This window comes from Richelia sinica FACHB-800, assembly GCF_014698825.1.
Taxonomy (GTDB): domain Bacteria; phylum Cyanobacteriota; class Cyanobacteriia; order Cyanobacteriales; family Nostocaceae; genus FACHB-800.
Map to the genome: position 1 here is coordinate 288358 of NZ_JACJTT010000001.1, position 188573 is coordinate 476930.

Annotated in this window: 147 protein-coding genes, 2 tRNA genes and 1 pseudogene (1 of these 150 running past the window's edge); 77 read left to right on the forward strand and 73 right to left on the reverse strand. The window is 39.9% G+C overall.

Features of this window, described 5'->3' with window-relative positions:
- A protein-coding gene (hpnI, locus tag H6G73_RS01185; RefSeq protein ID WP_190601110.1) for a bacteriohopanetetrol glucosamine biosynthesis glycosyltransferase HpnI crosses the window boundary here: on the forward strand, positions 1–609 show its 3' portion. The gene continues 528 nt to the left of window position 1, outside the view; the window shows 609 of its 1137 coding nt (coding positions 529–1137); its start codon lies beyond the left edge, outside the window; the stop codon is at positions 607–609.
- A 31-nt stretch (positions 610–640) separates the two neighbouring features.
- Here hpnI and H6G73_RS01190 read toward each other — a convergent pair whose 3' ends face one another.
- Positions 641–1114, reverse strand: coding sequence for a TspO/MBR family protein (locus H6G73_RS01190; RefSeq protein ID WP_190601111.1), 474 nt, complete (start codon positions 1112–1114; stop codon positions 641–643).
- 91 nt (positions 1115–1205) lie between these two features.
- Here H6G73_RS01190 and miaE point away from each other — a divergent pair, with 91 nt between their 5' ends.
- Positions 1206–1805: a tRNA-(ms[2]io[6]A)-hydroxylase gene (gene miaE / locus H6G73_RS01195; RefSeq protein WP_190601112.1), complete on the forward strand. Its 600-nt coding sequence runs from the start codon at positions 1206–1208 to the stop codon at positions 1803–1805.
- A 204-nt stretch (positions 1806–2009) separates the two neighbouring features.
- Here the strand turns inward: miaE and H6G73_RS01200 are convergent, their stop codons facing one another.
- The gene (locus H6G73_RS01200) at positions 2010–3065 is read right to left on the reverse strand and encodes a hypothetical protein (protein ID WP_190601113.1); all 1056 of its coding nucleotides are present in this window, start codon (positions 3063–3065) and stop codon (positions 2010–2012) included.
- Between the two features lie 492 nt (positions 3066–3557).
- Between H6G73_RS01200 and H6G73_RS01205 the strand changes: the two genes are divergently transcribed.
- Positions 3558–7340: a two-partner secretion domain-containing protein gene (locus H6G73_RS01205; RefSeq protein ID WP_190601114.1), complete on the forward strand. Its 3783-nt coding sequence runs from the start codon at positions 3558–3560 to the stop codon at positions 7338–7340.
- Positions 7341–7357: 17 nt separating this feature from the next.
- Here the strand turns inward: H6G73_RS01205 and H6G73_RS01210 are convergent, their stop codons facing one another.
- The 3 genes from H6G73_RS01210 to H6G73_RS01220 form a co-directional block, all read right to left on the reverse strand.
- On the reverse strand, positions 7358–8575 hold the full coding sequence (locus tag H6G73_RS01210; protein ID WP_190601115.1) for an ABC transporter permease: 1218 nt from the start codon (positions 8573–8575) through the stop codon (positions 7358–7360).
- A gap of 15 nt (positions 8576–8590) precedes the next feature.
- Positions 8591–10042 carry an efflux RND transporter periplasmic adaptor subunit gene (locus H6G73_RS01215; RefSeq protein ID WP_190601116.1) on the reverse strand — a complete coding sequence of 484 codons (1452 nt, stop codon included), beginning with the start codon at positions 10040–10042 and terminating at the stop codon, positions 8591–8593.
- 238 nt (positions 10043–10280) lie between these two features.
- On the reverse strand, positions 10281–10874 hold the full coding sequence (locus H6G73_RS01220; protein WP_190601117.1) for a TetR/AcrR family transcriptional regulator: 594 nt from the start codon (positions 10872–10874) through the stop codon (positions 10281–10283).
- Positions 10875–11015: 141 nt separating this feature from the next.
- On the opposite strand from H6G73_RS01220, the gene H6G73_RS01225 reads away from it, so the two are divergent.
- Genes H6G73_RS01225 through H6G73_RS01240 form a run of 4 tightly spaced genes read left to right on the forward strand, consistent with a single transcriptional unit; the run spans position 11016 to position 15016 of the window.
- A complete protein-coding gene (locus H6G73_RS01225) occupies positions 11016–11660 on the forward strand; it encodes a DUF4178 domain-containing protein (RefSeq protein ID WP_190601118.1) in 645 nt (214 codons plus the stop codon).
- A 7-nt stretch (positions 11661–11667) separates the two neighbouring features.
- Positions 11668–13095: a spermine/spermidine synthase domain-containing protein gene (locus H6G73_RS01230; protein WP_190601119.1), complete on the forward strand. Its 1428-nt coding sequence runs from the start codon at positions 11668–11670 to the stop codon at positions 13093–13095.
- Positions 13096–13138: 43 nt separating this feature from the next.
- Complete coding sequence (locus H6G73_RS01235; RefSeq protein WP_190601120.1) at positions 13139–14143, forward strand: lipid II:glycine glycyltransferase FemX; 1005 nt, start codon at positions 13139–13141, stop codon at positions 14141–14143.
- A gap of 3 nt (positions 14144–14146) precedes the next feature.
- Positions 14147–15016, forward strand: a complete 870-nt coding sequence (locus tag H6G73_RS01240; protein ID WP_190601121.1) for a DUF350 domain-containing protein — start codon at positions 14147–14149, stop codon at positions 15014–15016.
- On the opposite strand, the gene H6G73_RS01245 is transcribed toward H6G73_RS01240, so the two are convergent.
- Positions 15013–15426, reverse strand: a complete 414-nt coding sequence (locus H6G73_RS01245; protein ID WP_199317552.1) for an S-adenosylmethionine decarboxylase family protein — start codon at positions 15424–15426, stop codon at positions 15013–15015. The genes H6G73_RS01240 and H6G73_RS01245 overlap by 4 nt on opposite strands.
- Before the next feature lie 361 nt (positions 15427–15787).
- Between H6G73_RS01245 and H6G73_RS01250 the strand changes: the two genes are divergently transcribed.
- A complete protein-coding gene (locus tag H6G73_RS01250) occupies positions 15788–16672 on the forward strand; it encodes a tetratricopeptide repeat protein (RefSeq protein ID WP_190601122.1) in 885 nt (294 codons plus the stop codon).
- Positions 16673–16736: 64 nt separating this feature from the next.
- Here the strand turns inward: H6G73_RS01250 and H6G73_RS01255 are convergent, their stop codons facing one another.
- A complete protein-coding gene (locus H6G73_RS01255) occupies positions 16737–17147 on the reverse strand; it encodes a response regulator (RefSeq protein ID WP_190601123.1) in 411 nt (136 codons plus the stop codon).
- Between the two features lie 231 nt (positions 17148–17378).
- Here H6G73_RS01255 and gyrA point away from each other — a divergent pair, with 231 nt between their 5' ends.
- On the forward strand, positions 17379–19895 hold the full coding sequence (gene gyrA, locus H6G73_RS01260; RefSeq protein WP_190601124.1) for a DNA topoisomerase (ATP-hydrolyzing) subunit A: 2517 nt from the start codon (positions 17379–17381) through the stop codon (positions 19893–19895).
- A gap of 144 nt (positions 19896–20039) precedes the next feature.
- Positions 20040–20222 (forward strand): chlorophyll a/b-binding protein, encoded by a 183-nt coding sequence (locus H6G73_RS01265; RefSeq protein WP_190601125.1) that lies wholly within the window; start codon positions 20040–20042, stop codon positions 20220–20222.
- Positions 20223–20317: 95 nt separating this feature from the next.
- Here H6G73_RS01265 and rpoD read toward each other — a convergent pair whose 3' ends face one another.
- A complete protein-coding gene (rpoD, locus tag H6G73_RS01270; RefSeq protein WP_190601126.1) occupies positions 20318–21493 on the reverse strand; it encodes an RNA polymerase sigma factor RpoD in 1176 nt (391 codons plus the stop codon).
- A gap of 1085 nt (positions 21494–22578) precedes the next feature.
- Positions 22579–24975, reverse strand: a complete 2397-nt coding sequence (gene gyrB / locus H6G73_RS01275) for a DNA topoisomerase (ATP-hydrolyzing) subunit B (RefSeq protein ID WP_190601127.1) — start codon at positions 24973–24975, stop codon at positions 22579–22581.
- A 191-nt stretch (positions 24976–25166) separates the two neighbouring features.
- On the opposite strand from gyrB, the gene miaA reads away from it, so the two are divergent.
- The 4 genes and pseudogenes from miaA (at position 25167) to H6G73_RS01295 (ending at position 28512) form a co-directional block, all read left to right on the forward strand.
- Positions 25167–26066: a tRNA (adenosine(37)-N6)-dimethylallyltransferase MiaA gene (miaA, locus tag H6G73_RS01280; RefSeq protein ID WP_190601128.1), complete on the forward strand. Its 900-nt coding sequence runs from the start codon at positions 25167–25169 to the stop codon at positions 26064–26066.
- A 121-nt stretch (positions 26067–26187) separates the two neighbouring features.
- Positions 26188–26784, forward strand: a pseudogene (gene recR / locus H6G73_RS01285) (recombination mediator RecR); the annotation flags it as partial.
- Between the two features lie 184 nt (positions 26785–26968).
- Positions 26969–28168 carry an FtsW/RodA/SpoVE family cell cycle protein gene (locus tag H6G73_RS01290; protein WP_190601250.1) on the forward strand — a complete coding sequence of 400 codons (1200 nt, stop codon included), beginning with the start codon at positions 26969–26971 and terminating at the stop codon, positions 28166–28168.
- The gene (locus H6G73_RS01295) at positions 28165–28512 is read left to right on the forward strand and encodes a DUF6717 family protein (protein WP_190601129.1); all 348 of its coding nucleotides are present in this window, start codon (positions 28165–28167) and stop codon (positions 28510–28512) included. Before H6G73_RS01290 ends, H6G73_RS01295 begins: the two co-directional genes overlap by 4 nt.
- A gap of 78 nt (positions 28513–28590) precedes the next feature.
- On the opposite strand, the gene H6G73_RS01300 is transcribed toward H6G73_RS01295, so the two are convergent.
- From H6G73_RS01300 to H6G73_RS01340, 9 genes are all read right to left on the reverse strand, one after another.
- A complete protein-coding gene (locus H6G73_RS01300; RefSeq protein WP_190601130.1) occupies positions 28591–28971 on the reverse strand; it encodes a DUF423 domain-containing protein in 381 nt (126 codons plus the stop codon).
- A gap of 30 nt (positions 28972–29001) precedes the next feature.
- Positions 29002–29472, reverse strand: coding sequence for a hypothetical protein (locus H6G73_RS01305; RefSeq protein WP_190601131.1), 471 nt, complete (start codon positions 29470–29472; stop codon positions 29002–29004).
- 167 nt (positions 29473–29639) lie between these two features.
- Positions 29640–30335, reverse strand: coding sequence for a magnesium protoporphyrin IX methyltransferase (gene bchM / locus H6G73_RS01310; protein WP_190601132.1), 696 nt, complete (start codon positions 30333–30335; stop codon positions 29640–29642).
- A 129-nt stretch (positions 30336–30464) separates the two neighbouring features.
- Positions 30465–31730, reverse strand: a complete 1266-nt coding sequence (locus tag H6G73_RS01315; RefSeq protein ID WP_190601133.1) for a tetratricopeptide repeat protein — start codon at positions 31728–31730, stop codon at positions 30465–30467.
- Positions 31731–31750: 20 nt separating this feature from the next.
- On the reverse strand, positions 31751–32713 hold the full coding sequence (locus H6G73_RS01320; protein WP_190601134.1) for a ribonuclease Z: 963 nt from the start codon (positions 32711–32713) through the stop codon (positions 31751–31753).
- A gap of 85 nt (positions 32714–32798) precedes the next feature.
- Positions 32799–32966 (reverse strand): hypothetical protein, encoded by a 168-nt coding sequence (locus H6G73_RS01325; protein WP_190601135.1) that lies wholly within the window; start codon positions 32964–32966, stop codon positions 32799–32801.
- A gap of 102 nt (positions 32967–33068) precedes the next feature.
- Entirely contained in the window at positions 33069–34961 is a 1893-nt protein-coding gene (locus H6G73_RS01330) for a sensor histidine kinase (protein WP_190601136.1), read from the reverse strand.
- Between the two features lie 53 nt (positions 34962–35014).
- Entirely contained in the window at positions 35015–35692 is a 678-nt protein-coding gene (locus H6G73_RS01335; RefSeq protein ID WP_190601137.1) for a response regulator transcription factor, read from the reverse strand.
- Positions 35693–36973: 1281 nt separating this feature from the next.
- Entirely contained in the window at positions 36974–38221 is a 1248-nt protein-coding gene (locus tag H6G73_RS01340) for a damage-control phosphatase ARMT1 family protein (RefSeq protein WP_244997476.1), read from the reverse strand.
- An 86-nt stretch (positions 38222–38307) separates the two neighbouring features.
- On the opposite strand from H6G73_RS01340, the gene H6G73_RS01345 reads away from it, so the two are divergent.
- Positions 38308–39657, forward strand: a complete 1350-nt coding sequence (locus tag H6G73_RS01345; RefSeq protein WP_190601252.1) for a glutamine synthetase family protein — start codon at positions 38308–38310, stop codon at positions 39655–39657.
- Positions 39658–39674: 17 nt separating this feature from the next.
- Positions 39675–40832: an amidohydrolase family protein gene (locus H6G73_RS01350; RefSeq protein ID WP_242034081.1), complete on the forward strand. Its 1158-nt coding sequence runs from the start codon at positions 39675–39677 to the stop codon at positions 40830–40832.
- A gap of 272 nt (positions 40833–41104) precedes the next feature.
- On the opposite strand, the gene H6G73_RS01355 is transcribed toward H6G73_RS01350, so the two are convergent.
- Positions 41105–41560 carry a helix-turn-helix domain-containing protein gene (locus H6G73_RS01355; RefSeq protein ID WP_190601138.1) on the reverse strand — a complete coding sequence of 152 codons (456 nt, stop codon included), beginning with the start codon at positions 41558–41560 and terminating at the stop codon, positions 41105–41107.
- Positions 41561–42708: 1148 nt separating this feature from the next.
- Between H6G73_RS01355 and H6G73_RS01360 the strand changes: the two genes are divergently transcribed.
- From H6G73_RS01360 to H6G73_RS01370, 3 genes are all read left to right on the forward strand, one after another.
- Positions 42709–44427 carry a diflavin flavoprotein gene (locus H6G73_RS01360; protein WP_190601139.1) on the forward strand — a complete coding sequence of 573 codons (1719 nt, stop codon included), beginning with the start codon at positions 42709–42711 and terminating at the stop codon, positions 44425–44427.
- Between the two features lie 250 nt (positions 44428–44677).
- Positions 44678–46390 (forward strand): diflavin flavoprotein, encoded by a 1713-nt coding sequence (locus H6G73_RS01365; protein ID WP_190601254.1) that lies wholly within the window; start codon positions 44678–44680, stop codon positions 46388–46390.
- A gap of 344 nt (positions 46391–46734) precedes the next feature.
- Positions 46735–47802, forward strand: coding sequence for an Hpt domain-containing protein (locus H6G73_RS01370; RefSeq protein ID WP_190601140.1), 1068 nt, complete (start codon positions 46735–46737; stop codon positions 47800–47802).
- Between the two features lie 370 nt (positions 47803–48172).
- Here H6G73_RS01370 and H6G73_RS01375 read toward each other — a convergent pair whose 3' ends face one another.
- Positions 48173–49483, reverse strand: coding sequence for a dicarboxylate/amino acid:cation symporter (locus H6G73_RS01375; protein ID WP_190601141.1), 1311 nt, complete (start codon positions 49481–49483; stop codon positions 48173–48175).
- 194 nt (positions 49484–49677) lie between these two features.
- On the opposite strand from H6G73_RS01375, the gene H6G73_RS01380 reads away from it, so the two are divergent.
- The 4 genes from H6G73_RS01380 (at position 49678) to H6G73_RS01395 (ending at position 56978) form a co-directional block, all read left to right on the forward strand.
- Positions 49678–52308, forward strand: coding sequence for a DNA polymerase III subunit alpha (locus tag H6G73_RS01380; protein WP_190601142.1), 2631 nt, complete (start codon positions 49678–49680; stop codon positions 52306–52308).
- A gap of 415 nt (positions 52309–52723) precedes the next feature.
- Positions 52724–54622 carry a molecular chaperone DnaK gene (dnaK, locus tag H6G73_RS01385; RefSeq protein WP_190601143.1) on the forward strand — a complete coding sequence of 633 codons (1899 nt, stop codon included), beginning with the start codon at positions 52724–52726 and terminating at the stop codon, positions 54620–54622.
- A 447-nt stretch (positions 54623–55069) separates the two neighbouring features.
- Positions 55070–56215, forward strand: a complete 1146-nt coding sequence (locus tag H6G73_RS01390; protein WP_190601144.1) for an AAA family ATPase — start codon at positions 55070–55072, stop codon at positions 56213–56215.
- A 13-nt stretch (positions 56216–56228) separates the two neighbouring features.
- The gene (locus H6G73_RS01395) at positions 56229–56978 is read left to right on the forward strand and encodes a DUF3226 domain-containing protein (protein ID WP_199317555.1); all 750 of its coding nucleotides are present in this window, start codon (positions 56229–56231) and stop codon (positions 56976–56978) included.
- A gap of 193 nt (positions 56979–57171) precedes the next feature.
- Here H6G73_RS01395 and H6G73_RS01400 read toward each other — a convergent pair whose 3' ends face one another.
- Positions 57172–58509 carry a Mur ligase family protein gene (locus H6G73_RS01400; protein WP_190601146.1) on the reverse strand — a complete coding sequence of 446 codons (1338 nt, stop codon included), beginning with the start codon at positions 58507–58509 and terminating at the stop codon, positions 57172–57174.
- 171 nt (positions 58510–58680) lie between these two features.
- Between H6G73_RS01400 and H6G73_RS01405 the strand changes: the two genes are divergently transcribed.
- Positions 58681–59271, forward strand: coding sequence for a thylakoid membrane photosystem I accumulation factor (locus H6G73_RS01405; RefSeq protein WP_190601147.1), 591 nt, complete (start codon positions 58681–58683; stop codon positions 59269–59271).
- Positions 59272–59379: 108 nt separating this feature from the next.
- Here H6G73_RS01405 and H6G73_RS01410 read toward each other — a convergent pair whose 3' ends face one another.
- The 4 genes from H6G73_RS01410 to H6G73_RS01425 form a co-directional block, all read right to left on the reverse strand.
- The gene (locus tag H6G73_RS01410) at positions 59380–60594 is read right to left on the reverse strand and encodes a response regulator (protein WP_190601148.1); all 1215 of its coding nucleotides are present in this window, start codon (positions 60592–60594) and stop codon (positions 59380–59382) included.
- Between the two features lie 234 nt (positions 60595–60828).
- A complete protein-coding gene (locus H6G73_RS01415; protein ID WP_190601149.1) occupies positions 60829–61674 on the reverse strand; it encodes a DUF4388 domain-containing protein in 846 nt (281 codons plus the stop codon).
- Between the two features lie 161 nt (positions 61675–61835).
- Positions 61836–63098, reverse strand: a complete 1263-nt coding sequence (gene argJ / locus H6G73_RS01420) for a bifunctional ornithine acetyltransferase/N-acetylglutamate synthase (protein ID WP_190601150.1) — start codon at positions 63096–63098, stop codon at positions 61836–61838.
- A 188-nt stretch (positions 63099–63286) separates the two neighbouring features.
- Positions 63287–63982 carry an esterase/lipase family protein gene (locus H6G73_RS01425; protein ID WP_190601151.1) on the reverse strand — a complete coding sequence of 232 codons (696 nt, stop codon included), beginning with the start codon at positions 63980–63982 and terminating at the stop codon, positions 63287–63289.
- Positions 63983–64301: 319 nt separating this feature from the next.
- Between H6G73_RS01425 and H6G73_RS01430 the strand changes: the two genes are divergently transcribed.
- Positions 64302–65672: a hypothetical protein gene (locus tag H6G73_RS01430; RefSeq protein WP_190601152.1), complete on the forward strand. Its 1371-nt coding sequence runs from the start codon at positions 64302–64304 to the stop codon at positions 65670–65672.
- Between the two features lie 487 nt (positions 65673–66159).
- Here H6G73_RS01430 and H6G73_RS01435 read toward each other — a convergent pair whose 3' ends face one another.
- From H6G73_RS01435 to H6G73_RS25200, 4 genes are all read right to left on the reverse strand, one after another.
- Positions 66160–67386: an L-lactate MFS transporter gene (locus H6G73_RS01435; protein ID WP_242034083.1), complete on the reverse strand. Its 1227-nt coding sequence runs from the start codon at positions 67384–67386 to the stop codon at positions 66160–66162.
- A 208-nt stretch (positions 67387–67594) separates the two neighbouring features.
- Positions 67595–68608: a ribonuclease T2 family protein gene (locus H6G73_RS01440; protein ID WP_190601154.1), complete on the reverse strand. Its 1014-nt coding sequence runs from the start codon at positions 68606–68608 to the stop codon at positions 67595–67597.
- Positions 68609–68853: 245 nt separating this feature from the next.
- Positions 68854–73299: a PAS domain S-box protein gene (locus H6G73_RS01445; RefSeq protein ID WP_190601155.1), complete on the reverse strand. Its 4446-nt coding sequence runs from the start codon at positions 73297–73299 to the stop codon at positions 68854–68856.
- A 55-nt stretch (positions 73300–73354) separates the two neighbouring features.
- Positions 73355–78217, reverse strand: a complete 4863-nt coding sequence (locus H6G73_RS25200; protein ID WP_190601156.1) for a two-partner secretion domain-containing protein — start codon at positions 78215–78217, stop codon at positions 73355–73357.
- Positions 78218–78361: 144 nt separating this feature from the next.
- On the opposite strand from H6G73_RS25200, the gene H6G73_RS24310 reads away from it, so the two are divergent.
- A complete protein-coding gene (locus H6G73_RS24310; RefSeq protein ID WP_190601157.1) occupies positions 78362–82435 on the forward strand; it encodes a beta strand repeat-containing protein in 4074 nt (1357 codons plus the stop codon).
- 20 nt (positions 82436–82455) lie between these two features.
- A complete protein-coding gene (locus H6G73_RS01460) occupies positions 82456–83490 on the forward strand; it encodes an isochorismatase (protein ID WP_190601158.1) in 1035 nt (344 codons plus the stop codon).
- 1 nt (position 83491) lies between these two features.
- Here the strand turns inward: H6G73_RS01460 and H6G73_RS01465 are convergent, their stop codons facing one another.
- Complete coding sequence (locus H6G73_RS01465) at positions 83492–84379, reverse strand: LysM peptidoglycan-binding domain-containing M23 family metallopeptidase (RefSeq protein ID WP_190601159.1); 888 nt, start codon at positions 84377–84379, stop codon at positions 83492–83494.
- Positions 84380–84630: 251 nt separating this feature from the next.
- On the opposite strand from H6G73_RS01465, the gene H6G73_RS01470 reads away from it, so the two are divergent.
- Complete coding sequence (locus H6G73_RS01470) at positions 84631–85836, forward strand: HhoA/HhoB/HtrA family serine endopeptidase (RefSeq protein ID WP_190601160.1); 1206 nt, start codon at positions 84631–84633, stop codon at positions 85834–85836.
- A gap of 44 nt (positions 85837–85880) precedes the next feature.
- On the opposite strand, the gene H6G73_RS01475 is transcribed toward H6G73_RS01470, so the two are convergent.
- The 3 genes from H6G73_RS01475 to ispD all read right to left on the reverse strand — a co-directional run bounded on the left by H6G73_RS01475 (position 85881) and on the right by ispD (position 87656).
- The gene (locus H6G73_RS01475) at positions 85881–86225 is read right to left on the reverse strand and encodes a DUF760 domain-containing protein (protein WP_190601161.1); all 345 of its coding nucleotides are present in this window, start codon (positions 86223–86225) and stop codon (positions 85881–85883) included.
- A 113-nt stretch (positions 86226–86338) separates the two neighbouring features.
- The gene (gene scpB / locus H6G73_RS01480; protein ID WP_199317556.1) at positions 86339–86887 is read right to left on the reverse strand and encodes an SMC-Scp complex subunit ScpB; all 549 of its coding nucleotides are present in this window, start codon (positions 86885–86887) and stop codon (positions 86339–86341) included.
- A 64-nt stretch (positions 86888–86951) separates the two neighbouring features.
- Positions 86952–87656 carry a 2-C-methyl-D-erythritol 4-phosphate cytidylyltransferase gene (gene ispD, locus H6G73_RS01485; protein WP_190601162.1) on the reverse strand — a complete coding sequence of 235 codons (705 nt, stop codon included), beginning with the start codon at positions 87654–87656 and terminating at the stop codon, positions 86952–86954.
- A 150-nt stretch (positions 87657–87806) separates the two neighbouring features.
- On the opposite strand from ispD, the gene H6G73_RS01490 reads away from it, so the two are divergent.
- A complete protein-coding gene (locus H6G73_RS01490) occupies positions 87807–88754 on the forward strand; it encodes a glycosyltransferase family 9 protein (RefSeq protein WP_190601163.1) in 948 nt (315 codons plus the stop codon).
- A gap of 209 nt (positions 88755–88963) precedes the next feature.
- Here the strand turns inward: H6G73_RS01490 and H6G73_RS01495 are convergent, their stop codons facing one another.
- On the reverse strand, positions 88964–89440 hold the full coding sequence (locus H6G73_RS01495) for a CRR6 family NdhI maturation factor (protein ID WP_190601164.1): 477 nt from the start codon (positions 89438–89440) through the stop codon (positions 88964–88966).
- Between the two features lie 155 nt (positions 89441–89595).
- On the reverse strand, positions 89596–89742 hold the full coding sequence (locus H6G73_RS01500; protein ID WP_190601165.1) for a hypothetical protein: 147 nt from the start codon (positions 89740–89742) through the stop codon (positions 89596–89598).
- 106 nt (positions 89743–89848) lie between these two features.
- Between H6G73_RS01500 and H6G73_RS01505 the strand changes: the two genes are divergently transcribed.
- From H6G73_RS01505 to H6G73_RS01515, 3 genes are all read left to right on the forward strand, one after another.
- Positions 89849–90292 carry a Fur family transcriptional regulator gene (locus tag H6G73_RS01505; RefSeq protein ID WP_190601166.1) on the forward strand — a complete coding sequence of 148 codons (444 nt, stop codon included), beginning with the start codon at positions 89849–89851 and terminating at the stop codon, positions 90290–90292.
- A 271-nt stretch (positions 90293–90563) separates the two neighbouring features.
- Positions 90564–91298: a glutathione peroxidase gene (locus H6G73_RS01510; protein WP_190601167.1), complete on the forward strand. Its 735-nt coding sequence runs from the start codon at positions 90564–90566 to the stop codon at positions 91296–91298.
- 326 nt (positions 91299–91624) lie between these two features.
- A complete protein-coding gene (locus H6G73_RS01515; protein ID WP_190601168.1) occupies positions 91625–92998 on the forward strand; it encodes an aminopeptidase P family protein in 1374 nt (457 codons plus the stop codon).
- A gap of 29 nt (positions 92999–93027) precedes the next feature.
- On the opposite strand, the gene H6G73_RS01520 is transcribed toward H6G73_RS01515, so the two are convergent.
- From H6G73_RS01520 to psbZ, 5 genes are all read right to left on the reverse strand, one after another.
- Positions 93028–94293: a glutamate-5-semialdehyde dehydrogenase gene (locus tag H6G73_RS01520; RefSeq protein WP_190601169.1), complete on the reverse strand. Its 1266-nt coding sequence runs from the start codon at positions 94291–94293 to the stop codon at positions 93028–93030.
- A 4-nt stretch (positions 94294–94297) separates the two neighbouring features.
- Positions 94298–94705: a hypothetical protein gene (locus tag H6G73_RS01525; protein WP_190601256.1), complete on the reverse strand. Its 408-nt coding sequence runs from the start codon at positions 94703–94705 to the stop codon at positions 94298–94300.
- Between the two features lie 337 nt (positions 94706–95042).
- Positions 95043–95114, reverse strand: a tRNA-Gly gene (locus H6G73_RS01530).
- Between the two features lie 109 nt (positions 95115–95223).
- Complete coding sequence (gene ribH / locus H6G73_RS01535) at positions 95224–95772, reverse strand: 6,7-dimethyl-8-ribityllumazine synthase (protein ID WP_190601170.1); 549 nt, start codon at positions 95770–95772, stop codon at positions 95224–95226.
- 300 nt (positions 95773–96072) lie between these two features.
- A complete protein-coding gene (gene psbZ / locus H6G73_RS01540; protein WP_190601171.1) occupies positions 96073–96261 on the reverse strand; it encodes a photosystem II reaction center protein PsbZ in 189 nt (62 codons plus the stop codon).
- A 218-nt stretch (positions 96262–96479) separates the two neighbouring features.
- On the opposite strand from psbZ, the gene H6G73_RS01545 reads away from it, so the two are divergent.
- Positions 96480–99191 (forward strand): CBS domain-containing protein, encoded by a 2712-nt coding sequence (locus H6G73_RS01545; protein ID WP_190601172.1) that lies wholly within the window; start codon positions 96480–96482, stop codon positions 99189–99191.
- Between the two features lie 194 nt (positions 99192–99385).
- On the opposite strand, the gene H6G73_RS01550 is transcribed toward H6G73_RS01545, so the two are convergent.
- Positions 99386–100186 carry a 7-carboxy-7-deazaguanine synthase QueE gene (locus tag H6G73_RS01550; RefSeq protein ID WP_190601257.1) on the reverse strand — a complete coding sequence of 267 codons (801 nt, stop codon included), beginning with the start codon at positions 100184–100186 and terminating at the stop codon, positions 99386–99388.
- 197 nt (positions 100187–100383) lie between these two features.
- Here H6G73_RS01550 and H6G73_RS01555 point away from each other — a divergent pair, with 197 nt between their 5' ends.
- The 7 genes from H6G73_RS01555 (at position 100384) to H6G73_RS01585 (ending at position 106186) form a co-directional block, all read left to right on the forward strand.
- The gene (locus H6G73_RS01555) at positions 100384–101433 is read left to right on the forward strand and encodes a sugar transferase (protein WP_190601173.1); all 1050 of its coding nucleotides are present in this window, start codon (positions 100384–100386) and stop codon (positions 101431–101433) included.
- Between the two features lie 744 nt (positions 101434–102177).
- The gene (locus H6G73_RS01560; RefSeq protein WP_190601174.1) at positions 102178–103449 is read left to right on the forward strand and encodes a glycosyltransferase family 4 protein; all 1272 of its coding nucleotides are present in this window, start codon (positions 102178–102180) and stop codon (positions 103447–103449) included.
- Between the two features lie 236 nt (positions 103450–103685).
- Positions 103686–104147 carry a ribosome silencing factor gene (gene rsfS, locus H6G73_RS01565; RefSeq protein ID WP_190601175.1) on the forward strand — a complete coding sequence of 154 codons (462 nt, stop codon included), beginning with the start codon at positions 103686–103688 and terminating at the stop codon, positions 104145–104147.
- A complete protein-coding gene (locus tag H6G73_RS01570; RefSeq protein WP_190601176.1) occupies positions 104144–104644 on the forward strand; it encodes a CGLD27 family protein in 501 nt (166 codons plus the stop codon). Before rsfS ends, H6G73_RS01570 begins: the two co-directional genes overlap by 4 nt.
- Before the next feature lie 81 nt (positions 104645–104725).
- A complete protein-coding gene (locus tag H6G73_RS01575) occupies positions 104726–105679 on the forward strand; it encodes an asparaginase (RefSeq protein WP_190601177.1) in 954 nt (317 codons plus the stop codon).
- A gap of 53 nt (positions 105680–105732) precedes the next feature.
- Positions 105733–105809, forward strand: a tRNA-Met gene (locus H6G73_RS01580).
- A 227-nt stretch (positions 105810–106036) separates the two neighbouring features.
- Positions 106037–106186: a hypothetical protein gene (locus H6G73_RS01585; RefSeq protein WP_190601178.1), complete on the forward strand. Its 150-nt coding sequence runs from the start codon at positions 106037–106039 to the stop codon at positions 106184–106186.
- 524 nt (positions 106187–106710) lie between these two features.
- On the opposite strand, the gene H6G73_RS01590 is transcribed toward H6G73_RS01585, so the two are convergent.
- Both H6G73_RS01590 and H6G73_RS01595 read right to left on the reverse strand, forming a co-directional pair.
- Complete coding sequence (locus H6G73_RS01590; protein ID WP_190601179.1) at positions 106711–109389, reverse strand: hybrid sensor histidine kinase/response regulator; 2679 nt, start codon at positions 109387–109389, stop codon at positions 106711–106713.
- Between the two features lie 191 nt (positions 109390–109580).
- Entirely contained in the window at positions 109581–110879 is a 1299-nt protein-coding gene (locus H6G73_RS01595) for an adenylate cyclase (RefSeq protein WP_190601180.1), read from the reverse strand.
- Between the two features lie 53 nt (positions 110880–110932).
- Here H6G73_RS01595 and H6G73_RS01600 point away from each other — a divergent pair, with 53 nt between their 5' ends.
- Both H6G73_RS01600 and H6G73_RS01605 read left to right on the forward strand, forming a co-directional pair.
- Complete coding sequence (locus H6G73_RS01600) at positions 110933–112483, forward strand: DEAD/DEAH box helicase (protein ID WP_190601181.1); 1551 nt, start codon at positions 110933–110935, stop codon at positions 112481–112483.
- Entirely contained in the window at positions 112419–113636 is a 1218-nt protein-coding gene (locus H6G73_RS01605; protein WP_190601182.1) for a DUF790 family protein, read from the forward strand. The genes H6G73_RS01600 and H6G73_RS01605 overlap by 65 nt, the downstream gene beginning before the upstream one ends.
- A 356-nt stretch (positions 113637–113992) precedes the next feature.
- On the opposite strand, the gene H6G73_RS01610 is transcribed toward H6G73_RS01605, so the two are convergent.
- From H6G73_RS01610 to H6G73_RS01625, 4 genes are all read right to left on the reverse strand, one after another.
- Positions 113993–116803 (reverse strand): hybrid sensor histidine kinase/response regulator, encoded by a 2811-nt coding sequence (locus tag H6G73_RS01610; RefSeq protein WP_190601183.1) that lies wholly within the window; start codon positions 116801–116803, stop codon positions 113993–113995.
- Between the two features lie 62 nt (positions 116804–116865).
- Entirely contained in the window at positions 116866–119487 is a 2622-nt protein-coding gene (locus H6G73_RS01615; RefSeq protein WP_190601184.1) for a methyl-accepting chemotaxis protein, read from the reverse strand.
- 59 nt (positions 119488–119546) lie between these two features.
- Positions 119547–120044 carry a chemotaxis protein CheW gene (locus tag H6G73_RS01620; RefSeq protein ID WP_190601185.1) on the reverse strand — a complete coding sequence of 166 codons (498 nt, stop codon included), beginning with the start codon at positions 120042–120044 and terminating at the stop codon, positions 119547–119549.
- Positions 120045–120092: 48 nt separating this feature from the next.
- On the reverse strand, positions 120093–121079 hold the full coding sequence (locus H6G73_RS01625; RefSeq protein WP_190601186.1) for a response regulator: 987 nt from the start codon (positions 121077–121079) through the stop codon (positions 120093–120095).
- A 375-nt stretch (positions 121080–121454) separates the two neighbouring features.
- On the opposite strand from H6G73_RS01625, the gene H6G73_RS01630 reads away from it, so the two are divergent.
- Together H6G73_RS01630 and H6G73_RS01635 are read left to right on the forward strand one after the other, a co-directional pair.
- Entirely contained in the window at positions 121455–122141 is a 687-nt protein-coding gene (locus H6G73_RS01630; protein ID WP_190601187.1) for a HEAT repeat domain-containing protein, read from the forward strand.
- Positions 122142–122206: 65 nt separating this feature from the next.
- Positions 122207–122776 carry a phycobiliprotein lyase gene (locus H6G73_RS01635; RefSeq protein WP_190601188.1) on the forward strand — a complete coding sequence of 190 codons (570 nt, stop codon included), beginning with the start codon at positions 122207–122209 and terminating at the stop codon, positions 122774–122776.
- A 336-nt stretch (positions 122777–123112) separates the two neighbouring features.
- Here the strand turns inward: H6G73_RS01635 and H6G73_RS01640 are convergent, their stop codons facing one another.
- Positions 123113–124849, reverse strand: coding sequence for an Rqc2 family fibronectin-binding protein (locus H6G73_RS01640; protein WP_190601189.1), 1737 nt, complete (start codon positions 124847–124849; stop codon positions 123113–123115).
- 176 nt (positions 124850–125025) lie between these two features.
- On the opposite strand from H6G73_RS01640, the gene H6G73_RS24690 reads away from it, so the two are divergent.
- Positions 125026–125154: a hypothetical protein gene (locus H6G73_RS24690; RefSeq protein WP_256443837.1), complete on the forward strand. Its 129-nt coding sequence runs from the start codon at positions 125026–125028 to the stop codon at positions 125152–125154.
- On the opposite strand, the gene H6G73_RS24315 is transcribed toward H6G73_RS24690, so the two are convergent.
- The 4 genes from H6G73_RS24315 to H6G73_RS01655 all read right to left on the reverse strand — a co-directional run bounded on the left by H6G73_RS24315 (position 125117) and on the right by H6G73_RS01655 (position 129675).
- Entirely contained in the window at positions 125117–125389 is a 273-nt protein-coding gene (locus H6G73_RS24315; protein ID WP_242034084.1) for a hypothetical protein, read from the reverse strand. The genes H6G73_RS24690 and H6G73_RS24315 overlap by 38 nt on opposite strands.
- A gap of 249 nt (positions 125390–125638) precedes the next feature.
- Entirely contained in the window at positions 125639–126907 is a 1269-nt protein-coding gene (locus H6G73_RS01645) for a glycosyltransferase family 4 protein (RefSeq protein ID WP_190601190.1), read from the reverse strand.
- A 675-nt stretch (positions 126908–127582) separates the two neighbouring features.
- Complete coding sequence (locus H6G73_RS01650) at positions 127583–128665, reverse strand: glycosyltransferase family 4 protein (RefSeq protein WP_242034085.1); 1083 nt, start codon at positions 128663–128665, stop codon at positions 127583–127585.
- Between the two features lie 65 nt (positions 128666–128730).
- Positions 128731–129675, reverse strand: a complete 945-nt coding sequence (locus tag H6G73_RS01655) for an aldo/keto reductase (RefSeq protein WP_190601191.1) — start codon at positions 129673–129675, stop codon at positions 128731–128733.
- A gap of 215 nt (positions 129676–129890) precedes the next feature.
- On the opposite strand from H6G73_RS01655, the gene H6G73_RS01660 reads away from it, so the two are divergent.
- The 3 genes from H6G73_RS01660 to H6G73_RS01670 all read left to right on the forward strand — a co-directional run bounded on the left by H6G73_RS01660 (position 129891) and on the right by H6G73_RS01670 (position 133299).
- The gene (locus H6G73_RS01660; protein ID WP_190601192.1) at positions 129891–131327 is read left to right on the forward strand and encodes a BCD family MFS transporter; all 1437 of its coding nucleotides are present in this window, start codon (positions 129891–129893) and stop codon (positions 131325–131327) included.
- Between the two features lie 48 nt (positions 131328–131375).
- Entirely contained in the window at positions 131376–132182 is an 807-nt protein-coding gene (locus H6G73_RS01665) for an inositol monophosphatase family protein (RefSeq protein ID WP_190601193.1), read from the forward strand.
- Positions 132183–132342: 160 nt separating this feature from the next.
- A complete protein-coding gene (locus H6G73_RS01670; protein WP_190601194.1) occupies positions 132343–133299 on the forward strand; it encodes an MDR/zinc-dependent alcohol dehydrogenase-like family protein in 957 nt (318 codons plus the stop codon).
- Positions 133300–133462: 163 nt separating this feature from the next.
- Here the strand turns inward: H6G73_RS01670 and H6G73_RS01675 are convergent, their stop codons facing one another.
- The 5 genes from H6G73_RS01675 to H6G73_RS01695 all read right to left on the reverse strand — a co-directional run bounded on the left by H6G73_RS01675 (position 133463) and on the right by H6G73_RS01695 (position 138115).
- Positions 133463–133762: a hypothetical protein gene (locus tag H6G73_RS01675; RefSeq protein WP_190601195.1), complete on the reverse strand. Its 300-nt coding sequence runs from the start codon at positions 133760–133762 to the stop codon at positions 133463–133465.
- Positions 133763–134182: 420 nt separating this feature from the next.
- Complete coding sequence (locus tag H6G73_RS01680; protein WP_190601196.1) at positions 134183–134710, reverse strand: cytochrome C; 528 nt, start codon at positions 134708–134710, stop codon at positions 134183–134185.
- Between the two features lie 109 nt (positions 134711–134819).
- Positions 134820–135815 (reverse strand): aspartate carbamoyltransferase catalytic subunit, encoded by a 996-nt coding sequence (locus tag H6G73_RS01685; RefSeq protein WP_190601197.1) that lies wholly within the window; start codon positions 135813–135815, stop codon positions 134820–134822.
- Between the two features lie 334 nt (positions 135816–136149).
- Positions 136150–137388 carry a cytochrome P450 gene (locus H6G73_RS01690; RefSeq protein WP_190601198.1) on the reverse strand — a complete coding sequence of 413 codons (1239 nt, stop codon included), beginning with the start codon at positions 137386–137388 and terminating at the stop codon, positions 136150–136152.
- 43 nt (positions 137389–137431) lie between these two features.
- Positions 137432–138115, reverse strand: a complete 684-nt coding sequence (locus H6G73_RS01695) for a hypothetical protein (RefSeq protein WP_190601199.1) — start codon at positions 138113–138115, stop codon at positions 137432–137434.
- Between the two features lie 961 nt (positions 138116–139076).
- Here H6G73_RS01695 and H6G73_RS01700 point away from each other — a divergent pair.
- On the forward strand, positions 139077–139424 hold the full coding sequence (locus H6G73_RS01700; RefSeq protein WP_190601200.1) for a hypothetical protein: 348 nt from the start codon (positions 139077–139079) through the stop codon (positions 139422–139424).
- Here H6G73_RS01700 and H6G73_RS01705 read toward each other — a convergent pair.
- Positions 139407–140405 (reverse strand): cyanophycin synthetase, encoded by a 999-nt coding sequence (locus H6G73_RS01705; RefSeq protein ID WP_190601201.1) that lies wholly within the window; start codon positions 140403–140405, stop codon positions 139407–139409. The two genes, H6G73_RS01700 and H6G73_RS01705, sit on opposite strands and share 18 nt — an antisense overlap.
- Before the next feature lie 337 nt (positions 140406–140742).
- On the opposite strand from H6G73_RS01705, the gene H6G73_RS01710 reads away from it, so the two are divergent.
- Together H6G73_RS01710 and H6G73_RS24120 are read left to right on the forward strand one after the other, a co-directional pair.
- Positions 140743–140979 carry a hypothetical protein gene (locus H6G73_RS01710; RefSeq protein ID WP_190601202.1) on the forward strand — a complete coding sequence of 79 codons (237 nt, stop codon included), beginning with the start codon at positions 140743–140745 and terminating at the stop codon, positions 140977–140979.
- A 626-nt stretch (positions 140980–141605) separates the two neighbouring features.
- Positions 141606–143291 carry a sensor histidine kinase gene (locus H6G73_RS24120; RefSeq protein ID WP_199317559.1) on the forward strand — a complete coding sequence of 562 codons (1686 nt, stop codon included), beginning with the start codon at positions 141606–141608 and terminating at the stop codon, positions 143289–143291.
- Here H6G73_RS24120 and H6G73_RS01720 read toward each other — a convergent pair.
- From H6G73_RS01720 to H6G73_RS01740, 5 genes are all read right to left on the reverse strand, one after another.
- Entirely contained in the window at positions 143263–145098 is a 1836-nt protein-coding gene (locus H6G73_RS01720; RefSeq protein ID WP_190601203.1) for an APC family permease, read from the reverse strand. The genes H6G73_RS24120 and H6G73_RS01720 overlap by 29 nt on opposite strands.
- 153 nt (positions 145099–145251) lie before the next feature.
- On the reverse strand, positions 145252–146508 hold the full coding sequence (gene sbcD, locus H6G73_RS01725; RefSeq protein WP_190601204.1) for an exonuclease subunit SbcD: 1257 nt from the start codon (positions 146506–146508) through the stop codon (positions 145252–145254).
- Between the two features lie 240 nt (positions 146509–146748).
- Complete coding sequence (gene cysH / locus H6G73_RS01730; protein WP_190601205.1) at positions 146749–147453, reverse strand: phosphoadenosine phosphosulfate reductase; 705 nt, start codon at positions 147451–147453, stop codon at positions 146749–146751.
- 185 nt (positions 147454–147638) lie between these two features.
- Entirely contained in the window at positions 147639–148574 is a 936-nt protein-coding gene (locus H6G73_RS01735) for an NAD-dependent epimerase/dehydratase family protein (protein WP_190601206.1), read from the reverse strand.
- A 58-nt stretch (positions 148575–148632) separates the two neighbouring features.
- The gene (locus tag H6G73_RS01740) at positions 148633–148770 is read right to left on the reverse strand and encodes a hypothetical protein (RefSeq protein WP_190601207.1); all 138 of its coding nucleotides are present in this window, start codon (positions 148768–148770) and stop codon (positions 148633–148635) included.
- Between the two features lie 210 nt (positions 148771–148980).
- Here H6G73_RS01740 and H6G73_RS01745 point away from each other — a divergent pair, with 210 nt between their 5' ends.
- The 7 genes from H6G73_RS01745 to thrB all read left to right on the forward strand — a co-directional run bounded on the left by H6G73_RS01745 (position 148981) and on the right by thrB (position 157162).
- Positions 148981–150132 (forward strand): glycosyltransferase, encoded by a 1152-nt coding sequence (locus H6G73_RS01745; RefSeq protein ID WP_190601260.1) that lies wholly within the window; start codon positions 148981–148983, stop codon positions 150130–150132.
- Positions 150133–150235: 103 nt separating this feature from the next.
- The gene (locus H6G73_RS01750; RefSeq protein ID WP_190601261.1) at positions 150236–150994 is read left to right on the forward strand and encodes a sugar transferase; all 759 of its coding nucleotides are present in this window, start codon (positions 150236–150238) and stop codon (positions 150992–150994) included.
- Positions 150995–151390: 396 nt separating this feature from the next.
- Complete coding sequence (gene gmd, locus H6G73_RS01755) at positions 151391–152470, forward strand: GDP-mannose 4,6-dehydratase (RefSeq protein ID WP_190601208.1); 1080 nt, start codon at positions 151391–151393, stop codon at positions 152468–152470.
- 22 nt (positions 152471–152492) lie between these two features.
- Positions 152493–153437, forward strand: coding sequence for a GDP-L-fucose synthase family protein (locus H6G73_RS01760; RefSeq protein ID WP_190601209.1), 945 nt, complete (start codon positions 152493–152495; stop codon positions 153435–153437).
- 45 nt (positions 153438–153482) lie between these two features.
- Entirely contained in the window at positions 153483–154079 is a 597-nt protein-coding gene (locus H6G73_RS01765; RefSeq protein WP_190601210.1) for a 5-formyltetrahydrofolate cyclo-ligase, read from the forward strand.
- A gap of 75 nt (positions 154080–154154) precedes the next feature.
- Positions 154155–155969, forward strand: coding sequence for a lipoxygenase family protein (locus H6G73_RS01770; RefSeq protein WP_190601211.1), 1815 nt, complete (start codon positions 154155–154157; stop codon positions 155967–155969).
- A 278-nt stretch (positions 155970–156247) separates the two neighbouring features.
- Entirely contained in the window at positions 156248–157162 is a 915-nt protein-coding gene (thrB, locus tag H6G73_RS01775) for a homoserine kinase (RefSeq protein ID WP_190601212.1), read from the forward strand.
- A 491-nt stretch (positions 157163–157653) separates the two neighbouring features.
- Here thrB and H6G73_RS01780 read toward each other — a convergent pair whose 3' ends face one another.
- Positions 157654–158778 carry a hypothetical protein gene (locus tag H6G73_RS01780; protein WP_206756227.1) on the reverse strand — a complete coding sequence of 375 codons (1125 nt, stop codon included), beginning with the start codon at positions 158776–158778 and terminating at the stop codon, positions 157654–157656.
- 174 nt (positions 158779–158952) lie between these two features.
- On the opposite strand from H6G73_RS01780, the gene H6G73_RS01785 reads away from it, so the two are divergent.
- The 8 genes from H6G73_RS01785 to H6G73_RS01815 all read left to right on the forward strand — a co-directional run bounded on the left by H6G73_RS01785 (position 158953) and on the right by H6G73_RS01815 (position 165871).
- Positions 158953–159183 carry a DUF433 domain-containing protein gene (locus H6G73_RS01785; RefSeq protein WP_190601213.1) on the forward strand — a complete coding sequence of 77 codons (231 nt, stop codon included), beginning with the start codon at positions 158953–158955 and terminating at the stop codon, positions 159181–159183.
- Positions 159180–159512: a DUF5615 family PIN-like protein gene (locus H6G73_RS01790; RefSeq protein ID WP_190601214.1), complete on the forward strand. Its 333-nt coding sequence runs from the start codon at positions 159180–159182 to the stop codon at positions 159510–159512. Before H6G73_RS01785 ends, H6G73_RS01790 begins: the two co-directional genes overlap by 4 nt.
- Before the next feature lie 135 nt (positions 159513–159647).
- Positions 159648–160088: a class I SAM-dependent methyltransferase gene (locus H6G73_RS24125; RefSeq protein ID WP_199317562.1), complete on the forward strand. Its 441-nt coding sequence runs from the start codon at positions 159648–159650 to the stop codon at positions 160086–160088.
- On the forward strand, positions 160058–160465 hold the full coding sequence (locus tag H6G73_RS24130; protein WP_199317563.1) for a hypothetical protein: 408 nt from the start codon (positions 160058–160060) through the stop codon (positions 160463–160465). The genes H6G73_RS24125 and H6G73_RS24130 overlap by 31 nt, the downstream gene beginning before the upstream one ends.
- A gap of 33 nt (positions 160466–160498) precedes the next feature.
- The gene (locus H6G73_RS01800; RefSeq protein WP_190601215.1) at positions 160499–161011 is read left to right on the forward strand and encodes a hypothetical protein; all 513 of its coding nucleotides are present in this window, start codon (positions 160499–160501) and stop codon (positions 161009–161011) included.
- Between the two features lie 262 nt (positions 161012–161273).
- Complete coding sequence (locus H6G73_RS01805) at positions 161274–162887, forward strand: NAD(P)H-quinone oxidoreductase subunit 4 (protein WP_190601216.1); 1614 nt, start codon at positions 161274–161276, stop codon at positions 162885–162887.
- Between the two features lie 437 nt (positions 162888–163324).
- Positions 163325–163849 (forward strand): Rab family GTPase, encoded by a 525-nt coding sequence (locus H6G73_RS01810; RefSeq protein WP_190601217.1) that lies wholly within the window; start codon positions 163325–163327, stop codon positions 163847–163849.
- A 12-nt stretch (positions 163850–163861) separates the two neighbouring features.
- Entirely contained in the window at positions 163862–165871 is a 2010-nt protein-coding gene (locus tag H6G73_RS01815) for an ATP-binding protein (RefSeq protein WP_190601218.1), read from the forward strand.
- Between the two features lie 64 nt (positions 165872–165935).
- Here H6G73_RS01815 and asnS read toward each other — a convergent pair whose 3' ends face one another.
- Complete coding sequence (gene asnS / locus H6G73_RS01820) at positions 165936–167327, reverse strand: asparagine--tRNA ligase (protein ID WP_190601219.1); 1392 nt, start codon at positions 167325–167327, stop codon at positions 165936–165938.
- 254 nt (positions 167328–167581) lie between these two features.
- On the reverse strand, positions 167582–167926 hold the full coding sequence (locus tag H6G73_RS01825) for a hypothetical protein (protein WP_190601220.1): 345 nt from the start codon (positions 167924–167926) through the stop codon (positions 167582–167584).
- 75 nt (positions 167927–168001) lie between these two features.
- On the opposite strand from H6G73_RS01825, the gene H6G73_RS01830 reads away from it, so the two are divergent.
- Positions 168002–168280: a DUF6439 family protein gene (locus H6G73_RS01830; protein WP_190601221.1), complete on the forward strand. Its 279-nt coding sequence runs from the start codon at positions 168002–168004 to the stop codon at positions 168278–168280.
- Between the two features lie 34 nt (positions 168281–168314).
- Here the strand turns inward: H6G73_RS01830 and H6G73_RS01835 are convergent, their stop codons facing one another.
- From H6G73_RS01835 to H6G73_RS01845, 3 genes are all read right to left on the reverse strand, one after another.
- Complete coding sequence (locus H6G73_RS01835; RefSeq protein WP_190601222.1) at positions 168315–168764, reverse strand: ATP-binding protein; 450 nt, start codon at positions 168762–168764, stop codon at positions 168315–168317.
- Between the two features lie 379 nt (positions 168765–169143).
- Positions 169144–170559, reverse strand: a complete 1416-nt coding sequence (rlmD, locus tag H6G73_RS01840) for a 23S rRNA (uracil(1939)-C(5))-methyltransferase RlmD (RefSeq protein WP_190601223.1) — start codon at positions 170557–170559, stop codon at positions 169144–169146.
- Between the two features lie 174 nt (positions 170560–170733).
- Complete coding sequence (locus H6G73_RS01845; protein ID WP_190601224.1) at positions 170734–172839, reverse strand: M3 family metallopeptidase; 2106 nt, start codon at positions 172837–172839, stop codon at positions 170734–170736.
- A 236-nt stretch (positions 172840–173075) separates the two neighbouring features.
- On the opposite strand from H6G73_RS01845, the gene H6G73_RS01850 reads away from it, so the two are divergent.
- From H6G73_RS01850 to H6G73_RS01875, 6 genes are all read left to right on the forward strand, one after another.
- A complete protein-coding gene (locus tag H6G73_RS01850) occupies positions 173076–173864 on the forward strand; it encodes a dienelactone hydrolase family protein (protein WP_190601225.1) in 789 nt (262 codons plus the stop codon).
- A gap of 302 nt (positions 173865–174166) precedes the next feature.
- On the forward strand, positions 174167–175150 hold the full coding sequence (locus tag H6G73_RS01855) for an alpha-ketoacid dehydrogenase subunit beta (protein WP_190601226.1): 984 nt from the start codon (positions 174167–174169) through the stop codon (positions 175148–175150).
- A gap of 182 nt (positions 175151–175332) precedes the next feature.
- Positions 175333–176739, forward strand: a complete 1407-nt coding sequence (gene secD, locus H6G73_RS01860; RefSeq protein ID WP_190601262.1) for a protein translocase subunit SecD — start codon at positions 175333–175335, stop codon at positions 176737–176739.
- A 5-nt stretch (positions 176740–176744) separates the two neighbouring features.
- Positions 176745–177722, forward strand: a complete 978-nt coding sequence (gene secF, locus H6G73_RS01865; protein WP_190601227.1) for a protein translocase subunit SecF — start codon at positions 176745–176747, stop codon at positions 177720–177722.
- Between the two features lie 81 nt (positions 177723–177803).
- Positions 177804–178187 carry a hypothetical protein gene (locus H6G73_RS01870; RefSeq protein ID WP_190601228.1) on the forward strand — a complete coding sequence of 128 codons (384 nt, stop codon included), beginning with the start codon at positions 177804–177806 and terminating at the stop codon, positions 178185–178187.
- Positions 178188–178423: 236 nt separating this feature from the next.
- On the forward strand, positions 178424–178897 hold the full coding sequence (locus H6G73_RS01875; RefSeq protein ID WP_190601229.1) for a GNAT family N-acetyltransferase: 474 nt from the start codon (positions 178424–178426) through the stop codon (positions 178895–178897).
- Between the two features lie 110 nt (positions 178898–179007).
- Here H6G73_RS01875 and H6G73_RS01880 read toward each other — a convergent pair whose 3' ends face one another.
- The 4 genes from H6G73_RS01880 to H6G73_RS01895 all read right to left on the reverse strand — a co-directional run bounded on the left by H6G73_RS01880 (position 179008) and on the right by H6G73_RS01895 (position 183709).
- On the reverse strand, positions 179008–180750 hold the full coding sequence (locus H6G73_RS01880) for an ATP-binding protein (RefSeq protein WP_190601230.1): 1743 nt from the start codon (positions 180748–180750) through the stop codon (positions 179008–179010).
- The gene (locus tag H6G73_RS01885) at positions 180747–181715 is read right to left on the reverse strand and encodes a substrate-binding domain-containing protein (RefSeq protein ID WP_190601231.1); all 969 of its coding nucleotides are present in this window, start codon (positions 181713–181715) and stop codon (positions 180747–180749) included. Before H6G73_RS01885 ends, H6G73_RS01880 begins: the two co-directional genes overlap by 4 nt.
- Positions 181716–182021: 306 nt before the next feature.
- Entirely contained in the window at positions 182022–182915 is an 894-nt protein-coding gene (locus H6G73_RS01890; RefSeq protein ID WP_190601232.1) for a hypothetical protein, read from the reverse strand.
- 206 nt (positions 182916–183121) lie between these two features.
- A complete protein-coding gene (locus H6G73_RS01895) occupies positions 183122–183709 on the reverse strand; it encodes a biotin transporter BioY (protein WP_190601233.1) in 588 nt (195 codons plus the stop codon).
- Positions 183710–184146: 437 nt separating this feature from the next.
- Here H6G73_RS01895 and pstS point away from each other — a divergent pair, with 437 nt between their 5' ends.
- The 4 genes from pstS to pstB all read left to right on the forward strand — a co-directional run bounded on the left by pstS (position 184147) and on the right by pstB (position 188201).
- Positions 184147–185325 carry a phosphate ABC transporter substrate-binding protein PstS gene (gene pstS / locus H6G73_RS01900; protein WP_190601234.1) on the forward strand — a complete coding sequence of 393 codons (1179 nt, stop codon included), beginning with the start codon at positions 184147–184149 and terminating at the stop codon, positions 185323–185325.
- 164 nt (positions 185326–185489) lie between these two features.
- A complete protein-coding gene (gene pstC, locus H6G73_RS01905) occupies positions 185490–186440 on the forward strand; it encodes a phosphate ABC transporter permease subunit PstC (RefSeq protein WP_190601235.1) in 951 nt (316 codons plus the stop codon).
- 19 nt (positions 186441–186459) lie between these two features.
- Positions 186460–187341: a phosphate ABC transporter permease PstA gene (gene pstA, locus H6G73_RS01910; RefSeq protein WP_190601236.1), complete on the forward strand. Its 882-nt coding sequence runs from the start codon at positions 186460–186462 to the stop codon at positions 187339–187341.
- Positions 187342–187394: 53 nt separating this feature from the next.
- A complete protein-coding gene (gene pstB / locus H6G73_RS01915) occupies positions 187395–188201 on the forward strand; it encodes a phosphate ABC transporter ATP-binding protein PstB (RefSeq protein ID WP_190601237.1) in 807 nt (268 codons plus the stop codon).
- The last annotated feature ends 372 nt before the right edge of the window (positions 188202–188573 follow it).

Sequence of the window (188573 nt, forward strand, 5' to 3'; positions counted from 1 at the left end):
GACTTTCAACCCAGTGTATTAGTTAGCCAGCAACTAGAGGGGGTAAAATTTGCCTTTGGTTCCACTATCGCTATTCGCAAAGCCGCGCTAGAAAAAATCGGTGGTTTTGCAGCCATAGCCGATTATTTAGCAGATGATTTTCAACTCGGCTACCTTCCCGCCCAAATAGGTTACAAAGTAGTAATATCTGACTATATAGTTGAACATATCCTCGCCCACAGCAGCTTATTAGATTCTATCAACCGTCAAATCCGTTGGGCCCGTTGCATTCGCGTTTCTCGTCCTGGTGGTTATTTGGGGCTAATATTTACCTTTGGGACTGTTGCCAGTTTGATATTTTTTATTACCAATGGTGCTTCAATTTTTGCTTGGTCAATCTTAGGTATCACCTGGATGATGCGGTGGCTGATGGGTTGGGTGGTTGGTGTGATACTCCTCAAAGACCAAGTAACGAAAAGGTATTTTTGGTTGATGCCATTATGGGACTTAGTACATTTTACAATCTGGTGTTACGGCTTTGTAGGCAAGAAAATTGAATGGCGTGGACAGCAATTTCAGTTAATTTCCGGGGGTAAGTTGGTGTGGGAAGAACATCAGTATGAAGAATGAAAACATCCCACACCTTGTATACCTCACCTGTCTAAGCATCTTGAGGATTTAAACGACCCATTTGCCAAGTGGTGTATGTACCAATGGGACTCCAGCACAGATAAGGTAATAAAAGCAGTGCTGCTAACCCAGATACTGCCAAAACAGCAAGAGTGACTAAAACGCAAATAATTAAGCCTGTGCCACCTAGTATGGTGCCTATGGTGAGTTTACGTACTCTACACATGACTGGTGTATAGGCCATAGTAATAACTTCTAGCAATATGTATAAACCCATCATTAACCAGGTGGTGGTACTGCCTGGATCTTTTTCCCAAACAATATATGCAGACCAAGCGCCGCAAATAAATATAACTGTCCAGATAAAAGGAATTAAGGCTTCAAAAAATAGCCATCTGGGTCTTATTAAGCGTCTAAACCATTGGCGATCGCTTGGTGTTACTAAATTACCAGCTAAAGCTATTAAAAAAGCTACACCGCCTATCACCATCCAAGATTTAATCATCTAAAAACCTCGTGGTAAATTATCCATTCACGATTAAAATCAATTTGCTGGGATACTCAGCTAAGTTTGCTAATTTGGAGTTGTTCGTCCTGTGCTTAGTTCACCTTTACCAACTATTAATGCTCTTAAACAACCTACCAGTAATGCTTGGGTGGAGCAAGCGATCGCTAACTTAGATATCATCTTACTAGACCATTCCCACTGTGAACGCAAAGCCGCAGGTGTAGCTTTAAATTTTATCTTTCGCTATCCTTCCAATAGTAAGATGATCCGGGAGCTAACAGCGATCGCACGGGAAGAACTTGAACATTTTGAACTGGTCAATCAATGGTTAGAACGTCGTAATATCCCCCTTGCAGTTCTCAACCCCCCTCCCTACGGTGCAGGATTAAAGGCACAGGTTCGCACCAAAGAACCAGAAAGATTTTTAGACTCCCTACTGGTTACAGGTCTGATTGAAGCGCGTAGTCATGAACGACTAGGACTATTAGCCGCAAATTGTCCAGAACCAGAATTAGCCAAATTTTATCGCAGCTTAATGACATCTGAAGCCAGACATTACGGTACTTATTGGGTTTTAGCAGATACTTATTTTGACCGGGAAGTAGTGATGCAACGCCTTGATGAATTAGCAATTGTAGAGAGTGAGTTACTTGCAACTCTGCATCCAGAACCCCGAATCCATAGCTAGTAAATAAAGGGGGAAATTTTGCAACTGAAAGGAAATTGACCAAAAAATGATGATGCCAGACCCTGATGAATTAGCAATTGTAGAGAATTAGTTACTGACAAATTTGCACCCAAAACCCCAAATTTATAACTAGTGAATAATATGGGGAAACTTTAAACCTGATGGAAAAATTCAAACGTAGTTCTTGAGTGGAAAATCAATGATTTAGGCTAGAGTTATACTTTGTCTACGTATCATACAGTAACCTGCTCCTAAAATCCCTGAAACAATCACACTCAATCCTCCAGATGTTTCAGGTATGGATGTGGGTACAGAGGGAGGTTCAGGGACCTGAAGAGAGTCACATATCCTTCTAGCTTCCTCCTCATTAAAAACTTTTTTCTCATCATTTTCTTTTTCATGATTATTACTAGGAGTTGCGGGAGTTGCTGGATTAGCGGGAGTTGCTGGATTACTTGGGCCATTGGGATTTGCAGGAGTTGCAGGAGTTGCAGGAGTCGCTGGATTACCTTGATTGTTGCCAGTTTCATCTTCTGAATAATAATTTTTAGAGGCAATCACAGTACAGGCACTGTTAGGTAAAGATAATGTTTCCCCTGCTCCCAAACTCATAGCTTGAATTTCTCCTACAGCTTTGAGATTGGAAATATTGGTAGTGGGTAACCTGACACCAATTTTGAAATCAAACCTGGTTTGTCCAGTGGGAATGGCTGGTGTTGTGGCACTAGCAAAAATACTATTAGGGGTAGTCGTGATAGAGTTAAATGAAGGAGTCCAATTTGGATCTACTGAAGTAAAAAACGTTCTCACTTGAGCAGAAGTAGTAGTCCGGAGAGTGGAATTGGTAGGAGCCGTAAAAGTACCGTCAAAAACTTGTATTCCAGATAAACTATTGGCCAGAAAAGGGGTACTAAAGGCATGTTCAAATCTAATTGTTGGAGATATTCTGGCAGTTGTAGCAATATTTTTGATAGAAAATTTAGTTAAATTGAGGACTACATATCCTGTAAAAGGATCTTCGCTAGCTACTAAACTTCCTGCCACATCGAAATTATCAAACCTTGTATTAAAAGTAATGGTGTTAAGGAGGCTAGAAGAAGCATCTCCTGTACCATTATCATTGATTCTAGTTCCAGTAAAAGTTGTATTACTGAAACTACCAATTCTCAGTGTTAGAGCATTAGCAGGAGTAGCATTAGAAGTGATTCCTAGTATTAACGCTGTGATGCCAAGCTTCAATAAATACTTGATTGCAGACATAGTTGGCTCCGTATTTTTGTATAGTTTATTTATAACTACCCAAAGACTACAACAGAGATAAGTCTGCTACAAGGATTTAATGCCTTCTTCATGAAAAAAACACAGCATCTTAAACAAAAAAACTGAGCAAGTGTAAAAAAGATACACTCCCTGAGTTAAAAATTAGGTTGAGATGAGTATAAATATAAATTTATGATGAATAAAAATTCATTAATCTTCCGAAATCTGATGATTTAATCCGAGTTTGGCCAATGTTAGGCTCAAGAATGAACACAGATCAAATCAAGTCTAGTTTTTCATGGTTATTTCTGAACTACAGTTGTCGCACAAGTAACTGACACTTGTCAAATGCTCAAATCTTTTGTGTGATATGTAGTGATGGGAATCTAAGTAACAACGATGAAATTACGTAAATATAAATAATTGAAACTATTAATTAGCTATATACTGACTACAGTAACAAACAATATACATTAAAAAACGCTAACACCTATGACTAAGCTATATTTAAATTCTCAATGGACTACTTGTCTGATTAACTTATCGACAATAGTTAGTTTAGCGGGATTATCTGCCCAAAGTGCGATCGCCCAAATCATACCCGATAATACTCTCGGTCGAGAAGCGTCAAAAGTAACAAACGACACCAAAAAACCCACCCTACCATCCCAGTTAATTGAAGGAGGTGCTAAAAGAGGTGCAAATCTTTTTCATAGCTTCTCTGAATTTAATATTGCTGAACAATCACAAGCTTACTTTGCCAACCCTGCAGGTGTTGAAAATATTCTCAGTCGCGTCACTGGTAGCAACTCTTCTCAAATTCTTGGTAAATTGGGTGTTTTAGGCAACGCTAACCTGTTTTTACTCAACCCTCATGGCATCATCTTTGGTAAAAATGCCACCCTTGACATTAAAGGTTCATTTTTTGCTACTACTGCTGACGGAATTACATTAGGAGAAAATGGGTTATTTAGTGCTGCCAACCCCCAAGCCAGTAATTTACTTTCCGTTCAACCAGGAGCATTATTTTCACAAGCACTCAAACAAACACAATCAACAATTAGTAATCAAGGAAATCTCACCACAGGTAAAAATCTCACCTTAGCAGCTGACAATCTCAATCTAGAAGGACAGTTAACATCTGGAGGAGACTTACAACTTTTAGCTACCCATACATTAAATATTAAAGATAGTCCCAATCATCCCTTTATCGCTACAGCACAGGGAAACCTACTTCTTCAAGGTAATCAAACAATCGATATATTTGCCTTAAACCATCCTCAAAGTGGTTTATTCTCCGGTGGAGACATGATATTGCGGTCTGACCAAACTATCAAAGGTGATATTCATTATGGGAGTGGAGGAAAATTTCAAATTCAAAAACTTGATGGTAGTCATGGTGACTTATTCAGCGATCAAGACCCCATCATTTTAGCTCAGGGAGATGTCAGTTTAGATAATTATACAGGTGCTTCTTTACATATCCTGGCTGGAGGTAGTGTAACTATTGATACGATTACTATTAATGGAACCGACTCAACTGCAAATACAATTAATCCCAACAACCCTAATGCTTTCCTTGCTAGTTTAGCTACCTTCCAACTCTCCGATGGTACCCCTATAGTAATTGATGGTAGCCAAAACCAAACTGTCGATATTCGTGCTGGTATTGATTGGTCATTAATACCTGGTTTTCCTGGAAATACTAACGGAACAAACCTTTCACCAGTGCTAGGAAATAATCCCACTAGTGCTGCCATCACAATCAACACTATCCTTAATGATCCCACAAGCACTAATCGTGGCATTGTTTTTTTATCCAATCAATATAAACCAAATCAATCCCTAACTAATGCCAATCAAAACACAATCTCAGTGGATACCATTGGTGCTAGAACAGATAATATTGATAATGTCGGCAGTCTATTAATGATTGATGCTCGTCAAGATATTAGCCTGAATAGAGTGAGTATGAATGGAGGAAGTAGTCTGGAATCCAAGGGTGGAGATGTCAAATTATTAGCAGATGGAAATATTTATTTAGAGTCACTGATTATATCAAATGGAGTAAAATCTGGAAATATAACTCTAAAATCCCAAGGCGATATTACATTAAATACTGGAGCTTACGTACAATCTATTCAAGCAGGTAATGCTCAAGGAAATTTATTAGGAGGAAATATCCTTCTTGATAGTAAAGCTAATATTTATATTAAAGGTGACTTAAAGCCTGAATCTATTTACAGTGCGACTAACAGTAGTAATGCCAATGCACAAAGTGGCAATATTAATATCAGAGCCAAATCGTTTTTAGCAGAAGATTCAGTAGAGTTCAAAACTATAACTTTTGGTGCTGCTAAGGCGGGAGATATCATTTTTGATGTTAGCGACAGTATCAATTTAAATAACTCCAGTTTAGTCAGTGAAGTAAGTAATGGAGCATTGGGTACTGGTGGTGCCATCAAACTTAAAGCTAATGAAGTTTACCTCAATAATGGTTCATCACTCGACTCTCGCGCTCTAGGAAATGGTAGAGGAGGAGACATTACTATTGAAGGCGAAAAATTAGTTAGTTTTGATAATAGTAAAGCTCTCAGTACCACCCAATTCATTAATGGACAGAAAGGAGGTGATATTCAGATTAAAGTGAATGATGGTTCACTAATTTTGAATAACTCATCTACCATTTCTTCTAATACTTTGGCAGATGGCGATGCTGGCGATATTGTCCTCAAAGCACAGAATATGGAAATATCTAATCAATCTCAAATATCTGCTTTCACATCTGGTGTTGGACAAGGTGGCAAAATCACTTTGAATGCTGATTCAGCAATTATTATGAATGGAGCAGCAAGTTTATCTGTGCAAGCAACAGGGACAGGAGATGCTGGCGGTATTGACATTAAATCTGAAGAGTTGACCCTTGAAAATGGAGTAAATCTGACTGCAATTAGTACCGAAAGTATTGGTGGTGATATTGTTTTGTCAGGATTAGATAATTTATTAATTAATAACAGTAATATTTCTGCATCTACCGCTAATGGTCAAGCAGGAAGTGTAACAATTAAAGCTAAAGAAAATGTCACTTTAACAGGAGATACAAAGGTCTCTGTAGAAGCAACAGGTACAGGTGCTGCCGGTAGCTTAACAGTTAATGCTGGGGACTTTACTATTAAAGATGGTGCGCTAATTTCTGCCGCTAACGTTGATGGGGAAGGCGGCAGTATTGAGATTAAAGCTAATAATTTTACTGCTAACAGTGGTGGTAAGTTAATTACTACTACCTCTGGTAGTGCTAAAGCTGGTAATATTACCCTCAAAATCACAGATAGTCTGACTATCGCAGATAGTGACAGCGGATTATTTGCTAACACTACTCCAGGTTCTAGCGGTGATAGTGGCAATATTAATATCGACCCACCCACCTTTATCATCCGTGATGGTGCAGGTATAGGTGTCAACAGCAAAGGTACAGGAAAAGGTGGCAATATAGATGTACAAGGTGCTACTTTGACTTTAGATAATAATGCTTTTATTAATGCAGAAACTGCCAGTAATCAAGGTGGAGAAATCAGTTTAAAACTTCAAGACACGTTGCTGTTACGTCGCGGTAGTCGCATCACTGCTTCTGCGGGAACCAATCAAGCTGGAGGGGATGGTGGAAATATTACAATTAATGCTCCTTTAATTGTGGCATTTCCTAATGAAAATAGTGATATTACTGCTAATGCTTTTCAAGGCAATGGTGGAAATATTTACATCACGACGGATAACATTTTTGGTTTAGAATTTCGTCCTCAATTAACTCCTTTAAGTGATATCACAGTATCTTCGGAATTGGGTGTCAGTGGAAATGTGGAAATAAACACACCAGGAGTAGACCCAGCAGCGGGTTTAGTGGAGTTAATAGCTAGTTTTGTCGATGCGGAATCTTTAGTTGCAAAAAATCTGTGTGCGTTGGAAAACAATCGCATTGCGGGAGGTAGTTCTTTTGTCGTTACAGGTAAAGCCGGTTTACCAGCTAGTTCTCAAGATTCCATTGCTAACTCTCCAGGAATAGTTGAGTGGGAAACTCGTTCCCCCAGACAAAACACATCTCCTGTTGTCCTCAGAGAAGTTGTCAAAACTAGTCAAGGAGACAAAAAACCTCAATCTCCAATCATTCAACAAGCACAAGGTTGGTTAATTACTCAAGAAGGTAAAGTGATTCTCACCGCATCAGCAGCATCTGTGACTCCCCAAAGTCCTGAATTGGTTCATCCTGGTTGTCATTGAAATTGTCATTGAAATCATCATGCACTTCTTAACGCCACAATGGGGTCAAGTTGGGCAGCACGACGCGCGGGAACCACACCAAAAAATAGACCAATTCCACCGGACACTCCAGCCGCTAAAGTCACAGCTACCAGGGAAATGGTTGATTGCAAGGGAGTAACAATACTTACTATCACCACTCCTGCACCACCTAAGGTGATCCCAATACAGCCACCTGCTACGGAGAGAATTACAGCTTCAATCATGAATTGCAGCAAAATGTCTTGTTGGGTTGCACCTATGGCTTTTCTCAGTCCTATTTCTTGGGTACGTTCAGTCACAGACACCAGCATGATATTCATAATCCCAATGCCACCTACTAGTAAAGAAATACCAGCAATGGCAGCTAACATTGTTGTTAAGGCATTGGTCACTGTACCGATAATATCTAAAATGTTCTTTTGGGTGCGAACAGTAAAGTCATCTTCTTGAGTGATTTTATGGCGAAGTCGCAGTAAATTTTTAATTTGAAATTCAGCAGCACGAATGCTATTGGCATCTTTAGCTGAGACGGAAATCATACTTAAATCAATGCCGTAAGGAGAGGTAATCCCCACAATACGACTAGACATAGTAGAGATGGGAATAAAGGCAACATCATCATTGTTGCTGCCTAAAAAAGCCCCTTTAGCCACTGTGACACCAATAACTTGAAAGGTGACATTTTTAATTTGAATTTGCTGATTAATCGGATTTTGATTACCAAATAGTTTTTTAGCTAAATCTGGACCAAGGACGACAACGGGATTATTGCGTTTAATATCCAATTCATTCAAAAATCTACCTTGGGCAATTTCAAAACTTCTGACTGATAAATATTCAGGAGTTGTGCCAATGACTGAACTTTTGGAGTTTTTATTTCTATAGGTAATGGTGGCTCGATTAGTAATATCTGGAGCTACTGATATAATAGAACGAACTTGTCTAGCGATCGCCTTAGCATCTTCCAACACCAAAGTTTTGGGTGTTTCAATGTTACGGTTGCGGCTTTCTGGACTACCGGGAATAATAAACAGTACATTTGGCCCCAAGGATTGAAACTGCTCTGTTGCTAGTTTTTGTGCTCCTTCTCCAATGCCAATCATGGCAATAACTGAAGCATTACCGATGATAATTCCTAGCATGGTTAAGCTACTACGTAGCTTATTTGCTAGTAGAGTAGTGGTGGCCATTTTGACGCTTTCGACAATATCCATGATTGTGTCAATAATTTACGGTTGCTTATTTTCTTTCGGCAGGTCAATAAAGACTCTCTCTCCTGGTTCCAATCCCTCTAACACTTGCACTTGGCTATCAATATTAGTGCCGATAGTGATGGGACGAAATTGAGGTTTATTCTCTGCATCGGGAACCATTACCCCTGTTTTACCTTGTTGGGTAACGATGCTTTCCTGGGGAATCAACAAAGCATTATTGATGGTGTCACCAATAAACGTAATTTCACTGACATTCATCCCCGAACGTAATTTATCTTTGCCAGTTTCTATAGCAACCCGCACCTGAAAAGAAGTCACATTTTGTTCTACTACTGCTTCTGGGGCAATTAACCGCACCTTTCCTTGAAAAACTTCATCAGGATAGGCATCGACGACAATTTCGACTTTTTGCCCTGGTTTAATCATGGGAATATCTACTTCCGGCACTTTTGCTAGCACTTCTAAGCCCCTAGCTAAAGCCACTATGGAGGTAGAGGTAGCAGAAGCATCACTGGAAGCAGAAATAGCAGGACTGACATAAGCACCAGGAGTAGCGTATCTTTGGGTAACTATTCCTGAAAACGGAGCGCGAATAATCGTATCTTCTAACTCTACTAGTTGTTGTTTTAACTGTGCTTGAGCCGCAGCGACAGATGCTCTCAAACGGGCAATTTCTTCAGGACGACTACCATTTTGTAGTTTGCGTAATGCTTCTCGTTGTTGAGCCACTACCGCTGCTTGTTTGGTAATATCTTCGTTGCGGTTGCCACTTTTGAGCAAGGATAATCGACGTTGGGCTTCCGCTAAACTAGCTTTTGCTCTTTTATCTTCACTAGCATACTGTTCCAAGGTGTCTTGGGAAGTTGCACCTTCTTTTGTTAAACCTTGATAACGTTTTAGTCTTGCTTGAGTTAATTCTACCTGGGCTTGTGCTGCATCTACTTGAGCTTGGGCTTGTTGAATTTCTTGGGTACGGTTTCCCTCCCGAACGATGGCTAATTGAGCTTGTGCTTGGGCTAATTGGGCTTTGGCTTGGGCAATTTCTTCAGGACGACTACCTGCTAAACTTTCCGCTAACTGCGCTTTTGTCTGTTGGAGGTTAGCTTGATATTGGAGAATCTGCATTCTGATTTGGGAATTATCCATGCGGGCAATAATTTGGCCTTTTTGCACCGTTTGTCCTTGTTCAACTTCTAAGTCTTTGAGTATGCCTGGACTTTTCGGGCTAATGTTGACGCTTTGTATCGGTTGCACTTTACCACTAGCGGTAATTCGCACAGTGACTTTTTTAGCTTCTACGGGTACTGTTAATTCGGTAATATCTAGTTTTTTGGCATTTGGATGTAAAGATTTAATGGTGGTGGTTGTTCCCACTATCAAAACGCTACTGGCCAAGATTCCCATCAGCCAACGCAATGGATATTTAACTTTTTTGCCAAGGAAAGGAATTTCTATGTAGGAGGTCATACGCAAAGACTCGAAATCATAGTGAGAGGTAGGTAAAAAGTTACTAAATAAATTTTTAATACTAATGTTTTAATTGTATTCAATTCTCACCTAATTGGGTGAAATGAGCGAGTTTTCGAGGGAATAAAAAGGGAAATTACTGATAGATATCAATTTTTTTTTACTATGAATAAATTTTCAATATTAAAAAAATGTAAGTAATTACTTATTAATACGATAAAAAAAATAAATACTTGTTTTAATCTTCCAAAGCAGGTGCAATCCCTTGCCAAATCATCTCTACCATCTGTTGAATAAACATAGGTTCTGGTGTAATGACGCTAGGAATCACATTCATTTGCTCCAGAAACACATAATTCATTAATGAACCAATCAACATTAGTGCCATGGTTTTCGCATCATTACAGCGGAGTCTACCTTGGGCAATTTCTTGCTCTAAAAAAAGAGTGAGTGCTTTGAGATCACGACTAGGTTTTGACTTCGTACTATTCATTTCTGGTAATGTTTTACCACAGGAGCGTAGCATCATCATCCGTGGCATTACTTGACGATAAAAGTCGAGGATTTGTTGACTGATATAAATGAGGTTTTGTTTAATATCTCCTTTCCCTACTAAGGACTCTATTTCTTGCACCCATTGGGGTTTTTCTGGGATACCCATAGATGCGAAAAACAATTCTTCTTTTGTGGAAAACCTTTTAAAAATTGATGCTTCAGAAATGCCGGCTTTTTGAGCAATGTCTAAAGTTGACCCAGTGAAACCTTGGTCGAGAAATACCTCACGGGCTGCGGCTAAAATTTGCTCGTTGGTAATTTTTTGTGTGCGTGCCATAAATAAGTATGTTATTACTTATTTTTAACAAATTAATAGCGATCGCGTCAACTACTGTGTAAAGTCATTTAAAATTTACTAGCACCTGGGACGGTATGGATGATATGGTAGTGCATCACAATTGCTGACATTGACGCTTTTATGCCCACAATTGTTACTCAAGACCAACTCCAGGGGTTGCGTCCAGGCGATCGCATCAGGTATCACAGTGTTGATTGGGATATAGAAGATTACAGCAGATATCAAGACCCTGAAGGCTATGAAACCCAGGAGTGGTTGTTAAAATCATATGGTGGGTCAGAATATTACTTGCTACGAGAATTCGACCCCAACCAAACCCCAAATACAGTGAATTGGTATCTTGCTAGTGAATTGCCAGATGTGAGCTTATTTTTACCAAATTCATCGGTCAATATCGTCCCTCAACTGTGGCAAGATATGCAATCAAGGGCGGAACCCTATCCAGAATTAAAACTTTTTTACAAATCCTATTATTTTGATTCCCAAACTCAAGGTAGTTATCAGGTAGAAGGAGAAAGAAAATCTCGCCTGACTTGGGATTATTGGAATTTAGACCATACATTAAATTTGGCAATAGAAGCTTTTTCTGATGGAAAATTAAATATTTATTCTACTAAGATAGTAAAGCCAGTCGAATTTGATAAACTGCAAAAAAATATTAATAAATACTCGCAAACCAATGGAATTGACCCAGAGAAAATTATTCAGATTGTCTTAGCTTTGATCACCATGTCCGTGGGAATTTTGCTAATGATATTTGGATAAATTACCAATGCCTATTTCATTATTTATTGAACACCATGACCAGAGTATTGCTTTTTATATCAATGGAGATTTGCAGTTTGATACTGCTGATGAAGCCATTTATCATGAACATTTGGTAATTCCGGCTGTAGGGTTAGCAATCCAGAGATTTCCTCATACAGATTTACATGTGTTAATCTGTGGTGGTGGTGATGGTTTAGCACTGCGAGATGTATTGCGATTTGAGCAAGTTAAAAAAATCGACTTAGTTGATTACAGTTCAGAAGTTATAGAACTAGGCAAAACGATATTTAAGCCTTATAACTTGGGTAGTTTAGAGAGCGAAAAAGTTACTATTCATGTCCAAGAAGCCTTGAGATTTGTTTCTCAATTACCAGATAATCATTACCACATTATTATTTGTGATTTTACCTATCCTCATTCATCAGCAGAAACGCAAATATATAGCCGAGAATGGTTTCAAGAAATTAATCGAGTATTAATTGCACCGGGAATTATCTGTACTAATGGTGTTTCTCCAGAACAGAAAACCACAGCTTTTTGGTGTTTATATCAAACTATATTAGCAGCCGATTTCATGGTAAAGCCGTTACAACTAGATATTCCCTCATTTAAGAACCATGGCTATGGTCATTGGGGCTTCTTGTTGGCTTCAGTCCAGGTCATTACCAGAGAAGAAATAGAGACAATTTATTTACCCGATGATTTAAATTCCTTAAACCAAAGCCAGTTACTACAGGCATTTTTCTTTGCCAATGCGATCGCACACTCTCGGCACAACGTCCTCGTTCACACCATTGACAGTCCTCAATTATTATATTACCTGCTGAATGCACCAGTCACAACAGGAAATGTGGCTGTAAATTGTGATGGTCACATCGATTTTTTGGATGTAACAGAAACAGCAACCACAGAAATTGGCGATGGTGATTTTCTCGATTTAGAATCGGTGACGAAATTTTGGTTAGAAAATATCTATGCTGCCCCATCGAGTGCAGAAAATTTAGGTGAAATTAATCGTCTCATTCCCGCACGCCATCACTATCATAACCCAAAAATGACATCGACATGGTTGGCATATATTAAAGAATTATTAGCAGAAATAGATACTAAGCAGCTATTAAATAAATTATTGGCTAGAGCCTCAGAATTACCACCCCAAACAGCTAGTGAATTGAAAAAATTAGCTGAAATAATTAATCATAAACAACCCTTGCCTCACTTGTCACCGAGAGTTGCTGAATTTATCACTATGTTATCTGTGACTTTGTTAATGGCTAACTTAGTTGCTCCAGATTCGGTATTTGCTAAAGGTTCCAGTTATAGCAGTGGAGATGATTATAGTAGTGGTGATGGTAAATTTATAGGTTTTATCATGACTGTGGTCGGAGGATATTGGTTAGCTACTGCATTAAAACAATCTAATGATGAGTAATTTGAGATATGGCAATATTTTTCATGCCTAATTGACATAAAAAATGGAATTAACAATTAGAGAATTAACTCAAGGAGAATATTCAGATTGGAATTTATTGGTAAATTCAGTGCCTGATGGTTGCTTTATGCAAACTTGCCCATGGGCAGATTTTAAGGAAATCGAAGGTTATCAAACCTTTCGCTATGGTTTGTTTTTAGAAACAAAATTAGTGGGAGGATGTATTTATTATTTATATCCCCATAGTAACAATGCTAATTTATTAATTGCTCCTGGTGGGCCTATATTACCAGAGCAAGAACCTGAACAAGGAATGCAGTTATTATTAAAAACCGCAGAAAAACTAGCACAAAAAAATGGTGCGATCGCACTGCGAATTGAACCTCTATGGTGTGAAAAACCTGATTACCTCCAAGGCTTCACTCGTGCTCCAGCTGACTTATTACCATCAGAAACTTTATTAGTGGATTTACGCCCTAATATCAGTAAAATTCTTGCCGATATGAAGCCAAAGGGACGTTATAACATTCGCCTTTCCCAACGCTATCAAGTCAAAACAGAATTCACTTGTGATGCCCAAGCAATTCCTTTATTTTATGACTTGTTTTGGGAAACAGTGCAACGTCAGAAATTTTTTGGTGAACCCTACGGATTTTTTATTAATCTCTGCCAAACCCTATTTCCTCAGAATATGGCAGAAATTGGTTTAGCTAGTTGGCAGGGAGAAATATTAGCGGGAATATTAGTAATTTATTGCCAGAATCGAGCAACTTATTTATATGGGGGCAGAAGCGATAACCACCCACAGGTGATGGCAAGCTATAGCTTACATTGGCAAGCAATACAAAGAGCAAAACAACGAGGTTGCCAGTTTTATGATTTCTATGGTTTTAACTTAGAACCTCATCACGCCTATGCCAAATTTTCCAAATTTAAAGAACAATTTGGTGGTGAAGTAATTAAAACTATAGGCGCTCATGATTACTTTTTTTATGACCAGTTAGCTGACACACTCATTAGCTTATTTCAAAAACTTGGGAGGGGGTAATAAATGAATCAATTATTAATTGATGGATTCACACAATCAGGAGTAGTCATTCTAGAATTAGCCATAGGTTTTAGCTTATTTTGGCTAGGACAATTTATTTACCAAAAGCTGTTTCGACGACGGATAGAATTAAACTTAGAGTTATTTGTTAAAGATAACCCAGCAGTAGCGATCGCTCTAGTAGGCTATTATTTTGGTATTGTCATCGCCTTAGGTGGTGTTTTAGGTCAAAATTCAGGTAGTTTGCCCAATAAAGCCTTGTATTTAGCCAACTACGGTATCATGGTGATTTTTTTTATGTTGGCAGGTGCTTGGGTGGGAGATAAATTAATTTTGCGTCACTTTAATTGTGAACGAGAAATCATCCAAGATAGAAATATTGGTGCAGCTACCGTAGAAGCCGGGAACCATATCGCTAATGGCTTGATTTTAAATGCGGCTTTGGCTGGAGAAAGTGGTGGTTGGTTGGTGGCCTTAGTTAGTTGGTTAATTGGTTTACTAGTATTAGTATTAGTTAGTTTTGCTTATCCCAATTTCGCTAAATACAATGTGTTTGCAGAAATTGAAAAACGCAATAATCCTGCCGCTGGTGTAGGTTTAGCTGGATTATTGATTGCGGCTGGTAATATTGTCCGAGTTGCTTTTTCTGCTGAATTTGTCACCTGGAATATTAGTTTTCTTCGTTATGCTCTAGTGCTATTTTTCTGTTTAGGTTTATTAATAATAATTCGCTTTATTGCTGATTTAATTTTAGTACCTGGTGTGAAAATTTCTGATGAAATAGTTAATCAAGAAATACCTAACGTTGGTGCAGGTTTAATAGAAGCATTCGCCTATATCGCTGCCTCGTTTTTAATTGCCTGGTGTTTTTAATCATGGATAGATAAATAATACCAAAAATTATTTTTATCTGAGTTACTAATCGCCTGAGTGAGTATTTGTGTAAGCATTTGGGCTTTGGGCAAATTCTCTTGTTGATAATCACAAATATGAATGTCAATAGTCACCTTTGCCGCTTCCGGCCAAAAGTGCAGCGCTATATGGGATTCTGCTAATAACACAACGGCGGAGACTCCCTGAGGTTGAAATGTCACTACAAGTTCACCAACAACAGTTAATCCTGTTGTTTGAGCAGCCTGCTTGAGCAATTGAATAAAATCCTCTGATTGCCAACTAAAAACAGTTGGAGATGCTGACAGAATTGCTGAAAAATGATGGGACTTAATCACTGATGTTTGACAATACCCTAAAGGTAAATAGCTAGGTTGAGGGAGAAAAATCAACCTAGATTTAACGTGAGTTCGATGACCTCTATCGAACTCACGTTAATATAAATTCTTGGTAATGTAACACAAAATAAATGGTTAATTAATCATTACAATGTAGAGACAAGCCATGGAATGTCTCTACAAGGGAGATATAGCAATGGACAGAGCGGTTAGGACATTAACTAACACTAAAACTTAGACAGTCAAAGGCTTTTAGCACTGTCACCTGTCACCTGTCACCTGCCATAACACATATTTTCCAGACCTACTCTGACTGTTGTTTTACCCTCAAGTCCTAGCTGCCACTTTTCGTCTAGAGTGAAGATCGTTTAAGCTATCGGAAAGATTCTTTGATTTGTGTCCCAGAGGCGATAACGTGCCTAAATATGTTCGTTTGATTTCTCTATTGGTTGCCTGTAGTGTGTGGAGTATGCCCAAGGTTGTTCACGCACAAGCTCTATTACCGCATACACTACAACTAGATGGAGCGAGGTTGGAGAAGCAAGGTTTGAGTTTGGCTCAGGAAGCTGCTCAATTAGCGCAGTTCCAGCAAATCGATTTAGCTTTGCCAAGAGCGCGATTAGCAACTCAACTAGCTCCCAATAATGACAAGGTATGGTTTCTGTTGGGTGGGTTGTATTTACAGAGTAAACAGTTTGATCAAGCAATCACGAGCCTGAAGAAAGCACAAAGTCTCAATAGCAAAAACGCTGATGTGCTGTTTGCCTTGGGTTCAGCGAACTTTCAACAGAAAAATTATCAAGCTGCGGCGGAGCATTATCAAACAGGTTTGAAGCTCAAACCCAATGATACAGAAGGTTTGTTTGATTTAGGTAACGCCTACTTCATGTTAGGCAGAATGCCAGAGGCGATCGCTCAATTTAATAAAGCTGTTGACCAAGATAAAAAATTCTGGCCAGCCATTAATAACATTGGTTTAATCAAATACGAACAGGGTGATAAAGAAGGGGCGATTAAACAATGGCAATTAGCCACTAACATTGATAAACAAGCTGCTGAACCGTTATTAGCCTTAGCAGTGGCATTATATGTTAAAGGTGATAGCCAGCAAGGCATAGCTATGGGAGCATCAGCACTCCGCATTGATCAACGCTATGCTGATTTAGATTTTCTCAAACAAAATCTTTGGGGTGAACGTCTGCTAGCCGATACGAAAAAATTCTTAGAACTACCAGGAATTCAAGCAGCTTTACAAGAGCGCGACGATTCATCTAGCTCTAATCCAGGGAATACACAATAAACAGGGTGATTGGTAATTGGTGATTGGGAATTGGTACAACCTTTACCCATTACCTATTACCTGATTAACCATTTACACTGTCTTTAGGTAATAGTTCCATAATCTGGTCAACAAATTGTTGATGGTCTACCACCGGCTTAGAAATATAGCCATCTGCACCACTTTGTCTGAGGAAATTCTCGCGATCGCCTTCCATCGCATGGGCAGTCACCAAAATAACAGGTAAACTAGCTGTTTGTGGGTCGGATTTTAACATTTGTGTAATCTTGATGCCATCAACAGATTTACCTTGGTAGACGCTGCGAGAAAGAGAAACATCCATGAGAATCAAGTCAGCTTCTCTGGCTTGGGCTATTTTCATCACTTCATCAACATTTTCCGTATGTTTGACACCTAAGCCACCTCGCTTAGTCAAAATCTTCGAGAAAACGCGAGCATTGATGAGATCGTCTTCGACAATTAAAACTGTTTTCATGGGAATTTTACTTATACATGTAAGTGGTAATACCATCTAAATAAAACAGCACTCTGCTTTACTTTTAATCATCATTAATGTGGATACCAGAAAACAAGGATAATACTACTGGTTTTTTTCTAATGTGTATCAAGATTTTGTCAGGAAACCTATTCCATCCGTTATGCTGTGATTGCTACAGTGTAAAGTTCCACCCTCCTTTGTGTAGTTAAACTTCAGGGAAAAAAGCTCATGGCAAAACAGTTAAACCTTCTCTCAACGGGACAGGTCATCACCACAGCCCTGCACACCGAGATGCAACGGTCTTATCTAGAATATGCCATGAGTGTGATTGTAGGGCGAGCATTACCAGATGTACGAGATGGCTTGAAGCCAGTGCATCGACGGATTTTATATGCTATGCACGAACTGGGTCTCACACCAGAGCGACCTTATCGAAAATGTGCCCGTGTCGTTGGTGATGTACTAGGTAAATATCATCCTCATGGTGACCAAGCGGTTTATGATGCCTTAGTGAGGCTAGTACAGGATTTTTCCAGCCGTTATCCCCTCCTGTCTGGACATGGTAATTTTGGCAGCGTCGATAACGACCCACCAGCGGCTATGCGTTATACAGAAACGCGCCTTGCACCAGTCAGCCACGAAGGAATGCTGTCGGAAATCGGCGAAGAAACTGTAGAATTTATCGGCAATTTTGACAATTCACAACAAGAACCAACAGTTTTACCGGCCCAATTACCCTTTTTACTCCTGAATGGTTGTGCAGGTATTGCGGTGGGTATGGCTACGAATATACCACCTCATAATTTAGGAGAAGTGGTAGATGGATTAATAGCTCTGATTGACCATCCAGATTTATCAGCAGAAAAATTATGGGAGTTGATTCCCGGCCCAGATTTCCCCACCGGTGGCGAAATAGTTGGAGATGGAGGAATCAAGGAAGCCTACTCCACAGGCAGAGGTTCGATTGTGCTGCGGGGTGTGGCTAATGTAGAGGAAATTCCTGGTGGTAAAGGGACAAAGCGGCGGATGTCTATAGTCGTGACAGAATTGCCCTATCAGGTGAATAAAGCCGGTTGGATTGAGAAAGTAGCCGAATTGGTCAATCAAGGGCGGTTACACGGCATTTCTGATATTCGAGATGAAAGCGATCGCGAAGGGATGCGGGTAGTCATTGAACTCAAACGAGATACCAATCCCCAGGAAATTCTCCAACACCTCTATCACCAAACCGCCCTACAAACTAATTTTGGTGCGATTCTCTTAGCTTTAGTTGATGGACAACCTCGTCAGTTAAGCTTGCGTCAACTGTTGGAGGAATTTTTAAAGTTCCGGGAACATACTCTCAATCGTCGCTACAGCTACGAGTTAGGCAAAGCGGAAAATCGGTCACATTTAGTGGCTGGCTTGCTCAAAGCTCTGGCAAATTTAGATCGGGTGATCGAAATTTTGCGTCAAGCTGCTGATGGTAGTACCGCTAAACTCAGTCTCTGTAATCAATTAGAGTTAACTGAGGTGCAAGCCGATGCAATTTTGGCAATGCCGTTACGCCGCCTCACCAGCTTAGAACAGCAAAACTTACAGCAAGAATTTGACCAATTAACCGAGCAAATTGACTTGTTACGGAGATTATTGGCAGACAGAAGGGAATTATTAAAGGCCCTGAAAAAAGATTTGCGATCGCTCAAACGTAAATACGGTGATTCCCGTCGAACCAGAATTCTCACCGCTAGCGACATCCCAGCTAAAGAAGAAAAAGGGACAAAACAAGCAGCAGCAGATGACGAAGAAAATCCCAAATCTAAAACCCCAACTTTCAAACCAGAACAGCCCCCAGAAGAAGCCATTTTAGAATTTAGCCAGCGTGGTTACGTCCGTCGTCTATCACCTACAGGCAAAAAACCAAAATCAGAAATCGGTGTCAATGACCATGACTTCGTCATCCAAACCGAAGCAGCTAGCACCGACAAAGAACTACTCATCCTCACCAGTGGTGGTAAAGTTTATCCTGTCTCTGTCGGCGAAATTCCTCACACTACAGCCCGTTCTCCTAGAGGTACGCCGTTAATTACCTTACTCACGAGTACGGCTCAAGGTAACACAGAGGGAGTTGTGAATCGCTTCTTACTGCCAGACAATCCTGAACATGGGCAAATCGTCCTCTTAACCAAACAAGGACGCATCAAGCGCCTGTCTTTAAATGAATTCACCAATTTATCTCGCCGTGGCATCACCATTTTAAAACTCAAAGATGATGATGAATTGTCCTTTACCCAATTCACTACCACAAGCGAACATTTGATTTTAGCCAGTTCTGGTGGTCGAATCTTGCGCTTTGCCGTCAATGATGAGCAATTACCGATTATGGGTCGGGCCGCCATGGGTTTACAGGCTTTCCGGCTGTTAAAAAATCAAAACATGGTTGGCTGTGTGACTGTTAAGAAAGATGAACAGATTTTAATGGTCACCGAGGAAGGATATGCCAAACGATTAGAGGTTAGTCATATGAGAGGCGCTAATCGTGGTGACTTAGGCACACAGGTAGTGAGATTTAATAATAAAACTGACCACTTAGCAGGTATGGTTCTAGCCGTTGCCAATACAGAAGTCGCTCTGGTAACCAATAAGGAACGAGTGGTGCGAATACCTGTAGATACAGTGCCGATTTTAAGTAAGGATGACAAAGGGGAAAATGTTCTCCAACTCAATCGAGATGAGAAGATTATTACCGTTGTACGGTGTCAGTAGGGAGGAATTCAGAAGTATAGCTGAACCACGCGGCGCTATCAGCAGTCCAAATGTTAAGGATTGATGAGTTATAATCTGAAAATTTTTGTTATATTTATTTACATAAGTCAAAAAAACTTAGTAAATAAGCTTGGAGTGCGAATCATGACTAATGCAACAAAAACAGCTAATGCTCCTATCGTTGAAGATCGCAACGCTTGGCGTTGGGGTTTTACTCCACAAGCAGAAGTATGGAACGGTCGCTTGGCAATGATTGGCTTTTTAGCGGCTACTTTGATTGAGTTGTTTTCTGGTCAAGGTTTCCTGCACTTCTGGGGCATTCTCTAATTTTTAAACCCAAGATTTAAATGATAAAAAACCTGGCAATTAATCACTACTGCCAGGTTCTTTATTGTTTAGTTGTCAGGCTAGCTACTGACTAATTAACGGATATATTCCTTGAGCACACTGTTACGATTGGGATGGCGTAGTTTACGCAGTGCCTTGGCTTCAATTTGGCGAATCCGCTCCCGTGTAACGTTGAAGATTTGGCCGATTTCTTCCAAGGTTTTCATCCGTCCATCATCTAAGCCGTAACGGAGTCTGAGGACATCTCGCTCGCGGGGGCTGAGGCTATCGAGGACTTTTTCTAAGTCTTCCCGCAGGAGATTTTTAGAAACTTGATCTTCTGGTGTTTCACCATCGGATTCAATAAAATCGCCCAATCGAGAATCTTCTTCTTTCCCAATGGGCGTTTCTAATGAAATGGGTAGTTGTGCTGATTTAGCAATAAAACGCAGTTTCTCAATGGTCATTTCCATGCGAGTCGCAATTTCTTCTTCTGTAGGTTTGCGACCCATTTCTTGAGATAATAGTTTGGTAGTTTTCTTGATGCGAGAAATAGTTTCGTAAAGGTGAACTGGGAGACGAATGGTGCGAGATTGATCAGCGATCGCTCTAGTAATTGCTTGTCTAATCCACCATGTAGCGTAGGTAGAGAATTTATAACCTTTTTCGTGATCAAACTTTTCTGCCGCACGAATCAAGCCTAAACTGCCTTCTTGAATCAAATCTTGGAAAGACAAGCCACGATTCATGTATTTCTTGGCGATGGAAACCACAAGACGGAGGTTAGACTGTACCATCTTATCTTTCGCTCTGCGTCCTAAGTGCAGACGATAGCGGAAAGTTGGCAATGGCATTTGTACTGCTTCAGCCCATTCACTGTCTTTGGGATCGCGATCCAATTGATCGGCTAGTTTTTCGCGAATTCTTTCTAATTCCAGTAAATCCGCAATTTTCCGAGCCAATTCAATCTCTTCATCTGCCCTTAGTAGACGGATTCTCCCAATTTCTTGCAAGTACAGGCGAATCGAATCTTCGGTGTAGTGCTTTTTCTTACTTTGTGTCCGACGACGCGATTTAGCGGCTTTTCCAGACTTTGCGTCGTCCTCATCAGACTGAGGCTCTAAAAAATCATCAATTTCGCCGTCATCAGCGAGTAGCAAGTCCTCTTCATCCTCTATTAAGAGTTCTTCTAACTCCTCGAAATCAGGCTGATTCATTATTTCTAGGTCAGGCTGATAATTGCTTTCGAGTACGTTGTTAGCCTGGTTCATGCCGCGTTCCTCATGCTCCTTGCAGAATCAATTACTCAAGATATTTTGGCTGCTCTTATAAATGAGCAAATGTTCAATGGAAATTAGTCTTGTGGCTAAATCCATGATTGTTTAACCGATGCAACCCCTGTATAGGGCGGGGTTTTTACCTCCATAGCATTTCACTGTCAGGTGATCGCTCATGGGAAGTAAAAGTCATTTCTGTTGCCGCTTTACACAACTTCTGATTGATTTAGTCGTCATCAGACTAATCTTCATCTAGAAATTAACCACTGAAGGCAAATAGACATGACTGCTGGTCGATTTCACTGTAAAGACTGTTCCGATTGTAGCCTGTTTCACAGAAATTGCACTCTTTTTGTGTGTTAATCATTAACTCTTGTTAGCCAGAGGAAGCCACTTTTATCAAAAAGACATGAAAAACGGTAGTGACACCATTAAATCTTGTTGAAAACTTTTTAGTTTTACAGTGGCATTCTCATTAGATTAAAAGGTAGGGACACTTGCTATGGCGTGATTCTAGAGATTTATGACTAAAACTATTCCCTGGCAACAGGGGATTAGATTTTAACTCAAAGGAGAAGTATTAATACACCCATCTTGATATTTCCTTCATAAATCTCTTTGTGGAAAACGGCAGCGGGTTTAACCGCCTGAGTAGATACGGTAATAAATGAACAGTGGGGGAGTTAATGTTCCATCACTGAACTTTGTATATAGGATGGCAATTCCCTGCACTGGAATGTTAAGGTTGTGCCCAAGTAGACCGTTTTACAGATGAGTTGAGCTTTGTCTGAATTCGGCCTTATTCACACCTTAGCGCAAGGTTGGGATTTCAACCCTATGCAACTTGACAAACTGTTCTGATTGTATATAACGATATTTTAATCAATTGAGAAATCATTTGTCAGTGGAGTTGCCCAATAATTTATGGTAATTGGTAATCGAGAAAAAGTGATTAGCAATGAAACCAAACTGATGACCAAATAATCCTCAAAAGTAATGAAATCAACAAAAATTAGTGGGTAATAGGTTATAACCCATTACCCATTAACAGAATCGGCAAAAAAAGGAAATTAAGGTTGCTAAATATCTAAATCGGTGAGATTAAGTTTAGCACCATAGGTTTCGATGAATTCTCTTCTAGGTGCGACGCGATCGCCCATTAAGATGGTGAATATGCGATCAGCTTCGGCGGCATCTTCAATTTCCACCTGCTTCATTTTCCGAGTTTCCGGGTTCATGGTGGTTGTCCACAGTTGTTCCGGCATCATTTCCCCCAACCCTTTGAACCGCTGGATGGTGTAGTTAGCGTTGGCTGGTAATTTGGCGATACATTGTTGTAATTCGCGATCGCTATAACAGTATTCATGATTTTTGCCCCGTTCCATTTTGTAGAGTGGTGGACAAGCAATATAGATGAAACCTTGTTCAATTAAAGCTCTTTGATACCGATAGAAGAAAGTCAGTAACAAAGTACGTATATGCGCGCCATCTACGTCTGCGTCGGTCATAATTACTATTCGATGATACCGTAATTGTGACGAATCAAATTCTTCACCTTTTACGCCTAAACCAAGGGCTGTAATTAGAGATTGAACTTCGTTATTTTTGTAAATTTTCGCGTCGTCGGTTTTCTCGATGTTAAGTATTTTACCGCGTAAAGGCAGGATAGCTTGAGTGCGGCGATCGCGTCCTTGCTTGGCGCTATTGTGGACAAATACACCACAGGCTAGTTGAAAATTGTGGGTTTCAGGAACTTCTATATCATAAACGTCAACACGCTCTGTTAAAGGTTGAACTTTATCAACCCTCAAACTAGACACTGAAGGAATTTCACCATTTTCCTTTATAGCGCTAGCAATGGGAGTTGATTGCTTGAGTAAGTCGTAAGGTGTTAACTCTTTAGCGGGCTTATAGCTGTTATCCTTCAGTAAAAAGAGGTGATCTGGAGTACAGATAACACTTTCGCCATTGTTAAATGTTACCTTCACAACTTCAGCATTGGCTTTGGTCATCCGGGGATTGATAATTTGTCCCGGAACCATTGCATCACCATCCATAGTGAAGCATTCATGTTGTATATTCTGCTCTCGTTCAGCAATAATTTGCCTAAAGGTAAGCTTTCCTCTATCGACTATATTGACCAGTGTATCACCATGAAAACAGCCACCGGCTGAATCGCCTTCTACGATGAAAATCTCCGATTCTGAGGGGTCGCGGGAACTACAATCAGCTAATTTACCGGGTAAGGGAGAAGATTCTAGGACTGATTTTCTTCTAACTAACTCTCGTGCGTGACGGGCTGCTTCTGCGGCTTTAAAAGCTTGAATAGCTTTATCTAAAATTGAATCAGCAATACCGGGACGAAACTCTAGATATTCGGTGAGGACTTCCCCAACTAAAGAATCAACAATACCTCTAACTTCTGTATTCCCCAGTTTAGTTTTGGTTTGTCCTTCAAATTCTGGGTCGGGGACTTTCACGGAAATGACTGCGGTCAAACCTTCGCGGACATGTTCACCACTGAGATTGGCTTCATTTTCTTTGATTTTATTCCGCTTGCGAGCGATCGCATTTAAAGTCCGAGTTAAAACTGCTTTTAAACCTTCTAGATGTGTACCACCGTCAACGGTGCGGATATTATTAGCAAAACCCAGCACGTTATCAGTATACGCATCAGTACACCATTGCAAAGACACTTCGATTTGGACATTATTCCGTTCTCCCTGAACGAAAATAATTTCCTCATGTAAGGGCTGCTTTTCCCGATTCATATAGGCGACATATTCTTTGATCCCGCCTTTATACTCGTAGGTTTCGACCTTGGGCGTATCGCTCTTTAATAACTCTAAGCGATGATCTGTAAAGGTAATTTTCACACCTGCATTTAAATACGCTAATTCCCGCAGGCGAGCAGCTAAAGTAATATAATCAAATTCTGTACCAGTGGTAAAAATTTGTGCGTCTGGCTTGAACAGGACAGAAGTTCCAGTTCTAGCTTCTTTGTAAGCCTTGACTTGCAAGTCAGTGACTGGAATACCCCGTTCATAACGTTGGATATGTACCTTCTTGTCTCGCCAAACTGTTACTTCTACAACTTCAGATAGGGCATTGACTACGGATACACCAACCCCGTGCAAACCTCCAGAAACTTTATAACCACCACCGCCAAATTTACCCCCGGCGTGCAGTACAGTTAATACAGTTTCTAAAGCTGATTTCCCTGTTTTTGGGTGAATATCGGTAGGAATACCCCGACCATTGTCTGTGACGGTACAGGAACCATCAGCGTTGATATCTACCTCAACATGGGTACAATAGCCAGCCAAAGCTTCATCAATCGCGTTGTCCACGACCTCGTAAACTAAATGGTGGAGTCCTCGCGGCCCTGTGGAACCAATATACATCCCTGGTCGTTTGCGGACGGCTTCCAGACCTTCCAGAACTTGAATCTGATCGGCACTGTAACTGCTCGTCATGAAAATTCTCCTGATGCGTGGGGTTGAAATTGCCCAAAGGCTAAAAAAGTCAAATCACTCCAAAATTTTAACACAAAAGCCTTGTTGCCGTCCGTAGCGCAATTTAATGAGAAGTTTATATAGGGGTTGCAACCCTTGAAAAATTCCCAATTAAAAATTAAAAATTCACAAGCAAGAATAACGACTGACTAATGAATAAGTTAATAGTGATTTGTGGGGCGACAGCAACGGGAAAATCTGGATTGGCATTGAATTTAGCACCAAAATTAGGTGCAGTGATTTTGAGTGCTGACTCTCGGCAAGTGTATAGGGAGTTTACCATTGGCACAGCTAAACCGAACCTAGCAGAACAAAAATTAGTTCCCCATTATTTAATTGATATCTGCGACCCAACTGAAACAATGACAGTAGCAGATTATCAGGAGCAAGCACAAGCTTTAATTGCTAATTTGGGTATTTCTCCATTGTTATTGGTGGGGGGAACAGGTTTATATATCCGGTCAATTGTGCAGGGGATGAAGATTCCCAGAGTAGCACCACAGCCAGAATTGCGATCGCATCTAGAATCCTTAGGTCAAACCCAACTTTATGGGATGTTACAACAAGTTGATCCCCTGGCTGCCCAAAAAATTCATCCCCATGATTTAGTCAGAACTTTAAGGGCTTTAGAGGTATACTACGTCACTGGTATACCCATTTCTGACCAGCAGGGAGAAAACCCACCCAATTATCCCATTTTACAAATTGGTTTAGATTGTGATGCCGACAGATTAGAGTCCAGAATTCAGCGACGTACTGAGGCCATGATGGCAGATGGCTTAGTAGATGAAGTGGAATATTTATGCCAAAAATATGGTGTAGATTTGCCCTTATTAAATACTTTAGGCTATCAGGAAATCAAACAATATTTAGGGGGAGAAATTACTTTAACTACAGCACAGGAGTTAACAGTATTGCATACACGTCAATTTGCCAAGCGTCAACGCACCTGGTTTAGAGCCTATCCGCAAATAGAATGGTATGATGCCGATGATGCCGATTTATTAGCAAAAATTGGAGAGCGCATCCATGAATTTATCCACGATAAATAAGATTTATCAAGATTGATATTTTGCTATTCAGCACCAGATAAAATAATATTTTTTGATTCTAGTTTTTGTGAATCGGCATAGTCTAAAATAGTTACGATGAGAACATTGGGAGGACAAAACAACGGTTTACGCACGACCTTTAGCAAGATTAATCGAACAACTGCAACGGTTACCTGGAGTCGGCCCCAAAAGCGCCCAGCGTTTAGCGTTGCACATTTTAAAGCGTCCCGAAGCGGAAGTAGAAGCTTTAGCCCAAGCCTTAATTGACGCGAAAAAACAGGTAGGTTTGTGTCAAGTTTGTTATCACCTATCGGCTGAACCAGTATGTGATATTTGTCGTAACCCTAACCGAGATAACAATACTATCTGTGTGGTAGCAGATTCACGGGATGTGATTGCATTGGAAAAAACCCGTGAATATAAAGGTAAGTACCATGTGTTAGGTGGTGTAATTTCTCCCATGGATGGAGTGGGCCCAGAACAATTAACAGTCCAGGCTTTAGTGCGAAGGGTCAGTCAGCAACAACCACAAGAAGTGATTTTAGCCATTAGTCCCAGTGTAGAAGGGGAAACCACAACCTTATATCTAGGTCATCTACTCAAACCATTTACCAAAGTGACACGTATTGCTTTTGGTCTACCGGTGGGTGGCGATTTAGAATATGCTGACGAAGTGACTTTAGCAAGAGCTTTAGAAGGTCGGCGAGAGTTAGATTAGATAATAATGTGGGGACAAAGTAAGTAAACGATTTCCGGCACTAGATTATTGCAGAAGCGATCGCTCAAAATATTCCTATACCAAATCTAAACTCAGAAAAACTGTGTTATCTTCTTGATGCCGTACTTCAGGCAGATCAAATAGAAATGCCATTCTCACACCTTTCTTATCTTTGTCCTCAATGGTGAATATACGCCGTTTTATACCCCTTTTTGATGATTCTGTCTCTCAATGGGCTTTAGAAGCGCGGCTATTGCGCTGGCTAACCTTTATGTGGTTGTTTTTCGGCTTGGTGATGTTGTTTTCAGCATCCTATCCGGTGGCTGATGACCGTCATGGTGACGGTTTATATTATTTCAAGCGACAACTACTGTGGGTGATAGCTTCATTAATTATCTTCAACATCATTGTTAATCTTCCCATCAAAAAAATTCTAGGGATATCTCATTGGTTTTTAATTTTCTTTTTGATGTTGATTTTTGTCACCCTGATTCCAGGGCTAGGAAAAAAAGCCTTTGATGCCGCTAGATGGATAGCCTTGGGACCGATTCCTGTTCAACCTTCAGAATTAATTAAACCATTTTTAGTGTTACAAAGTGCCAGACTGTTTGGACAATGGGATAAATTAACTTGGCGAGTGAGGATAACGTGGCTGGTTATTTTCGGTTTAGTTTTATTAGGAATTTTAGCCCAGCCTAATTTAAGTACCACCTCACTTTGTGGCATGACTATTTGGTTAATTGCTTTAGCTGCTGGCTTACCTTATAAATATTTAGGTGGTACGGCAATTGGCGGATTCCTGTTAGCTTTATTAAGCATTAGTATCAAAGAATATCAACGTAGGCGGGTGATGTCTTTCATGAATCCTTGGGCTGATGCACAAGGAGATGGTTATCAGTTAGTCCAGAGTTTATTAGCTGTAGGTTCTGGGAAAACTTGGGGGGTAGGATTTGGGCTATCGCAACAAAAACTATTTTATTTACCAATTCAAGATACTGATTTTATTTTTGCGGTATTTGCGGAAGAATTTGGCTTTGCTGGGGGGATAATTCTGTTATCAATCCTCTTAATTTTTGCCACCTTGGGATTAATCGTGGCTTTAAAAACTAAACATCCCATTAACAGATTAGTGGCTATAGGTGTAACTATTGTCATGGTGGGACAATCATTTTTACATATTGGTGTAGCTACAGGTGCTTTACCCACCACGGGTTTACCTTTACCCATGTTTAGTTATGGTGGTAATTCCATGATTGCTAGTTTGGTATCTGCGGCTTTATTAATTCGCGTGGCCAGAGAAAGTAGTGAGGCAGAAGTAGTACCGTTACGCAGAACTACACCAGATAATAAACGAAATTACCGAGTATTTGAGCAGAAAAAATGAACAATTCCATGATGGTGATTTTTCCCTATCGACATCATCAAACTTGGGTATTTGATGATGAAAAGGTAGGGTTAGTTCAAGAACCCTTTGTGAATGGGGTACCAGAAATGATCGACATTTTGGTTCAAGATATTCACCATGCCGAGGAAGGATTTAAGCTGCTATTTTCTGCCCAACCCTTTCCTGGTTATCAAGCAGAATTAGTCTGGCAAAGGGAAGAATATGGTGGACATTGGTATTTATGGACAAATAAAAATATGTCAGGTTGGTTATGCCCAGCATTATTTAAATACTTTATGCAGCCACCAACTAAAATATATTGTCAAGCTCAAAGTTTTGGTTAGTAAGTAGTGAAAAATAGATGGTTAAATTCAGGTGTGTACTGATTGAGTAACCCACCTGAAATAAAATTTATGGAGTCATTAAAGCTTCAAGGTGATAGCGGTAATAGCTAAAGCACCCCAACCAATCATAAACGCTATTCCTCCCAAAGGAGCGATCGCACCCCAGGATCTGACTCCAGTTAAACTAATCACATACAAGCTACCGGAAAAAATTAGTACACCAATAATAAATAACCACCCGCTAGCTATCAAAGTCAGTGGTGGTGATTCTAGACGACTCAGGAGAATAGCCACGAAAAACAGTGCCAGGGCATGGTACATTTGATAACGAGCGCCCGTGTCGAAAATTTCTAGCGATCGCTCACTGAGTTTGTCCCGCAGAGCATGAGCGCCAAAAGCACCAGCCGCAACCGATAAACCGCCAAAAATAGCAGCTACGCTTAAGAAAAATTGCGTCATGAGACCTAGCCGTAAATTCGTGTCAACACACTAAACATCAAAATGATATGATACGGCTCCTTCCTCATTCACCTTAAAATTCGCATTGAATTCTTTAGCTTTTTCATCTAAATATTTTCTAGCTGTCCCTGCTGGTAGTTGGGATTGCATAGCAAAGTGTAACAATGTGATTTTGCCATTATTTTCTTGCAGCATTTGATAAAACAATGATTGTAAATCATCATCTGCTTGCTGTTTAAGCGTCTTCTTTTCCCTACGGCTTTGCAGATACAAGCTTAATGTTAACCAGCCACCCAAAGTAATTGTCGGTAAACCAAACACTATCCCACCAGTGATAGCATCATTATTTTCAGGTGCAGAAAAAACTTGTTCTCCTTCTACAGGATAGACATTAACTTTTCGTAGAGAGGATTGATTTAATACTTCTGATACAGAGATTGCTAAAAACATAAATCCCAGGATGAGTAGCCAGCCAGCAGAAAGTTTTTCGGCAGTCTTCATATTTTTATGTCAAATTTAAGCTTTGTTTGCGATTCTAACCTCACTTGCTGCTAGCTTCCAGTCATTGAATAGATATCTTGACTTTCTCACCAGTATTTATGTGTTTCTAGTCCTAGTGATAATTAAATCGCAGCAAAAATATGCTGGATTTTGCCGCGATTTTCCGATTATTCAGCTGATTGACGAGTTGCTTCCAATAAACGGGAAAAATAGAAGCGAGTTTTGGTCATAGCTGTTCTTTGTATAGTAAAACCATTACGTTCCAGGATAGCTTTTACATCAGCTTCCCGGTGTAAATAGGCACGAGTGGCTTTGCTAGGCCCTGGAAAGAAACTACCAATTTTCTTGAGGAGGGTCAAAAAGCAGGTTTTTGGTGCAAAACTGAGAATGATTCGTGACTGGGCCAAAGAACAAAGGTGAGAAATCATCTCATCCGCTTTTTCTTGGGGGTAGTGGATGAGAACATCCAAACAAATAACTGTATGGTAGTTACCACTCAAGGATTCTAAATCTTGGACAGCGAAAGTAGGATTTTCACTATTACCCAAAGCTTGTACACCCCTCTCCTTGGCTTCTGTCACCATTTTTTCGGAGATGTCGCTGGCATAGACTTTAGCACCTTCTGTAGCCAGGGGGATACTGAGACTACCCACACCACACCCAGCATCACAGATGGATAACTCTGCTAAGTTGTTATCTGCTTTTAGCCAGCCGATGACTGTATCCACAGTTTGCTGATGTCCATTCCGGATATCTAACTGCACTTTGTTGACTTCACCATCACCATAGATGCGTCTCCAACGGTCAAACCCTGTGGAATTAAAATATTCACGAACTATTGTTTTATCGTCGGCTGCGTTCATAGAGTCAATTTACTACGGTTCCCAATCTTTCAAATTATCGCCTATTTCCGCAGTAATTGAGGCAGCAAGTATCAAGGTAGAAGAAATTACTTCGGTAATTCCTATCCAGCAATTGCTATATTGAATTATTTAGTTGCGGTCTCGTTCTAATTTATCAATTACTCTTTGTAAATACCAATCTTCAAACATCCCTGGAAATTCATCACGTTCTTGCTGAATTAATCTTTCTGCTATTTCCCAATGTCCTCCTACTAATCGGAGGATACGTTGGCGTAAAATTTGAAATTGTTGATTTTTAATTTCTGGGGTGGAGTTTTGAATTTTTTGGAGGCTATTGAAAACTATTTGGTAATTTTCCCAATCTTCTTGTTCACAATAAATACTTGCTGCTTGTTGATAATCAGCAATGGCACTTTGCATTTCTTCTAAACAAGTGTAGGCAATACCGCGATTGTAGTAGGCTGAAGGGTCATCAGGTTGAATTTGCAATGCTTGGGTGTAGTCTTGAATCGCATCTAAATATTTGCCCATGATGCGATAAACATTTCCTCTAGCAATGTAGACTAAACTTTCTGCTGGTTGAATTTGTAAAGCTTGATTTAAGTCAGCCAAAGCCCCTTGATAATCTCCTAGTTGGGAACGGGCTTTACCTCGGTTACGATAGACGATGCCATGATTAAAATTGAGTTTTAGGGCTTGATTAAAATCAGCGATCGCTTCCTGATATTTCCCTATTTTGCACTTAACAACTCCTCGACAGCAATAGGCTTGACCATCTTGGTTATCAGCTTGCAAAATCCAGTCTAAATCTTTGAGAGCTGCTGTTGTATCTCCATTTTCTGCCCGGTCTAATAGCTGAGTAAAGTATTCATTAATGGAAATAATTGGTGCCCTTGTTGGTTGTACTGGTTGAATAGCCGTTTGTTCCTTGGGCTGTAGCTGCTGGATTTTTGCCAAACACAAACGACAGTTGTCTTTATCGGTTTGTTCTAAATATAATTGGGCAGCAGTTTTAAAATTAGCGATCGCATCTTGAATATAACCTTGTTTCCGTCGTACCATTCCCCGCAGGTCGTAAGCTGCTGCATAGTTGCGGTTTAATTGAATGGCTTTTTCCACATCTTCTAAAGCACCGGGTAAATTCTTCAGACTCAATCTAGCTAAAGCCCGACAGTAGTAAGCCTCCACACTTTGAGGATCTAATTTTAACGCCTCTGTATAATCATCAACTGCTTGCAGAGTAGCACCGCTATCATAAAAAGCTAAACCGCGTTTGATATATGCCAAACTAAACACAGGATTTAACTGAATAGCTTGGTTAAATTCCGCAATGGCACCAGCATAATCCTGTTGTTGGGCTTTTTCTAAACCTCGGCGGTAAAATTCTTCACTCATATCCTACCTGCATGGATGGTTTACACAGAATTGAGGTGATTCGCTACCACTTCCCGTCGTCGGGGAACATCATAAACCATAAAATCATGGGCCATATCCGTATTGGGAAAAATTGCCCTGGCTTCCTGTAACAAATCTCGGAGTTCTATGCTGTTACCAGGGGCATAGCGGGGGCTGAAATGGGTCATAATCAGTTTATTGACCCCAGCCACATGGGCAGTTTGTGCCGCCATAGTCGAGGTAGAGTGGAGACGTTGAAAGGCCATCTCTGCATCTTGGTGGGCAAAGGTGGCTTCATGAATTAATACATCTGCATCTGCCGCCAAACTCACCGCACCGTCACAATAAACTGTATCTGTACAATAGGCAATTTTCCGACCAATTTCTGTGGGGCCACACAACTCGCTCCCCTTAATCACCCGCCCATCTTCCAAGGTAACAGTCTCACCGCGTTTCAATTGTCCATAAATGGGTCCGGAGGGAATTTTCAAAGCTTTGGCTTTTTCCACATCAAAGCGACCTACCCGGTCTTTTTCCACGACTCGATAGCCAAAGGCGGTAATGCGGTGATGTAAAAGACCACAGCTAACCGTAAATTCCTCATCTTCGTAAATAACTCCTGGTTTCACCGTATGGACTTTGACGGGATAGGAAAAATGGGTATGGGAATAACGGGAGGCAGCTTGTAGATAGTCATTTAATCCCGGTGGTCCATAAATATCCACTTTTTCCACATTTCCAGCTAAACCGCAACTGGCTAGTAGTCCCATTAAGCCAAAAATGTGGTCGCCATGCAGGTGGGTAATAAATATCCGCGAGAGTTGGCTAATTCTCAGGTCACTGCGTAATATCTGATGCTGTGTACCTTCTCCACAGTCAAATAACCATAGTTCAGCCCTCTGGGGTAATCTTAGGGCGACGCTGGAAACATTACGCGCTCTTGTAGGTACACCTGAACTGGTTCCTAAGAATGTGATCTGCACAGCCTTATTTAGCCTTCCTCTTAATCAATTAAGAATCTCTATTATCTATATTGGCATGGTTGTTGAAAAAAATACTTGCACTGATTTATCTCACACCGGAAGAGTCAGAATAGCCACTGGGTGGTTTTTGATCTGCTGGGGGTTGATATGCAGTCAATACCAGTGGTGTCACTGATAAGTTGATTCCTAAAAGCCAAATGGTGATCAGTTGGGGGTTGAATATTTTGTGCAAGAGCCATATAAATTCATTCATATTATCCCTCTATTTGTGGCATTGCACTGACAAAATGAAGAATTTTTCCCAGTTATTTCTATATGTAGACTATAGATAAAATCACTATCTGTATGGGAAAATTTAGCAATCTAACATTCTAAAAAAACTGGTTACGGGCCAAGATAACTCACAGATAGTACCACGCGGAGAAAGGTGAACCCGCCGAAACTTACCTTTTATTTGTCGTGCTAAGTTTTTAAATTGTTGTGTGCCCCGACCTTCTCGAAATGAGTTAATACCTAAGCCATCATCAATGACACTCAGGGTAAACCAGCCTTCGGATGCAGAACAAATCACTTGTAGGCAAGTAACTCCGACCGCGTGTTTACCAACATTACACAATGCTTCTTCTAGAAATCGACATAGTCCTCGCTTGTGTTCAATACTAAAACTTCTTTCGTCAATGGGTTCAAAGTTACGGATTTTTACTTTCAGGGTTTTAAAACAAGGAAAATCGCGTTCTAAAGTATAGCTATAAACCTGATAGAGAATTTCATTTAGGGGGTCTTGTAAATTAATTACTAGACCGTTTCCTAAATAAAGACTAGTGTCATGGGTGATAGGTTCCCTTTGTAAAAAATCATAAATCCCCCGTAGTTCTTGATTGAGTTTTTCTAGTTCTAATTCCAGTTCTGGCAATAATTTATTGATAGGTAAATCTTGGTTTTTAAACAGGCGTAAAATTTTGGCAAGACTTTGTAATGGGCCGTTGTGGATAGTTTCAAAGGTAAGTTCAATAACAGCTTGACGAGTTTGAATTCCTGATTTTAATGCTCGGTCATATTGATATAAAGCGGTGAGTGAAATGCCATTGATTCCTAAGACGAAAATTGCGGGAATGATAGGTACCCACCAACCCCAAATTAACAGTAAATAACTGAAACTCACTAAACTAGCGATCGCTACTGCTACAACTAAGAGGTTCGCTAAGGGTGATTTAGTTAATCTAGCACTGGTAATGCCTAAAATACCCCAAACTAAAATCCACAGATATTCCCAGCTTTCATCCCAACTGTTGAGTAGGGGTCTAGAGTTGAGTGCAGCACTGATAATTTGACTCACTGCATGGGCTTGGATTTCCACTCCATAGACTCTGCCTGTGGTAGGCTTGACGGAAGGAATGGCAGAAGTGGTGATAAAGTCTTTGCTACTGGCTGCGGTCATGCCAATAATGATGATGCGATCGCGTATCCACTCTGGGTTATATTTATTCTCCTGGATATCGTGCCAAGATAGCGTCCTGAATCGTTCTTTCCCACTGCGAAAGTTGAGTAGTACCTGCACTCCACCTGCATCAGCTTGCACATATCCCCCAGAGTTGGGTAAAAACCGTGGCAGTTCAGTTTTACCAAAACGCATAGCAGCGCGATCGCGCAATCCATTTTCTAAACTCAATCCCTGTTTTTCTAAATAGGCTGTTGCTAACCGCAAAGACAAGGAGAATTTATAGCCTTTATCTGTAGGAGTTCCTAATAAACTGCGTCTTAATTTGCCATCACTATCAGTAATTTGATCTGCAAATCCTATTTGTTGGGGGCCTAATTGTGGTGGAGGTGCGATTTGATCTGGTAAGACTTTTTCGATGGCAATTAAATTCTTGCTATTTTGAAAAGCACTGACTAATTCACTATGACCAGGATTAACAGGTAAATCACGATAAATATCCAGTCCAATTACGCGCGGATTGTGACTTTGTAATTTGTTTAATAAACTAGCTAAATCACGATCTAAAATTGGATAATGCTTGAGGGTATGGATATCTTTTTCATCAATGCCAATAATAACAATTCTATCATCTATTGGTTCTTCAGGACGTAAACTCAAAAAAGTATCAAAAGCCAACCATTCCAAAGGCTGCATATAACCTGTTAATCTCGCAATAATTACCAGGGCAATTATTGCCAATCCAGGTATAGCACCTACACGGGCTACAGCAAATTCCTCCTTAATATTTTTCCAAAGTGTAAATAGCATAAGTCGAAATTGAATGATGGCTAGAGAACTCTGAGTTAATTCAAGTAGTTATCTTAATCAATTAATCCTTCCTCTCTGGCACGCATTTCTGTTTGAATACGAATGTTTTTTCCATCTTCAGGATAAACATTTAAAGCATCTTGTAATTTGCTCCAATAATGACGCACCATGCGCTCTGATATACACATATGTTCTGCAATAGCTTTGTCCTGTAATCCCTCTTCAAATGCCAAGGTCAGGACTCTCATCCATTCTGGTTTGACTTCTAAGCCTGAATGAATTCCTTTAATATCTTTTGTATGAGTTAAACCTTGTAAAGCCCAAGCCACTCTAGTTAACATTGCCTGGGTCGAAAGGCTTTTATCTGCAACCGTAAAACCGCCTTTATGACTATCAATATGAGGACGGATACGTACCAAAGTTCTTACATGAGCACTTTGAACGACTATATTTAAATGGGGATAATTTTTCATTAATGTTTTGAGCACTTGAATCCCAGTATCGGGTCGGGCAGTTGTACCTAACTTCTCTGGGATTGACAAATCCATAACAACTAAATCAGGTTGTAAATTAGTCACTTGTTCTAGTGCATTGCTAGCATGACTAGCAGTAATAAATTCAGCATTAGGATAGTTTTTTTGTAAGATATCAACCGTTCCACTTAAAACTGATTCGTGGTCATCAATTACCAAAATTTTCAGCAGTTCTTTAGCTGATAAAACTTGTTTCATATTTAACACCTAGCCTAATGATGATACAATTTCGCAGTTTTTCGGTTACCTCAATTAGGTTATGACTATGAAATTATGTGACCGTTAGTTGATTGACGAGATTGAGATACAGATTGATTAGTGCAATGTGTCTAGTACAATAGGGAGTCAATAGATTCATCACCTAAAATACTGGAAAAGCTAATTAACTTGGTCAGCTTTTTGACTAGAGTCTTGTGTTATATCACGTTCGATTACTTATCATCAAATTTATCAATGTAGGTTAATTTGAACCCAGTGAACCCTAACACAACCTGAGAGTGAATGTTGGTTTTTGTTCCTCAACCGAACCTACGGATATTATAAGTGTTTAACCAAAGGTGATATTACTAGTGATTTTTGGTTAGGGCTAGAAAAGTGAAGAGAGAAATGTAAACCTCAGGATAGATGTTGATTTCTAGTTAATAAACCAAAATGCTGAACTCAATAACAACAAATATAATTTATATATCTTTTCTGAAGTGACATCTCCATATACATCAATTTATTTACCTATATAACTATCAGCATCATAGTAGAGAAACCCGGATTTACTCACAAAGTTTCTTTAATTATTTAGTGAAGAATCAATGATTGGCAGATGATACTAGGTATTATCTGATTTTTCTTGTGTGAAATTACTCGATTTATTTTTAACTCTTATTCCTTGGAGAATAAATATTTTACCTGGTAAATTTTGTAGAACAAGTATCATAAATTATTGGGTTGGAAATTTTACGTCACCATTGGTCGATAATTAGGCTCATATCAATTTATCTTGTCCAAAACGGTATGTTCAATTACAGTTTGCCAATTAATCAGCATCAGACATCACATTTTTGAGGTAAATTATTTTCTCCATTCCCTGGCATCAATATCAAGTCTCGACACATAGGTCGGACAATTTTCACTCTCATCTCTCGCTATTACCGAATAATTTTCTATCTTGGGGATTTTATCATACTGAAAAATCTGTTTCTAAAAACATGTGATTATACCCATCAAACAATTACTAATGTTGTCACCAAAGTTAGGTGTTTTGGTATTAGCCATGTACAAAAAGTGATTATAAGGTGAGTTAACTCAGGTAAAAATGATCATTTTTGATCAATAAAATCAAAATTCTTGTTTATAGAATTTTGTCAATACATATAGCCGTAGACATCCTCTTAGGACATGAACCACAACTAAAACCTGAATACTGAAAGGCTGTTAGCACTGTCACCTGTCACCTGCTATAAATGCCTATTGCTGTTGTCTCAGTTAAATAACTAACTGAATTAACCCCCACTGACCATTAGTCAACCATTCCGGGTCAACTTTACCCAGTTCTGCGAGGGTGTCCGTAGTTAGTCCAGCAACAACTTCAGATTTAAGGGTACGTAAAGCCACCATTGGGGCTGGTAAATAGGAAACAATATCTGCAAAATTAGTGGTAAAGTCCCAGTGGCGATCGCCTAACAAGCGACGATAATTAGCGTCTCCCTTGACGACGATGAGGTTTGAGTGAGCTAATTCGGCTGTTAATGCTGCTGGTAACTCCCAAAAAGCCAAGGGAGAAGTCCAAAAATAATCTTCGACTAAAATCAGTCTGCCTGATTCTAAATTCTCTGTAAGTCTTTGTGTAAATGATTTGACGTGGGGATGACTACCTTCAGCCAAAAAATCTCTAGTTTGATAGACATCTTGAATGGTCGCGTCAGACACAAAAGTGGGATGAGGTTTTAAATGTAGATAAACTTGATGGGCTAAACCACTACCTAAGAGAAAATCTGCAAAACACAAATCGCTAATTAGTTCAAATCCCCCATTGTCAATGATAAAATCAATACGTTGTCCTGGAGATTTAGTTAACAATTTACTGACTAGAAAGGCATCGTCAACGAGTAGGTGAGTTAGTTGATTTTGAATATCAAATTTACTTCTATCGTCTTCAAAAGCTGACCACAAGCTTAAGTCTACCCGATTTCCCCAGAGAGCAAAGTAGAGTAAAGCCATAATTGAAGCTTTACTGGGTTTCCCATCTGCCAAGGCTTCATCTAACCATTCTTGAACTTGACTACATAAAGAAATAGTAGAATCAATTGATGCTTCTAAACCTTGGGTTTTTTGTAACAAAAAGGGATCTAGACCCTGAAATTCTCCCGGAATAAAGTAGTTAGTGATATTGAGAATTAAGCGATAAAAATAAGTTTCGGCAACAAACCAAGGTATATCTAACCACCGTTGACCGATATATGGTTGTAAATATTTTTCCCAGTCCGAAAAATCTACACCTTCATCTGGGAATAAAAATTGTAAAGATCCAGTTTTCAGTGCTGCTGCTAGTTGTTCAAGTTTGTGATTAATTTGCGGAGGAAAATTATTTTCCTTGATCACTCGCAGTGCGATCGCTGGCATTCGCTCTGTCACTGTATACTCAGTAAAGGAACCAACTTCAGACCCTGTAAGTGCAGGTGGTAGGGGTAAGTTGGGGACGCGAATTTCATTCACCACTAAACTGTTCTTCACCTCAAATTTTTTAGTTATTTTAACCTGAATCTCCGATTTCGAGATTATGGCCTTAAAATCGACTCACCCACGCAACGGTGAGAATGATGATGGAAAACAAGGCATTGAAGAAAGTCAAAAAATCCCTTCAGGAAGCAGGTGTGAAGTTTGTTCGTGTCCTGTGGTGTGACAATGCCAATATCATTCGTGGTAAAGCTGTACATATAGATATGCTGTCCCACTACTTTGAAGATGGTGTAGCGATATCGGCAGGTATGCTAGGAGCACCAGTGATGTATGATTCTGTCATCCCTGCTTCTGGACTCACACCAGTGGGAGAAGTGAGTTTAAAACCAGATTGGCAAACTTTGACGGCTTTACCTTATGCTCCTAGTCATGCCCGTGTCTTTAGTAATATGATCCAAAACGGTCATGGTTGGGATATTTGTCCCCGTGGCTTTTTGTCACGAATGATTGCAGCGGCCGAAAGTGCTGGGTTAGAAATACAAGCAGCCTTTGAAAATGAGTTTTATTTATTACAAAAAAATGGTGAGGAAATAGTTGGTGCAGACTCTACCATTTTCGCCTCAACTCAATCAATGGACGGGAATTTAGATGTCATTAATGATATTGCTGATGCTCTCGTTGCCCAAAAGATTCCTGTCGAACAATATTATCCAGAATCAGGCCCTGGTCAGCAGGAAATTTCTGTCCGTTACACTCATGCTCTGCAAGCGGCTGACTGGCAAGTAGCTTTTCGAGAAACCGTGAGAGCGATCGCTAATCGTCATTATCTTACCGCATCTTTTCTGCCGAAGATTTTTGCCGATAGTGCTGGTAATGGCTGTCATCTCCACTTAAGTTTATGGCGTGACGGTAAAAATTTGCTGCCTGACGGAGAAGACGTTTTTGGTCTGTCTCCCATTGCCAAAGCCTTTATCGCTGGAATTTTACACCATCTTCCCGGTCTCATGGCCATTACTACCCCCAGTCCCAACTCCTACCGTCGCATCCGTCCCCACTTTTGGAGTGGTGCCTTTCGGTGCTGGGGAGTAGATAATAAAGAAGCCGCTGTGAGAGTCATTAGCAACCCTAAAGGTACAGGTTCCACGCATTTTGAACTAAAAACCGTTGATGCCACCGCCAATCCTTATTTAGCCTTAGGTGCGGTGATAGCGGCAGGGTTAGATGGAGTGACAAAAAACCTCGAATTAGGTCAACCAATAGCTCAAGATCCTGGATATCTACCACTAGATGAACGCATTCTCAAAGGCATTAGCCCTTTACCAGAGAATTTAGGTGTAGCGATCGCTCATCTACAACAAGATGACATTTTACTACAAGCTCTCAGCCCAAAACTAGCCCAAGCTTTTCTCGCAGTCCGTCAAGCTGAATGGGAAGCCATGAAAGATTGGGAATTAGCAGCAGAAGTGAAATTATTATTGGAGAGATATTAAACCAGTAAAAATTAGAGATGTTGCCATCAACATCTCTCCCAGGATGTCCCATGATGAATTTGACCGACATTCCTATTATTGACCAACACGCTCACAATATTCTCAGACCAGAAATAGCCGCTAATTATCCTTTTGCTGCGGCTTTTACTGAAGGATACGACCAAGAAATAGTCAATTATCATGCCCAACATACTTTATTTTATCGCCGCAGTTTAAAAGATATTGCTAATTTATTCAACTGCGAACCTGAAGAAAGGGAAATTTTTGCACACAGGGAAAGCTTAGGACTAGAAAATTTAACTAGGCTGTGTTTTCAAGCAGCAAATATACAAGCCATATATTTAGATGATGGCTTGCAACCTAACCATATTTTACCTGGAGAATGGCACGCTCAATTTACAACCGTGCAAAGAATCTTACGCTTGGAAGTATTAGCAGAACAACTCATTACCGCTAGTGCAAACTTTGATGATTTTTTGGATAACTTCCGCAGAGAAATTGACCCTCCACCACCAGGAGTCATCGGTTTTAAAACCATTGTTTGTTATCGCACAGGTTTAAATATTCAACCTGTTGATTTTACCGTAGCATCGGCTCAATTTGATGCTATTAAACAACAAACAAATCAACCATTACGATTAACAAATAAACCGCTCATAGATTTTCTTCTCCAAGAAGCACTACTAATAGCCGCAAAACATCACTTACCTGTACAGTTTCACACAGGATTTGGCGACCCAGATTTAGACCTGAGATTAGCTAATCCATTGCATTTACGGTATCTATTGGAGTCACAAAGCTACCGTAACGCCCCTATCGTACTCCTCCACGCTAGCTATCCTTACACACGGGAAGCTGGGTATTTAGCCTCTGTCTATCCCCAAGTGTATTTAGATTTTGGGTTAGCCATTCCTTTTTTAACAGTAGCTGGTATGAGGTCAGTAATTAGCCAGTTGTTAGAATTAACACCAACAACTAAAGTTATGTATTCCTCCGATGCCCATACTGTGCCAGAGTTGTATTATTTAGGGGCAAAATGGGGACGGCAGTTGCTAGGTGAAGTGTTAGAACAGGCAATCAAGGATAGGGATATTAATGCTAGTGAAGCTCAAGCGATCGCACTAGCTATTTTACGAGAAAACGCCTTGAATTTGTACAGGCAGTCACTTGTGTAGGGGGAAGTTCAGGAGTATGCCTACGGCACGCTGCGCGAACAGGAGTTCAGAAGTTCAGAAGTTCAGAAGTTCAGGAGTATGCCTACGGCACGCTGGGCGAACAGGAGTTTAAAAATGCAATAATTCAGCAGCAATTGCATTAATTATTCTGCAACTTCTGCAACTTCTGCAACTTCTGCAACTTCTGTAACTTCTGTAACTTCTGTAACTTCTGCAACTTCTGTACTTCTGTACTTCTGTATTCTTCTCTCTGTCACCTATTACTACCTGCCTTAGTTAATAGCAGTGTTAGTGCTTTGTGCTCGTGAGTTGAGAACTTTTCCTCTTTGCTTGAGGACTCGTCGCAGTCTATCAGGGCTTAAATGTACTTGTCGTTCAGATTCTAGTTTTTTAGCTAATTGCTTGGAGGTATAGGTATTTGGTTCTTGGCTTAAACAAGTTTCTAGATAAAGTAAATCTGATTCGCTATATCTGGGTTTTCCACCTCTACCAGGAGCATCCCAAAGTCCTGCTAAACCCATTTTTTCCCATCTATGTAGAGTTTGACGAACTGTCGAAATAGCCCAATTTAAACCTTGAGCAATTTGTTCATTTTTTAAGCCGCGAGCATTGAGTAGTAAAACTTGGGCACGATCCTTTGTCCGCTGAGGTACGTTTTTAGCTCTCCTTAACTCTTCTAGTGTTAATTTTTCATCTTCAGTTAAAAAAATTCGTAGTCTGCATCCCATAGCTAATAGTCTTTTACAAAGTTGTTGGTATATGTATTTATGCTTCCGTCGATATACTTGCAAACTAAGTATACAGTAAGAAATTACATACAGCTTCACTATTGTGATGAGAGTTAATTCTCTCGTGGGAATTGTGCTGTATTAGACATAAATTAGTTGATGAAATTCAGCAACATACAACAATATCAAATGTGGAGCGCATTGCGTACACGAGTAACAGATAGCCTTAAAAGATTTATTGTTTTTGTACTGTAGCGCATCACAAACAGTGTGCATGTTATTCAAGCAATTACGGTAGTTTGAAAAAGCAATTATAAACTTCGACGGAAAAGCTTATTCAAAATTTGAATAGGCTTTAATCTAAATTCTCGCGCTTTGACGAAAAAACAACAATCGTATATCTACTATTGGTGTTTTCCATTGCTTAATAATTATTTTTGATAAATTTTCTATAATTTGCTAGTTATTTATTCCCTAGTGATGTTATCCCCGATCTCCTTACCGAATTAGGACTTTAAAATTCAAGTCAAAAAATTCAAAAATTAAATAAGTTTTACTATTAACGACTGGAATGATGTTAAGACATGACGGTGTTGGGTTTGAATATTTGTCGTCTGTAAGGATGACTTAAGCCTAATCTGAGTAAGCAACTGAGCATTTGCCTAGATTCTGATTCTTTTAACCCAGCCAGGTCTTGATTGCTGTGATTTTCTTACCATAATCATATCTTTATATTTAGTGTGGGCTTTCTACTTACTCTGCATATAGGTTGGTCAGTTTTCAGATTGAGGAATGTCCACTTTATTACCGTATTCTTACTAAGAAGATAGTTGAAAGTAAAGTAAACATAAACTAAAAACACTGAAAATTATGCTTTTTGTTACGAAATATTTGTTTAATCAAGAATTATGTGTATGATAATTTTGGCATTTTTAAGTTATGCCAATAAAAATGAATATTTAAAAAGTAGTCCTTTTTACTAATTCTCAATTGGGTATTTATTTTGAGTTAAAAAGATGCAGAAAAAGGGCAAAGTTTGCTACAACTTAAATTTGGCTAAATATATTCTTCATTACAACTTTAAAAACAATTTATAGAGACAATGGGGGCAGACGAAACGACTTTTTATTTGCCCTTGGAGACAAATAATGGTAGCGATTGCAGAGAGCACTCAGCATCGGCTAACGATCCAAACTGTAGAAATAGCCCCTAATACCACAGCGATTCGTTCCTTGGATTGGGATCGCGATCGCTTTGATATTGAATTTGGGTTGCAAAATGGCACAACCTATAATTCCTATTTAATTAGAGGCGAGCAAAATGTTTTAATCGATACTTCTCACCAGAAGTTTCGGGATTTGTATTTAGATACTCTCAAGGGTTTAATTAACCCGAAACAAATAGACTATATAATTGTCAGTCACACCGAACCAGACCATAGCGGTTTGCTAGAAGATGTTTTGCGGTTAGCACCAAGAGCAACTGTTTTAGCATCGAAGATTGCGCTGCAATTTCTGGAAGGTTTGGTACACGAACCTTTTTCCAAGCGCATTGTCAAAAGTGGCGATCGCATCAACATTGGCAAAGGGCATGAAATTGAATTCGTGAGTGCGCCTAATTTGCACTGGCCGGATACAATTTTCAGTTATGACCGCAAAACCCAAATCCTCTACACCTGTGATGCCTTTGGGATGCACTTTTGTGATCACCGTACCTTTGATGAAGATTTAGAAGCAATTGAGGCTGATTTCCGATTTTACTATGATTGCTTAATGGGGCCTAATGCTCGCTCTCTACTCAATGCCATGAAGAGAATGGGTGAACTGGGCAAAATTGATATCATTGCTAACGGACACGGGCCGCTTCTACATCATCATTTAGATATTCTCACAGAATGTTATCAAAGCTGGAGTCAAAGACAAGCTAAGGCAGAAACCTCTGTAGGCTTATTTTATGTCTCTGGTTACGGTTATAGCGATCGCTTAGTTCAAGCTATTGGTGAAGGTATTCAAAAAGCTGGTGTAGGCATTGAATTTGTAGATTTAAACACCGCGGAAATTCAAGAAATTCAAGAAGTTGCTGGCAGATCCTCCGGTTTAATTATCGGGATGCCTCCCACCGCAGCTGTAGCGGCCCAAGCTGGGATTAGTTCCTTATTAGCTGTAGCGAAAAATAAACAAGTTTTTGGCTTATTTGAATCCTACGGTGGTGATGATGAACCCATTGATACCCTGCGACGGAAATTTATTGACTTAGGCTTAAAAGAAGCCTTCCCCGGCCTGCGAATTAAATCCTCCCCTTCTACATCTACCTATCAACTGTGTACAGAAGTGGGTACCGACTTGGGACAAGCATTGATGCGGGAACGCAACATCAAGCAAATCAAGTCCCTAGACGTGAACATGGAAAAAGCCTTGGGACGGATTAGCAGTGGGTTGTATATTGTCACCGCTAAAAAAGCCGATATCAGTGGGGCTATGTTGGCTTCTTGGGTCAGTCAAGCTAGCTTCCAACCACTAGGTTTCACCATCGCTGTGGCTAAAGACCGGGCCATTGATCATTTACTGCAAGTAGGCGATCGCTTTGTGCTTAATGTCTTGGAAGAAGGCAACTATCAAGAACTCAAAAAGCACTTCCTCAAACGCTTACATCCTGGTACAGACCGCTTTGCTGGTGTGAAAACCCAAACCGCTAAAAATGGCTCCCCCATCCTCACAGAAGCACTGGCATACATGGAATGCGAAGTTGCTAGCTGTATGGAATGTAGCGACCACTGGATTTTATACTGTACCGTCCAAGACGGTCGTGTTTCCAAACCAGATGGAGTTACAGCCGTTCGTCACCGCAAAGTCGGGAATTATTACTAACTTTATTTGGTAATAAGTAATTTGATAGAAAATATTTGATTTTGGATTGTTTTGATTGAGTCTAATCTAAAATCTCATCTTTTTTTTATCATTACTTATTACCATTTTGTCCATTTTGAATTGCAATGCACAGATATTTATCTGCCGATAATATTTCATAACTGATATGGAATTGTCAGATTCTCTAGCTAATGCTTTTGAATCTGCTAAAAATTGGATTCCTCAAGTTTTCTCTACACCAGAAACAGCTATGAATAATTCTAGGCCACGCGACGTTCAAATCTTGCCTTTTGCCACAAATACTAAAGTTTTGAGAGCGCGTAGTTGGTCACGGTTGCGGTTTGAAATTGAATATGCACTTTGTCGAGGAACAACCTCCAATTGCTATTTAATAGAAGGTGATAAAACAGCATTAATTGACCCTCCTCCTGAAAGTTTCACAGCAGTTTTTCGGGAAGCTTTGGAAATTAGTGTGGATGTCAACAAATTAGATTATGTGATTTTGGGTCACTTTAGTCCTAATCGCATTCCTACCTTAAGGGCAATTTTAGAAATAGCACCACGGATCACTTTTATTTGTTCCATTCCTACTAATAGTTTGTTGCGGGCTGCCTTTCCAGAGATGGGTTTAAATATCATACCCATGCGGGGGAAAGAAACTTTCGATTTAGGTCAAGGTCACGTTTTAAAATTCTTACCTACCCCCAGTCCCCGTTGGCCAGAAGCATTGTGTACCTACGACCAAAAAACCCAAGTTCTCTACACAGGTAAGCTATTTGGTGCTCATATCTGTGGAGACGAAATGTTTGATGACAAACGGGAAAGCTTTAAGGAAGACCAACGCTACTACTTTAACTGCTTAATGGCTCCCCATGCGACCCATGTAGAAGCAGCATTAGAAAAATTTTCTGATTTCCCAGTCAGAATGTATGCCGTTGGTCATGGGCCTTTAATTCGTAGTAGCTTGATTGAAATCACCAACTCCTATGCAGAGTGGAGTCAGGCCCAGAAAAATCGGGAAATTTCTGTCGCTTTATTGTATGCTTCAGCCTATGGTAATACTGCCACCCTAGCCCAAGCCATAGCTTTAGGTTTAACTAAAGGTGGAGTAGCAGTAAAATCTATCAACTGTGAATTTGCCACACCTGAAGAAATTCGCTCGACTTTAGAATCAGCGGATGCGTTTATTATTGGTTCTCCTACCATTGGTGGTCATGCACCTACACCCATTCACACAGCTTTGGGTATTGTTTTAACTGTGGGTGACAACAGCAAAGTGGCTGGGGTATTTGGTTCCTATGGTTGGAGTGGAGAAGCTTTAGATTTAGTTGAAGGTAAACTGCGGGATGCAGGATATCGGTTTGGTTTTGAGACTTTAAAAGTCAAATTTAAACCCGATGAAGTTACCTTGAAATATTGTGAAGAAGTGGGTACAGACTTTGCTCAAAGCTTGAAGAAGGCGAAAAAAGTCCGTGTACCCCAACAAGCTGCAACCCCTGTAGAACAAGCAGTAGGCAGAATTGTTGGTTCTGTGTGCGTGATTACTGCCAAGCAAGGGGAAGTATCTACAGGTATGCTAGGAGCTTGGATATCTCAAGCTAGCTTTAACCCACCAGGAATTACAATTGCGATCGCTAAGGAAAGAGCGATCGAATCTCTGATGTATCCTGGAGGCAAACTTGTGATCAACATCATCCCCGAAGGTCTTTCTGTAGACTACATGAAGCATTTTCGCAAGAATTTTGCCCCCGGTGAAGATAGATTTGCTCAATTTAACACCATTGAAGCCGACAATGGCTGTACCATCCTTACCGATGCTGCTGCATATTTAGAATGTTCTGTAGAACAAAGAATGGAATGTAGTGACCATTGGGTAATCTATGCCATTGTTAATAACGGCAAATTGCTCAAACCAGACGCTGTTACTGCTGTTAATTACCGCAAGTCAGGCTCCCATTATTAATTATCATCGGCTTTAACATTTCTAGCCGTCTTGGAAAAACCAAGGCGGTTATTTTTATAGTTCCCTATCGGCCATCCATATTTTCCCCTCATTTAGAGATATGAATCAAATTCAAAATGGGTAATCTCTATTTAATAGCTGGGAATAGGGAACAGAAAACAGCCGTAAACGTTTATTAGTTTAGCGGTTGATTATACCTATGGCTCTCCCAAGGAATACAGTTAATGTTTTCATCTCCCTGGCAATTTCTATATGTTTCTATGATTTTGCTTTTGGCAACGTAACATGACTGAAACCTTTTGTCATACTTCACATATTCTTTACAATTTTACCCCTTTATCCCTATGCAGTCAGATATCATCCCAGCCATAAAACTTTACTTTTTTCAAGAAGCTCAAAAAAACTTGAACACCATTTATGAGGGTATATTAAATATTCAAGATACCATTGATCATAGTTGCCAATTAAACACTCTGTTTCGAGCTACCTTTAGCCTCAAGGGTGGTGCCTCTATGTTAGGCTATACCCAAATTTTAAAAATTATCTATCGTCTAGAGCAATGTTTCGGTTTATTACGCTATCCGATTCAGGCAGATGAAGCCATACAACTGCTATTTTTAGACGTTTATCACATTATTCAAAACTTGATTTTGCAAATTCAAACCCCAGAAGGTTTAAACGCGGAAAAAGCATTGAATCTCGCTTTAAAAATAGACCCCATTTTTACAATTCTTAATTCTCATTTACTATTTTTAATAGAAAAATCCAACTACAAAGCCAAAATCGTAGATATTGAAGCAAGCCAAAACTGGAAATATGATATACCTTTAAAACTGATTTTAGTAGATACTCAAGCTTTTTTATGTAGAACTTTTGAAGACTATTTTACAGGCCTACCCAATGTAGAAATTATCAATGGTTCTTTTGAGGAATTACCCTTTTTTGATTGTATTGTGACGGCGGCTAGTTCTGTAGCAACCATCAATGATATTGATTCTAGGATCGTCCAGTTTTTTGGCGAAGATGTCATAAACTTGCTGCAACAACGTATTCAGCAAGAGTATTTGGGTGAACAACCAATAGGTACTTCCTTGATTGTGGAAACCAATCATGCTTTACACCCATTTTTGGCTCATACTCCCACCCTCAGAATGCAAATAGCTAGAGCTGGTCGAGACCATGTTTACCAAGGAATGTGGTCAACTTTGTTAGCCATTCGCAAACATAACCAAAAACACAGCCATTGTCTCCAGAAACAAATCAACATAGTCGCTATTCCTGGTTTAGGAACAGCTGTCGGGAGAGTATCTATAGATGAAGTAGCTCGACAAATGTCTATGGCTTACCAAAACTTTCTCTATTCTTCTCTCTCTAGCCATTATCACCTTTCATCTTGTTTATTAGTTGATTAAGATTCATAAATACAAACCCGAATTTATAATATTTAATGACTATGAAAGTAATTTTTAATAAAATTCAGCAAATCTCACCAAGACAATTGGCAAATACTCGTTTAATCTTTAAATATAACAGCATTAGTAGTTGACATTTACCATAAGAAACGCCAACTACTGCTATCGCAATTTTATAGTATTTTGCTCCTCCTATGTCTCCCAAACACACAAAAATTAAATTTCCTCTTTGGCAGTATTTAAACCAGCCATTATTTAGCTGTCATAGTAAATTTATTTGGAACCCTCGGCATTTTGCTACCCTTTGGCGTATCCAACTTTTAGAAAGGTGTTGGACTAAAGAATGCGATGCCAAAGGCCCACAACAGTCTTAACCATTGTCATGATCAAGAAACTTGGCCTCGTCATCCTGAGAACGGGGCCTTTTACCATCTAGTACAGCACTGACCGTCATGTCTCCCATGACATTAATGGCTGTACGACAACGATCTAAAAACCAATCAACAGTAATCAACACAGCTATATAATCAGTTCGTAACCCCACAGAAGTAAACACCAAGGTCATTGTTACTAATCCGGCATTAGGAATACCAGCCGCACCAACTGAAGCAAAAATAGAAGTGAGAACCACTACCAATTGCTGCCCTAAATTCAAATGTTGCTCTGTGACTTGGGCAATATATAATGCAGACATTGCTTCATAAAGGGCCGTGCCATCGTTATTGAAATTGGCACCAACTAAAGCTCCTAAAGAGGCAGAGGATTCTCTCAGCCCAATTTTTGTTTGCAAAACTTCAAAAGTGAGGGGCATTGTCACCGTTGAAGAAGAGGTGGAAAAAGCTGTTAAGAAAGCATCAGCACCACCAGTTAAAAATTTGATCGGGTTGACCCAAGAACCAAATTTAACTCTCGTCAGATAGTAGCAACCTTGTAAACACAGTGCCGTAAGTACCGCCACAATAAATGCTGCTAAAGATTGAAAGGGAGCAAAGCCTTTTTCCGCAATAATTTTCGCAACAATTCCAAATACTGCTAGAGGAACTAAGGCAATGACCCAATTGAGAATGCGAATCACTGCATCAAATAAGATTGCAATCACATCTTCAATAGATTGATATCCTCTTTGACCTTGAGCTATTTGTTCTGATTTTAAGCCGCGGAGAACAATACCAAAACAGAGGGCAATAACGATGAGTTGAATAACGTTATTATCAACTAGAGGTTTGAGTACAGCTTCTGGGACAGCATCTTTCAACAGTCCCCAAGGGTCAAAATTGCCATTGCTACCGGTTGGGTTATCTGGACTAGGTAATTTACCCCAAGTGCCTGGTTGAAGAATATTAGCGACTAATAAACCGATGATAATTGCTACCGTGGTATTAGTTAAAAGTAGCACTGCTAACCGCCGTCCAGCAGTACCGGGAATATTGGTCGTCATGAAGGTATGGAGGACAGCAACCAAAATCAATGGTGTTGCTAGGGCCCGCAGTGCCTTCAAAATCAATTCGGCGGGAATTGCTAAATTCTGAATTAAGGCTGCATTGCTAGGACTGGGATTACCTGCACCAAGGGCTATACCTAAGGCAACTGCTAGCACTAAGGCAATGATAATTTGAACTGTGAGGGGAAGACGCTGCCACCAAGGTTTAGGTTTGGCAGAAGAATGATCTAATTCGCTCATGCTGAAGATGATCGCCTTATGGTAACTGTGAAAACACCACGTTTGGATGTAGGAATTTCGGAAATAGGGTAGCGGTAAGTTGAGGGAAAACCTGTTAATCTAGTACCGCATGACTACAATATTTATCCAGGAAAGCAATCATTTTAGATATTGAATCCTGAATTGTCACGTTAATTATTAATTTTTAATTACTTATGGCCTTCGTACCTTTACATATTCACAGTGACTATAGTTTGCTGGATGGTGCAAGTCAATTACCAGATTTAATTGATAAAGCAATTGAACTAGACATCAAAGCGATCGCTATCACAGACCATGGTGTCATGTATGGGGCGGTGGAGTTAATTAAAATCTGCCGGAATAAGAATGTTAAGCCAATCATTGGCAATGAAATGTATATCATCAACGGTGATATTGAAAAACAAGAACGCCGTCCTAAATATCATCAAGTTGTTTTAGCTAAAAATACGAAAGGATATAAAAATTTAGTTAAATTAACCACGATTTCCCATCTTCAAGGTGTCCAAGGCAAAGGCATTTTTTCTCGTCCTTGTATTAATAAAGATTTACTGCAAAAATATCGTGAAGGTTTAATTGTTACGAGTGCTTGTTTAGGTGGAGAAATTCCCCAAGCAATTATGAGTGGTAGACCAGATGCAGCGAGAAAAGTTGCCCAATGGTATAAAGATGTATTTGGTGAAGATTTTTATTTAGAAATTCAAGACCACGGTTCCCAAGAAGACAGAATCGTCAATGTAGAAATTGTCAAAATTGCCCGTGAATTAGGTATTAAATTTGTTGCTACCAATGATTCTCACTTTATTTCCTGTTTTGATGTGGAAGCCCATGACGCTTTGCTGTGTATCCAAACAGGCAAATTAATTAGTGAAGATAATCGTATGCGATATAGCGGTACAGAATATCTCAAATCTGAGAAGGAAATGAAGCGGCTGTTTCGCGACCATTTACCAGAGGATGTGATTGCGGAAGCGATCGCTACTACGGAAGAAGTAGGGAACAAAGTTGAGCCTTATCATATCATGGATGAGCCAAAAATTCCTACTCCCCCTATTCCCGCTGGTCACACGGCTGATACTTATGCTGAAGAAATAGCTTGGCAAGGACTATTGGAAAGATTTAATCGTAAATCAAGAAATGAAGTAGATCCAGTCTATAAAGAAAGATTGGAATATGAATTAAAAATGATTCAGCAAATGGGGTTTTCTACATACTTTTTAGTTGTGTGGGACTACATCAAATTTGCTAGAGATAATAATATTCCTGTAGGTCCTGGTCGTGGTTCGGCGGCTGGATCTCTAGTTGCCTATGCCATGCGAATTACTAATATTGATCCCGTCCATCATGGCTTATTATTTGAGCGATTCTTAAACCCAGAACGGAAATCTATGCCGGATATTGATACGGATTTCTGTATTGAACAACGAGATAAAGTAATTGATTATGTCACAGAAAAATATGGCAAAGATAGAGTAGCTCAAATCATTACTTTTAACCGTCTCACCTCTAAAGCAGTATTAAAAGATGTAGCTAGGGTGTTAGATATTCCCTATGGGGAAGCCGACAAAATGGCAAAATATATTCCAGTGGTGCGGGGTAAACCAACTAAACTGAAAGTGATGATTTCTGATGACACCCCAGAACCGGAATTTAAAAAAAGATATGATGAAGACCCTAGAGTTCGCCGCTGGATTGATATGGCTATGCGAATTGAAGGGACTAACAAAACCTTTGGTGTCCATGCGGCTGGTGTGGTAATTTCCGCAGACCCGCTAGATGAAATTGTGCCTTTGCAGAGAAATAATGATGGTTCAGTAATTACCCAGTATTTTATGGAAGATTTGGAATCATTGGGGTTATTGAAAATGGACTTTTTAGGGTTACGTAACCTGACTTTGATTCAAAAAACTATTGATTTAATTCAAGAAACTAATGGCTATAAAATAGATCCAGATGAAATTACCGGACAAGAAAGAAAAGCCCAACATATATTAGCCAAAGGACAGCATAGCAGCTTACCTAAAGAAGTACAAAAAGCTTATGATTTATTAGAAGCAGGTGATTTAGAAGGAATTTTTCAATTAGAATCTTCAGGAATGAAGCAAATCGTCAAAGATTTGAAGCCTTCTAATATTGAAGATATTTCTTCTATTTTGGCTTTATATCGACCAGGCCCATTAGACGCAGGATTAATTCCCAAGTTTATTAATCGTAAGCACGGACGAGAAGAAATTGAATATGATAGCCAAGTTTTGGAACCAATTTTAGATGAAACCTATGGAATTATGGTGTATCAAGAGCAAATCATGAAAATTGCTCAGGATATGGCTGGTTATTCCTTAGGACAAGCTGACTTGCTGCGTCGAGCAATGGGTAAAAAGAAAGTTTCCGAAATGCAGAAGCAGCAGGAAAAGTTTATTGATGGGGCTACCAAAAATGGTGTGAAAAAGCAAGTAGCCGAAAGATTATTTGAGGATATGTTGAAATTTGCTGAATATTGTCTCAGTTATGATACGCAAATTTTGACGGTGGAATATGGTTTTTTACCTATTGGGGAGATAGTAGAAAAGCAAATTGATTGTAGTGTTTTTAGTGTCGATGGCAATGGCAATATCTATACTCAACCCATTGCCCAATGGCATAATCGAGGCCAACAAGAATTATATGAATATTGTTTAGAAGATGGTTCCATAATTCGGGCAACAAAAGACCATAAATTTATGACTACGGACGGAGAAATGCTGCCCATTGAGGAAATTTTTCAACGGGGTTTAGATTTATTGCAAGTGCAAGGATTACCTGAGTAAATTAATCAAGTCTCTTTCCCCCTGCTCCTTTGCTGCCTTGACCATCAGTATGAAATATGGAGATTATCTCCATACCCTACCTCAGTTTTGACGGCAAATACGAATAGAAAGTTACGGTTCACCCCAATTCGCAGAAGTATTAATTCTCATACATTAGTCAGAGTGAAAGCAAATCAATCCATGAATCTACTAGATGAACTTATAAAATTGACCGTCCCGTCCAAGGTTCGGGAAACCACCCTTCATGGACTGGCTATAACTGAGTTTCAGTATATATATCAGCGTAGCTTGGGGTAATCGTCCCAATATAGCCAAATTTTGCTGGACTGACTGCTGTTGGCAATCGGCTAGCTCAAAATTTTTCCTTTATATCGCCCTTTGATTCATTTGTAGTTATACGGAGCCAGCACTTAAAATGGGAAAAGTAGTTGGAATTGACTTAGGAACAACTAACTCCTGCGTAGCAGTAATGGAAGGTGGTAAACCCACAGTAATTGCTAACGCAGAAGGTTTTCGGACTACGCCTTCAGTAGTTGCGTTTGCGAAAAATGGCGATCGCTTGGTTGGTCAAATCGCTAAACGCCAAGCGGTAATGAACCCCGAAAACACCTTCTATTCTGTCAAGCGCTTCATTGGTCGCCGCTACGACGAAGTTACCACCGAAGCTACCGAAGTTTCTTATAAAGTCCTCAGCAGTGGCGGTAACGTTAAATTAGACTCTCCTGGCGCTGGTAAGCAATTTGCACCAGAAGAAATTTCTGCTCAAGTTCTCCGCAAACTGGTAGAAGACGCTAGTAAATATTTGGGTGAAACCGTTACCCAAGCAGTGATCACTGTTCCCGCTTATTTTAACGACTCCCAACGTCAAGCCACCAAAGACGCTGGTAAAATCGCCGGGATTGAAGTGTTGCGGATTATTAACGAACCTACCGCCGCTTCCCTCGCCTACGGTTTTGATAAAAAGAGCAATGAAACCATTCTCGTCTTTGACTTGGGTGGTGGTACATTCGACGTATCCGTTCTGGAAGTAGGGGATGGCGTATTTGAAGTATTAGCGACATCTGGTGATACCCACCTGGGTGGTGACGACTTTGATAAAAAAATTGTTGACTTCTTAGCAGAACAATTCAAGAAAGACGAAGGAATTGACCTGCGAAAAGATAGACAAGCGCTGCAACGTTTAACAGAAGCCGCAGAAAAAGCCAAAATTGAACTTTCTAGCGTCACCCAAGCGGAAATCAACCTGCCATTTATTACCGCTACCCAGGATGGCCCCAAGCACCTGGATATGACCTTAACCCGCGCTAAGTTTGAAGAACTCTGCTCCGACTTAATCGACCGTTGTCGCATTCCTGTAGAAAATGCTCTCAGAGACGCGAAATTAACCAAGAACGACATTGATGAAGTAGTTCTTGTGGGTGGTTCTATTCGGATTCCCGCCGTTCAAGATTTAGTCAAACGGGTATTGGGTAAAGACCCCAACCAAAGCGTTAACCCTGATGAAGTAGTAGCAGTTGGTGCAGCCATTCAAGCAGGTGTACTGGCTGGTGATGTAACAGGCATCTTGTTGTTAGACGTAACACCTCTATCCTTGGGTGTAGAAACCTTGGGTGGAGTGATGACCAAGATTATTCCTCGCAACACCACCATTCCTACCAAGAAATCTGAAGTCTTCTCCACAGCGGTTGATGGTCAAACCAACGTAGAAATTCATGTCCTCCAAGGGGAACGGGAATTTGCTAACGATAACAAGAGTTTGGGAACCTTCCGTTTAGATGGTATTCCTCCTGCACCTCGTGGCGTTCCCCAAATCGAAGTTACCTTTGACATTGACGCTAACGGTATCCTTAACGTCACTGCGAAAGATAAAGGTACTGGTAAGGAACAGTCCATCAGCATTACCGGCGCTTCCACCTTGGATAAAAACGATGTTGACCGGATGGTGCGGGAAGCTGAACAAAACGCCAATAGTGACAAAGAACGGCGTGAAAAGATTGAACGCAAGAACCAAGCCGACTCCTTGGCTTACCAAGCAGAAAAACAACTGCAAGAATTGGGTGACAAAGTACCCGCAGCTGACAAAACCAAAGTAGAAGGTTTAATCCAAGACCTGCGGGATGCTGTCGCTAAGGATGACGATGAGCAAATCAAGAAGTTAACACCAGAATTGCAACAAGCCTTGTTTGCTGTAGGTAGCAACATCTATCAACAGGCCGGTGGTGCGGCTCCTGGTGCGGAAGCTCCTGGTGGTGGTTCTACTCCTCCTGGTAGTGGTGATGATGTAATTGATGCTGACTTCACCGAAAGCAAGTAATTTTTCAAGTGATATGGGGAATTAAAATTTCCCTTGTTATGTTTCTAGGGGTTGGGCATCTTGCTCAACCCCTATTATTTTTCGGCTCTACTTGAATTCTCAGAGGGTGTCTGAATGGTAACTAAGGTGTACCAACTTAAAATGAACTAGAATAGCCAATGATAATTAATTAACCACAGATAATGTCGTCAATTGTATAGCCATGTGTAGCCTCATATAAAAGTAGTATTAAAAAATATTTATACAATCAGGTTTTTAAGTAGAATAATATTTACGCTAAAAGAGGAGTATTTTCCCAGATAGATACATTAACAAAGTAAACTTAACATTATTAATGTAATTCCTTACCTTCGGAATAGCAGTAACTATATTTACATAACAATGAAATATGATTTATGTTCACGTTAGTAGTTTAGTCCAAGCTTACAAATTTTAGGAACCCTTCAAATGAACCAGGTCTTTGACCAACTTCAAATCAATGGATATCGCGGTTTTAAGTCAGTAGAATTGTCCCAATTAGGACAGATAAATATTTTTGTTGGCGATAATAACTCAGGAAAAACTAGTCTTCTTGAAGCTATTTCAATTTTATGTAACCCACTAGATCCATTTCAGTGGCTTGAAGTTTCACAAAGAAGGGTATATCTTGGTAGGTCATTACTCACTCTTAGACCGGATATTGACGCAGTAAAATGGATTTTTCCGCAAAATATAAATTTTTTAAATCATGAAGATAACCAAGAAGAAATTGTTATCACAGCCAGCGGCAATACTTCTATAACTGGTCTCAAAGCACAAATAGAAGAAATCTATGGTAGTGGGGCGGAAAGACCTAATAGTGAACAAATCAATGAAGATATTTCTACTTCCGAATCTAGTTCTGTACGCTCAGGCGTTGAATTAGAAGTCGTAGCTTATCCAAGTTCAGGGCAACAGGATTTATTCATTCATAAAATAGAACAACAAGAAATATTCCAGCTATGGGAAAATGAGCGGTTTATTTGGCGTAAAAGAAATAAGCCCTTTGTGAATAATGCAACTGTGTCTCCTTCATATTCTTCATCACAACCTATTGTGGATCGATTAACGCAAATAATTTTGAAAGAGGAAGGTGGAAAACAAGAAGTATTAGAGATAATCCAATGGTTTGATCATAATATTACAGATATTCAAATATTATCTACGCCTACGGCAAAAGCAAGTCTTTATATAGAACATCAAAAATTAGGTTTTGCACCTTTATATACATTTGGTGATGGGCTTAAACGAACTTTAGTTATCGCTCTCACTCTTTTTTCTAGTAAAAATGGGGTATTGTTAATTGATGAAATTGAAACATCTATTCATGTTTCAGCCCTCAGTAGAGTATTTTCATGGCTTGTTGAAGCTTGTCATAGAAGAAATGTGCAACTTTTTGCAACAACTCATAGCCTAGAAGCAGTTGATGCCATGTTAAAAACAGATATTAGTATAGATAATCTTGTTGCTTTTAGATTAAACCCACAAGGAAAGCCGCCCCAAAGATTTGCTGGTAATCTTTTACATAGACTACGTTCAGAGCGTGGGCTGGATATTAGAGGTAGTCATGGTTAGGTATTGCTATATAGTGGCAGAAGGCCCACAAGATATTGAATTTTTGATTCGGTTACTCAAACTTCATGGCTTGCGTAAAGTAACAAAATTATCGGTACTCGATTCATTTTGGCAACCACTGGTACCAAAAACATTTCCTGTAGATGACGATTTGATGAAACGTGTACCTGTTCCTACATTCTTAGAGAACAATGAATTATCGATTGCCTTACACAGTGCTACCGGAATTACACGGTTAGCAAAGACCGTAGAAGAGAGCCTAGCATTAATTCCACTTTCTGATATTTTTGGCATAGGGTTTGTTTTAGATGCTGATAGTAATGAAGAACCTTTTGATAGATTTGAAGCATTGATTAAGGAAATCCGACCTATTGGATTACCTTTACCTTCTAAAGCAGGTGAAGTTACAAATACATCTCTACGATGTGGCATATTTATTATGCCTAACAATGTTGTTGCAGGAACTTTAGAAGATATTCTCCTTGAATGCGCTCAGTTAAACTATCCAAATTTATTGGAATTAGCTAAAAATTATGTTTCTAGTATTGATAAAAATCAATTAACCAATAATGATTTACGTGAATTAAAGAAGCCAGCAGGTGAAAATAAAGCAATTATATCCAGCATCAGTAGTATACTAAGACCTGGGAGAGCTTTACAAGTTTCAATAGATGATAATCGGTGGCTTGAGGAAAAAACACTTAGTTTAGAAAGTATAAATAGTATAAAAATATTTCTGGATAAAATTACAGGAATAGCATAACTAATCGAAATATCTGATTGCACCAATTTCTGTCGAAAAGTACATTCTTGAAGCTCTATCGTTTACTAGATGGTAGAGAATTAGTATCAGCTAATTTACTTTTATAGTGCAAAAGAGAGCGGGTAAAATGCCCACCCCCTATATTTAACGTTTATATTAGGATGCTCTATCCAAAACTTTCACATCATGTACATTAGAGAATTTTGCGACCAGTTAATACTTCTCGCACTTCTAACATAGCGGAATAGGTAGGGAGGATGTGTAGGGTTTCGTTAGCTGGTGTATGTTCTAGGGCAGTAGCGATCGCTTGGCGTAAATCTTCTTCTACAATCAAGTTAACTTTACTTTCGGCAGTTTTCTCGCTATAACGCAGACGTAGAGCCATATCATACACGCGATCGCCACTCACAACCAAAGTTCCACCCCGTTCTACTAATTTTTCTGTATCTACGTCCCAAATCCAAGATACATCTGTGCCATCGGGGGTGCGGTCATTCAATACCAATAGGGTTGTTTTATCGTTGCTTTGAGTAACTACGCGAATAGTTTCATTTGTCCCGACAGGATTTTTGGATAATAAAATTCGCACCCGCTTCCCATCCACAGATAACTCTTCTGCACGACCAAAAGCGGCTTGGAAGTTATCTATAGTATCCCTAATGGTGATTTCATCTACTCCCAGTTCCTTGGCAGCGGTGGCAGCCGCTAAGGTATTGTATTTGTTGTACAACCCTACGAGAATTTGCCCCCATTCCCTGCTTTCTAAGGTTGGTTTACTCTTACTAAAGCTGCAACTAGGACAAGTAAAGTCCCCTAAATGAGATAGGTAAACTCCTTGGTAATTGAGAGAAGCACCACAGCGGGGACAATAAATAGAATCAACCGCGTGAGGAATAGCTTCTAAATAATGTTCTGGTTCATTCAAACCGAAGAATAATACCCTTTGGTCTAACTGTTGACCCAGGTGTGATAAAGTCGGGTCATCGGCGTTGGGAATTACCACTGTTGTTTCTGGCAAAGTGGAAATTACCTTAGTCCAGCGTTTACTAATGGTGTCCACCTCCCCATAGCGGTCGAGTTGGTCACGGAACAAGTTTAAGCAGAGAATAATCCTGGGTTGCAGTGGTTTTAAAACCTTGGGAACAATATTTTCATCCACTTCTAAAATGGCGTAGTCCACATTCAGCGCACCCAAGATATTTGTGCTTTCTATCAATGCTGTTGCTAAACCATTTTCCAGATTTGCACCTGTGGAATTATGAGCAATGGAGTAACCCCTGCGTTCTAAGATGCTGCGTAACAACAAAGATGTGGTGGTTTTACCGTTAGTACCAGCGATGATGATAATGCCATTTTTCACCTGCTGACTCAATAATTGCAGAATTCGGGGTTCAATGCGCCGCGCTAGGGAACCTGGTAAGACACTAGCAGCACCGAGACGGAGCGATCGCACTAAAAATGTGATACTTTTGGCTATTGAGACTGCCAAAGCTAAACGAATTCTATCTATAAAATGTATCTTGTTACCCACGGTAGTTGTTAGTAATAGTCTTTAATGGTCAATTGAATCTTGCCAGTTTAGCTAATCCTTGTGCAAAAAACCAGAGCTATAGTAGGTGACAGTGCTAGAGCAATTTGAGATTGTGCCACTAAGGGTTATCTTAAAAAATGGTGCGAATCATACTTTGCAAGGTTCCTGTTGATGAATAGCATAAAGTGGCTTTTTTTACAGACTCGAAGAATGGCTAACTGGCAATGGTTAGTATCCAAATGCCTATTGCTGCTTATTTGCCTATTCATGTTAGGTACGCAGCCAGCGTTAGCAGGTATTAATGATGATACTTATGATGGCAATATGTTTGTGGTTTATGCTGGCAATGGTTCCCTAGTTCCTGCCAAAGAAACCTTAGCCCAAGCCTTAGCAGAACATAAACCAACGATGTTGGCTTACTATGTGGATGATAGCAGCGATTGCAAAAAGTATGCGATCGTCATTTCCCAAGTACAAGCATTTTATGGACGGGTGGCAGAGATTATTCCTGTCAATCTTGATACTGTCCCTGCCAAAAAAAGTTACGATCCCACAGAGCCAGGATACTACTATTCTGGTGGCGTACCTCAAGTAGTTGTTTTCAATCAATCAGGTAAAGTAGTCTTAAATCAAAAAGGTCAAGTTCCTTTTGAAACAATAGACGATACTTTTCGAGAAATATTTGATTTATTACCCCGCAGCGAATCTATAGAGTTAAAGCGACGCTCATTTAATGAGTTTAGCAGTGAGTTAGCTAAGTAGCTGCCAATGCAGGGAATAGTTGTTTCCCTGCTTCTTTATGATCAGGGTAGAACCATGAACAGTAGAAAAAATTTGATTTTGTTCGTTTCTATTCCCTATTGTTATAAATCAATGGCAAAAAGCTAAGTCTGAGTGATGTACTAAGGATGAACCAGTGTGTAAGTATTTGTTCACTATCTCGATAATCTGATCCTTGCAGATAGGCTTACTAATAAAGTCCGTAGCACCAAAAACCTTAGACCGCACATGATCAAACACACCACTACTACCTGTGAGAATCACAATGGGTGTATCGGCCAAAACAGAACTCTTCCTAATTTGAGAGCAAACTTCATAACCATTTACCACTGGCATTATCAAATCTAGGAAAATCAAATCTGGCTTAGTTTGAATCAAAAAGGGGATAGCTTGGATAGGATTAGTCAAACCAACAAATCTCATGCCTTGAGAGGTAATAATCCGTTCCAACATTTTACACACTTGTGGACTATCATCTAGACAAGCCAGCATGGGAATATTACCTTTGTTTTTGCTGGCTGTAGTGACAGTATGAGTTTTGGCTACTTTGGTAATTGGCAAAACAACATCTGATACTTCTATCAATTCAATAATGCCTTTTTGGATGTAGGGAAATAAAGAACGAGTGATTTGTAAAACCGTTTGCTTCAAATGTACAGCCAAATCCCATAAAGTATGTTTACCATTAATTAATTTCTCAAAGTTTTGGTAAACAACTGGACTGACCGTTTGTCGTAAAGTTTCTGGTTGACGGATAATTGGTGCTAATTGAGGAGAAATATTTGTTAATCCTGCTTCTGACCAAATATGCCAGGATTCTTGCATTTGTTGAAGTAAAACGCTGGCTTGTGGGGAAATGATGGGTGCATCAGCAATATCTTCAGGATAACGCTCAAAACTCATTACACCATAATTAATATTATGCGCTAGATCAAATAAAATTTCTGATGTGATATTTACGGCAATACTATTAATTGCCTCCTGTTTAATATTTTGACTTTTAGATAATTTTTTTAAGCAACAATAATCCCAATATTCTAAATTAGCATCACTACCATATAACTCTAATTTAGGCATTTGGGTTTGAGGACAAAACTGCTGAATATTTCTCTGCAATCTGCGATGGGGATGATGACCACCAGTTGCCCACACCAGTTGTCCAGTACGATAATAAAAATTCCAGGTTTTGCCTTGAGAGTTCTTCAAGGTGACCTTACCATTATATTTTTGTTGGCAACAACTATTAAATTGCTCAACAATTTTATTTAATTCTAAACTTTTGAGTTTTTTAATGTTGCTATTCATACAGCAAGATTTGGTAGATTTTTAGGTAAATTATGTGGTTGCTTCAGTGGGAATAACTATAAGTAATGGTTGCTAAATAATAATTTTGCTTAACTGAAGCTGAATTACCGCCAATCTAGACCACAATTGTGCAAAACTTGTGGAAAATATGCAAACTTATTCTACCCACTCATCATCAAGGGGAGTGGGAAGTAGAGATGACAGAATACAGAATAGAGCAATTTCACTACTAACCTAAATGTTAGTGGTGAGAAAACCAACTAATTCTTTGAAAAAGGACTGATTTTGAGTAACTTCGGAGGCAACGCTGGCTAATTCTGTACCGATTAAGGTTGTGCTACGAAGAGATTCTGAAGATACGACTTCTAAAAAGCTAGGCACTTCTGTTAATAAACCTATAACCATTAATCGCAAAGCTACTTGCTGGACTTGTTGCTCGTTCAAGTTGAGCCTTTGGGCAATTTCGCGAATAGCAATAGGTTCTTGGGTCAATTCCCAAACTTGATATTCTAGTTGATTTAGGCGCAATTCTGTTTGACTGAAATTTTTATTCACTAAACCAGAAGAAAGTTTAGGTAACTTATGCTTGATCATTTTACCATTTTTTAACATTCTCAAGGCAGCTAGCATCACTTCCTTGGTAGAAGCAGAGATACCTGTCATTTCTAAGTTGGGTACAGGTATTTTCTGCTCAAATTGAAACATTCCTTCTGGAAGTTCAAACAGTGTAGCTACTAGCTTTAAAACTTGATTGCCAAATAACTGTTTTAATTCTTCAACTCCCAATAAGCCTTGACTCTTGAGACATAAACCTGCGGGTTGGTTCATGGCACAAACTTCTGTGATTCTAGTAGCTGCACGGGCGGTGATCCAACCTCGTTGTTGAATCATCGACAGTAATCCTTGACCGTCGGTTCTATTACCAGCAGCAACGATATTTCCGGTTTGAAACCAAATATAAAATTTTTCCTCTTGATTTGATTCGGTTTGAATTGTTAATCTTCCAGTTTTATGTCCCAGGTCTAGCATTTGAAAGATTTCTGGGAGAGATAACTCCGATAGATATCCTGCAATAGCCATAGTGTGTGTTGGTGAGGAGAAGCATATTGAACTTGATTGCTTAACATTGTAGAACTGACAATGTGGAGAACTTGTGCAATCAAATAAAAAATTTCCAGGACTAGCAAAAAGCCAGTCCTTATGTCAATTACACTTACTAGGAATTGCGGATTCAGTGTTTTCTAGGTTGTATACTCTGCGTTAATTTTCACGTAATCATAGCTTAAATCGCAACCCCAGGCTTTGCCTGTGCCAGAACCATTACCAACTTTGACAGAAATTAAGACTGTATCTTCCTTCAGGTATGCACCAGCGGCAGCTTGTTTGAGATAAGCACTGGCCCCTGGACGGTCAAAGGGTATGGGTTGACCATGTTCAAATAGTAAGAAATTGCCTAATTTGATTTGCAAATTATCTTGCTCAAAGGGTACACCAGCACGGCCAGCAGCGGCAGCGATGCGTCCCCAGTTGGGGTCACGACCGAAGATGGCAGATTTGACCAGGGATGAGCCGACAATGGTTTTAGCGATTTGTTGTGCTGCTTGTTCATTGACTGCACCAGTGACTTGTACTTCCATTAAACAGGTTGCACCTTCTCCGTCACGAGCGATCGCTTTAGCTAAATGTTGACATACTGCGGTTAACATTGCCTCTAATTTTTCTGCTTCTGCACCCATCTCAGTAATGGCAGGGGTGCGAGATTGACCGTTAGCTAAGGCAATTAAACTATCGTTGGTGCTAGTATCACCGTCAACGGTGATGGAATTAAAGCTTCTATCGGCAGCCCTAGCTAACATTTGTTGCCATAAACTAGGAGAAACTGCGGCATCACAGGTAATAAATGCCAACATAGTCGCCATATTGGGGTGAATCATCCCCGACCCTTTGGCAATACCACCAATTCGTACAGGTTTCTGCCGTTGACCACCGACAGCATCGCCTAAAGTAGTTTCTAGGGCGATGGATTTAGTGACTAAATCTGTGGTGATAATTGCCCCTGCGGCTGCATCGGAACCAGTTTCCGATAGTGCAGTGACCAGTTGGGGAATGCCACTCCGCAAAGCATCCATTTTAATTCTTTGACCAATGACACCAGTGGAAGCGAGCAAAATGGAATTAGGGTCAATGCCTAATTCTTTTCCTAACAAAACCGCACTTTCTAGAGCGTCTTTCACCCCTTGCTCACCGGTAGCGGCGTTTGCTTGTCCAGCATTACACAGTATAGCTCTGGCACTTTGTTTTTCTTGCAAACGTTGACGACAATAGTCTACACAAGCAGCTTTGACATGGCTGGTAGTAAACACACCGGCAGCGATCGCATCCACATCTGATACGATTAAAGCCAAATCTGGCAATCCTGAAGGTTTTAATCCTGCGGTGATTCCTGCTGCTTTATATCCTCTTGGTGCTGTTATACCACCAGTAATTTCCTGCCAGTCCGTCATAATTATTCCTGATAACTAAATATGGATTTGTGTAGATTTGATTTGTACATTTATCTGACTTTGACCAAATGGTGGCCAGGTCAGCTAACCAGATTTATCAAGGATACGCTGAAAACGGTGGAATTAAAACCTAAAACAGGGTATGAAATTGGAGGTGAAAATATCTCCATTTCTCATCTGTTCCTCTTCTATAGTAAATATCCCACCCAGGACGACAAACCCTGTTGAGAACCGTACCAATTACCTGGACTTTTGGGAGAATGTTTTACTCCCTCCACCACAATATTTTCTGCACCAGTTAAATGAGCCGCTGTAATTGGTGTAATACCATCACCCCAAGTGTTACCTTGACCGCAAGTTAATTTGTAGCTGCTGTAAGCTAACCAACTACCACGTTTCCTTTCTCCATAGATAGATTTACCTGCCACACACACATAACGCACAGTGGGATAAAACGCACCAGGATAGTTATGGTTGACAAAATCTAAATTCCAGCGTGTCCAACGTTCTTGACTAATGTGAGGTGTCCCCAAGGTCACCAAAGTAGCTACTAAAGGATGAGCTTGCCACACCCATCCTTGCGCTTCACCTCTCCCCACATAGAGTTTTTCTCCTAGATATATGCGAGAAATCCAACCTCCAGCAGAATGACCAATCAAATTAATTTGCGATACCTTAGATTCTTGTAATATTTGTTTGACGGTATGATCTAGTTTCTGAATAATCGGTGCCACAGAACGTCCACCAACCAAGGTTAACCAGTCGCGACGACGCAAAGGCACTGTGACTGCGGGAAAACCTAACCCTTGCAGAGATTCCACTAATGGTTGATAAGCTAAGGCACTTTCTAAATAACCCGGTAAAATTACAGTTGGTAGAGCCATGAACACAAATTTACCCCATAGGGGCTACACAAAATTCCGTTGACAGTCACACGTAAGTATGTGGATGGAAACATCCACATCATAACAATGGTGATCGTCAACCCTCTTGAGAAAATCAAACTTTGAAGTATAATCAAAGGCTGTTGAAACCTGAAAAACTTAAGATAAGCTTAATCTTCCTGTTTTCACTGTCAAAATAGGAATTGATGATTTAATTGTTAGATACTGCATCTCTCTCTAAGATGGCAATATAGTCTAAATAGTCTAAAAGATTAAATTTCTAGTCAACTGCAACTGAGCCGAGTGAACGATTAAAGCCATGTCTTACGTCTCCCTGCTGAAAAATATACCAGAAATCGTCAGCCAGCCAACTGGGATAGCAGCCATAGCATCTCTTGGCCTCCACGGTGCTATTGCGTTGATGGTGCCATTAATGCCTGTTGACTCTAGCAAATCTCAAAATCCAAATTCATCGGAAACAGTGGGGTTGATGGAATTAAGTCCATCTGACCAAAGTCGTTTGCCACAAACACCAATAACTTCTCAAGTTCCAATTCCCCAACCCCAATTACCTCTACAACAACAACTTCCTCCTGCTAACCTTGGTAACCCCTCCACGGTTTTGCCTCCTATAGATCCTGCTTTATCTGGACAAGGAGCATTACCAAGTGTTCCTAGATCCGCTGCCAATTACACCCTATCTTCTTTACCTCAAAGACAGTATTTACAAAGGTTTAGCAGAAATAATTTCCAAGCTGATATTTCTGATTTACAACTTAAGAGTACATTTTCTCCTAGCACTTCTTCCCTTGTTGCTCCCGAATCTCCAACTATCAGAGAAACTCAACCTCTTGATATCAACAGACTACCCCAAGTTCAGACAAATAATAATATTCCAATAGAGCCACTGAAAAATCCCTCTCCTGAACCCATTGATATTGGTAGCACTACAACACCACAAAATGTGTCCCAGTTACCAACAGTTCCTGGAGGAGAAAATAACGTTAGAATTGCTCAGAATAATAATTCCTCTGTCACTGCATATGCACAACCTACCGCAGTGCCAGGTTCTTCAACTACACCAACACCTGATTTACCAACTTCTCCACAAAATACTACTCAACCATCAGCTGAATCAACAAAAAAAGAAACTATCATCGCTCGCTTAAATTCCTATAACAACCTCAGACGGCAAATTCAGCAAGAATATCCCAAAGCTTCGGAAAAAGCTGTGATTCGGGAAACTATTGCTACAGAAAAGCCAGGACAGGAAGGCCTGGTATTGGGTCGCTTAGTAGTAGATGGTGATGGCAAGGTTTTAGATATTAAATTCCAAGAAGATTCAGTATCTCCAGAATTAAAGTTAAAAGCACGGCAGTTTTTCAGTGCTAACCCACCCAAAGGAGATAAGCAAACTACTAGTTCCTATCCCTTCCAACTGCGCTTCCAAAATAACCGCACTATTACCCCGTCTACACCTGCAACTCCAGAAAAGGAATCTCCAGCACAACCAGAAACTAATAACCAACCAGAAAGTTCTACTACGACGACTCTCAAACCAGCATCTAATTCTCCAGAAAATACTCAGAAAACTGAGATAGATGCTGATTCCTCGGAGAAACTAATTCTGAAGTTACGTTCCATTAAACAAGAACGAGAAAATTCTACTAATTCTACTATCCTGAAGTAATCAGGTTTCTGGAGAATGGGTTTGATTTGCTGTTGTAGAGGCGTTTTGATGTAACGTCTCTATAGAATTGCTATGGGTATGATTCTCTAAATACCTATGGGAATATGTTATTTATTGTAAATCCGAGAAAATACTCATTTTATTTTGACAATGCTCGGATAAACTGAGATAGATACTGTATTTATGTCCCAAATAGCTATAAGATTTTTCCTTTCATTCAGGAAAACCATAATGGGAAACTGGTTGATAATTAAGGAAAAAACCCCCCTAGTGTTGCGCTGGGGGATTAGGCTTGCGATAACCAGAAAGCTTAGTTAATATCCTATACCCTCCTTTTCATCTGGGGATGTAGTGTAAAACTCTTAAAGGTAGGGAACCTGAGAGGCATATACTCATGGAGGGTGAGAGGGTATTGTCAGTGAAAGTGAAACCACATAGATGAGGGAAGATTGCTAACGTGGCTGGCTAGGCGGGATGGTATTTTTAGTCAAACTTGGGCAACATTGGAATTAGAAAAGCTACGTTTGAGCATGAATACAGCTAAAATTATGCCCAGAATTGCCAATGCGGTGGTGGGATAAAAGAAAACGGTGTAGCTGCCGAATATATCTCTAATTCTGCCAGCTAGCAAAGTTCCACCTAAAGCACCTGCACCATAAGCAGTGAAGACGATACCATAGTTTTTGGCGTAGTCTGCGGATGAAAACAGGATTAAGGTGGTGGTGGGAGCGATCGCTAACCATCCGCCAAAAGAAAAGTAAAATAGAGAAAATGCTACTAAATAAGTCGCTACAGTACCCTCACCAGATTTGAGCATCATTAGAGAAGCAATTAAAAACAAAACAAAAGAGATAATTGCTCCCGACTTAGGACTAAAGCGGTCAGTAAACCAACCAAAGAATAAACGTCCTAAAGCATTGAAGACTGCAAATATGGAAACTGTGTTTGCGGCTGTGGCTGCATCCAGTTTAATAATTTCTTGGGCTAAGGGACTAGAAATACCAATTGCAGCTAATCCAGAGAAGGTAGCGATGGTGTAGCATAACCACAGTCCGTAAAATGCTGGGGTCTGTAGTAGAGTTTCTAGAGAAGTAACAGATGTATTACTTTGGGAGGATGTGGCAGGATTCCAACCTGCTGGTTTCCAGTCCTCTGGTGGTGTTTTTAAAACAGTAGCGATCGCTAAAATAATAGCAGTAAAAGCTAAACCTAAAATTACAAAGGTCTGCCGCACTCCATAGCTGTCAATGAGAGATTTTGCTAAAGGTGCTGTAATTAAGGGTGAAAGACCAAAACCAATCACAGTTAATCCCACAGCAATACCTTTTTTATCAGGGAACCATTTAGCTACTACTGCTATGGGTACTCCATAAGCTATGCCTACACCTATACCTGCGATTACACCATAGGTAAGGGTCAGCATTTGTAAGTTGCTATTGAAACTGGACAGGATATATCCCAGTCCCATAATTACCCCACCTACAGCAGTGACTACACGAGTCCCGAAGCGGTTGATATAAAAGCCTGTAATGGGCATCAGCACGGCAAACAGCACCAATAACACAGTAAAAGGCAATAGGCTTTCTGTGGCATTAATATTCAGCAATTTTTCTAAGGGTTTTCTAAAAATACTCCATGAGTAAACAGTGCCAAGACAGAGTAAAACGGTTGCACTGAGGGGAATCAGCAACCATCTACCCTTTTCTGCCGACATACCAAAAAGTTGCATCTTTTGTAATTTGCTAATGGTCGATTATTTCGTCATCAGTATCTCATTGGAAAGACAAAGGTTATACTAAGATTCTTAACCAAATTGAACAATAACAAAAACTTGTATTCAAAAGTAATTTCAAAGCGATCGCTCCTTGTCTTGATCCGAGCGATCGCCTGATTTTAAAAGTATGATTTAGTTAGAAAACTCATTAATCACGAGCATCGTCAATCAAACAAGCAGGATACTTCTCCGGCTTGGCATTGGGACTATTGGCTAATAGGGTGGCAATGGGAGTATCTGTGGTGATATTGCCCTCTAGGTTTAACCACAGTTCACCCAATAGAGAATTAGAGCATTTGACTTCTACTTTGTCACCAGCAGTGGCACTAAAGGAAGATAAGGCTTGATCAATGTCTTGAATCGTCACCTGACGACCAATATTACTCGCTACCAAAGCCTGAACTGGTGATTTGTTCACAGCATCAAGTAGAGCGATCGCTTCAGCATAATACTCTTCTGGTGTACCTTGGTAACAAGTACCATGCTTAATCCACTCATGACGATGCAGATATGAGATGGTTCCTGGCATCACTGCTTGTAGTCTTTGCCAAGTTTGAGGTGACAGTTCTTTTTCTATGGCTGGTAGCTTTGACCAATCTTTTCCTGGCCCCCCATCTAAAGCGATATCCGCTTTGCTCACACCACAAAAAACATTGGATTTGGGTTGAGGCCAAAGACCATGTAAAACAAAGTTGCTAGCTTCTGGACGAGTTGGATTTTTGGCTAGATTCTCACATTCAGGTTTATCGGATTTACCCTCGCAAAACGCTGGTTGCCAACTCAAAGCTAGTAAGTAGTCTTTTCCTGTAGTTACGGGAATGATAGGTGCTTTGCTAACAGATGTTGTGGTGTCAGTAGCAGCAGTATTGAAGCAACTAGTAGCCACCCAACGTTGAGATGGTACGGCACCAGCAACTTCTAAAAGATAGTGAGAGGGTGCTGTTTCGCTGTTTTGACCAACAATTGCATAGGTCTGTCCCTTAGTTAATCTGACATTATCAGGGTTGGTACCTTTTTTAATTGAGACTACTGCTTCGCAATTATCTGCGGCAATATATTGGCCATCTGAAGACACAACTGCTAAAGCATGGTGGGGAAAAACTATGGCAAATAATAGCAATATGCTTGCCATAGCAATGATTTTTTTGATTGATTTCAGCATGGAATGCTCCTGAAATTTTTACTTAAACCTGTTTTTAAGCAATTTGGTGCTTATTATTTTTGTCAAGTAATGTAACAAAGAGTCCCTACGTATTTCATGCTCGATTATAAAACGATGCTTCCGTACTATAGGGGTAATAATATTTAAATAAATCTAAAAATATTACTTATTTACCTCTGATTTGCTTCTTGACAAAATGGCTAAATAATGTATACAAGTCATGGACAAAATAAATTTTTGATTGTTTAATTGCTTTGCCCCAAAATCTTCATTTTGTCAACTAAATCGATAATTTCATCAAAACAGAAGCGACGGACTAAATCTTCGATGCCATTTGCTAATTGTTCTTGGGTGGGAGGAATTTGATTGATTAATTGCAAAATGTAATCTGCATCAACTTCGATAGCTGCTTGATGGAGTTGTGCGACCCATTGCACAGGCATTAATGTTAAATAATTGGATATTTCTGCTATTTGTAAATGCCCGTTTTGTGACCTCTGATTTTTGGTTTCATCATCATTAATATCAGTGTAAATATATTCTACTCCTAAATGGGTAGCTATAGTATCAAATATAACTTGCTCGCGGAAAGGCTTACGAACTAAATCATCACAACCGGCAGCTAAAATACTTGCTCTTTGTTCTTCAAAGGCGCTGGCAGTCAAAGCCACAATTACAGTATCTGTATGATGGGGGTCTTGCTGACGCTGCATCTGTTCTCTAGCGCGAATTTCCTGTGTGGCTGTGTAACCATCCATGATGGGCATTCGCATATCCATAAAGATTAAATGGGGTTGCCAGGTCTGCCAGAGTGCGATCGCTTCTTTTCCGTTAGTGGCTTTAGTTACTTCAAAACCTACTTGAGTCAGCAGTTCTACGATAATATCACGATTTTCTTGGGAGTCATCGACAATTAAGATTTTGTAATGTGGTTGTGTATGGGATAAAGACAGAACTCGTCTGTGAGTTAATTGTGTTTTCTGCACAAAATTTTCAGCCACAGTTACCTGCACATGAAACCGAAAAGTCGAACCTCGACCTAAAGTGCTATGACAGTGAATATCACCTCCCATTAATTTCACAAATTGACGACTAATTGCTAAACCTAATCCTGTGCCTTCAACTACTTGGCTAGTGTTGCTAGTTTGAATAAAAGGTTGAAATAAATTTTCTAATTCATGGGCAGCAATTCCCCTACCTGTATCCTCAATTTCAAAGTGGAGAATGCAATGATAATTTTGTCCTCTTGCTTGTCTGCCTATCTCTGCCTTTGCGCGTAAATTTACTTTGCCAACAGATGTAAATTTAATGGCATTACCCAACAAATTAATTAACACCTGACGCAGTTTCCCTTCATCAGTATGAATATATTGAGGAATATTAGGAGCAATTTCAAATATGAGCGTTAAATCTTTGGCTTTAGCCTTCACATCTACCATATCTTTGAGGGTTTGTAGTAGCTGATGAAGGTCAAAGCTACTGGAATTTAAAATGATGCGTCCTGCTTCAATTTTGGACATTTCTAAAACATCATTAATTAAATTCAATAAATGTTCACCACTGCGGTTAATTGTGGCTAAAGATTGACGTTGTTTAGTCGTCAAAGATATATCTCTTTCCAACAATTGAGCAAAACCAAGAATTGCATTTAAAGGTGTCCGCAGTTCATGACTCATATTTGCTAAAAAGCTACTTTTAGCACGACTGGCAGCTTCAGCATCTTCTTTTGCCAATCTTAATGCTTGTTCCGCTTGATGTCGCACCCAACCCATGGCAATAATTTCACCAACTAATTGCAGTTGATTAATATCTTCTTGACTCCAAATTTTATAATCATGGACAACATGGGCAAATATCACTCCTACCAATTGTCCAGAATGAATCATCGGTACAGCGAGAAAAGATTTAATGGAACTAGCAGTAAAAATTTTCTTTTCTCTAGAGTTGAAACTATTTTCTGTGTTCAGAGATGATTGAATTGTTTGTCCCTGAAATAATTTTTGATGAAGAATAGGCAATAGTTGCACAGAAATATGTTTGCTAATAGGTGCTAGGGGCTGAATACCTGGTGCATCCCATTCGGAGACGAGATAAAATTCCTTGTTCTGTTCAGAATATTTATAAATACAACTGCGTTCAGCGGCAATTAAATTAGCAATTACTGGCAGAGTAAAATTAATTGCTGTATCAATATCCTGGTTGAGAAAATGTCTAGAGATATTACTAATGATGCTTTCTGCTTGGGCACGTCGCTTGAGAGCTTGTTCTGCTAATTTTCGTTCTAATTCGGCACCAGCACGGGCAGCAAAAATTTTAAAAATTTTTTCTCGAAAAGGGTCACTAACCATTTTTTTAGAATCAATTACAGCCAATTGTCCCAAAATTTGACCAGATGTATTGATGAGGGGAACTCCTAGATAACTTTCTGCATTAATAGCTTGTAAATAAGGATTATTCGGAAATACTTGTTGGACTTCTTGGGGATAATAGGAGATTTCATGGGGTGATTCTATTTGACAGGGTGTATTTAAAATCGAGCATTCAAAGTTTTCAATTAGTCCTTTACCATCCCATACAGCTAAAGTGCGAAATTTCGTTTTATCTTGGTCTGCATAGGTAGCAATAAAAGCATAACTAACTTGGAGAATTTCAGCTAAGTAACGTACACAGGAACTGAAAAATTCATCACCTGTGGTAGCAGCAGTACCTTCAACAATTAAACCTAAAGCTTGGTCTTGACGTTTGCGTTCTCGACGAGCATTTTGTTGTTCAGTAATATCAGCTATAACGGAATCTAAGCATCTATCTTCTGGGTTCCAGCGAATAGATGACAAGACCCAAATTATCGACCCATCTGTGCGTCTTAAGGGTATTTCGCAGTTGCTTACTTCTCCTTGAGCGACTATCTCTGCTAATATCCTATTTCTATCTGCTACATTCAGATAAAATTCTGGGGTATAGTGTTTGGCAATTAATTCTGCGGGACTAGACAAACCAAGGATATCAGCACAACGTTGATTTGCATCAATAATTAATCCGTCTTCTAAGCGACTCCGAAAAATTCCTACTTGTGAGTTTTCAAAGATATTTCGATATTTTTGTTCACTTAAACGTTGAGCTTCTTCTGCCTTTTTCCTTTCTCGCAATGCTGCTTGTTGTTCTGTGATATCAACTATCATGAATTCTAAGCAAGATTCTTCATGATTAGCACGAGCAGACATTAAACCACAAGCAATACTACCATCTCGACGACGCAGTTGAATTTCAAAGTTACGGATTTCTCCATGTTGTTCAATTTGACTTAATAAAAAAGCGCGATCGCCTGGATTAACATGGAATTCCCCTGCGTAACGCTTGCCCACTAAGTCATCTACATTATCATAACCAATAATGTCTGCACAAGGTTGATTAATTTCTAAAAATAACCCATCTTCTAAGCGGGATCTACCAATTCCCACTAAGGAATTCTCGAAAATATGCCGATATTTAATTTCACTTTGACGCAGTGCTTCTTCAGCCCTTTTTCTAGCGGTAGCATCGCGAAATGTCCAAACTCGGCCAATGATTTTATCCCCTAATTTTTGGGGACTGGAATAACGCTCAAACACTTTACCATTTTTTAATTCTAATAAATCGTTAATATAAGCATCAGGTGTGGCATATAATTTTTTTATATTTTCCATGAATCCTTCTGCATCTTTTGTTTGAGCAGCAATATAACCCAACCTTTGACTTAATTCTGGTTCGGCTAAAACTTCTGGGGTAATTGACCACATTTCGATAAATTTGTGATTATAGCTGAGGATATTTCCATGTTGGTCAATGGCTAAAATCCCATCTTGAATTGATTCAAAAGTTGCCCGCAATAGAGATAAAGAAGATTCTAATTTATGTTGGGCTTGCTTCTGGGCTGTAATGTTTGTACCGATGGATAAAATTTCTCTTAAATTACCTTGTTCGTCGAAAACAGGTTTATTAGCCCAAGCAATCCATACTCTTTGGCCATTTTTCCATATATTTTCATTTTCATTGAATAAATAATTGTCGGGATATTGACAAATATCTCTCATTAATTGTTGTAAATCCCTTCCAGAACTTTCTGTTTGCGGGACAATTGTGCCAACAACATTACAGCCAATAATTTCTTCTAACTCAAATCCAAATAACCTTTGACCATAGTCATTTAAGTATTTAATTGTTCCCTGTTGATCCCAACGTAAGATAATACAATTAGCTGTTTGTACTAAATCATGATATTGAATTTCACTCGCTTTGAGTGCTGCTTGGGTAAGTTTAGACTCTGTAATATCACGAAAAATTAGTACCGCAGATTCATCATCCTTGTTACCAACCAATTCACCAGAAATTTGCAAGACTCGCACTTGATGATGTTGATGGAACTCATAGTCTGTGGTTTCATAAGTACCCCTATACATGCGTATATTAGGATATGCTGTTACATCTAATGGTTTTCCCAAACGCCAAAGCGGTATTAAATTATGGAGGGGTGAACCAAAAATTTGTTGTGGTGAGTGATTAACTAGGGCTTCAAAGCTATGATTGCACCATTGCACCTGTTGGTCTGCATTTACCCATACTACAGGTTCAGCGATCGCATTTAACGCGAATTCCATTTTGCTGATTTTCCCCTGCAATTGCTCAATCTTTTCTAGCTGCTGACTACTCCTCATTTGCACCCACCGGAAATTGGCAAATCAGTATCAAAATTGTAACTTTATTCTCAAGTTATCTATGACACCCATGATTAAGTAATGTTAGTGGTAGAGGTCGTCCTGTCAATACCACCCTACCATCTGTATTAATTATCCAACCTTGGATTTGTTCAAGATTTTGATGATTGATATTTTTTTCTTGACGCATCACCACAGGTGATTTATCTGGATGATTCTTGTCATTGATCTCTGGTGTTATACTACCACTAGTCTTGCCTATCTCTGCAACTTCCACTACCTCTGATAGTCCTGTTATCCCCGTAAATAAATCGTTAGGACTAGATGGTAATCCTCCCCTCCCAGTAATAGTAAACTCATTTTGACGATTGTCTAAGTTTGTACTAGCTGCACAAGTTTCCACAATTCTCGTAGTTGGATCAAGTAAAGTTACAGGTAATGTAAATAAACCTTGAGTGGGATCAACATTCAATCTGTTAATGGTTACTTGTCCATTCACACCAAATTCTGAAGTTGCTGTGATATCGCTTTGTAACGTACTTTGGGGACGATATTCTAAACCAAATATTCCCTGAGTCGTGATGTTAATATTTCCCCCTCTACCTTGATAAGCGTTGGCAGTAACATCGCTATTTTCATCAGGAACAGCAACGATAAATGGAGCATTAATTGTAATATTACCTCCATCTCCCCCAGCTTTATCTGTACCTGCTGTAGCTGTGATACGGCTGTTTTCACGTAATAGTAATAAATCTTGAATTGTTAAATTAATTTCTCCACCTTGATTAGCGGCAGTTTCTGCGTTGATAAAGCCTTGCTGTTCTAGGGTCAGACGATTTGCCTGTACAGATATATTCCCACCCTTACCACTACCTAGACTATTGACAGCTATTCCTGCACCATCTTGAATCTTCAAGATATTGGGGTCAATGATAATACTTCCACTATCACCACTAGAACCTGTCTCTGTATTGGCAAACAGCCCAGTATTGTTACCTGTTAAGGTAATATTGTCACGGACATTGAGATTAATATTTCCAGCTTGACCACTGCCGAAGGTAGTTGTCAGTAATTTAGCACCGTTGCTGGCAGTAACTTGGTCAGCATTGACAGTGATTTGACCACCACTACCATTGAGTTTACCTGTAGTTGAGGCAGATATTTGAGCGCGATCGCTAATTCTTAACAACGGACTATTGATAGTTATATCCCCAGCTTTACCAGCACCAGCCGTATTAGCAAAAATTCCAGCCGCAGCACCTCCATTTACCGCACTAGCTTGAATAGGTGGTGTTTCTAAAGAAATTTGCAAATCATAACCAGTTGGTCGTCTGAATTGATCAACAGCAGGAATCCCGCCTCCTTCTGGATTACTTACTTTAATATAATAAATACCAGAATTTGTAAAAGTGTACCTAAAATAAGGATCTTCTTGCTGTGTCATATTCAAACGACTGCCATCTGCACCCAAAGCATGGGGAGATTTGTCATTTGCAGCTAATACATTTCCTTGGTGATCAAAAAGAGTTAACTTAGTATTTACAGCGGGATAAGATTCATCTCTAATTTGGATAACACCAGTATTATCAATATCAAATATTGCTCTGGTGCCTGCATTGACTTTAAAGGCATAAATATCTACTGTTTCATCTCCCTTGCCCCGGATAGAAACATAAGGTATTCTACTGGAAAACTCCACCAAAGAATTTGTAGCTTCAGGATTATTTAACCAAAATAAATCATCTGCAATAACTTGTGCCGTTTCCAGTGAATCATTAGGTTCTACTTTCGTAATTTGCCAAGGTTGTTGAGCATCAAAATTCCTGACAGTTACATCTTGTCTTAATAAAGGTTCTGGTTGAGAACGTCCCGCAACTTGAGAGTCCACCCCTGTAATATTAACTTCTTCCTTAGCATTGACAATTATTTCCCCTGCATTTCCTCCTCCAAAAGTATTAGTTAATAATTGCCCTCCATTTACCAAAGAAACTTGATTAGCATCAATCGAAATACTGCCACCATTAGCTTGACTAAATGTTTGAGCAGCTAATACACCACCATCACTAATATTTAACTTACTAGTCTGAATAGATATTTTTCCTCCTTGTCCACTGTTTGCTCCTTCACTAGATGTGAAAATACCACTCAATAAACCATCTTCACCCATACCAGCAATATTGAGTGTATCAGTAACATTTAAAGAGATATCACCTGATTTTCCTGTTCCTTGAGTTAATGCTTGTAGTTGAGAACCATTTTTAATCACAACAGTATGAGCATAAATATTAATATTACCGCTATTCCCTGCGGCTTTAGAAGTAGATGCGGTACTGATATTACTACTCTGATCTAAAAATATAGATTCCTTCACATTCAAAACAATATTCCCAGCATCACCTTTACCTGCGGTTAAACTACGAATACTGCTATTATTATCTAGAAAAACACTTTTACTATTAATTTCAACATCACCACCTTTACCAACATTATAAGTTCCCGTATCAATTAAAGAAAAATCAGACAAATTTAAATTTTCTGCTTGAATATTAATTTTACCGCCAATCCCTGTTGAACCAGGTTCTAAAGCAGTTAAAAGCCGACTATTTTTTAAGGAGATTGCACCGCTGGAAATTAAGAATATATCTCCAGATTTACCATTACCTAAACTTGTACTACTAATATCTGTATTGATTAATTTAATTTCTGGCGCATCAAACCTTATCAAACCTCCATTACCTTCAGATTCGCTTCTAATTACAGTAGAATTTAAAATTAATTTATCACCATCTATTATAATATTTCCTCCCTGACCATGTTGACCGTAAGACGATGAATTTAAAAAAGGAATTGAGAGACTTTTATCGCCAGATATGTTGATATTAATATCACCACCACTTCCAGCTTGAAGAGAAAGAGAACGGGAAATAGACAACAGAGTTTGTACAAAAATATTTCCTCCAGTTGCATCAATAGAAATATTGCCACCATTCCCACCTTCCAACTTAGATTCAGACCAAGAATATATAGATTCTGCTGAAATATTGCCACTTATAGCATTTAATACTATATTTCCTCCATCACCTCCCTTACCATTCCGAGATGATGAAAAAGATAAGACATTTTTTGTAGAGATATTACCTCCATTAGCCACTAGAGAAATATTTCCTCCTCTACCGCCATCTAAATTAGAAATTGAATAGGTAGAGATAGATCCAGTAGAGATATTACCTCCATTAGCCACTAGAGAAATATTTCCTCCTCTACCTCCATCTAAATTAGAAATAGCATTGGTAAATAGAGATTCTGTAGATATGTTACCTCCATTAGTAACTAGAGAAATTTTCCCACCCCTACCTCCTTTTCCATTTCTAGATAATGAAATAGTAGAAACATTTTTAGTGGCAATATTACCTCCATGGGCTGTTAAAATAATATTGCCTCCATTTCCTGTTGTTCCCTGGGAAGTTATAGCATCAGAAGAAAGAAATTGTGTAGAAATATGTCCCCCTAATGCCGTCAAAGATATAGAACCTCCTCCTGTCTGAGCATCAGCATCAATGCTGCCAATATTGAGATTGACACCTTTAATTTCTATATTTCTCCCATTAGTTTTCATCACATTATCTTGACTCATATTAAAGTTACCATTGCCATCTGTATCAGCATCAGCAATAAATTTTATATCCCCATTTCCAGCCACTAGATTCAATTGTTTTTCTTCCAAAGAATTAACAATAATATTATTTGTAGCTTCTAAAACAATATTTGTATTTCCCGATAGTCCTTCTAAGGTTGATTGATAAATAGTAAAATTATCATTTTCATTGCTAGTGTCTCCATCACCAGCCGCAATAATTATATTGGTTGGATCAATCAATAGTGTGCCAGGACTGCCATTCACCGCATCTGTATTTACATTGCCTCTAAATATAAGTTTATCTTTACCTGAAACTTCTACAAATCCCCCATTTCCTAATTGCTGTCCTCCCTGAGCCATAATTTGACCATAAAATTCTGTCTTTTTATCTGACCAAACAATGACCTTACCGCCATTCCCACTGCCTATTTCTGAAGTATTTTCAAGATAATTGCCATTAGCATAAATAGTTGCTTTTTCTCCTATATAAGTTGTTTGGGCAGTAGGTAAATTACCTTTACCTTGATAATCGCCACCAATTAAAATTGTTCCTCCTACCCTTGGAGAAGATACATTAATTTGACTATTGTTTAATAATTTAATATTATTACCCAATATTTGTATCACACCTTGAGGAGCCGATAATTTACCTGTATTAATGATGTTAGATGCAAATAGAGTTATATTTTGACCATGATTAACAGTTAAATTACCTTGATTATTAATAGTAGTTGAAGCTTTTTTTAAGGCATTGGTAAATAAAGCATTAGGTTGGACAGATAATAATTGGCTTTTTTCTGGTTCAGTTGCACTAAATAACTTATCTTCCCCGATTTGAATCCCATCTGCCGTAGTAGCAAAAAATGATCCTCTAATGTCTAAACTGGCATTTTTACCAAAAAATATCCCATGAGGATTTACTAAAAACAAATTTGCTGTGCCTAAGACTCCCAATTTACCTAAAATATTGGAAGAATTATTCCCTGTCACACGAGTCAAGATATTCTCAATCCCAATAGGGTTGTGAAAATAAACTCCCCTACCTTCATCTACATTAAATTCTAAAAAACTGTGAAAAATATTCTTGCCTCGAATCGCACCACCCTCGATTATTTTATTCATTAAATCAATACTTTTCACAACAGAATTTTCTCGATTTAATGTTTGATCTGGTGTCAATTGAGCAAGAACAACTTGATTAATATTTGTGGATAATCCAGTAAAAAATATACAAATTCCTATTCCTAGCTGACTAGCTTGCAGTTGCCATGGTAACTTCATATTTTTATACCTTTTGAGAAAAAACTATGCAAATATTTACCTGCTTGTCTGGAAAAGCAGATTTCCAACTTGTATAACAATACAAACATGTTTTACGTAAGTATTATTTTTACTATATTCAAACTTTAACCAGGAGCAACAAAAATGACCACTACTTACCCCGGTACTAATGGCAATGACCTTTATCCAGGACTAAATGAAGATGAAATCATTTTTGGATTAATAGGGAATGATACCCTCTTAGGTATAGGTGGAAACGATTCCATTAATGGTGGTAGTGGTCACGACAGGTTAGAAGGTGGTAGTGGTAATGACACCCTAGATGGTGGTGTCGGCAACGACACCATGATTGGTGGTGCTGATAATGATATTTATTATGTTGATGGTACTGGTGATACAGTCACTGAACTAGCAAATGAAGGAATAGATATAGTTTACTCTTCTCGTAGTAGTTACACCTTAGGTGCAAATGTTGAAAATCTGACTTTGGTAGCCAATACTACTGCTGTAAATGGCACAGGTAATAGCCTTAACAACAGAATTATTGGCAATAGTAGTAATAATAGCCTCAGTGGTGGTGAAGGAAATGACACCCTCAATGGTGGTGCAGGTAACGACACCATGATTGGTGGTACAGGTAATGATGTCTATTACGTTGATAGTTCTAGTGATGTAGTTATTGAACAAGCAAGTGCTGGCACAGATACAATTCTTTCTTCTGTGAGTAATTACCCATTAAATACCACGGCAAATGTTGAAAATCTGACCTTAGTCACCAATAGTGCTGCACTTCATGGCAGAGGTAATAGTCTCAACAACAGAATTGTGGGTAATGCTGGTAACAATAGTCTGATTGGTGGTGCAGGAAATGACACTATCGTAGGTGGTGCAGGTAACGACACGATTGAAGGAGAAACAGGCACTGACTCCTTAGCAGGAGGTGCAGGAAATGATCTTTACTATTTAGATGGCATTGAGGATACCGTTATTGAAAATGCCAATGAAGGTATTGATTCTGTATATTCTTTTGTTTCGTATACCATACTAGCCAATGTTGAAGACTTAATTTTAATTGGCACATCTGAAAATGGAGAAGGTAACAATTTAAGTAATTTTATTTTAGGTAATAGTATTAATAATGCTCTCACTGGCGGTGCAGGAAATGACACCCTTTTAGGTGATTCTGATAACTTACCTAGTAATAGCGATGCAGATACCATGACAGGTGGCACTGGAGATGATTTGTTCTATGTTGATAATGAACTAGATGTAGTAATTGAGAATCTGAATGAAGGATACGATATTATCTACTCTGATATTAGCTATAGTTTACCTGATCATGTCAATAATTTACTTTTAACTAACAGCGATGTTGCTTTCTTTATATCTGGTAATAATGATAATAACTTTCTCAAAGGAAACCAAAACTCTAATTCTATCAATGGAGGTGGTGGTAACGACACTATTGATGGTGGAATTGGTGGAGATTTGATGAGTGGGGGTGAAGATGATGATGTTTATTATATTGATAACCCTAACGACTCAGCAAACGAAAATGAAAATGAAGGTACTGATACTGTATATTCTTATATTTCCTATGAACTAGCAGCCAATGTAGAAAACTTAATTCTGCTCAATGGTGCTGTTAATGGCAATGGCAATATTTTAAATAACCTGATTATTGGTAATGATGGTACTAACTCACTCAATGGTGGCGCTGGTAACGACACTATTGACGGTAGAATTGGTGCTGATGTGATGATTGGTGGTCAAAATGATGATATTTACTATGTTGATAACATTAATGATTCAGTGAATGAAAATGCCAATGAAGGTATTGACACTGTATATTCTTCCATTTTTTATGGACTAGCAGCAAATGTAGAAAACCTGATTCTCACTGGTACTGCTATTAATGGCAATGGGAACAGTTTAAATAACAATATTCTTGGTAATAATAGTAATAACTCAATCAATGGCAACGCTGGCAATGATACTCTCAATGGTGGTATTGGTAACGATACCATGATTGGTGGTACTGGTGATGATATTTATTATGTTGATAGCACTGCTGATGTAGTTACTGAAAATGTCAACGAAGGTATTGATACTGTGTATTCTTCCATTGCCTATGAACTAGCAGCTAATGTAGAAAATCTGATTCTCATAGATACTGCTCTTACTGGTCATGGTAATAGTTTAAATAACAATATTCTTGGTAATAACAACAAGAATTTACTCAATGGTGGTACTGGTAATGATACCCTCAATGGTGGTATTGGTAACGATACCATGATTGGTGATACTGGTAATGATGTCTATTACGTTGATAGCATTGATGATGTAGTTAATGAAAATGTCAACGAAGGCGTTGATACTGTCTATTCTTCCATTGCCTATGAACTAGCAGCCAATGTAGAAAATCTGATTCTCATAGATACTGCTCTTACTGGTCATGGTAATAGTTTAAATAATAATATTCTTGGTAATAACAACAAGAATTTACTCAATAGTGGTACTGGCAATGATACCCTCAATGGTGGTATTGGTAACGATACCCTGATTGGTGGTACTGGTGATGATATTTATTATGTTGATAGCACTGCTGATGTAGTTACTGAAAATGCCAACGAAGGTATTGATACTGTCTATTCTTCCATTGCTTATACCCTTACTGCCAACGTAGAAAACCTGATTCTCACTGGTACGGCTATTAATGGCAATGGGAATAGTCTAAGTAACAATATCATTGGCAATAATAGTAATAATTCCCTCAATGGTGGTACTGGTAATGACACTTTGATTGGTGGTGCTGGTAATGACACCATCAATGGTGGCATAGGTGATGATATTTATTATGTTGACAGCGCTGGGGATGCAGTGATAGAAATTGCCATCGCAGGCATTGATACTGTATATTCTGCTATTTCTTATACCCTTGCTGCCAATGTAGAAAACCTGATTCTCACTGGTACGGCTATTAATGGTAATGGGAATAGTCTAAATAACAATATCATTGGCAATAATAGTAATAATTCCCTCAATGGTGGTACTGGTAATGACACTTTGATTGGTGGTACTGGTAATGATGTCTATTATGTTGATAGTTCTGCTGATATAGTCACAGAAAATATAAATGAAGGCATTGACACTGTATATTCTTCAGTCTCTTATTCTTTGAGTGCTAACATCGAAAAACTCATACTGACAGGTACTGCTGCATCAGCCGTCGGTAATAGCTTGAGTAATAGTATTGTTGGCAATATCAGCAATAACTATTTATCGGGTGGTGCTGGTAATGATACTCTCAATGGTTCTAATGGCAACGATACCATGCTTGGTGGTACAGGTAATGATATTTACTATGTTTATAATGTTGGAGATGTAGTCACAGAAAATATCAATGAAGGCATTGACACTGTATATTCTTCAGTTTCTTATTTTTTGGCGGGAAATCTAGAAAATCTCACCCTCATTGGTACGAGTTATGCAGGATATGGAAATAGTTTAAATAATTGGATCGCAGGAAATTCTAGTAATAACTATTTATCTGGTGGTTGGGGGAATGATACCATCAACGGAGGTTTGGGTAACGATACGATGGTTGGTGGTTTAGGTAATGATATTTATTATGTTAATAGTGGTGGTGATGTAGTTACTGAAAATAGTAGCGAAGGCGTTGATACAGTCTATTCTTCTGTTTCCTATACTTTAACTGCCAATGTCGAAAATCTCACTCTTAGCAATCCTGCTGCTACAGGCAATGGTAATAGTTTGAGTAACAATATCACTGGCAATAGTATTAACAATACTCTGTTTGGTAGTGGTGGCAATGATACCCTCAATGGTGGGTCAGGTAATGATACCCTCAATGGCGGTGATAATAATGATGTGCTGATTGGTTATGGCGGTGGATTAGGTGAAAAAGATATTCTAATTGGTGGTCTTGGAGTTGATACTTTTGTTTTAGGTAATAGCAGTAATGTTTTTTATTACAACACAGGCAGTGGCACTTATGCTCAAATTCAAGGTTGGCAGGTAGGGATAGATAAAATCCGCGCAAAAACAGGTAGTTATAGTCTCCTACAAGCCAATTTTGGTGTAGGTAGTAGCACTATTCTCGATACTGGGGTTTATTTTAATAGCGACTTGATTGCGGTTGTTCAAGATATTAGTAGTAGTCAAATAAATATATCTCAGGATTTTATTTTTGTATAATCAAAGCATTAACAAATCCAATGAATAAAACAAGACAAAATTTACCTATTCCTCCTCATTTTAATTCTGAAAAAGTGGGTGAGGTTTGGCGTGTACCCTATCAACAACTGGCTGTTGAAGCTGAAGCATGGGCAAAACAACATCACATCCAACCAGCATCAACAGATACAACGCGCATTTGTTTGCTATTAATTGATGTTCAAAATACCTTTTGTATTTCTGATTTTGAATTATATGTAGGTGGACAATCAGGAACTGGCGCAGTTGATGATAATCAAAGATTGTGTGAATTTATTTATCGTCATTTAGGGGTAATTACAAAAATTATCCCGACTTTAGATACTCACACAGCAATGCAAATTTTTCACCCCATATTTTGGATTAATCAACAGGGTGAACACCCAATACTGGCAGCTACTAATATTACACCCCAAGATATTGAACAAGGGATTTGGCGAGTCAATCCAGCGGTGGCTAAAAGTGTGGCAAATGGTGATGAGGAGTTATTAGTAAAACAGGCTTTTCATTATGTCAAACAACTTAGCCAAGATGGTAAATATCCCCTGACTGTGTGGCCTTATCATTCTATGATAGGTGGGATTGGCCATGCTTTAGTAGCAGCAGTGGAAGAAGCTATATTTTTTCATAGTATTGCTAGGCAAAGTCAAGCTCAATTTGAGTTAAAAGGAGAAAATCCGTTAACTGAAAATTATTCGATTTTGCGTCCAGAGGTATTAGTTGGTTTTGATGACCAGCCTCTGGGTCAAAAGAATACTAATTTAATCAAGCAACTTTTAGACTATGATGCTGTGATTATTGCTGGACAGGCGAAAAGTCATTGTGTGGCTTGGACAATTGATGATTTATTAACAGAAATTAAACAGGTAGATAGCACCCTTGCCCAAAAAATCTATCTATTGGAGGATTGTACTTCTCCTGTTGTAGTTCCTGGTGTGGTAGATTACACTGACCAAGCTAATGCTACATTTGCCAGATTTGCAGAGGCAGGAATGCACATTATCCAATCGACTGACGAACTGGTGATTGGGAGTTGAGTTATTTGCTTAAATAAGCTTTAGGGTCTTTGGCTTCCCAACCTAAGGAACCACTAGCGCGAATTTCAAAATGGAGATGGGGTTGGGGGGAAGTTGGTTGTCCGGTGGTGCCAACAGTTCCTAAGATGTCACCTTTGCTAATTTGTTGACCAAGTTGAACATTAATACTGTCTAGTTGGGCATAGCGACTTTGATAACCGCCAGCATGGTTAATAATCACGACTTTGCCATAGGTTCCTTGTTCTTTTGCAAAGACTACCACACCTGGAGCGATCGCTTCTACCGCAGTCCCCATTGGGGCTAATAAATCTATCCCACTATGAAAGAAAACATCTCCTGTAGTGGGCTGAATTTGCCAGCCATAACCCAAACCAATGGAGGTGCTATTCGCTAAAGGATAACCAGAGATATCAACTGACTGTGGTTGATTGAAGGTGGATGAAGTTGAGATCAGGGATTTTGGTGAACCTGTTGTTCCTGGTATGACTGGCACAAACACCACCCGTGGATCTTTTTGACAGCCATTCACTTCAAATAAAGTGTCTGGACGCACTTTATATTTAACAGCTACTTGCCGCCAATTTTGACCGCGAGGTACTTCCACAACCATACCATTCAAGGGAGGTATCTGAAGTTCTGTCCCAATGGTGACTACACCGTTCATCACCGAGGAATTCATGGCGCTAATAGTTGTTGGTGCGACATTGTAACTAGCGGCGATACTCTCTAAAGTTTCACCACGACTCACTATATGGCGTTGAATACGAGATAAGGCAGGAGTGGGACAACCGCTGACAGCAGCAGCAGGTTTCATTGCTGGCAGGGTGGAAAATAAGGCTACAGCACTGATGAAGCTAGAAACAAAAAAGGAACGAGAACAAAGAATCATGTAAATTTATCTTGAAATCAGTGAACAGTTAACAGTGAACGCTGATAACCTTAGTAAATTTGGTGTTAGCAAGATGATCAACATCTGAGCTAACTATTAAAAGGGGGCTAATTTTAGATTGTAGACGGGGATTTCCAAAATAGACGCGGAAATTTTGCTGTAAATTCATCTGCCAAGTTTGCCTTTGCTTGACTACACTGAGAGATGAGCAAGTGTCTTGCAGTGATGGGGAAAAAGTATTTTTAATTGTTATGAAGTTATCTGTAAAGCAACTAGCCATTTATCTATGTTTAGTCGCCGTAGGTAGTGGTGCAGGTTTATTAAGTAGTCGATATCTTTGGCGAGAATCTCACTCATTTCAACAGTTAAAAAATGTCACAGTAGCATTGCCTTCTGAATCAATGATTTCCCATTCGACCAATGGTTCAATTAATGCTGCTGATGGAGATAATGTAAATTTTATTGCTACGGCTGTACAAAAAGTAGGACCCGCAGTGGTGAGAATTAACGCTACTCGTAAGGTGACAAATTCCTGGTTTGATTTGGGGAAAAATCCTGTATTTCAGCGTTTTTTTGGTGAAGATGAACAACCAATACCCCCAGAAAGAATTGAGCGGGGTACAGGTTCAGGATTTATCTTAAGTGAGAATGGTGAATTGCTCACTAACGCCCATGTAGTGGAAAAAACAGATACTGTTTTAGTGACTTTGAAAGATGGTCGCACCTTTACAGGTAAGGTCGTAGGAGTTGACCCGGTAACAGATGTAGCGGCGGTGAAAATTTCGGCTCAAAATTTACCTAAGGTAGATTTGGGGAATTCACAAAATTTGATTCCCGGACAATGGGCGATCGCTATTGGTAATCCTTTAGGTTTAGATAATACTGTTACTATCGGCATTATTAGTGCCACAGACCGCACCAGTGCCCAAGTTGGTGTACCAGACCGAAGGGTCAGCTTTATTCAAACTGACGCGGCAATTAACCCTGGTAATTCTGGTGGGCCACTTTTAAATGCCAAAGGAGAAGTAATCGGCGTTAATACCGCTATTCGCGCCGACGCTCAAGGGCTGGGTTTTGCTATTCCTATTGAAACTGCTGCCCGTGTAGCTAATGAACTGTTTACTACAGGAAAAGCGGAACATCCTTTTTTTGGTGTGGAAACCACAGACCTAACTCCGACCAATAAACAGCAAATTAGTCGAGAGCATCAAATTCAAATTCAATCAGATGTGGGTGTTGTGGTGAAAAACTTTGCACCAAATTCACCAGCCCCGGCCAGTGGACTACGCCCTGGTGACGTGATTCAAAAAATTAACAACAAACCAATCAAAACATCTGCCCAAGTTCAGAAGTTGGTGGACTCCAGCAAAGTGGGAGACATTTTCACCGTTGAGGTCAACCGTAACGGCAAGATGAGGACTTTAAAAGTTGAGTTAGGCGCTTATCCGCAAAAGTAGCAGCAGTGACAGACGGAAAAATTACGTCTGTACTGTTCACGCTTTTATTGATTGGATAAATGTTCTAACTGCATCCGTTGTTCCATCTGGCGCAAGAAATACCCCGTCATCATCGCTGATGCTAATAGCCCCGCTAGGTTATCCCGGTCGGTGGTAATTTGCACGTTGAAGTTCTCTGCCGGGAGCATTCCGACTAACCCTTGTACATTTTGAGAAATAATTTGTTTTATTTCTGGGCTAACGGACTGAGCTACACGGGCTAAAACTTCAGGAGATTGGTGCTGTAAATATTTAAGTAACTGATTAGGGTTTTCCCCCAACGGTTCATTCAGAAGTTGATTAGGGTGTTCCTCAGAGTCGTCGTTCAGAAAATTAGGATTAAACACCATTGGCAATTTTTTTTAGCTTAGTTGCTAATTCTACTCTAAACCATAGCTCTAGGCTAGCGCATTTTCCACAGGGTTTGGGAGGTGAGCATCAGGGATTGGTGATTATTTGAGATTTAATTTTCCTGTGGGGGTACTAATTCTAGTTCTAGCTGTTGTTCTTGTTCTGATTTGTCTTCTGCAAACAAGGTTTGGGGTAGCTGGTCAATTTGAAAGTATTGATGGAATTTTGGGGTGACTTGTAAGGAATAGGAGCGAGAATCGTTGTCTCGACGTTTGCGGACAAAACCTAATTCCACCAGTTCTTGGACATGTTGATAAGCCCCAGAACCCCGCAAGTTAATTAAATCACTTTGGAGAATGGGACTGTTGAGGGCGATCGCTGCTAAAGTTCTTAGAGCGCCTACACCTAATTCTACAGGTATCATTGTTTGCACTAAATCTTGGAAATCTGCCCGTAGTTGCAAACAATAACCAGCCGGTGTTTCGACAACTTCCAGGGCGCTATCTCGACGGGCATAACTATCAATCAATTCCAGTATGCCATCTTCGGCTGTGGCGCGATCGCAGGAGGCATATTCAGCTATTTCACTAATCGATAGAGGTTTCCCTTTTAAATAGAGAATGGCTTCTATTTTGGTCGCTGTGGCTATATTTTTGGGCATTGGGCAGAGCATTGGTCATTGGCAAGTCATGACCATGAGTAACAAATAATAAGTGTGTGGGATGCTACCAGGATTGTTTTTCTCTGTCAAGATGACGCTGATGGAGAATAAATTCAGCTATGGCTAAATCTTGGGGGGTGGTGACTTTTAAATTGGTTTCTTCACCGGGGACTATTCGCACTGCAATTCCACATTTTTCAAACAAGGCCGCATCATCTGTTACTTCCCAACCTTGGCGCACACCTTCAGCATGGCACTGTTTCAACAATTTGACATCAAACCCTTGGGGAGTTTGGGCCGCCCAAAGTTGCTGACGGTCAGGGGTATCTTGAATGATGCCACTTTGGTCAACTACTTTAATCGTATCTTTCACTGGAACAGCAGCAATTAAGCCAGGACAATGGCAAATTGCTGCTGCACAGGCATTGAGTAATTCTGGTGTGACTAAACATCTAGCACCATCATGGATTAAGACTTGTTGTGCCTCTGCTGGCAGCGCCTGTAAGCCATTGTAAACTGATTCTTGTCGGGTGGAGCCACCAGCAATTAATTCAATCGGTTTGGTCAGTCCTAAATCAGGAATAATGGCTTTAAAGTCATCCCAGTCGCTCGGTTGACCAATAATACCAATCCAACTGATAGAATTGGCTGCCTCTGCCGCTAACAAAGTCCAAGCAAGTAGGGGTTGTGATCGCACTTTCAAGAGTAGCTTATTGCAATCAGCACCCATTCTTTTACCGCTTCCAGCCGATGGAATTAATAAATACACAGCAATCCTCAATCTTCAACTTAGCAACTGGGAAATTGGTGAGGTGGAGAGGATGATAACTGACTCAAAACCAATCAGCAATCCCCAATTACCTATTCCCATTACCTATATTCCCCTAAAATAGGGAGCGAGTTAGCGTCAATAAATATTATGCGAGTAGTAGCCCTTGTACCTGGCGGAATTGGCGACCAAATTCTTTTTTTTCCGACTCTTGATGGTCTGAAGCGTCATTATCCTCATGCACAGATCGATGTCGTTGTGGAACCCCAGTCAAAGGCTGCCTATGGAGTGAGCAAATCAGTTCACGAGGTATTAACCTTTGATTATAAAGACCGCAACAGTTTAGCTGATTGGGGTAACTTAGTCGGCACAATTCGCGATCGCGAATATGATGTAGCTATTAGTGCTGGACAAAGTTGGTTTGTAGGTTTATTACTTTGGTTAACAGGCATTCCCAAACGCATTGGCTACCAAGGTAATGGCACCCTCTTTCTTACCGACTCCATTCCCTGCCAAATTTCCCAGTATGCAGCAGCAATATATTACGATTTGCTCAAACCTTTAGGGATTGACAAACCTTGTCCAGAATTAGCCATCAATATCCCCAAATCCGCTCTCGATTGGGCAAAACAAGAACAGCAGCGGTTAGGAACTGAGCAAACAGGTTACATTCTCATCTATGCCGGATCTGATCGATTACCACCGGCCCAAATCTATCCTCAACAAAGTTGGCAGGAAATTATCCAAGAATGCCAAAAACAGCAGCCAGATTTACCCATAGTCGTAATTCAAGACCGGGATGATGTAGAATTTGTGCGATCGCTCCAAGCAGATTGTCCAAACATCAAAATCACTGCCCCAGAGGATATTAGCAAATTAGCCGCCATCATCGGTGGAGCCAGCTTAATGTTGTCCATCAATAGCCCAGCATTACAACTGAGCGTAGCCGTACAAACCTATACTATCGCCCTCCTGGGAGGTGCAGATCCAAGGCAATTATTACCAAAAAGTGATAAATTCCTCACCATCAAATCTGCAACTGCTCAAACAGCAGATATTTCACCCAAAACAGTTTTAGAAAAAATCTGGGCTGGGTGATCATTAATTCTCCACGAGAACCTACACCCAGCAATAAACTCCAATTCAAAAATCAAACATCACAATGGCAAAATATTGATTCTGAATTGGAGTTGTAGCACCTGGTAAATCAATGAAGTACACATTTGAACCTGATAAATCTTCTAGGGCAGGCATATTACCTGCCCTTGTGTACCTCACTCCATTAAGCTATTCAAGTCACACCGCAATTATTGAATCATCTCAAAAAAAGCATCTTCTAATTCATAGCCCAGAACTTGCGCCAAAGATTTCAGTCGGAATTGACTCGGAATACCTTGCTGTTTGAGCCAATCACTAATAATAAATATTTTATGCATCAAAAAGATTTCTAAAGCTTCGGGATTGTACTGAATCCCTTCCTTAGAACTGAATTGATGAGGAACCAACATCGCTGTATAACGGGCAAATTCTCCAGATTTCCAATCCAGTAAAAAAGGCAACCAAGGATATTTAGCATCTAAACGCACAAACCATAAGCGTACCTCAGGAATTTCCGGTAATTCTCTTGGATCACCCGGTTCTCTCTCGTAATTCACCTCAAACTGGAGTTGTTGTTCTTCAGATGTCAAACTTCCTTCTTGCAGCAGTGGTTCAATCACCGTTAATGCAGGTGAAATGTCAAGACGCTCAATAATGTCCTTATTCAGAGTAATGGTGATTGTCATGCTTGATTACTCAAAAGTGGAAACTGAAGATTCACAGTACCAGCTTTTGGATATAGATGCTACCATTTCGCTCTGATACAAAGGTCAGGGAACAGGTTACAGGTTACAGGGAACAGGTTACAGAGGAAGAAGAGTGAATTTCCTTATTTTCTTCCTTATGTAACTGCTGTAACTTCTGTTCGCGCAGCGTGACGCAGCCATACTTCTGTAACTTCTGTAACTTCTGAACTTCTGTTCGCGCAGCGTGGCGTTAGCCATACTTCTGTAACTCCTGAACCCCTCAGATAGACATTAACCTGCATTTTAAGCTAAAGTTGTAATGAGTTTGATTTAGATTAAGGATGCAGTCATACAACTATTAAGCAATATTTAACGGGAAAATTAGCCCCACAGTTAACAAACTGCAATATGCAAAAGCCAGTGATTTCTACAAAACCAATTCGTTCCCTAGAAGATGCTCTTGATCGCTGTCAAATTTTGGGTATGCGTGTTAGTCGTCAGCGACGTTTTATTTTAGAGCTATTGTGGCAAGAACAAGAACATCTTTCCGCACGGGAGATTTACGATCGCCTCAACCAACAAGGTAAAGAAATAGGCCATACCTCCGTATATCAAAATTTAGAAGCCCTATCCAGTCAAGGTATTATTGAATGTATTGAACATTGCGACGGGCGTTTATACGGCAATATTAGTGATGCTCACAGCCATATAACTTGTCTAGAAAGCAATAAAATCGTTGATGTACATGTAGAATTACCTGAAGAATTACTACGTCAAGTTGAAGCACAAACTGGTATCAAAGTTTCCGCTTATACTATTAACTTTTACGGGCATAGAGCCATCCAAGAATAGGTCAAAAAGCTCCATATTATCAATAAATAATCATTCTTCGCTTCCAGTGGTAGAAACGCTAATCATGTTTTTGCCACTTTTTTATGTTAATTTTCTTGCCTACAAAATATTTACTTTTGTCGAGTTGCACTATCACTGCAACCAACCTAATTTTTTCTTAAATAAAGCCCATTGGGATGTAACTCTAAATATGCAAAAAGTGAGTTAAAGAACAATTAGAAAATTGCTCTCATCATAGTATCACTGATTAGTCACCCCAGGAGCGTAATTTATGTTTGCAAATCGCCAAGGACAAAGAGTTCCTCAAGTTACATTTCGTACTCGTCAAAATAACCAATGGGTTAATGTAACAACTGATGATTTGTTTACAGATAGAACTGTGATAGTCTTCTCCTTACCGGGTGCGTTTACTCCTACTTGTTCATCAGCCCATGTTCCGGGATACAACGATTTAGCAAAAGTTTTTAAAGAAAATGGTGTAGATGAAATTATCTGTTTATCAGTTAATGATGCCTTTGTCATGAATGAATGGGCAAAGCATCAAGCCGCAGACAATATTACTTTTATCCCTGATGGCAATGGTGAATTTACTGCTGGTATGGGAATGCTAGTTAATCGCTCAGATTTGGGTTTTGGTAATCGTTCTTGGCGATACTCAATGTTAGTCAAAGATGGGGTAATTGAGCAAATGTTTATTGAACCCTATGAACCGGGAGACCCTTTTCAAGTTTCTGATGCGGAAACTATGCTCAAATACATTAATCCCTATGCGGTGAAACCCAAACTGGTTTCTTTATTTACCAAGGTTGGCTGCCCCTACTGCGCTCGTGCTAAAGCGTTACTGTTAGAACAGGGGATAGATTACGAAGAAATAACAATCGATGAGGTTGTTACCACCCGTGCGTTGCGAGCTATCACAGGTACAACTACAGTGCCTCAAATATTTATTGATGGTCAATTAATTGGTGGTTCAGAAGCTTTAATTGCTTATCTAAGTGCAAATTAGATTCAAAACGAGAAACGCCCTAGCCAAGGGGCTAGGGGGATGAATCCTTACTGAACTTAAAATAGACTGATTCAAGTTCATCTATAAATATTATCTAACGTATAAAACCACAATTGTCTCATCGTGTATGCAAAATTTCTATTGAAGATTTGTAATTATTGCATACTAATGTTTAGAGATGTATTTAATTCTTTGTAGGATGCCCAGTGTAATAGACTAATGTGCCAACATACTCCTCTATTCCCCAAGGAAGGCTAACAGCACATACTTCTTTAGGTAAAAATAATTCATAGTTCGACTTGCAGAACCAGAAGCAATACTTTCCCATGCACACCTCTTCTCCCCTTGCAGAAATTCTCCGGCAACGTCGCCAAAAACTCGCCACTTTGATTGATTTTCCAGCAGTTCTCTGGTCAGGTGGTAGCAGTCCTCGCAATTTCCCTGCTAATACCTTCCCTTTCCGTCCTAGTAGCCATTTTCTCTACTTTGCTGGACTACCTCTAAAAAATGCTGCTATTCGATTAGATGGTGGTAAGCTTCAACTATTTATGGATAATCCTCCACCAGAGGATGCTCTTTGGCATGGGGAAACACCTACCTGCGAAGAAATAGCTGAGAAAATTGGTGCAGATGATGCCAGACCAATGGCGGAGTTAGAAGATTATTTAGAAAATGCTGCGACTCTGCCTGTACAAGATGCGGCCACTTGGACACAACAAACTCAATTTTTAAATAGATGGATATTACCCCAAAATCCACCAGATGGAATTGATTTAGAGCTAGCTAAAGCTATTGTTTCTCTGCGTCTTACCCATGATGCAGGAGCATTAGCTGAGTTACGTCAAGCTGCTGCTGTCAGTGTCCAAGCGCACAAAGCTGGAATGGCAGCCACACTGACAGCTAAATTAGAGGCAGAAGTCCGGGCAGCCATGGAAGGTGTGATTATTGCCCATAATATGACTACTGCTTATAGCAGCATTGTCACCGTCCATGGTGAAGTTTTACATAATGGACATTACCACCACAGGTTACAGCCAGGTGATTTACTTCTCGCTGATGTGGGTGCAGAAACTGGGACTGGTTGGGCAGCGGATATTACCCGGACTTGGCCAGTGTTTGGGAAATTTTCCCCTACCCAAAAAGATGTTTATGACATTGTTTTAGCAGCCCATGATGCTTGTATTCAAGAAATAGCGCCTGGTGTGGAATATTCAGAAATACATCTATTAGCTGCGACAATTTTGACTAAAGGCTTGATTGAGTTGGGTATTTTACGCGGTGATGTGGAAAAGTTAGTGAAGATAGATGCCCATTCTCTCTTTTTTCCCCACGGTATAGGGCATCTTTTAGGGCTAGATGTACATGATATGGAGGACTTAGGGGACTTAGCTGGTTATGAGGAAGGAAGAAACCGCAGTCAGCGTTTTGGTTTAAGCTATTTGCGGTTAAATCGTCCCCTCCAACCGGGAATGTTGGTAACTATTGAACCTGGTTTTTACCAAGTGCCAGGAATTATTAATAATCCGAAAATACGTTCTCAATATCAGTATTCTGTCAATTGGGAGAGACTAGAACAATTTGCTGATGTTAGGGGCATTAGGATTGAGGATGATGTGTTAGTAACCGAGTCTGGCAGTGAAGTTTTAACTGCTGCATTACCAACTAGTTCTCAGGAAATAGAAGCTTTGGTGAATAGTTAGGTATGACAGTTTTGTTTTTCTCTAGGAAATTAAAATCTGCCATTACCTTGAATAATATGTTTGACGGTGGTTAGAGTTTCTAAACTAATGAATCCTCGTCTGTGACCTTTTTGATTTGACATGCCTAAAAATACGCTATCTCCTCGTGATGGGTTGCGCGAGAAGCGAGGGGAAGCGTTGATGTAGGTGGAGGCGCTATTTACTCCTAAGGCAAATTGACGGCTTTCTTGATAGGATTCTGTTACTATGCTGTCGGCGTGACCGCTACTGTATTGATTAATCCAAGCGATCGCACTTTCTAAGCTATCTACTAATTTAAAAGCCACTGTCTTGGTTAAATAGGGTGTTCCCCATTCTCCTTCCTTGGCTAGCTGCAACTGGGGAAAGGCTTCTACCAATTCTGCATCCCCTTTGAGTTCAAAGCCTTTTTCTTTTAAACTGTTCCACAAAACAGATAAAGATGATGGCAAAGCTTGACGATGAATTAAGACTTTCTCAATGGCGTTAACTGGGTCAGGTTCACTTTGATGACTATCAAGAATCATCCACCGTACCATGTCTAAGCTACCGTTGAGCGACCAGTAAAGGTAACAATTGCCCATAGCTGACTTTAATACTGGACAGGTGGCTTGTCTCACTACCTGTTGAATTAAGCTAGACCGTCCATAGGGAATGACTAAGTTTATATACTGGTCTTGGGTGACTAAATCCCTTAAGGATGTACCATGTTCAGCGGTGACTAGTTCGACACACCCGGCTGGTAAACCAACTTCTGTAATTGCTGTTTGTAATACTTCTGCGATCGCTGCATTGGAGTGACTAGCTTCCGTACTACCTTTGAGAATAATACTATTCCCTGTTTTAATACAGAAGCCTGCGGCGATCGCTCCTAAATCGGGAAATGCCTCATAAATAAAGCCAATCACTCCCAAAGGCATTAATTGGGTATAACTTTGGGAATCTTCTTGTTGATATTCGGCGTTTCTCACCCGACGTAAGGGGTCAGATAATTCCCCTAATCTTTGGAGAATGGCCACAGTGTTTTCTAAGCGAGAAGGAGTTAATTTTAGCCAATCTAAAATCAACTCTGACACGGCCATTTCTCGACTAGCTTCTAAGTCTAAAGTGTTAGCTTCGAGAATGTCATCAAATGCCCTTCCTAGTGCCTGTGCCATTGCCAGCACGGCCCGACTTCGGTCTACACCCTTGGTAATTCCTAGCTTCAGAGAAGCTTGTTCAGCGCGTTTGGCGCTTTTAATTGGTTCAGGGCAATCATCAACAGCTTCAACACTCATGGAGTTAACGTCTGTAAGTAAGCCAGACCATAATCGCTGGCAGGATAGCTAACAGCACTGCCACCATTGCCCATGCAATAATGCTGGAACCATTTGCCAAGCGCAGTGCTAATGGTAGCCATATAATCACTAGCACAAAAATAATACCCAATGCTATGGGCAAATAGCTTTCTCCTAATTTGGAATGGACAACGTGCCAACTGTTTCCATGCCAGCGCCAAGCTCTTTTGTAGGGATAGGTGGTGGAAAGTTGTTCAAGTACATAACCATTTTCTTCAACGACGAAAATTTGTTGACAGCGATCGCATCCAAATGCTTCTGTCAAGGTAATTGGGATTAACTGCCCCCGACGACGGCAAGGACAAGTGTATTCGGTATTTAAGTCTATTTTTTCTGGTTTGTGAGATGGCACAAGGGAGCTAAATAACTTGAGCGTAGGTTTTACAATGTTTCCCACTTTGTCCATAGTTCTCCGTGGGGATGCCAAGAATTACTTCCTAGCTAGCCTATTTTTACAAGTGGGCTAACTTGTTTATCTCCAGTATATTTCTAGCCATGTTTTCGTCACTAGTTGGCCATAATCATACTGCTGGTATCAGCACCAAGCACCTCTGAATTGAATATCCACAATCCAGGATGGGTGGAGAAAAGAATAATGTCCAAAAAACTTAATAGCCTCGTTTTTCAGAAACTAATGCTCCTAATAACAGAGCTTTTCTAAAAACAAGGCTTGATGCTAATATTAGAAGAGCGGGTAACGCGATTCGAACGCGCGACATTCACCTTGGCAAGGTGACGCTCTACCACTGAGCTATACCCGCAACTATCACACTAATATTAGTATTTCAGATTTACTCAGGTTTGTCAAGCCCTCAATTAAATTTTTTCCCAAGATAGTAGTCAGCTGACCAATCACCTCGTTTCATCCCGCTATGACTCAACTGATTCAGAGAAGGTCGCTGGCAAAGATTGGGTGTGATGAGTGTAAGTTTCTGCTAGGTTAGGGCGCAGTTGACGCATCAGGCTGGCCATTTCGATAGCGTTCATGGCATATTCCCAACCATGATTACTTTTAATTCCTGCCCGTTCTAAAGCTTGTTGCATTGTATCCGTGGTCAAAACACCAAAAATCACTGGTACACCAGTTTGAAAACTAGCGGCAGCAACGCCTTTAGCTACTTCAGCGGATACATAATCGAAATGAGGTGTTTGTCCTTTTATGACTGCACCTAAACAAATAATGGCATCGTAACGCTTGGATAAAGCTAGTTGGCGAGCCACCAGGGGAATTTCAAAGCTACCAGGAACCCATACATAGTCTACTTGGTTGCCTTGGGGATCGGGGTTGATGCCATGACGTTTTAGGCAATCTTGACATCCTTCTAAGAGCTTGATGGTAACTAAGTCATTAAACCGACCAATTACCAATGCAAACCGCAAAGGCTCTGTTTGGGTAAAACTTCCCTCAAAAACTGCCATGACTGCCTCTTAAATTAAGAATCAACAAGAATCGAGAAGTCAGAATCTAGGAGAAATCATCTATCTGCTCTGCCATAGCTTGGCTTGGGAAGATGCCAAGACTGTTGTTCTCCTGGGTTCTGAATTCTTTCAGGGTCAATATACTTTTCAGCTTTGAATATAGAGGAGCAGGAAAGCGATGTCTGGAAAAAGGCATCAACAAGAAGAAAAATCCTTCTTTTGGTTGAGTAACCCTTGACCTTGGCTTTTCTGCTCCTCTAGTTTTTATGTTATGTGTTAGTGTTTGGTTGAGGCGGTCGCCTACACGACAAAAAAGTTTAATACACCCACTACAATCACTAAGGCAATCCAAACTCCAGAACCAACCCAAAGGAGCTTTTTAGATTCAACCCAGTTTTGAGGGGTAGCGTAAGCAACGGGAACTCCTACAACTAGGGCAAAGGACAGTAGCACTAAAGATATTAAAGCGACTTGAAATATTATGCTCATTTTTGCTTTCCCAAAATAGCGAAATCGTGGCAACTTACTACTTCGCCGCATAACGCGAACAAAGTGGTTAACCCAGGAACTCCTGTGTATACACCTAGAGTATACTGAGGAACTTATATTTTACCGAAAAATGGGGTATAAAGCCGCGCCCTTCTAGGGTGAATATTTGTCGCCATACTCCTTGTAATTATTACACTTGTGTCACTCCTAAACTCCTCATGCTCGATTTAATTCTTTGTCATACAACTGTTGATTTTGACGCTTTGGGAGCGGCTGTAGGACTAACTTGTCTGAAGCCAGGGAGTAAGATTGTACTGACTGGGGGAGCACATCCACCTGTAAGGGATTTTTTGGCTTTGCATCGCGATGAATATTCGTTGATTGAACGACGGGCTGTGAATCCTGAGCAAATTCGCTCTTTGACTGTTGTGGATACGCAACAACGCGATCGCTTGGGGAAGGCCGCTGAATGGTTGGATTTACCTCATATCCAGCAAATCATTGTTTATGACCATCATCTGGGACAAAATCGCGATATCCCTACTACCCAGCTGTATGTTGATCAGGTGGGAGCGACAACCACTTTAATGGTGGAGGAGTTACAAAAGCGTAATATTAGTTTAAATCCTGCCCAAGCAACGGTGATGGCCTTAGGGATTCATGTAGATACAGGTTCCTTAGCTTATGAACAATCTACACCCAGGGATGCTTTGGCTTTGGCTTGGTTGATGCAGCAGGGGGCAAGTTTACCAGTTATTTCTACTTATCGTGACCCTGGTTTAACACCCCAATTACAGCAGCTATTAACAACAGCTTTAGACAATTTAGAATATGTTTGTCTGCGGGGATATACCATTGCTTGGGTGACCTTGAGGACAGAAGGGTTTATCCCTGGTTTATCTAATTTGGCTTCAGAAGTCATTGATTTAACAGAAAGTGACGCGCTACTCCTAGCTAACGAGTATCCGTTGAATGAAAATGATTGGCGTTTGACTATTATCGGGCGATCGCAAATTAAAAGTACCAATCTGCACCTATTATTTCAAAATTTCGGTGGTGGTGGTCATTCTCAAGCGGCTTCTCTCAATCTCCGCACCACTAACTCCCAACCAATTTTGCAACAATTACTAGAGGGATTAAAAACTCAAATTCCCCATCCTCCAGTGGCACGGGATTTGATGTCCTCCCCAGTCCGCACTATCCGTCCTGAAACCACCATTGCTGAAGCACAGCGCATCCTCTTGCGCTACGGGCATTCTGGGTTATCTGTAGTTAATAGCCAAGGACAACTAGTAGGAATTATTTCCCGTCGAGATTTAGATATTGCCTTACATCATGGCTTTAGTCATGCACCAGTCAAAGGTTACATGACCACAAATTTAAAGACCATCACACCAGATACCACCTTGCCACAGATTGAAGCATTGATGGTCACCTATGACATCGGTCGGTTACCAGTCTTAGAACATCAACAGCTAGTTGGTATTGTTACCCGCACCGATGTTTTACGAGAATTACATCAAGCAGAATTAGAAACAGGAAGATGGGGAAATGACCAAACAGGGAAAGAGAGAGAAAATCATATCAATCTTCCTCAATTAGAAAATAAACTTGCGCCTCAACTTTGGCAATTACTAGTTAAAGCTTCCCAAGCAGCAGAACAACGCGGTTGGCATCTTTATTTAGTTGGTGGTGCTGTTCGGGATTTACTCCTATCAGAAGCTGCCACTAGCACTTTGATGATTACAGATATTGACTTAGTAGTTGATGGTTTTCACAAGTCAGCAGATGTCGGTGCAGGTGTAGAACTGGCAAAAGCATTACAAGAAATTTATCCCCAGGCTCGGTTAGACATTCATGGTGCTTTTCAAACTGCGGCTTTATTGTGGCACAAAGACCCAGAATTAGACTCATTATGGGTAGATATTGCCACTGCCAGAACCGAATTTTATCCTTACCCAGCAGCCAATCCAGAAGTTGAAGCTAGTTCCATTCGCCAAGATTTATATCGACGAGATTTTACTATTAATGCCCTGGCATTAAGATTAACATCTCCCCGCGCGGGTGAGTTAATGGATTTTTTTGGTGGTCTGTTAGATTTACAAGCAAAACAAATTCGTGTTTTACATGCCAATAGTTTTATTGAAGACCCGACCAGAATTTTTCGGGGAGTGCGCTTTGCGGTGCGTTTTGGCTTTCAAATTGAAGCACAAACCGCTAGATATATTAACTATGCTATTCACAGTGGTGTTTATGACCGCACCAGCCAAGAAAATAGTCGTACTCCTGCACTCCAAACTCGTCTTAAAGCTGAATTAAAGCATATTTTAGAAGCACCTTATTGGTTATCTGCTCTGCAATTATTAGAGCAATTAGGTGCGTTGAAATGTATTCACCACGACTTGCAACTAGATGGTAGATTACTGCGAAAATTGCGATTATTGGAACGCTGTTTGCACAAATTTGCAATTCAAGAAACCTTAATTCCTTGGCAAATAAGTTTAGAGGTATTAATTGCTCACTTAGATGGTAAATATCGAGAGAAAGTAGCCAAAAATTTACAATTACCTGATGATAGTATTACTAGATTAAAGAAATTGTCTCAAACTACATCTGAAGTTATAGAATTATTACCTAATTGTCAATTTCCCAGTCAAATTGTGAATTTACTGCGGACATATGATTTAGAAACATTAATTTTAATAGCTCTAGAGGGTTCGTGCTTGATTAGAAAGCAAATATGGAAATATTTAACAACTTGGGCAAATATTCAACCACTATTAAATGGCAATGATTTAAAACAATTAGGGTATAAGCCAGGTCCCCAATATCGAAAAATGTTGGATGATTTGTTGGCAGCTACTTTAGATGCAGTTATTCAGAACAGAGAAGAAGCAGAGGGGTTTTTAGCCCAGCATTATCCTCGATAAAATCGGTTATATAGCAGGTGACAGATAACCCCACCCGCGCTGTCGCTTACCATCTCCGTAGGCACGAATTGGTATTAGTTATCTACGGTGATGAAAAAGACCTGTAGTAGGGACATTGCACAGTAGATAGTGTCAATTCTTACCCCTATTATGCAACGTCTATATAATTGTGAATTTGTAATTTTTAATTTTTATTACATCTGATTAAGCATTTTATGAGTTTGGGGGATTACCCGCACTTGTTTAGCTATCTGCTTCATCAAAGCTTGCCATTCTAAAACTTGCTCTGGCAAAGGTGCTAACACAGGTAATTGACTAAATTTTTGATTTTCTGCTAAAGGTGTTACTGGTTGGAGAAATATGGGTATTTCTTGACTTAATTCTGCCACTAAGGAAGCTGAACGTTTTAATTCATCAGGATCTGTATCTTGAGAGACGATTATCTTGATAAAAACATTTATATTTGCATCTAGACACAATTGGAGAAACTGAGAATGTTCTAGCCAATAACTTTCACCACTAACGCTAGGCAACTTTAAATCCATACCCACAGAGTCCAGGTAGGGAAGAATGAGTTTAAGTTGTTCTGGTCGATGTCCACCAGTTTCTAGATAGATGGGTAGATTGGTGAGCGCACGTACCTCTGGCAAAAATTCCCGCAAAAATGGAGCATGAAGAAGTGGTTCTCCACCAGTTAAGCTGATACTATCGTGTAAAGAGGGAAGATTTTGCCTTTGCACCCATTCGATTAAGATTGAAAGAGGTACTGGATTCGAGTGAATTTCAAAATCTCTAGATCCAGGCGATCGCTCAATTCTACAAGTGGAGGGTGCAGTCCATGTATAGGCGCTATCGCAAAAGTGACACCGTAAGTCACAAATCGCAAAGCGAATAAAAATTTGGCGAGTCCCGACATTCAAGCCTTCTCCTTGAATAGCAGAAAAAATTTCCATCAGGCGTGCTTCGGGTTTGAGAGTAGTCTTTTTAACATTCATGGGATGATAACAGTGCGATCGCGCTAGATGAGGAACAATGGAAAAAGAGTTTTTTACTTTTATCTCTATTGTCAACCTTAGCTGTTTCTCTTCTCCCTCATTTCCCTTGACTAGCAACTTGTGCTTAATCACACTAATTCAAAATGAGCTTAGGTGATTTTTTAGGACAAAATAATATTTGGCGGATTAGATTTTAGATGGCAACTAAAGTGCAAAGCTTCATGAGTAGCCAACCCACAGCAGGAGAATTTCCCGTAACTGACCTGAATGGCACACTCATCGTGCAGGTGCCAACAAGGTTGAGCGTGCTTGAAGCTCTCGGCTTTAAGCAAACCTGCCAAAACTTAATTGCAGCTGAATTTCCTCCGAAACGGCTGGTTATAGACTTCCAAAACACTAATTTTATGGATAGTAGTGGTTTGGGAGCTTTAGTTAGTAATTTTAAAAATGCTGAAGAAAAAGCAATCTCATTTACACTTTGTAATGTGACTCCCCAAGTAATGGCTGTCCTCAACCTGACTGGACTGGATCAGGTGTTTGCCATAGAATCTCTTCATCACATATCCTGTGTCGAAGAAAGTAATACAGCCGATGTCAGGGCAGTAGCTGCGCGCAAACTAGAAGCTTTACCCCAAACTCATCCTTCCGTTACCTCATGGATGAAGCGCCTCATTGATATTGTGGGTTCACTGGTGGGCTTGGCGATTACAGCGGTTTTATTCATTCCCATTGCGATCGCCATTAAAATAGATGATCCCGGCCCCATATTCTTTTGTCAAACCCGCTGTGGTTGGATGGGTAAGCGATTCGGTATTTGGAAATTTCGCTCCATGTGTGTGGATGCAGAAGCCAAAAAATCTTTAGTTACCAACCAAGCCCAAGGAGCTTTCTTCAAAAACGATCAAGATCCCAGAGTAACGAAAGTGGGACGTTTTCTCCGTCGCACCAGTCTGGATGAGTTACCCCAATTTTGGAATGTTCTCAAAGGGGAAATGAGCTTAGTTGGCACTAGACCACCTACACCCGATGAAGTAGAACGTTATGAAATTCCCGAATGGCAACGCTTAGATGTGAGGCCAGGGATGACTGGGGAATGGCAGGTGAACGGACGCTCAACAGTGCGGAGTTTTGAAGATGTCATTCGTTTGGATTTGCAATATCAGAAAAATTGGAGTTTGATTTACGACTTAAAGTTGATTTTGAAAACGATAGCTATTTTGTTTAACAAAAATAGTGGTGCTGTCTAAACAAAGTCCTGTGATTCTTGATTAGTCAGCATTTACTTAGTAACCAATAGAAATCAACATAAATTTTAAATCCCTGTCATTAGACCAGAAATTATCAAGTAATTTCTGGTTTTTATTTTGACAAAATACTGACTTTTCCCTTCAACTACATATTATACCAATTCTGTATGGAGACATGCCGAATTATAGCAGGTGACAGAGCTAAAAGCCTTTGACTGTCTAAGTTTTAGTGTTAGTTAATCTCCTAACCGCTCTGTCCATTGCTATATATATATAATCAGGTATCGCTAAATATCACTAGTTTATAATGCTACATAGTAACATTACGTAGCAAAGAGAAGGAAAAAGAGCTTCAGAGATATTTTGCGTAAGTCCTGAAGTTTTTGGTAGGGAACAGGGAACAGTTTCAGAAATTCAAATAGCTGAAGATGTAGGAACTTAACTAAGTATCACTCCCTCTTCCTTCTAGTGGGACACTTAAGTATGAATTTAAGTGATATTACTTAGATTAATCCATGATTTTTCCATATTTACCACTAGGCTGTATGCTTTGGTTTTGTTAAAAACTCGCATTCTTTAATCAGCGGCTATCAAAATTTATCTAATCTTCAAATAAATGTCACTGACAGTATCAGAGACTAAGGAGACAATGAGTATAGAAACTAGCAAATCTAATAGTGATTTTAAAAACCAATATTTTCGGTCATTACAAATAAACCAGGGAACTCCGAGCTAATTGAACGTATGCAGATTCTGATTTACTCCTATAACTACCATCCAGAACCTATCGGTATAGCTCCGCTCATGACTGAGTTAGCAGAAGGACTTGTGAAACGTGGACACAAGGTACGTGTAGTCACAGCTATGCCCAATTACCCTGAACGGCAAATTTACGAGGCATACCGCGGTAAGCTCTACACGACTGAGTACAAAAACGGAGTAGAAATTCAACGCAGTTACGTTTGGATTCGTCCCCAACCTCGTCTATTAGATCGAATATTGCTGGATGCTAGTTTTGTATTTACCAGTTTCTTCCCAGCTTTGATGGGGCCACGTCCAGATGTAATTATTACCACTTCACCATCTTTGCCTGGTTGTGTACCAGCGTCTTTGGCAGGTTGGTTACACAATTGCCCAGTAGTTTTAAATTTACAAGATATATTACCTGAAGCAGCTATTCACGTTGGTCTCCTCAAAAACAAGTGGCTAATCAAGTTATTTACAGTATTAGAAAAATTTGCATACCGTTCTGCTAGCAAAATCAGCGTTATTGCTGATGGGTTTGTGGAAAATCTTCTTTCTAAGGGTGTACCAGCTAATAAAATTGTCCAAATCCCTAACTGGGTAGATGTCAATTTCATCCGTCCCTTAACCAACAAAAATAACTCTTTCCGCGCTACCCATAATTTGGATGGTAAATTTGTTGTCTTGTATTCTGGCAATATTGCTTTAACACAAGGATTAGAAACTGTAGTTAAAGCTGCTGCCCAGTTAAAGGAATTTACTGATATAGCTTTTGTGATAGTTGGCGAAGCCAAAGGACTACAGCGATTACAGCAGGAGTGCCAAAAAGTAGGCGCTGATAATGTGTTACTTCTACCATTTCAACCACGGCAAGAATTACCCACGATGTTGGCAGCAGCAGACGTGGGTTTAGTTGTGCAAAAGAAAAATGTCATTTCTTTCAATATGCCGTCAAAAATCCAAGTATTGCTGGCCAGCGGCAGAGCGTTGATAGGTTCTGTCCCAGCTAATGGCACTGCTGCAAAAGCAATTAAGCACAGCGGTGGTGGAGTGATTGTACCACCGGAAGATCCTCAGGCTCTAGCGACAGCAATTCTAGACTTATACAGAAATCCTGAAAAAGTGGAAAACTTGGGTTACAAGAGTCGGAAATATGCTATGGAACATTATAGTTTTGAGCAAGCTTTAAACCAATATGAAACTTTATGTAATTCTTTAATGGCAGAAAAAAGTGTGATTCAGCCTTCTATTGTCACTAAGCAGGAAGTGTAATGAAGATAGGGAATAAGGGGTACAGGTGCAAGGGATCAGGTGTAAACAAGAGGTATTTTCCCTTGTCCTCTCCTATTCTTCTTGGTGCATTGGAACAGTTAATTCATCAACCAGCCCCATAACCACTGGTTTTTTTGTTAGTATTCAAAAAAACCTATGCAAAAAATTACAGTTCAATTGTTCTCAAAAAGTTGAACTGCTAGTTACAAATGGAAAAAACCACATGTTGAGGTTGAATGACTGATTATTTCCAAGGCAATCTCCCAATACAATCTGTCCCTCAGACCAAGAATGTAGTCGATAGCCCAGTGGCTGACAATGCAGAGGCAAGTGAAAAACTAGCTCTCACTATAGCGGAAGCAGGCGCAGACCGTAAAGCAGGTGAAATTTTATTGCTGAAGGTAGGAAATATTTCTTATCTCTCGGACTACTTTTTGATTATGACGGGCTATTCTAAAGTTCAAGTGAGAGCGATCGCTGATGCCATTGAAGAAAAAGTAGAAACTGAGTTAAACCGTCGTCCTTTGAGAACAGAAGGTAAAAGCGAAGGCACTTGGGTATTGCAAGATTATGGCGAAGTGATGATCCATATCATGATGCCGAAGGAAAGAGAGTTTTATAATTTAGAAGCGTTCTGGGGACATGCAGAACGGATTACGCTACCAAATTCTGATGATGGTGAGGGTAAGCCTAGATGATGAAATCCTCTGTTTCTAATTGCCCAGTGCCGACAGAGCAACAACCACTGAATGAGTACGAAGAGTTAAAAAGTTCTTGGCTCTTTCGCGATAGTACCCTAAGCTGGCGGCATTACTTCACAAAAATTTTGTGGATTTGGGGTTGGTCTGGATTAGTAGCAGGACCAGTCGCTGCGGCTAGTTTTCCTCCCCAAAAATACTGGGCTTATTTTTTTCTCAGCACAGCAGCAGGTGCAGGAATTGGGGTGGTGCTGGTGCTGGTGCGCTTATATTTGGGTTGGTTCTATATTCGCGATCGCCTTTACAGTCAGACTGTATTTTATGAAGAGTCTGGTTGGTATGACGGACAAACCTGGATTAAACCCCTAGATATTGTCAATCGCGATCGCTTAATTGTTACCTACGAAATCAAACCCATCCTCCAACGCTTGCAATTTACCTTTGCTGGCTTGGCGGGAATATATCTTATTGGTACTATAGTTTGGCATTTGTTATAAATAGTCATTGGTCAGTAGTAAAATCAACCACTCACCACTGGCCACTGGCAACTGAACAATTTACAAAATAGATATTAACCCATGACAATGGGCAAACGAACTCAGGCCACAGCACTGGAAGTCAGATTGCTGCGGGAAGGTATCATCGAATCAAGACATATTGTCCAGGCAGTTGTCTGTGACGAACGGGGACGGGTATTGTCAGTCGCTGGCAATGCCGAAACCGCTACTTTTGTCCGTTCTGCGCTTAAACCTTTTCAAGCACTAGCAGTAACTAGTACAGGGACATTGGAACGCTATGATTTGAGCGATCGCGACCTCGCAATCATCACCAGTTCCCACAAAGCCAGTATGGAACAAGTCAGACAGGTATTTAATATCCTCTGGCGTGCCGACCTTGATCCCACCGTACTGCAATGCCCCATTCCCCAAGGCAAGCGCAGTCCTTTGGAATATAACTGTTCTGGTAAACATGCCGGAATGCTGGCTATTTGTCAACAACGTCACTGGCCTTTAAATAATTATCTGGAACGGAAGCACCCAGTTCAGCAGTTAATTTTGACCAAAATTGCCGAATTGTTGCGAATGCCCGCCGAGGAATTTATCCACGTCCATGATGATTGTGGTGCACCCACATATCTCATGCAAATGGGTCAAATCGCCTCATTGTATGCCTTGCTAGGCTCTAGCAATAGTTTAGATATGGAACGCATTGTTCGCGCCATGAATCATCACCCGACGATGGTGGCAGGGGAAGGCGAGTTTGATACAGAACTCATGCGTCTCTCTCCTGGAGAAATTGTCAGTAAATCTGGTGCGGAAGGAGTGCAGTGTATTGCCAGGCTTGGTGAAGGGATGGGTCTAGCCATTAAAGTCATAGATGGAGCTAAACGGGCCAAATATGCTGCCGCTATTCATCTGCTTCAGCAGTTGGGTTGGATTACTCCCAGTGCTGCCCAAAGCCTATCCGAAAAGTTTATGACTCTAGGAAAATACAAGCGTCTGGAAGTAATTGGAGAATTATCGCTTTTGTAGTTGCCAAACTTTTATCCTTGGGTTATACTTGGAAAGTCAGCAAACAAGAGCGACGCGGGATAGAGCAGCCTGGTAGCTCGTCGGGCTCATAACCCGAAGGTCAGTGGTTCAAATCCACTTCCCGCCACCAAATCTAACAGTCCCTGTAATCAAGGTTGGTTACAGGGATTTGTTTTTTTAGCTGTTTTCTCCATTCCTATCTTGAGAGAGAAGAAGAAGAAACAAGAAGATTCATAGTTATATATAGTTATCTTTGGCGGTTTTTTAAAGAAAAAACAAAATTTTTCTTCCGGAAATTGCCTTTTAAGACCTGATGTTATAAATTAGGGCTGAACTTTCGCAAATTTGGGCACAGCTATGACTAACACACAAGAGAAAAAATCGGCCAAGAATCAGAAAAATTCTTTTTCTGGCGTTGATATTGGTACTCCCCAAGTACCAATCCGCAAAAGCAAACCGAAAAAGCAGGAACGGGAATCACTCAGTGACTGGGAACATGCAAGTTAGTTAATTTAACTAATTGATTGATTTTTTTCCCACGGACGCAGTTGGTAAGGAGGTGTCATCCAATGCAAAGCCTACACCTGACATCCTACAAATTTAAGTGAAGCACTACGGTAAAATCCACTGTCTATCAACTCTCATCAACCTAGTGGTAAGTATTTGATTCATCTGCTATCATCCCCTTCATTTCAGAGAAGTGCAGATTTCCAGGTATTTTACTGCTAAATTTTCGCTCCACTCACTCAAGCTTCACACTTCAAAAAATTCCTCCTCACTCTCAGGACTTAGACAAAAAATCCTCAATAAAAGCCTGAACTTGATATACTCCTGGGCTTTATAGCAGGTGACAGGTAACAGGTGACAGGTGACAGTGCTAAAAGCCTTTGGGTATCTTAGTTTTAGCTGTAGTTAATGTCCTAACTACCTTGTCTACGGCTTTAAGATGATTTTTACCTAGTTTAAGTCCTGCTCATATTTAGGGTAGCTAAATCAGTTTTTGCTGAATTTTTAATTTTGGATTTTTGTGATTAAGTTCTTCCTGCTAAATTAGCCACCACTGCTGCTAATTCAGTGGGATCAACTGGCTTGGGAATATGCAGTTGAAAACCTGCTAATAAAGCTTTTGTTCTATCTTCTGCTCTAGCATAGGCTGTAAGTGCTACTGCGGGAATGCGTCCTCCTTGGTCGGGTGGAAGGTTTCTGACTCGACGAATGAGTGTATACCCATCTTCATCTGGCATTCCAATGTCACTAACTAAGATATGAGGAGAAAATTGGGGTAAAGTAGAGATTGCTGCTTGAGTGGAGGCTACGGCCATAACTTCTGCGCCATATTCTCCCAAAATGGTGGATAATAGCTGCCTGGCATCAACTTCATCATCAACTACAAGTACACGCAACCCTTCTAAAATGGGAAGAGGATGTTGCTGGATGTCTAAAAGAGGGGCGTTTGGTTCTGATGAAGTGGTGGAAATAGCTACGGCTTTCATGGGCAAATTGACAATGAAGCTAGCACCTTTGCCAATACCTTCACTTTCTGCGGCAACTGTACCGCCATGTAATTCTACCAAATGACGGACGATCGCTAATCCTAATCCTAACCCACCATGGGATCGCGTTGTGGAACTGTCAGCTTGACGAAATCTTTCATATAAATAGGGCAAAAATTCTGGGTCAATTCCCATACCTGTATCAGTGACGCGAATTTCTACACGAGAATTAATTCGTCTTAATTTGACTTCTACTTTCCCCTGCTTTGGTGTAAACTTCACTGCATTAACTAGTAAATTCCAAATTACCTGTTGTAAGCGGTTAGCATCAGCTACGACCATCCCCACAGAGTCCTCAAAGTGGAATTCGATGGTAATTTCTTTCGCATCCGCTGCTGGAAGGACACTATCAATAGCAGCTTGGATAACAGTGGTTAAATTTAAAGGTTGGGTATTTAAGCAAAGTTTACCGCGAATAATTCGCGAAACATCCAAAATATCTTCTATAAGTTGTGACAAAGCGCGACCATTACGATCAATAGTATCCATGGCCTTATTAGTTGTCGCTTCATCAAATTTACGACTTTTGAGTAGCTGAGTCCACCCTAAAATGGCATTGAGGGGAGTGCGTAATTCGTGGGAAAGAGTGGCTAAAAATTCATCTTTAATACGATTAGCGGCTTCTGCTTCAGCCCTAGCTAATTTTTCTCTTTCTAGCAATTGTTCCCGTTCTTGTTCGGCTTGTTTGCGTTCTGTAATATCCTGAATTAATGCCACAAAACCTTCTACTTGTTCCTGTTGGTTAAATTGGGGAATATAAGAAACATTCATGAAATGGTTGCTGCCATCTGAATGTGAAAGAAGAATTTCGTAGTTAACTTTTTCCCCTGATAATACAGCTTTTATATGGGGAAGAATTGATTGATAGGTTGATTCTCCCAGGAGTTCTTGAATATGTTTACCGTAAATTTCTGTAGCCGGAATACCAAACCATTCTTCGTATTTACGATTATTAAATCGGTAACGTTGTTCGGCATCAACATAAGATATTTGCACAGGTAAAGCATTAGTGATCAGCCGCAATTGTTCTTCCCGTTGTCGTAATGTTGACTCAACTAATTGCAAATCTCTGAGGGCCGCTTTTTGTGTACTTAAATCTAAATAAAATGCTACTTCCTGTTGATTATATGGTTCTTCCAAGGCTACTAAGCCAATTAAAATAGGTACACGAGTGCCATCTTTACGAAGATATTCTTTTTCATAAGGTTTTGATAATCCTTGTTGGTTAACTGCTGCCAATGCTATTTGATCTAAATCAGCATATTCTGGTGGTGTAATTTCTGACCAACGAACTGCACCTGAGTGAATATCTTCCTGGCTATAGCCAAGCATATTTAATACATAATCATTGGCATAGTTAATGCCACCATTACTATCACCAAAAGCTACACCAAAGATGTTGGATTCTACTAATCTTCGCAAACGCTTTTCATTTTGTTTGCTCTCACTTAAATCTAAAACATAACCAATTACTTGCTGGGAATTTTTTTCTAATAAAGCCAAGCCAATTAAAGCGATAAATCTAGTACCATCTTTGCGAATGTATTCTTTTTCAAAAGGGGGTAAAATTTTATTTGTGAGTAGTTCATCAAGTAATTGATTTCTCATTTCTTGATATTGAGGAGGTGTCATATTTTGCCAGTTAATTCTGCCAGCTAATAAATCCTCTCTTGTATAAGCAACCATTTTTAAAAACGCATCATTAGCTTCGATCACATTGCCGTTAATATCGGCAACCATTACGCCAATAATATTAGCCTCTACTAGCCGTCTAAACTTAGATTCGCTAGTTTTTAGCTGTTTTAGACTTTTTTCTAATCCAGCCTTGGCAGCGCGTAATTCTGAGTTAAGAAAGTTAACAATTGTTGTGACTAATAAAAAGATAATTAATCTAGTAATTGTGTCTGGATGTAAATAAGCAGACACAGATAATTTTGGTTCTATGAAAAAATAATTTATCACCAAGACAGATAAGATGGTGGCAAAGATACCTGATGATAAACCTCCATACCAAGCACTAACAGCTACGGCAGCAACAAATAAAATATAAATAGTTGGTGAAATAAGATAATGTAGCATAATTGTTAATAGCAAGGTGCTACCAACAGCTATTGATGCCACAATATAGGGTACACAGAAAGACAATTTACCGTTCAATGTGGCTGCTCCTTGGGGATCGATACTTAGCAATAATTAACCATATAAATTGGTAATGTGTGGAGAGCGTAGAGATAAAATCAATAGTATCATTTGTGTTAATACAGACTCAATTGTCTGTGGTATGACATAATATCTCAAAATGATTTATCTCCCTGATATCTCTACCATCTCATATATAAAATGACATTTTAAATTTTTATACCCTGTAATAAATAAGTCATCATTTCTCCTTTGCCTTTGACTTGAATTAAACCACGTTTTTCTAAAATATATTTATCTTTTAACAACTCATAACTAGCTTGACAAACCTGAATGTTGCCCGCAATTCCATGTGATTCCATTCTACTGGCAGTATTAACAGTATCTCCCCATAGGTCGTAGGCGAATTTTTTTAAGCCAATTACACCGGCAACTACTGGGCCTGTACTGATGCCAATACGAATACGAAAAGATTGATTGTTTACTGCATTAAATTCAGCAACTGCTTTTTGCATATCTAATGCCATATTAGCTATAGCGATCGCATGGTCGCCACGATGATTGGGTAACCCAGCTACTGCCATGTAAGCATCACCAATGGTTTTGATTTTTTCGACTCCATGTCGTTCTGCTAATTCATCAAATAAACAAAAGATTTCGTTTAATAATTCCACTAACTTGGGTGGGGAAATACGAGTCGATAATTCAGTAAATCCCACGATATCCGCAAATAAAACGCTTACCTCTTGGAAAATATCCGCTATGGTGGTGGGTTCTTCTTTCAACTGAGCAACTATCATTTCGGGGAGAATGTTAAGGAGTAATCTTTCTGATTGCTGTTGGGCAATTTTTAATTCTTGGGTAGCACGAAATTCTTTTTTCCTGAGTTTTTCATATAAATATACAGAAAAGCCACAAATGATAATTGTCCAAAATAAGTACAAGGCATTTTCTACATAAAATGGTAATGGTTGTTGCAAATGAGGTCGAGAGATTAAAAATATGCAGCCATAACAAACAACTGTGCCCAGGTGAGAAATTAAATGCAGTCTCCACTTAACAGGGACAATGGTTGCCTGGGTGAGAAACATCAAATACCAAATGTTAAAGAATGGTTCAAAATGCTTAAATAAAATAGCTGTGTCAATTTGAATAGAACAAGTAACAGCCCAGGATAAACACAGCAAAATCAAGTCACAATAACGACGACCAAACGCGGTTTTACATAAAATTACCCAACAAATGACAATAAATAACTCTGTTAATAAACCAATTTTTAAAGACTGAATTTTACTTTCTAAGTCTGGGTTGACCCAGAAGAAAAACATCATCAAAGTTACACCGACTGCTAGCATGATTTTTGCTTGTAGTTGCAGTCTATTGACGATAAATTGCTGCCTTTGCTTTTGATAGGCTTGATCAAAACTTGCGTCGCTTTTCCAAGCAGCTATTTCTGAAGCCAGAAGCGCCTCTAGTTGGTTTCTAGCAGCATTAATATGGGTAATCATGCACGTTTTAGGTTATGAGTAGTTAACAGTAAACCTGTTGGGAGACAGCCAACATGGGTCGCACCCCCACTTTAATTTTTGATCGTGGCACGTTAATTTTGCATCCGCCACCACGGAGCAAAGCTTGGATAGACTATGCTATCTGGGATGATAGGGTGGAAAAATTCCGCATTCCCGCTATGAGATACCGGGGTCTAGTGGAAGCACTGCAAGCAGAAGAAATAGATTTTATTGATGAAGCCAAGGAATTTTACCCCCTAGAGTTGGTTCCCAGCTTGGAAATGACCCCCTATCCCCACCAGAGTGAGGCGCTAGTGGCTTGGAAATTGGCGGGAAGGCAGGGAGTCGTAGTTTTACCAACGGCGGCGGGAAAGACCTATTTAGCGCAGATGGCGATACAATCTACACCGCGTACTACCTTGATTGTTGTGCCGACATTGGATTTAATGCACCAGTGGTATGCTCATTTAGTGGCAGCATTTCCAGATGCGGAAGTGGGGTTACTGGGGGGAGGTTCGCGAGACCAAACGCCAATTTTGGTGGCTACCTATGACAGTGCAGCTATCCATGCAGAAGCTTTGGGCAACAAGTATGCTTTGCTGATATTTGACGAGTGTCACCACTTACCTACAGATTTTAACCGGGTGATTGCCGAATATGCGATCGCACCCTATCGGTTAGGACTGTCAGCCACACCAGAACGCACGGATGGGAAACATGCAGACTTAAATATTCTCATTGGTAGGGAAGTTTATCGTAAACGCGCTGAAGATTTGGCGGGGAAGGCATTAGCAGAACATGAAATTGTGCAAATTAAGGTGAAGCTGTCCCAATTAGAACGGGAAAGGTATAACCAGTTAATTCAAACTCGCAACGATTTTTTAAAGCAAAATCGCATATCTTTGGGCAGTTTGCAAGGTTGGCAGATGTTTGTGCAGATGAGTGCGCGATCGCAAGCTGGCCGCAGAGCTATGTTAGCACACCGAGAAGCTAAGGAAATCGCTTTGGGAACCGATGGCAAGTTAAGAATATTGGTTGATTTATTAGCTGAACATTTCCCCGCCAGAATTTTAATTTTCACGGCTGATAATGCTACTGTTTATCGCATTTCCCAAGAGTTATTAATTCCTGCCATTACTCATCAAACCCCAGTGAAAGAAAGGCATGAAATTCTCACTAAATTTAAGGAAGGAAAATATAATACTTTAGTTGCATCTAATGTTTTGAATGAAGGTGTTGATGTCCCGGCTGCCAGTATTGCTATTATTTTATCTGGTACAGGTTCAACTAGAGAATATATTCAGCGTTTGGGTAGAGTTTTAAGGAAAGGTAACGTTGAAAATAAGCAAGCGATTTTATATGAAGTCATAGCCGAAGATACCACAGAAGAAAGAACTTCGGCGAGAAGGAGAGGTGATAATTCTCCCCAGGAAGAAAAGCATAAGTCAGGGAAATTAAAAGTCATTTACGGCACTGGCAAAAAACAGGATTTGAAAGCCGCAGAACAATTAGAAATCAATTATTCAACCCAAAATAAAGATGTTACCAACGGAGTTACTGATTCATCGCCAAAACGGAGAAGAAATCATCCCCAAGAGACTTAAACTTGATGATAAACATGTCAAGTTAGCTCAGGAATTAATTAATTTTTTTCAAGAGACAGTTGGTAAAACCCAAGGCTTTCTAGAACGTCAGTTAGCAGATTTTGAAGGTGACACCACAGATTATCGGATGAAGCGGGGTTTAGCTTACATTCTCAAAAGTAGTTTTTGTCATTTTGAAGTGGTTAGTCCTCTAGAACCTTCTATGTTGAGAGAAAGAGTATTTGCTCTCGCAGCGAAATCTGTGGCTTGTCGAGAAGAAACAGAAATTACATTAAAGAAAATAGCCGATGACTTAACTCAAGAATTGCAAAAAGAAGTGTTACCAAATCAGGTACGCGATGGACTATATGCAGACTTAAATGAAAATAAAATACTCACAGCTTTTGATGTTCCCAAACCAGAGGATATTTTACATCGATACAATCTTTCCCAAGTCCAGGGAGTATTTTATAAAGCTAGTAAATTAGTGTTAAATGCCCATCGTAATGTCCCAGGAGAATATAAACTACTGTTTCGCTATTTGAAGCTATTTCAATTAATGGCTTATATTGAAGGAGATGCTGACCACGGCTTTACAATTAGTATTGATGGACCCACGAGTTTATTTACTGCTAGTACCCGCTATGGTTTAGCAATAGCGAAATTAATTCCGGCTTTACTTCATGTCACCAAATGGAGTTTAGCTGCCACTTTACAAACCCGTGATTTTTATACCAATGAGTGGAAAACTGGACGCTTTACCCTCAATTCTGAATGTGGTTTAGTATCTCACTATCCCAAAGGCAAACCTTACGATAGTATGTTAGAGTCATCCTTTGCTGATAAATGGGATTCATTAAGAAGCGGCTGGATTTTAGAGCGAGAAGTTGATTTAATTCCTATTCCTGGGAGTGTGATGATTCCCGATTTTCGCTTAGTTCATCCAGATGGACGCAGCTTTTTATTAGAAATAGTTGGTTATTGGCGACCAGAATATTTACAAAAGAAATTTGCTCAAGTTCGCCGTGCTAATTGCGATAATTTAATTCTGGCAATTTCTGAAAGATTGAATTTAGAAAAAGCAGGTGTGAAGTTAGATAATGTTCCGGCTAAGATAGTTTGGTTTAAGGAAAAATTATTACCAAAGGCGGTTTTAGCTGTGATGGAAGAGTAGATTTTATGGCTGAAATATTTTGGTTTTGTTAGGTATGGGTGTAAAGCTCACGCAAAGGCTCAAAAGTGATGAATTCAGTTAAATAAGAATTTGATTTTTTAGTAAGTTTATGTAGGGTGTGTTGTCACGTAGTGCAACGCACCGTCAATCATTCTGAATGATGTACTAATAATTTTGGTTCTTCGGTACTTTTTATGGAGAACCTAGTTAAAAATCATTGAAAGCCTTATTGTATCGGCATTTCATTGAAAATATTGGGCATAATAGTTTATAAGCTTTGCCCCATAAGGGTTTTGTGGTAATCAATCCTCAAACACCATAAAATCTCCGAAAGAACCATAATTTTTAACTAATATTTAATTATTTCCTGAATTTGATTCAGAACCCATAAAAATCATATCTTCTAAAGTCTTTAATAACTCCTGCTCATTGTAAGGTTTAGAAAAATACGCACGCGCTCCCAATTGCATTGCTAATTGTCGATGTTTATTACTACTCCGAGAAGTTAACATTGCCACAGGAATATTTTTTAAATCTAGATGGGAACTCACTTTTTCTAAGAAGCTATAACCATCTAGCCGTGGCATTTCAATATCACAAATTACGGCTTGAACTTTTAACCCGCTTTCCAATTTTTCCCAAGCATCTTGACCATCTTTTGCTTGTTCGACTTGATAACCACCTTTTTCTAAAGTTAAAGCTAAGTAACGGCGGACGTTAATAGAATCATCAACTATTAATATCATGCCTTTTTCCCGGACTTGTCTCACAGGTGCTGGTGCTTTTGGTGGGGAAAGAAAAGGAGTTTTTAATTGAGTATGAGGTAATTTATTGATAATAGAAGGACGTTGACCGGTACTAATCCAAGCAATTAAATCGTTAATATTAATCATTGGTACAACTCGACCATCCCCCAGAATAGTGCAGTTGCTGAAACCCTTGGGTAAAGCTATGGTTCCTTCTACATGACGCACAGCAACCTCCTGTTCACCCCAGCAACGGTCTATTTGTACCCCAATGAGTTGATTATCCTGTTTAATGATCAAGACGCTTGTGGCGTTAATTACGGGGTTAGTATCTAATTCTGGTAGGTCATAATGGGAGCAATTAAAGACAAAATAACGACTGAAGCGAATTAAAGGGATTATTTGCTCTTGCCAAGTGAGAAATTCTTGTCCGTCTCTTGTAAATACTTGGTCGTTGGTCAGTAGTAATATTTCTGTAACTACATCTGTGGAGAAAGCAAACAACAAGCGATCGCTCTCTACTAATAATACCCTCGCTACTGACAATGTAAAAGGTACAGATAAAGTGAAGATGGTTCCCACTCCTGGTTGAGTCTCAACCTTGACTTCACCCCTAACTGACTTGAGTTTATTCCTGACTACATCCATACCCACACCCCGACCCGATAAAGCTGTTACCTGATCTGAAGTTGTAAACCCAGGTTCAAAAATCAGTGATAGCAGTTCCTCTTCACTGGCATTTGTCAACAGAGAACTATCCAAACCCATTGCTAAAGCACGTTGACGAATTTTTTCTAGAGAAATACCCCGACCATCATCACGCATGGTAATGATAGTTCGTTGACTTTGATGAGCAGCTTGAATTTCTATCAGTCCCTGTTCTGGTTTTCCTTGTGCGCGACGGGTGGCCGGGTCTTCTATTCCGTGGTCAAAAGCGTTCCGTAATAAGTGCATTAATGGCTCATTCAACGCATCTAAAATACTGCGTTCAATTAAAGTATTGCCACCTTCAATTCTTAGCTGCACATTTTTGCCATACTCCACATTTAAATCACGAATTGCCCTCGGAAATCTATCCACTAAATCTGATAAGGGACGCATCCGCACCTGTGTGAGTTTGCGCTGTAATTGTTTAGATGTTTTGTTAAATTTACGGGTAATTTGGTCTGTATCATCGACACTTAGTTTAATGTCACTTGTGACTTCAGCTACTTGGACAATAGTTTCGGTGATATCTTGAGATAATAACTTTAATTTCTGCTCATAATTATTATCTATTTGATGATTTTCTGGATGATTAAATGCAGTTGTTTGATTTAAAATCTTCTCATAAGCTGCTCTGAGTTCCTGCTGCTCCTGGTCAAGATAATCTACTCTTTGACTAAGGGCAGCAACCAATTTACGCAATCTTTCTATATGCACATTCAAGCCATTTCTTTGGATGATAATTTCTCCAAACAAATCGCTAATTTCCTCCAAATATTTACTAGGTAAGCGGACAGTATTTTCGTGATTTTCTCTATCTTTGTGATGATTGATATCTCCTTTACGTTCAAAATATTTATTATCGGTTAACTGTGTCTCTGGAGCCACAACAGAAGAATTTTCCCGTTCAGGAGCAGCAGCAAGCAGATAAGTGGCTTTAGCAGAATTTAATTTAATTTCTGTGGGTAAACTATGACGTTGATTTGTTAAAACTAAAGCTTGAAATCTCCGCCAAGCTTGTAATGCTAACTGGGATATTTCTAAATAACGTGTCGGTGCAGTTTCTAAATGGGAATTTACGGATTGACAAAGCTGAGTCAAGGTGTTTAGTTGTAGCATTTCTCCTAAACCACCCAACTCTGTAGCCATATTTGCCACTTCTGTAGCTAAATCAGTATGCTCACTATGAGCTAATAAAGCTTCCAAGCGTTGTAAATACTCTTCAACCTCCGTTTCAAACAACAAAGGAATAATTTCCTGACCATCTTCAGGAACAATAATTGTTGTAATATCTTCTTCAGGTGGATGACCTAAAATATCTTGTAATTCATCAAAAATCGGATAACAAAAATTTCTTAACCAATCATCATCTAAAGCAGTTTTTTCTGTTAATAAATCAACAATTTGCCTGAGCCAATCTACCCCAGATAATAATAAACTTTGTAAATGGGTATCAATTTCAATAGAATTTTTGCGGGATTTTAAAACTTTAAACGCATCCTCCAAACGATGGGCTAAATCACTGAGCACCCGAAAGCCCATCATTGCTGCTCCCCCTTTAATGGAATGAGCGGCCCGCATAGCTGCATTAATTTTATCTAAATCAATGCGTTTACTGGTGTCAGTTTCCAGTAAAATTCCTTCCAAAGTATTGAGGTAATCTGTAGCTTCTTCCAGAAACTGCATCTGGATTTCTATTTCTTTGTCCTTGGTCATGGGTTAACCCCTTGGGGTAATTGCAAATTCAAAAGTTAGAAATCAAAAACTATGAAACTCAATCAACTAGATGTCAAAGTTTCTACTGTTTCCTGTAACTGTTGGGAAATTTCCATGGTTGTTTGCAGAGATTGACACACTTGTTGGGATGAATGATTGGTTCGTTGGGAAACTACGGCAATATTAGTGATAAATTGACTAATCATCTGAGATGTTTCTACCTGAGAATCAGTAGCGGTAGAAATTAACTGAAGTAAAGAATCAATTTGTCTAGAAACATCAAAAATATGATGTAAAATTTCCTTGGAGTTTTCCACTAATCTGGTACTTTCTATTACCTGATTATTTCCTTCTACCATTACCTGAATCACTGCGCTAGTTTCTGCTTGAATTTTTTCCACAATTTGCTCGATTTCTTGGGTAGCCGCAGAACTTCTAGCTGCTAATTCCCCTACTTCTTCTGCCACCACTGCAAAACCTTGACCTTCTTCTCCGGCTCTTGCTGCTTCAATTCCCGCATTAATTGCTAATAGATTGGTTTGCATGGCAATTTGGTTAATATCTGTGATAACACGGGAAATTTGTTGACAAAATTCACCTAATTTTCTGACTTTTTTACTGGTTTCTCCTACGGTTTCTTGCAAAGATAAAATATTTTGAAAAGTGATATCTATGGCTTGTCCACCTTGAGTTGCAGTTTGAGCAACATTATTGGTAACAGCCACAGTTTGACCAGCTAATTCAGCTAGAACTTGAATAGAATTGGTCATGTTTTCTACTGCTTGGAGAGTGGTGTTAATCTCTGTTGGTGACAGTTCACTCCAGTTGAAAACAGCATTTACCTGTCCCGCAGTTTGTTTAACTTGAGTGACAATATTTTGCAGACTATCTTTGAGTAATTGCAGTTGTAAAGTTTCTGATGAAGAGGATGACGGAATAGTGGTTAATGGTTGATTAGACCTAGCGGTAGCAATTTCTGCACGTAGTTGCGCTTGTTCTAACGCTGCACTAATTTGATGGGCAGTTTGAGCAAAGAAATTAATTTCTGCTGCTTGCCAATCATGGGCTGTTCGGCAATGATGAGTAATTAACAAGCCCATAGGTTGACCTTGGGTGATAATAGGAGCTATCAAACTACTTTTGACAGCAAATCTTTCCCACCATTGAATATAATTTTGTGACAAATTTGCTTCTTGATGGATGTTAGCGATCGCTTGCACTTGGGTATCTTGATAGGTAGCGGCATCTAGTTCGCGAAAATAGCGGTCTTCAATCTGCATATCCACCATCTTTTCCCAATCCCCAAACACTGACTCTGCAACAACTTTGCCCATGCCAATCTGGGGGTTCAGCAAATAAATAATCACTCTATCGGTTTGTAAAGCTGGACGAATGGCTGTCACTGCCGTCTGATAAATATCCTCCACTAGTACCTGATTACGCAACTTTTGATGAATATCTAGAAGGGATTTTAGCCATTGTCCTTCTAAGTCTTTTTCTGGATAGTCCTCTGGCAATTTACCATCTGTTGTTTTATCTTTAAAGGTATTAATTTCCGGTGCTGTGGAGATAGGTTTTTTGATAATTACTTTCGTATTACTCTTAGCAACTAAAGCCACTAGAAATCCTGCTAACAATGCACTCAGTAAAGTGACAATAACCATTAACAAGAAAAAATTTCTTTGGGGAGCAAAAGCCAGTTGGGAATCCTGAGCTACCATTACCTGCCAATTCAAATTAGGTATTCCATCGAGGTTTCTTACTGGCAGGAAACTGACTAATTCTGGCTGCTGATTAAATTTTTTCACCGCAGTGAAAGCAGTACCAGATTTTTGAGAATTTAATCTCCATAAATTAGGATATATATCTTCTGCTTTTTTACCTAAAATATCTGATTGCGGGGCAACTAAAAATGTACCTTGACTATCAACTAAATAATATTTATTTTTATCGGCTTGGTGATTATCTATAGTTTCTGCTAACCACGATAATGGCATTCTAGCTCTAACTATGGCCACAGTCTTACCACTACCTGCATCTTTCACAGGTGCAGCTATATAAATCACCAGATTATTATTAACTAATTCTGGGCTACTAATAATAACTTGGTCTTGCTGAACAACTTGCGTAAAATATTTTTTATTTTCCTCTTGATTGAGAAATAGTCCAGTGGATTGAATGATAACTTTTCCCTGTAAATCGAAGACGGCAATACTATCGTAGGCTTGATTAGCTTTGACAAAGCTGTCTATCGTTCCTTGCTGATCAGGAATTGATACCCCTGTTTTACCTTTAGTATTCGTCAAATATGGTAGCTGGGAGAGAATCTGAATATCACCATACCTAGCCAAAATTAATTTGTTGACTTGATTGGCGAAATTCGTTGCTTCAATTTCTTGGGATTGGATGATTTGCCGAGAAATAGACTTGCTACCCAAATTATAAGCGATCGCACCAATCACCAAAACAGGCACTGCGCCCATAATCATGGATGTGATCACTGTTCTTTTACTTAAATTAAACCTTTGTAAATATTTAAAAACCTGATGCAAATGATAATTAAAATTTACTTTATCTGAGTTTTTTACTACATCTGCCGTTGATTCATTCACTGGTGAATTTAAAATTTTGGGAGACTGATTTTGTGCATCGCCACCTTGGACATGATTAGTTTTATTAATCATAATTTATTTCCCTTCCACACCTATAAAATAACAGTAGTCAGTTAGCTGAAAAATTATATTTAATCACTACGTAACGCAGAAGATTCGACGATATTCTGGGCATCTAATACCAGCAAAATTTCTTCTTGTTGTACCACACATCCACACAAATAAGGCACTAGACTAGATGCCACTTGGCCAATGGGAGAGCGAATTTCATCTGCTTTAAACTTAATTGTGCCTTTAATTTCTTGTATCACCAACCCCAAAAGTTGAGATTCACCTTTAATGACGATGACATTATACTGATGTTGACGACGGTCTAGCCCTTCTAAATTGAACATTTTCGGTAAATCAATGACCCAAATAATCCGACTACGCCAATTCATCAACCCCAAAATGCAAGCTGGCATATTCGGCATTGCCGTTACAGCTTCTACTGGGACAATGATTGCCTCTTGAGTATGTTTAATTGCTAAAACTGCACTGGTTTCTTGATTCAATAAAAATTTTAGATAGCTATCTTCCAAAATATTCTGATGGGATTGATAATTAAAATTGATTTTTAAATTATTCATAGTAGCAATAGGGAATAATTAAATAAGTTTTTCACCCAGAATCACGACTTAATTAATGTGTTTATACACCATATTGAGCAAATCCGCTCTACTAAAAGGTTTAGTTAAATAGCCAGAAGCCTTGACGATTTTTGCTTTTGCTTTGTCTATCAATCCCTTACGCCCAGTTACCATAATAATAGGTGTATTTTTAAATGCTGTATGTCTCCGTAGTAACGAACACAGTTCATAACCATCTAAATTAGGCATTTCCACATCTAATAAAATTAAATCGGGCTTACTTTTAATTACTTGAATTAAGGCTTTGAGTGGTTCATTAATCATCACAACGGCAAATTTATGCTCATTTAAAAAATGTTTAATAGAATTTAAAATTGCTGGACTGTCATCAATACAGGCAACTGTATATGAATTTTGATTATCTGTTAAATGAATTGACCTAGATGTTTGCTCTGTAACTGCTGCAATCATTGAGGTTGCAATCACATTGCTTGAACTAGCAGATTTCAGATTTTGTCGTTGACGCAACTGTTTTTGACAATCTGCCACAAGTTCACGTAAATCTAAATGACAAAATTTAGGAAATTCCGTTAATTCATCATCCGCATTAAATTGATAATTGCCTTGTTTTAAACATAAGAATGACTCTAAAATTTCCTTTGCTAATTCTTCTATCAACGTTGCCGCTTGAGCCGGAGTGAGATAGCATTCATTGACTAACCAACAAATCAGTTGATAATCCGCATTTACAACTTGATTTTGGCTATCTGATGACTGTCGTAGCTGTTGATAAGCTGGATTTTCACTATTCAGAATTTCTGGATTTAGCCTATGTAAATGAATTTCTAGACGCTGCCATAGTTGATCTGAATAATTGGTATAGGTGAGTTTACCATCTTCTAAATAGATTGACCAATGATATTTTTCAGTAAAAACACGTAAACAACCGATTGTCTGCTTACTGCTTAATTGCGCTAACAGTGAGAACGGATGTAGTTTTTGAAACAACCCATGGTTACCTAAAGAATTGTTCATGACGGGATTTTTTACTGAAGTTAAATGTAAACAGTACCGAGACGGAATCAATTACACAGATTTTGTCCTGTTCCCTCCCGCAATCAATTTAATTCGGTTCAGTTATTTATAGTTGAAAGGATAGCTATTGATGAGAGACAGATATTCAGTCGGTATCTTCCCCATCGCTGCTATGATCATCTGCTTGCAAATATACCGCGTCAATAAAATTAAGATTATACCTTTAACCTAAGTCCAATTCTGCATATTCTCTTGATACCTGAGACATAGTTTCAGTCCAGGATTTTTAGCTAAATTCAATACCCCATCTCATGTGGGGGAGAGGCAGTTAATTAAGTTAGAGTAAAGATAAGTTAAGAAAAATTTGTAAAGTCAATGGCTCCTCCCAGTTTACAGGTAATTTCTGAGCAGTTAGAAAGTCCCAATTTGCGCGATCGCATGGTGGCCCTGGCCAGTTTGCGCGAAGTGCCCTCAGAGGATGCTGTCCCTTTAATTAAAAAGGTGTTGGCAGATGAATCTTTACAGCTACGTTCCATGGCCATATTTGCTTTAGGGGTGAAACAAACCCCAGAATGCTATGCCATTTTGGTGAAAATTCTGGAAACTGACCCTGACTATGGTATTCGTGCGGATGCGGCAGGTGCATTAGGATACTTAGGTGATGCGAGAGCCGTGGAGGTGCTGTCACGGGCATTTTATGAAGATACAGATTGGCTAGTCCGGTTTAGTGCTGCCGTCTCTTTAGGTAACATTAAAGACCCCCGTGCTCGTGAAATTCTGATTCAGGCCCTCGATAGCCCAGAAGTAGTGATCCAGCAAGCAGCTATATCTGCCTTGGGAGAAATACAAGCTACTGAATCTGTAGAGCAAATTCTGCGCTTTGTCCAATCAGAAGATTGGTTAGTACGTCAACGCTTGGCAGAAGCTTTAGGCAATCTACCCACCCCGAAAAGCGTTTCCGCTCTCAAATACCTGGAAAAAGATAGTCATCCTCACGTGGCTGAAGCCGCAGGGATTTCTCTCCAAAGGCTGGGACAAACAACCAACTTGATTGGCGATTAAAGTCTCTTCCTAGCTTTTAATAATAAATGGGATCGTTAATATTTTGATGCAGGATAGTTTCATCCATGACCGTTGAAGAATTTTTTGAATTAAGTGCTGGTAAATGGTTTTCTCACCGCACTAGCCACCATTTAGCCTTTAAACAAGCTGAAGATGGTAAATCGGAGATCAATATTGAGACTCTCCCAGCTGATCATCCAGAGGTAATTAAGCTGTGTCAACAGTATGAAGTTGACCCTAGCACAGCGACCTGTGGAGCCAGAGTTACCTGGAACGGCACTATGGAATGGGACGAAGAAAAACACGAAGGTTCTACAGTGTTAGTAACAGTTCCCGACCAAGATAGTCCTGATGAAGGTAAGCTGCTGCGGGAAATGGGTTACGCAGAAAAAGCCCCAGTGGCAGGACGCTATAAAATTGGCACTGATGGTGCTTTAACTTTGACTACAGAATACGAAACCATGTGGTCAGAAGAACGCTTATGGTTTGCTAGTCCTAATTTACGGATGCGAGTCAGTGTTCTCAAGCGGTTTGGTGGTTTTAGCATGGCTTCTTTCACTTCAGAAATTCGTATGGGAGGCGCACCTGCTAAAGCGGCTGAGGCAGCTAATTCAGTCAATACACCATCAGGTTAAAACTGAAATTACAGCAGTAAAGCCCGCACAATCGGGCTTGCTGTGAAAATTTTTATACTAAAAAAAACCAGCCTCCCACAGCTGGTTTCTAAAAATTTTTTGTCGCGTTGTCTTCTCAATAGAGTCAAAACCAAATTGCGCGTTCCCAAAATGCAACGGGCAACTTTTCTTAACAAGATTGTAACAGCCAGTACAGATTTTTCATCAGAATTTATCAAAAAATATCTGCCTCCGGGTCGGTCTCCTTTATGTTAAATGGAAGATGTGTAATAAAAATAGCATCTTGTTTCAGGGATATTGGGGAGGTATGCGACTAGCGATTCATAGCTCGTGGCACTAGGAAATTTCTGACATCACCACTAATTGTGGTTTTCCCCAGAGGATCGTTTCTTGTTTATAAATGGCAATCCCTGGTTTAGCCCCTTTGGGTTTGTAGACATACTTGGGTTGAGTATAAACTACGGGTACTTGCTCACTTTGGCGAGCGCGACTAAAGTAGGCTGCCAGGTTGGCGACAAATTGTAAGTCCGTTTCTTCTGGAACTGCACCGGGTGGTAAGCGTAGGAGTACATGACTACCGGGGATTTCTTGGGCATGAAACCACAGGTCATAATCCCCAGCGACTCTAAATGTCAGATAATCATTTTGATGGTTGTTACGGCCGATGACTACTTCAAATCCACTGGGAGTGCTGTAACGGTGGAAGTTAGTGCTGGCGGGTTCGTTGGGGTTGCGGGTGCGGTAGTCTAGTTCTTGGAGATATTTCTGCTCAATGAGTTCATCGCGAATTTCTTCCAGAGCTTGGAGGTCTTCTGTGGATTGGTAATTGTCGATTTGGGCGATCGCTGCTTCTACTTGTTCTAAATAATCTATTTCTGTTTGCACCTCAAATAACAATGGTTCTACGGCTGCGCGAGCGCGTTTGAGTTTTTGGTGCTGTTTGTACAGGTTTTGGGCATTCTGGACGGCATTTTTATCTGGTTGGAGGGCGATCGCTACTGGTTCCCCTGTTTCAAAATCGGCAATTGTCATCTCCTTCATTCCCGGTTCCCAGTTGTGCAGGTATGCCATTAATAAATCAGCCTTTTGCCGATATTCATCTGCTTGGTCTGACTGGTGCAAGCGATCGCTAAAAGTTTGGGCTTTATGGCGTAATTTACCAAGAATGTTTTGTAATTTTTGACTTAATTGATGGCGTAATTGGGCAAATAGTTGTTGGTTTAGCTGGTTAGTATAGTAATCGTTGATCAGTTCTTGGACATTTCGTGCAGGTTTAGTAGCACCCCACCCCATGACTGTATAGCCATTGCCAGTCCAAGCCGGCTGAAATTGTGCTGAGTCTAAAGCTTTTAACCATTCCTGCCAATTACTAAACAACCGTTGCCAGTCATCTTCGGTCAAATTGTCGGTGTTGGTATCTGGTGCTATCTCTGCTGCTAGCAACATCGACTCTAACAAGGATGCACTCAAGCCACTATAGGTTTTGAGTAACTGCCGTTTAATCCCCCCTGGTACTAAACTCACCCGTTCTTGCCAACGTTCTAAAGGTTCACCCAGATGGGGAATAGTGCCTGTGAGTTTGGGGGGTGTTTCGTAAACTTGTCCGGTTTGGATGGGACGCACACTTGATTGTTGCTGACTGACTTGATGGGCTGCGGTAATAATCACATTGTTTGCATCTGTGAGAATCACATTGCTATATTTGCCCATAATCTCTGCATACAGGTGATAGAGGGGGCTTTCACCGGGACGACGGGCAAATTGTAAATCAACCACTCTTTCCCAAGGGGCAATAGTTTCCATCCCCATTAATGCCAACCCACCCAATTGATGGATGAGTTGTTGACTAAAGGTGAAAGTATCTGGTGTGCGTGGTGGTGGGTCACCAATACAAATATGTGCAGCTTGGGGATGCCAGGAAATTTCTAGCCAATCCCGTTGTTTAAGGGTGCGTAGGGCGATGGCAATGGTATAGCGATCGCGCTGATATACTTGTTCTGTCCGCGCAGGTAGCCAATGAGCGCGGAGTTCACTACAAGCAGCTGTAAGGGTCGTAAAATCAACTGGAAGCAAAACAATTAATCAATGGCTGTTCAACATTGATGGTTAGTATACTTCTATCTTCTCTGATTCTTGGTTGTCTCAACCAATTTTTCTCTGCTTACCCTCATTTGTCAAAAATTGAGGAATTGATTGCTTGAGCACTGTACCAAAACTTGTATTGCGCTCAAGTGAAGCTGTTTGAGGGGATGACAAGGTTAACACAAGAGCGATCGCTTGATGAGTGGATGCCCTTGTGCGGGAATCGAATCCTGTACTTAAGCATCCAAATCATGGCTATTACTGCCAAGGTGAGGGGATTGGTGTGGTTGAAATGACTTTATTCGCCATCAATCTAATAGCTGTTTTACCGCATTTTGGGCATTCCAGTTCTAGAAACTGAGGAGATGACACTTCCACTTCACTCAATAAACCTTGTTTACAATGCCAGCATTCAAAAATCACTCTACTTACAGGTTGATTACAGTCTAGAATCTTGACGTGTTGAAAATGGGTGGTCTCGGATTCTGGTCTTCTGGGTTTATAGGATTTTCTGATTTCTCTAACTTCCATCTTCTTACCTGTCTAAGTTGCTGTTCGATTTCTAGGAATTACATCCCAGTCTTGGGAGCGTCGGATGACTATAATTGCCAAATTCATCCATCATTGTGTCACCTTCCCTTCTCTATCGTCTAACTTCTGTCAAACAATTCTTTTCAGAAGTATGGTTAACGTTACACTTCACTATCACCACCATAAGGAAGATAGAAATAATTGCTCCTTGGTTTTGTTCTTCACTAGGGATGTAATTCCTGCAAAACCTTATTTAGCAACTAAGACAGGCTCTTTGGCTGTTGGAGTCAGAATTTGGGTATATAAAGCATCTAACTGGCTAGCCACTCCATCCCAGCTAAAACGGTCTTTGACACGATTCTGACCGGCTTGACCCAATTCTTCCCGCCATTGGGGGTTAGTTAAAATGCGGTCAATTGCCTTGCTAAAGGCTGGGATATCTTGGGGTGGTACAAGTAAGCCTGTTTTTTCGTTCACCACGGTAAATTGTAGACCTCCCACATCACTAGCTACCACTGGTGTACCACTGGCCATAGCTTCAATGGCCACTAAGCCAAAGGGTTCATAATGGCTAGGAACAACGCAAACATCAGCGGCCGCGTAATAGGTAGGGAGAATTTCTTGACTCAAACGGCCGGGAAGGATTGTACATGCAGTCATTCCTAATTCTCTGACAATACCTTCAATGCGATCGCGCTCTCTACCGTCGCTATTACCTGGTGTACTTCCACCCCCAATAATCAGCTGTAATTTTTCTGAACCATAGAACTGGGATTGACGTACAGCACGGACTAGGGTTTCTATGCCTTTGCGGGGGTCAAAACGGCCCACATACAGCACCACTTTGGCTTCTGGATCGATTTTTAGTAATTTTCTAGCTGTTTCGCGGTCAACAGACCCAAATCTGTGAATATCTGTACCACAGGGAATGATTTCGATTTCACCTTTTTGGGAAACAAGCGATCGCATATGTTCATATTCTTGTGGACTTGTAGCCACAATTCTTTCTGCTGTTTCCAACACCTGTTTTTCGACTCGCAAACGGTCACTAGCAACGGGGGGAATAGACTTGAGGGAATTATATTTAACTATGCCTAAAGAATGATAAGTGTGAACTTGTTTACTGCCTTGTTTTTGCTTTAATTGCATTCCCACCCAGCTAGAAAGCCAGTAATTGCTATGTACAAGTTTGTATTTAATCTCGTTTTCTTTTTGAAATTCTAATAACTGATCAACAAATTCTCGCAAATATTGAAAACCTTGATCCCTTGGTACAAATTCTACTGGTCCCGATGTTAAACGGATAGTGCGACATTGAGAATTATGTTTAACAATAGTTTCCTGATCAGCACTCACTCTCCGACTAAACATATCAACTTCCCACCCTAAATGAGATAGTGCTTCACCTACTTGGCGTACATAAACATTTTGTCCGCCAGCTTCTTCTTTACCAATCTCAATAGCTGGGTCACCATGGACTGATATCAAGGCAATACGTTTCTCAGTTTTTGAGTTCATAGGTTTGTCTGTTGCTAATTTTAATGAAGTCGCAGACGATTACAAGCCTTTGCCTATCAGGCTTTCACAGAGTTATTACAAAAATTGATGATTATTTATTTTAACTTTGATTATGTCATTACTTCAGCTATTTTTAACATTTTTAGTTGTGAATATCCATGGTTTATTTCACACTCCCATATTTAATTTATTTATATCTGATTGATTTATATTCATTTCTAATACCTTTGATAGATGTGATTCTATCCTTTAGATAGATATTTGCTCGCCATATCTGTAATGAGAAGATGAGGCTATTTGCATAGTAAATTACTGATAATCATCCACTCAGAGCATCAACGTCAGAAATTATATTTATCATTTATCTTTTTGATTAACAGTCTATTTTTATTCAGGTCTATGCTCTAGTTTTGCGATTACACATAACTAGGAGAACACAATATTTGATATAGGCTGATATAAACACGGAAATTATTTTGCTGCTAACAAATAAATAGTTATTGCGTGGAAATTTTCACGCTTAAATTGCTATCAAATCTGACAGTGATGATTGTTAGCTCATCAACTAGAAAAAATTTCACTCTTTTGAGTTAAATATAATATTATGAATCTTTACAAAATTTTGTTAAATAAGATACTGTTTTTCTTTTTAGTGTTAATTTTATCTCCCAACACCTAAATATGTTGTTTTAACACCTCTACAGTTGCTTGTCCGGTTTTGTCCCAACTAAATAGATTGGCTCTAGCAAGACTTTTTTGCGAGAGTTGTTGTCTGAGGCCAGAACCGTTGATGATCATCTTCATCGCTGCCGTAATTTCCTCGGTGTTGTAGGGATTAATCAGCATAGCTGCATCACCAGCAACTTCAGGAAGAGAGGAAATGTTAGAAGTGATCACCGGAGTACCACAGGCCATTGCTTCCAGAACAGGAAAACCAAAACCTTCCCACAGACTAGGAAAAACCAAGGCTATTGCTTGATTGATGATGATTGGTAGTTCACTATAAGGAACATAGTTGAGAAATTTGACCAAATGAGTAATACCCAATGCTGCGACTTGGGACTGTAACAAGGGTGTATACCGCTGATCACTAGGGCCTGCTAACCACAATTCATAATCATCTCTCTCAGGTAGAGCAGAGAAAGCAGTAATTAGTCGCTGTAAGTTTTTGTAAGGGTCTGGACGACCGATATAGAGAAAGTAGTTGCGGGTGGGTAGATTGAGAAACCGGAAGTGAGTGCGATCATGTGCTAAAGGAATTGGGGTAATTTTATCAATAGGAATATGTAAAAAATCAGTGATATCTTGAGCAGTAGCTTGGGAATTACAAATAATATGTTCTGCTTGTTTTAAAACTTGGGGAACGTAGTAACGATGATATGGTGTGAGTGGTGAAATTTTTTTCGGGAACCTTAAGGGAATCAAGTCGTGGAACATCACCACAAATCGACAATTTTGATATAAAGGCGCTTCTGGTAGAGGAGAAAATAATAAACTGGGTTTGAGTTGTTGATAGACTTGTGGTAATTGCCATTGCGTCCACATTAACCGGGATAAATGACCTTTGGAGCCTTGGTCTGGTGTTAAGTTATTGGGAACAGAGTAACAATCGTAGTGGGGAATTTGGGTGCTACTTAATAATATTGGGTTTAAGTCTTTTAAATAAGGAAAAATCTGATTAGCATAGTTAGTTATACCTGTTGGTTTTTTACTGATAAATGATAGATTAACTAGGATTTTGCCCATGAAAGTTTTCATTATTGCTGTTAGTCAATGGGGTGCATAATAGCATCGCTTCAGGCACCCATAAACATCATAAATCTCTAATTGAGCCAAGGTTGGCTGGCTTGATTTAATGCTGCCACTTCTTCATCACTCATAGTCCACCCTAAAGCACCGATGTTTTGTTTAACCTGGGCTGCGGTTTTGACACCAGCAATAGGAATAACGTTACCCTGAGCAATTAACCAATTGAGGGCGACTTGAGCAGGGGTACGACTATATTTTTCACCGATTTGGCGTAGTAAAGATAGGACTGGTTCTATTTTTTTCAGCCCATTTGGACTAAATTGTGGGTCTAGACTTCTAGCCCCTGTGGGGGTTGTGTTGCTTGTATACTTGCCTGTGAGTAGTCCTTGAGCTAAGGGACTGTAGGCTAAGATTGTCACCCCTAATTGACGAGCGGTTGAGAAAATGCCATTACTTTCGATTTGCCGACTGAGTAAGGAGTAACGAACTTGATTGACTGCTAAAGGTACGCCTCGACTAGCCAGTATTTGCTGTGCTGTTTGCATTTGTGCCGCTGAATAATTACTGACCCCTACAGCACCAATTCTGCCCCGCTTGACTTCATCGGCTAGGGTATTCATTAGTGTTTCCTGGCTCAACAAGAATGTAAATGGCCAATGGACTTGGTAGAGTTCCACTCGTTCTACTTGTAGTCGATTGAGACTGGCAGTTAAAGCATCGGAGACTGATTGGCCGTCCCAACGCCAAGGTAGGGGCCCGAATTTGGTGGCTATTTGCACTTGGGTTTGGGTTTGTTGTTGGAATTTACCTAATAATGTTTCTGACAAACCAAGTCCATAAACTTCTGCGGTATCAAAGAAATTCACCCCAGCATCTAAAGCTACGGTAAACGCTGCTTTTAATTCTTCTGCCCCGTAATCTTTGCCATAGTTCCAAAAGAGTTTATCACCCCAAGCCCAAGTTCCTAAGCACAGGGGAGGAACTGCTGGGCCGTTTTGTCCTAATGTGATAGTTTCCACTTTTGTCAAATTTAATTCATTTACATTTCTTTACTTTTTTAGTGTATCGTTTGCTAGATGAGTCGTACCCACAGACCCACAACAGCCAAGGGTAATATTTCCATTCGCTGAACTGATTTCATACTGATTTTGATGATTGTCTAACCAAAGTATTTGAGGGTTTCGGTTTATCTTTAGTTAAAGGGAGACAATCGTGTAATACCAAAAAAGTAGCTATGGCAAGCGGTGATGTATTTGATAACCAAACAGAATCCCTAGCGCTGCCAAAGGTCAATGTCCTGACCATGTTTAGGCTAGGTTTGTTTCAAATGGGATTGAGTATGATGTCCATCTTGACGTTGGGTGTACTCAATCGGGTGATGATTCAGGAAATTGCAATTCCAGCTACCCTGGTGGCTTTGGTGTTAGCATTACCTTCCTTTGTTGCACCTACTCGCATCTGGTTTGGGCAAATGTCTGATGCCAAGCCCTTATGGGGATACCACCGCACAGCTTATGTTTGGGTGGGAGCAGCAATATTTGCGATCGCTGCTTTTTTAGCTGTACAAGTAATTTGGCAATTAAATACTTTTGCTAGTAACCCTGATGGTTGGGCATGGACAACGCAAACCATCGGTTGGACTGCTGTGCTGGGTTTGGTTTTTGCGGTTTATGGTTTAGCTATATGTGCCAGTGGTACGGCCTTTGCTGCTTTGCTGGTGGATATATCCCAAGAAAATAACCGTTCTAAGGTGGTTGGCATTGTTTGGTCAATGCTGATGGTAGGAATTATTGTCGGGGCGATTATCAGTTCTAGTTTGCTCCAGCAATTAGATGGTAATGCACCTTTGGAAACCTTGCAGGGAGCAATTAATCGGTTATTTACCATCGTGCCGACCCTGGTTTTCGGTTTGGCAGTAATTGCTACTGCGGGTGTAGAAAAGAAATATTCTTTCTTTTACCAACGTTCTAACCCAGGAAATCGTGAAGATAGCATTAGTTTGGGTAAAGCTTGGCAAATTTTGACTGCTAGTCGGCAAACAGGCTTGTTTTTCACTTTTCTTTTGGTGATGACCATTAGCTTGTTTATGCAAGACCCAATTTTAGAACCCTATGCGGGGCAAGTATTTAAAATGCCTTTGGCTGAAAGTACCAAGTTGAATGTTTTTTACGGTACTGGCATTTTAATCGCCTATGCGGTAACTGGGTTCTTGATTGTCCCCCGGTTGGGTAAGCGGAGAACAGCCAAGATTGGTTGCATTTTGGTGTCATTAGCGGCCTTATTACTGGGTTTCTCTGGATTTTCTGCCAATCCTGCTTTCTTGAAATTCGGTTTGGTAATTTTTGGACTAGCCACAGGTTTTGTTACTACAGCAGCAGTTAGCTTGATGCTAGACTTGACTGTTGCAGAAGCCGCAGGTACTTTTATTGGTGCTTGGGGATTGGCCCAATCTATTTCCAGAGGTATAGCTACTGTCATTGGTGGTCTGGTTTTAGATATAGGTAGGCAGGTGTTTTCTGATAAATTAGTTTTGGCCTATGGCATGGTGTTTGCCCTAGAAGCTGGGGGAATGCTGTTGTCGATTTGGTTTTTGAATCGGGTGAATGTGGCTGAGTTTCAAACCAATACTAAAGATGCGATCGCTTCTGTTTTGGCCAGTGACTTAGATTAACGGTTGGTGATTGAAGACGCACCCAAAAGAATTGATTAATAGCTAACCATGAATGATTTTTGGACGACAGTTTTAGATTTTGCCGAAACTATTACCACTAGAGTAGGGGAACAACTCCTCCAAGATTTTGGGAGGGTTCAAGCTGCTCAAAAAGCTGATGGCAGTTTGGTGACACAGGCTGATAAATGGGCAGATCAGGAAATTCGAGATGCGATCGCATCTAATTTTGCTGGTTATGGCATTTTAAGCGAGGAAAGCGACAGGGTTTTCCCTGGCACAGAATGGTGTTGGGTGATTGACCCCTTAGATGGGACTACTAACTTTACACGGGGCATTCCCATTTGGTCGATTTCTTTAGGTTTACTGTACCGGGGTGTACCGATTTTTGGTTATGTTTATTTACCACCACTCCGTCAAGCTTTCCATGGTTTTTGGGCTGGTTCCTCTGGTTTAACTGTCCCCACAGGTGCTTTTCTCAACCATCATCCCATCCACACCAGTGCTGATAGTCCTAGCGGCAATCACTTCTTTAACCTTTGCTCGCGGAGTACAGGTGTGATTAAACATAGCTTTCCTTGTAAAATTCGCATGTTAGGGGTAGCTAGTTACAACTTTCTGACAGTGGCCACCGGGGCAGTTTTGGGAGGAATTGAAGCTACACCCAAGGTGTGGGATATCGCTGGTGCTTGGGTAATTGTCCAAGCCGCTGGTGGTGTGTGGAAATCCCTCAAATCAGAACCATTTCCCCTCATACCAGAAACAGATTATAGCGATCGCTCTTTCCCTACTTTAGTGGTAAGTCGTCCAGAATTATTGCCAGTATTCTCACCATTTTTAGACGGTGTAAAACTTTAGTTGCCAGATTTCCACAACTACCAAAGATGGGAGAAAATAAAACAACGGACAAGGTGGTTAAGAAACCAACTGATTATAAAACCTAGACACCGACTCTTCAGACTGTCACCTGTCCCCTGTCACCTGCAATAACCAGTAACCAATCACCAATAACTCAACCATGAAAGGGCTGTGGCTAGAAAATAACCAATTACAACTACGTACAGACATTCCCATCCCTGAACCTCCACCAGGGGAGTCTTTAGTGCGAGTCCTGCGGGCAGGTATTTGTAACACAGACCTGGAGTTATTACGAGGTTATTATCCCTACACAGGAATTTTGGGTCATGAGTTTGTCGGTGTAGTAGAACAAGGGCCACAAGATTTAATTAATCGCCGTGTTGTTGGTGAAATCAATGCAGCTTGTGGCCATTGTCGTTTTTGTCTGAGTGGACAACCAACCCATTGTGAAAATCGCACCGTTTTAGGTATTGTCAACCGTCATGGTGCCTTTGCTGAATACCTGTGTTTACCTATCAACAACTTACATCTTGTCCCCGATGATGTATCTACAGAAGCAGCCACCTTTACTGAACCAGTAGCCGCAGCTTTAGAAATTCAACAGCAAGTTTCCCTATCTGCTAATGACCGAGTGTTAGTAGTGGGAGATGGAAAATTAGGACAATTGGTAGCCCAAACCTTAGCTTTAACTGGTTGTGATTTATTGGTAGTAGGAAGACATCAGGACAAGTTAGCCCATCTCCAGTCCAAAGGTATTAAAACTGGGTTAGCGGATGCAGTCACAGAAAGGGCTTTTGATATATCAGTGGAGTGTACAGGTAATCCTGAAGGCTTTGCTACAGCACGTCGCGCTTTAAGGCCCCGTGGTACTCTCGTTCTCAAAAGTACCTATGCAGGTCTATTAAGTTTGGATGCTTCTTCTCTGGTCGTCGATGAAATTACCCTCATCGGTTCCCGTTGCGGCCCTTTTACTCCAGCCCTGGATTTATTAGCTACAGGTCAGGTAGATGTGGAACCTTTAATACAAGCCCGTTATCCCCTCACAGAAGGTTTAGCTGCTTTTGCCAAGGCCCAAACCAAAGGTGTTTTAAAGGTGTTGTTGGAGATTGAGGAATAGGAGGAAGGAGTTCAGGAGTTCAGAAGTTCAGAAGACAGAAGTATGGCTAACGCCACGCTGCGCGAACAGGGGTAATCATCTGTGCTGACTGAATTTATAGCTGTAGACAAGACAGGACATTAACTGCAACTAAAACTTAGACACACAAAGGCTTTTAGCACTGTCACCTGTCACCTGTCACCTGTCCCCTGCTATAACTTGATTGGTAATCCTTACAACCAATTGCCTCTTCTGTATTAGCCGTATGAGGATGTACGGTACATTTGAGGCGATAATTATTTGTAAAAAATTGACAGTTAGGACAGGGAATTTTGTGCATTTGTTTGGCAGTAGCAACACTATCTCGCGCTGCTGCCCAAATACTCCAAACAAACAAAATCATCACAGTCCAAGCAACCACAAAGCAAATAGGAATGATTAGGGGTTGTATTCCACGAATCAGAAAGGATATCAGTTCTAACACGGCAAATGGCAGGGGCTGATACAAATGAGGAGCTAAAAGTAATATTAACTCGTAACTCCTGGTTGGTTACTTCTGACTAAGGGGATATTATGGCCATGGACAGAACAGTTATACCAATTCTCCAAAAGCAACCAACACATTGAGTAAACCTCTCCCCAACCCTCCCCGCAAGCGGGGAGGGTGCGCGATAGCGCGGGTGGGGTAATCATCTGTTGCCAACATTTTTCGATTTGGTATTAGGACATTAACTAACGCTAAAACTTAGGCAACCAAAGGCTTTTAGAACTGTCACCTATTAATCGCAATGACGAAAATACGTTATTCTTACATCAGTGCTAAAAATTACAGCATTTTGCCAGTTAATCAGGTACAAACTGAAAAGCAAAAGTCAAACACCAAAATGGTTTTAGCCTCATAGTCTCACTCAAATTCCTGACTTAAGCGTCGGAAATTATACTCACTTGCACCCGGATGACAACTAATGCAACTACTAACTGATGAGGGACTGGGTAACTTAATTCCAGGGTGTAAGGCACGAAAATAACGTGATTGATAGAGACGATAAGGTGTTGGTTCCTCTTGGAGATTGGTGCGAGAGAAGGTAGAAAGATATCTCCACACTAATATGCGCTGCGGGTCTACTAAAGGTTGAATTTGTACACCATAGTGCTGGGAGTCACGGAGAATATCCCGCCAAGTTTGGGTAGGAAAAACCGCAGGTGGTAAGGCGATGTGACAGGTAGCGCAGTTTTCTAAGTACAGTTCTTCTGCTAATTGATATTGTGGTGGCACTACATCTACAGTGCCAATGTTAGAACTAGGTGTAACACCGTGAACGCTTGTCGCTAAACCCAATACCCAACCAATGGCTACACTCCAGGCAAAAATCAGTAGCATTAACCTCAGCGTTCGACGTTTGCGGGATTTGCGCTTAACCAGATTTGACATACACTTCTCACTCACACTCACTCTCACAATATATACAAGTCTCTCAGTAGTTGAGAAGTGGCTTTTTGATTAGACTGCTTTTTCTGCTGATAGTGCAGCCATACTCCTTCTACACTTTTCCACTACCAATTAAATACAGCAAGGCCATCCGCACTGCTACACCACTAGTTACCTGTGATTGAATTAAGCTAAATTCTGGGTCATCCATTAATTCGGAACTAATTTCTACACCCCGATTTACAGGGCCTGGATGTAAAACTTTGACGTTAGGTTTACACCATTGGAGTTGATTGTGGGTAATGCCAAATAGTTGATGATATTCTCTGAGACTAGGCAGTAAATGTGCTGTCATGCGTTCTTTTTGTAAACGCAATGTCATGACAAAATCAGCATTCTCTAAAGCTGGTGCTAGTTGCCAATGGGTAAAGAATTTATCAGTGTTGACTTGGGGTGTAAGATAATCAGCAAAGAATTTGGGTAGGAGAGTAGGAGGTGCAGCAAGATGGACTTCTGCACCACTAGCTATTAAACTCCAAATATTGGATCTAGCAACGCGAGAATGAAGAATATCACCAACGATCGCTATTTTTTTCCCTTGTAATAGTTCTAGACGGGGATTTTCTGGATTAATTAATGTACAAATGGTGAATAAATCTAGTAGACCTTGGGAAGGATGCTCATGTTGACCGTCACCAGCATTGAGAACGCTGACTCGCACACCTAAACGATCCATTTCTTGAGCGATCGCTTGTGGTACTCCCGCTTCTTTATGGCGTATCACCATAATATCCGTTCCCATGGCCAAATATGTTTTGGCTGTATCTAAAATTGTCTCTCCCTTGGTCATCGACGATGTAGCCGCAGCAAAGTTGAGGGTATCTGCACTTAAACGTTTTGCCGCAATTTCAAAGCTACTGCGAGTGCGGGTAGAGGGTTCAAAAAATAAATTTGCTACCACATGTCCTTGTAAAGTAGGTACTTTCTTGGTTCTCCGTGAGAGTACCTCTCGAAAGGATGCCGCAGTTTGTAACACTGCGTTATATTCATCCGCAGTAAAATCTGCAAGGGAAAGAATGTGGTGACGATTCCAGGTAGTAGTCGGCATGTTTTGATTCTGAATATAGAAATCTGGTTTGATTTCTGATAGCTTGGCTATATTGATCGGCAAGAAAGAAAGTAGAGAATTTAGGTGTATATAGCTTTTAAGGCCACAGCACCGACTACTTTGGCTAATACTCCAAGGATACGCAAAAATCAACTAGAAATCCTATAGCCGTGTGATGGCTACAGTCAAGACTACACCCAATCTTAACCTGGATATAAAAAGTAGTGGCAGAAATTAATCTCTACCACTCATTCACAAATATTAGGATTTATACCGTTTCACTGAAAAAGGCTTCTATCACTCTTACCTGTCACCTGTCACCTGCTATCATTACTTAATGATGTCGTGAAAATGTTACTGGTAATGACTCTAAGCCACGCATGGCTAAGTTTGGTATCCAGTGGAATTGATTGGTTGCTAACTGTATATTGCTTAACCGCTCCAATAAAGTGTTCAAGGCAATTTTCGCTTCTAAACGTGTGAGTGCAGCACCCAAGCAAAAATGGATACCTTGCCCTAAACCAAGATGACGGTTTTCTTTGCGAGTAATGTCAAATTGGTCAGGATTAGGGAATTGTGCAGGGTCGTGATTTGCTGCATGTAAAAGACAATAGATTTTCTGTCCTTGACTAATTAGCTGGTCATTAATATAAGTATCTGCGATCGCACAACGCACTACACTAAATGCGGGACCCCAATAACGGAAGACTTCTTCCACCGTAGAATCAATCAAGGATGGATTCTCTAGCAACATCTGCAATTGATCAGGATGTTGCAATAAAGCCAGAAGTCCATTACTGATTAAATAAGTGGTAGTTTCATAGGCACCAGCCATAAAGGTAATACATGTAGATGTCAATTCTTCTTCACTCAGTACACTACCGTTATCTTCAGCAGCTATTAACTTAGTAATAAAATCACTGACAGGATGCTGACGATGTTGGGCAATTAAATTATCAAAATATCCAATACTTTCTACCAAACTTTGGTAAGTAGTCTCCACAACCGCTTCACTGGCCCAACCTGCACCAAAAAGAGTAAACATATTGCTACTCCAGCGTTTTAGCGCAGGAATATCTTCTCTAGGTACACCTAGCAACTTAGCTGTCACTAGGGCCGGTAAGGGAATGGCAAAGTCTTGAATCACCTCCATCTGACCAGCATCTTGAACTGCATCAATCAGTTCATCAGCACAGTCTTGAATGAAACAGTTTAAACTGTTGCTGATCTGAGGTGTAAAAGCCTTACCGATTAAAGTTCTGAGTCTGGTATGTCGTGGTGGATCGGAAAACACCATCCACTTTGTAAAGTATTCATTACAAAACTTCAGCTTATCCTGGACAGAGGCAAATTTACTTTTACCAATTTGTCCACCTCTATCTACAGAAAACCTCTGTTCGCGGATTGTATTATAAACATCAACATAACGAGTCAGAATCCATGATTCTAATTGCGGATGCCAGTAAATTGGATCAGCAATCCGCATTTGATCCAAGGTGGGATCAGGATTAGTGAAAAATAAAGGGTTGAGTAAATCATACTTTTCACCTAATGGTAAATCTTGAGTTAGCATTTACAAAACCCTCCTATTACAATCACTAAATCCTAATTACAACCTATTCCATATCCGCTTCTTTACCAGCAGTTCCTCTTCTCCCTCTTTGGGCCCGTGGTAAAGTTTCAGTTTCAGGAACTACTTCCAATCTAGGAGCAATAACTATATATCTAGAGCCTAAAAACTTAGCTTTGAAATTTCTCATCCAGCCATGATGATTTAAAACACCACGAGCATCAAAGCCGACAATAGATATTCCACTTCTGTCATAACTTCCTGAGACTAAAAATGTCCAGTATGTTTGGTCAGGGAAGACACCAAATTTATATTTAAAGGTAGCTGCAAAAGCCAAATAACGCCGGAAATCCATGCCATGCAAGCCTTCGTCTTCATAAATCCGCTTGGCAGCTAGCCCAGTTTGGTACATTAATTCCGGAGTTTTGGAAGCTGAAGCAATGAACCATTGGTTTTCAGAAACCATTGTATTTTTGATTAAAGATTCATTGTCAAAATCCACATTTGCTCTGATACCAAATTGCTGACATAGCTGTTTCATTGTCATTTTGGCAGGCAAATAGACGAGCAATTCATTTTGTTCTTCTAAGGCTTCTATTTCTGCTTTAGTAAAGGGGCAAGGAGTAATAGGAATATCACCATACAAATGCTGCACATAATCTTGAAGTTCCTGCTCATAATCGCGATTCTGAACATTAATTACTGGAATTGAGATATCTTGTACTAACATTTCGCGACCCCTATTGTTAATGAATTGACGTTCTTAAACAGGTGTTACTTTTAATAAAACTTTATTTACAAAAAATAAAAACAGTATAAATACGAATAAATTTAAAATATCCATTTTTGGCTGTGCAATGATCAAAAACAGACAAAACATCAGTACAGTTCCTGAGCATGGACTAGTGAAAAAGTTAAAATATTGTTAAGAATACGTGTATATTCTGTTTATTCTGATAATGAAAATCTTTTTTACAGTAATAACAATTAAGTAATATACGTAATATAGAGTCTCAAGGCAGAAATACACCGTAATAATACTTATTAGGTCACAATGGGGTAGGCATACTATGGCTATCGTCACGCTACGCAAAGGACGAGGTTAACACAGGTCTTGTGTAACCCTTTAACCCGGACATCCCGCAAGATTGAATAATTGACTAGAAATTCCTAAACATCCCCTCAACACTGTGTTAAAGGCTACCTGGAATATGCTTTACCTGGGACTTGTACGGGAAATTATGGGCCCATAGCCAATATTTAAACAAATATTAAAATTATTCTTCTCATCTTTATTAACACCAAAAATTCTTTGATAATACAGTTAAACAATCGAATAACTATTAGCACTTGAGCCTTGAGAGTGCTAATTATCTCTGATAATTATTTGCAAAATTATGTCCAATTAATTGAGTGAATAATTATAATTTTCCTAGAGGGGATAATTCACAAATTAACTAAAAAAAAGGACTTTAAAGACTTTTGGTCATGCCATTAGTTCAATTTATGCTGTGTATTTATCTCTGTTCAACACGGCAATAAGCTGTTACACATCGAAGTTGCATAATGAAGGCAAAATGCCCAAATTACTATATTTATTAGCATTCCTGTTATGCACAATCATGGTTTAGCTAAATTTTGCCCAATACCCAAATTTCCGGTTAGTTGATTATTTGATGAAGAGGACTGGAATGAGATATACATTTGATATTGTTGGCGTATCTCCAGTTTGGAATTTCTTTAGTCACCAGCAAAGTTTGGAAGAACAAAGGTTCAAAGGAGTAGAGTATCTAGGAACCCAGATTTGCACCTTAGATGCTTTGCTAGAGACTGTGGAACCAGTTCCGGCTAAATGGGGTTGGAATTTAGATCAAGTGGTCGAAACTGTAATTGCTTTTTGGGTAAATAATGCAGAAACTATTGAATATTGGAAGACTCGCTTACAAGATGCAGGTAGGGATAATTTACTTGTGGCTAGAGTCGCGGAAATTTCTTCGCTGCAAGCTGAGTTTGAATCTCTCTTAAGAAAGAATTGGTGAATTTTCCAAGGATTGGAGAATTTTTAAATATAAATCTTCGACTCTTTGCATTTGTTTATCTCCACCAGTGGCATAGTGAGATAAGCTAGGAGCCGAATTAACTTCAATTAGGGTATAGTCGAGGATTGGCTGTGTAATATCATTGCTAATTATATCCACACCTGCCAATCTCAAACCCATATCTTTGGTAATATTAACCGCTAATTTTTGAAAATTAGGATGAATTTGTTCGGTGAAATCGACAGCTTCACCACCAGCTGATAAATTAGCATTATCTAACAAAAAGACAGTAGTATTTTGGGGAATAATACTCTGTAAGGAAAGATTTTGACGTTGTAATTTTTCGGCAATGCGAAAATCGAATAAATTAATTTTTACTTTTCGTCCTTGTTGAATCAAATACGCTTGTTTGGCTTGGATTAGTTGTTCTACCGTATCTTCACCATTACCAACCACAAAAAATGGAATTCTTTGATAAGCAGCTATAACTTCATTATCAAAAACTAAGATTCTGTAGTCATTACCACTATAGAATCGTTCGACAATAAAGCCAGGATTAATTTCTAAAATTTTTCCTGCGACTTCATAATACTGTGTGGAATTATAAATTTTGGTAACTAAAACACCTTGTCTAAGGTTCAATGGTTTCATAATTACGGGAAAACCTAGATTTTGAGCATAGCTCAAACCATCATCAACATTCCGGGATGCAGTTAAACTAGCGCAAAGTTTTTCATGGAAAAAAGTTTGACCTTCTGTAATCTTGTATCCAAATTGCTTGAGAAAATATTTGGTGTAATGTTTATCTCTTGCTAAATCAGAGGACCCATAGCCGTTAACGTTTAATCTGGTGCCACTAAAAACAGTTTTTTTGCCATTTTTAAAAGTAATATGACCTACTAATTTATATTCTGGCTCAAGTAAAAGTTCTGCATTGATTTTGGATGCAGCTTTCTGGAGGATAGATATCAGCAAAGACATTGTTATACACCCTGTCAATAAGAAATGGTAACAATTTTAACTATGTGATAATTTTAACCTGAATAGACAAAATATAGGATATTTTTCCCTTGAAAGATAAAAGGTATACACAAATAATTTGAGGCTATAAGTATCCCCATTTAACTTTGGTATCAATCAACAGGAGAAAATAGAAAATTTCTATACTGCTGGATAATAGCCCTGCTGTCGCAAGAGGTCTTGACAATCCCTAAATAATGTAATAACAAAGTGGCATCATCAATAAAAGCGTTAGTGTTTTCCTGGGTAAAGATACACACTAACGCCTTTAACTCAAATTCATACGGTTAACATCATCATGCCACAAAACACAGATTCTCAAGAGAGTAAATCAGAAAATCAAGCTATTACATACAAAAATCGACTCAATGCTTGGGCGATCGCACGGTTACTTTCAGACACAGAAAAGGTAATTGTGGCGAGATTTCGGAGTCGTTCTGATGCGGATGGTTATCTTCAACACTTAAGTCAAATTAGTCCTAATACAACTTTCCAGATAGTTTTTGATTGTCAACGGGAAGAAGTGGTTGTTTAATGTGCAGAAATTTTGAGAACCCGTCTATACCAATAGAAATGAGAAATGTTGTACCAATTTTTTCTGAAGATGCAGATAATAACACCCCCCTGTATTCCTGCCTTGCCAAGGGGTGAAGGCAAAGCCAGAGGGTAAATATATGCAGATACACAAAGAAACGGTATTAGCTGAATTAGTGTCAATTCATCAATAACAATTATTTTTCTAATTGGTATTGGGGTCATCTAAATTGATGGGATTTGGAAACAAAGCAGGTCAAAAATATAACCAGACGATTGGTTATGGTAGGGTAGACGGGTTTTTTGAGAATAAATTCAGGGTGTAATCTACTTCCCTAGAACATCAATTTTCACTAGGAAGAGTTATAGCATTTTGGATTTTGGTAGCAATGATTAGGACCATAGCAGGGATGTGATAAAATTTACTGTATATAGTATTTTTCTTCTCTAGTAACAAGATAAAAGCAATATCTTGTTGACCTAGAGGTGAGCTTTTGACGGGACTGAGGCAAACATTACATCACAGTTTGGATTTACTAAAGCGAGGATGGCGATTATCTTTGTAATCGCATATTTAAGCGGTAAATCTAGAGGTCTTCACAGAATTTGCACATCCCTGACTTGGCTATGAAAATTGCTCACAAATTAGTTGGAAGTTTTATTGGTGTTTCTTTATTAACATTTGTAGTGGGTGCAGTAGCGATCGCCCAAAGCCAAAAAATGGCTAAAGCATTAGCAGTCCTAGAAGCTAAACATGTCGCGCAAATGCTAGCTACATCAATTTCTGAGGATTTGTATGGTGAAGATTTATCACCAGAGGTAGCAGCAGAGAGTTTACAATCCTATGTCACATTACTTCATCAAAAACAGAATCGCGATAGCGTGGTAGTAAATTTGCAAAAAAAAATCTTAGCAAATCCACATCCACAAGATATCGGTACAGTTTTCGACGATGATCAAGGACAGGAAGTCAATCAGACCTTGCAAGATGGGAAAGTGAGAACCTTTTTAACACAAGAATCTCATCATTTGCCAATTGCAAAAATGATTGTGGTTCCTTTGTATAAAGATGCAAACACTATAGGCGGGGCAGTAATTCTCGAATATTCGTCAATGTATAACGAAGCGATTTCCTTTGCTAGACCAACAATTGTAATTATTGGTATTACTAGTTTAGGCTGTGTGACTTTGGCTTTATTCTTTGGTTTCAGAATTGCCAGTCATATTAATAAACCTCTAAAATTAGCAACAAGTGTTGCCCAACAAGTTACCCAATCTTCCAACTTTGATTTGCAAGTGCCAGTTATCAGTCAAGATGAAACAGGTATTTTAGGAACAGCACTAAATCATTTAATTCAAAAAGTAAAAGAACTGCTATTAGAAAAGGAACAGCACAGCCAAGAAATTCAGCAGACCCTAGAACAATTACACAAAGCCCAACTGCAACTTGTGCAAACAGAAAAAATGTCGAGTTTAGGGCAATTAATAGCAGGAATTGCCCACGAAATCAACAACCCTGTAAACTTCATTTATGGCAACATCGCGCACATTGATAACTATAGTCAAAACTTATTAAAGCTTGTTGCGGCTTATCAATATCATTATCCAGAGACACCGGAAAAAATTCAAATCATTTTGGATGAAATGGAACTTGACTTCATCCAAGAAGATTTACCTAAATTACTCCAGTCTATGGAAATTGGAACTGAGAGAATTAGACAAATAGTTTTATCTTTACGTAACTTTTCTCGACTAGATGAATCTGAATTTAAATATGTTGATATCCATGAAGGAATAGAAAATACTCTATTAATTTTGCAACATCGTCTCAAAACCAAACCAGATAGTCCAGGCATTCAAATAATCAAAGAATATGCGAAATTACCATTGATAGAATGCTACGCAGGGCAACTCAACCAAGTATTTATGAATTTACTGACAAATGCTATCGATGCAGTAGATGAATTACTAATACAACAGAAAAAAGATAGCTTGCTTCAGCAGCAAGGACTGATTTATATTTCTACTCAACTAATTACTGATCATCTTGTACAAATTACCATTACTGACAACGGATTAGGCATACCGGAAACGGCGCGATCGCGCATTTTTGACCCATTTTTTACTACCAAACCTGTCGGCAAAGGCACAGGGCTAGGTCTATCTATTAGTTACAATATTATTGTTGAAAAACACCATGGCAAAATGTGGTGTGATTCCCAGTTGGGAGAGGGGACTAAATTTGTGATTCAAGTCCCCATTAGTCGCCATAAACAAAAAATGCCTATAGATAGTATCGCACTGTCGTTATAACTCGACTTCTCTTCGCACGTAGGGCATTTTTGAGAAAGAAAGTGGTTTGGTTATGTAAAATCCCATCCCACCAATTACGTGTGACAAAAGCAGGAATAATAATTGTGGTGAAAACCTCCGGATAACGTTGTTCAAATTGGCGGACAAACTCCACAATAGGAGTAATGACAGACCGATAAGGTGACTCGATAATTTCTAGGGGAATATCTGATTCTAAATTACGCCATTTAGCTTGCAGTTTTTCCCGATCTGTGGAACCAATATCAACATGAATGGCTACGATTTCATCTGCTACTGTCCGGGCATATTCTAATGCTTCTACTGTTCCTCGATTCAATTGTCCAACAATGACAACCGCAGGATGAGTTACTTTTTCTGGTTTTGGTCGAGGAATATAACTGCGTGGTGCCAGTCCTTGAATACTCAGTCGTTCAGCTACATATTGATAATGTCGATTAATAGCTAAAAACAGACTGACTAAAATGGGAATAGCCACCACCACTAACCAAGCACCCAAGAGAAACTTGGTAAAAACTATTACACCCAAAACCACAGCCGTGGCGATCGCACCTAAACCATTCATCACCGCGCTGGAATGCCAACCACTCGTTTGCCCTTGAAACCAATGACGTACCATTCCTGCTTGAGACAGGGTAAAGGAAGTGAACACCCCAACTGCATAGAGGGGAATAACAGCGCTGACTTGTCCTTTAAAAATAATGACAAGAATGGCAGCGCAAAGACTGAGGAGAATGATACCGTTAGAGTAAACCAAGCGATCGCCTAACAGAGCTAGTTGCCGCGGTAAAAAACCATCTCTAGCCAGGAAGTAACACAGTCTGGGAAAATCTGCATAACTGGTATTAGCTGCCAATAACAAGATTAACAACGTCACCATTTGCAGAAAAAAGTACAACGGCCCACCCCCAAAAATTTGCCGCCCCAGGAGTGAAACCACCGTTTGTCCTTCTTCAGGCACAATGTGATAAATATTTGCTAAACAAGTAATGCCCACAAACATTAATCCCAACAGCCCACCCAAATACAACAAAGTCAAACGGGCGTTTTGCCATTCTGGTGGTTTAAAAGCCAAAACTCCATCGGAAATAGCTTCCACACCTGTCAAAGCCGTACATCCTGCTGAGAAGGCACGCAAAATGAAAAATAAACTCAATCCTTCTTTCACAGACAATGCAGGATATGCAGTCACAGCTTGACCAGTAGTGAATTTAAATAAACCTACCAAAATCAATAAAAACACGCTGGCAATAAAACTATAGGTAGGAATCATAAAAATATTTCCTGATTCCTTCACCCCCCGGAGATTAGCCAGCATCAACAAGAAGATGAAAACTAAACACAGTAAAACCGTGTGAGATTGTAGTGACGGAATCGCTGAAGTTAAAGCCGCCGTACCCGCAGATATACTGACCGTTACTGTCAATATATAGTCAATCATCAGCGACCCACCAGCCACCAATCCAGGATAAAGCCCCAGATTTTCCCTCGCCACAATGTAAGAACCACCACCTTGAGGATAGGCGCGAATCGTCTGACGGTAGGAAAGGACAACAATTCCCAGCAGTACAATAATGGCTACAGCTATGGGCAGAGATAAACCCAAAGCGCTACTGCCAGCAGCCACTAAGATTAACAAAATTTCTTCTGTTGCATAAGCCACAGAAGACAAAGCATCAGAAGAAAGCACTGCCAAAGCTGCGGCATTAGTCAATCGCTCTTCACTGTGTGCGCTTGTAGGTAGGGATTTGCCGAGTAAAACTTGTTTAATTTGAGTGTAGAGGGACATATAAAGTCCACTAGCAAACGTGTAAATACCCTTTGAGTGAGTGATTAACTCAATGATGAACCCAAGGATTACAGCAATTTTGGCAGATCCTACACAGGTTGATTATTAATTTTTCTGCCTGAACAATTTCCACTTATCACCACCTAACGCAACCTATGATTGTGGCGTAACCGTTTCCAACCACATTTCTTCATCACCAGCCAACAACTTCTGTGCTGCTTCCACCATCGATGCAGCTATTTCCTGCAAATCTTGCCGATTATCTAGATAAGTTTTCAATGCTTCCATGGGGTCAATACTGTTACTAGCACTCAGTTCCGGAATTCTGGGTTTAGCTAACTGACTAACCAACTCTGGTTGAATGGTATAGGTGTGAGCCGTGCTTAAAGCTTGGTGCAGGGAGGAATTATCAATTAAATCTAACTGTTCAGAACGAATTTTATAAATTAGTCGCACCACAGCATTTTCAATGTCATGCTTACCTATTGCTTTCAGTAGCACCCCTTGCGGCTCATCTGCCTTGGATAAATCTACCTCAATGGTGCGAAATACCCGCACAGGCAAAGGACAAAACTCCCAATTCACCTGTCCCCGTTCCAACTCCACCATCACATAACCCTTATCTTCCTTCTCTTCGCTAAAATCTACCCGTTCAATACTGCCTGGATAAATTACAGGTGGGTGATTGGATTTATTGAGATTTTGGTGACGATGAACATGTCCCAAAGCCACATAGTCAAAACAAGGACGGGTCAGCAACGATAAAGGTAAAGTAAAGCCTTTACCTACAGCTAACAACCTTTCTGCTCCCAAGGTGGCATTATCAGCCATCAGGTGAGCTAACAACACCGTTGGTACATCAGGGTCAAGGCGGCGAATTTCAGCTTCTAAAACTACCTGTAACCGCTCTGCTAACAGATGATTGACTTCAGCCAAAGATAAACCCTCCGTTTCTTGGCGTGTCATCAATGTAGAGCGTGTTAGCCAAGGGAGAGTAATTACTTGTACCATACCATTGCGGGTTTGAATCCTGTGGGTAGTCAAGGTATCACCCACCACAAATCCTGGTACGCCCAAAGTCCGATAAATATTTAAACTTGCACCTCCCAATCCTTGGGAATGTTGGTCATGGTTTCCCACTAACAACACGGTGGGAATATCTGCATCAACCAAACGGCGAAATTGACTGGCAAAGGCTTCTTGGACATAGGGGGCTGGTGTGGCATCTGGAAAAGCATCACCGCCAAATATCACTAAGTCCACATTATCTGTTAAGGCTCGGTCAATACACAAAGATAATGTATTGACAAAATCCTCTAATCGTGTATTCAATCCAGTGGTGGGATTAATCCGTCCGTGGGAAAAGCCACTTCCCATGTGGATATCTGAAAGGTGGAGTATTTTAATCATATGGAGTGATTAATGATTTAGTCATTAGTCACTAGCTTAAATCAGGAATTAGTGAGATTGTTGACTCTAGGGGGTTTCCAGGAAATAAATGACTCAATTGATGACATTGTAGGGGCGGGTTTACAAATATCCTTCTTCATCAACCAAGATCCAATTGATGACATTGTAGGGGCGGGTTCACAAATATCCTCATTCATCAACCAATATCCAAATAAACCCGCCCCTACTAAAGGTGCAAACTTAAATGTGAATACCACACTCAGTCTTACCAGTTCCCCGCCAACGACCAGCGCGTTCATCTTCACCTTCACCTACTTTGGTGGTGATGGGTTCATCGCCAATGCTGGGATAGCCTTGGTCATGAAGAGGATTGTAAATTACCTTATGTTCAGCTACATAAGCCCAAGAATCTTTGCGAGTCCAGGCAGCAAGAGGATTAACTTTTAACCGCCCTTTATTATCTAGTTCAAATACAGGCATGTTGGCACGGGTGACGGCTTGGTCACGACGACGGCCTGTAATCCAAGCGACTGTGTTGAGTTCGTCTAGACCTCGTTGCAGAGGTTCAATTTTTGTAACGTCGTGGAATTTGAGAATATCTGTATCCCAGAGGGCTTCACCATATTTGGCGGTGAATTCTTCACGGGTGTTTACATCTGGAGTTTTGTAAGTTTTTAAATCTAAGTTATAAATTTCCTTGGCTTTAGCAACGAGTTCCAAGGTTTCGCGGAAGTGGAAAAGAGTGTCGAGGAAGATGACAGGAACTGAATGCTGGAGTTCAGAGTAGAGAATGTTGGTAATTACCAAATCATCAACGTTAAAGGCGCTAGTTTGTACAAATCCTGTGGGAATATTCTCGATAGACCAGGCTAAGATTTCTTTGGGAGTAGCGGTTTCAAATTGCTGATTTAATTTGTCTAGGTCAAAGGTGGTGGCAGCTGTCATGATATTTGAGACGGAGATGTGTTTATTACTTAATAAAAGTTAAGTTTACCTGATGAAGGTACACACCCCCGTAGGCAAATGGGTAATTAATAGGTGTGGTTATCACTACTAACAGCAGATTGCTAGCAGATGGGGAAAGAATCTCCCGTGAAAATATCGGGAGAATAGACATCAAAAAATTCTGTTTAGACAGATTTTAAAATTTCGTCATCTACAGAGAAATCAATTTCGGCTTTATCTCTGCCAGATAAGAAATAATCAGTTTCTAAAGAGTCTTGTAAGCCAGAGATTAAATCATAGGCAGGCTGCCAGTTTAATTCTGTGATGGCTTTGTTGACAGAGGCAAAGAAGTGTTGAACGCGCATTGGGAAGGCTTTGCGTTTGCCAAAGTCAAACTTTTTGGGGTCATAATGTACGATTTTCACATCATCAATAGACTTGCCAGCAGCTACAGCACAGGCACGAGCTAAACCATCAAAAGTGACGAAGCGATCGCCAGAAATATTATAAATCTGCTTGATGGCTTTGTCGTTACCCACCACTTGGGTCATGGCTTGCGCTAAGTCCTTCACATGGCCTAGCTGGGTAATGTGCATTCCATTGCCAGGGATGGGGATGGGGCGATCGCGAACAATTCTATCAAAGAACCAACTTTCTAAATCGTTATAGTTTTTTGGCCCATAGATATAAGTGGGACGAATGGAAGTAAAAGGCAAATCCAATTGCTCTAGATAGGCCTCTGTTTCATACTTACCCTTGTGCCGACTCTTCGGATCGACTGCATCCCCTTCTACATGGGGTAACTGGTCAGATTTGAGGTACACACCAGCAGAACTCATATACACGAAATGTTGCACCCTGCCTTGGAAAATTTCCGCCACAGGTTGGGTATCAGTGAGTTCTCGACCATTATTGTCGAAAATGACATCAAAGTTTTCTTGTGCTAACTTTTCTTTAAGCTGGGTGGGGTCAGTGCGATCGCCTATAATTTGTCCTACTCCCTGTAATGGCACAGGACGATTACCCCGATTAAACAAAACCACCTCATGTCCAGCTTCTACCAGTAACTGAGTCAGGTAGACACCAATGAATCGAGTTCCACCAATAATCAAAATCCGCATAAAATTCCCATTTCTCAATCAATTGTGGTTGGTAAAATCATCCTTGTCTTTGAGGTTATCAGGTTGCCGTCTCCCTCTTGCCATTTTGGAGTAGGAGATTTTCAGCTTGAGATTGGGAACTCCAGATTTTGTTGGTTGTGACTCCATCTGTACTCATCCAACCTCGATAGAAATCACTATCAACTGCCACCAACATAAAACACATATGCAACCAACCAAATTTGTCATCTTGACTATGCCTGACTGTCTATCTCTCTCTACCAGCTAGCTACCACATCATTCGGAACCTGTATCGACTAGATTACGTCTTCCGGTCAATCCAGGGTCATGTCCACTTCGCACAATGGGACATTTTTCAGTTAATCTGAAAAATCGCCTACGTAGTTTTCACCCATTCAAGTTAACTGTGCCTTTGAAATATGCTCTGGTTCATGAGTGGCTGACCCCTAAAGCCACAGGCGGTTCAGAACTAGTTGTGCGGGAGATTTTAAATCAAATTGATGCTGATTTGTATGCCCTCATCGATTTTGAATCAAGTAATCCCGACAATTATCTATACAAGCGCCAAATTGGCACAACCTTTCTGCAAAATTTCCCACTGGCTCGTAATGGTGTACAAAAGTATTTACCCTTGCTACCCTTAGCCATTGAACAATTAGACCTACGCCAATATGACGTAATTCTTTCTTCATCCCATGCAGTTGCCAAAGGAGTTTTGACCACTCCCAATCAATTACATATTTGCTACTGTCATAGTCCTATGCGTTATGCTTGGGATTTAACCTTTGATTATCTCAACAACAGCAAAGTCGGAAATGGTTGGCTAGGATGGTTCACACGCTACTTATTACATCATTTACGGCAATGGGATGTAATTAGTTCCCACCGTGTTGACTACTTTATCGCCAACTCCCAACATACTGCGCGAAGAATTTGGCGTTGCTATCGGCGAGAAGCTCAGGTCATTTATCCACCGGTCAATGTTGCGGAATGCCCCTTTTTAAGAGAAAAAGAGGATTTTTATTTGATCGTCTCCCGATTAGTAAGTTACAAACAAGTATCATTGATTGTTCAAGCTTTTAATGAACTCCAACGACCATTGGTCATTATTGGCACAGGGCCAGAAATGCCCTATATACGGCAAATTGCCCAACCAAATATCCAAATATTGGGATGGCAACCCAATGATGTAGTTCAAAAATACATGGCTAGGGCCAAAGCTTTTGTATACGCAGCTTGCGAAGACTTTGGCATCGCCTTGGTAGAAGCACAAGCTTGTGGTACACCAGTTATTGCCTATGGCGCTGGTGGTGCTTTAGAAACTGTTAAAGATATCCGCAATTGTACAGATACAGGCACAGGCATATTTTTCCCAGAGCAAACAGCAGCAGCTTTAGTCACGGCCGTAGAAAAATTTGAAGCCTATCAGGATTTATTTAATCATGACCAGATCAAAGAACACGCCTATCAGTTTTCTACATCAGTATTTCAACAAAAATATCTGTCCTTTGTGGAGCAGTGTGTAGTAAACAAGACCATCTCTAGCCAGAAGGTTTAAATTTTTGTATTTGTTTTCAAGTTTTGGGAAAATTTACCCCAGAATTACCGCGTTTTAGCTTTAAGATTGGGACTATGTGTGGTGTGGATTATTAAGGAGTATGATGACTGCCCAGAGCTCACTCCTCTCCGGCAAGCGATATCCACGACGGGATGGCAGTACGTCTACACGTACTCTACCAAAACGTGGACAAAAAATAAAACCGCCCAAGATTAAACTTAAAAGTTTGTCTTTACAGGGTTTACACGGAGAGTTTGCCAAACGGATATTCGATATAGTTTTTTCTCTGTCTGTATTAATCTTGTTTTCACCTCTCTACATCATCCTGGCTTTGTTGATTGCGGCCAGTTCTGAAGGACCAATTTTTTATGTCCAAGAAAGAGTAGGGAAAAACTATCGTAGCTTTAATTGTATTAAGTTTCGCACTATGGTGCTCAACGCGGATGAAATTCTCTTCCAAATGCTGGAAACTAATCCAGATATGCGCCAGGAATTTGAAAACAATTTTAAGCTCAAAAAAGACCCTAGAATTACCAGAATTGGGCATTTCTTACGCATTACCAGCTTGGATGAATTCCCCCAATTTTGGAATGTTTTAAAAGGGGATATGAGTGTGGTGGGACCAAGACCATTAGTGGTAGAAGAACTACCAAAATATGGTGACCATATAGATCAGGTTTTGACAATCAAACCTGGAATTACTGGATTATGGCAAGTGTCTGGACGCAATGATATCCCCTACCCTCGACGAGTCCAGATTGACTTACATTATGTAAAATTCAGGAACTTTTGGCTGGATTTATGGATCATCTTGAAAACAATTGATGTGGTCATTATGCCCAAAAATAACGGAGCCTATTAGAACAATATCTGTCAATGTACTTCTGTGGGGTAAATTTTGCCCCCAGATGCTATTATCCATATTGGATAAAAAAGGACATCGAATACTTAAATTTTTGATATTTTTTGAGAAAAAACTTTAAGAAAAAAATAAATATATTGAGCCGTAATATCACTAATAAATATCTGATCTGCACAATTTATCGCCAATCTCCATGATTTTGAGAAGTTTGGCTCAATAAATCCCAGGTTTCCAACTTGTTAAAAAAATCTTAATTAAGTATATTTGTTGACGACCAAGTTTTAATGGCAGATACTAGCCGCAGTAATCACAAAAAAACTCTTGTAGCATTTAAGTGCTATTGAATAGCATATTGTTTATCCGCGTTTGAATTGCAAGCACAAGGAATTATCGGGCATGACACAATCTAAAATAGCTCTTATCACTGGTATTACTGGTCAGGATGGCTCTTATCTCAGTGAGTTTTTACTACAACAAGGTTATGAAGTCCATGGCATTATTCGTCGTACTTCTACCTTTAACACAGACCGGATTGATCACATGTATGAAGACCCTCATAAAGAGGGAGTGAGATTGTTTCTACACTATGGTGATTTAACAGACGGTACAACCTTGCGTCGGATTTTAGAAGAAGTTAAGCCGACGGAGATTTATAATTTGGGTGCTCAATCTCACGTGCGAGTCAGCTTTGATTCTCCAGAATATACGGTAGATGCAGTGGGAATGGGAACCCTGCGGTTATTAGAAGCTATTCGTGATTATCAGCAGCGAACTGGTATTGAAGTTCGCTTCTATCAAGCGGGTTCTTCAGAAATGTTTGGTTTGGTACAAGCTGTACCTCAAAGTGAAACTACTCCTTTTTATCCCCGCAGTCCCTATGCCTGTGCCAAAGTTTATGCTCACTGGCAAACGGTCAATTATCGTGAATCCTATGGTTTATTTGCCTGCAATGGCATTCTCTTTAACCATGAATCACCGAGAAGAGGTGAAACATTTGTAACACGTAAAATTACTAGAGCAGTAGCCCGCATTGTAGCTGGCAAACAGAAAAAATTATTTATGGGTAATTTGGATGCAAAACGGGATTGGGGTTATGCGAAGGATTATGTACAAGCAATGTGGTTGATGTTACAGCAAAGTCAACCTGATGATTATGTCATTGCCACTGGAGAAACCCATTCTGTGAAGGAGTTTTTAGATTTAGCCTTTGGTTATGTCAATCTCAATTGGCAAGATTATGTGGAATTTGACCAGCGTTATTTGCGTCCAGCAGAAGTAGATTTGTTAATTGGCGATCCGACAAAGGCGAAACAAAAGCTAGGTTGGCAACCATCGGTAACTTTTCCAGAATTAGTGGGTTTGATGGTAGAGGCTGATTTACAAGCTTTAGGTGTGACTTCTCCTAATGGTAATGGCAACCAAAAAACTAATGATTTTGCCACTATTCGCTCAGAATTAGGCTCTTTGCACTTGTAATTCCATCTTCCAGGAGAGAATAATGGCTGATTTGGATTTGAAGAATAAACGCATTCTTGTCACTGGTGGCGGTGGTTTTCTCGGTCGTCAGGTGATAGATCAGTTGTGTGTAGCTGGGGCTGATCGTGAGAAAATTACTGTACCGCGATCGCGCGATTGTGATTTACGAGTGTGGGAAAACTGTCAACGAGCAGTTGACCAACAGGATATTATCATTCACCTGGCTGCCCATGTGGGTGGTATCGGCTTGAATCGAGAAAAACCAGGAGAGTTATTTTACGATAACTTGATGATGGGAACCCAGCTAATTCATGCTGCATACCAAGGTGGTGTGGAAAAATTTGTCTGTGTAGGTACAATCTGCGCCTATCCCAAGTTTACCCCTGTCCCCTTTAAAGAAGAGGATTTGTGGAATGGTTATCCAGAGGAAACCAACGCCCCCTATGGTGTAGCGAAAAAGGCGCTGTTGGTCCAACTGCAATCTTATCGTCAGCAGTATAACTTTAACGGTATTTATTTATTACCAGTGAATTTATACGGGCCAGAAGATAATTTTGACCCCAGAAGTTCCCATGTCATCCCGGCTTTAATTCGCAAGGTGCAAGAAGCCCAAGCGAGAGGGGAAAAACAACTTCCTGTGTGGGGTGATGGTTCTCCTACCCGTGAGTTTCTCTACTCCACAGATGCCGCTAGAGGTATTGTGATGGGAACTCAGTTTTACAATGATTCTGAACCTGTGAACTTGGGAACAGGTTATGAAATCTCCATTAAGGATCTAATCACATTGATTTGTGAATTGATGGAGTTTGACGGGGAAATTGTGTGGGAAACTGATAAGCCTAACGGTCAACCTCGTCGCTGTTTAGATACAGAAAGAGCAAAACAAGCTTTTGGGTTTACGGCCCAAGTTGATTTTCGCCAAGGTTTGAAAAATACAATTGATTGGTGGCGCAACCATGCCGCTTAAATAATTAACATGTGAGGGTTTAGCAATGCTAAACCCCTACAACCCATGCAGAAATTAGATTTACCAATTAATAAAAAAGCACTGCGTCGTCATCTGTTAAAGATGCGTCGGTCGATGACGGTGACTGAGTGGAGAGAAAAGAGCGATCGCCTTTGCACCAATTTACAAAAATCCTTATTATTTAATCAAGCTCAGACTATTCTCGCCTATTTTAGTTTGCATCAAGAGCCTGACCTGAGTGTACTCTTAACAAACTCTCAAAAACGGTGGGGTTTTCCTCGTTGTGTAGATAAATCTCTACATTGGCACTATTGGCAACCTGAAGAACCTCTACACAAAGGTGCTTACGACATTCTAGAACCCTCTCCCACAGCAAAAATAGTTGATGTAGAAGAAGTTGATTTAATTCTTGTCCCTTGTGTGGCTTGTGATGTCCAAGGGTTTCGCTTGGGTTACGGAGGAGGATACTATGACCGCTTGTTAAGTCATCCTCACTGGATAAATAAACCCACTATTGGTGTAGTTTTTGATTTTGCTTATTTTACCCAATTACCCGTTGAACCTTGGGACATACCCTTAAAAGCGGTGGTAACAGATGGGATAAATTCCGGTAAACCCTTAAATTTAAGTGAAATTAACTAATAATTTCCCCCAGATCACGCATAATTGTGCTTAAAGTTATAACAGCGTAACCATTTCAGCTAATTGGTATCTGAAATGGGCAAGATTAGGCGTAGCTATTTTCCTACCTTTGTAGAACTGAAACATCAAGGAATTATTAGATATATGAGTTCACAATATTGGCAGGCTGTAGAAAAGAAATTCCAGTGGGAAGACACCTACAGTAATCTACCTGGACATGTGAAAGGAGTGCCTAGAGGACAAGGTTTTCCCATTAAAAAAATCTTCACTTTTCTAGGGATGACCATCAAAGGCATTATCGGTTTACTGATAGCCCAACTTTTACATCTTGTGCCTTATCTTTGGCAAAAATTAATTAAAGGAGAAATAGTTTTTACAGGCACAGCAGATTTTGGTTTACTGACTATTTTTGCTCAATTTAATGACTGGAATAGTTTAGATGAATTTAACGAATTTTTCCAACCTTGGACATTCTTCAAGAAACCAGATGTGGCCGAAGATTGGAATTCAGATATTGAATTTGGTCGTCAACGCTTGACAGGAATGAATCCTATATTAATTCGCAAATGTCAAGCTGATGATATTAGTCCCAGCAGCAATTTTCCTGTTACAGACGAACTAGTTAATCCCTTTCCTGGTCAAGATATCAATTTGGCAGCGGCAATACAAGCTAATCGCTTGTATATTTTAGATTTTCCCATCTTGAACCAAATTACTACGAAAATTTTGGAGGAGCAGTTAGGCAGATATCCACAATCTCCTAGTTGTCTGTTTTATCTAGATGATAAACAACAACTAATTCCCATTGCGATTAAGTTGCAGTACGAACCAGATGCAGAACATCAGGCATATCGCCAAATTATCACCCATAAATCACCACCGGAAGATTGGCAAGCGGCAAAGGTGGCTGTAGCTAGTGCTGATGCTGCCTATCAAGGGGTAGTTTCTCATTTATTAAATACTCATCTGCTCATCGAAGCTTTTAGTGTTAGTACCTATCGCAAAATTTCACCCAGCCACATACTTTATCAACTATTGACACCTCACTATTTCAACACATTAGCTATTAACAATATGGCACGGAATGTGTTTTTAGAAAGAGGAGGGTTTTTTGATGCCACTGGTGCATTAGGATATTATGGTTCCCGTGAACTCTTAAATCGTGGCTATAATGGTTATGAAAAAGTTGTTCCCAAACTAGAGTTTTATAAGCTAGCTTTGCCCTATGACTTGAAAAATCGCGATGTTTTAGATTTACCCAATTACTATTATCGCGATGATGCTTTATTAATGTGGAATGCTATCAAAGACTATGTAACAGAAGTTCTGCAAACACGTTATCAAACTGATGCCGATGTAGTTAGCGATCGCGAAGCGCAAGCTTGGAAAGAAGAACTGATGACCAATGGTAACATTTATGGGTTATTGCCACCAGAACGAGACAATCAATTGAATAGTATACAGGCTTTAATTGACATAGTTACCAATGTGATTTTTATCGCCACTGCTCAACATGCAGCCGTCAACTTTGGTCAATATGACTATGCTGGTTGGGTTCCTAATAATCCCTTTGCACTTTATCAATCTTTCTCTGATTTATTTACGACCAATTCTGCAAAAATTCCTCTCACCAAACGATTACCAAATCGTTTAGAAACCATTAAACAAATGGTATTGGTGAAGGTATTGACGATGACACCTCCCCACTCTAGTCAATCGTTGTTAACCTTAGATAATCCCTTCTCTGATACTTCTGCCAAACAAGTATTTGAGAAATTCCAGCAGCGTCTCCAAGAAATCGAAACGCAAATCAGTCAACGCAACTCTTCCCTTTCCAAACCTTATATTTACCTTCTTCCTTCACGTATTCCCCAAAGTATTGCTATCTAGGATTTGACATTAATTCGACAATTACTAATTTCTAAAAATGTACACAGATATTATGCTTTTTGTGTACATTTTTTATAGGAATGGGCAAGATATTGAGCTTATTCTAGAGTCTGCCATACAACCTATTTTTCTGCAAAAGTCACAATTTTTGCGCTCTTTTTTGCAACTTGGCACGAAACAAAAAAATATTTATGCTCCAGGCCTATTTGTCCCCAGACATGGGATGCTATTAAAGTTGCTAATTTTTAACGTTTAATTTTTAATTTTTAATTGTCACGATGTCTGTAATTTCCACTGTTACTGTTAGAGTTCCCGCCACAACTGCTAACTTGGGGCCTGGTTTTGACTGTATTGGCGCAGCTTTAGGACTATACAACGAAGTTAAATTTACTTCCTTAGATGGGGAAGGCTTAATTATTCAAGTGGCTGGTGTAGAAGCCGAAAAAGTACAAACAGATGAAACAAATCTGCTTTATCAAGCTTTTGCCAAATTCTACAGATATATAGAAAAAACACCACCCGCAGTCAAAATAGAGATTGAGTTGGGTGTACCTTTAGCCAGAGGGTTGGGAAGTTCGGCCACAGCTATTGTTGGTGGTTTGGTGGCTGCAAATCAATTAGCTGGTTCACCTTTGTCAACATTACAGGTGATGGAATTAGCGATCGCTATGGAAGGCCATCCTGATAATGTAGTACCAGCTTTAATTGGCGGTTGTCGTCTTGCTGCTACCAGTGCTACTGGTTGGGAAATTTGTGATGTACCTTGGCATGAACATATCATTCCTGTAGTAGCCATTCCTGATTTTGAGCTTTCCACCTCCCAAGCACGGCAAGTTTTACCCACCGAATATAGTCGCGCTGATGCCATTTTTAATGCTGCCCATTTAGGTTTATTATTACGTGGTTTAGCCACTGGTAAGGCTGAATGGTTGCAAGCGGCTTTACAAGATAAATTACATCAACCCTATCGTCAAGCTTTAATTCCCGGTTACGCTGCTGTGGAAGCTGCTGCTGTAGATGCTGGTGCTTACGGGATGGTCATTAGTGGTGCTGGGCCGACTTTGTTAGCCTTAACTGATGCAGACCATACACAAGCTGTTACCGCAGCCATGGCCAATGCTTGGAAGCAACAGGGGATAATATCAATTGTGCGATCGCTCCCCATTGATATGCAAGGGGCAGTAGTTTTGTAATTCGTAATTAACAAAATCTAGCTTTGCATAATTGTACAAAGAAACTAGGAAGGAGCGAAGCGATCACACTTGGGTTTTCTGCGTTTGTAAGACTTACGCAAAATATCTCTCAAACCCTCTTACCTATCTCTACGCCATGCTGCGTATTAGTGTAGTTACCATAAATAAGACACAGTTTAACGCTAGTATCTTCTCTTCGAGACGCTTCGCGTTAGTGGAGCTTTAGCTTTAGCGATACGTGGTTTATTCTTTTGTAACTTCTGGGTAAGTCCTAATTTGATTGGTTAGGTAGCTTAAAGATTTATATTACACTATGTTGTTTTTAAAAACTGGGTAACTGGGTAGGGAGTAAAATCAAATTCTTCTCCACACAATTGAGAAATCCTCTCGTTGATTTCTTTGTGTTCTTTTCTTGCTAATCCACGGTTATATACTTGTTCATTTAATTCGATGTTCTGAAGTAGAAATTTGACTGCTTCTTCATCAAATAGTTAAAGATAAGGAGATATAGCTTGCTGAAATCGAGAGTCTGCTTCATTGTAACTCCTGCTTGAACAGTAGTAACTAGATAGTATGCGACAAAACAAGTGTTGCCATTCTTCTGTATCAGATATCTCAAGTAAGAACTTTAACTGTTCATCCTTAAAATCAAAATGAGTGTCACCTTCCACCAAGGATAAGATATCTTCAGAATAAGCTTTTAAACTATCCTTTAGAAACCATCCACAAATTTTACCTATATTAGTATTCTCAACATGATGCTGTATTTTAAGTTGAGCATCTTCATTAAGAAGATCATAAATTTTTGTATTTTTCGATAGATAATAAACTAAATAATCTAAGATTTTTGGATCTGATGAAACATTACTATAGTAGTCTTTTTCTCCTGATATTTTTTCTAAAATTCTTTCATGATTTTGATTTCCAATCACTTCAAGTGTTTGGAAATTAATTTTTCTATTTTTTATGCAGTCATTGTTATCAAGTTTAAATACTAATTTCCACAATTTTCTATAAATGGAAAGTTGAACTTCAGTTTTAAGTTTACTTAAGTATCGGCTATTCACATATCTTTTGACTTTTTCTCTACTATTGAGTGCTGCTGCCGATTCGGCAATATCATCCAAAAGTTCATCAATTATTTTTTGTGTGTAGAAAGGAGGCTTTATGAGCAAACCCTCCAGAGTATTTCTGATTAGCGATCTCACAGTTTCCTTATTTGGCCTATGCAATTCTCTGTCTGCATTTAATGTAGGGTGAGCAGACAAGTGGCGTTGCTTTTGAAGATATAACAAATTTTCATATTCTGCGCGATCTAGCAGGGCTGTCTTTTCATGAATCTCCTTAATTAGTTTAAGTTCCCAAGAAGCTGATTTAGGATCACTATTTTGCAATGCTGTAAGCTCATTAAGAATTGATCTTGCAACTGTATCTTGGTGTAAATCAGCAAGACTTTCAAGTTTATAAACTATATCACAAACAGCAACAGACCAAAGCATCACTACAGCAGAACGATAATTACCATTGTGGTATGAAGAGAGAACCTCTTGAAAATAATCCTTAGTTTTGCCGTAATGTATTCTTTCCGAAAAACTTTCTAAAGAAAATTCTGTCATCACAAATAATTACCCCATTCTATTTTTCCAGATGGTCGGATATCTAAATTTGTAATTGTATCGTAGATGAGGTATAGTTATTTATATATGATTAAATTACCCCCTAACCTTTGCGTGATAGCCGCTCTTGTCAGTTGATTTGACGAAAGGAATTTAATTTTATCCGACTAATTTATGAACTACCGAGATTACATCACGATTGAACCAAATAAACGCGGTGGTAAACCTTGCGTGCGTGGTTTGCGGATAACGGTTTATGAAGTGCTTGAGTACCTAGCTTCTGATATGACAGAAGCAGAGATACTTGAAGACTTTCCCGATCTAACACGGGAAGATTTTAAAGCCTGTATTGCATATGCAGCTGACCGCGAACGTCGGTTTATGAATGTGCCAATGTCCGCATGAAATTACTTTTTGACGAAAATCTCTCTCCCAAGTTGCCACTGCATTTGACTGACCTTTTTCCAAATTCCCTCCACGTCCGAGATGTTGACATGAAATCAACTATCGATCCAATAGTTTGGGATTATGCAAAGTCTAATGATTTGATGATTGTCTCAAAAGACGCGGATATGCACGACCTCAGCTTAGTATTTGGGAATCCACCAAAAGTTATTTGGATTCGGCTTGGTAACTGTTCAACTTCACAAGTTGAAAATTTGCTGCGTCAAAGTTTTGACATGATCACATTATTTTACCAAGACAAGAATTTATCACTGCTTGCCTTACCATAAAACTCTGGTTGGGTTTTGTACCTCAAGACAGTCGCTAAATTTATTATATTTTCAGCCGATATTGTAGTGCGATCTCCTAGTATTATTTCTCTACTGTGATACCTGACTATTGAAGAAAAGGAGCATTTACTGTCAATGACCAATAAAAAAGATATGCTCGCTAGAACAGAGGCAGTTTTTAATTCTGCATCTGATAACTTTGATGCTCCAGCATTATCATTTTGGGATCGCTTTGGACAACGAACCATTGATAGACTTTCTCTTCGTCATGGCGATCGCGTTTTGGATGTTTGTTGTGGAACTGGTGCTTCTGCTATTCCCGCTGCATTATTGGTAGGTACAACAGGAAAGGTACTAGGAATAGATATTGCTGAATCTCTTTTACAACTGGGACGGAAGAAGTCAAAACAACAAGGTCTGGAAAATATCGAGTTTCAATCTGGAGATTTTGAAAATCTAGGTTTACCAAACGAAAGTTTTGATGCCATTGTTTGTGTGTTCGGAATTTTCTTTGTTCCTGATATGGTTGCAGCGATTCGGGAACTTTGGCGTATGGTTCGTCCTGGTGTAAGCTAGCTATTACTTCCTGGGGAAAAGATGTCTTTGAACCCGCTAGTCAAATATTTTGGAATGCAGTTGAGGCTGAACGTCCAGATTTAGTTAAAAAATTTACACCTTGGGATCGGATTAGTGATCCTACTTCCCTACAAGCATTACTAGAAGCTGGTGGTGCTACACAGGTAGAGGTGTTTGCAGAAGCAAATACTCATGAACTGACTAGCCCTGAAGATTGGTGGACAATGGTTTTGGGTGGTGGACTTAGAGGTACAATTGATCAGCTTGAACCGGATGCCAGAGAGCGTGTCCGCCAAGTAAATCTGCATTTCCTTCAAGCTCATGATGTTCACGCACTGAAGGTAAATGTTTTATATGCGATCGCTAAGAAGCAATAACGGCTTGTTCACCTATCCTGAATCATTACATACATGGATAAAATTCAAGTAGAAATCAAAGAATTAAACTCACAAATTCAAGCACTCCAGCAAGAACGCGCCGCATTAACTCAAAATCATATAGAATCTGGCGAAAATAACACAAATTTGGCAATCGTAGAAGCATACCGTCGTCAAGCGAGGGAAAATCCCGAAATTGCGGCGGAACTCAAAGGTATAGATGATGCGATCGCCTTCTTAGAAAAGCAACTACAACAAAAACAAGCCACCCTCGACCGTTGGCTACCCCTATCTAAACGCCTTTCCCAGCAGCAAGAGCAACTAGAAGCCGCCAAACAAGTAGCCCAAGTCCATGCTGACCGCATTAACCAACTCGCTGGGGAACTTGCCCAAGAAATTCGATTGCTCAAAAGTTGTGCTGATGAACTCAGCCCCATGTACTGGCAAGTTTATTACAAACCATTCATCACAGGTTTTAAGACCATCTCCGTTCCTCACGTCCGTTCTGACGGAGAAGTCTGGACGATAGTTAATCGAATTGTTTAGAAACTTTAAGCTAAATTCTTGACCAAATCTACATCAAAAATTTAAGAATTCATTATATCAGAAAACGGTGGCATTAGTCGCCGTTTTTTGTTGACGTTGTAAAACTTTACAATTAGAATGGATTTGCGAGTTAAATCAGTAAGTATTTATTACTATTTATGCTCCAAATTGGGAAATCGTGAAAGCAAACGCATTTACAAAAGTAACGATTCCTTAATATAATGTAATTAAAAGCAAAACCGAAAATTGATTGTCAGCAGTGATGAATCCCATACAGATCCCTTGGCTATCAGCCATAATTTTCTTCCCCTTAGTGGCCGCCCTAGCCATTCCCCTCATACCCGATAAAGAAGGTAAAACCGTTCGTTGGTACACCCTGGGAGTAGCCCTAGCAGATTTTGCACTGATGATTGTTGCCTTTTGGCAAAGCTACGACTTTCAAAGTGCAGCCCTGCAACTAGTAGAGAAATATGCTTGGATACCCCAGTTAGGACTGAATTGGTCAGTCGGGGTAGACGGCCTATCAATGCCTTTAATTTTGTTAACAGGCTTAATTAACACCCTCGCAATCTTCGCGGCTTGGAAAGTAACCAACAAGCCGCGATTATTTTATGGCTTAATGCTAGCGATGTACAGCGCCCAGTTAGGCGTTTTCCTCGCTCAAGACTTGCTCTTATTCTTCTTAATGTGGGAAATCGAGTTAGTCCCCGTCTATCTCTTAATTTCCATCTGGGGTGGAGCAAGAAGACGTTATGCAGCCACCAAATTTATTCTTTATACAGCCGCAGCTTCTATATTTATTCTCATCGCTGGTTTTGCAATGGCCTTCTACGGTGATAACTTCACCTTCGACATGGCAGAACTGGGAATGAAAGAATATCCCAAAGCCTTTGAACTTCTACTTTATGCAGCTTTCTTAATTGCTTACGGCGTAAAATTACCTATCTTCCCATTACATACCTGGTTACCTGATGCTCACGGCGAAGCATCTGCTCCTGGTTCCATGATTTTAGCGGGTGTACTGTTAAAAATGGGTGGCTATGCCCTCATCCGCTTCAACATTGAAATGTTAACCAACGCCCATGCTGTTTTCGCTCCAGTCATAGCCATTTTGGGTGTAGTCAACATTGTGTACGGTGCTTGTTGCGCCTTTGCTCAAACCAACCTCAAACGTCGCTTGGCTTACTCATCCATTGCTCACATGGGGTTTGTGCTCATTGGTATCGCATCCTATACAGAAATTGGTATCAGTGGTGCAGTCCTGCAAATGGTATCCCACGGTTTAATTGCTGCTAGCTTATTCTTCTTGTCTGGTGTCACCTACGAACGTACCCATACCTTGGCCATGGACAAAATGGGTGGTATTGCTAAGGTTATGCCCAGAACCTTTGCTCTCTTCACTGCTGGTGCAATGGCTTCCCTAGCTTTACCTGGTATGAGTGGCTTCGTGGGTGAGTTGATGGTGTTCCTGGGTATTGCCACCAGCGATGTTTACAGTTCCAGCTTCAAAATTGTCGTCATCTTCCTGTCCGCAGTTGGTGTGATATTAACACCCATTTACTTACTATCCATGCTGCGTCAAGTATTCTACGGCAAACAAAGCGAAGAATTACATTTAGATGCTGTTGTGGCTGACTTGAAGCCTCGTGAACTCTTCATCACTGCTTGTTTACTGCTTCCTATCATCGGTATCGGCTTCTATCCTAAATTAGCTACCCAAGCCTACGATGTGAAGACAGTAGAAGTTGCTGCCCATGCTCGTCAAGTGTTACCAGTTGTAGCTGGACAACAACCTGCCAACTTGTACTCACAAATCTTTAAAGCACCAACATTGGCTAGCTCTCAAGTGGAAACCTTAGTTAATATGGCTGAGTAAATAGCTGAGTCAATCAAAAATTACCCAACAAGGGTACTGCTGGTAAATCTGAAAATCAGAGGGGAATTTAGGGATGGTTGTGGAACCATCCCTTTTATTTTTGCAGCAGTTGAGGGTGATGGTGATGCCACAGCGGCTCATCATCCTAGCAACAATTGTTAAACTAGGATGATTTAATTGATCCGTCTATTTATGTTTTAATGTTGTTATTTGGTGCTTTGAAAGTGGCAACTGCTGTATTAAATATTCTCGTGTACATCATCAGCCTTGTTAGACAACCTCTCTAAATCAGCAGCATAAAAATAATCCACTAGTTGCTCAAGTTGAAAAATCTAACGACAATAAATTTTTCAGCTTCAGCTTTGTTATGGTAGTATCAGGTTTTGCCTTTGAATAGCCTGCGCTGAGTCTGAGAACCTATAGTATCTAAACATAATATGTCTGCAATCTCTAGAAAAATCTGCCTAATCGGTGATTTTGGTGTAGGTAAAACTAGTTTAATTCGCCAATATGTAGATAGGCAATTCAGTGATACTTATCTTTCGACGGTGGGAGTAAAAATATCTCGCAAACTAGTGCAGATTTTTAATGCCGAATCACCAGCTAATCAAGAAATTCAGTTGATAATTTGGGATATTGAAGGAAGTAATAAATTTAAGAGTGTTGCTTCCAGTTATTTTCAAGGCGCTAAGGGTGCAATTATAGTAGGAGATTTAACTCAACAAGAAACTCTCAATCATATTACGGAACATATTGATAACTTCTTGTTAATTAATCCTCACGCCTCTATATTTATTGCCTTGAATAAATCCGATTTAATCGAAGTTGAGTATTTAGAAAAATTGAAAAAACCTTATCAGTTTGAAAATAAAAATCAGGTTTTATCAACTTATCTGACTTCAGCTAAGACAGGTAAGAATGTTGATGAAATCTTTCAATTTTTAGCTCATAAACTAATTTAAAATTTGGCAACAATGAATCCATTATTAGCAAATTTGGTTTCTGCAAATTGTTTTGAATACTTGATATTTAATCAAGATTATCAGATTTTAGAAGCATCTTCTGGCGTTCACGAATTTGTTGATAATTCTGAATCAATTAACCTGGGTGATGATATTCGTCTTCCTTTCCCTGAATTAGTAGGAATCGAGGAGATTTTGGTAGAGATTCTCCAAGGAGAGCAAAAGAATTTTAATTTAAAGGGAGTCAAGCGTTGCCTCGATGAAGACTCTCCTCTATATATGGACTTGTACATTATTAAAAATGTGCAAGTTGATTCATCCCATCACACTACCAGTGAGTTCATCATGATTGTGGTGAATTCCACCGAAAGAATGGTGATGGAACAATCGATGATGCAAAGTATCAATAATGCAAACTTTTTATTGCGTAACCTCACTGCTTCTAAACAATATATAGACCAAATTGTCACATCCATGGCTGATGGACTTTTGGTAACGACATTATCAGGAAAAATTAAAAAAATTAATTTGACAACTACAAAAATACTAGAATACTCCGAAGAAGAATTACTAGGTCAAAATATAGAAGAAATTATTAGAGATATTCATCAACTGACATTAGATAATGTGGCTGGAGAAGGGAACTTTAGTCAAACCATTAAAGAGATAGAAATTTCTTGCACAACTAAAAGTGGAAAAAATATTCCGTTAGCTATTTCTTGTTCCGTTGTACAAACAGAAATTGAACATTTTCAAGGTTATGTTTACATTCTCCGCGACATGACCGAACGAAAACAAGCGGAACTAGCTAAACAGGAATTTTTAGCAATGATTAGCCATGAAATTCGTACTCCCATTGCCTCTGTAACGGGTATGGCTAGTTTGCTCCTCAATACTAAATTAACTGCTGAACAACGGAATTTCACTAATACAATTTATCTGAGTGGAGAAGCTTTACACAAAATTATTAATGATATTCTTGATTTCTCCAAATCTGAAGCTGGTAAATTGGAGTTAGAGGCTGAACCCTTTGAGTTAAGGCGTTGTATTAATGAAGCGATTATGCTGGTGGCCCCAAAAGCTCAAGAAAAAGGGTTGTCCTTAAATTTTTTAGATAATTCTGCTATTCCCACCATTATTATTGGTGATATAGTACGGTTGCGACAAATATTAGTGAATTTGCTGGCTAACGCTATTAAATTTACTGACCATGGCAGTGTAGAAGTATCTTTTACAGGTAGTAAAATTGCCAATTATAATCACCATCCAGAGGGGATAAAACCCCATACCTATGAATTGCAATTTGCTGTTAAAGATACAGGAATTGGGATAGATAAAAATCATTTTGACCGATTATTTAAAGTTTTTAGTCAAGTAAATTCTTCTATCACTAGACAGTATGGTGGTACAGGGCTAGGTTTGGCAATTTGTAAACAGTTATGTGAATTAATGGGTGGTAGAATTTGGGCGGAAAGTGAGCCAGGTCTAGGGAGCACTTTTCATTTTACGATTGTTGTTGATGTAGTTTCTGAAACCAGAGAACACACCATACATAAAACTTCCGAATCTTCAGGAGAAATAGCTGTTTCTCATATTTCTCATCATGTACAAATAGATACAACTTTAGCTCAAAAACATCCTTTAAAAATATTGTTAGTTGAAGATAATTTAATCAATCAAAAAATGATTCAAATTATGTTGCAACGTATGGGCTATAATGCGGAAATTGCTAATAACGGTTTAGAAGCACTAGCTGCACTGCGTCGTCAACTATATGATGTGGTGTTCATGGATTTGCAAATGCCAAAAATGGACGGACTAACAGCGGTCAAGCAAATTTGTGAAGAGTGGACACCTGATAAACGTCCTTGGATAATTGCTTTAACAGCGAATGCGCTACCGGAAGAACGCGATCGCTGTTTACAATTGGGAATGAATGACTATCTTGTCAAACCCATTCGCATTGCTGAGTTGATGGAGACTATTAAACGGTGTCACCCCATCGTGTGCGATCGCTCTTAATATTACACTCAAATACCCTCTAAATCAAGAAGTAGGAGACATTGCTCCTACTCCAAAAGTTCCTCTAAAACTCTGCGCTTTGCGGTGTCCGTGGGAACGGAATTACATCTCGAATATTCCCCATCCCCGTCATAAACTGAACCAGTCGCTCAAACCCCAACCCAAAACCAGCATGGGGAACAGTGCCATAACGACGTAAATCTAAATACCACCATAAATCTTCTGGCTTCATTCCTTGAGCTATTACCCGTTTTTCTAGCACATCTAACCGTTCTTCCCGTTGGGAACCACCGATAATTTCACCAATTTTCGGTGCCAGAATATCCATAGCGCGGACGGTTTTTTCATCCTCATTCAACCGCATATAAAAGGCTTTGATTTGCGCTGGATAATCTGTAACTATGACGGGCTTTTTAAACAATTGTTCCGCTAAATAACGCTCATGTTCCGATTGCAAATCTAAACCCCAACTCACAGGATATTCAAACTTGACATCTGTCTTTTCTAATAACTTAATTGCATCGCTGTAAGTTAAGCGTTCAAACTCATTATTAATAATGTTATCTGCCGTGGCTAACACAGAATCATCAATACGCTGATTGAAAAATTCCATATCTTCTGGACATTTTTCCAACACATATTTAAAAATATGTTTGAGAAACGCCTCAGCTAAATCCATATCCCCTTCTAAGTCACAAAAAGCCATTTCTGGCTCCACCATCCAAAACTCTGCTAAATGTCGAGAGGTATTAGAATTTTCTGCGCGAAAAGTAGGGCCGAAAGTGTAAACATTGGAAAAAGCCATAGCCATAACTTCTGCTTCCAATTGTCCACTTACTGTTAAATAGGTGGGTTTACCAAAGAAGTCTTGACTATAATCAACAGCTTGATTTTCTGTTTTGGGAATATCCTTGAGATTCAAACTAGTAACACTAAATAACTCCCCAGCACCTTCACAATCACTAGCTGTAATAATGGGAGTATGTACCCACAAAAAGCCCCTTTCTTGAAAAAATTGGTGAATAGCTGTAGCACAAGCATTTCTCACCCGAAATACGGCACCAAAGGAATTAGTTCGGGAACGCAAATGACCAATGGTGCGGAGAAACTCAAAGGAATGACGCTTCTTTTGCAGAGGATAGGTATCAGGATCAGCATCTCCGTAAACTTTCACCGTAGTAGCTTTTAATTCAATCCTCTGTCCCTTACCTTGAGAAGCTACCAATACACCAACTACTTCCACAGAAGCACCTGTATTAATTTGCTTTAGCAGCCCTGCATAATCTGGTAAATCTTCATTGATGACAACTTGTAAGTTAGCTAATGATGAGCCATCATTCACTTCCAGAAAAGCAAAACCTTTCAACTCACGCTTTGTACGTACCCAACCTTGAACCACAAGGGACTCATCTGGTTGACCACTTCTTAATATTTCTGCAATTCTTGGATTTACCATTTTATACAAATTCTCTTTTGTCAATGTATATAATCTAGATTGTAAAGAAAATTAATACACTACTAAATCTACAACCCAAAATTTAGGTTATCCCAATTTGAACAAAGACTGTGACAGATTGACTCTGAAAACCTGATGCAATAATATAGCGATCGCCAAGCCAAGGTAGTCAAAACATCAATTGATGATAAAACCCAGGTAAAAAAGAGTTTTCATATTCTCACCTGCTATATCTTGCCGATTTTTAACTAGTATTATCCTACATAAGCTCTCAGTAACCAACCAATAACCACACCTAACCCACCGAAACGCACAGCTTGCCAAAAAGGACGTTTGACACTACTCCAGGAAAATAACTGGCTTTCTAAATTGATTTCCAAAACTTCTAGCTGTTTTTGCAGGCGTTTTAACTCAGCCTTCATTTCTGGAGTCTGATGTTTATTTTGTTGCAAATTTTTCAATTCTTGTTGCCATTGTGCCTGTTGTTGTTGATCCCGTAGCACTTGGGCATAACGCTCTTTCAGTAATACAAGGGAATGGTCTACATCTGCTAGTTCCTGCTCAAAACTTGGTTCGGGACTTGCTTCTGGCTTAGTCATTGCTGATTGATGAGTGGTGATTGGTTAAGATGATTAACTAAGAGCTTTTAAATCCACACTTAGCCCTGAATCCTTATGTCTCAATCTACCCAGATGTCTAATACCAGTCAACTAGATGAAATGAGCAATCTCGAATTAGCTCAAGCCCTGATGGAAAGACTGAGTATCTCCCCTCAAGATTGGCATCGTCTTAAATCTAATCGCAATGCCCGTGCTAGTGAACAGCTAGCTGCGGCAATGGTGTTTCTCCTCAAAAACCAACCTGAAGAAGTTATACCCAGATTAGAACAGGCTGTAGGCTGGCTAGATAAATCAATTTCTGCCCCTCCCTGTCCTACTCATGGCAAAGGTTAAATATGCTTGAGGATTAGCCATATCCCCGCTTCTTTCATCGACGTAATGATAAAAGACGGCGGGTCTCTAGTTGCTTACATAAACGTAATTCTGTACCTTTGCGGTTCCACTCTACCTGATCAAAAATTTGATGTAGTAGGGACAAACCGCGACCACTTTCCGCCTCATCTGGTGGCAAATAATCTGTGGGATCGCTATCATTACTACTTGTGGGGGTAAAACCTTCTCCTTGGTCGGAGATGACCCACCAATACTGATTATCTATTAAAGAAAACCGAACTACTACTTGTTTACTGGGATCAAGATTATTTCCATGTTTAGCAGCGTTAACCAGGGCTTCTTGCAGTCCTAGTCTCAGTTCGGCTTGTAATTTCGCAGGAACTTCTGCCAAAAGTAAATCTAAAATTGGACACAAATAGAGTGTTGAGGCAAAACTTATAGTACCCCAAGGCCGTCCAACTGGACGAAGAGAAATAGTAATCACAAGAGAAACCCCGTAGCTTTAGTTAGCTAGACATCAGTTTGCTGTTACAGGCACCCTGATAAAAAGTGAGGTGGTCATGCTGCCTTCAAACTTGCGTCTGTAAAACTAAATTTTCAAAATGCTGGGGAGCATTGACTCAACAGACGATTAAGAATTACGCAATTAATAATCGGTAATAATTAACCTGCTAATGCAGTCAGCAGCTTGCTAGCTGCTCTGATTTGATTTGAGCATATATTATGCTGTCCTCATCGCCGATTTATGATTTATGCAATCTTAATTAACCTTGTTAAGAGCCTATGCAGCTTCAATTTTTGTAAACAAAATACGTTTCTATTATTAGAATAATTTGATTTTAGCATTATGACTATGCACTAGACTACAAATTTCCAGTTTGAGGTTTTGTAAAGTCGTCACTACTGTTGTGCAAATGTGAGCGAACGAGAAAGGCCACTGCTTCCACATGGGCTGTTTGGGGAAAGAAGTCAGCGGGTTGGACTTTGACCAGAGTATATGTTCCATCTGCACAAAGTAGTTTGAGGTCGCGAGCGAGGGTGGCTACTTTGCAACTGACGTAAACAATTTGGGATGGTTTCAAATCAAGTAAGGTTTTGATTACATTGGGAGCGCAGCCTTTGCGAGGGGGATCAAGTAGTACCACATCTGGTGTGATGCCCAAATTAGGGATTATTTTCTCTACTGCTCCCACTTGGAATGTCACGTTATTAATGCCATTGTGTTGAGCATTGACCTGGGCTTGGGCGACTGCGGCTGCTTGTAATTCTAAACCTGTGACTTGTTTGGCTTGTTGTGCCAGAGGCAAGGTTAAAGTGCCAATGCCACAATAGGCATCGATGAGGACTTCATTTCCTTGGAGATGCAACTGTTTTTGAATTACTGCTAGGAGAGCTTCGGCGGTTTCCGTGGATACTTGAAAGAATGTATCTGCCCGGACTTGAAACTCCAGTCCTGCAAACTTTTCCCGCAGGAAGGGAACCCCCGCAATACAGCGAGTTTGCTGTCCAAATATAGCATTGGTGCGATCGCTGTTGAGATTGAGACATACCCCGACTAAATCAGGGTAACGTTGCAACCACTCCTGGGCTTGGGTTTCAATTCCTGGTAAATTCCAGTCCTTGACTACCAAAGTCAGCAGCATTTCCCCGGTGCGTCGTCCAATACGTAAACCCAAATGACGAATTTGTCCTTGATGACGCTGTTCGTCATAAATAGACCAACGTCGCTTGTGGATATCTTGCTTGACTTCTGCTAGCAAGGGATTTAATTGTGGGTCTTGCACCGGACATTGGTTCAAGTTAATTAATTGGTGACTACCTTTTTGGTAATAACCAGCTTGAACTTGACCTGTAGCAGACATACCGAGAGGGTAGGTAACTTTGTTCCGATAACCTAAAGGTGAAGCTGCTGCTAAGACCGGTGCTACTGGTGGTTGAATAAACCCACCTATCCGTTCCAAAGCTTGAATGACCTGATTTTGTTTGGCGACTAGTTGATATTCATAGTGAATGTGTTGCCACTGACAACCACCACATTTATCAGCAACAATACAACTCGGCCGGGTACGTTCGGGAGATGGTTGCAATACCTCCTGAAGTTTACCATGAGCGTATTGTGGCTTAACGTGAATTAAACGTACAAGAATGCGATCGCCTGGTACTGTATCGGGTACAAATACCACACGCTCCTCAAAGCGTCCTACGCCGTCCCCCGTATCATTTAAATCAGTGATTGTAACTTCAACTATTTCACCTTGTCGCCAAATTGGATTGGTCATTGGTCATTGGTCATTGGTGATTATGTCTATACCCTACCATTTCCTCCACCAATAACCATACTACTCCTTTACCCCTTTCACCTGAGACCCCTGTAGCCTTTGACCCTACATCCGGGGGCATGGTGTAGGGCGTAGGCAAGGGAATAACTTGACCGAACCACCAATCTGTCAATTTTAGGCAGCTGCTAGTAAGCCATGATGCTTTAACAAAGCTGCCGTACTAGGTTCCCGGCCGCGGAAGGCTTTAAATACATCCATAGGATGCTGACTACCTCCTAGGGCTAATACCGTATCGCGGTAGCGTCTGCCAATGGCTTTAATTGCTTCCTCATTGTCTAAACCAGCTTCCTCAAAGGCAGCAAAGGCATCAGCACTGAGAACTTCAGCCCATTTGTAGCTGTAATAACCTGCGGCGTAGCCACCTTCAAAAATATGACCAAAGGAGCATAGAAAGGCATCTTCTGGCAAGGGTTGTAAAACAGTTGTGGTTTTAGCGATACGTTGACGCACATCCGCAGCAGTTTCTTCACCTCCAGGACGATAGCGGTAATGTAATTCCATATCTACACTACTAAAGTGGAGTTGGCGCAACATCGCTGAACCACTCATGTAATAACGCCCTGCCAGGAGTTTTTGATAATAATGCTCTGGCAATGGTTCACCAGTTTCATAATGTTTGGCCATGCCAAATAAGGTGGGGCGATCGTAACACCAGTTTTCCATAAACTGGCTGGGTAATTCCACTGCATCCCACTCAACATTATTAATACCTGCGGCTCCAGTGTAGTCCACTGTGGTCAGCATATGTTGTAAACCATGGCCAAACTCATGAAATAAAGTTTCCACTTCATCAAAAGTCATTAAACTGGGATTACCATCCACCGGCGGAGTTTGATTACAAATCAAATAAGCCACTGGTAACCGAACGCTGGTAACACCATTTACTTGCAGTTGGCGACGATGAATACACCCGTCCATCCAAGCACCGCCACGCTTTTCTTCAGGACGACTGTAGGGATCAAGATAAAAATAGGCAATAGGTGTGCCATTTTCGTCTGCAATTTGAAAATAACGTACATCCTCATGCCAAATTGGTGCTTGACCATCGGCTGGAGTAACAGTCACACCAAACAGACGCTTTACTAGTCCAAACAACCCATCTAAGACTTGGGGTAAGGGAAAGTAAGGGCGTAATTCTTCTGCGGTAAAAGCAAATTTTTCTTCCCGTTGACGTTCTGCCCAAAAACCAATATCCCAATGCTGCAAATTATCTGCTTCTGGGGCTTTTTTGCCTTGAGCAAAGGCTTTGAGTGCTTCTAAATCTTTAACGGCAGCATCGTAGCTAACTTGGCGTAGTTCTTCTAACAGCTTTTCCACTGCTGGTACTGTCTTCGCCATTTTACTAGCTAAACTGAGTTCAGCATAGTTATCAAAGCCGATTAACTGGGCTAATTCTTGCCGTAATTCTAGAATTCTTTCTATTAGGGGGCTGTTATCCAACTCGCCAAAAGAAGCACGGGTAAAATAAGCCTGATAAATTTTCTCCCGCAAATCTCGACGGGTACTGTGTTGCATGAAAGGGAAATAGCTGGGAAAATCTAGAGTGATATGCCAAGGGCCTTCTTCTGGAGTGGCATGTTCTTCACCAGCAGCACGAGCAGCTTGAGCCGCTAAACTCAGTAAACTGTTGGGTAAACCATCAACTTCTTCTTTCTTGGTCAGAATTAAACGAAAAGCTTTAGTGGCATCCAACACATGGTTAGCAAATTTTGTAGACAGTTCTGCCAACTCCATCTGAATTGTGTTAAATCGCTCTCTGGCTTCTCCTTCTAAGCCCACACCAGAAAATTCTGCATCACGAATTGCTGCTTCCACTATTCTTTGTTGCGCTGGTGCTAACTTCGTCCAGGTCTGGCTAGCACGCAAGGCTTTAAAGGCATTATAAATTTTTTTACTTTGCCCCAAAGTATTAATAAACTGCACAACTTTTGGCTGTACCTGTTCATAAGCTGTGCGTAATTCTGGGCTATTTTTCACACCCATTAAATGATTGAGGATACCCCAACTCCAATATAGGCGTTCAGTTAAATTGTCTAAGGGTTCGACTAAATCTTGCCATGTGGGTTGGACATTCGCCTCTAAATTAGCGAGTTCTTGCTCTAGTTCTGCTAATAGATGACTAAATGCTGGTTCTACATTTTCTGGCTGAAGATCCGCAAATGGCGGTAGTCCATAGCCTTTCAGTAAGGGATTTTGAGGAATTGTAGCAGTTGCACTCATGATTCTGTGTGTTTGAAGCCGATATATTGGCGGGAACAATGATTTTTCTTTATATACCTTTTAATGTAACTTCTCGAAATAATTTCGCTCACACACACTAACTAAAATCTAGATTCTGTGATTTTTTGCCCAAGAATCGCAAAATTCCGATGTCCAAAAATTGCCCTGTTGTGGCTTTACTTGTGCCTTTTCCGGAGATAATCAACTTGGATTAATGTGGAAATGATCACAAAATTATGAAATTTTTGCTTTCTGTGGTACTAACACCTGCGGTGATATTATTTGCGGCTAGCGATGCACTGGCAGTCATTAGAACTAAAACTATTGAGTACAAACAAGGTAACACCGTATTGCAAGGTTATCTAGCCTATGATGATGCCATCAAAGTGAAACGTCCAGGGGTACTGGTAGTTCATGAATGGAACGGTCTACAGTCCTATATTAAAAAGCGTACTGTGCAGTTAGCAAAATTAGGATATGTGGCTTTTGCAGCAGATATTTATGGCAAAGGGGTGAGACCAAAAAATATTGCTGAATCAGCAGCACAGTCGAAAATTTATCGTCAGGATAGAAAATTGTTGCGGGAAAGGGCAAAAGCTGGCTTACAAGTTCTCCAAAATTACCGCTGGACTGATGCTAAACGCATTGCAGCTATTGGTTATTGTTTTGGTGGTGGCACAGTTTTAGAATTAGCTCGTAGTGGTGTCAATCTTGCAGGTGTGGTCAGTTTTCATGGCAACTTGGATACCCCAAATCCTGATGATGCCAAAAATATTAAAGCTAAGGTGTTAGTATTACACGGTGCTGATGACCCTTTTGTTCCAGATGAGCAAGTGAGGGCATTTGAAAACGAGATGCGTCAAGCTAAGGTAGATTGGCAATTAATCTCTTATGGTGGAGTTGAACACGCTTTTACCAATCCTGACTATAAAGGGGAACCAAAAGGCGCTCTTTATAATCCACTAGCAGATCAGCGTTCCTGGAAAGCGATGCGGCAGTTTTTCGCAGAAATATTTCGGAGATAGGTGACAGGGAAGAAGATAGGAAGCAGGGAATAAGAAGAAAATAACTCTTGACTTTTGTACCCCCATCTGTCACATCCATCTACTATCAATGAAATAAGTAAATGGGTAGTTTCAAGATTGGTATGGGATTTGGATGAAGATAGTTCAAGAGTAGGGGAATGAGTGAAAATTATGAATATGTCCTGTAACTCATGACATGACCTATGGCCGATTACTAATCACCAATCTAGTGCGATCGCTCACCGTCTTGGCCTCAATGGCACGATAAGATTCTAAAACAATAAATTGTAATAAAGGTCTAAATGGCAGAAACACTATTTTTCAACGCTCTACGGGAAGCCATTGATGAAGAAATGGCGCGTGATTCTAGCGTATTCGTTTTGGGAGAAGACGTAGGTCACTACGGCGGTTCTTATAAAGTTACCAAAGACCTATACAAAAAGTATGGTGATCTGCGAGTTTTAGACACCCCCATCGCTGAAAATAGCTTTACAGGCTTGGCTGTGGGAGCAGCAATGACAGGGTTACGCCCCATCATTGAAGGGATGAATATGGGCTTTTTGCTCCTCGCTTTTAACCAAATTTCTAATAATGCCGGAATGCTACGCTACACTTCCGGTGGTAACTTTAAAATTCCTATGGTGATTCGTGGCCCTGGTGGTGTAGGAAGACAACTAGGTGCTGAACATTCCCAACGGTTAGAAGCATATTTCCAAGCGGTTCCTGGGTTGAAAATTGTTGCCTGTTCTACGCCTTACAATGCTAAGGGCTTGCTTAAATCTGCCATTCGTGATGATAACCCTGTTTTATTCTTTGAACACGTTCTGCTTTATAACTTAAAAGAAAATCTGCCTGAAGAAGAATATTTAGTACCTTTGGATAAAGCAGAAGTTGTCCGTCGGGGTAAGGATGTGACTATTCTTACTTACTCCCGGATGCGCCATCATGTAATGCAAGCTGTTAAACCTTTAGAAAAACAAGGTTTTGACCCAGAAGTTATTGATTTAATTTCCCTCAAGCCTCTTGATTTTGATACCATTGGTGCATCCGTGCGGAAGACTCACCGAGTGATTATCGTGGAAGAGTGTATGAGAACTGGCGGTATTGCCGCAGAATTAACAGCGTCTATCAATGATCGCTTGTTTGATGAATTAGACGCACCAGTATTACGCCTGTCTTCTCAAGATATCCCCACACCTTATAACGGTAATCTGGAGCGATTAACCATTGTGCAGCCAGAGCAAATCGTGGAAGCCGTGCAGAAAATGATGGCTTTGCGTGTTTAAGAATCTAGGTCATAGGTGACAGGTGACAGAGGAAGAAGAGTTAATTTCCTTCTTTTCTTCCTTCTGGAACTCCTGTTCGCGCAGCGTGCCGAAGGCATACTTCTGAACTCCTGAAACTCCTCCCCCACTCATAACGCGACAAAAGAACGCTATTATAACCTTTGTCAGTTGTGAGTGATGGTATGCAAAAACAGCGATCGCTATTAGCGTTGATTTTCGTGTTGGTCATCGCCGCTATTGCGGTGATTGCCACAATTCCTGTACCCTTGGGTCTAGACTTACGGGGCGGCTCACAGCTTACCATTCAGGTGAAAACAACAGCAGATATTAAGCAAATCACCGAACGAGAATTGGAAGCTGTGAAGAAGGTCGTCGAAGGCCGGATTAATGGTCTGGGCGTGTCTGAACCTGTAATCCAAACCGTCGGTACTGATAAAATTTTGGTTCAGTTACCAGGGGTAAATGACCCAGAACAAGCGGAACGAGTGTTAGGTGGTACAGCACAGTTAGAATTTCGTACCCAAAAGCCAGGAACAGAAACTCAAATTTTTGCGCTGCAAGCTTCACGGGCTGAACTAAAAGCCAAGCAGCAAGAATTGAGGAAAAGTAATGACCAAGGGGCATTGACTAAAAACCTGGAAGAATTAAAAAATAACAATCAAGCGATCGCTGAACTGTTTGAAAGTACCAATCCTCCACTCACTGGTCAATATTTGGAAAATGCCTATGGTGAACCGACCCAAGGCAATAATTGGAATGTAGCTCTACGGTTCAATCAAAAAGGTGGAGAACTCTTTGCACAATTGACCAAAAATTTGGCGGGTACTGGTCGCAGTATTGGTATTTTCTTAGATAACGAACTCATTAGCGCTCCTAACGTGCCCCTACAATTTGCCGCTACAGGGATTACTGGTGGTTCTGCGATTATTGAAGGTCGATTTACAGCCCAGGAAGCTAATGATTTAGGTGTACAGTTACGAGGTGGCGCGTTACCCGTACCTGTAGAAATTGCCGAACGGCGGACAGTTGGTGCGACATTAGGTAAAGACAGTATCGAGCGGAGTATTTACGCTGGTGTTGCTGGGCTAATTTTAGTCTTTATCTTCATGGTATTTTACTATCGACTACCAGGTATGATTGCCAACATCGCCTTGGTGATCTACTCCTTACTGACTTGGGCCACCTTTTCTTTGTTAGGCGTAACCTTGACTTTACCGGGGATTGCCGGTTTTATCCTCAGTATTGGTATGGCAGTGGATGCCAATGTACTGATTTTTGAACGGACAAGGGAAGAATTACAAGCAGGTAAGTCTCTTTACCGTTCCGTGGAATCTGGTTTCTACCGTGCCTTTTCCAGTATTTTAGACAGTAACGTGACTACCTGGATTGCTTGCGCTGCCCTATTTTGGTTAGGTTCTGGATTAGTCAAAGGTTTTGCCCTCACCTTAGCTTTAGGGGTAGCAGTCAGTATGTTTAGTGCCATTACCTGTAGTCGCACCTTTATGTTTATCGCTATTTCCATTCCCAGTTTGCGGAAAACAGAACTTTATTGTCCCAATGTCTCAGCGTCCAATCAGGCGGAGGTGTGACGCACATGAAACTCAGTATTAACAAATCGCGATCGCTTTGGTGGATTATTTCTTCTGCTATCATCCTCAGTGGTATCATCTCTATGGTGATTTCCTGGCAGAATCCCAATATTAAAGCACCCCTCCGCCCCAGTTTAGATTTTATTGGTGGTACACGCTTACAGTTCGTCCGCGACTGTAACCAACCAGGTAACTGTGACAAACCCATAGATATCAATGTTGTCCGGGAAGTTGCCCAAGCTCAAGGACTCGCAGATAGCAGCATCCAGTTAATTTCTGAAAATGGTGCAGATAACGGCATCACCATCCGCTCCAAAAACTTAGATACAGACCAGCGAACCAAGCTGCAAGCAGCCCTCACAGAAAAAATTGGCGCTTTTGACCAGCAGAAAAATCAAATTGATTCCGTCGGCCCCACATTGGGACGAGAGTTATTTCGGTCTGGTGTAATTGCTTTGCTAGTCTCTTTTGTCGGCATTACCATCTACATGGCTGTCCGCTTCCAGCTAGACTATGCAGTTTTCGCCATTGTCGCTTTGTTCCATGATGTTATCATCACCGTGGGAATGTTCTCAATTTTGGGTTTAGTGGCTGGAATTGAAGTAGATAGCCTCTTTATCGTGGCATTGCTGACAATTACAGGGTTCTCCGTTAACGATACCGTGGTGATTTATGATCGCATTCGAGAAACCCTGAAAATTAACCCCAATCGTCCTATTGCTGAAATCGTGGATGACGCGGTTAACCAAACCCTATCCCGTTCCATCAACACCACCTTAACAACCTTACTCACATTATTTGCCATCTTCCTATTTGGTGGAGATACTTTGAAATATTTCGCCCTCGCCCTAATTATTGGCTTTATCATGGGGGCTTATTCCAGTATCTTTATTGCGAGTACACTTCTGACTTGGTGGCGAGAACGCAGTGGTAAATACCCCAGTAATGCAATGGAAACTGCTGCAAGTTCCCCAGAAAGTTAATATCATTTGCCATGGTGACAGGTGCGAGCAGGATTTTCTCCTTCCCTACTGTCTTAATTTAACCAGACTGATGATTTTTCTATGGAACAACCAGAAGCACCACCAACTGATTTCACTCAACAAGTGCAAAAGTTACACCAACTAACTGTTTACGGACGTTGGTTAGTTGTCGGCTGTTTATGGCTCATCATTACGCCCCTAGCCCTGTGGGATTTACGCGCAGAGATAGTTTTATGGCAGCAATACTTTACCTGGGCTGCTGTGCGCTATGGGCTGATTTCACATCGCTTATCAGCCATAGGCATATCCTTCTGTTTGGGTATGACTATTGCTGTTTTAGTTTGGCAAAGTCGAAATATTTTGTTTGGACTACCCCCAGATGAAAAACAACGTCTAGAACAGCAAGTTTTTCGCATCCGTCAGCAAGGGCCTAGCCATCCCCTATGGAAATGGATATGCAACTGAATGTTTTGGGTCTATTTGAGGCTGGCCAGAATTCTCAAATCCGCAGCTTCAGATTAATCTGGTATGAGATGAAAATCCCCCAATTCATCTACCCAAAAATATATTTATCTTGTAAAAATTGTCTTGGGTATGGGTATAAATTGAGAATATGTTGCATATCCATACACAAGTTCAGTCATTTTTTGCAAAATATGACATAACAAATAAAGATACTGCTGTACATTGAGCGTCTACACATGAACCATCCGCAAATTCACTTTAGCGATCGCTCTGCCGAAATTGACCTCTACCAACTCCAAGAACTATTTAATCTTGGCGCTTTTTGGGCAAAAGGGCGTAGTATCGAAGACTTAGGTATAGCAGTTGCTAACAGTGAACCAGTTATCTCTATTTGGGATGGAGAAAAGCTGATAGGTTTTGCTAGAGCCACCTCTGATGGCATATATCGTGCCACAATTTGGGATGTAGTTATTCACCCAGATTATCGGGGCAAAAGACTGGGCAGCAAGTTAGTAGAAACCGTTTTGAGCCATCCGAAAGTACGTTGGGTAGAGCGTGTTTACTTAATGACAACTCACCAACAAGAATTTTACGAAAAGATTGGCTTTGAGACTAACTCCTCTACAACCATGGTGCTGCACAACAACCAAAAAGTGCAAGAGTTTCAACGAGCAGCAGTTCAGGAGTTACAGCCATTTCCAGGTAAATAAGCTGTTGCAGGACTGACGCAAGATGAACGTACTCAAACTCATATTTTTCCTAGCCTATAGGTCAGTCCTATGTTGGATATTGAATCCCATCTCCCTCATATTCTCAATTCCTAAGTCTTTGCTGCTTGTCTTTCTAGGCCGACTCCCACCACTGTTGGCTTTTCCTGTTGATACAGAGGAACTTCCACCCAAAACTTAGTACCTTGACCAAGTTCAGACTCACAGCGTAAAGCACCAGAGTGAGTCTGGACAACAATTTGATAACTGATAGATAAACCCAAACCTGTACCTTTACCCACAGGTTTCGTGGTGAAAAAGGGGTCAAACAGCTTGCATTTTGTCTCTTCCGTCATTCCTGGCCCATTATCTGCAATTCCTACCAATACACGTTTATCGTCAGTAACTGCGGTACTAATGACGATTTGAGCAGGATGACTATCAATAGCTTCTCTGCGATCGCTTTCTAGAGCATCGATAGCATTACTAATAATATTCATAAATACTTGATTCAACTGTCCAGGATAACACTCTACTAAAGGTAAATCACCATACTCCTTAATAATTTGAATGGCTGGATGATGTGGTTTTACCTTGAGACGATTCTGCAAAATTAGTAGTGTACTTTCAATCCCTTCATGAATATCTACTGCTTTCATATCTGCTTCATCTAACCGGGAAAAATTGCGTAAAGATAAAACAATTTCCCGAATTCTTTGCGCTCCTATTTTCATGGAAATTAGAGTTTTTGGTAAATCTTCCAACACAAAATCTAATTCCATATTTGTAATTTTTTCTTGAATATTTTCTCCAGGTTCAGGAAAATTATCTTGATATAAACTGATTAATTCTACTAGGTCTTGAGAGTAATCATATACATGAGTAATATTTCCATAAATAAAGTTAACTGGGTTATTAATTTCATGAGCTACCCCAGCTACCAATTGACCTAAACTAGACATCTTTTCTGTTTGAATCAATTGAGCTTGCGTATTTTTTAATTCCGCAAAAGTTTGATGTAGCTCTAACTCTGCCTGTTTCCGTTCAGAAATTTCAATTTCCAAAAGTTGATTAATAGCAGTCAATTCTGTATTTTTCACCATGGTTTCACGAGACTCTTTTAACTTAACTGCCATGTAATTAAATGCTTGGGCTAAATCTTCTATTTCATCACCAGTATTAATATTTAGACTATAGTTAAAATTGCCATTAGCAATTTCCTTTGTCCCAGATTGTAATTTGTGTAAGTATTTCACTGTTGGCCGCCAAATGAGCCAAAATTTTCCCACAAACAGCAATATAATTCCCCCTGCAAATCCAAAGGAAATAATTCTCTGCAATCTGTGTAGACTTGCTACCTCTGCTTCTACAACATTTTGTTGTTGATAAGCATGTTCTACGATTTGAGATAGAAATAACTCAATATCTCTGTTAAAAGAATTAATGGCACGAAAATATTGCTGAGAATCTGCCAGATAGCTTGTCGTATCATTTAACTTAGTTAGTTGATATGTCATTTGTTTTAGAAATTGGTGACGACGACGAATCACAGCAATTTCTGGAGGATTTTGTAGTAACTTGTCTAAACTATCTAGATATTGGAGAAACTGCTTTGAAGAACTTTCTGTATTTTGGTTATCAGTCTTTAATAAGACTACATCTTTCAGTTCGATAATTTCCGTCTTTAAGGCATTTTCTGCTTCCAGGGCAACTTTGAGAGTTTCTATACTGCGCTGGCTTTTGGCGCTAATGTTTTGTTTAATATGCTGAATTAGGATAGTGTTGCCAACAATGATCGCGATGATTGAGACCACAATCACAGCAGAAGCTGTAAAAAACTTTGTAGAAATTTTCATTTGGCAGAAGTAGCAATTAAATTTAATTCTTGACGAAGTTTTTGGATAGGTGCGTAATCAGCAGGAATAATTAATGTATATCCAGCTGATTCAGTACCGACAATATCTTCAATTCCATCTGGACTACTAATAAAAGCTCGTTTGAACTGAAGAATTAATTCAGGAGATAATTTCTGAGAAATAACTATAGGAGAATGAGGGATAGGAGCAGATTCCCAGATGATTCTAGAATTCTGTGCTGTTACTCTGCCTTGTTTTTGGCTTTTTAAATATGAGGAAACATTCGTCACAGCAGCATCAACAGTACCATTGGCTAATGCTTCTATACTCTTGCTATGACTACCTGTAAATAAGATTTGAGAAAAATCTTCACGAGGATTAATTTCTAGGTTTTTGAAGGTTGCTGCTGCCATTAAATACCCAGAAGTAGATGATTTATGGACAAAAGCAACACGCTTGCCTTTGAGGTCTTTTATACTTTTGATGCTACTGTTTGCCTGGACTATAATGCACGAACGATACCAAGGTTGACCTGTATGTTTATCGATAGGTGCAACTAAAGGTTCGATTTTCGCACCCTTATCTACGGCTTCCAAATAGGTAACAGGGCCTAAATAAGCTAAGTCGAGTTTACCTTTTACCAACCAGTCCACAACTTCTTCATAGCTTTGGGCAATTTGAAAATCAACTTGCCTTCCTAAAGATTTTTCCAAGTATTCATCTAGGGGTTTAATCATTCTTTCTTGTTCAGTGCGACTTTGAGTAGGAAGTACCCCAACTTTTAATGCAGATAAGTTAATTGTGCTGCTGACTACACTATCTAAAGGAGACTGATGGTTCTTGACAAATATGTTGTGAGTACAACCAGCACCCAGTAATACCACAACCATGGATATACTTAAAAATCGATGTTTCTTGAATAAACGATTTGTAGCTGGTCGCAGCCTAGTTAGGTATTTTTCCATAAAGTTAAGTACAGAATATGTCAAAAAAATTGAAGGAATTTAGTTGATAACTCTGAAGGTTAACAACCCATTCCTGAACAATTTCATTTCTCCCTTAACGATGTAAAGATAAAATTCTTATGTGAGCCAGTTTTTACCAGAACTGGACATTGAGCAAAATGAGACTTGTTAATTGTCTCTAGCAAAATTACCCTGAATCACAATTATACCAATTCTTTATGAGGGTGTATATACATCTTCCCTAGCTCAAAGATTATTACTAACACTCCGTGACCATCAAACAAAAAAATAGGTTAAATTAAGCAATTAAGATTCTACACTCACCCAAAAGTCTGCTGTTTCTACTTTCCCCTTAAAGTTAAACTGCATCCACATTTTATAAGTTCCCTTGTGAGGAAATTTGGTCATAAATTCAACTTTCCCTGGAGGGGAATTTTTTAGAGCATGAGCATGGATGTAGTCAGATTTTGTTAAGGGTGATGAGCTTTTGATAATCACCAAATGACCTTTTTCCCCTAAATATGGCTTTATATCTTGAACTGCTTGATTACTTTGCCGATCTTTAATATCAAATCCTATTTTAATCTCTTGTCCTACTCTAAGATTAGAGGGTGAGGTGTTCAAAGTGACTTTGGTATTAGATAAGGTTTTGCTTTTAGTAAATTTTTCTAAATCTTTGGGTAAGGGAATAGAACCAGGAACATTGAGATTAAGGATGGAAACACGTTCTGGCTGTCCAGTGGGTTTATAATCGCTAAACAATACATAATTGCCAGGATTTGGAAATTCTGCACTCACTTCAAACTTGCCATTATTTTTGTAATCTGGATGCAGATGTTGAAAAAATGTCAAGTCGTCATTAACCATAATTAAGTGCATATTTTGTTCTTGGAATGTATCAAATTTAGTGACAGGCTTACCACCAGCATCTTGAATATTAATTACCAAATTAGTTGCTTGGTTAGCTGCAATATTTTTTGGTGTAGTTAATTTAGCTTGAGTATTAGAAGGTGAATTGTCTTGATGCTGCTCATGACTATGAGAGTGTTCTTTTTGTTCATTGACAACTATTTGGTCATGATTCTGATGATTCATGTTGTCGCTAGCAACTTTTGTATTGTTCGGTCTCTCCCCAATCGAGCAACCAGAAATAATTAATGTATTAGTGATGAATAAGGCTTGTAATAATGTGATTTTCATGTTAACTTTACCGGATTTTAAGAATCAATATTTACCTGCATATCTATGAATATTTGCATACATCCCTCAGGAAGATGCTGACAATTCAAGGGGGATTTACATTAATCATGGTGTGTCGAATAACTGCTTTCTATGGAGGTTTAGCTTGGTGCTAAACCTTTTTTTATCAGCATCATTATGTTACTAACAATATCATTCAATACTTACTAATAAAACATGATTTGTCTGAGGATATAGGCGATGAAAGTGACTGCACAAACTACAGCGAATTGTCCTGGTAACGGCAACCATGAGTATCTAATAATAGCTTCAAATAAGGATAGGTTGTCTGACCCTCTCCAAGGGAAAAAGTAGCTGATGATCAAATAAGTGATACCGCAGAGGTGAACAGTTAACAAGCCACAAAAACAACTAAATGCTAAGGTTTCTAGTTGAGGTCTAGCTTTAAAGGCAAAGTGTCCACAAATCCAAGCTGCTGGTACAAAGCCTAAAAGATAACCAAATTGAGACAATTTGACATAACCAATTCCACCACCATCAGCAAAAACTGGCAATAAAGTTAACCCCATGACTAAATAGGCAATTTGCGAAAGCGCACCAGCGTGTTTACCTCCCAAACAGCCAACTAGCAAAACTGCACCAATTTGATAACTGACACCTAAAGAAAAAATTTTAATACCTTGCTGACTCCAATTCCAAGGTAAGGAGGTTCCATAGGCTTCGAGGAACGTGCCACCCATTGTTAGGAGTAGGCCAATCATAGACCAGAGCAATTGATTTGAGGCAGCAAACATTGATCAGACTATAGGAACTATAGGAAAACTAACAGCAACCAGTATAGGCAAATGGTAGAAAATTAGCTTTAGAGATAGTTCAAGCGTTGATTAATTTCTCACAGTGCTAGAAAATTTTCTACTTTGACTAACACACAAAAAGATTGTAATATAAATTACATATAATTAATTTTCCTCTCAGCGATGTTTTGAGAATAATATGTAAGGCTTTTAGCTTAACCTAATCTTAACCGAAACAAGTATTTTTATTTATTTTTGGTCGCATTTTTAATAGTTAATTATGTATTTATGCTGAAAAAATAGATGAGTTTTTTTGGAAATTTTCCTTTCTGACTACTGGAAAAATTACTTTTGTTAACCTTTTGTTTACCTTGGGAATCATCATTTAAGGGTATGTTAGAAGCGCTCATCTGGCAATACAGAAAATTTCAACAACGATGCTACTACGTTTTATGTTAGTAAAAAATCACCGTCTAAAAGGATTAAGTACAGTATTAGCACTGTCTATGGGTTTAACTGCCTGTGCGGGAGTGCAAACCGGGCAAAACTCACAAACTCCAGAATCAACAGGGACGGCTCAAAATGCCACAGCATCTGCACCTGCTAAATTAGATTTGGGTGGAAATGTGACTTTGACTGGTGCTGGCGCATCATTTCCTGCTCCACTGTATCAAAGTTGGTTCACTGAGCTAAACAAAAAATATCCTAATTTGCAAGTCAACTATCAGTCCGTGGGTAGCGGTGCTGGTGTAGAGCAGTTTACCAAAGGAACAGTAGACTTTGGTGCTAGTGATGTAGCTATGAAGGATGAGGAAATCAAGGCTGTACCTGCTGATAAGGGGGTAATTATGCTACCTGTAACAGCGGGTAGTATTGTTTTGGCATACAACTTACCAGATGTGCCGGAGTTGAAATTACCCAGAGCAGTTTACACAGATATTTTATTAGGCAAGATTAAATCTTGGGATGATCCAGCCATTGCCAAAGCCAATCCAGGTGTAAAATTACCAAACCAAGCAATCACCGTTGTTTATCGTGCTGATGGTAGTGGCACAACAGGAGTCTTTACTAAACACTTAAGCGCCATTAGTCCAGAGTGGAAATCGAAAGTAGGCGACGGTAAGAGTGTAAAATGGCCTGTGGGGGTTGGTGCGAAAGGAAATGAAGGTGTGACTGCCCAAATCCAACAAACTCAAGGTGCGATTGGATATGTAGAGTATGGCTATGCTAAACAAAATAGCCTCAAAACTGCTGCTTTAGAAAATAAAGGTGGTAATTTTGTCACACCAACAGATGAATCGGCAGCTAAAACCTTAGCATCTGTGACTCTGCCAGACAATCTGCGTGCTTTTATTTCTGATCCAGAAGGAGCAGATTCTTATCCGATTGTTACCTATACTTGGATTTTGGCTTATCAAAAATACCCAGATGCAGCTAAAGCGAAGGCAATGGAAGCAGCGATAGAGTATGCCTTAACTGATGGTCAAAAACTAGCTGGGGAATTAGGATATGTTCCTTTGCCTACCAATGTGATTACCAAGGTGGCTGCTGCTGCCGATAAAATCAGCCCAGAGTATAAAATTAGCGTTGGTGGTGGTGCTAGTGCAAGTAACTAAAGTTGATGCTTGATAGCACAAGTCAAATTTTTCATGAAGGACAAAAGCTGTCATTCAGCCTGATTAGCTCAAATTGCCAATGTCGATTTAATTGAGCCGGGTGTAGCGATTTAGTCTGGTTAGCTCCCACATTTTCCTCGATTTTATTTCTAAAGTCAGTATTCATGACTACAACTTCTGCCAATTTTCCATCAGGAACGAAAAAGCGATCGCCACTAGATAGGTTCCTAGATCGGGGCTTTATCTGGACAACAAGAATTTTTGCCCTAGCGATCGCTGCTACTTTATTATGGATTGCCCTGCAAGTAGCGATCGCTGCTGGCCCAGCAATTCAAGAATTTGGACTAGGCTTCATTACTAAAAGTAGTTGGAACCCAGTCAATGACGAGTATGGTGTACTCCCACAAATTTATGGAACCTTGATGAGTTCCTTCATCGGGTTACTTTTGTCCGTACCCATTGGTGTGGGAACTGCGATTTTATTGAGCGAAAACTTTTTACCTACCCAAGTCCGGCTTGTACTAGTATTTTTAGTGGAACTATTAGCGGCTATCCCCAGTGTAGTCTACGGTGTGTGGGGTATTTTCGTTTTAGTGCCAATGCTAAGTAACTTGGGCAAATTTCTCCACAGTTCTTTAGGATGGATACCTCTGTTTAATACCCCTCCTACGGGCCCAGGAATGCTACCTGCGGGGGTAATATTAGCCATTATGACCTTGCCCATCATCACAGCTATCTCCCGTGATGCGTTAATTTCCCTACCTCCTAGCTTACGTCAAGCCGCAGTAGGATTAGGTGCGACCCGATGGGAAACAATCTTTCAAATTCTCATCCCTGCTGCTTTTTCTGGGATTGTCAGTGCAGTGATGTTAGCATTAGGGCGGGCCATGGGTGAAACAATGGCTGTCACCATGTTGATTGGCAATGCCAACAACATCAATATTTCCCTTTTAGCCCCAGCAAATACTATTTCTTCTCTGCTAGCTAATCAATTTTCCGAAGCCAATGGCTTGCAAGTAGCGGCTTTAATGTATGCCGCTTTAGTTTTGTTTATTTTGACACTGGCAGTCAATATTCTGGCTGAGTTGATCGTCATCCGCATGAAACGACTCTAGTGCTTTTATTGGTTGAATTATGACTTCCTATTTTCCCGAAAGCAGCCTCACTCGCTCTTCTTTATCGAAACGCACCCTATTCAATACAGTAATGACCGTAATCACATTTATATGTGGTTTTCTGGCTCTTTTGCCCTTACTGGCCGTACTTTCCTATGTGGTAATTCAGGGCTTCAATAGCCTCAGCCCTAGCGTATTTACCGAACTACCTCCCGCACCTTTTCGTAAAGGAGGGGGCTTTGGTAATGCTATTTTGGGAACACTATTAATGGTGGGAATTGGTGGGCTAATTAGCATTCCTTTTGGAGTGCTGGCAGCTATTTACTTAACAGAGTTTAGCTCTGGTAAAATTGCTAGGTGGGTACGTTTTGCAACTAATGTTTTAAGCGGAGTTCCATCCATTATTGCCGGGGTCTTTGCCTATGGCATTGTGGTACTTTCCTTGACCCAATGGAAATTAGGTTCCTACTCTGCAATTGGTGGCGGTTTTGCACTAGCGATTTTGATGTTACCAATTATTGTACGTACCACCGATGAAGCTTTGCAATTAGTATCCCAGGATCTGCGTCAAGCATCCTTAGGATTAGGGGCAACAAACTTTCAAACTGTTACCCAAGTAGTGTTACCGGCCGCTTTACCGGCAATTGTCACAGGTTCCACCTTAGCTATTGCTAGGGCTGCGGGGGAAACTGCACCACTACTGTTTACAGCCTTGTTTTCGACTTTTTGGCCTGATAGTTTACTCAAGCCAACAGCTTCCTTAGCAGTATTAGTTTATAACTTTGCAATTTCACCCTTTAAGAATTGGCAATCTTTAGCTTGGGCAGCATCTTTAATTTTAGTGTTGATGGTGTTGTTGACGAGTATTATTGCTCGCTGGGCTACTCGTCAAAAAGCTTAGGAAAATTAAATCACGCAGGGTAGATAGACCCAAAACCTATACCTACACTTTGTATGATCACTCAAACTACAAATACTCAAGACACAGATACTGTATTACACACAGAAAATCTCAATGTTTACTACGGCAAATTTTTAGCGTTACAGAATATTTGGTTAGATATTCCCAAACATAAAGTTACGGCTTTTATTGGCCCTTCTGGTTGCGGTAAAAGTACGTTATTGCGTTGTTATAATCGACTGAACGATTTGATTGAGTCCTTTCGAGCCGAAGGTAAAATATTTTATTACAATAAAAACCTTTATGCACCTGATGTTGACCCGGTAGAAGTACGTCGTCGCATTGGCATGGTGTTTCAAAGACCTAACCCATTTCCGAAATCAATTTACGAAAATATTGCTTTTGGGGCACGAATTAACGGTTACAAAGGCGATATGAATGAATTGGTAGAAAGAAGTTTGCGACAAGCAGCGTTATGGGATGAAGTTAAAGATAAACTCAAGCAAAGTGGTTTATCATTATCAGGTGGACAACAGCAAAGATTGTGCATTGCTAGAGCGATCGCTGTCCAACCAGAAATTATCCTCATGGATGAACCTTGTTCAGCCCTTGACCCCATTTCTACTTTACGGGTAGAAGAGTTAATTCATGAACTCAAAGAACAATACACAATCGTGATTGTTACCCACAATATGCAGCAAGCTGCACGGGTTTCTGATAAAACTGCCTTTTTCAATGTCAGAAGCACTGAAACAGGTGGACGGATTGGTTATTTAGTCGAGTACAACGCTACAGAAGTTATCTTTAACAATCCCCAGCAAGAAGATACCAAAGCCTATATTAGTGGTAGGTTTGGATGATTTAAGTTATGTAACATGATTTGTAGTTAGCAGGGTAAAGGGGGAAATCTCGTTTCCTCATTCTTGAGTTGGGGATAAAAACCCTGATTCATGGTCTATTTCAAAAAATTGAAAACAAGACTCACATCTGAATCTCTGATTAAATTCCCTTTTTCTCCCCTGTCTCTTTTACACCTTTACACCTGGTATTATTTCCATCATAGGAAAATAGGCGCAAAGGGCGATCGCTCTTTGTGCAGAATTATTTTATTGACAATTTTTGCTATATAGCTATAGCCATCAAGATTAGGACGTAAACTATAAGAGTTCCCATAGCATCTCCCGATTTCAATGGCTAAACCTTATAGTGATGATTTTCGGCAAAAGGTAATG

Coding starts and splice junctions, on each gene's coding strand:
- H6G73_RS01360 (WP_190601139.1), top strand. CDS start 42,709: ATGGTAGCGATTGCAGAGAGCACTCAGCATCGGCTAACGATCCAAACT.
- cysH (WP_190601205.1), bottom strand. CDS start 147,453: ATGACAGCTGCCACCACCTTTGACCTAGACAAATTAAATCAGCAATTT.
- H6G73_RS01370 (WP_190601140.1), top strand. CDS start 46,735: ATGCAGTCAGATATCATCCCAGCCATAAAACTTTACTTTTTTCAAGAA.
- H6G73_RS01440 (WP_190601154.1), bottom strand. CDS start 68,608: ATGCTGAAATCAATCAAAAAAATCATTGCTATGGCAAGCATATTGCTA.
- H6G73_RS01365 (WP_190601254.1), top strand. CDS start 44,678: ATGAATAATTCTAGGCCACGCGACGTTCAAATCTTGCCTTTTGCCACA.
- H6G73_RS01880 (WP_190601230.1), bottom strand. CDS start 180,750: ATGAAAATTTCTACAAAGTTTTTTACAGCTTCTGCTGTGATTGTGGTC.
- H6G73_RS01230 (WP_190601119.1), top strand. CDS start 11,668: ATGCCTATTTCATTATTTATTGAACACCATGACCAGAGTATTGCTTTT.
- H6G73_RS01870 (WP_190601228.1), top strand. CDS start 177,804: ATGGAACAACCAGAAGCACCACCAACTGATTTCACTCAACAAGTGCAA.
- H6G73_RS01600 (WP_190601181.1), top strand. CDS start 110,933: ATGGGTCGCACCCCCACTTTAATTTTTGATCGTGGCACGTTAATTTTG.
- H6G73_RS01515 (WP_190601168.1), top strand. CDS start 91,625: ATGCACACCTCTTCTCCCCTTGCAGAAATTCTCCGGCAACGTCGCCAA.
- H6G73_RS01780 (WP_206756227.1), bottom strand. CDS start 158,778: ATGACAGAATTTTCTTTAGAAAGTTTTTCGGAAAGAATACATTACGGC.
- H6G73_RS01425 (WP_190601151.1), bottom strand. CDS start 63,982: ATGGCTCTACCAACTGTAATTTTACCGGGTTATTTAGAAAGTGCCTTA.
- H6G73_RS01315 (WP_190601133.1), bottom strand. CDS start 31,730: ATGAGTGAAGAATTTTACCGCCGAGGTTTAGAAAAAGCCCAACAACAG.
- H6G73_RS01695 (WP_190601199.1), bottom strand. CDS start 138,115: ATGTTAGTACAAGATATCTCAATTCCAGTAATTAATGTTCAGAATCGC.
- pstC (WP_190601235.1), top strand. CDS start 185,490: ATGACTACAACTTCTGCCAATTTTCCATCAGGAACGAAAAAGCGATCG.
- H6G73_RS01890 (WP_190601232.1), bottom strand. CDS start 182,915: ATGAAAATCACATTATTACAAGCCTTATTCATCACTAATACATTAATT.
- H6G73_RS01645 (WP_190601190.1), bottom strand. CDS start 126,907: ATGAACTCAAAAACTGAGAAACGTATTGCCTTGATATCAGTCCATGGT.
- H6G73_RS01585 (WP_190601178.1), top strand. CDS start 106,037: ATGACTAACACACAAGAGAAAAAATCGGCCAAGAATCAGAAAAATTCT.
- H6G73_RS01545 (WP_190601172.1), top strand. CDS start 96,480: ATGCTCGATTTAATTCTTTGTCATACAACTGTTGATTTTGACGCTTTG.
- H6G73_RS01490 (WP_190601163.1), top strand. CDS start 87,807: ATGCGAGTAGTAGCCCTTGTACCTGGCGGAATTGGCGACCAAATTCTT.
- H6G73_RS01850 (WP_190601225.1), top strand. CDS start 173,076: ATGAAATTTTTGCTTTCTGTGGTACTAACACCTGCGGTGATATTATTT.
- H6G73_RS01335 (WP_190601137.1), bottom strand. CDS start 35,692: ATGAAACAAGTTTTATCAGCTAAAGAACTGCTGAAAATTTTGGTAATT.
- H6G73_RS01735 (WP_190601206.1), bottom strand. CDS start 148,574: ATGCGGATTTTGATTATTGGTGGAACTCGATTCATTGGTGTCTACCTG.
- H6G73_RS01305 (WP_190601131.1), bottom strand. CDS start 29,472: ATGAAGACTGCCGAAAAACTTTCTGCTGGCTGGCTACTCATCCTGGGA.
- H6G73_RS01845 (WP_190601224.1), bottom strand. CDS start 172,839: ATGAGTGCAACTGCTACAATTCCTCAAAATCCCTTACTGAAAGGCTAT.
- H6G73_RS01235 (WP_190601120.1), top strand. CDS start 13,139: ATGGAATTAACAATTAGAGAATTAACTCAAGGAGAATATTCAGATTGG.
- H6G73_RS01325 (WP_190601135.1), bottom strand. CDS start 32,966: ATGAATGAATTTATATGGCTCTTGCACAAAATATTCAACCCCCAACTG.
- sbcD (WP_190601204.1), bottom strand. CDS start 146,508: ATGATTAAAATACTCCACCTTTCAGATATCCACATGGGAAGTGGCTTT.
- H6G73_RS01750 (WP_190601261.1), top strand. CDS start 150,236: ATGACTGCCCAGAGCTCACTCCTCTCCGGCAAGCGATATCCACGACGG.
- H6G73_RS01785 (WP_190601213.1), top strand. CDS start 158,953: ATGAACTACCGAGATTACATCACGATTGAACCAAATAAACGCGGTGGT.
- rsfS (WP_190601175.1), top strand. CDS start 103,686: ATGACTGATTATTTCCAAGGCAATCTCCCAATACAATCTGTCCCTCAG.
- H6G73_RS24120 (WP_199317559.1), top strand. CDS start 141,606: ATGAAAATTGCTCACAAATTAGTTGGAAGTTTTATTGGTGTTTCTTTA.
- H6G73_RS24310 (WP_190601157.1), top strand. CDS start 78,362: ATGACCACTACTTACCCCGGTACTAATGGCAATGACCTTTATCCAGGA.
- H6G73_RS01635 (WP_190601188.1), top strand. CDS start 122,207: ATGACCGTTGAAGAATTTTTTGAATTAAGTGCTGGTAAATGGTTTTCT.
- rpoD (WP_190601126.1), bottom strand. CDS start 21,493: ATGAACCAGGCTAACAACGTACTCGAAAGCAATTATCAGCCTGACCTA.
- H6G73_RS01570 (WP_190601176.1), top strand. CDS start 104,144: ATGATGAAATCCTCTGTTTCTAATTGCCCAGTGCCGACAGAGCAACAA.
- H6G73_RS01615 (WP_190601184.1), bottom strand. CDS start 119,487: ATGATTAATAAAACTAATCATGTCCAAGGTGGCGATGCACAAAATCAG.
- H6G73_RS01605 (WP_190601182.1), top strand. CDS start 112,419: ATGTTACCAACGGAGTTACTGATTCATCGCCAAAACGGAGAAGAAATC.
- H6G73_RS24690 (WP_256443837.1), top strand. CDS start 125,026: ATGACAAGGTTAACACAAGAGCGATCGCTTGATGAGTGGATGCCCTTG.
- H6G73_RS01650 (WP_242034085.1), bottom strand. CDS start 128,665: ATGAAAACTTTCATGGGCAAAATCCTAGTTAATCTATCATTTATCAGT.
- H6G73_RS01765 (WP_190601210.1), top strand. CDS start 153,483: ATGCAGAAATTAGATTTACCAATTAATAAAAAAGCACTGCGTCGTCAT.
- H6G73_RS01215 (WP_190601116.1), bottom strand. CDS start 10,042: ATGACCTCCTACATAGAAATTCCTTTCCTTGGCAAAAAAGTTAAATAT.
- argJ (WP_190601150.1), bottom strand. CDS start 63,098: ATGACGGACTGGCAGGAAATTACTGGTGGTATAACAGCACCAAGAGGA.
- H6G73_RS01885 (WP_190601231.1), bottom strand. CDS start 181,715: ATGGAAAAATACCTAACTAGGCTGCGACCAGCTACAAATCGTTTATTC.
- H6G73_RS01390 (WP_190601144.1), top strand. CDS start 55,070: ATGAACCAGGTCTTTGACCAACTTCAAATCAATGGATATCGCGGTTTT.
- H6G73_RS01830 (WP_190601221.1), top strand. CDS start 168,002: ATGTCTCAATCTACCCAGATGTCTAATACCAGTCAACTAGATGAAATG.
- H6G73_RS01560 (WP_190601174.1), top strand. CDS start 102,178: ATGCAGATTCTGATTTACTCCTATAACTACCATCCAGAACCTATCGGT.
- gmd (WP_190601208.1), top strand. CDS start 151,391: ATGACACAATCTAAAATAGCTCTTATCACTGGTATTACTGGTCAGGAT.
- H6G73_RS01205 (WP_190601114.1), top strand. CDS start 3,558: ATGACTAAGCTATATTTAAATTCTCAATGGACTACTTGTCTGATTAAC.
- H6G73_RS01475 (WP_190601161.1), bottom strand. CDS start 86,225: ATGGTGTTTAATCCTAATTTTCTGAACGACGACTCTGAGGAACACCCT.
- secF (WP_190601227.1), top strand. CDS start 176,745: ATGAAACTCAGTATTAACAAATCGCGATCGCTTTGGTGGATTATTTCT.
- H6G73_RS01350 (WP_242034081.1), top strand. CDS start 39,675: ATGTTGCCATCAACATCTCTCCCAGGATGTCCCATGATGAATTTGACC.
- H6G73_RS25200 (WP_190601156.1), bottom strand. CDS start 78,217: ATGAAGTTACCATGGCAACTGCAAGCTAGTCAGCTAGGAATAGGAATT.
- ribH (WP_190601170.1), bottom strand. CDS start 95,772: ATGGCAGTTTTTGAGGGAAGTTTTACCCAAACAGAGCCTTTGCGGTTT.
- H6G73_RS01550 (WP_190601257.1), bottom strand. CDS start 100,186: ATGAATGTTAAAAAGACTACTCTCAAACCCGAAGCACGCCTGATGGAA.
- H6G73_RS01430 (WP_190601152.1), top strand. CDS start 64,302: ATGTCTTACGTCTCCCTGCTGAAAAATATACCAGAAATCGTCAGCCAG.
- H6G73_RS01555 (WP_190601173.1), top strand. CDS start 100,384: ATGGCAACTAAAGTGCAAAGCTTCATGAGTAGCCAACCCACAGCAGGA.
- H6G73_RS24315 (WP_242034084.1), bottom strand. CDS start 125,389: ATGGAAGTTAGAGAAATCAGAAAATCCTATAAACCCAGAAGACCAGAA.
- H6G73_RS01405 (WP_190601147.1), top strand. CDS start 58,681: ATGAATAGCATAAAGTGGCTTTTTTTACAGACTCGAAGAATGGCTAAC.
- psbZ (WP_190601171.1), bottom strand. CDS start 96,261: ATGAGCATAATATTTCAAGTCGCTTTAATATCTTTAGTGCTACTGTCC.
- H6G73_RS01825 (WP_190601220.1), bottom strand. CDS start 167,926: ATGACTAAGCCAGAAGCAAGTCCCGAACCAAGTTTTGAGCAGGAACTA.
- H6G73_RS01625 (WP_190601186.1), bottom strand. CDS start 121,079: ATGAACAATTCTTTAGGTAACCATGGGTTGTTTCAAAAACTACATCCG.
- H6G73_RS01410 (WP_190601148.1), bottom strand. CDS start 60,594: ATGAATAGCAACATTAAAAAACTCAAAAGTTTAGAATTAAATAAAATT.
- bchM (WP_190601132.1), bottom strand. CDS start 30,335: ATGAACGCAGCCGACGATAAAACAATAGTTCGTGAATATTTTAATTCC.
- pstS (WP_190601234.1), top strand. CDS start 184,147: ATGCTACTACGTTTTATGTTAGTAAAAAATCACCGTCTAAAAGGATTA.
- H6G73_RS01720 (WP_190601203.1), bottom strand. CDS start 145,098: ATGTCCCTCTACACTCAAATTAAACAAGTTTTACTCGGCAAATCCCTA.
- H6G73_RS01680 (WP_190601196.1), bottom strand. CDS start 134,710: ATGTCAAATCTGGTTAAGCGCAAATCCCGCAAACGTCGAACGCTGAGG.
- H6G73_RS01380 (WP_190601142.1), top strand. CDS start 49,678: ATGGCCTTCGTACCTTTACATATTCACAGTGACTATAGTTTGCTGGAT.
- H6G73_RS01800 (WP_190601215.1), top strand. CDS start 160,499: ATGGATAAAATTCAAGTAGAAATCAAAGAATTAAACTCACAAATTCAA.
- scpB (WP_199317556.1), bottom strand. CDS start 86,887: ATGCCCAAAAATATAGCCACAGCGACCAAAATAGAAGCCATTCTCTAT.
- H6G73_RS01225 (WP_190601118.1), top strand. CDS start 11,016: ATGCCCACAATTGTTACTCAAGACCAACTCCAGGGGTTGCGTCCAGGC.
- H6G73_RS01220 (WP_190601117.1), bottom strand. CDS start 10,874: ATGGCACGCACACAAAAAATTACCAACGAGCAAATTTTAGCCGCAGCC.
- H6G73_RS01610 (WP_190601183.1), bottom strand. CDS start 116,803: ATGACCAAGGACAAAGAAATAGAAATCCAGATGCAGTTTCTGGAAGAA.
- H6G73_RS01200 (WP_190601113.1), bottom strand. CDS start 3,065: ATGTCTGCAATCAAGTATTTATTGAAGCTTGGCATCACAGCGTTAATA.
- H6G73_RS01415 (WP_190601149.1), bottom strand. CDS start 61,674: ATGGCTATTGCAGGATATCTATCGGAGTTATCTCTCCCAGAAATCTTT.
- H6G73_RS01665 (WP_190601193.1), top strand. CDS start 131,376: ATGAATGATTTTTGGACGACAGTTTTAGATTTTGCCGAAACTATTACC.
- H6G73_RS01810 (WP_190601217.1), top strand. CDS start 163,325: ATGTCTGCAATCTCTAGAAAAATCTGCCTAATCGGTGATTTTGGTGTA.
- H6G73_RS01895 (WP_190601233.1), bottom strand. CDS start 183,709: ATGTTTGCTGCCTCAAATCAATTGCTCTGGTCTATGATTGGCCTACTC.
- H6G73_RS01815 (WP_190601218.1), top strand. CDS start 163,862: ATGAATCCATTATTAGCAAATTTGGTTTCTGCAAATTGTTTTGAATAC.
- H6G73_RS01505 (WP_190601166.1), top strand. CDS start 89,849: ATGCAAAAGCCAGTGATTTCTACAAAACCAATTCGTTCCCTAGAAGAT.
- H6G73_RS01240 (WP_190601121.1), top strand. CDS start 14,147: ATGAATCAATTATTAATTGATGGATTCACACAATCAGGAGTAGTCATT.
- gyrB (WP_190601127.1), bottom strand. CDS start 24,975: ATGACGAGCAGTTACAGTGCCGATCAGATTCAAGTTCTGGAAGGTCTG.
- H6G73_RS01495 (WP_190601164.1), bottom strand. CDS start 89,440: ATGACAATCACCATTACTCTGAATAAGGACATTATTGAGCGTCTTGAC.
- miaA (WP_190601128.1), top strand. CDS start 25,167: ATGAATAAGTTAATAGTGATTTGTGGGGCGACAGCAACGGGAAAATCT.
- H6G73_RS01500 (WP_190601165.1), bottom strand. CDS start 89,742: ATGCAGGTTAATGTCTATCTGAGGGGTTCAGGAGTTACAGAAGTATGG.
- H6G73_RS01630 (WP_190601187.1), top strand. CDS start 121,455: ATGGCTCCTCCCAGTTTACAGGTAATTTCTGAGCAGTTAGAAAGTCCC.
- H6G73_RS01330 (WP_190601136.1), bottom strand. CDS start 34,961: ATGCTATTTACACTTTGGAAAAATATTAAGGAGGAATTTGCTGTAGCC.
- secD (WP_190601262.1), top strand. CDS start 175,333: ATGCAAAAACAGCGATCGCTATTAGCGTTGATTTTCGTGTTGGTCATC.
- H6G73_RS24125 (WP_199317562.1), top strand. CDS start 159,648: ATGACCAATAAAAAAGATATGCTCGCTAGAACAGAGGCAGTTTTTAAT.
- H6G73_RS01460 (WP_190601158.1), top strand. CDS start 82,456: ATGAATAAAACAAGACAAAATTTACCTATTCCTCCTCATTTTAATTCT.
- H6G73_RS01660 (WP_190601192.1), top strand. CDS start 129,891: ATGGCAAGCGGTGATGTATTTGATAACCAAACAGAATCCCTAGCGCTG.
- H6G73_RS01520 (WP_190601169.1), bottom strand. CDS start 94,293: ATGAGTGTTGAAGCTGTTGATGATTGCCCTGAACCAATTAAAAGCGCC.
- H6G73_RS01770 (WP_190601211.1), top strand. CDS start 154,155: ATGGGCAAGATTAGGCGTAGCTATTTTCCTACCTTTGTAGAACTGAAA.
- H6G73_RS01595 (WP_190601180.1), bottom strand. CDS start 110,879: ATGATTACCCATATTAATGCTGCTAGAAACCAACTAGAGGCGCTTCTG.
- H6G73_RS01620 (WP_190601185.1), bottom strand. CDS start 120,044: ATGAATAATTTAAAAATCAATTTTAATTATCAATCCCATCAGAATATT.
- H6G73_RS01210 (WP_190601115.1), bottom strand. CDS start 8,575: ATGGATATTGTCGAAAGCGTCAAAATGGCCACCACTACTCTACTAGCA.
- pstB (WP_190601237.1), top strand. CDS start 187,395: ATGATCACTCAAACTACAAATACTCAAGACACAGATACTGTATTACAC.
- H6G73_RS01255 (WP_190601123.1), bottom strand. CDS start 17,147: ATGAAAACAGTTTTAATTGTCGAAGACGATCTCATCAATGCTCGCGTT.
- H6G73_RS01355 (WP_190601138.1), bottom strand. CDS start 41,560: ATGGGATGCAGACTACGAATTTTTTTAACTGAAGATGAAAAATTAACA.
- dnaK (WP_190601143.1), top strand. CDS start 52,724: ATGGGAAAAGTAGTTGGAATTGACTTAGGAACAACTAACTCCTGCGTA.
- H6G73_RS01510 (WP_190601167.1), top strand. CDS start 90,564: ATGTTTGCAAATCGCCAAGGACAAAGAGTTCCTCAAGTTACATTTCGT.
- H6G73_RS01690 (WP_190601198.1), bottom strand. CDS start 137,388: ATGCTAACTCAAGATTTACCATTAGGTGAAAAGTATGATTTACTCAAC.
- H6G73_RS01805 (WP_190601216.1), top strand. CDS start 161,274: ATGAATCCCATACAGATCCCTTGGCTATCAGCCATAATTTTCTTCCCC.
- H6G73_RS01265 (WP_190601125.1), top strand. CDS start 20,040: ATGACTAATGCAACAAAAACAGCTAATGCTCCTATCGTTGAAGATCGC.
- H6G73_RS01295 (WP_190601129.1), top strand. CDS start 28,165: ATGAACAATTCCATGATGGTGATTTTTCCCTATCGACATCATCAAACT.
- H6G73_RS01700 (WP_190601200.1), top strand. CDS start 139,077: ATGAGATATACATTTGATATTGTTGGCGTATCTCCAGTTTGGAATTTC.
- H6G73_RS01445 (WP_190601155.1), bottom strand. CDS start 73,299: ATGAGGAGTAGTCAGCAGCTAGAAAAGATTGAGCAATTGCAGGGGAAA.
- H6G73_RS01190 (WP_190601111.1), bottom strand. CDS start 1,114: ATGATTAAATCTTGGATGGTGATAGGCGGTGTAGCTTTTTTAATAGCT.
- H6G73_RS01790 (WP_190601214.1), top strand. CDS start 159,180: ATGAAATTACTTTTTGACGAAAATCTCTCTCCCAAGTTGCCACTGCAT.
- H6G73_RS01375 (WP_190601141.1), bottom strand. CDS start 49,483: ATGAGCGAATTAGATCATTCTTCTGCCAAACCTAAACCTTGGTGGCAG.
- H6G73_RS01760 (WP_190601209.1), top strand. CDS start 152,493: ATGGCTGATTTGGATTTGAAGAATAAACGCATTCTTGTCACTGGTGGC.
- asnS (WP_190601219.1), bottom strand. CDS start 167,327: ATGGTAAATCCAAGAATTGCAGAAATATTAAGAAGTGGTCAACCAGAT.
- H6G73_RS01740 (WP_190601207.1), bottom strand. CDS start 148,770: ATGTTGGTGGCAGTTGATAGTGATTTCTATCGAGGTTGGATGAGTACA.
- H6G73_RS01470 (WP_190601160.1), top strand. CDS start 84,631: ATGAAGTTATCTGTAAAGCAACTAGCCATTTATCTATGTTTAGTCGCC.
- H6G73_RS01345 (WP_190601252.1), top strand. CDS start 38,308: ATGATGGAAAACAAGGCATTGAAGAAAGTCAAAAAATCCCTTCAGGAA.
- H6G73_RS01575 (WP_190601177.1), top strand. CDS start 104,726: ATGACAATGGGCAAACGAACTCAGGCCACAGCACTGGAAGTCAGATTG.
- pstA (WP_190601236.1), top strand. CDS start 186,460: ATGACTTCCTATTTTCCCGAAAGCAGCCTCACTCGCTCTTCTTTATCG.
- H6G73_RS01705 (WP_190601201.1), bottom strand. CDS start 140,405: ATGTCTTTGCTGATATCTATCCTCCAGAAAGCTGCATCCAAAATCAAT.
- thrB (WP_190601212.1), top strand. CDS start 156,248: ATGTCTGTAATTTCCACTGTTACTGTTAGAGTTCCCGCCACAACTGCT.
- H6G73_RS01855 (WP_190601226.1), top strand. CDS start 174,167: ATGGCAGAAACACTATTTTTCAACGCTCTACGGGAAGCCATTGATGAA.
- H6G73_RS01670 (WP_190601194.1), top strand. CDS start 132,343: ATGAAAGGGCTGTGGCTAGAAAATAACCAATTACAACTACGTACAGAC.
- H6G73_RS01710 (WP_190601202.1), top strand. CDS start 140,743: ATGCCACAAAACACAGATTCTCAAGAGAGTAAATCAGAAAATCAAGCT.
- H6G73_RS01465 (WP_190601159.1), bottom strand. CDS start 84,379: ATGATTCTTTGTTCTCGTTCCTTTTTTGTTTCTAGCTTCATCAGTGCT.
- H6G73_RS01875 (WP_190601229.1), top strand. CDS start 178,424: ATGAACCATCCGCAAATTCACTTTAGCGATCGCTCTGCCGAAATTGAC.
- rlmD (WP_190601223.1), bottom strand. CDS start 170,559: ATGACCAATCCAATTTGGCGACAAGGTGAAATAGTTGAAGTTACAATC.
- H6G73_RS01685 (WP_190601197.1), bottom strand. CDS start 135,815: ATGCCGACTACTACCTGGAATCGTCACCACATTCTTTCCCTTGCAGAT.
- H6G73_RS01300 (WP_190601130.1), bottom strand. CDS start 28,971: ATGACGCAATTTTTCTTAAGCGTAGCTGCTATTTTTGGCGGTTTATCG.
- H6G73_RS01435 (WP_242034083.1), bottom strand. CDS start 67,386: ATGTCGGCAGAAAAGGGTAGATGGTTGCTGATTCCCCTCAGTGCAACC.
- gyrA (WP_190601124.1), top strand. CDS start 17,379: ATGGCAAAACAGTTAAACCTTCTCTCAACGGGACAGGTCATCACCACA.